The following is a 228,791-nucleotide window of genomic DNA, read 5'->3' as shown; positions in this document are numbered from 1 at the left end:
GGCGATGAAGACGAAGTGCTCTGCCTGCTTGAAAACGACGGCGCGGCCATCTCCAGCCAATCGTTGAAACGCATCGCTGAGCGGCTTGGCGATTGCTGCGATATTCGCAACCTGCTGCTCGACCGCAGCGACCTTCCGGCCGATGCCCGCCAGCTGCTCGCCCAGCATGTCAGCAATGCACTGGTCGGGCTGCCGCTGGCGCAGGCGGCGATCGGCCTGCAGCGCCTCCAGCGCATCAGCCGCGAGGCGACCGAGGCAGCCATCGTTTCGATCGCCGGGGATATCGCGCCGCGGGAGATACCGGATCTCGTCGAGCATCTGCGCCTCAACGGCCGGCTGACGCCCTCCTTGCTCATGCATGCGCTCTGCGTCGGCAGGCTGGACTTCTTCGCCGCTGCAATCGTCGATCTAACAGCGTGCAGCGAGCGCAGGGTGCGCTCGATCCTGGCAACCGGGCGCATGCATGCCGTGCGCGCGCTCTATGAATCCGCCGGCCTGCCGCGGGATATCAGCGTGATCTTCGTCGAGGCGACGCTTCTGTGGCGCGAGGCCGTTCGAAAGGCGCCGGGCAGCGTGCTCGGCACTGTCGGAGGCCGTCTTCTCGAAAAATTCCGCCATCACAGTGGCGCACACGGCGCGGCCGGCGAACTGCTCGACATGGTGGAGAAGTTGCACGTCGCCGAACAGCGGCAATCGGCCCGTGTCTATGCCGCGCTTGCAGCGGCTTAGTCGTTCAGCCTGGTTACAACCCAGGAATAGCTGGCGGATACGAAATGCACAGGTTTGGAAAGCGTCTCCTTGACGTCTCGGCCGGATGGCAGATGTGCGCGGACCTGGCCGGCGATGTTTTCAGCAAAGCCGGCGAGGCCTGTTGGTTCCTCGGGTGCCACGGGAGCGGTGTCGGCCGCGGCCGCAGGCAAGGGCGCCGGTTTCGGCGGTTCGGCGACGGCAAGCGCTTTCGGCGCCTCGCACACGGCGATCACCGAGGGATAGCTGACATTGGTATAGGCCTTGAGCCGGCGTTCGGCTTCGGCATCGCAAGCGGCGACGGTTTCCCAGCGCTTGTCGACGGTCGCGACATAGCTGCACTGGCTGACGGAATCGTCGCAACCGAGAATCGTCATCGCGATGAGCACCGCTTGCATATTCTGCTTCCTTGGCTATTGAACCCGATATCGCCTTAGACGGCGCAATTCCAACCGAAACAAGGCGAAGGCATTAACTCTTCGTCATCTCGGCAAAAATTTGCGCCTCCCGCAAACACTGGAAACCATCATGTCCGTCACTATCGCCCAGGAGCCGCCGCGCCAGGACGGCGTCATCCGCCTTCTCGATCTTTCCGACGCCTATGCAGCGTCGCTCTATCCGGCGGAGAGCAACCACCTGGTCGACCTCTCCTTGCTGGAGAAACCTTCGGTAAGCTTCTTCGTCGCCCGCAATGAGGGGCCGATCGTCGGATGCTGCGCGCTGGTCGAGGCCGGCGACGGCACGGCGGAGATCAAGCGCATGTTCGTTGACCCGCAGGCGAGGGGATTGAGGATCGCGAGCGGGCTGATGAATGCGCTGGAGGCGATCGCGAGGGAAAAGCGGCTGACGGCGATCCGGCTCGAGACCGGCATCTATCAGCCGGAGGCGATCGCCCTCTACCGCAAATACGGATATCGGGAGATCGAGGCTTTCGGCACCTATCTGCCGGATCCGCTCAGCCTGTTCATGGAAAAGCGGCTGGGATAGGCTTCACGAAGGCAGTTCAGCCTTCGGCGACGCGCGGGATCGGCTTGGACGGCGGCGGTGCCTGTTCGTCGATGACGATCTGCGGCACCCTCTCGCTGCTCTCGGCGTTGCGGGCCTCATGGATCCATTCGCGCCAGATGGCGACGATCAGCGCCATCAGCACCGGGCCGATGAAGAGGCCGAGAAAACCCATCGTCTTGACGCCGCCGACAAGGCCGAAAAAGGTCGGCAGGAAGGGCAGCTTGATCGGGCCGCCGACGAGCTTCGGCCGCAGCGTCTTGTCGACGATGAAAAGCTCGACCGTGCCCCAGACGAAGAGGCCGACGCCGGCGACATGCGAGCCGCTCGCCAGGAGATAAATGGAAACCAGCGTGAAGGAGAGCGGCGCCCCGCCCGGTATCAGGGCCATCACCCCCGTGAGCACGCCGAGCGTTACCGGCGACGGCACGCCGGCGATCCAATAAGCCACACCGAGCACGATGCCTTCGCCGATGGCAATCAGCGTCATGCCCATGACGGTGGAGCTGATCGTTGCCGGCACGACGCGGGAAATGCGCTCCCAGCGGTTCGGCAGGATGCGCTCGCCCAGCATGTCGATCTGCTTGGAGAAGGAGAAGCCGTCGCGATAGACGAAGAACAGCGCGATCAGCATGAAGAGCAGCGTGAGGAGAAGATGGAAAGCGCCGCCGCCGGCTGCCAGCACGGCGCGATAGATGTTGCCGATATGAGCGCCGCTGATCGCCTGGATGAGTTCGCCGAGCGCGCCGGGACTGCCGACATATTTGGTCCAGAGATCATCGAGATAGGGGCCGGCAAACGGCAAGGCGACGATCCAATTCGGTGTCGAGGCGCCGGCGCGGTTGGCGTGGATCGCCCAGGCGAGCCAGGTGCGCACTTCGCCGGTCGTATAAGTGACCGCGAGCCCGATCGGGATGACCAGGAAGGTAAGGATCATGAGGATGGCGATGGTCGCGGCGACCGTCGTATTGCCGCCGACGCGGGCAAGCAGCTTGCGATAGAGCGGCCAGCTGGCAAAGCCGATGACGAGAGCTGCCAGCACCGGCACGAGGAAACCGTAGAAGAAATACACCCCGGCGGCGGCGACCAGCACCAGCAGCCAGCGCGCCGCCGAGATGGAGGGAATCAGCGGCGTGCGTGTCGGCGCCGACGACCCCAGCCATCGCGGCTCATGATTGGTTTTCTGACGGTCGAACACACCCACGCGCGCCTCTTCTTATTCTTGTACTCTGGTTATGGGCCATGAACCCGGCGGTTTCAAGGTCCGCGCCGTGAAAGCTGATATAAAGCATCACTGTTCGGCCGTCAGACACGGCGTCTTACTGCCGCGGGCGGCTGAGAACCTTGAACGCGTAGAATTGCGTCTTCTGAGTGGTCGAGAAATTATTGTCGGAGCCGAGGATGAGGACGTCGGTACCGTCCTTGGCCTTGCCGAGCGACATCGCCTCGATATTGTCGGGAATGAGGCCGATTGCTCTGAGATCGAGGATCTGGCTCTTGCGGGCAGGGACGACTGGCAGGTCGTTCTTGGCGAGTGAGGGGATGGCGGATATGTCGGTCGCATCGGCGAGATCCATCATCATGATCTTGACGTTATTGCCGAAGCCTTCGGCGTAGCTGCGCTCGATGGCGAGCAGGCGGTGATCGTCAAGGGCGAGTATTTCCGACATGCCGTTGTCGTTGCCGCGGTCGGCCTTGATGGCGGACTGCGGAATCGGCGAGACGGGATAGACATACTCAGCCTTCGGCTCGCCGGTTGCGCCGTCATAGCGGATGATGCGCGACAGGCTGCCCGTCATCAGCGACGGCTTCGGGCCATCTTGATAGAGGGCGGCTTCGACGCCGACGAAAACGTCGCCCGAGGGCGCGACCGCGAGATCTTCGAAAGCGAGGTTGTCGCGGATGCCGGTCGACTTGTCGATGGTCGGAGCAAAGCCCTCCGGCAGTTTGAACTCGCGCACGAACGAACCGTCCGGCGCTGTGACGCGGATGAAGGGTGGCAGCAGCACCTTGGCATCGCCTTCGCTGCCCCAGTAGATGCCGTCCTTGCCGAGGCGGATCGATTCCGGGTCAACGGTCTTGGCGGCGAAGGGCTCACCGTTCTTGTCTTTCAGCGTCACATGCTTGACGACGGAAACGCCCTTGAGGCCCGACGCATCGACATCGATGTCGAGTTCATAGAAGCGGGCGGGCGCCTTGTCCGAACGGTCGTCGCTGATGGCGATAAAGTGGCCGGTAGCGGCATCGAAATCGAGGCCTGAGATGCCGCCGAACTCGACGCCGTTTTCCATTTGACCTGTGGGGATGACGAATTCACCGAGATAGGAGAGCGAAATGCCGGCGGCGCAATCGCCGAAGGGGCAGGCGCTTGTGAAAGTGGAGCCGATATCGGTGGCGCTGACGGGGACGGTGCTGGACAGGAGAACGAAAGCGGCAGTCGCGGCAAAACGCTTGGTCATGGCAAAATCCGGCAAGGGTTGAAAACGGCTCGAACCGGCGCAGGCGCTTCTCCCCGGGGGAGGTCGCGCGCCGTCCGCTTCATGCACCGGTTATTTGACGGAGTTGTTACGGTTCTTCGTCAGTTCCGTGAAATCGCAGATGCTAAAATGCGGCGCGCCGGGCGTATCTGTCAGATCATTCGGCGCGCCTGAGACGTGTTTAAATATCAAGGTTTTCGGCGAAGGCTGCACGCTCCTGGATGAAGCGGAAGCGGGCTTCGGGCTTGGTGCCCATCAGATCGTCGACCGCGCTGCGGGTGCCTTCGAAATCCACCTCGTCGATCAGCACCCGGAGCAGGGTGCGCTTGGCCGGATCCATGGTGGTTTCCTTGAGCTGGGCGGGCATCATCTCGCCGAGACCTTTGAAGCGGCTGATCTCCACCTTGGCCTTGCCCCTGAATTCCGTCTGCATCAGCTCGGCGCGATGATTGTCGTCGCGGGCATAGGCGGATTTCGCTCCTTGAGTAATCTTGTAGAGCGGCGGCACGGCGAGGAAGAGATGGCCGCCACGCACCAGTTCCGGCATCTCCTGATAGAAGAAGGTGATGAGCAGCGAAGCAATATGGGCGCCGTCGACATCGGCATCGGTCATGACGATGATGCGCTCATAGCGCAGATCTTCCTGCCGGTATTTCGAGCGCGTGCCGCAGCCGAGCGCCTGGATCAGATCGGCGAGCTGCTGGTTGGCGCCGAACTTCTCGCGGCCGGCGCTGGCGACGTTCAAGATCTTGCCGCGCAGCGGAAGGATCGCCTGGTTGGCGCGGTTGCGCGCCTGCTTGGCTGAGCCACCTGCTGAATCGCCCTCGACGATGAAGAGTTCGGCGCCTTCGGCGGTGTTCTGCGAGCAGTCGGCAAGCTTGCCCGGCAGGCGCAGCTTGCGCACCGCCGTCTTGCGGTTGACTTCCTTTTCCTTGCGGCGGCGCAGCCGCTCCTCGGCGCGCTCGATCACCCAGTCGAGTAGTTTGGCCGCTTCGTTCGGGTTGTCGGCAAGATAGTGGTCGAAGGGGTCGCGCAGCGCGTTCTCGACGATGCGCTGGGCCTCGACCGTCGCAAGCTTGTCCTTGGTCTGGCCGACGAATTCCGGCTCGCGGATGAAGACCGACAGCATGCCGACGGCCGAGATCATTACGTCGTCGGTGGTGATCTGGGCAGCGCGCTTGTTCTGGGTCAGCTCGGCATAGGCCTTCAGGCCCTTGGTCAGCGCGATGCGCAGGCCGGCCTCATGTGTGCCGCCTTCAGGCGTCGGGATGGTGTTGCAATAGGAATGCACCTGCGGGTCGCCGCCATACCAGGTGATCGCCCATTCCATCGAACCGTGGCCGCTGGCCTTCTCCGTCTTGCCGGCGAAGATCTCGCGGGTGACGGTGAATTCCTTGCCCATCGTCGCCTGGAGATAGTCCTTGAGGCCGCCGGGGAAATGGAAGGTGGCCTTGTCCGGCACCTCCGACCCTTCGGGCAGTACGCCCGGCTCGCAGCTCCAGCGGATCTCGACGCCGCCGAAGAGGTAGGCCTTCGAGCGCGCCATGCGAAAGACGCGGGCGGCCTCGAACTTCATGTGGTCCCCAAATATCTGGGGGTCGGGATGGAAGCGCACCCGGGTGCCACGGCGATTGTGGACGTCGCCAAGTTCTTCGAGCCCACCTTGCGGCAGGCCGCGGGAAAAGCGCTGGCGGTAAAGCTTCCGGTTTCGCGCCACCTCGACCTCGAGGAAGTCGGAGAGCGCGTTGACCACCGAAACGCCGACGCCGTGCAGGCCGCCCGATGTCTCGTAGGCCTTGCCGTCGAATTTACCGCCGGCATGCAGCTTGGTCATGATGACTTCGAGTGTCGACTTGCCCGGCACCTGCGGATGGTTCTCGACCGGAATGCCGCGGCCGTTGTCGGTGACGGTGAGATAGCCCTGCAGATCGAGATGCACCTCGATGAAATTGGCATGTCCGGCAACCGCTTCGTCCATCGCGTTGTCGATGACCTCGGCGAAGAGGTGATGCAGCGCCTTTTCGTCGGTGCCGCCGATATACATGCCCGGGCGCATGCGTACCGGCTCGAGGCCTTCCAGGACCCGGATCGACGAGGCGCCATAGTCATCCGCGTTCGAGGCGACAGGCGCAGGGCGCGCCGGCGCCGAGGGCACGGCCGTCAAGGGAGCGGCCGCCGGCGGACGTTCGCTCGGCGCGGCAGGCTTCTGCGCCTCCTCGCGTTTTTCGGAGAGGGGCAGTCCGGAAAAAAGGTCGTTGCTGTCGTCCATGGAGCCGTTCAGATCTTCGTCCTGTCTTGGGTCTGGCTTGGGGCTTGCATCAGCCGCCGACCCAAAATCACCGCATTTCATGTCACGTTTGCGAATCAGGCAGATTCTGCCAGAAAGCACCGCGATACGCGACACCGCCGGATTGGCGGGCTTTGACACATGATTTGCGTTGCCGGGCGCGGAATGGCAAGCGGCGGCAGGCTTCAGGAAACCATCCGCATGCGAATGTCCACAAGTGATTACACCGTTATATCAGCAATTGCGGCCTTTTTCCTATCCGCAGCCGTTCTTTCCGCCGGCGGACCAACATGGGCGGCCGACGCGCTGCCGCCTTTCAAGGACGATCTGTTCTCGAAGCAGACTGTGCTGCAGACCAGCGAGGGCGGCGCCTTAGAGGTCATCGACTATGACGAGATGCGCGATATCAACGGCCGCGACCAGATCCCGGAGAAGCGGGCGCAGCAGAAATATGTGTCGCTCGGCATCCGCAAGGCCCAGGCGGATGAAACCCTCTCACTCGAAGGCATCAGGCTCGATGTCACCAGGGTGGGACCGGTCGCGAATGCCGCCTTCACTGTGATTTTCATCCACGGCCGCGACGGCGACCGCCGGCTCGGGGCCAATGATTACAGCTTCGGCGGCAACTTCAACCGGCTGAAGAACCTCGTCGCCGGTAATGGCGGCGTCTATTATTCGCCGACAGTCAGGAGTTTCGACAGCAACGGCGTTGCCGCGATCGAAGGCCTCATCCGCCATGCCAGCGCGCAATCGCCCGGCCGGCCGGTGATCCTGTCCTGCGCCTCCATGGGCAGTCAGGTCTGCTGGGGCATCGCGCGTGACGAGGCCAGCGTCAAGCGGTTGAGGGGCATGTTGATCATGAGCGGCGTCACCGATCCGGATTTCACCAGAAGCGCCTTCTACAAGGCGAAGCTGCCGCTCTGGTTCGCGCATGGCAGCCGCGATCCGGTCTATGCCGCCGCCGACCAGCAGGCGCTGTTCGAGAGCCTGCTCAAGGCGAAATATCCGACGCGCTTCACGCTGTTTCAGACCGGTAATCACGGAACGCCGATCCGAATGGTCGACTGGCGCAGGGTCTTGAACTGGATTCTTGCGGCTTAACGGGCGTTTTCCGGCAGAAATATGCTCGGGATCGCAGAGATTCCCGTTACGTCAGGGGCATGATGCTTTTCTTTGGCGCAAGCTTTTGATATGCGGCCAGGGATATGAAGTTTGTGGAAGGCCGGCATGACACCTGACGTGCGCCCGCTGGTGGCGGGAAATTGGAAAATGAACGGCACGCGTGCCTCCCTGGATCAGATCAAGGCGATCGCCGAGGGTGTTCGCCCGCCGCTCGCCGACAAGGTCGAGGCGCTGATCTGCCCGCCGACGACGCTGCTCTACGTGGCAACCGCGCTCTGCACCGACAGTCCGCTGGCGATCGGAGCGCAGGACTGCCACCAGAAGCCGTCGGGCGCGCATACCGGCGACATTTCCGCCGAGATGATCGCCGATAGCTTCGGCACCTACGTGATTGTCGGCCATTCCGAGCGTCGCACCGACCATGCCGAGACGGATCATCTGGTCCGCGCTAAAGCGGAGGCGGCTTTCGCTGCCGAGCTCACTGCGATCATCTGCATTGGCGAGACGGCCGACGAACGCCGCGCCGGGCAGGAGCTCGACGTCATCAAGCGCCAGCTTTCCGCATCGGTTCCCGATGCCGCAACCGCCGAGAACACAGTCATCGCCTACGAGCCGATCTGGGCGATCGGTACCGGCGTGACGCCGACATCGGGCGATGTCGAGAAGGCGCATGCCTTCATGCGGGCGGAGCTCGTGTCCCGCTTCGGCGACGAGGGCCGCAAGATGCGGCTTCTCTACGGCGGCTCTGTCAAGCCCGCCAATGCCGGAGAACTGCTTGGCATCGCTAATGTCGACGGTGCGCTGATCGGTGGGGCGAGCTTGAAAGCCGCCGACTTCCTCGCCATCTACCGGGCCTATGAGGCGCTGCTCGCCTGACGCGTTGTTCATAGCTCGGTTTATTCCGGCAGAAGGGCTTGGAATAGGCGAGAGCCTCATGTAAAGAGCCGCCAGAATTCTTATTTATGTCCGTCTCCAGACGGGCAGGACTGGACCCATGCAGACAGTATTGATTGTCATCCATCTCATGATCGTGCTCGCCCTCGTCGGCGTCGTGCTCATCCAGCGCTCGGAAGGCGGCGGCCTCGGCATCGGCGGCGGTTCGGGCTTCATGTCGGCCCGCGGCACGGCCAATGCGCTGACCCGCACGACCGCGATTCTTGCGACCTTGTTCTTCCTCACCTCGCTTGGCCTCGGCATACTGACGCGCTACGAGGGCCGTCCGAGCGACATCCTCAACCGCATCCCCGCGACGAGCGGCCAGGGCAACGGCATTCTCGATTCGCTCGGCGGCGGTGCACAGGCTCCGGCGAACCAGCCGGCCGGCAACGGTGTCCCAAGCAGCGGTGCGGCTGTGCCCGCACCACAGGCTCCGGCCGTGCAAGCTCCCGCAGCAGAGGCTCCGGCAGCCACCGCGCCTTCAACGACTGCTCCGGCAGCGCCCGCAGCTCCGGCCGCGCCGGCGCCGGCTCAGCCTTCCGGCGTCCCGACGGGACAGTAAACCGGACTTCGAGATAAACCGCCGGCAGGCCCTCGGGTCTGCCGGTTTTCTTTTGTGCAGATTCCCGCGCCACTCTCCGAAAATTCCGGAAAAGAATTTTTGGGGCTGGCGGAATCGTTTTTGAAAAGGTATCCGGTGAAGCCCATGGCGCGATACGTATTCATCACTGGCGGCGTGGTTTCCTCCCTCGGAAAAGGAATTGCGGCCGCGGCTCTCGGAGCGTTGCTGCAGGCCCGTGGATATAGGGTCCGGCTTCGCAAGCTCGACCCTTATCTGAACGTGGACCCGGGCACGATGAGTCCGACCCAGCACGGCGAGGTCTTCGTCACCGACGACGGCGCGGAAACCGATCTCGATCTCGGCCACTACGAGCGCTTCACGGGGCGTTCGGCGACCAAGACCGACAACATCACCACCGGCCGCATCTACAAGAACATCATCGACAAGGAACGCCGCGGCGACTATCTCGGCGCGACGGTGCAGGTCATCCCGCACGTCACCAACGAGATCAAGGATTTCGTCACCGAGGGCAATCAGGACTACGATTTCGTCATCTGCGAGATCGGCGGCACGGTCGGCGATATCGAAGCAATGCCCTTCATGGAGGCGATCCGCCAGCTCGGCAACGACCTGCCGCGCGGCACCGCCGTCTATGTCCATCTGACGCTGATGCCTTACATTCCGGCGGCCGGCGAGCTGAAGACCAAGCCGACCCAGCATTCGGTCAAGGAACTGCAGGCGCTTGGCATTCACCCCGATATCCTGCTTGTGCGCGCCGACCGCGAAATTCCGGAAGCCGAGCGCCGCAAGCTCTCGCTGTTCTGCAACGTGCGTCCGTCGGCCGTCATCCAGGCGCTCGATGTCGCCAATATCTATGACGTGCCGATGGCTTACCACAAGGAAGGCCTCGACGACGAAGTGCTCGCCGCCTTCGGGATCGAGCCGGCGCCGAAGCCGCGCCTTGACCAGTGGGAAGAGGTCTGCAATCGCATCCGCACACCGGAAGGCGAAGTGACGATCGCGATCGTCGGCAAATATACCGGCCTCAAGGATGCCTATAAATCGCTGATCGAGGCGCTGCATCATGGCGGTATCGCCAATCGCGTCAAGGTCAAGCTCGAGTGGATCGAGTCGGAGGTCTTCGAAAAGGAAGATCCGGCGCCCTATCTCGAAAAGGTGCATGGCATCCTGGTGCCCGGTGGCTTCGGCGAGCGCGGCTCCGAGGGCAAGATCCATGCGGCGCGCTTCGCCCGCGAGCGCAAGGTGCCTTATTTCGGCATCTGCTTCGGCATGCAAATGGCCGTCATCGAGGCGGCGCGCAATCTCGCCGATGTGCCGGACGCGTCGTCGACCGAGTTCGGCCCGGCGAAGGAGCCGGTGGTCGGTCTTATGACTGAATGGGTCAAGGGCAACGAACTGCAGAAGCGGACGGCAGCCGGCGATCTCGGTGGCACCATGCGTCTCGGCGCATACAAGGCGGCGCTGAAGAAGGGCACGAAGATCTCGGATATCTACGGCTCGACGGATATTTCCGAGCGTCATCGCCACCGCTACGAGGTCAATATCGACTACAAAGATCGGCTCGAGAGCTGCGGCCTCGTTTTCTCCGGCATGTCGCCGGATGGCGTGCTGCCGGAGACGATCGAATACCCCGATCATCCGTGGTTCATCGGCGTGCAATATCACCCGGAACTGAAGAGCCGGCCGCTCGACCCGCATCCGCTGTTTGCAAGCTTCATCGAAGCGGCGACCGAACAGAGCCGTCTCGTCTGACGCATGCGGCGCCAGATCGCGCGGTTATGCGCGATCTGGCTAATCGGCCATTCCTTTTCAGGCAGCGGCTGGCAACGGCCCGATATAGACCGAACGAGGGCGGATCAGCCGGCCGTCGAGCGCCTGTTCGCGGGCATGCGCCAGCCATCCGACCGTGCGGCCGATCGCAAAGACGCCGGTGAAGGCCTGCCGCGGAAAGCCGAGCGCTTCGAGCAGCAGCGCGGTATAGAATTCGACATTGACGTCGAGCGGCCGGTTCGGCTTGCGCGCTTTCAGGATCGCCAATGCGGCGGCTTCCACCGCCTCGGCGAGTTCGCCGCGGGCGCTGTCGACCTGGCCTGACGCGATCAAAGGCTTCAGCGCGCCTTTAAGCGCATCGGCGCGCGGGTCGCGGACGCGGTAGATGCGGTGGCCGAAGCCCATCAGCCTTTCGCCGCGATCGAGTGCATCGGCAAGCCATGTGCCAGCATTATCAGGCGTTCCCACCGCATCCAGCATATCGAGGACCGGACCGGGCGCGCCGCCATGCAGCGGCCCCTTCAGCGCGCTCAACGCCGCCAGAACCGAAGAGGTGAGGCCGGCCTGCGTCGAGGCGATGACGCGCGATGCGAAGGTCGAGGCGTTGAGGCCATGGTCTGATATCGTCACGAGATAGGTGTCGAGCGCCGCCGTCTGCTCCTGGGTCGGCAATCGTCCGGTCAGCATGCGCAGGATATCGGCTGCCTGCGGCAGCGAGGCGTCGGGCGCGATCGGCTTTTGACCGCGCTGCAGCCGGAGAATCGCCGGCAGGAAGACTGCCGGTGCTGCCAGCAGGGCGAGGGCGGTGTCGAAATCCTCGCCGTCCGGCAGCCTGGCGATCAGCGCCCGCATCGCATCGACCGGCGGCAGGGTGAGCAAGGCGGCGTCGGCGGCCTCGGCGTGGACAAAGGTCCTTGTTCGGGCTTCCGCCAGCCAGTTGCGCAATTGCGCTTCATCGAAGCTCCGTTCCATCAATCCGTCGAGCAGCAGGGCGGCCACGCGCTCATAGGTTCCGCCAGCGACCAAGTGATCCAGCGACACGCCGCGAATGATCAGTCGCCCCGCTTCGCCATCAACATCCGAAAGCTGCGTTTCGGCGGCAATGACGTCTTCCAAGCCGTTCTGCATGATGTTTTCTCCTTTACCGCGAGGATGATCCGACCTAGTTTCATTGACGTCAATCTTGACGCAATTGATCAATGTGAGGCCGTGATGCCGTGGCTGAGCGCCGAGGAGGCGTTGCAGACGCTGAAGACCAAACCGCAGACGCTCTACGCCAATGTCAGCCGAGGGCGCATCCGCGCGAAGCCCGATCCCGCCGATCCGCGCCGCAGCCTCTATCACGCTGGAGACGTGCGGCGGCTTGCCGATCGCCATGCCGGCCGCCGCAAGGCGGAAACGGTCGCGGCCGAGACGATCCGCTGGGGCGATCCCGTTCTCTCCTCGACAATCTCCACCGTTTCGAGCGGACGCCTTTTCTATCGCGGCCAGGACGTGGCCAATCTTGCCGAGACGGCGACGCTGGAGCAGACGGCGGCATTGCTTTGGAATGGAGTGGAGACGCCTGCCTTCTCGACCGCGATCGCGCATGGCCTTCCATCGCTTCAGGCCGCGTTCCTGGCGCTTGCCGGGCGGGTGACATCGGACCTGCCGTCGCTTGGCCGCTCGCCAGCGGCACTCCGGCGCGAGGCGCATGGGATTCTTGCAACGATCGCGGATGCGCTGGCGCCCGGCGCTTCGGAGCGGCCGCTGCATCTCAGGCTCGCGGCAAGCTGGCAGCGGCCGGAGGCCGGCGATTGCCTGCGTCGCGCGCTGGTGCTGCTTGCCGATCATGAACTCAACGCCTCGGCCTTTGCGGCACGAGTCACCGCGTCATCGGGTGCGGCGCTATCGGCCGCCGTGCTTTCCGGTCTGGCGACGCTGACGGGACCGCTGCATGGCGCCGCCTGGCAGAGCGTCGATGCGTTGATCGAGGCGGCTTGCGCCCTCGGTCCGGCGCAGGCGATCCGCCGCACCCTTGCACAGGGCAATCGCTTATCCGCCTTCGGTCACCCGCTCTATCCGGACGGCGATATCCGGGCGCTGGCGCTGCTTTCGCAATTTTCACTGCCGCCTGAGTTCGCCGAGGTCAGGGACAGGGGCGAGGAGATCGTCGGAGAAAAGGTCAATATCGATTTCGCACTTGCCGCGATGGCGGCAGCCTTCGATCTGCCGAGAGAGGCGCCGATCGTCATTTTTTCGCTTGCACGCTGCACCGGCTGGCTTGCGCATGCGATGGAGCAGATTGAAAGCGGCGAATTGATCCGGCCACGGGCACGGTATACCGGACCGGTGCCCGATATGAAGAGCAGCACTTGAGGATGCGCGGCCTGCTTTTTTCGCCTATGGAAATATCCGAATTCGGCTATCATGCCTCGCATGGAAGAAGACGGTTGGCGGGTGCTTTCGCAGAAGCAGTTCCGCACGGTCACGGGGGCTTTCCATGAATATGACGTTTCTCAAGCTGTTTGCCGCCGCGCTCGTTGCCTGCCTCATTCCGCATGACGCGGCGCTCGCGCAACCTGCGGGCTGCGCGATCTCGCGCGATGCCGGCGCCCGCCAGACGCTCAGTTGCCCTGGTGGCGTCAAGGTGACGGCGGAGGCCGGCGCGTCTTTCCAACTCTCCGACCGCAACCGTGACGGCAGTCCCGATTCGGCCTCGGTGCGGCGCAAGGCCATTCTCGTCGATGTTGACGGCAGTCAGCATGCCGGTGGTTTCCAGGTGGTGACACCGCAGGCGATCGCTGCCGTGCGCGGCACACAATGGGCTGTCGACGTCGCCGGCGGCAAGACCTCGGTCTTCGTCGTCAGAGGCAGCGTGGCCGTCCGCCGGCCCGCCGGCGAGCCGGTGGTGCTGTCACCAGGCGAGGGCGTCGATGTTAGCAGCGGAACCGAATCGCTGGTCGTGCGCCGCTGGCCCGCACCGCGTGTCGCCGCCCTTCTCGCCCGGCTCGGCCAATAAATGCCATGAATCATCGCCTGCTGACCGTGATCGCGCTACTGCTCGCCGGTCTTTGGGGCGCGGCGCTCGGCTATCTCAATCTCAATGGCGGGATAGGCCTTCTCGATCGGATGGAGGCCTCGCTCGCCGACATTCGCAGCATCGTCGTCGGAGCGAAGGCGCCGCCTCCCGTCGTCTCGATCGTCGCGATCGACGACCGTACGGCGGCGGCCCACGGCTATCCCCTTGACCGGGCGACACTGGCGCGCCTCATCAATGCGATCAACGCTTTGAAGCCGAAGGCTCTGGCTCTCGACATCCTGCTCGTCGATCCGGGACCGGAGGAGGGCGATGCGGCGGTGACCGCTGCCCTTGGAGCGGGACCGAGCGTGATTGCTGCGGCGGCTACCTTTGCGCAGAGCCGGCAGCGGGTTACCGAGTTGGCGGACGATCCGCTTGCCGCCATCCCTGAGGCAGATCAGCTTCTCTTGCCGCTTCCCCGCTTTGCCGGCGCGGCCGCGGTCGGTGTCGTCAATGTCGCTACCGACCAGACCGGCACGCCGCGTTTCATTCCACTGATTTCGCGCGCCGCAGACCGGCTGGATCCGGCTTTTCCGCTGCGCGCCGCCTCGGTGGCGCTCGGTGTCGATCCCAGCATCGAACGCGATGCGATCATGCTCGGAGCATTGCGCATTCCGACGGATATCGGCCAGCGCCTGCCGGTGACCTTTTATGGCCGGCGCGGCAGCATCGCCACGTCAAGCGCCGCCGACGCGCTTGACGGCAAGTTGGCGGCGGACGCGATCACCGGCCGCATCGTCGTCATCGGCTCGACCGTCACCGGCGGCGGCGACGTCTTCCCGACGCCGTTCGATCCCGTCATGCCGGGCGTCGAGGTGATGTCGACCGCGATTACCCATCTCGTCACCGGCGACGGCATGGTGCGCGACCACAGGATCAGGCTGATCGATGCCGCCATCGCCGTCGGGCTGGCGATCATGCTGGTTTCGCTGACCGCCTGGCGGCGAAGTGCTGCGGGCTATGCCATCATCGTGCTGGCGCTGGTCGTCTGGGCAATGCTCAATCTGGCGGCGTTTGCGCATGGCTATTGGCTGAGTGCCGCCCTGCCGATCGCCGCAGCATTGCCGCCGGCGCTGATCTTCGGCGCAGCCGAGCTCTGGCTCGACCGTGGCCGCGCCCGCCATTTCGCCGAACAAAGCGCGCTGCTGCAGCGTATCGAGGCGCCCGGCCTTGGAGAATGGCTGGCGCGCCATCCGGATTTCCTTGCCGCCCCGGTGCGCCAGAACGCTGCCGTCGTCTTCATCGATCTCTCGGGCTTCACCGGCCTCAGCGAAACCCTCGGGCCGGTTAAGGTGAGCGAGGTGCTGAGCGGTTTCTTCGAAATCATCGATGAGGAGGCGCACGCCCACGGCGGCGCCATCACCAGCTTCATGGGCGACGGGGCGATGATCCTGTTTGGCCTGCCGGAGCCGACCAACGACGATGCCGCCCAGGCCATCGCCTGCGCGGTCAGACTCTGCGAGCGCACCCGCGCCTGGCTTCGAACGCAGGGGAGCTTTGCCGGGAAAAAAATCGGCTTCAAGGTTGGCGCCCATTGCGGGCCGATCGTAGCCTCGCGGCTCGGCACCGGGGACAGGCAGCAGATCACGGCGGCGGGCGATACGGTGAACGTCGGGAGCCGCCTGATGGAGGTCGCCGCCCGCCATGGCGTCGAGCTGGCGCTCAGCGCCGAAATCGTCGGCGCCGCAGGCCCGGACAGCGTGCTCCTCAAATCAGGCCGGATCGAAGGGCCACTGGAAACGGAACTGCGCGGCCGGGCCAGCCACATCGACGCCTGGCTGTGGCGCAGCCGCACGCTTTGACAATCGCTGCGGGAGCGGCTAGGAACGGCGCAAATATCCCGCCGGCTGGCTCCGGCCATGGCGCATTTCGCGCCTGACAGCTCCGAAAGATCGAACTCATGACAGAATTCAACGGCGTCGTTCCGGCGATCGCCAAGGCGTTGCAGAAGCGCGGTTACGCCGAACTTACCCCGGTGCAGCAGGCGATGCTCGATCCGGCGCTTGCCGCTTCGGACGCGCTGGTCTCGGCCCAGACCGGGTCCGGCAAGACTGTCGCCTTCGGCCTGGCGCTGGCGCCGACACTGCTCGAAGGCAGCGAGCGCTTCGGTGCTGCCGGCGCCCCGCTTGCCCTCGTCATCGCCCCGACGCGGGAGCTTGCCCTGCAGGTAAAGCGTGAACTCGAATGGCTCTATGAGATGACCGGCGCGGTGATCGCCAGCTGCGTCGGCGGCATGGACATCCGGAGCGAGCGCCGGTCGCTTGAGCGCGGCGCCCATATCGTCGTCGGCACGCCCGGACGGCTCTGCGACCATATCCGCCGCCACGCACTCGACATGTCGGAGCTGAAGGCCGCGGTGCTCGACGAGGCCGACGAGATGCTCGACCTCGGCTTCCGCGAGGACCTGGAATTCATCCTCGATTCGGCACCGGACGAGCGGCGGACGCTGATGTTTTCGGCGACCGTGCCGGCGGCAATCGCCAAGCTTGCCAAGAGCTATCAGCGCGACGCCGTGCGCATCAGCACCGCGGCCGAGGAAAAACAGCATGTCGATATCGAATATCGCGCGCTTGTCGTCGCCCCGAGCGACCGCGAGAACGCGATCATCAACGTGCTGCGTTATTACGAAGCGACCAATGCCATTGTCTTCTGCTCGACGCGCGCCGCCGTCAATCACCTGACCGCACGCTTCAACAACCGCAATTTCTCCGTGGTGGCGCTGTCCGGTGAGCTGACGCAGAACGAGCGCAGCCACGCGCTGCAGGCGATGCGAGACGGCCGCGCCCGCGTCTGCATCGCAACCGACGTCGCTGCCCGCGGCATCGATCTGCCGGGCCTTGATCTCGTCATCCACGCCGACCTGCCGACCAATCCGGAAACGCTGCTGCATCGCAGCGGCCGCACCGGCCGGGCCGGACGCAAGGGAATCAGCGCCATGATCGTGCCGCTGAGTGCACGGCGCAAGGCCGAGCGTTTGCTGGAGAATGCCGGCATTTCGGCAGCCTGGGCACGGCCGCCGTCGGCCGAGGAGGTGAACGAGCGCGACGACGAGCGGCTGCTCGCCGACCCGATCTTCCACGACGCGCCACAGGAGGAAGAACAGAAGTTGGTGCAGCAGCTTCTCGCGAGCCACGGCGCCGACAAGCTCGCAGCCGCTTTCCTGCGTCTCTACCGCACCAATCATTCAGCGCCGGAAGATCTGATCGAGGTTACCGTTCAGGACGATCGCGGCCGTAAGCGCCGCGACAATGCCGCCCCTTTCGAGCCGGCGCAAAAGGGACCGCGCGAAGATTTCGGCCCCAGCGTTTGGTTCTCCGTCTCGGTCGGGCGCAAACAGAACGCCGAGCCGCGCTGGCTGATCCCGATGCTCTGCCGCAACGGCAACGTGACGAAGCGCGAGATCGGCGCGATCAAGATGCAACCCGAGGAAACCTATGTGGAGATCGCGGCAGCGAGCGCCGAGAGCTTCCTGAATGCGATCGGACCGAACAAGGCGCTCGAACGCGGCATCCGCGTGACGAGGCTTGCCGGCACGCCGGATTTCAGCCGCGCACCGTCGCCGAAACCCTATGCCGGCAAGGCGTCCCGTGACGAACGGCCGGGCGAGGCATTCCGCGACGAGCGGCCGAAGAAAAAGTTCGGCAAGGGTTCGAGCGGCGGTTATGCCGCAGCCGAGAATGGCGGCGGGGAACGGCGCGACGCCAAGCCCTGGAGCAAGAAGACGACCAAGCCCGGCTACGATGGCGCGAAATCCGACAAGCCCAGATATGAAAAGCCGAAATTTGAAGGCGGCAAGCATGAGGGCAAAGGCGGCGCTGGGCCGAAAGGCAAATTCTCGAAGAAGAAGTCCGGCTGATTTTGATCGCCGCGTGACTTCTTGACCGACAGGATCAGACGACGATGAAACGCTCCGGAACGCCGCGTCCCGATCCGGCCGCCTTCATCACGGCCAATCTGCCGATCTCACCGGTCCCCTCAATCCCCGAGATCCTGCTCCACACCGCCGGGCCTGCGAGCGGGCTCTGGCGGCTTGCCGGCCGTCGAGAAGCCGACGCGCCGCCTTACTGGGCCTATCCCTGGGCCGGCGGCGTGGTGCTTGCCCGCCATCTGCTCGACCGGCCGGAAATCGTTGCCGGCCGACGCGTCCTCGATCTCGGCGCCGGCTCCGGACTGGTCGCCATCGCAGCAGCGAAGGCCGGAGCAGCAATGGTAACAGCGGTCGATGTTGATGCCAATGCGATTGCAGCGATCGGTCTCAACGCGGCGATCAACGGGGCCACTATTGCGGTCATCGCCGCCGATATCATCGAGGCGTCCCCGCCGGAGACGGATGTTCTCGTGGTCGGCGACCTGTTCTACGATCCCGTTCTTGCCGTGCGGGTAACGGCCTTTTTGCGGCGTTGCCAGGCAAGCGGCATCGAGGTGCTGATCGGCGATCCGGAGCGGGCCTATCTGCCGCTGGGCGATCTCAGCCGCGTCGCTACCCACGCGGTTGCCGATTTCGGCGCAAGTACCGAGGGCAAAGCGGTGCAGGCGGGCGTCTTTTCGCTCCGGCAATAGCCGGAAGCGAATTAACAGCTAACTTGTCTGCCGCCGTACCCTCTATCCGACCGACTGCTTGGCCCGTGTAGACGAGGTGCCTTTATTTCCTGTCATCAACGCAGATTCCGGCTGATTCACAGGAGTCAGGAGAAATGCCGAAAGTTGATGGAAGGGTCACGTCAAAACATCTGTTGTCGGCCGAGTCGTCCACATCGATCAACGCGAACCAATTCTTTGTATTTCTGGTGGGAAAATAGTCTCCTGTCGGATAGTAGAACTTCGAATAACATTGGAGCGGCAGTATTTCTTTGGGGAGCGCGCCAGCTTTTACCAAACTCTGCATATCATTTTGTTGAGCCGACATCGCCTTTTCGATAAAGTCAGCGACAATAGGCTGGAGTTCCGGGTAGTTCGCGATGCAATCGCTTACGGTCCGGTCCTCGTTACCTTTATGTGCAGAGAAGATGTGGCCGATGGTGCCGGCCACCGGCTTGTATGCCACAGGCTTGCTTCCATCCAGGATCGTATAGCCTTTCAACACGCCGAGCTTTTTAATCAGCGACCGATACCGCCTGAGATGCTCGTCCATATGGTCCGAGCAAAGAACAAGGGTTTTTGGCGTCATCTCGTCTTTGCGATCAGGCATGCTCCACTCAATCGCCCAAGGGGCACCGGGATCGGGAGACGGCTCCAGCGCGGGGCTTCCTTGTGCCGCCGCAAAGGCGGACGAACAGGCTGAGAGAAGGAGGACAGCCAATATCGTGCACCTGGGTAACATAAGCATCACCTACAAATGTGGCTCCCGCTGCCCTCATCAGCCTGGCAGGAGGGGAAAGGATTGGCCAGCCTCAGGTCAGGAGATCCGGCCGCAGCAGCATGACCGGGCAGGGCGCTCCGGCCGGCAGCTCCGGGGCATGCGGCGGGCGGATAATGAGGCAGTCGGCTTGCGCAAACACCTTCATCATCGAGGAATCCTGCTTGCCGAAGGGTTCGGCCAGCCAGTTTCTGGTCGTGGATTTCGCAAGCCTCGCCCTGATATAGTCCTGCCGGTGATCATTGGCGCGCAACGTGACGGCCGCCTCGACTACTGTCTCGCGTTGCACTGGGGGCAGGGAGGCGAGCTTGCGGATCAGGGGCTCGAGGAACAGCAGCGAACAGACGAGGCTCGAGACCGGATTGCCGGGCAGGCCGAGCACATGGGTTTGGCCGAAGCTGCCGACCATCAGCGGTTTGCCAGGGCGCATGGCGATGCGCCAGAAATCGAGCTGCATGCCGGCCTCGATCAAGGTGGCCTGCACCAGATCATGGTCGCCGACGGACGCGCCGCCGAGCGTCACGATGACGTCGGCCTTCGCATCCCGTGCCTTGTCGACCGCCGCGATGATTTTCGTCTTGTCGTCCGGCACGATGCCGAGATCAATGACATCGGCGCCGGCTCTGCGGGCAAGGGCTGCGATACCGAATGTATTGGAGGCGATGATCTGCGAAGGGCCGGGTTGGCTTCCGGGCGGCAGCAACTCGTCGCCGGTTGCGAGGATGGCAATCAGCGGGCGCTTGAGAACCTCGATATCGGGCCGGTTCATGCCGGCGGCGACCGTCAGCCGGGAGAAATCGAGCACGGTGCCGGCAGGCAGCACCGCTTCGCCTTCGGCGAAATCTTGGCCGCGGGGTCGCACATGCTGGCTCTGCCGCACCGGGAACCTGGTTCTGATGCCGCCATCGATCTTTTCCGCATCCTCCTGCAGCAGGACGCTGTCGGCGCCTGGCGGAACAGGCGCGCCGGTGAAGATACGCACGGCCTCTCCCTGGCCGACGCTTCCTTCGAAGCCGTGGCCGGCGGATGACGTGCCGATGACCTTCAACACGGCGCCCGGCTCCGGCGCGTCTTCCCTGCGCAATGCGTAGCCGTCCATGGCCGAGGCATTGAAGGGCGGCTGGGTCAGGCGCGCCGTGAGATCAACCGCCAGAACGCGGCCTTCAGCCTCGGCAAGCGGCAGCGTGTCGGACGCCGCGACGGGCTTTGCGCGGGAGAGCAGGCGGTCCAAGGCGTCGGCGACCGGCAGAAGGTTCATCTTGCCTCCGGATGACGGAAGTCGCCTGACTTGCCGCCGGACTTTTCGAGCAGCCTAATGGCGCTAATCTCCATCGCCTTATCGGCGGCCTTGGCCATGTCATAGATCGTCAGGCAGGCGACCGAGACGGCGGTCAGCGCCTCCATCTCGACACCGGTCTTGCCGGTCAGCTTGGCGGTGGCGGTGACGCGCAGGCCGGGCAGGGCGGCATCTTCCTCGATTTCGACCGTGACCTTGGTCAGCATCAGCGGATGGCAGAGCGGGATGAGATCGGCGGTGCGCTTTGCCGCCATGATGCCGGCCAAGCGCGCCGTGCCGATGACATCGCCCTTCTTGGCATTGCCCTGACGGATGAGCGCAAGGGTCTCCGGCGCCATCTTCACATGACCCTCGGCGGTGGCAATGCGCACCGTCTCGGCCTTGTCGGAGACATCGACCATATGCGCCTCGCCGGAGGCATCGATATGGGTGAGGCCGGGCTTTGCGCCGCTCATGTCATTCGGCCGCGATGGCGGCTTCGCCAAAGAGCAGCGTGCGGGTGGCGGCGGCCACGTCGTCCTTGCGCATCAGACTCTCGCCGACAAGGAAGGTATTGATGTCGACGGCCTGCAGGCGCTGGCAATCGGCATGGGTGAAGATGCCGCTTTCGCCGACGAGGAGCCGGCCCGCCGGAACCATAGAGGCAAGTGTCTCGCTGACCGTCAGGCTGACCTCGAAGGTCCGAAGGTTGCGGTTGTTGATGCCGATAAGCGGCGAGGAGAGTTTCAGCGCCCGCTCCATTTCCGGCGCGTCGTGAACCTCGACCAGCACATCCATGCCGAGCGAAAAAGCTTCGTCCTGCAGACGCTCCGCATCGTCATCGCTCAGCGACGCCATGATCAGCAGAACGCAATCGGCACCCCAGGCGCGCGCCTCGTGGACCTGATAGGTCTCGAACATGAAATCCTTGCGCAGGGCGGGCAGGGCGCAGACGGCCCGCGCCGCCGTCAGAAATTCCGGCGCGCCCTGAAAACTCGGCGTGTCGGTCAGCACGGAAAGGCATGCCGCGCCACCGGCTTCATAGGCTTTTGCCAGCGCCGGCGGATCGAAATCCGGACGGATCAGCCCCTTGGACGGGCTTGCCTTTTTGATCTCGGCGATCAGACCGAAATGGCCGGCCTCCAGCTTGGAAACGAGCGCCTTGTAAAAGCCGCGCGGGGCGGACTGTCCGGCCTGCATCGCCTTCAAATCGGCTAGCGATACCGTCGCCTTGGCGGCGGCGATTTCCTCGCGCTTATAGCGTTCGATCTTCTTCAGGATATCGGTCATCGGCCAATCCTAATCGATATCGTTGGAAACGGCGACGAGTTTGTCGAGGGCGAGGGCCGTGGCGCCACTATCCAGCGAGTGAGCGGCAAGCGCCATGCCGTCGCGGATCGTCTCCGCCTTGCCCGCGATGACGAGCGAAGCGGCGGCATTGGCAAGTGAAACGTCGCGATAGGCATTCCTGGCGCCGCCGAGCACTTCGCGAAGTGCTGCGGCATTGGCGACGCCGTCACCGCCCTTGATATCGGCAAGCATGCAGGGGCTGACGCCGAAATCGGCGGGCGACAGCTCGAAAGTACGGATCTTGCCGTCTTCGAGCGCCGCCACCTTGGTGATGCCGGTCGTGGTGATTTCGTCGAGGCCATCGCCATGGACGACCCAGACGCATTCGGAGCCGAGATCGCGCATGACTTCGGCAAGCGGCACCAGCCATTGCGGCGAGAAGACGCCGAGCAACTGGCGACGGACGCCGGCCGGATTGGAGAGCGGCCCGAGCAGGTTGAAGATGGTGCGCGTGCCGAGTTCGACCCGGGAGGGGCCGACATGGCGCATGGCGGAATGATGCAGCTGCGCGAACATGAAGCCAACCCCGGCTTCGGCGATGCAGCGCGTGATGACCTCGGGACCGACATCGATATTGACGCCGAGAGCCGCCAGATTGTCCGCAGCACCCGATTTCGAGCTCAGCGCCCGGTTGCCGTGTTTGGCGACGGGAACACCGGCGCCGGCGACGATCAGCGCTGCCAGCGTCGAAATATTATAGGTGCCGCTGGCGTCGCCGCCGGTGCCGACGATGTCGATCGCATCGGCCGGCGCCTCGACGGTCAGCATTTTCGACCGCATGGTGGTGACGGCGCCGACGATCTCGTCGACGGTTTCGCCGCGCACGCGCAGCGCCATCAGGAAGCCACCGATCTGCGAGGGCGTTGCCTGGCCCGACATCAGGATGTCGAAGGCATCGCGGGCCTCGTCACGCGTCAGCGGCTCGCGGCTTGCGGCCTTGGCCAGGAACGGCTTCAGATCGGTCATAAAACCTCCTAGCGGGTCGTTGCCTGTTCGGCGAGCGTCTGGTTGATCGAAGCCCCATACTGCGTCTGCAGCAGGTTGACCATCTGGTCGAGGATATCATCGCCGGCGGCATTGGCCATGGCGGTGAGCTGGGCGTCGCGGTTGTTCAGCACGTCGCCGGTCGACTGGCTGTTGACCTCGGTGACCTTCATCAGGATCTGCGTCGAGGGATCGGCACCGACCGCGCTCGCAACCGTATCGACCGGGCCGGAGAAGGCGGCCTTAACGGCGGCGCGTCCGAGAACCGGATCATCGGTGGAGCGGGTGATACCGCTCTTGCTTTCGACGGCAATGCCGAGCGGCGCTGCAATGTCCGCAAGGGCAGTGCCCTTTTGCGCCTCAGCCTTCAATTCCTCGGCCTTCTTGGCGAGTTCGGCCTTCTGCTGCTCTGCTGTCCAGTCCTCGACGGCTTTCTCGCGCACCTCCGCGATCGGGCGGTCCCGGTCCGGCGTGATTTCGCGGACGTTGAACCAGACATAGCCGTCATTGCCGATCGGAAGCGGCGAGGCATCGACGCCGACCTCGGTCTTGAAGGCTTCGCCGAGCAGCTGCTGCTTGGCGGGAAGATCCTTGACCTCTTTGCCGTCCTTGTCGGCGCCAGTCGCATCGACGGCGTCGACGGTCACCGCCTTGAGCTTCAGCTGACCGGCGATATCCTCGAGCGTGGAGCCGCCGGCGCGCATATCCTCGATACGGTCATGAACGTTGATCACTTCCTGAGAGGCGTTGGAAAGCGCCAGCTGCTTGCGGATGTCTTCCTTCACCTCGTCGAAATTCTTGACCGTTTCCGGCTTGATGTTGGTGATGCGCAGGATGACCGGGCCGAACGAGCCGTCGACGACAGGCGTCGTGCCGCCATCCTTCGACACCGCAAAGGCGGCATCGGCGACGGCCTGGTCGGGAACCTTGTCCTTGGTGAACTCGCCGAGCAGCACGTCGCTTGCCGTCTTGCCTTGGTCGGTGACCAGCTGGTCGAAGCTGGTGCCGCCCTTCAGCGCCGTTTCGGCGGCGGTGGCGAGATCCTTGCTGGTGAAGGTCAGCTGTTCGATCGTCCGGCTTTCCGGCGTGCGATAACTATCCTTGCCCTTTTCGAAAGCTTCGCGGATCTGGTCGTCGGTAACGGTCGCGGCATCGGCGATATCGGCCGGCTGCAGCTTGAGATAGATGAGCTTGCGGTATTCCGGTGCGCGGTAGCGCTGCTTGACGCCTTCGAACCAGCTCGCCAGCACGTCGTCGGCGGGGGCCTTGATCGGCTCGATATTGGCGTTGGTCAGCAAGAGGTAGTCGATGCTGCGGCTTTCATCGCCATAGAGCTTCAGTGCATCGATCAGCGTCTTCGGCGCGGTAAAGCCGTTGGAAACGGCATCGACGATCTGGCTGCGAACGGCGACCTTGCTGCGCTCCTTGATGTAATCGTCCTGGCGGATGCCGGCATTGCGCAGGCGCGAAACGAACAGCTCGCGATCGAACTGGCCATTGACAGCCTTGAAAGCCGGATCGTCGCCAATGAGCTGGGCGAGACGATCCTCGGACAGTCCGAGGTTCATATCTTCGGCGAGCTGGTCGAGTGAGGCGCCGGCAACAAGCTGCGACAGCACCTGCTGCTCGACTCCGAAGGCGCGGGCCTGCTCGGGCGTGAGGCGCATGCCGAACTGCTGGCCGACACTTGCCACCTGACGCTGATAGGCAAGGTGGAATTCGTTGACCCCCACCTTCTGATCACCGACGGTCACGACCGTGGTGCTGCTGCCGCCCGATATCAGCTCACGCGATATGCCCCAGATGCCGAAGGAGGCCACCAGGAGAAGCAGGAGCAGCTTGGCAACCCAGGTCTGAGCAGCTCTTCTCAGAAGATGGAACATGGAAACGCAAACCTCGCAGTATTTATTGACCCGCGCACGGGCAGACATTCGACGTTCCTTAAAACAAAGCCGACAGGAAATGAAGGGTTTGTCACGCGAAAAGCTGCGCATGGCCGCGAGGGCGACGCAAGGCGTTGATGGTGAACAAAAGATCGGCTCGCGGCGGAACCTTTCAGGCCGCCATTTCGTTGAAGCGGCATCCCATGAAACAGGAGCAGACCATGGCAGAAATGAAAACCGCTTCCGCCGAATCCACCGCTGCGCGCGTCAAAGCGGATATTGCAGCAGACGATCTGTCGGCGCAGGTTACAGCACTCCGTGAAGATCTCTCCAGATTGACGGACAGTGTGCGGGCGCTGGGGCAGGGGGCAAAGTCGGTGGTTACGGACGAAGCTTCGCTGATGACGGAACGGCTGCGCGACAAGGTTCGCGAAGAACCGTTCATGGCGCTCGCGGTAACGGCAGGCATAGCCTATCTTTTCGGCCTGCTGAGCCGCCGCTGAACATGGAATTCTGGACAGAAAAAGCCGGACGCAAGGCGCGCCCGGCTTCTAGTCATGTCAGCCAGTTATGCCTGGACAATCAGCGGCGGATGGCGCGGCCGATGAAGATCAGAATGCAGGCACCGATGAAGCCTGTGATCAGGTAACCAAGCCACCCCGCCAACGGCTGGATGTGCAACAGACCCAAAATCCAGTTGGCGACGATAGCGCCGACGATGCCGAGCAATATGTTCATGAGCACGCCCATATTGCTGCTCATGACCTTTTCTGCCAGCCATCCGGCGATGCCGCCGATGATGATGGCCGCAATCCAACCCACGCCTGCGTTTTCCATGGTGATCCCTCCTGGTGAAACGACTCGCAAGAATGCACGAAACCAAAGAAAGTTCCACTCCTGGAGGAACTTAAGCCCTCACGGATGCAGCAGGGTGACCGGCGTCTCGAGCAAGTAAGCGATGAGCTGGAACAGCAGGCCGGCAATGGCAAGAATTGCGAAGCCGAAAGGCATGATTAGGCTTTTGCTAAACATTCTCTCCTCTCCCATTTGAAGTAAAGCATAAGCCGAAGCGCGTGTTACGCAAGGTTATTACTAATAATTGGTTAAGCGCGATATTTAAGTAAAATGATAAATTTCAGAGGTGCAGTCGCGAAAATCCCGGAGATATGAGGATTAAATACACGCATGACTGGCATCCACCTCACTACCCGCCAACAATTCTACAATTCGGAGCGTTTTAATTGGAGTAATTCGTTTCTTGACGAACAGGGAGCGGCCGGATGCACCAATTCGGCGCAGGTGCTGAATTATGTTCGGCCGCCGGCGGATTGATTTTGGCTCGGACTGCATCATTTTTCCGCGGGTTCGTTCAATCAGGGAAAACCTCGATGCCAAAAGCTGCAATCGCCATCGCCTGCTGCCTCTGCCTGCTTACGCTCTCCGGCTGCGGCAATACCGCATACGGGCTGAAGAAGGATGGACAGGAGGCGAGCCACGCAATGGATAATGCGACCCATCGGGTGCTTTCGGCCGGCGCCAAGAAGTAATGGCGACTGCCGGCGACACGCGGCAAATCCTGCATGAAAAAAAGCCCGCCTGGGGTGAGGCGGGCTTAGCACAACAGAGAGAATGGACGGACGAAAACCGTCCCGACTGATACAGCATTTCCTTAAAGGCGCCGCCGTACGTCATTCGACGTAACCGCGACCGAAAGGTTCCGGCAGCGGCGTCAGAATCGGGTCAGAAGTTGCCCCAATTCTGAGCGCGGGCACGGGCGCGAATAATCCGGTATTCGCGACCGCCATAGAGCGAACCGATGGTCAGCAGAAGCGTCAGTACGTCCCAGATGATATGCATGTTATCCTCTTAGGTTGGACGGCTCTGCCGTCGATCGGTGAAGGTACAATAGCAATCTTTCGAACCTGCTTATATGACAAGAAATCGGGATGAGCCGGGAAAGGGGCAGGGCGCTTGCGGCGTCTGATAAGACGCGCGGCGCTGTAGGAGCAGCAACGTGAACAAATCAGCCGGCGCCAACCCATGACGATTTTCTCCGTCCGACACATTACCTCCTATCGTTACCGCCGAGATGTCGATTTCGGCGAGCATCGCCTGATGTTCCGACCGCGCGACAGTTTCGACCAGCGGCTGATCGAGGCGTCGCTGACGACCTATCCGGAGCAAAGCCATGTGCGCTGGATTCACGATGTTTTCGGCAATTGCGTGGCGCTGGTCGATTTTTCCCGGCCGTCGGCGGAGCTTCGTTTCGAAACCTGGATCACGCTCGATCACACACCTCAACTCGCTCCCGATATCCGCATCGACGAGGCGGCGCTGTCCTATCCCTTCTCTTACGACAAGGACGAAGTCGCCGATCTCGCGCCGGCGATGCAGCGCCACTATCCCGATCCAGGCGATGAGGTCGGCCGCTGGGCGCGGCGGTTCGTGCGTGTGGGCCACCCGACTGAGACCGGGCACCTGCTGATGACGATGTGTTATGCCATTCGCGAAAGCTTCGTTTATGCGCGGCGCCAGGAACACGGGACGCAGTTGCCGATCGAAACCTTGCAGCTTCGCTCCGGCACCTGCCGGGATTTCGCACTTCTGATGATGGAGGCGGCCCGCACGCTCGGTCTGGCCGCCCGGTTCGTCAGCGGTTATGTCTATGTCCCCGACCGGGACGGCTCCACCGTGCTCGGCGGCGGCTCAACACATGCCTGGTGCCAGGTCTATCTTCCCGGTGCGGGCTGGGCTGAGTTCGATCCGACCAACGGCATCGTCGGCAATCGCGATCTCATCCGCGTGGCCGTTGCCCGCGACCCGCGCCAGGCAATTCCCCTGAGCGGCAGCTATGACGGCGATGGCTCGGATTTCGACAGCATGACGGTGCAGGTCAACGTGACCACGCGGCAGCCATGGATCAAAGAGGGGTAGCGGTCGATTGCCAGCCGGGGATGCCGGATCGGCGCCGAACGACAGCCACGGTCGGCGGAACCGGGCAGCCCGACCGACGTTCCATACTCACCTCCACCCATGCTGGGAGAGGGCGAGGAAACCGCAATGAAGATACGCGCCGGATTTCATCTTGGCTATGAATGCATCCAGCCGACGCCGATGCTGCTGGTCCTCAACATTCACCCCTCGCGTCGCGCCGATCTTCTAAGCGAGCAGGTCCTGACATTCGATCGGCCGATCGAAGCCTGGGAATATACCGACAGTTTCAACAACGCCTGCAGCCGGATCGTCGCTCCGCCGGGGCTGACGACGATTTCAACCAGCTTCGAGATCTACGATACGGGACAAGCCGACGTCGTGCCCACCGAGGCCGTGCAGCACGCGATCAAGGACTTGCCTGACGAGGTGCTCGTCTTCCTGCTCGGCAGCCGTTACTGCGACACCGACAGGCTCTCGGATTTTGCCTGGGAAACCTTTTCATCGACGCCGCTCGGCTGGGCGCGTGTGCAGGCGATCTGCGATTTTGTGCATAACCACATCACCTTCGACTATCAGAAGGCCGACGTTCTCCGGACCGCTCATGGCGGATTTACCGACAAGAGCGGCGTCTGCCGCGATTTCGCTCATCTCGCTATGGCGCTTTGCCGATGCATGAATATTCCCGCCAGATATTGTACCGGCTACCTTGGCGACATCGGCGTCCCAGCCGATCCCAATCCGATGGATTTCAGCGCCTGGTTCGAGGTCTTTCTCGGCGGCCACTGGCACACGGTCGATGCCCGCCACAACACCCCGCGTATCGGCAGAATTCTGATGGCGACAGGCCGAGATGCCACAGACGTCGCGATGTCGACGGCTTTCGGCCCGGCGAAGCTTTCCCGCTTCGAAGTGATCACCGAGGAAGTGCCGTAAGTTGCAGCCAGGGGCCCACGGGCCGCAGCAGGTAGATCCTACGCCTTCTTCAGGAACTCCGTTTTCAGCACGAGGCCTTTGACCTGCTTGGTGCTGCACTCGATTTCGCCGGGATTGTCGGTCAGACGAATGCCTTTGACCAAGGTCCCACGCTTCAGCGTCTCCGAGGTGCCCTTGACCTTGAGGTCTTTGATCAACGTCACGGAATCGCCGTCGTGAAGCTGAGCTCCTGTCCTTTACAATAATGTCTTCGGCCATGATGTCCTCGCTTGATGATCCGAGAGGGGAAATCACGACAACAGGGGAGAGTCAATCACCAGCCCGTCCCGTCCGATTCTCGTTCTCCTGCCCCCGATCCGCGGCTGAACAGACCTCACGAACACAGCTGCGCAGCTAGCGATGCGCGGGATCGGGAAGTCGGATGTCGCCGTGGCAGGCCCCCGAGGCCATTCACTCAGGGATGCAGATCACCTTTGCCGTCGCCGCCATGGCGATCGCCGCGGCACTCGCCATTGCGGCCGTGACTTGCCGCCGCGGCCGCTGAAGCAGAGCGCCGTCGAGACTGAGACCAAGGTCCGATCCGCCCCGGACTTCATGCCGATACCAAACCCTCGGTCGCTGCAATAGGTTTTCGCGGTGGAACGAACTTGCGGAGTTTAGCGGTGACCAAAATCTTCGTTGTGGGGATGATCCTGACGCCGGTTATTTTCTGGGGTTCCATCGGTGCGCTGATATACTCGATGTTGTCGTGAACGGATGTTGCACTTTCGTTCGCGGCCCAGAAGCGGACTTGAGGAGCGCGTTGAACCTGGCTGGTGCCCATCCTCAAAGACATTCCCAGGCATACGCTGGTAGATCTGTGGCTTCTTGTGCAGAATCAGGCGGCTCGGACGCCCCGGGTACAGATCGTGAAAGACCAGCTGGTCAGTACCCTGACCGAGTTTTCTGTTCGGGAGCTGAGCCCTTGTTCATCGGCTCGGAACAAGCCCGTCAAGCAGCAAGCCCAGACCTTTCCTGAAAACGCCGTCCCAGTCATTGTCCAACAGCAGACGAGCACGCTCGATCGTCGGGTATTCTGCGCTGAGATGAGCAAGGCGCTGCTGCCCGGCGAACATGTCTTCGTCCGAAAGGTCGAAGTTCGCACGAGTGATGGTCGCGCCCATCACATAGTTCCAGAGGGACCATATCGCGCCGTTCAAATCCGCCTCCTCGACACCGGCTCTGGATAAGACGCTGCCCAGCAACTCCAGACGACCGAGGACGTTCGGGCCGAGCGCCCGGCGCGGCAGCAGCGATGCCGACCAGGGATGGCGCGGCCGCAGAAAACGGCGGCTCCGCCGTTTTCACCCGCCGCCCGCATTCGGCATAACACCGCTTATCGCGACGGCTGAACTGTCGGCTGGTTGGGCGAGAAATTGCAAGTGGCGGAAGAGGTGGGATTCGAACCCACGGTACGGTTTCCCGCACGCCGGTTTTCAAGACCGGTTCCTTAAACCACTCGGACACTCTTCCAAGTATTTGGGAAGCCTGAAGAAATTCCGTTTCGGTCTTTCCGGTGGATCGGTGGTTTCTGCCGATTTGCTGCCCATTCACTCACAGGCCGGCTTTTTAGCAGCTTTGATGGCAGCGTCAACTTGTTCTGCAGAGAAGCGGCTTTGACAGCCGCTTCAGTTTGTTGACAAAGTCTCCTCCGTCATGCTCGGCCTTGTGCCGAGCATCTGAGCACCGCAATTGCTTGACAGGAAAACGTTTATCTTCAGATGCTTAGTTGATGTGCGCAGATCCTCGGCACGAGGCCGAGGATGACGTCGCGGGTTTGCAATGGTTTGTCGGCAGCCTGGAGCGGCTATGACAGCCGCTTCTCTCTGCCGCCGTCAGACCAGGACGGTGAAGTTGTCGAACGCGAGCTGCGGAAAGCCGGTTGGCTCGACGTCGGGCTGAATATCGAAGCGGACAAAATCGACCGCTCCCAGGGCTGCCAACGAAATGTGCTGGCCGTCGGCAATGGTGTCACCATAGACCGTCAGCGACATCTCACTCACCTTGTTGCCACCGATATAACCCTCGAAGGTTACGAGGGCATCGACACCTTCATAGGCGGGGTCGAAATTGGTTGCGACATCGACGCCCTCTATCGTGAAGAGCTTGCCGTCAACGCGTTCGAAAAACGGATTGTAGGGATTGGTGACGACGTACTCGTTGCCGGCGGATTCGGCGACCGCCCAAAGGTTGCCATCGAGTTTGTCGCCAAATTTGAATCCTGCATAGCCCGAGGCGATGTCAGGCAGCCCGGGATATTCCGTGGGAGCATTCTCGAAATCGATGGAATACTGTCCTTGCGGAGGAGTGTGGACTCCGATGTTGAGACTGCCGACATCCGTGCCGCCTTTTCCATCCGAGATCTTGAATGAAAAATTCTCGCCGAAGATCCCGCCGGGCTCAAGCGCGCTCGGATCATTGACCGTGTAACTATAGCTGCCGTTGCTCCAAATCGTCAGCGTTCCGTGCTCACCCTCGATGGTAAGATATCCCGGCTCGCCCGCCTTATTAGGAATTCTCATCCCGTTGACGAACTGAACCTGAAGCAGATCGCCGTCGGAATCCGAGGCGTTGTCGAGAAGGTTTCCTTCGATGGCCTCCGCTGGTGCGTAGTCGTGGACCGACACGTCAGGCACTATTGGTTTGTGATTTGCCATGGCTCGTCTCCTAAAGATGAGCGTGGAAAGGACGCCGGGCTGCGACCCGAACGCTGCAAATAAACTTTCTACTCCACTTTGAGTCAAGCAACAAACTACACGCGCTAGGGGAGTGACGGCCGATGCCATTTGCCGTGAAGGACACGTAAACAAGAGAGCAAAAGCCGATCTACTACCTTGGGACAAAGGCTCCAGTTGCAGCCCGCGTCCGGAGAACAGCTGCTGCTGTCGTCGGTGTCTCGATCCGGTACTTCTCGGCCTCAGAAATCCAGCCAACGTTTACCATGTGCCCCGCATCGGCACGCCGATTTCGGCTCTCATTGCAACAGCGAGAGGGCAGGGCAACGGGCCTTGCGTTAGCGGTTTATAAACCATAATCATTAGAATTGTCGCTATCGCTGCGAAATCGTTCGTAAATTTGCCACGAACTCAGCAAGATTAAAGTCTCGTTAGGCGGGCGGGGATAAGGCGTTGTTGACCCAGGATGGGGCAGGGTTCCTTAACCATAACGATCTTTAAGCGGCGTGGGGCACATGAAACTGGAATACGGGGCGTCTTTCGCAACGGCAGGGCGGTGGCTGGCGATATCGGCGATGTGTGCGACGGTTGCAGCGTGCGGCACCACACAGGCCGTGCCCAAAAAGAGATCTCACGGCAAGGAATATTTCTCTGAATCCGAATATGGCGTGAAAGCCAGCCCGCGGGTCGCCACCGGCAACAACATCCCGAAGGGCGGCGGCCGCTACATGGTCGGCAATCCTTATGTGGTTAAGGGTAAATGGTATTATCCGAAGGAAGACTTCTCCTATAACAAGGTCGGCATCGCTTCCTGGTATGGTTCGGCCTTTCACGGGCGGCTGACGGCCAATGGCGAAGTCTACGACCAGATGCATCTTTCCGCCGCGCATCCGACCTTCCCGCTGCCGAGCTATGCGCGTGTCACCAACGTCGAGAACGGCTCGTCGATCATTGTGCGCGTCAACGATCGCGGTCCCTATCACGAAGGCCGCATCATCGACCTTTCCAACAAGACCGCCGACATGCTGGATCTGCAGCATAGCGGCACAGGCAAGGTGCGTGTGCAATATGTCGGCCGCGCCCGCATGGACGGCCATGACATGCCCTATCTGATGGCCTCTTACGTGCCGAAGGGCAGCCGCATCCCCGGCGTCAATCCGGAAGGGCAGATCGCTACCGGCGTGATGGTCGCTTCCAACAGCCGCAAGATCACCCGTGACCAGCTGCAGAGTGCCGAAGACTACGAGACGCAGCCGGCGAATGTGCCGGTACCGATGTCGGCGACCTCCTATGCGGGTTCGACGCCGAGCGCACGCTACAACGCGGCGCCCGCCCTTGCGCCGGCCGGCCATGTTCTGGTGGCTCCCTCGGCTTCTGCCTCCAGTGCCGCGCCGGCCTTCGATCAGATGGTCGTGCTGCCGGAGATCGGTCCCATGCCTTATGAGCGGCCCTATGGCGGTTCGCAGGGCTCCCTCGCGCTCGGCTACCAGAACGAGGCGGTGAAGACGGTAACGGTCGATCTCGCTTTCGACGCGGTGATGGTGCGCAATGACGGGCTGACGCAGGCTTCCATCCTTGCCTCGGCCAAGCGCCAGCAGGCAAAATCGGCAGCGCGTTGAGCATGGCGATTGCATCGAATTTCGCCGCGCTCTAACCTTCTCAAAACGCCGTTGACCGATGGGAATTGCGATGCTGAGGCCTGTGCTTCGTCTGCTTGCATGCCTGATGCCGCTCGCCGCCGGCGCACACGCCGCCGACGGGGGGGCAGCCGGTTTCGCCACCAAGGCGGCGCAGGCCTATATGATCGAGGCCTCCACCGGCACGGTGCTTCTTGCCAAGAATGAGGATCAGAGCTTTTCGCCGGCTTCGCTCGCCAAGCTGATGACGATGGATCTGGTCTTCGAGGCAGTGACCAAGAGCCAGATCACGCTCGATACCGAATATCCCGTTTCCGAATATGCCTGGCGCACCGGCGGCGCGCCGTCGAGGACGGCAACGATGTTCGCCGCCCTCAAATCGCGCGTGCGCGTCGAGGATCTGATCAAGGGCGTCGCGATCCAGGGCGCCAATGACAGCTGCATCATCCTCGCCGAGGGGATGGCCGGTAGCGAGCAGCAATTCGCGCAGTCGATGACCCGCCGCGCCCGCGAACTCGGCATGGAGAAAGCGGTGTTCGGCAATTCCACCGGCCTTCCGGACGGCAAGAGCAAAGTGACGGCACGCGAGATGGTGACGCTTGCCACCACTCTCCAGCAATCCTATCCCAATCTCTATCCCTATTTCGCGCAGCTGGATTTCGAATGGAACAAGATCTTCCAGCGCAACCGCAATCCGCTGCTCGGGCTCGATCTCGGCGCCGACGGGCTTGCGACCGGTTTTGCCGAGGGAGAAGGTTATTCGATCGTCGCGTCGGTCCAGCGCGACGGCCGGCGGCTGTTTCTGGCGCTTGCGGGCATCGCTTCAGACAAGGAGCGGACGGAGGAGGCCAAGCGCGTGCTCGAATGGGGGCTGACTGCCTTCGAGAGCCGTCAGATCTTCACCGAGCATGAAGTGATCGGCGCAGCCAGCGTCTATGGTGGCTCGGCGCGCACCGTCGATCTGGTCGCCAAGGCGCCGGTCAGTGTCTATATTCCGATCAGCAACCCCGACCGGCTTTCGGCGCGCATCGTCTATCACTGGCCGCTGACGGCGCCGGTGAAGCCGGATTATCAGGCCGGCACGCTCAGGATTTTCGCCGGCAGCCGGCTGCTCAGGGAAGTGCCGCTCTATACCGCGCAGGCGGTCGGGGAAGGCTCGCTCAGCAGCCGGGCGGTCGACGCAGTGCTGGAACTCGGCGAATCGCTGTTCTTCTCCTGGCTCTGGGACAAGTCCGCCCCCGGCTGAACGCCGGGATGAGGCTCTTGCGCACAGCGCTTCTTTTCCCGCGTGCTGTTGCCGCACAGTCATGCTCCAGACTTGAATGCCTGACCTTCTGATACAATTTGCGGGGAAGGTGATTATGTCGCCGCCGCGAAAGGTTTTCCTTCCCGATGTCTTCGGATAGATAGAAGAGGCGGGGCGCGCGGGCGTGCGGCGTCCGGAATGCGGGAAGTTGTCATTGTCATCCGGTACGGGACTATTCGTTACGTTTGAAGGCGGGGAAGGCGCTGGGAAATCCACGCAGATCCGTCGCCTCGCCGAGGCGTTGAAAGGCGAAGGGCATGACGTGCTGGTGACGCGGGAACCGGGCGGGTCGCCGGGCGCGGAAGCCGTGCGCCATGTGCTCCTGTCAGGCGCTGCCGAGGCCTTCGGCACGCGGATGGAGGCGATCCTCTTTGCGGCCGCGCGCAACGATCACGTCGAAGAGGTGATCCGGCCGGCCCTGACATCAGGCAAGATCGTGCTCTGCGACCGCTTCATGGATTCCTCGCGTGTCTACCAGGGCATCACCGGCAATCTCGAGCCCGATTTCATTGAGATGCTGCAGCGGGTCGCCATCAACGGCGTCATGCCGGATTGCACCTTGATACTGGATATTCCCGCAAAGGTCGGCCTGGAGCGGGCGCAGAAGCGCAGCGCTTCGGAAGGTCCCGATCGCTTCGAAAAGGAGCGGCTCGAAACGCACGAAAAACGGCGCGAAGCCTTTCTCGATATCGCCGCCCGCGAGCCGGAGCGCTGCCACGTGGTCGACGCCATGCGGACGGAAGAGGCGATCGCCGCCGAAATTCTGGCGATCGTCAAGCGGCTGATGTCGCCCGCAGACCGGGCTCGGATGCCGGAAGCCGCCCATTATGAGTGAAGTCCATTATGAGTGAAGATCGGCCGGGACTGCTGGACGGCGCCATCTGGCCCGCCGAAAATACCAGGCTGTTTGGCCATGAGGAGGCGGAATCCTTCCTTGCCCAGTCCTACCGATCCGGCAAGGGCCATCACGCCATTCTGATTGAAGGGCCGGAGGGCATCGGCAAGGCGACGCTCGCCTTCCGCTTCGCCAACCACGTGCTCTCGCATCCCGATCCCAACGCGGCGCCAGAGAAGATCGGTGATCCGGATCCCGCCTCGGCGGTCAGCCGGCAGATCGCCTCCGGCGCCTCGCACAATCTCCTGCATCTCGCCCGGCCGGTGGACGAAAAGACGGGCAAGGTGAAATCGGCGATCACCGTCGACGAGGTTCGCCGTGCCGGCAAGTTCTTCTCGCAGACCTCAGGCACCGGCAACTGGCGAATCGTCATTATCGACCCTGCCGACGACATGAACCGCAATGCCGCCAATGCCATTCTGAAGATCCTCGAGGAGCCGCCGAAGCGGGCGCTGTTCCTGGTGCTGTCGCATGCGCCGGGGCGGTTGCTGCCGACGATCCGCTCGCGCTGCCTGCCGCTGAAACTGGCGCCGCTTGCCGATGAGGCACTCGTTGCGGCCCTTGCCCATCTCGGCATAGCAGGCGAGGGCAGCGTGCTTTCGGCGGCCAAGGGCAGCGTCGGCGAAGCCTTGAAGCTCTTGAACTATGGCGGCAGCGAAATCATCGCCGGTTATGACGAGGTGCTTTCCGCCGAGGGGCCAACCGCCCGCAAGGCGATGCACCGGCTGGCCGAGGCGCTCTCGGGCAAGGAAAGCGATACGATTTTCGATTTCTTCGTCAGTCACGTCGGCGACGACATCATGAGCCGCGCTCGCGCGGCGGCAGGCGAGGGGCAGATCGCCACGGCCGAACGGCTGGCGCGGCTCTACTCGGAGATTATCGAGCGGCTTACCGTTTCCGACGCCTATAATCTCGACCGCAAGCAGACGATCATCAGTATTCTCGCCGACATCAAGCAGCCCAGACTCTAGCCAAAGTTTCAGCCAAGGTTGGGCGGATCAGCCGGCCAGCAGCTTCCATGCGACGAGCGCAAGGGTGATGGCCAGGACAATGCGAATGATGCGTTCATGCAGCTTCGGCGCCAGAAGGCTTCCCAGAATGATGCCGGGAATCGAGCCGACGAGCAAGGCAAAGAGCATCGCCCAATCGATCTCGCCGATCAGCCAATAGCCGGTGCCGCCGATCAGGGTCAGGGGTACGGCGTGGACGATGTCGGAGCCGACGATTTCGCGCACATCGAGCCTCGGATAGAGCACGAGCAGGATCGTCACCCCCAGCGCACCGGCGCCAACAGAGGTCAAGGTGACAAGCACGCCGAGACAGAATCCGAGAATGACGGTGAGGGCAAGGATGGTTGTCGGCCGCGGCGGGTTGCGTTCGCCGATGGCGCGGCGCGCCAATTGAAGGATTGGGCCGCGAAAGATCAGCATGATCGCGGTCATGACGAGAAGCCAACCGAGGGCTGATGTAATGGTGTTGGTCACGCCGATGCTCTTGCGATCGACGCCTGCCAACAGCCAGAGCATCAGCAAGGCGGCCGGGACGCTGCCTGCGGCGAGACCGCCGACGATCTTCCAGTTGATGCGCCCATGCACGCCGTGAACAGCGGTGCCCGCCGTCTTGGTGATCGCCGCATAGAGAAGATCGGTGCCGACGGCAGTTGCCGGATGGACGCCGAAGAGCAGCACCAGCAGGGGTGTCATCAGCGAACCGCCGCCAACGCCGGTAATGCCGACAAGGGCGCCTACAAGCAGTCCCGAAATTGAATAGAGAGGCTCGAATGTCAAGCAAGCGCCTCCAACGGCGCCCGGCCACGGGGATTGTGGTAGGTGAAAACTGGCACTTCGTTCGGTCCCGCCTCTCTTTCTGACGACCGGTAAATTGCGTGCGAGACGGAGTCAAGCTCACGACCCCATGTCCTGGAAATCATGGACAGCGGCGAAACTTGATGTTTCGCTTGACGGTGACATGCGCTAAGAGCGGCTGACCATTGATAGAATAAGCCGGACATTGGCCGCCATGACAGACAAGACACCCTTCTACATCACCACCGCGATTTCCTATCCGAACGGCAAGCCGCATATCGGCCACGCCTATGAGCTGATCGCGACGGATGCGATGGCGCGCTACCAGCGCCTGGACGGCAGGGATGTCTTCTTCCTGACGGGCACCGACGAACACGGCCAGAAGATGCAGCAGACGGCGCGCGCCGAAGGAATCTCCGCGCAGGCGCTTGCCGACCGCAACTCCGGCGAATTCCAGGCGATGGCGAAGCTGCTCAACGCCTCCAACGATGACTTCATCCGCACCACGCAGGAGCGTCATCACGAGACGTCGCGGAATATCTGGAAACTGATGGCCGACAATGGCGACATCTACAAGGACAGCTATGCCGGCTGGTATTCGGTGCGCGACGAGGCCTATTATCAGGAAAATGAGACGGAGCTGCGCGCCGACGGCGTCCGTTACGGCCCGCAGGGCACGCCCGTCGAGTGGGTGGAAGAGGCAAGCTATTTCTTCAAGCTCTCCGAATACCAGGACAGGCTGCTTGCCCATTACGAGGCCAATCCCGATTTCATCGGTCCGGCCGAACGCCGCAACGAGGTGATCTCCTTCGTCAAGTCGGGCCTCAAGGACCTGTCGGTGTCGCGCACGACCTTCGACTGGGGCATCAAGGTGCCGAACGACCCGTCGCATGTCATGTATGTCTGGGTGGACGCGCTGACCAACTACATCACGGCGACGGGCTATATCGAGGACAAGAATGGTCCGAGGGCGAAGTACTGGCCGGCGGATGTGCACATCATCGGCAAGGACATCATCCGCTTCCACGCGGTCTATTGGCCGGCCTTCCTGATGTCGGCGAAGCTGCCGCTGCCGAAGCGGGTCTTTGCCCACGGCTTCCTGCTCAACAAGGGCGAGAAGATGTCGAAGTCGCTCGGCAACGTCGTCGATCCCGTCAATCTGGTGAATCATTTCGGTCTCGATCAGGTGCGCTACTTCTTCCTGCGCGAAGTTTCCTTCGGCCAGGACGGCAGCTATAGCGAAGAGGCGATCGGCACACGCATCAACTCCGACCTCGCCAACGGCATCGGCAATCTCGCCAGCAGGTCGCTGTCGATGATCGTCAAGAATTGCGACGGCAAGATCCCGGAATGCGGGCCGCTGACCGACGAGGACAAGGCGATGCTGGCCCAGGCCGACGCGCTGCATGCATCGACGCGCGAGGACATGGGCAAGCAGCTCATCCATCGCGCTCTCGCCTCGATCATTTCAGTCGTTTCGGAGGCCGATCGCTATTTCGCCGGCCAGGCGCCCTGGGCGCTGAAGAAGACGGATCCGGCGCGGATGGGCACGGTGCTGTACGTCACGGCCGAGGTGGTGCGCCAGATCGCCATCCTGTTGCAGCCCTTCATGCCGGAATCATCCGGCAAGTTGCTCGATCTCGTGGCCGCGCCTGCCGACAAGCGCGATTTTGCCGCGCTTGGCGAGGCTGGCCGTCTTGTTACCGGGACGGCGCTCGAAGCGCCGGCGCCGGTCTTCCCGCGCTATGTGGCTCCGGAGGCCTGAGGCCGTGCTGATCGATACCCATTGCCATCTCGATTTTGCCGACTTCGAGGCGGAGCGCGACGAGATCGTCACGCGCGCCCACCAAGCCGGCGTCAAACAGATGGTGACGATCTCGACGCGCGTGCGTAAGCTCGACGGGCTGCTCGCCATCACGGAGAAATATCCGTCGGTGTTCTGCTCCGTCGGCACTCATCCGAACAATGCCGGCGACGAGCTGGACATTCAGACCGAAGAGCTGGTGCGCCTGGCGAACGCGCATGAGAAAGTGGTGGCGATCGGCGAAGCCGGCCTCGATTATTTCTACGACACGCAGACACCTGAGGACCAGCAGACCGGCTTTCGCCGCCATATTGCCGCGGCTCGAGAAACGCAGCTTCCGCTCGTCATCCACAGCCGCAGCGCCGATGCCGATATGGCTGACATCCTGACCGAGGAAACGGGGAAGGGGGCCTTCCCTTTCATCCTGCATTGCTTCTCGGCAGGACCGGATCTGGCGCGGACCGGTGTCGAACTCGGCGGCTACATCTCTTTCTCGGGCATTCTGACCTTCCCGAAATCGGAAGAGCTGCGTGAGATCGCCAAGACCATCCCGCATGAACGGCTGCTGGTGGAAACGGACGCGCCCTATCTGGCGCCGAAGCGCTGGCGCGGCAAGCGCAATGAGCCGTCCTATGTCGTCAACACGGCCGAAGTGCTCGCCGAGACGATCGGTCTTTCCTATGCGGACGTCGCACGGATCACGACGGAGAACGCGTTGCGCCTGTTCTCGAAAATGCCAAGGATTTAGCAGGTGCTCTATCGGCGGCGCTTCACCATTCTCGGCTGTTCGTCGTCACCGGGCGTGCCGCGTATCACCGGCGACTGGGGCGCCTGCAATCCCGACAACCCAAAGAACCGGCGCACGCGCGCCTCGTTCATGGTGCAGCAATTCGCTCCTGATGGCGGTGTGACGACTGTCGTCATCGACACCGGGCCTGATTTTCGCGAGCAGATGATCAGGGCAGGGGCCGACCATGTCGATGCGGTGCTCTACAGCCATCCGCATGCCGACCATATTCATGGCATCGACGATCTGCGCGGCTATTTTCACAATACGCGCCGGCGCGTGCCGATCTACGCCGACCAATTTACGATGGACAGACTGCGTGAAGCCTTCGGCTATTGCCTGGAGACGCCGCCGGGCAGCAATTATCCGCCGATCGTGCTGCCTGTCGTCATTGAAAATCTTGACGAACCCGTCGAGATCCGCGGCCCCGGCGGCAAGATCGGCTTTTTCCCCCATATCCAGCAGCATGGTGATATCAATTCGCTCGGCTTCCGCATCGGTGATGTAGCCTATTGCAGCGATATCAGCGATTTCCCGCCCCAGACCGTCGAGAAACTGCAAAATCTCGACGTGCTAATCATCGACGCCCTGCAGTACACCTATCACCCAAGCCATCTGTCGCTGGAACAGTCGCTCGACTGGATCGGCAGGCTGAAGCCGAAACGGGCGATTCTCACCCACATGCATACGCCGCTGGATTACGACGCAGTGATGGCGCAGACGCCGGACCACGTGGTGCCGGCGTTTGATCAGATGAGCTTCGAGACGGAGTTTCGCGCCTAGCCCGGCGCTGCAGCGTGCTTTTACATCCAAAAAGACGCGCGGCGCAGAAGGATCGGGGACTGAGCCCCGATCCTGGCACAGGTCACTGCATATAGGGAAGAACCTCGACGGCGCCGCGATAGATCATGTCGAGCGAGACGTAGAGGATGATCAGCAGACCGATATAAGCGATCCAGCGATGGCGGCCGAGCAGCCGGGCGATCAGGTTCGCGGCAATACCCATCAGCGCGATTGACAGCGCGAGGCCGATGACCAAGACGCTCGGATGTTCGCGCGCAGCACCGGCAACGGCGAGCACGTTGTCGAGCGACATCGAAACGTCGGCAATGACGATCTGGGTTGCCGCCTGGAAGAAGGTCTTTTTCGGCGCGCCTTCGCCGCTTTCCGCTACGCGATCCTCGTTGTGGCCGTCGCGAAGCTCGCGCCACATCTTCCAGCAGACCCAAAGCAGCAGCAGGCCGCCGGCCAGCAGCAGGCCGACGATCGCCAACAGATAGACGGCGACACTGGCGAACAGAATACGCAGAACCGTTGCGGCAAGAATGCCGACGATGATCGCCTTGCGCCGTTGCGTGGCCTCGAGGCCGGCAGCGGCAAGACCGATAACCACAGCGTTGTCGCCGGCGAGAACAAGGTCGATAGCAATGACCTGCAGCAAAGCCGTCAGACCGGCTGCCGTGAAGATGTCCATATGAAATGTCCCCAATGCGTCGAAAGCCGTGCTAGCGTCTCGATGGTTTGACGTCAACCGCCGAAGGCGGCAACAGACGGTGCGATTCACTGCCTGGTGTATCTGAAAAAGGACAGGCGGCAACGTTATGGAACTGCCACGGAATGCGGCCGATCCGTCCCACTGCCGTGGAACATTCATCTCGGCTGCCGGTTCTTCAAGTCAGAAACCAGCGTCGGGTCGACGGCTGGAAGGAGACATCGAGAGGAGCGTTCCGTGAGCAACATTCACCACGATACCAACCCGGGTTCTTCAGGCCCGGTGGGCGGCGGCAGCCTTACCGCATTCTTCGACAGCCGGTCCGAAGCCGAATCTGCGATCTCCCGTCTCGAGGACGCGGGCGTGCCGGTCGCGAGAATAAGATTGATGCCGGGATATGAGGCGGATGGGAAGAATGCCGGCGTCGTCAGCGACGACCGCAGCGGCTTCTTCGACGCGCTGGCCGACTTCTTCTTCCCGGACGAAGACCGCGCGATGTACGCGGAAGGGCTGCGGCGAGGCGGCTTCCTCGTTCAGGTCAATGATATCGACGACGCGCTCTATGAGACAGTTCACGATATTCTGGACGACGAGGGCAGCATCGACATCGATGAGCGGGCGGATCTCTGGTTATCGGAAAGCGGCCGTCAAGGCGGGTCGAATACCGGTTTTGCCGGCTTGGCGCATGGCGGCAAGGCCGCTGAAGATCTGGCTGTGTCCGAGAGCGCATTCGAAGCGCCGTCTTCCGACGATACGCGACCGGTCGCGATCCGCGATACTACCCACGGAAGCGCCAAGGTGCGCGCCTATACCTTCACCAGCGCTGGCTCGCCATCGGCCGATCCCGATCGGCAAACGCAGACACAGACGCAAGGCGGATCGAGCCAACGTCAGGGATTCCGACGTGATCACTGATGTGTCTGGCTCGAGAGCCGGCCACGTTCGCCCTTGCTGAATAATTGAGGAGACGTCCATGCAATCATCCATTAATCGCGACGGTTTCCTTCCGCCGGATCCCGACGAGCTGGTCGCGGAAGGTGAGCCGCCTTTTGCCGATGCCGCTACCGCGACCGCCCGCGAGAAGGCCGATCACGATCTCGACACCCTACAGCACGAAGTAAGGCTGTTGCGCGCCCGGATCGGCATCCTGCGCGAGGATGCGGAATCGGCCCTGAAAGCTCAGGCAAACTTAATCGACGCAAACGCCCATGTGCAACTCGGCAGCTATCCCTGGGCAAAGCTCGCCTTGGCCACGGGCGCGGCTTTCATCGCCGCCAGAATCATTCGCAGTCTGCCGTTCGGCATCTTGCTGGCGGGAGCTGCGGGGCACCTCTCCGAGACGAGACGGTGGTGAAGTGCTGACCATCTGAGACGCCAGGTCCTCCGGCAACTCGGGGGAGAGCCGGATGTGCGGCCCGCGGTCTGACCGCGGGCCGCACCAGCTGTTGCCCCAAATTCATTTCTGACATTGCCAACCGTCGCCGGCACCGTGCCGTAGAGAGTCTGCAGGCCGGGGAGGGCGCCCCTATGATCTGTCACCGAGACAAAGATCGGCAATGACCGCAGCTGGGGCAACGATCAGCCTGCCTCGGCCAGACAGGTTCGTCGATTGACGTAGATGGCACGACGCTTCACAAAGTGCCAAGCCTCTACAGCAGAAGCGGCACCGTCCGAGGACCACGATCACATGCGCAGCAACGACGACCGCCATCTGTTGCGGAAAATATTCACAATCCTGACGGTCGTGTTTTCGACGCTGCAGCCAATCGGCATCAATCCTGCTTCCTCGGCCGAGTCATCCGGGTCCTCGGCGCCGATCCGGGTCATTATCGAATTGCCGAACGACGATTCCGGTCGCGCTCTGGTCGATCGGATCGTTCCCGGCAATCAGGAGCCCAGGCCGCCAGCCGCCGTCTCACCAGAGCCAGCGTCGCCGTCGATCGCGACCTCACTGCAGGAGTTGCGTCAGCGCTTGCTCTCGCTCGTCAACGCAGTTCCGACCCTTCCGGGGCAGATCCAGGCGGCGATCCGGCTCTTCCAGACAGACAATCGTATCGACCCTGTCGGTCTGATCCTGGCGGTCACACTCTTCATAGCAGGCGGATTTCTCGCGCAGCGCATCGCCTGGTGGTCGGGACGAGGGCTTCTTCATTTTATACTGACCGCACCTGCCGACACGGTCCGGCAGCGGATCAAACTGCACGCCGGGCGGCTGTCGATGGGACTTCTCGCATTGATCGGCTACCTCATCGGAAGCCTCGGCGCCTTCATCCTGTTTCCGTGGCCCGCTGTGTTTCGCGATGTTGCGCTCATTCTGCTGTCAGCTGCGCTCATGGTGCGCCTCGGCGTGCTGGTGGGCCGCATCGTGATCGCGCCGGGCGCCCGCCTGCCGCATATGCGGCTTGTGACCCTTGTCACGTCGCTTGCGTGGTTCTGGTACTATTGGCTCCTTGCAACGGCCGCGCTGTTAGCGGCCGGCTGGGCCACGATCGAAGTGATGCGGACGATAAGAGCTCCGGCCATATTGATCGATCTTTTTACCGCGGCATGGCTCGCGGCCGTCTCGATCGCGCTGATCGCGATGATCTGGCTGCGGCAGTTCCGTTCCGACGGGCCGCCGGTGAACCGGCTGATCAGCGTCGGATTCAGCGCAGGCATCATTCTCTCGTGGCTGTTATGGGTGTCGGGAATGCGGGCTGCATTCTGGACGGTGATCGTCATTGCGCTTCTGCCGCTGACGGTATCGGTAGCGCGCGATATCACTCGGCGCATCATCATAAATTCGCAGGATCAGCGTGCTGTGGAGGATCCGGCCATCTTGGGATGGTCGGTCGTTATCATGCAGACATTGCGCAACGGCCTTATCGTGGTTGCCGCGCTGCTCATCGCCCGCTCGTGGGATGTCAATCTCGGCGATCTTGCCGCAGCCGAAACGGTGACCACACGTCTGATCCGGGCGGGAATCCGGATCGTGATCGTATTGCTGGTGACCGACGTCATCTGGAAGCTCGTCAGCACTCTGATCGACACGCAGATGGAAGTGGCGTCGCGAAGCGTGAATGCAGGCCATCAGGAGGGGCCAGAGGCGCGCCGCCGTCAGCGGTTGAATACGCTTCTTCCCATTCTTCGCAACGTGCTGTTCCTCGCGATCGGCGCCGTCGGCTTCCTCATGATCCTGGATGCCGTCGGCATTCAGATCGGACCGCTGCTTGCGGGCGCCGGTGTCGTCGGCATAGCTGTCGGATTCGGTGCGCAAACGCTCGTCAAGGACATTATCTCCGGGGTCTTTTATCTGTTCGACGATGCCTTCCGCATTGGAGAATATATCCAGGCGGCAAAATACAAAGGTACTGTCGAAGGATTTTCGCTGCGATCGATCCGCTTGCGACACCACCGCGGTCCTGTCACCATCGTTCCATTCGGCGAACTCGGCGCGGTGCAAAATCTGAGCCGCGACTGGGTCATCGACATCATCACGCTTACGCTGAACTATGACAGCGACCTCGAGGAGGTCCGCAAGACCATCAAGCGCATTGGCGTCGAGCTTCTGGACGATGCCGAGCTGGGGTCCAATATTATCGAGCCCTTGAAAATGCAGGGCATTGAGCAGATGGCGGATTATGGCGTGCAGATCAGGCTGAAATTCATGGCCAAACCGGGCGAACAGTTTGGCGTCCGCCGAAAGGCGCTTGCCATGCTGAAGAAGACCTTCGCCGAAAAGGGCATTCAGTTTGCAACACCGACGGTGCATGTCTCCGGCGGAACGGCCGATGCAGCGTCATCAGCCGCCGCGTCGAAACTCCAGAGACCAACAAAACCCATCTTGCCGATTGAGGAGTGACAAACCGCAAGGCTTCCATGCCCCTTGTTTGAATGCCCGCGGGCGATGTGCGAGTAGAACTTGTCGAGCAATCAACCTAAAGATTCAGCCAGATGATTGATTTCAGGTCACTCACCGAAGCAGATTTTCCGATGTTATGTGAGTGGCTAAATAGCCCTCATATGCGTGCTCACTACCAGAAGACGCCGATAACGATCGAGGAAGTTCAGAGGAAGTATTCTGAGCGCCTGAGCCCAAGCCATCCTACCCATTGCCATATAGCTTGTTATAATGGTGAGCCTTTCGGAAAATTGCAGTGCTATTTGCTTCGCGACTATCCCGAATTCGCGTCTGAGATAGGCGAGCATGACGGCGTAGCGGTCGACTTATTTATCGGAGATGTGCAGTTCATAGGGAGAGGCTTGGGGAAAGCTATGCTTCGCTCATATGTGCTGAACGTGGTTCCTTCGCTTTTTCCCCAAGACTGCAAATGTTTCATTTGTCACGCTAAAGAGAACAAAATAGCTAATCGGGGTTCGCTGTCCGCAGGGTTTCTGCCGTATCGAGACGTCATCGAGGGCGGAGTGGAAAGTCTGCTACTTTCATTCGACCGACCGAACTAGGCATGTCGGCCTTTTATCCGATAATCTCGTTCAGCGATAAATCCTGCTGACCATTGCGGAGAGACGGTTTGTGGTCAAAAGCAAAGCGTCGGAAATCCGCTCTCGTGTTCCATAATCTACCTTATGCGATTTTTTGCTGTAGCCGCAAAGTTAAAGTGTCCTGTTTCTGCAAAGTTAGAATGTCACTCTCTTCCCGTTTTTGATGACGGTGGAGATTGCGGATGGGATTGATAGCGATGAGCGAGCGCGATCTGCAGCGGATCGAGATTTTGTCGAAGGTGGTCGACGGCCGCATGACGTTGGTGTCGGCGGCACATGTGCTTGATCTGAGCGAGCGCCAGGTGCGTCGGCTGCTGGATCGGATCCGCACTGACGGCGCGGCATCGATAAGGCACAAGGCGATCGGTCGGCCATCGAACAACCGGATCAGCGACGGCGTTCGCGATTATGCGATGACGTTGGTTGGCGAACGCTATGCGGATTTCGGTCCGACGCTGGCGGCCGAGAAGCTGGCCGAACGCGATGGATTGCGTGTGTCGCGCGAGACGTTGCGCAGCTGGATGGTGGAGGCTGGCCTGTGGCTATCTGCCAAGCAGCGGCGGACGTTTCATCAGCCGCGGCTGCGGCGCGAGGCCTATGGCGAGCTGGTGCAGATCGACGGGTCGGAACACCGCTGGTTCGAGGATCGCGGGCCGCCGTGCTCGCTGCTGGTGTTTGTCGACGATGCGACTGGCAGATTGATGCAGTTGCGGTTTGTGCGCTCGGAAAGCGCCTTCAGCTATTTCGAGGCACTGGCGCTATACCTCAGGCGTCACGGCGCGCCTGTGGCCTTCTACTCCGACAAGCATTCGGTATTCCGGGTGGCGAAGAAGGACGCCAAGGGTGGCCAGGGGATGACCCAGTTCGGGCGGGCGCTTTGCGAGCTAAACATCGAGATTCTTTGCGCAAATTCGAGCCAGGCCAAAGGTCGCGTCGAGCGCATGAACCGGACGCTGCAGGATCGGCTGGTCAAGGAATTACGGCTGGCGGGGATCTGCGACATGGAGACTGGCAATGCGTTTTTGCCTGGCTTCATGGAGCACTACAATGCGCGGTTTGCGATCATCCCTGCCCGGTCCGAGGATTTGCACCGGCCGCTGAATCTGGCCCCGGGTCGGTTAACTGAGATCCTTTGCAAGCGCGAGCAGCGTTACGTCGGGGCGCAGTTGACGTTTTCGTTTGAACGCAAGCGGATCATGCTGGAGGAGACCGAGGTGACGCGCGGTCTGGTGGGCCGCTATGTCGAGACCTATGCCTATGCTGACGGCCGCCTGGATGTGCGCTGGAAGGGACATTCCCTGCCCTACACGGTGTTCGACAAGGACCAGCGGGTGACGCATGCGGCAATTACCGAGAACAAGCGGCTCGGTGATGTTCTGGCCTATATCAAGGAGCGTCAGGACCAGCAGGAAAAGCCGGTCGTGAAGAGCAACAGCGACAAAAATGGCTATAAGCCGAGAGGTCGCAAGCCCGGAAGGCGCACGGACTACATGAATGATCCGGCGGTGATTGCGCGGCGAGAGAAAGCGCTGTTGAGGCAGCAGGCTGCCGAGTGAACCGTCGATCGGATAGTCTCAAAGCTAAAGCCGAAGGGGTGTCTCACCCGCCCCGATCTGCTCTTGCAACCGGTATCAGCCGCTCAGATCGGGGCTGATCGGTGTGCCGCGTAGCAACCTCGCGGACATTTCTACTTTGCACAACGGCGGACATTCCAACTTCCCCGCCACATTGTAGGAGCTATTTAGTAGCGACAGTTGGGCCAGTCAGAGATGCGACAATCTCGCCTCCTCGCTTACCCGCCCGGCTCTACAAAGATGGACGCACCTGTGCGTGCCGACTGACGATATTCCCCACTGGATTGTCTTTCCTGCAACCAGATCGACGGTTTAGCGTTGCCTTAAAGAAACTGTGCAAGGATGCAAGCCTGTCATTCACACTGGCGACCTGATGAAGTTTCGAAGACATACAAAGGCAATTCGCAGCCTCGCGGGCTCCCTGATGAGCCATGCGAGCGCCTTCGCTCCGGCACTATTTGCGGCCATTATCGCAGCCATCGTCGTCTGGGTGGCAACGAACTGGCGGCTTGAGCGGTCGTTGGCCGACGAACGCTCGGTTGTTGCCGGCGAGCTTGCGACGATATCATCTCGACTTCAGACAAACCTCAACAGCAATGTGAAGCTGTTGCAAGGTTTGGCGGCGGGTATCGCGGTCGATCCGGCGATGGGCCAGAACAAATTTTCCAAACTTGCCGCGCAGATTCTGCAGCCTGATTCGCAATTGCGAAGCTTCGCTGCAGCGCCCGACATGGTGGTCCAGTGGGTTTATCCGGAAACAGGAAACGAAAAAGCCATCGGACTCGACTACCGAAAAAATGAGAAGCAACGGGCCGCTGCGATGCTGGCGCGCAACACCCACAATATCGTCCTCACGGGCCCGGTGGAACTTGTCCAAGGCGGAACGGCTTTCGTTGTCAGGTGTCCGGTTTACGTCGACGACGGAAACAGCCAGATCTTTTGGGGTCTGCTTTCTGGAATCGTCGATATTCCGAGGCTATACCGGGATAGCGGCCTTAGTTCGACCGACCTTGAGATCGCCATCAGCACGACGCCGGAGCCGAATTCGCCCAAACAGGTCTTTCTCGGCAGCCTGGAAACTTTTGGGAAGAAGCCGGTCGTCGCCTCCGTCGATATGACTTACGGCCGATGGTCCCTCGCCGCACTTCCGAGGAATGGCTGGGGCCAGAATAACGGCATCGGCACTTTTGAGCTCTATGCCAGTCTGTTGGCCTTGTGCGTCGTCGCACCGATCGTCTGGGTGGGCTTTCTGACCAAATCCCGCCAGAAGACCATCGAAAAGCTTCGCCTTCACAAGAGCAAGCTCGTCCGGGCCCGGCAGAGGCTGGAGCACCTGTCGCTGCATGATGCCCTCACCGGGCTACCCAATCGGCGGTTTGTCGACCAGATGATCTCGCAGCCGCCGAGGCCCGATCCGCAGGACCGTCTGATCCTCATCCATATCGACCTTGACCGGTTTAAAGAGATCAACGACACGAAGGGGCACGCCGGCGGTGACATGGTCCTGCAGACAACCGCTTCGCGGCTTGCCGATTTGACCGGACCGAACGATGTTGCAGCACGCATCGGCGGAGACGAGTTCGTTGTCGCCAGCTGGAGCACCGATCCCGAGCCTAAAGCAGCCGAATTGGCCAGACAGATTGTCGACGCGCTGCAGCAGACCATTTTTATCGATGGAGCTGGTTATGTAGTCGGCGCCAGCGTCGGTGTCGCCTGGGAGACTGAAAGCGCCCGCGACCGCGACCTCGGCCAGCTGCTTCTGAATGCCGATCTGGCGCTGTACGAGGCGAAGAAAGCCGGCCGCGGCCGCGCAGCCGTTTTTACCGAGGAGCTTCGCAGCGCGGCAATCCATGCAAAAGAACTGGCGGATGAATTCAACCAAGCGCTCGAACGCGATGAACTCGTTGCATTCTTCCAGCCGCAGTTCAATGCAAACACGCTTGATATCGCAGGTGTCGAAGCGCTTGCCCGCTGGGATCATCCGCGAAAAGGTCTGCTCGGCCCGAACGCATTTCTGGATGCTGCGGAAAAACTGGGGCGCAGCGGCGATATGGACAAGCTGATCCTGCAAAAGGCGCTGTTCGAGCTGACGCGCTGGGACGGCTTGGGAATGTATATTCCACGGGTCTCCGTCAATATTTCAGCGCGCCGGCTGGCGCAGGCAAATCTGCTCGCCGAGCTGTCCGCGCTTCCCGCAGCGAAGGGTCGCCTATGTTTCGAGCTGCTCGAGACAATCTCCTTCGACGAGCTTCAGCCTGCTCTCAACGAGGTCATTCCGGCAATCAAAGCGCTGGGCATAGAAATCGAGATCGACGATTTCGGCACGGAACATGCCAGTATCGTCAGCCTGCTTCGATTTGAACCGCGACGGCTCAAGATCGACCGAGAGATCATCAAGCCGATCATCGCCTCCCCCTCGCAACGCCGTCTGGTCTCCTCCATCATCGAAATCGGCCGGTCGCAGAACATCGACATCGTTGCCGAGGGCGTGGAGACAATGGAGCACGCGAAGATCCTGAAAGATCTCGGTTGCCATTTGCTCCAGGGTTACGCCCTGGCCCGACCCATGACCTCGGATCAGTTGATCGAATTTTGCCGGATGAAGGGCAAGGGAACAGCAAGGGCAGGCCGATAGCCTGCTCAAGCCGCCTCGGTGACGAGCTTCGTATTGAGGTAACTCTCCATTGCTTCAGAACCGCCTTCCGAACCGTAGCCGGAGTCTTTTATGCCTCCGAAAGGCAATTCCGGCAGCGCCAGCCCATGATGATTGATCGATAGCATGCCGCTCTCGATATCGCGGGCAAGGGCTGCGCTGGTCTTTGCCGAAGTTGTATAGGCATAGGCCGCCAGGCCGTACGGCAGGCGGTTGGCTTCCGCGATGGCAGAATTGTAGTCCGAAAATGCACTCACTATCGCCAAGGGGCCGAATGGTTCTTCGCTGAGCACGCGGGCATGTTGTGGAACGTCGGTGAGAACCGTCGGCTGGAAGAAGTTGCCGAGATTGCCGATCCGTTTGCCGCCGGTCGCAATCTTCGCACCGTGCATCACCGCGTCGGCTGTCAGCGCCTCCATGGCCCCTACCCGCCTCGCGTTGGCAAGCGGTCCCATGGTTACGCCGTCGCTTAATCCATCGCCGACCTTAATCGCCTCGGCCGCCTTTACCAGGCCATCGAGGAATTTATCGAAGACGGGTTCCTGGATGAGAAACCGGGTCGGCGCCACGCAGACTTGCCCGGCATTTCGAAACTTCGCAGCGGCTAACAGTCTGACCGCAAGATCGATATCGGCGTCATCGAAGACGATCGCCGGCGCATGGCCTCCGAGTTCCATGGTCACCCGCTTCATGTGGGCACCGGCCAGGGAGGCAAGCTGCTTGCCGACGACGGTCGATCCGGTGAAGGAAATTTTCCGGATAACGGGGTGCGGGATCAGGTGATTGGAAATATCGGCCGGCATCCCGAAAACGAGATTGAGGACGCCTGCCGGCAGGCCCGCCTCGGCAAAGGCGCGAACCAGTTCAGCACAGCTTGCCGGCGTTTCCTCCGGCCCCTTCAGTATGATCGAGCAGCCGGCCGCAAGCGCGGCCGAAACTTTGCGGACGGCCTGGTTCAGCGGAAAGTTCCAGGGACTGAAGGCGGCCACCGGGCCGACAGGCTCCTTGACCACCATCTGTCTGACATTGGCCGCTCGTGGCGGGATGAGCCGGCCGTAGGCACGGCGGGCTTCCTCGGCAAACCAGTCTATGATATCGGCAGCCGCGGCTGCCTCTGCCTTGGACTCGGCGAGCGGTTTGCCTTGTTCCAATGTCATTATTCGAGAGATCGCCGCAGAGCGCTGCCGCAGGATCTCCGCCGCCGCATGCATCAGCTTTGCCCGCTCGAACGCACTTATGCGCCGCCACTGCTCAAACCCGGCGGCGGCGGCCGAAAGCGCTTCGTCGAGATCACCAGCGCCGGCATTGGAAACACGGCCGATGACGTCGCCCGAAGCCGGATTGACGACGGTCAGATCGTCGTTTGAACCCCGCCTCCAGCGGCCATTGATATAAAGTTGAGTATTCGGATATGCCGACATTCAGCTCTCCACCGCCTCTAGTAACCGAGCGCGCAACCATCTTTTCGATGATCGGAGGCGCCCAGCAGCGTGTTGTTTTGATCGTCTATCCAGATCGCCTGGGCGCCGCCGATCGCCCACTTCGGTGCGACGACCTTGAAGCCGCGAGCTTCAAGATCACGCCCGATCGAGGTTCGAAGAAGCGCTTCGGTTTCGATTGATGTGGTGCCGGGCAGCGGAAAGAGCCGAGGCAGATCAATCGCACTTTGTATGTCCAGATTGAAATCGAACAGCTTGGAGAGGAAGTGGGCATGGCCCATCGCCTGATAGTGCCCACCCATCACGCCGAAGGACAAAACGCTTTTACCATTGCGGGTGACCAGACCCGGGATAATCGTGTGCATGGGCCTCTTGCGCGGCCCCATCGCGTTCGGATGCCCCTGCTTCATACTGAAGCTCTGGCCGCGATTGTGGAACAAGACGCCGGAATTCGGTGCCATCACTCCGCTTCCGTAGGAATGGAAGATCGAGTTGATGAAGCTGGCGACATTTCGATCCTTGTCGACAACGGAAATGTAGACGGTGTCGGCATGCTCGACGCCTTCGATAACGGCCCAGGCATCGGCGATGGTGCTCAGGTCGATCCTGGCGGCAAGGCTGTCGGCGAGTTCATCGGACAACAGGAAGTCGACCGGAACGTTTGAGGCGGCCATGTCGGCGACCCATCGATCACGAGCCGCATAAGCCAGCCGCGTGGCCTCGACTTCGATGTGCAGATTGTCCACACCAAGCGGGTCGCCTTTGCGTTCGAACCGCTCCAGGATCTTCAGGATCATCAGAGCGACAATGCCCTGCCCGTTCGGCGGACATTCATGCACCGTCCATCCGCGGTATCTCGCGCTGACCGGCTTCACATATTCGCCGGCAGCTGAGGCAAAATCCTCAACTGTATGGAGGCCGCCAAGGGAATTCAGCCGGGTCACCATGTCGGCTGCCACCGGACCGCGATAGAAGCCGTCACGGCCCGACGTTGCGATCGTTTCCAGCGTCTGCGCCAGTTCCGGCTGATATTGAACCGATCCGACCGGCGGAGCCTGATCATCGATCAGGAAAAGGCGACGGGTCGATGGATCGCGCAGCAGCAAGTCACGTTGATTCGAAATGTCGGCGGCAACCCGTGGCGTGATCGCATAGCCGTCGCGAGCCAGTGCAATTGCCGGCGCAAGAATTTCCGACAGCGGCATCCTGCCGTGATCGGCAACGAGGCGGGTCCAGGCGTCCACCGCCCCAGGAACGGTCACCGCATGCGGCGATGACCGCTCGATCGAAGAGATGCCGTTTTCTCGAAACCAGGCAAAATGTGCCGCCGCCGGCGTGCGTCCCGAGCCGTTATAGGCAACGACATCATCATTTCCATTCGACGCCAGCAGCGCAAAGCAATCGCCGCCTATGCCGGTGGATCCAGCCTCCACGACACATTGGACGGCGCAGGCGCCGACGGCGGCGTCGATGGCCTTGCCGCCGGCTTTCAGGATCTCGATCGCGGTCAAAGTCGCCATCGGGTGTGATGTCGCCGCCATGCCATTGCGGCCGACGGCCATCGATCGTCCCGGCAATTCGAAATTTCGCATATCGTCGCTTCCTTCGCTCAATAGAGGCCGGTTGTCCTCGCCCATGTATAGGTATCATCCAATGCGCGCGTGGAGCGATCGAACAATTCGTGGATCTCCGCCTCGGTGATGATAAGCGGCGGGCATAGCGAGTAGTTGTCGCCAAGGGCGCGCGTGATGACGCCATGGACCTGGGCCTGCTTGCCTGCGTGAATGGCAATGCCGTCCGTCGGCTTGAACGGCTCTTTCGTTTCCTTGTTGCGAACCAGTTCAAGGGTGCCGATGAGCCCACGACCGCGGGCGTTGCCGACGAGCGGATGGTCGCCAAGTTCGTTCAACCGCCGCTGGAACACTGGGGCGATGGTGCGGACGTGGCCAACGATGTCACGTTCCTCGTAGATTTTCAGGGTTTCCAGGGCGACGGCCGTCGCGACCGGATGGCCGCTATAGGTGAATCCATGACCGAATGTTCCGATTTTCTCGCTCTCGGCAACGACCGCGGAATGGATCTTTTCGTTGATCATCAGGGCGGAGATCGGCTGGTAGGCTGCCGAAAGCTGCTTTGCCATGACGATCATATCCGGCTGGAGCCCGAAGCTTTCGGAACCGAACATCGTGCCGAGCCTGCCAAAGCCGCAGATGACTTCGTCGGCGATCAGCAGCACGTCGTATTTCTTGAGGATCGCCTGGATCTTCTCGTAATAGGTCGGCGGCGGAACGATGCAGCCGCCGGATGCCATCAAGGGCTCGGCGAAGAATGCGCCGATGGTTTCCGGTCCCTCGGCGAGGATCATCTGCTCAAGCGAGTTGGCACAGCGCGTCGCGAATTCTTCCTCCGTTTCGCCCGGGCGGCCATAGCGATAAAACTCCGGGCAATCGGTATGCAGCACCCGATCAATCGGCAGATCGAAATCGCGGTGATTGTTCGGCAACCCGGTGAGGCTGGCCGAAGCAATGGTCACGCCGTGATAAGCCCGCATGCGCGAGATGATCTTCTTCTTTTCCGGCATGCCGATGGCATTGTGATAGTACCAGACAAGCTTCATGGCCGTGTCGTTGGCCTCGGAACCCGAATTGGCGAAGAACACTTTCGACATGGGAACCGGTGAAAGCTGAATGAGCCGTTCGGCAAGCTCGACCGCCGTCTCATGCGTTTTGCCGCCGAAGCTGTGATAGAACGGCAATTCCTTCATCTGGCGAGTCGCGGCGTCTACCAGACGTTGTTCGCTGAAGCCCAGCGACGCGCAGAACAACCCGCCAAGACCTTCGATATATTTGTTGCCTTCGCTGTCGACGATATGAATCCCCTCGCCCCTGGTGATCACCAGCGGGCCGTCCTTCAGATGCTGCGAAGCGTTGGTATAGGGATGAAGAACAAACGCAGCGTCGCGGGATTCGACGGAGTTGAGAAGGATGGTCACAGAGGTTCTCCAAATGTGGGTCTATTTCATTGGCGACGCGCGGTACAGCTGCGCTGGTCAGCCGGCGCGACCTACTCGGTGCGCCGGCTGCCAATTGCTGCCGTGGGAGCTTTGCCGCTTAATCAATCAAGGGATGTCTTGATCCATTTCTGAGCAAGTTTGTTGATCGTGCCGTCGGCTTCCGCCGCTTCGATGGCCGCGTCGAACATCGACTTCAACATCGTATCGTCCTTGCGAAGACCTGCCGCGATCCCCTGTCCAAAGACCCCGCCTTTGAAGGTCGGGCCGGCGATCTTGTAGTCCTTGAAGTCGTCCTTGCCGAGCGTTGCAGTCAACGACGTTTTTTGGGCAACGACGGCGTCGATGCGACCGGCCTGGAGGTCCAGATCATGCTGCTCGACGGTCTTGTATTCTCTTGGATCGACAACGCCCTTGAAATAGGTGTCGAGAAAGACTGCGTTCGCCGTCGACACCTGGGCGCCCACGGCCTTGCCTTTGAGGGCGTCCCGGAGCGGCTGCAATTCCTGCTCAACCTTCGCCTTGTCCGCAGCGAGGTCGACCGTCATCCCGGTCCCCGGCAGATCTGCAAGAGGACCGGTTTTCTCGACCATGAAAGCGGCCGCGGTCGGAGCATAGGGCTTGCTGAAGGAGATGACGGCAAGGCGCTTTTCGGTCACGATCATCGAGGCCATGATGGCGTCGAATTTCTTGGCCGTGAGCGATGGAATGAGCCCATCCCAGTCCTGCGCCACGATGGTGCATTTCACCTTCATGCGTGCGCAAAGGTCATTGGCGAGATCAATCTCGAACCCTGCCAGCTTGCCGTCAGGACCGGTAAAGTTCCAGGGCTCATAGGCGCCCTCGGTCGCGATGGTGATTTCGGTTGGTTTCGTCTGCGCAGCGGCAGCGCCGGCCGAGATGACGCCGAGCAAAGCGGACGTCAGCAAAAGTTTTGATACTCGCATGTTTTATTCCCCTTTTTGGTGCGCCCTGCCCTTTTCCCAAGCGAGGCGGTTGCAGACTCCGCGACGTCCGTTTGCTAGGACGCGCGAACCTTGATTGCCTCGGCCGCAAGGCAGAGGAGCTCGAACAATACCTGAGCGGCAATTTGCGCCGTATTCGACGTCGGGTCGTATTGCGGAGCGATCTCGACAACGTCGCCGCCGACTATGTTCAAGCCGATAAGACCGCGCAGAATGCCGAGGGCCTGGGCCGAGGTCAGGCCGCCGACTTCGGGGGTTCCCGTGCCTGGCGCAAATGCCGGATCGAGAGAATCGACGTCGAAGCTGACATAGGTCGGCCCCGCCCCGACGATCTCTCTCGCCTTGGCGATGACGGCGCTGATGCCGAGATCACCGACGTCTTCCGCATGAATGACGGTCATGCCTGATGCATAGGAGAATTCCCATAGATATTCGGAATTGCCGCGAATTCCGATCTGGATCGTCCGCCTGGGATCAAGCACACCGTCCAGAACCGCCTGGCGAAAGGGTCCGCCGTGGTGGAATTTGCATCCTTCGAACGAACCGCCCGTGTCGCAATGGGCGTCGATATGGATCATCCCCACAGGGCGATCCCTGCCGACGGCCCTGAGGATGGGAAGGCCGACCGAGTGGTCGCCGCCGACGGCCAGGGGCACGACTCCCGCCCCTATCAAGCCGCCGACAAATTCCTCGATATCGTCATGGGATGCCGCAAGATCGAAGCGGCTTTTGAACAGGACATCGCCGACATCGGCAACACGGGCATGGGCAGTCGGGACGGTCCGCAGGACATGATCGTAGGGGCCAACGCGGTCGACGTTGCGTACGGCTCTTGGCCCGAACCGCGCGCCCGACCGGTTCGTCACCCCGAGATCCATCGGAATGCCGAAAAGCGCGATATCTATATCGGCAAAACTGGGCGCGGCGTCCGGACGATACGGGGCTTTCAGCAATGTCGGGACGCCGCAGTAAGGCGCCTGGCGACGATCGCCCTCGCCGAAGACCAGGTCGGCCACCTTGCGAAACTCCGGATCGAACATCTCACCGCCTGAAGCGTTCGAAAAGCGCTCCCGCAGTTCGTCCAGACTGAGAATCTCCGGCATCGGACCTCCAGATGTTGCGACCAGATCGCGGGCGACTTTTGAACGCCGGCGAAAAGACGATTGCTTGTTGTAGCCAACATTGTATACATAATCGTATTCCGCTTGATCGAGCAAGAGGGAAAAAGTTATGGTGTCATCACCGAGGGGCGAATGGACCAGAGACGGAAGGGGAATCGATTGGCATCGACCAAGACAGAACAGCGAGGATCGTTGCGTGAGAGCACCTATCTGCAATTGAAGGATCTGATCCTCACCGGCCAGCTTCGCCCCTCCGAGCGCCTGTCGGAAGTGACGCTCGCCAAGCGCTTCGGCGTCAGCCGAACACCGCTGCGCGAAGCGCTGATGAAGCTGGAAGAAGAAGGGCTTATCGTCGGTCAGCGGAATTTCGGCTACACGGTGACCGACCTCGACGTCACCAAATTCTGCAATCTGCTGGTCGTTCGCGAAGCGCTCGATGTTTGCGCCGCGCAACTCGCCTGCGAGGTAGCGAGCGAGGAAGACTTCGATCGGCTCCGTGACGTCATTGCCCAGATGGTTGAACTGAAGGATACGACGAACAAGACGCCCTCTGACGCGGCCCGCAACCTCGACCTTGGACTATACATCCATCGCGTCATCGTGGAATCAACCCGAAACGAGGCCCTCGTCAGGGTGACGGATCAAGTTTATCAGCAGCTTCGCCTCGCCCTTTGGCTCGAAGTTCTCTGGGTGGATCTGGAGCACACCGATCTCGACGAACACCGGGCGATCGCAGACGCCATCTGCGCACGCGACCGGGAGGCGGCGGCCGCAGCAGCAAGAGCGCATGTGCAAAGCTCGCTCAAAAACATGTCGAAGCTCCAGCGCATCTGGGCGCATCGGCGCGCAGCCGACTGACGCGCAACCCGATCTTTTACCAAGGGGTCCCCGCATGGCACCTATCGACAGTTACCTGGCTCTCGTCGGCTTCGAGCAGACGGGTTGGGGTTGGCTACTACTGACTGCGGCCGCGATGACCATCGGTGTGTCCGTCTGCGGCTTCCTGACCGGAACGTTGATCGGGACGGTCATTACCTTCATGCAGCTGTCCCGCCACCTGACCATCCGGTGGCTTGCGGATTGCTACACGACCGTTCTGCGCGGCGTGCCCGACCTTCTGGTCATCTATCTTTTCTATTTCGGCGGCAGCGCATTCCTTGGATCCTTGGGCGGCCTGTTCGGCTATCAAGGCTTCATTGGAATGCCGGCATTTTTGACCGGAACCCTGGCGCTTGGCGTGGTTTCGGCGGCCTATCAGGCTGAGGTATTTCGCGGCGCCTACAGGTCGGTTGCACGCGGCGAAATCGAAGCCGCCAGCGCCGTCGGCATGCGGCCATGGCCCAAATTCAGGCGTATCGTTGCCCCCCTCGTCCTGCGCTACGCTATTCCAGGCCTCGGAAACACCTGGCAGCTCGTCCTGAAGGAATCGGCATTGATCTCCGTCACGGGTCTCGTCGAACTGCTGCGCCAATCGCAGATCGCAGCCGGATCGACGCGCCGGCCGTTCGAGTTCTACCTGACGGCGGTCGTTCTTTATCTCGTCATCACCTGGCTTTCATCAATCCTGTTCAGACGCATGGAAGCGCGAACGATCCAGGGCACAAGGAGAGCGTTGTGATGGATCTGGACTTTATGTGGGATACGTTTCTCACGCTTCTGACCGGTTTGCCGCTGACGCTTGAGCTTGCCGTCACGTCCGTCGTGGCAGGCAGCGCGCTGGCGCTGGCGATCTCGCTCCTGGCCGTGACCGGCGGTGAAATAGGCCGAACCATAACCCGTGCCTATGTCTTCGTCTTCAGAGGGTCGCCGCTTCTCGTCCAAATGTTCCTGATCTATTATGGCCTCGGCCAATTCAGACACGGCCTGCAGGACCTCGGCGTCTGGGGGTTCTTTCGCGAACCCTACTGGTGTGCGGTGCTCGCCCTCACTCTGAATACTGCCGCCTACTGCAGCGAAATTTTCCGGGGAGGACTGCTGGCCGTGTCCGCTCAGGAGATCGAGGCGGCTCGCGCTTGCGGCATGTCGGGCATTCTCTTGTTCAGACGGATCATCCTGCCGATCGCCATCAGGCATGCGCTGCCCGCTTACGGCAATGAGATCATCCTGATGATCAAAGCAACAGCGCTCGCGTCTGTCATCACGATCATGGAAGTCACCGGTCTGGCTGGAAAACTGATCGCCGACAGCTTCCGCGCTTTCGAGATCTTCATCGTCGCCGGCGCGATCTACCTCGCGATCATTTTCATCGTCACACGGATGCTCATGGCGGTGGATTTCTGGCTTTCGCCTCATATGCGTATGCGGCTGCAATCTTAAACGGGAGTGTGCATGTCTGACAGGGGAACAGTTTTGGTCGGCGACAACAAGAACAAAAGCGCTGCCGTTTCGGTCAAGGATCTCCGCAAATGTTTCGGCCCGCTGGAAGTGCTGAAGGGAATTTCGCTTGAAGCGCATGAGGGGGACGTGATTTCCATCCTCGGCTCATCCGGCTCCGGCAAATCGACGATGCTGAGATGCCTCAATATGCTCGAAATCCCCGACAGCGGGGAAATTCGCATCGGCGGCGAGATGTACGCTCTGAAGAAATCGGGGCACAGAACGGTGCCGGCTGACCGCAGGCAAGTCGATCGGATGCGCGAACACATCGGCATGGTGTTTCAGAATTTCAATCTTTGGTCGCACATGACCATTCTTGAAAATGTGATCGAAGCACCGGTGCACGTGCAGAAGCGCAACCGCGCGGAATGTATCGCGGAGGCCGAAGCTCTGCTCGAACGGGTCGGCATCGCCGAAAAACGAAATTTCTATCCCGCGCATTTGTCTGGCGGGCAGCAGCAACGGGCTGCGATTGCCCGCGCTCTCGCGCAGCGGCCGAGAGTCATGCTGTTTGACGAACCGACCTCGGCGCTGGATCCCGAACTCGTCGGCGAAGTGCTGAAAGTGATGCGCTCGCTCGCTGAGGAAGGTCGAACCATGCTTGTTGTCACCCATGAAATGGCCTTCGCGCGAGACGTGTCGAGCAAAGTGGTTTTTCTTCACCGGGGCGTCGTCGAAGAGACAGGGGAGCCCACCGAGCTTTTCACCCATCCGAAATCTGAACGGTTCCGCCAGTTTCTGGCAGGGACGAGGTGATGTCGTTTGACCTCCGACGCGGATCTAAGAAAGTCAGGCGTTCAACGGCGATCGTTGTTCTGCCACCTGTTTGACGCTTGCGGGCACGGGGCAACAGGTTCATGCTGCTCTTCTGTTGAGGCCCGTTGGTTGCGGCTGATATAGCCGTCGGATGCCGGGTTCGTGAGATGCCAGCGATGGACTGCGCCGGCTGCGGTTTCGATATTCAGAGCGGTTTTGCTTTCTGTCCGCGATGCGGCGCAAGGCAGCCTCTCTCTTGCGCCGCCTGCGGTTATGCGTGCCAGCCCGATTTTGCCTTCTGCCCCAAATGCGGCGCATCGATTTCAGGCAAAGCCTCGCCTGCGCCGAAGCCGATTATTGAGGTGGTGCCGACGAAATCCGACAGCGATGCCGACCGACGGCCGGTGACGGTGCTCTTTGCCGATCTCTGCGGTTTCACGTCGCTGAGCGAGCAGATCGACCCTGAAGTCATGCGGGCGCTGCAGAACGAATTGTTCGAAGAGATGACCCGGGCGGTGGAAGCCTATGGCGGCTTCGTCGACAAATTTGTCGGCGATGCGCTTCTGGCACTGTTCGGTGCGCCTGCCGCCCATGAGGACGATCCGGTGCGGGCGCTTGGCGCCGCACTTGATATGATCGACCGCGCCGCTACAGTCGGCAAACGCTGGCAATCGCGCGCCGGCGTGCCGCTGCGTCTGCATATAGGCATCAACAGCGGCCCTGTCGTCACCGGCGGTTTCGGCGCCGCCGGTGCGAAATCCTATTCCGTAACCGGCGACACGGTGAACACCGCGCAACGGCTGCAATCCATGGCTGGCGAAAACGATATTCTCGTCGGTCCGCTGACCTATCGCCTCACCCGCCACGCCTTTGCCTTCGACAGCCTCGGCGCGCAGGCATTGCGCGGCAAGAGTGGAAACGTGCTCGTGCATCGGCTGAGCGGGCTGCTGGAAGCGCCGCATACGGCACGCGGGCTCGAAAGTTTCGGCCTTCAGGCGCCAATGGTCGGACGGGACGCGGAATTGTCGCGCCTGCTGACCTGCCTCGATCTTGCCTGTGGCGGGGCCGCGCAGCTCGTCCGCCTGATCGGCGAAGCAGGCATCGGCAAATCGCGCCTGGCCAGCGAATTCGTCGGCGTCGCCGCCGATGCGGACCGTTTCCCCGGCCTTGCCATCCGCAAAGCCAGCTGCTCTCCCCTCGGCGAACAATCCTACGGCACGCTCGCCGCGGTCGTGCGGAGCGCTTACGGAATCGGCGAGCGCGACGATCCCGACAAGACACGGCAACTGCTGACAACAGGGTTCCGTGCCCTCGATCTCAGGCCTGATGACATCGAGGCGCTTTTGCCGCTCTTTCTGCATGTTCTCGGCCTCGGCGATCCTGATGGCGCGCTCCGGCACATCGAGCCGGAACAATTGCGGCGGCAGATCTTCTATGCGGTCCGCACCGTTTTCGAGCGCCGGCTGGCGCAAGGCCCTCTCCTTCTTGTCATCGAGGATCTCCACTGGGCGGATGCCGCCTCGCTGGAGGTGCTGCGCTTCATGATGGACCGACTGGAGCGCAGCCGGCTGATGCTGCTTGCGATCTATCGGCCGACGTCGCAGACGGACCCGCTGGACTCCAATCGCGTCAGCGTCACCGTCCAGCGTCTCGGTCCCCTCCTCGCTGCCGATGGGCAGAAGCTGCTTGCCGCCTTTTTTGGCGAGGGTCACGGCAAGTTGCCGGCGCCGATGCGCAAGCGCATCCTCGATCGCGCCGGCGGCAATCCGCTGTTCATCGAAGAAATCCTGCGCGGGCTGATCGACATGGGTACGCTGCACAATGACGGCCAGCGCTGGCATGTCGCGGCCGAAGACACGGATGTCGATATACCCGTCAATCTACAGGCCCTGTTGCTTGCCCGTGTCGACCGGCTGCCGCAGGAGATCAGGCGTCTGGCGCAGGAGGCGGCGGTCGTCGGCCCTAAGTTCGATACCGCCCTGCTCCGCACCGTCGCGACCGACCCGGCCGGCATCGATGCGGCGCTGGATTATCTCTGCGATGCCAATATCATCGAGGAATTGCGCGGGCCGGACGCCGAGATAGCGCCAGGCTACCGCTTCAGCCAGACGCTGATGCACGATGTCATCTACCACAATCTGCTGCTGCAACGGCGCATGGAGCTTCACCGACGGATCGGCAGGGCGCTGGAACGTCAATATGGCGTGGCGCCCGATCGGGCGGAGCATCTGGCGCAGCTCGGCCATCATTTCAGCCTGACCACCGAAAAGGCTAAGGGCGCCAGCTATCTTATGGCGGCGGGCGATATGGCGCGCAAGATTTACGCCAATGACGATGCCATGCGTCTCTACCGTCAGGCTCTTGCCGCCTTTGCCGACGAGCCGGAGGCGACGCCGGAGCAATCGGCACTGTTGGAGCGCCTTGGCGATCTCTGCGGTCCTGCCGGCCGGCGCGAGGCCGCCCTGAACCATTATCAGCGAGCACTTGCGAACCATCGCGCGAAAGATGATCGGATCGCCGTGGCGAGGATCTTGCGCAAGATCAGCCGCCTGCATCTCGATGCGGGGCGCCGCGATCAGGCGGAGGCCCATTGCGCCGAAGCCGAAGCGATGATCGCGCCGATCGATGCGCCGGTCGAACATGCCCATCTCCTGCAGGAACGCGGCCACCTCGCCTTCCGCACCGGCGACCAGGCTGCTGCTGCCGAATGGGCGACACAGGCGCTGCAATGCCTGCAAACGCTGCCGATCGATGGAACGACGGAGGCTGGACGGGAGGCAGCGCGGGCGATGGCAGAGGCACTGAACACCAAGGGTGCAGCGCTCGCGCGGCTCGGACGCCGCCGTGATGCCGTGCAGGAAGTGGAGCGCAGCCTTTCGGTCGCCGAAAAGGCCGATCTGCAAAGCGCCGCCTGCCGCGCCTATTCCAACCTCGGCGTTCTCTACACGATCGTCGATCCGGCCAACGCCATCAGGATCTGCCGGCGCGGGTTGGAGGTCGCCACCCGTATCGGCGATCTCGGCTTCCAGGCGCGTCTTCTCGCCAATCTCGCGGTCTCCTGCTGCACCTTCACCGATCGCTGCGGAGCCGAAGGCGTCCCGGCGGCGGAAAAGGCGGTGGAAATCGACCGGGCGCTCGATCAGCGCGACCATCTCTCCGTACCGCTGATCGTGCTCGGGCAGATACATCAATGTCATGGGCAGCCGAAGCTAGCTCGTAAGTATTACGAGGAAGCCCTTGAGGTTGCGAAGGAAATTGACGAGCCGCAACTGCTCTTTCCGTGTTATGATGGTTTGGCGACACTGAGCCTTGAACACGACGACATGGATGAAGCGGAACGGTATTTTGCGCTGGCGCAGGATGTGTGCATCCGCCACAAGCTCGACCCCGGCACATTCGTCGTCTTGCCGTTTCTCGACTGAAGGCTTCGTATCTCGCTCTGCATCAATTAGACCAAACGATTCAAAAACATAAAGGGAGGAACTAACAATGCAGGAGAACCACGCCGATAAACCATTACAGCCTGGGGATCGCGCGCCCAACGTCGTGCTGGATGCGATCACCCGCCATGGCAAGATCGCCATCGATGATTTTCGCGGCCAGAAGCCGGTGCTCGTCGGCTTGTTTCGCGGCCTGCACTGCCCCTTCTGCCGCCGGCAGATCGCCGCCATGGCCGAGCTCACCGATGCGTTGCAGGAGAAAGGCATCGACAGCCTGACGGTCGTCAATACGCCGATCGAGCGAGCGCGCCTCTATTTCCGCTACCACCCGCTTCCCAATTTGCTGGCGGCCTCCGACCCCGAACGGGTATCGCACAGAGCCTTCGGCCTGCCGAATATCGAGTTCACCGAATCCGAGAATGAATGGCCGCACAAGGTCAGCATGAGCACGATGTCCTCAATGCGGATCGACATGCCGGGCGAGCTGCCGGAGCCTATGGATGTGATGGCGGCGACCGAATATCTCGACAAGGCCGACGGTTACGAATTCACGGAGGATGACACGCGGATGATCGCCACCGGCCATGGCCAGCTTGTCGGCGAATTCCTGCTCGACCGCGATGGCGTCGTGCGCTGGTGTTTCACGGAAGTCGAGGAAGGTGGTCGCAACTTGTTCGGTGGTCCAGCGCCTCGGGATGTGATGTCTGCAGCGGCGAACATGGCTGTTTGACGCGACTTCCCTGGCCCTTGGGCGGGCCGGCCGCTTCAAGCCGGTAGGCCGGCCTTGCGGTAGCCGTCCACGAAATGGTCAAGCGTCCGAGCGTCGCGAAACGGTTCGGTCACAGCCCAGTGGCGGGTGGAAAAGCCGGGGTTGGCGACAAGGAAGAGCTCGGTTTCCGCCCGCGCCTCGTCGAGCCGTCCAAGCTGAGCCAGGCTTGCCGCCAGGAAACGACGGGAGCTCGTGCGATAGGTTTCGTCGCGACGCAGCGTCTCGACAGCGGCCTCATATTGTCCGGCTGCATATTGCGCCTGGCCGAGCGCCAGATAATACCAGCTTGCCGGAAAGGGATTCAGCCGGAACGCCTTGCGAGCATGTTCGAGGCCCTCGTCAATCCGCCCGGCCAGGACCGTGATGTGGGATAATGCGGCAAAGGTGTCGGCCTCGTTCGGGTCGAGTTCGATTGCCTTGGCGAATTGCGCATCCGCCTCGGCGAAATCGCGTGCATAGGCAAGCAGATAGGCCAGAACCCAACGGCAGCCGGCATCGTTGGGATCGATCACAACAGCCTTGCGCGCCAACTGCAAAGCAACGTCGCGGTTCGATTCCGTCGGCCCGCCGCTATGGACCCATCCCATCCAGTGGTTCATGGCAAGCCAGCGATAGGCCTCGGCATAGTGGGGGTCGAGGGTGACTGCTCCCCTATCCCTGGACTCGCCTATTGGCCAAATACATAACAGCTTATATAATTCTGGACCAGATGAGAGGGTGGCATGGTCGAGGATGTGGTCCGAACACTGGGTTTTCTGTGCCTGGGCAGCCGGCTGCGACGCATCGGGGAAAGATTGCAGGCAGATACGCAGCAGGTCATCGACGAGGCCGGAGTGGGCATTCAGGCCGGCCAATATCCGTTCCTGGCGGCAATCGACCGGGCCGGACCGCTGACGGTCGGCGAGCTTTCGCAGGCGGTAGGTATCAGCCAGCCCGGCGTGACGCGGACCATAGGCCAGCTTCTCGAATTGGGCTTCGTCAATATGCAGCCGGCGACGGACGATCAGCGACGCAAGATGGTTTCGCTGAGCGACGAGGGCCGGAAACTCGTCGACCATTCGAAGACGACGATCTGGCCGCGCGTGGCGGCTGCCGTTGCGGATCTCTGCGGCGACCTCGATGGACCGATCCTCGAGCAACTTGCGGCGATCGAGGATGGGCTTGCGGCGGCGCCGCTCATACGCCGCGGCGCAAATAGGACGTCGCGCCTACCCTCAGACGCCAATGAGGAGGAATGACAATGAACCATGTGCTCGACCGGCCGATCTGGAGCGCTCTGCAGACTGCGCATGCCGATTTCGCCGAAGGCGGACAGCACGCACGGCGATATCCGCCGTCCATCGTCCCTTTCGCGGCCTCCGCCGACGATACGCCGGAAAGCCTCGGGGCCCTGGAAAAACTGCCATCAGGCGAGGAAAGGATGTTTCTGGTCGAGGCCGGACCGATCGCCATTCCCCCAAGTCTTGTTGTGTTAATGGAGGCACCGGTCACCCAGATGGTGGCCGAGCGGCCTCACGAGAAAATTTCGGATGCCCGCATCCAGCCGCTGACAGAGGCTGACGCCGCCGATATGCTCGAATTGGCGACCTTGACCAAACCGGGTCCATTCACGTTGCGTGCGCAGAGCCTTGGCCGCTTTTGGGGGATCAGGCAAGAAAGTCGTCTCGTGGCGATGGCCGGTCAGCGCATGCGGCAGATCGGCTTTATCGAGCTCAGCGGGCTTTGCACCCATCCCGACTTCCAGGGGCGCGGCCTCGGCAGCCTGCTCTTCCGCTTCGTGGCCGGCGAAATAGCGTCCGGCGGCGACACCGCCTATCTGCATGCCTATGCGGGCAACACATCGGCCATTTCTCTCTATGTGGCCCACGGCTTCGTCGTTCGGTCGGAGATGAACATGTGCGTAGTCAAGCGTCCCACTTGAAAGGGTCAATTGAAAGAGCGTTTCCTACGGCTCAAGCAGGTGTTCACTGGTCATAGCGCACCCCCGCAGGCAGCACTGCAAATTGCCAGTATTTTTCCGGGCTGAAACAGCCCGCGGCGAATTAGACCGCCCACGAATGGGGGCGGCCGGCGGCTGGGTCAACCAAGATCAGTGCCGCGGCGCGTTGGCGGGAATGGACGACACCGTCGCCGAAACGGGATCGCTGGCCGGGAAGCTATCTTCGAGGCCTTCGTTCAGCTCCTCTTCCAGCATTTCACGGTCGTGGGTCGAACGTGCGCTCGGCTGGGCGACCAAACCCTTGCTGCCTTCGTCGAAGTTGCCGTTGCTCAAGGCGTCGTAACGATTGATGCTGCCGTCCGCGTCGCGGCCGGGAAAGGCGGTCAGCTGAACCATCATCACCTTGGCGTGGTCGAGCGCCGTCGAGCCGTCGAGCTCGCCATGGGAATTATCGATTTTGACGGTAACCGATTCTCCTCCCTCGCCCAGGAATTCGACGATGAAAAAGTCGCCCGACTGTGTCACGCGTGCGTCGATCAATTGCATGGAAACCTCCTGTGTTCATGCCGGATCAACGGCGAGCAACATCAGGAGTTCCAGCGAGCATAGCATTTCGATCGGGTGCATGTTGCGCCGGGGGCGCACCAGCTCACTCTTGGTCGCCATTTATGGTTAATTTATTAATAATTCGGCTTCTATAATTGGAACCACGCGGCCTTTCCGCGTGTTGCGTGGAGGAACCCCGATGATCCTGAAAATCTTTGCTCCTGAGATTGACGCCGATTGCCCTGCTACCGGCACCTATGCCGACGGGATCTTCGCCGAAAACCGTATCGACCTTTCCTCACGCCGTGACAGCCGCCGCCGCTCGCCACACGAGCGCGATTATGGGGCCGACAGGAAACCGGAAAACCTGCCGCTCGGCTTCGCCTGACCGCTCCCGCCTCCCATCAAAGCCTGCGGAAGACCAGCACGCCTGACGCAGCCAATACGGCGTGCAGCGCTTCTGCCGTGGCTCTGATCTTGTCTCCGCGATTGCCGATGTCCAGCCGCTATATTGGCCGGCGTCAGTATTGAAGACCTCCTGCCAAGAGCATCCCCCACCCGTTCGCTGTGCAGCCAGTAGCCGTCATCGGAGAGAGCATCGTTCAATGATCCCACGACGAGAAACTCTTCGCCGTCGTTCCAGCGATGAAAGGCAATGACCCGATTTTCGTCGTGAACCAGGGGACGGGATATTGCGCGAACGCGCTTTTCCAGGCTCCTCTTGCCGGCATCACATTGCCGGCCACATTCTCCGTTGACGCCACTCGCAGCAACGGAGAAGCCCTTGCCCTGGATCGCCTATATCGCCCATTTCATTGCAGCCGCCTTTCTGACCAACGGCATCCCGCATTTCGTCAACGGTGTCAGCGGCCGGCGCTTCCGCACTCCATTTGCAATGCCCAGTTCGCCGACGGCGAATGTCGTCTGGGGCTGGGCGAATTTCCTCATTGCCTTCCTGCTGTTTGCCAATGTCGGGCCACTCTATATCGGCACGCCGGGCGATACGATCTTCGTGGCGGCCGGCATGCTCCTCACCGGCATCCTGCTCGCCCGGATTTTCGGCGGCGATGCGAATTAGCGCAGATCTGTGGGGAAGCTAAGCTTGACAGTCGTTCCTTGCCCGGGAGAGGAATTGATGGATGCCTCTCCGCCGCTTTGACGGACAAAGCCGTAAACCATGGCCAGGCCAAGCCCTGCTCCACCATGTCCGCCTCGTGTGGTGAAATAGGGTTCGAAAGCTTTGTCTACGACCTCTGGGCTCATGCCTATGCCGCTGTCGGTCACCGAGATCAGCAATGTGTCTCCCTTTGCCGTTGCACCGATAATGATGACGCCTCCCGTCGGCATCGCTGCCGAAGCGTTGAGACAGAGATTCAGAACGGACTGCTCCAAAAGGGCCGCGTCGAGCGATACGACCGGCAGGCCGACATCCAGTTCCAGCTTGATGTGGCACTTTGCGCCGACAGCGATCTCCAGGATATCGGCCATTCCGCGAAGGAGGCTGGCGACATCCACCGCGCTTGGATAGAACGGCTGCTGGCTGCCGACCGACAGCATGCTGCCGGCCAGCGACCGTCCTCTCTCGGCAGCCTTGCGAATCCGCGCAATGTTGCGTTTCTGCCGATCGTTGAAGCCGGTTTCACGCTCGAGAAGGCCGAGGCTGCCGGTGATGATCCCGATCATGTTGCCCACTTCGTGGCTCACCTGATGCGTCATGCGCATAATGCCGTCCAGTCGCTGAACCTTTGCCGCTTCCGCCTCCTGTCGATCCATCAGCGTGACGTCGCGTGCCAGAAGAACGATGCCGCCCTCCGGCTGTCGTGACATGGAGATCTCGATCACCCGCTGGTCGCCGGTGCGATGGCGGACGACTGCACGTTCCAGCAGGGCGCCGCGCTCCGGATCGGAGGGCAGCAAAGCGGGATCGATCTCCGGCACCGGCTCGACAAATCGGCGCAGCGGCAATTTGCGCGCGGAACCCGAATGGCCGAACAGTTCGATGATCCGCCTGTTCATGGTGATCGGTCGCCCGATCCTGTCGAAGAGCGCAATCCCCTCGTTCATATTGCGAAAGGTTGAACGGATGGTGCGAGCGGCGGCTTCTGCCGTGCGTCTCAATCGAGACACGCGATCCACGCTGTCCTTGAAGGCGCGGAAGGCGTCCAGCAGACGCACAAGCTCGGTTTCATTTCCACGGTAGGCTGGCGGACCCACTTCGTTTTCGCCCTTGGCGAGCGCATTCATGCCGTTCGACAGCGCCACGATGCCCCGTGACACACGCATGACCGACCGGATGGAGAACATTGCCATGACGAGCACGAGCAGGAAAGCCAAGGCCACGGTTACCAGCAGCCGGCTCAAGGCATCGGAGGTCGAAAGCAGATCGTCGTTCAGTTGGCGTGCAACTGCATCACTTTGCGTCTCCGTCGCATGGGAGAGGTCGCGGGAGACGGCATGCAGCTTTGCGACTGCCGCCCGGATGGCGAACATGTTCAAGAGGTATCGTGTTTGAGCTTCGAACACACGCTCATACGGCTGGAGCTCGGCAGGCGAAATCCTCAAATCGGGCTCGGTTTTCCCCTGCGCGGCCGTCGTATCCGCCACGTATCGTCTGCGAAGTTCACCGAGCTGGAAAAGACTGTCGGACGTGGAAGCCGCTTGCACGATTCCATTCACTTGACGGCGAAGATCCTGATCGGCGATGCCTTTGCCGGTCGCCACCTCCCCTAGCGCCGCGGCAGCTTCAGCCTTGTGATTCTGAGCGGCGTCGGCGTCCCTGGCCAGCACAAGCGTCTGTGTCCTGATAAGATCGAGAAGCTCAACCATCCTTGTGCTCGCAAAGCCGCGCGTAGCCTGGCCTCCTGCCTGAGGCGCGGCCGTCTTCAGCAGGCTGTCGACCTGCAGCACGACAGCGCGGCTCTCGCTCGCCACCCGGTATGGCGAGGTCGAGTTCATCAGGAAGGGCGCGCTCGACACCAGATCGGAGACTTGCCGGGAAACGAGCGAGGCCTTGGCGAGGCTCGTGAAGGCCTGCAGGCCGTAGGCTGCCATTTCGTCACGGGCGCGCTGCAGCCCGTAGATCGCGATCGCCGACAGGCTGAACACCAGGAAGCAGATAAACGCAATCGCGAACGGCAAGCGAAAAGCAATCGATGACAGAAAGGAGCGGCTGATCACGCGGACGGCTCGCCGTCGCCGGTATGCAGGACATAGCCCTTTCCGCGTCGTGTCTTGATATGCCGCGGGAGGTCGGGATTGCGTTCGATTTTCCGCCGGAGCCGCAGAACCAGGACGTCGACGTTGCGGTCGATGTAGCGATCGCTTTCCGAGCCAAGCCGATCGAGGATCTGCGCCCGGCTCACCGGCTGGTTGGGGGTCTGCGCAAGGATTTCAAGCAGGGCGAATTCGGCCGTCGTCAGCGTTTTGCTGCGGTCGGCGAGGCAGACGGCTTGCCGGCCCATCAGGTCGATGGCCCAATCGCCAAGCAGCAGAGAGGGACATTCGTGCTCCCGCTCACTCTCCTTTTCCTGTTTGAGTGACGGCACGGTTCGCCGCAAGACAGCTTTGATGCGGGCCGTCAGTTCGATCGGTTCGAACGGCTTGACCACATAGTCATCCGCAGCAGTTTCCAAGCCGAGAACACGATCGGCGGCACTGCCGGCTGCCGTCACCATGACGATACCGATATTGGTCTCCGACCGCAGTTTTTGGGCGAAAGCCCGGCCGGATGTCCGCGGCAGGTTGTGGTCGACCAGCACCAGATGCATCTGCTCTCGCGCCAGGATATTGGTCGCCTCCTCGGCGGATCCCGCGCAGGTCGGAATCCACCCTTCGGCTTCGATGAGATCGGAGATAAGCTCCGCCATATCCGGATCGTCCTCGACGATCAGAATTCGAACCTTCTGATTCAGCACCGCTTGATCCTCCCGGCGCCATCATAGGCATGACGCCGCCAATGTTCAAAGACGCTCTGATGATGAGGTTTGTCACATTTGTAATGAATGTAACGGTGCTCCGCCCGGGGATGAAAAATCGGTAACCATTCTTCGATTGCGGTGACGCGAAGATCTGACATGCTGGCTGTGGAGATTGGAACGGGAGGTTCCAAGGGAGGCTTGCGTGAGGATATTCACCGCTTTTGCTGCGGGCATGGCTTTCTGGCTATGCGGCGCAAGCCAAGGCATGAGCGAGGCACGATTGAACGTCCTGTGCGGCGTTGACGAAGCCTGGTGCATGACCATGGAAAAAGCGTTCGAAGCCCGCGCGGGTATCGATATCTCCATGGTTCGCAAGAGCACCGGCGACATACTCGATCAGATCCGTGCCGAAAAATCACATCCGACTGTGGATGTCTGGTGGGGTGGAACCGGTGATGCCCATCTGCAGGCTGCCTCCGAGGATCTGCTCGACCGATATCAGCCCGACCATGAACACGACATGCTGCCTTGGGCGCAGAACTTTTTTGCTATGTCCGGTTCCCGTTCGGCCGCCATATATGCGGGGGCTTTGGGTTTTGCCTACAATTCCGATCTGCTCTCCGCCCTGAAGCTTCCGGCCCCGACCTGCTGGCAGGACCTGACGAAAGAGGTCTATCGCGGCCATATCCAGTCCGGCAATCCGAATTCCTCCGGAACGGCTTTCACAATGCTGGCCACCCTCGTGCAGCTCCTCGGCGAAGAGGAGGCGTTCCGGTACATGGCTGCCCTCAACCGCAATATCGTCGAGTATACCAGGTCCGGCTCGGCGCCGGTAAAGGCTGCCGCCCGGGGTGAAGTCCTGATCGGCATCTCGTTCATGCATGACGCGGTAACCCTGAAGGAGGCAGGCGCGCCGCTGGTCATCGTCGCTCCTTGCGAAGGAACGGGCTACGAAATCGGTGCGGTCAGCATCGTCAAGGGTAGCCGCAATGCCGGAGCCGCCCAGGCATTCGTCGATTTCGCCCTCAGTCCCGAAGGCCAGGCGACAGGCGCTGCGGCCGGCCAGAACCAGGTTCCGTCGAACGCCAAAGCGGCTTTGCCGCCGGCCGCGCCCGACATCACCATGATCAAGATGGTGGATTATGACTTTGCAACATTCGGCCTGTCCGACGAGCGAAGTCGGCTGCTGACCCGCTTCGACACCGAGATCTCCCCGACCCAATAGGCCGGAATCCAACTTCCATCCGAAACTTGACAACACGGTGCGATCGACGCGCCGCGACGGGCAGCGCTTGTGCCGTTGACCCAACACCCTCTCAGACGCAAGCAACAGGAGGATACCCATGCGACTGACAGTTCTTTCCACGCTTCTCTTTGCCGGAACGGCGCTGGCTGCCGGTTCGGTCCAGGCCGCTGGCGAGCTCAACCTCATCTGCTCGGCCGATGTCGTCATCTGCGAGCAGATGCAGGGCGACTTCGAAAAGGCTCACGACATCAAGGTCAATATGGTGCGCCTGTCGTCGGGCGAGACCTATGCCAAGATACGCGCCGAGGCTCGCAACCCGAAGACCGACATCTGGTGGGCCGGCACGGGGGATCCGCATGTCCAGGCTGCATCGGAAAACCTGACGCTGGAATATAAGTCGCCGATGCTCGATCAGTTGCAGGATTGGGCCAAAAAGCAGGCGGAGAGCACCGGCTTCAAGACGGTCGGCGTCTACGCCGGTGCGCTCGGCTGGGGTTACAACACCGAGATCTTCAAGACCAAGGGTTACAAGGAGCCCCGCTGCTGGGCCGATCTCCTGGCGCCGGAATTGAAGGGCGAAATCCAGATCGCCAATCCGAACTCCTCGGGCACTGCCTATACGGCTCTCGCTTCGCTGGTACAGATCATGGGCGAAGACCAGGCTATCGACTATCTGAAAAAACTGAACGCCAATGTCTCGCAATACACCAAGTCCGGATCGGCTCCGGTCAAGGCGGCGGCGCGGGGCGAAACCGCCCTCGGCATCGTCTTCATGCATGACGCCGTCGCGCAGACCGCCGAAGGCTTTCCGGTCAAATCGGTCGCGCCATGCGAGGGCACCGGCTATGAAATCGGCTCCATGTCGATCATCAAAGGCGCCCGCAATCTCGACAATGCCAAGGTCTGGTATGACTGGGCGCTGCGGCCCGAAGTGCAATCGCGCATGAAGGATGCCAAGTCGTTCCAGCTGCCGTCGAACAAATCGGCGGAGGTGCCGAAGGAGGCGCCGAAGTTCGAGGACATCAAGCTGATCGACTACGACTTCAAGACCTATGGCGATCCGGCAAAGCGCAAGGCCCTGCTGGAGCGCTGGGACCGGGAAGTCGGCGCCGTTGCCAACTGAAGATCGATGAGTGGCGCGGCATCCCGGACGGATCCGGGGTGCCGCTCCATTCTCCCATTTCATCAACGTGAAATAAGCGAGGTATGCCATGAGACGTGGCAATCGCCGATTGGACATCGTCCTTGGCCTGGGGGCAGCCGCCCTGATCCTGGTCCCGTGGTATCGCATCGAGGGCGGCTTCTTCGGATTCAAGTGGCTGTCTGCCTTCCCGTTCTCCGCCGATACCGCGCCAGGGCTGCTGCAAATCCTGCAGCATGGAAGAACTTGGCTTGCCGGCGTGGTCCTGCTGTTTTTGCTCGGCTGTTTGGCGCGCCTGGTGCGCGATCCGATGCGGCGCGGAACATTGCTCGCCTCACTCGGCGCCGTCGGCCTCGTCTTCCTGTCTCTGCAGGGATTGGCGATCGGCTTTTCCGGCTGGACCTGGGCAATCAGTGAAAACCTGTTCGGCATATTGTCCGAGGGTCAACCATCGATGGGTGCCGGCGCGGTCCTCTTGGCGCTCGTCTTCGTTCTCCTCTTTGCATTCGGACTGGCCGAACGCGGGGCGATGAAGGGAGATGCCTTCATCGTCGGCTCGATTTGCATTCTCGCGTTTCTCGTCATCGTCTTCGTTTTCTACCCGATCGGCAGCATGTTCATCGCTTCGGTGCAGGACTTCGATGGCTCCTTCAATCCGAATGGCCTTATACGCAACATTCAGGACCCCGGCATTTGGAGCCTCGGCTGCATAGCGGGCGAAGAACGTTGCGGCGTTGCCTGGCGCACACTCCTTCTCGCCGTCATGACAGCTTCCGGCTCGACCCTGCTCGGCCTCGGCTTTGCGCTGGTGGCGACGCGCACGCGCTTTCCGTTCAAACAGGGATTACGCCTGCTGACGGTCCTGCCGATCATCACACCGCCCTTCGTCATCGGCCTGGCGCTGACGCTGCTGTTCGGCCGCGCAGGGGTCATCACCGAGGCCTTGTCCAGCCTGTTGGGTATCGAGCCAGGCCGCTGGCTCTATGGGCTGACGGGCATCTGGATCGCCCAGGTGCTCTCCTTTACGCCGATCGCCTTCCTCGTTCTTATCGGCGTCGTCGAAGGCGTCAGCCCGTCGATGGAGGAGGCATCGCAGACCCTGCGTGCCGGTCGCTGGCGCACGTTCTTGCGCGTCTCCCTGCCGCTGATGAAGCCGGGTCTCGCCAACGCTTTCCTGATCGGGTTCATCGAGAGCATGGCCGATTTCGGCAATCCGCTCGTGCTCGGCGGCACGCATGGCGTGCTTTCGACGGAAATCTTCTTTGCGGTCGTCGGATCGCAGAACGATCCGTCGCGCGCGGCCGTTCTTGCCATCGTGCTGCTCTGCTTCACGCTCTCGGCATTCCTCGCTCAGCGTCTCTGGCTATCCGGCAAGAGCTTTGCCACGGTCACCGGCAAGGGCGACAGCGGCGCTCACATCGCGTTGCCGCGCGGCCTTTCCATTGCCGTGCATGCGGTAGTCATTCCGTGGATGGTCTTTACCGTCGTCGTCTATGGAATGATCCTGGTCGGCGGCTTCGTGAAAACCTGGGGCCTCGACAACTCGCTGACGCTCGACCATTACGCTCGCGCCTTCTCGATCGGCTTCGACAATGGCGGGGTCGCGTGGAGCGGCGTGGCGTGGAACTCCTTCTGGACGACGATGGAAATCGCGCTCGTCTCCGCGCCCCTGACCGCTGCGGTGGGCCTGCTCACGGCCTATATCATCGTACGGCAGAAATTCGTCGGGCGGAACGTCTTCGAATTCGCGCTGATGATGAGTTTCGCCATTCCCGGAACGGTCATCGGCGTCAGCTACATCATGGCTTTCAACCTGCCTCCGATCGAGATGACCGGCTCGGCGCTGATCCTCATCCTCTGCTTCGTCTTCCGCAACATGCCGGTCGGCGTACGCGGCGGGATCGCGGCGATGAGCCAGCTCGACAAGAGCCTGGACGAGGCGTCGCTGACTTTGCGTGCGGACAGTTTCCGCACGATCCGCAAGGTAATCCTGCCGCTGCTGCGGCCAGCCATCACCGCTGCCCTGGTCTACTCTTTCGTGCGCGCCATAACCTCGATCAGCGCCGTCATTTTCCTCGTCAGCGCGGAATACAACATGGCCACGTCCTATATCGTCGGCCTCGTCGAGAATGGCGAATACGGCGTGGCGATCGCCTATTCATCCATGCTGATCGTGGTCATGAGCATTGTCATCGCCGGCTTCCAGCTCGTCGTCGGCGAGCGCCGCCTACGCCGCGAAAATCGCGTCGCCGGCACCAGTTCAGCTCCCTCTGTTCCTCTCGGTCAGGAGAAAACCGCATGATCACCGTCAAACCCGGTTCCGTCACCTTCCAGAATGTCCACAAGTCTTTCGGTGCATTCACGGCCATTCCGGACCTTTCCCTCTCCATCGAGCCGGGCACGCTGGTGACCTTGCTCGGCCCATCCGGCTGCGGCAAAACCACCACGCTGCGCATGCTGGCCGGGCTCGAGCATCCGACATCCGGACGTATTCTGATCGGCGGCGCCGACGTTACCATGCTGCCTGCCAATGAGCGCGATGTCTCGATGGTGTTTCAGTCCTATGCCTTGTTTCCGCATATGACGTCGCTGGATAATGTCGCTTACGGTCTGCAGTCGTCGGGCCTCGGCAAGAAGGAAGCGCGGGAAAAGGCCGAGGAAGGATTGAAGCTCGTCGGCCTTGCCGGCATGGGCCATCGCCTGCCGGCCGAGCTTTCCGGCGGCCAGCAGCAACGCGTCGCGGTTGCCCGCGCGCTGGTGCTCGAGCCGCAGGTGCTGCTGCTCGACGAACCGCTCTCCAACCTCGACGCACGCCTGCGCCGCCGGGTGCGCACGGAGATCCGCGAACTGCAGCAGCGGCTCGGCTTCACCGCCGTTTACGTCACCCATGACCAGGATGAGGCTCTGGCGGTGTCCGACCGCATCATTGTCATGAAGGATGGCGAGATCGCCCAGTCCGGGACGCCGCGTGAGCTCTATGAAGCGCCGGCATCGTCCTTCATCGCCGATTTCATGGGCGAGGCCAATGTCATCCCTTGCGAGGTGATCGGCGTCGAAGGTACGGAGGCGCTTGTCCGCGTGGCCGGTGTGGACCATCGTTTGCCAGGCCGCAGCGCAAAGCCCGGCATGGCAAAACTCGCTGTCAGGCCCGGATCGATCACCATAGCGGCAGCCGGCCAGCGGGGGCTGTCGGGACGCGTACTCCATAGTTCCTATCTCGGCGGACATGTCGAATATGAGATCGAAACCGATGTCGGAACGCTCTTCATCATCGACCATGCCGTCGACAGAAACCTGCCGCCTGCGAGCGATGTCACCCTCGGGTTCGAGAACCGCGGCGTTGCGCTGATCAATGCCTGAAACATTTGGGCCTGAAACATTTGGAATGCGAATAAAGGATAGCAATATGACGATGCATGACACCGATCTGGAGCGACGCTTCACCCTGGCCAAATCCCTTGCGGCGGAAGCTGGTGCTTTGGCGCTCGACTATTTCAATAAGCGCGAGACTCTTGTGATCGAGACAAAGCGCGATCTTCAGGATGTCGTGTCGATCGCGGATCGCAACGTCGAAACCTTCCTGCGCGAGCGGGTTGCGGCAGCTATTCCCGAGGACGGTTTCCTCGGCGAGGAGTTTGGCCATCAAGCGGGAAGTTCCGGCTACATCTGGGTTGTCGATCCAATCGACGGCACCGCGCCTTTCGTCAATGGCATGCCTACCTGGTGCGTTTCGGTCGCTGTCCTGCACCAAGGCGTCCCGGTGGTCGGCGTGATCCAGGTGCCTTGTGCGAACGAGCTTTATGAAGCAGCCCGTGGCCTTGGGGCGAGCTTGAACGGTGAGACGCTTTTGCTCGATCCCTCCCGCACAATACAGAATGCCCTGACGGGTATCGGCTGCAATACGCACGTCGCTCCGGACGTTGTCGGCGCCATCATAACAGCCTTGCTTGCCAGCGGCGGCACGTTCATTCGGAACGGCTCGGGAGCGCTTATGCTTGCCTATGTGGCTGCAGGGCGTCTTGTCGGTTACTATGAACCTCACATGCGGGCTTGGGACTGCATGGCGGGCTACTGCCTTGTGAAAGAAGCTGGGGGCGAGTACCTGCCCTTCCCTACCGAAGGGGAAGATTTGTTTAAGGGGCATCCTGTCCTTGCCAGCAACGGTACCGCATATCCGGAGCTATTGGAGATTCACAATTCCCTCCGACGGCAATAAGACGGGAGAGACGCAGCGTGGCGGCGAGCGCCACGCCTGCCGAGGGCGAATGGTTGCCCATACAACTGGTTGTCATAATCTGGTCGCGAGCATGCTCAGGTGAGTAGGAATAAAGCAAACCCAACAGCCCCAATCGCCATGAAGACTCCGAGAAAGCGCAGCAAACCTCGACCAGACAAGTCCCAGCCATTGCTGCGGCAGCTCGCCGCCGTTCCTGCGAAGCTGTTTTCCGGTGCATTCCGCCAACAATACGGCGCGATTTGCTTCCGCTACACCGATGACAGGCCGGGAATCGAAATTCTGGTGATTACATCGCGCGAGAGTGCCCGTTGGGTCATTCCGAAAGGATGGCCTATGAAGGGGAAGAAGCCGTTTGAAGCGGCGGCAATCGAAGCCTGGGAGGAAGCAGGTGTGCGCGGAGCCGTGAGGAAGAAGCCAGTCGGCCGCTACACCTATCTGAAAGAACTCGACGATGGCGACATAGCCCCCTGCATCGTCGATTTGTTTCAAGTTGAAGTCATCGAGATCAACGATGACTTCAAGGAACAAGGACAGCGTATTCTCGAATGGGTCAGCCCCGATGAAGCGGCACGACGCGTTCGCGAGATCGAACTCAAGTCGCTGCTCGTCGAATTTGAAGTCCGCGGTCGCAAAAAGCGCGATCCTCGCTGACGGCAGTCAGCTTCCAACGCAAGGCAACTTGCATGATGATAGTTACTACTGTAGTGACTATCATCATGCAACGGACTAGCTTCAGTCAATTCAAATGCCCGGCGGCGCGCGCGCTCGACAGCGTCGGCGACTGGTGGAGCATTCTGATAGTGCGTGATGCCTTCCAGGGGCTGTCGCGCTTCGATGAATTCCAGAAAAGCCTCGGCGTGGCGCCGAACATCCTGACGCGGCGGCTCAAACATCTGACCGATCAGGGGCTGTTCGAACGACGGCTCTACCAGCAGCGCCCTGCCCGCTACGAATATCGGCTGACGGACAAGGGCCGCGATTTCTTTCCGGTGCTGATGGCGCTGTTTTCCTGGGGAAGCCGCCACATTCCGGAAGAGGATCTCGCCTTTCTTCTCAGCGACGCCGCCTCCGGCAGAGCGCGTCAGACCATGCTGGTCGACGCACGGACCGGCGAAGAAGTGACACCCGAAAACACCAGCCTGCTTGCAGGCCCTGCAGCCGATGACGAGGTACGTGCGCGGATCGCCCGCATGCGTGCCTGGTATCTCGGCATCGACGCATAGAGAGGAAAATATCATGGACCGCATTGTTGTCACCGGCATGGGACTTGTCTCGCCGCTCGGGACCGGCGTCGAACCCGCCTGGAAACGCCTTGTCGGCGGCGCCTCGGGTCTGAGGGTACTGCCCGAGGATGTCGTCGGCGAACTCTCGGCCAAGGTCGGCGGTGTCGTTCCCGGCATCACCGAGGATGTCGAGGCGGGCTTCGACCCCGACCGCTACATCACACCTAAGGACCAGAAGAAGATGGACCGCTTCATCCATTTCGCCATGGCGGCGACGGAGGAAGCGGTGAAGCAGGCCGGCTGGATGCCGACCGAGGAAGGCGCGCGCGAACGCACCGCGACGATCATCGCCTCCGGCGTCGGCGGCTTTCCCGCCATTGCCGAGGCAGTACGCATCGGCGAGGCGCGCGGCGTGCGGCGGCTCTCGCCCTTCACCGTGCCTTCCTTCCTCGTCAATCTCGCCGCCGGCCAGGTCAGCATCCGCTACGGCTTCAAGGGGCCACTCGGCGCGCCGGTGACGGCCTGCGCTGCCAGTGTCCAGGCGATCGGCGATGCGGCGCGGCTGATCCGTTCCGGCGAGGCTGATGTGGTGATCTGCGGCGGCGCTGAGGCCTGCATCGACAAGGTGAGCCTTGGCGGGTTTGCCGCTGCGCGCGCCCTTTCCACCGGTTTCAACGAGACGCCGGAACTGGCCTCACGCCCATTCGACACGGCCCGCGACGGCTTTGTCATGGGCGAAGGCGCCGGCATCCTGGTGATCGAGACGCTGGAGCATGCGCTTGCCCGCGGCGCGACGCCGCTTGCCGAACTCGTCGGCTACGGCACGGCAGCGGACGCCTACCACATGACCTCAGGCCCCGAAGATGGCGACGGCGCGCGCCGGGCGATCGAGGCAGCGCTCCGGCAGGCCAAGATCCCGGCATCCGAGGTCAAACACCTGAACGCGCACGCCACTTCGACACCGGTCGGCGACAAAGGCGAGATCGCTGCGATCGGCACCGTCTTCGGGCGGGATGGCGGCATTGCCGTCAGCGCGACGAAATCGGCGACCGGCCATCTGCTCGGGGCCGCCGGCGGGCTGGAGGCGATCTTCACCATTTTGGCGCTGCGCGACCAGATCGCGCCGCCGACCCGCAACCTGGAAAAGGTCGATCCTGATGCCGACGGCATCGATATCGTCGGCAAGACGGCGCGCTCCGTGGCAATGGACTATGCGATCACCAACGGTTTCGGCTTCGGCGGGGTGAATGCCAGCGCCCTCTTCCGACGCTGGTCATAAGTCCGCTTTCCTTGCGCTGGAAATGGCCTACACTTCCCCTCTGTCGGGGATCATTCCCCGATAGAGCTGGAGACAAACCCATGCGCGCCTTCTTCGCAGTTGTCTTTCTGTGTGCCGCGTCCCTCCTCTCCACCGTCTCGGCCCGCGCCGAAGATCCGATCGACGCGACGCGGACGATGATCGAGGAACAGATCAAAGCCTTCCTCAAGGACGATGCCGAGACCGCCTATTCCTTCGCCGCTCCCGGCATCAAGGCGATGTACCCCGACAAGAACCTGTTCTTCGCCATGGTGAAGAAGAGCTACGAACCGGTCTATCATCCCGGCAACTACGCCTTCGGCCGCAGCCGCTCGATCGACAACGGCGCGCTGATCTATCACGAGGTGCTGATTTCGGGCCGCGACGGCAAGGACTGGACGGCGATCTACCAGGTCACGCGCCAGCCCGACGGCAGCTACCGGATCAACGGCGTGCAGATCATGCCGGATGCGGACAGCAAGGGAATCTGATCAAACTGCGTTCGGCCGATCAAACGGGGTCGAGATCACCCCTCGACCATTCCTCCATCGTTTCCGCCATGAAATCGGCGAAGCGGCCCTCGGAGATCGCCTTGCGGATGCCCTGCATCAGTTCCTGGTAATAAGCGAGATTGTGCCAGGAGAGCAGCATGCCGCCGAGGGCTTCGTTGGCGCGGACGAGATGATGGAGATAAGCGCGCGAATAATCGCGCGAGGCCGGGCAGTTCGACTGTTCGTCGAGCGGGCGCATATCCTCGGCATGGCGGGCATTGCGGATATTCACTTTGCCGCGGCGGGTGAAGGCCAGGCCATGGCGGCCGGAGCGGGTCGGCATGACGCAGTCGAACATATCGATGCCACGCGCGACGGATTTGAGGATATCGTCGGGCGTGCCGACGCCCATGAGGTAACGCGGCTTTTCAACGGGCAAGACCGGAAGCGTCTCTTTCAGCATATTCAGCATCACGTCCTGCGGCTCGCCGACCGCTAGACCGCCGACGGCGTAGCCCTTGAGATCGAGCTTGGTCAACGCCTCGGCCGAACGGATGCGCAGCGCCGGGATATCGCCGCCCTGGACGATGCCGAACATGGCCTTGCCAGGTTGCTCGCCGAAGGCCACCTTGCAGCGCTCGGCCCAGCGGAGCGACATTTCCATGGCGCGCTCGATCTCCTTCGGCTCGGCCGGCAGTGCCACGCATTCGTCGAGCTGCATCTGAATGTCGGAACCGAGCAGGCCCTGGATTTCGATCGAGCGTTCCGGCGACATGTGATGCAGGCTTCCGTCGACATGCGACTTGAAGGTTACGCCCTGCTCGTCGAGCTTGCGCAGGCCGGCGAGCGACATGACCTGGAAGCCGCCGGAATCGGTCAGGATCGGATGTTCCCAGCGGATGAGCTTGTGCAGGCCGCCAAGCCGGGCGACGCGCTCGGCGGTCGGGCGCAGCATCAGATGATAGGTGTTGCCGAGGATGATGTCGGCGCCGGTTTCGCGCACCTGGTCGAGATACATGGCCTTGACGGTTCCGACCGTGCCGACCGGCATGAAAGCCGGCGTGCGGATCGTGCCGCGCGGCATGGAAATCTCACCGAGACGGGCGCCGGCATCGCTCTTCTCGAGCGTGAATTGGAAGTTCTCTGTCATCTAGTCTTTCCGGAAAAGAAGGCTCGCGTCGCCGTAGGAGTAGAAGCGGTAGCCCGTGGAAATGGCGTGTTCATAGGCCGCGTGCATGGTTTCGAAGCCGGCGAAGGCCGAGACGAGCATGAACAGCGTCGAGCGCGGCAGGTGGAAATTGGTCATCAGCATGTCGACCGCCTTGAAGCGGTAACCGGGCGTGATGAAGATGCCCGTGGCCCCGGCCCAGGGCTTGATCTCTCCACTCTCCTCGGCGGCACTCTCGATCAGCCGCAACGAGGTGGTGCCGACACAGACGATGCGCCCGCCTCTTTGCTTTACCGCGTTCAGCCGGGCAGCGGTTTCTGCGCTGACATAACCGCTTTCGAGATGCATCTTGTGGTCATCTGTATCATCGGTCTTGACGGGCAGAAAGGTGCCGGCGCCGACATGCAGCGTAACGAAATGACGTTCGATGCCGGCCCTGTCGAGTGCTTCGAACAGGCCAGGCGTGAAATGCAGGCCGGCGGTGGGGGCTGCAACGGCGCCCTCCTCGCGGGCATAGATCGTCTGGTAATCGACGCGGTCGCGAGCGTCATCGGGGCGCTTGGCGGCGATATAGGGCGGCAGGGGAATATGGCCGACGGCGGCGATCGCCTCGTCGAGCACGGGACCGGAAAGATCGAAGGCGAGCGTCACTTCGCCGGCTTCGCCCTTTTCCTCCACGGTCGCATCGAGCGAGCCGATCATGCAGCTTTCGCCGCTGTGGCCAAAGGCGATGCGGTCGCCTTCCTTGATGCGCTTGCCCGGTTTGGCGAAGGCCTTCCAGCGGCTGGGGCCGATGCGCATGTGCAGCGTTGCCGAGACCTGCTGCCCGCCGGCGCCATCGCGATGGCGGATGCCCTCGAGCTGGGCGGGAATGACTTTCGTATCGTTGAAGACAAGCGCGTCGCCGGCGCGCAGGAACGACGGCAGATCGGAAACGCGATGATCCGAGAGGGTGCTTGCCGCATTTGCATTCACGACGAGCAGCCGCGCGCTGTCACGCGGCTCGGCGGGCCGCAAGGCGATGCGCTCCTCGGGCAGATCGAAATCAAAAAGGTCTACGCGCATAAGTGCACTTTCAGGCAAAGCGAAACCCGCCCCGCGCTCTCGCGCAAGGGCGGGTTTCAGCAGAAATCACAATCAGACGTCGGCGGCAACCCGCATGGAGACGATCGAGTCCGGATCGGAGACAGGCTCGCCGCGCTTGATCTTGTCGACATTGTCCATGCCTTCGATCACCTGACCCCAGACGGAATACTGCTTGTTCAGCCACGGTGCGTCGGTGAAGCAGATGAAGAACTGCGAGTTGGCCGAGTTCGGGTTCTGCGAACGGGCCATCGAGCAAGTGCCGCGAACATGCGAGGTGGCGGAGAATTCCGCCTTCAGGTCCGGCTTGGCGGAGCCGCCCATGCCCGCGCGGCCGGGATTGAAGGTTTCAGAACCCTTCTTGCCATATTCGACATCACCCGTCTGGGCCATGAAATCCTGAATGACGCGATGGAAGACGACGCCGTCATAGGCCTTCTCGCGGGCGAGTTCCTTGATGCGGGCGACGTGCTCCGGGGCGACCTGCGGCAGAAGCTGAATGACAACCTTGCCCTTGGTGGTTTCCAGAATGATGGTGTTTTCGGGATCCTTGATCTCGGCCATTGTCTTCTCCTCTTGTTTCTCTCGTAATTTACTTCTTGCCCAGGGTGACCTTGATCATCCGGTCGGGATTTTTGACTTCCCCGTTCTGGCCTTCGCCGCGCTTGATCTTGTCGACATTCTCCATGCCGGAAACGACCTTGCCGACGACGGTGTACTGACCGTTCAGGAAGGAACCATCGGCGAACATGATGAAGAACTGCGAGTTGGCGGAATTCGGATCCTGCGAGCGGGCCATGCCGACGGTGCCGCGCACGAACGGTGTCTTGGAGAATTCAGCCGGGATGTCGGGCATGTCGGAGGAGCCGGTGCCGGCGAGGCTCGCATCGAAGCCCTTCTCCATGTTGCCGTATTTGACGTCGCCGGTCTGGGCCATGAAGCCGTCGATGACGCGGTGGAAGGCGACGTTGTCATATTCGCCCTTCTTGGCAAGCGCCTCGATCTGGGCGACATGTTTCGGCGCTACATCCGGCATCAGCTGGATCACCACCGGGCCGTTCTTCAGCTGAACGGTGAGATAATGATCGGCCGACTGGGCCAACGCATCCCCCGCGAAGGAGGCGAGATACAGCACGCCGGCAAATGCGAGATAGAAGAGTTTCATGTGAGCTCCGTTGCGGCGTTATCCGCCTAGGCTTTTGCGCTTGCTAGTTTGGGGCGCTTGGATGTGAGGGCTTGCAGGACGGCGGCCGGGACGAAAGCGCTGACATCGCCGCCCATGGCGGCGATCTGGCGGACCAATGTGGCGGTAATGGGCCGCGACGCCGTGCCGGCCGGCAAAAAGATGGTCTGGATGTCGGGCGCCATCGTTCGGTTCATGCCGGCCATCTGCATTTCGTAGTCGAGATCCGTGCCATCGCGAAGGCCGCGAATCAGAAGGGTGGCGCCATGGGCGCGGGCGGCATCAACGACCAGATTGTCGAAGGCGACGACGGTGATGTCGCTGGTCTTGCCGGGCAAGGCTTCGGCCAGCGACAGGCGGATCAGCTCGGCTCTCTCTTCGAACGAAAAGAGCGGCGCCTTGCCGGGATGGATGCCGATCGCGACGATGACTTTTTCGGCGACGTTCAGCGCCTGGACCAGAACATCCACATGTCCGTTGGTGATCGGGTCGAAGGACCCAGGATAAAAAGCTGTCGTCATCTGGCCCGGCCATTCGTTTGACGCCTTTTGTCACGGATGCGGACTTGTCGCAAGTGATTTACCCGGCCGTGGCGCACGGCTGAACAGCGGATGAACATGCCATTCAAGGCCGTTTCAGACGGGATCTGTTTAACTCGGATCATCAACCCAGCCGATGCCATTCCGGCAGCCGGCGCTCCCCGAAAGACCGAAATCCATGCTGATCGTGCTCGTTGCACTCGCCACTGTTCTCTCCCTCGCCGCCGAGATAGCCTATGGCCACTTCGTCGATCGCTACGAGGTGAGCTGGGTGCGGCCGGAGCTTGCCGAACACGCGGCGATCGTGCGCGCCCAAAGGCCGCTGCGCGGAAATGAAGACCGACTGCGCTAGGAAAAAGGACTTCGAATCTGAACGCCAGATGAACGAGACATTCAAGGAGGCTTCAGATCGCCATTGGTAAACACCCGCTCAACATCCGGCGGAACCATTTTTAAACGGATGCGTTCACTTAACCGACACAGAAATGCGTCAAAGCGCGGCAGGAAGGACCAAAAATGCCCGGCAAGATTACGATGATTAACGTGCTCTGGATGGTCATGGTCACGGGCATGCTCACCGCAACTGTCGCTCTTTACGATCAGAAGGTCGATACCTCCAAGGTTTATGGTCCCTATGCTTCGGCTCGCACGGCCGTACTGGGCCAGTACTGAGGAGCGAGTACGCAACTCCCCGGGAAAGGAATGCCTATGTTCACGATCTTGACAGTGCTCACCGCCCTCATCAGCGTCATGTTCATCGTGTCTGTGGCCTCGACGATATCAGCGCTGCGGCGCGAAGGCGAAGAGGTGAAGGCGCTGAACGAAAAGCATAGCGCGTTCTGACATTCCTCTCTTCCCCTCCCATGAGCGGCACCATTCGCCGCCTGGGCCTTTCAAAGCCGGATGCAAACAGCGTCCGGCTTTTTTCTTGGGCAGTGAGTGAGCCAACTGAATGCTTCAGCCTGCAAGCAAGGCCCTAACAGAAAAGGGCGGCTGGAAGCCGCCCCCAGACTGCTGACAAACCCCTGGCGAGAGCTGGGGGTTTGTGATTCACTGGGACATGTTGAAGAAACCCAGCCCTGAACAGACAGCTCTCGAGATGGTGACGCTCGATAGTCTGGTGCCAAAGGATCACCTGCTTCGCAAGATCGAGGCGGTGATTGACTTCTCCTTCATCCACGACCGCGTTGCGGGATTGTATTGCGCCGACAACGGCCGACCACCGCTCGATCCAACCTTGATGTTCAAGGCGTTGTTCATCGGCTACCTGTTCGGCATCCGCTCCGAGCGGCAGTTGGTGCGCGAGATCGAGGTCAATGTCGCCTATCGCTGGTTCTTGCGGATGAAACTGACGGATGGGGTGTTCGACGCCTCGACCTTGTCGCAGAACCGGCGCCGGCGCTTCAACGATACGGATGTGGCGCAGGACATCTTCGACCATATCGTCGAGCAGGCGATCGGCCATGGGCTGGTCGATGGCACGGTGCTCTATACGGATTCGACCCACCTGAAGGCGAATGCCAACAAGGGCAAATATGATCTTGCGATGATCGAAAAGTCGCGGTCCGACTATTGGGCCGATCTCGACCGGGCGATCGATGCGGAACGCCTGGTGCGCGGCCAGAAGCCGTTGAAGGAAAAGGCGCGCGCGCCTGAGGTCAGGGAAACCAAGGTGTCGCGCACCGATCCCGACAGCGGCTACATGGTGCGCGACGGCAAGCCGAAAGGCTTCTTCTATCTCGACCACCGCACGGTGGACGGCCGGCACGCCATCATCACCGACACCCATGTCACCCCAGCCAATGTGCATGACAGCATCGTCTATCTCGATCGGCTGGACCGTCAGCGCCAACGCTTCTCCTTCGATGTCAAAGCGGTCGGGCTCGATGCGGGCTATGCCACATCCGGCATTGCCAGAGGGCTCGAACAACGCGACATCCTCGGCGTCACCGGCTATCGCAATCCGACGCCGCCCAAGCCTGGCATGATGCGCAAGTCGAAGTTCGTCTACGATGGGCAAGAAGACGGCTACCGCTGCCCGCAAGGCCAACTGCTCGCCTACGCCACCACCGACCGCAACGGCTATCGCCACTATCGCTCCGACCCGGTGATCTGCTGCGACTGCCCCTTGCTTGCATCCTGCACCTCGAACGCCGCCTCGACCCGCACCATCACCCGACACGTCTGGGCCGAAGCCCGCGAGCGGACCGATGCCAACCGACTGAAGCCTTGGGGCAAAGCAATCTACAAGCGGCGAAAGGAGACGGTCGAACGCTCCTTCGCGGATGCCAAACAGCTTCACGGACATCGCTATGCCCGCTTCCGAAGTCAAATCCGCGTCGCATGCCAGTGCCTGCTGGCAGCCGCAGCGCAGAACATCAAGAAGATCGCAATGGCCCTCACAACGGCACCAAAACCAACGCCCGCATGAGGCGATGACGCCTCCGAAAGCCCGCCATCGCAAGTCGTTCAAGCCACCAATATCAATACAAAACAAAACCCCGCCAAAAAATGACGGGGTTTGTCAGCAGCCTGAGGGCGGCTGGAAGCCGCCCCGTTCATTCGATCATTCTTCGGCAGCACCGCCCGGATCGCCATCGGCGACAGGCGTCTCATCGGCGCCTTCGACGGTCCCTTCCGTCTCATCCTCCTCCGGCTCGCTGATGCGCTCGACCGAAACGACCTTCTCGTCCTTGGCCGTGGAGAAGATGGTGACGCCCTTGGTGGCGCGGCTGGCGATGCGGATGCCTCCGACCGGTACGCGGATCAACTGGCCGCCATCGGAGACGAGCATGATCTGGTCGCCGTCATCGACCGGGAAGGCTGCAACGAGTTCGCCGATCTCGCCGGTCTTCGACGTGTCGGTGGCGCGGATGCCCTTGCCGCCACGGCCGGAGATGCGGAAGTCGTAGGAAGACGAACGCTTGCCGAAGCCCTTTTCGGAGACGGTGAGCACGAACTGCTCGCGTGCCTTCAGCTCTTCGTAGCGTTCGTCGGAGAGCTGTCCCTCCTCAGTGACTTCCTCGCCGACAAGCGCGATATCCTCTTCATCGACGCCCGTCGCGCGACGCTCGGCGGCGGAACGCTTGAGATAGGCGGCCCGTTCCCACGGCTCCGCATCGACATGGCCGACGATCGTCATCGAGATGATGCGGTCGCCCTCGCCGAGATTGATGCCGCGCACGCCGATCGAGTTGCGGCCGGCAAAGACGCGGACGTCGTCGACGGAGAAGCGGATGCACTGGCCGAGCGCCGTGGTCAGGAGAACGTCGTCCCGCTCGGTGCATGTCTCGACGGAGAGGATTTCGTCGCCCTCCTCCTCCAGCTTCATGGCGATCTTGCCGTTGCGGTTGACCTGGACGAAGTCCGACAGCTTGTTGCGGCGAACCGTACCGCGCGTTGTCGAGAACATGACGTCGAGATTGTCCCAGCTCGCCTCGTCCTCGGGCAAGGGCAGGATGGTGGTGATGCGTTCGCCGGGTTCGAGCGGCAGCATGTTGATCAGCGCTTTGCCGCGCGAGGTCGGCGTGCCGATCGGCAGACGCCAGACCTTCTCCTTATAGACGATGCCGCGGGAGGAGAAGAACAGGACCGGCGTATGGGTATTGACCACGAATAGCCGGCTAACGAAATCCTCATCGCGGGTCGTCATGCCGGAGCGGCCCTTACCGCCGCGGCGCTGGGCGCGGTAGGTGGTCAGCGGCACGCGCTTGATGTAGCCGAGATGCGAGACGGTGACCACCATGTCTTCGCGGGCGATCAGATCCTCGTCGTCCATCTCCAGGCCGCCATCGACGATCTCGGTGCGGCGTGGCGTGCCGAACTCGTCGCGGACGGCGGAAAGCTCGTCCTTGACGATGGTCTGGATGCGGACACGCGAGGAAAGAATATCGAGATAATCCCGGATTTCCTCGCCTATCTTATTGAGCTCATCACCGATTTCGTCACGACCGAGTGCAGTCAGGCGGGCAAGGCGCAGCTCGAGAATAGCGCGCGCCTGCTCTTCCGAGAGGTTGTAGGTGAGATCGTCGTTGATGCGGTGGCGCGGATCGTCGATCAGACGGATCAGGCTTTCGACATCTTCGGCCGGCCAGCGGCGCGTCATCAGCTCTTCGCGGGCCGACTGCGGATCCGGCGCCTGACGAATGACGCGAATGACTTCGTCGATATTGGCGACGGCGATGGCGAGACCAACCAAGACGTGGGCGCGCTCGCGCGCCTTGCGAAGCAGAAATTTCGTTCTCCGGCTAACGACTTCTTCGCGGAAGGAGACGAAGGCGCGCAGCATGTCGAGTAGCGTCAACTGCTCCGGCTTGCCGCCGTTCAGCGCCACCATATTGCAGCCGAAGGAGGTCTGCAGCGGCGTGTAGCGGTAAAGCTGATTGAGGATGACCTCGGCATTGGCATCGCGCTTCAATTCGATGACGACGCGATAGCCCTGGCGGTCGGATTCATCGCGCAGATCGGAGATGCCTTCGATGCGCTTTTCACGCACCAACTCGGCCATCTTCTCGATCATCGTCGCCTTGTTCACCTGATAGGGAATTTCGGTGATGATGATCTGCTCGCGGTCGCCACGCATCGGCTCGATGGTGGCGACGCCGCGCATGATGACGGAGCCGCGGCCGGTCTCGTAGGCCGAGCGGATGCCGGCACGGCCGAGGATCTTGGCGCCTGTGGGGAAATCCGGGCCGGGAATGATCTGCATCAGTTCCGGCAGCTCGATCGCCGGATCGTTGATCAGCGCAATGCAGCCGTCGATAACTTCCGACAGGTTGTGCGGCGGAATGTTGGTCGCCATGCCGACGGCGATACCGCCGGCGCCGTTGACGAGCAGGTTAGGGAATTTGGCGGGAACCACGACCGGCTCGGACAGCGTGCCGTCATAGTTGTCGCGGAAGTCGACGGTTTCCTTGTCGAGATCGTCGAGCAGCGAATGGGCAGCCTTTTCCAGGCGGCATTCGGTGTATCGTTCGGCCGCCGGCGGATCGCCGTCGACCGAGCCGAAATTGCCCTGACCGTCGATCAGCGGCAGGCGCAGCGACCATGGCTGCGCCATGCGGGCGAGCGCGTCATAAATCGCGGCGTTGCCGTGCGGATGGTATTTACCCATCACGTCACCGGTGACACGGGCGCATTTGACGTATTTCTTGTTCCAGTCGATGCCGAGCTCGGACATGCCGTAGAGGATGCGCCGGTGCACGGGCTTCAGGCCGTCGCGCACGTCGGGCAGCGCGCGGCTGACGATGACGCTCATGGCGTAATCGAGATACGACCGCTGCATTTCCTCCATGATGGAGATGGGCTCGATGCCTGGCGGGAGCTTCCCGCCGCCGGGGGGTGTTTGCTCAGTCAAAACAGATCACGATCTCTTCTAGAATCACTTGAAGATTTATAGCGGAAAGCCTGTTCCCGCGCCAATTTCCGAGCGCGTTTTGAACAGGCTTTTGCGGCCGAAAAAGGGTAAAGCACGGGACTTGTGCGACCGAACCGGACAAATCCGCCGCGGGCCGCCGCGGCATATTTGCCAAATCCAAATCCCCGCTTCACAATCGCAGAAAATCACGCACCCATATGGGCTTTCGGAGAGACGATGGCAAGCGCCGACCAGTTGATCAACGCCTTCACGACGCTACTTGTCACCATCGATCCGCCGGGGCTGGCGCCGCTGTTCCTGGGGTTGACGACCGGCATGAGCAGGGCCCAGCGGACGCAGGTGGCGCTGCGCGGTTCGACCATCGCCTTCATCATACTGGCGGTCTTCGCCCTGTTCGGCGCCGGGGTGCTCGGCGTGCTCGGCATATCGATCGGCGCCTTCCGTATCGCCGGCGGACTGCTGCTCTTCTGGATCGCCTTCGAGATGGTGTTCGAGCGGCGCCAGGAGCGCAAGGAGAAGGCCTCGGAGGCTGCGGTCACCAAGGATCATATCGAGAATGTCGCCGTCTTTCCCCTCGCCTTGCCGCTGATCGCAGGCCCGGGCGCGATCTCGGCGACGATTCTGCTTGCCGGCACACTGCCGTCCTCGGTCGAAAAAGCGCAGCTGATCGCCGTCATCGCCGCCAACCTGCTGCTGACTTTCCTGATGCTACTGATCGCCGAAAGGCTCGACCGCTTCCTCGGCGTCACCGGCCGGGCGATCCTGACGCGGCTGCTCGGGGTCATCCTCGCCGCCCTTGCAGTGCAATTCGTCGTCGACGGTGCGAAGGCGGCGCTCAATCTGATCAGCGCGACGCCGCATTGATCGGAAAATCAACGAGAGCATTGACGCCGTTTTCGAACATCCTGCTCCGAAGTACTACCACGCAGGTCCACCGGTCAGAACGGAAAATCAGAACACGGCGTATAGGCTGAATGGGAGGATCAAATCGTCGCTTTCTACGAAAATATCTCGCTCCGAGTGCGGACTTGCTGGATAAATGTGTTCCGAACCCTTACCGATTTGGACACGTACCACACCCACAGGCCGGTGACGATAGTCGCAAATACGCTCGGGGCAACAATCTCGGCCGTCAGAAGTTGATTAACACCGACACCTAGGACGGTGGAAACGAAGGCAATATCGAGTACGAGGGCGACTGGGATAGCTATCCACTGATAGAAGAACAACTTCGGAAATATTCTGTCCTTTTTAAACATAAACCAGAGTACCACTACTTGAAGCGCCATAAGCGCAAAGTTCAAGGCGGCCTCGCCAATAAACACCAGTTGGCCTCCTCCGCCACCATCATATTCAGCATAATTTTCTACCGACTTCGCAACAGCTCCCAGTATTTTAAGTAGTCCTACGACCTCTGCTATTGCTAAAAGCAGAAGCCACCCACCGAAACCCGACGGGCCGTTGACTGGGTCTGTTGTTCTCCTGGCTGATCTAACAGCAAAGTAAATTGGCACTCCGAAAAATAGAAAAACAATCAACCAATGCCAAATAGAAAACGATCCCATCAGCAAATCCCCCGAAAGCCTGAAATCTCCACCTGCATAAGGCGGTTCCGTTCATCCCCGACACCAGTTCTGCCCGATCACCCGCTTTTATTCGCGGAGCATCTGGAACCAATCTCGCAAAAGACCACTTGGCGTCTCGCCGACCGAGCCCGAGCAAGAAAGTCGGACAATTTCAATCCGTTCTTCCAATGCTGATCCGCCGGGGTTCGCACAATTCTCTTTAGAACGGGATGTCGTCGTCGAGATCGCGCGAGAAGTTGCCGCCGCCGCCGCGGCTCGGCGATGATGAAGGAGCCGGGGCGCCGTAGTCATCGCCGTAATCATTGTTGCTGCTGCCGCCACGGCCACCGCCGAAGCCGGAGCTCGCGCCGCCGCCATCGCCGCGGCCGTCGAGCATCGTCAACGTCGAATTGAAGCCCTGCAGCACGACCTCCGTCGAGTAGCGGTCCTGGCCCTGCTGATCCTGCCACTTGCGGGTCTGCAGCTGGCCTTCGATATAGAGCTTGGCGCCCTTCTTCACATATTGCTCGACGACCTTGCAGAGGCCTTCGTTGAAGACGACGACAGTATGCCACTCGGTCTTTTCGCGGCGTTCGCCGGAATTGCGGTCGCGCCAGGTTTCCGAGGTCGCGATGCGGAGGTTGGCGATCGGCCGGCCATCCTGAGTGCGGCGGATTTCAGGGTCTGCACCCACGTTTCCAACCAGAATTACCTTGTTCACGCTACCAGCCATGCTTTTCACCCTGCCTGCCGCCCTGCCCGGCGGCGTTGATCGATCGGCGCACCTTAAACCATCGCGGACCGCCAATGCGCGTAAACGGTCGTTCATCCACATGTTTATCCATCAGAAAGCCGCATGCATTCATCAGGAATTTTGTTCTTTATTTGTTCTAGTTTATCCGTATGATCCTGTCAACAGAATCGAAAACCTTGAGCCATCCAGGATATTCAGCCTCGACTCGCCCGTCGGCATCACTAAATAAGGGCTGTTATCCAGAAAACCAAAGCAGAGACGATGAGCGAACTGAAGACGATCTCCATCCGCGGCGCGCGCGAGCACAATCTGAAGAGCATCGATCTCGATCTGCCGCGCAACAAGCTGATCGTCATGACCGGGCTTTCGGGATCCGGCAAATCCTCGCTCGCCTTCGACACCATCTATGCCGAGGGCCAGCGGCGCTATGTCGAAAGCCTGTCGGCCTATGCCCGGCAATTCCTGGAAATGATGCAGAAGCCCGATGTCGACCAGATCGACGGGCTGTCGCCTGCCATTTCGATCGAGCAGAAGACCACCTCGCGCAACCCGCGCTCGACGGTCGGCACGGTCACCGAGATCTACGATTACATGCGCCTGCTCTTTGCCCGCGTCGGCGTTCCCTATTCGCCGGCGACAGGCCTGCCGATCGAGAGCCAGACCGTCAGCCAGATGGTCGACCGCATCCTCGCTTTCGGCGAGGGTACTCGTCTCTATATTCTCGCGCCGCTCGTGCGCGGCCGCAAGGGCGAATACAAGAAGGAACTGGCGGAGCTGATGAAGAAGGGCTTCCAGCGCGTCAAGGTCGATGGCCAGTTCTACGAGATCGCCGAGGCGCCTGTTCTCGACAAGAAATACAAGCACGATATCGACGTGGTGGTCGACCGGATCGTCGTGCGCCCGGATGTCTCGGCACGCCTGGCCGACAGCCTTGAAACCTGCCTGAAGCTCGCCGACGGGCTGGCGATCGCCGAATTCGCCGACAAGCCGCTGCCGCCGGAAGAGACCTCGGCCGGCGGTTCGGCCAACAAGTCGCTGAACGAAACGCATGAGCGCGTGCTGTTTTCGGAGAAATTCGCCTGCCCGGTTTCGGGCTTCACCATCCCGGAAATCGAACCCAGGCTCTTCTCCTTCAACAATCCCTTCGGCGCCTGCCCGACCTGCGACGGTCTCGGCGCCCAGCAGAAGATCGACCCCGACCTGATCGTGCCCGAACCGGAGCGGACTTTGCGCGACGGAGCGATCGCGCCCTGGGCCAAGTCGACCTCGCCCTATTACAACCAGACGCTGGAAGCGCTCGGCAAACATTACGGCTTCAAGCTCGGCACCCGCTGGAACGACCTGTCCGACGAGGCCAAGGACGTCATTCTCAACGGCACCGACGACAAGATCGAGTTCCACTACGCCGACGGCGCCCGCTCCTATACGACGCACAAGAATTTCGAGGGCATCATCACCAATCTCGAACGCCGCTGGAAGGAGACCGATTCCGCCTGGGCGCGCGAGGATATCGAGCGCTTCATGTCGGCCGCCCCCTGCCCGGCCTGCAACGGCTTCCGCCTGAAGCCGGAAGCGCTGGCGGTGAAGATTGACAAGCTGCATATCGGCGAAGTCACCGGCATGTCGATCCGCATCGCGCGCGACTGGTTCGAGGCACTGCCGGCGACGTTCAACGCCAAGCAAAACGAAATCGCCGTCCGCATTCTCAAGGAAATCCGCGACCGCCTGCGCTTTTTGAACGATGTCGGCCTGGAATATCTGAGCCTTTCGCGCAATTCCGGCACGCTATCGGGTGGCGAGAGCCAGCGCATCCGGCTCGCCTCGCAGATCGGTTCGGGGCTGACGGGCGTGCTCTACGTGCTCGACGAGCCGTCGATCGGCCTGCATCAGCGCGATAACGCCCGGCTGCTCGACACGCTGAAGCACCTGCGTGACATCGGCAACACCGTCATCGTCGTCGAGCATGACGAGGATGCGATCCTGACGGCCGACGACGTGGTGGATATCGGTCCGGCCGCCGGCATCCATGGCGGTGAGGTTATCGCCCATGGCACGCCGCAGGACATCATGGACAATCCGAAGTCGCTGACCGGCAAATATCTCTCCGGCGAACTCGGCGTTCCCGTTCCCGAAGAGCGCCGCAAGCCGAAGAAGGGCCGCGAAATTAAGGTGATCGGCGCACGCGGCAACAATCTGAAGAACGTCACCGCGTCGATCCCGCTCGGCGTCTTCACGGCGGTGACCGGGGTTTCCGGCGGCGGCAAATCCACTTTTCTGATCGAGACGCTCTATAAATCGGCGGCTCGCCGCGTCATGGGCGCGCGCGAAATTCCGGCCGACCACGACCGCATCGACGGTTTCGAGCATATCGACAAGGTGATCGATATCGACCAGTCGCCGATCGGCCGCACGCCACGCTCGAATCCGGCGACCTATACCGGCGCCTTCACGCCGATCCGCGATTGGTTCGCCGGCCTGCCGGAAGCCAAGGCGCGCGGCTACCAGCCGGGCCGCTTCTCCTTCAACGTCAAGGGCGGACGCTGCGAAGCCTGCCAGGGCGACGGCGTCATCAAGATCGAGATGCACTTCCTGCCCGATGTCTACGTCACCTGCGACGTCTGCCACGGCAAGCGCTATAACCGCGAGACGCTCGACGTGACCTTCAAGCAGAAGTCGATCGCCGACGTGCTCGACATGACGGTGGAGGAAGGCGTCGATTTCTTTGCGGCAGTCCCCGCCGTGCGCGACAAGCTGCAATCGCTGAAGGATGTCGGCCTCGGTTACATCAAGGTCGGTCAGCAGGCCAATACGCTCTCGGGCGGCGAAGCGCAGCGCGTCAAGCTCGCCAAGGAACTGTCGAAACGTTCGACCGGACGTACGCTCTACATTCTCGACGAGCCGACGACCGGCCTACACTTCCACGACGTCGCCAAGCTCCTGGAAATGCTGCACGAGCTCGTCAACCAGGGCAATTCCGTCGTGGTGATTGAGCACAATCTCGAAGTCATCAAGACAGCGGACTGGGTGCTCGATTTCGGCCCCGAAGGCGGCGATGGCGGCGGCGAGATCGTCGCGACCGGCACACCGGAAGCGATCGTCAGGGAAAAGCGCTCCTATACCGGCCAGTTCCTGAAGGAGTTGCTGGAGCGGCGGCCGGCGAAGAAGGCGGTCGCGGCGGAATGACCATGAGGTTGGCGTCGCCCGACGATCTCCAAACGGAATATCGCGCTCTATAGTGTCTTCGGGTTCCGGAAAACGGGTCGCAGGCCGAACCCTTATCGGCCAGGATGGACGCTCATCGACATGACGAAAGAGATTCATGCGGCTTGACTGCCGCGAACTGGGAGGACGACATGACGAAATCCGGCACTATCCGCACCGGCGTCGGCGGCTGGACCTTCGAGCCCTGGCGGGGGCATTTCTTTCCCGCCGATCTGAAACAGAAGGACGAGCTGCATTATGCCAGCCGTCAGTTGAAGGTCATCGAGGTCAATGGCACCTATTACAGCACGCAAAAGCCTGCAGTCTTTGCGAAATGGGCAGCGGATGTTCCCGATGGCTTTATCTTTTCGCTGAAGGCAACGCGGTTCGTCACGAATCGGCGGGTGCTCGCGGAAGCCGGTGAATCGATGGAGCGCTTCCTCACATCCGGAATAAGCGAACTCGGCGATCATCTCGGGCCGCTGCTCTGGCAGTTCGCGCCGACAAAGAAATTCGATCCGCACGATTTCGAAGCCTTCCTGAAGCTGCTGCCGGCAAAGCAGGACGGACTGGCGCTCCGTCACGTGGTGGAGGTGCGGCACGATTCCTTCAAGGTGCCGGAATTCGTTACTCTGCTTGCTAGATATGGCGTGGCGCCGGTTTGTGCCGAACATTTCGAATATCCGATGATCGCCGATGTGACGGCAGATTTCGTCTATGCCCGACTGCAGAAGGGATCGGATGATATTCCGACCTGCTATCCCGACAAGGATCTGAAGGCCTGGGCAAAGCGGCTCGAGACCTGGGCCGAGGGCAAAGTTCCGGACGATCTGCCGCTGATCGACGGGGATCGTCAGGTGAAGGCTGAGCCGCGCGACGTCTTCGCCTTCATGATCCACGAGGGCAAGGTCAATGCGCCGCACGGGGCGATCGCGCTGCAGCAGTTGCTGGCGAAATAGGCGATTGAGACTTAGACCGGGCTAAAGCGGCAACACCTCGGCTGCAAGCTCTTCCGCCGTCAGCCCCTTGCCGGCGCGCTGGCCAGCCTCTCCGTGCAGCCAGACGGCGGCGGCCGCAGCTTCAAAAGTCGGCAGGCCCCGGGCGAGCAATCCGCCGATGATGCCGGCAAGCACATCGCCGGAACCTGCCGTGGCAAGCCAGACAGGCGCATTGGTATTGATGAGCGCGCGCCCGTCCGGCGAGGCGATTACGGTATCGGCGCCCTTGTAGACGATCGCGGAATTGGCCCGGCGGGCGGCCGCCACCGCCTTGTCTACCTTCCCCAGCGTTTCGTCGTCGCCAATATCCGGAAAGAGCCGCGAAAATTCACCCTCGTGCGGCGTCAGCACCAGACGCGGCTCGCCTTGGAAAAGGTCAAAAAGCTGTTGCGGATCGTCCTTGAACGAAGAGATGCCGTCGGCATCGAGCACGAGTCGGCGATCGGCAAGCGCGGTGACGAAGCCGCGGGCTCTCGCGCCGACACCGAAGCCGGGACCGAGGACGAAGGTCTGCAGCCGCTTGTCGGACAGCCACTCTGCCAGATCCGCCTCGCGGTCGACTGCATGCAGCATGACGGCTGTGAGATGCGCGGCATTGGCGGCCATCGCTGCGCCGGGGGCGGCGATCGTTACCAGGCCGGCGCCGGCCTTCAGGCCGGAGACGGCCGACATGCGGGCAGCCCCGGTCTTGTCGGCCTCGCCCGAAAAAACAACCAGATGGCCGCGCTTGTATTTGTGGGTTTCCAGCTGCTCGGCCGGCAGCACGCCCTTCCAGGCGTCAGGTGTGTTCTCGGCGATGGCGCCGCCCGCCTCAGCCCGGATGATCCGGGCGGGAATGCCGATGTCGAAGACTTCCAACTCGCCGCAAAGCTCCCTGCCCGGCATCAGGAGATGGCCGGGCTTGCGGGTCATGAAGGTGATGGTATTGCGAGCCTGGAAGGCAGCACCCAGCACCTTGCCGGTGCGGCCATCGACGCCTGAGGGCAGATCGATGGCGAGCACCGCGATACCGGCCTCGGCGACACGTTTGGTCAAGGCAGCCACATCGGCCGGCACCGCGCGCCCGAGGCCTGCTCCGAACAGACCGTCGATGACGACGTCGCCGTCTTCCGGCCGATAGCGGCCGAGTTCTTGCCCCTGCAATGCGCAGCCGGCCCGAGCGCGGGCGGCATCGCCTTTCAGCTTTGCGGGATCGCCGAGATGAAAAAGCGCCACGGTCGCTCCGGCCTCCAGCAGATGCCTTGCCGCGACATAGGCGTCGCCCCCGTTGTTGCCGGGGCCGCAGAGCACGACGAAACGCAGCGCCCCAGAATGAAGCCTGAGCGCGGCAGCAGCGGCGGCGGCCCCTGCCCTTTCCATCAGGCCGAAGGAATCGATTCCGGAGGCAGCTGCGGCAGCATCGATGGCGCTCATTTCGGCAGGCGTCACCAGAAGCTCGGAGAGATGTTTGCTCATCAGCCTATTCAATTCAAAAAACGCACAAAAAACAACCGTCTGGAGAGGAGCGAAAGAGATCTAAATTTGTGCATTTGCTTATATTTTAATCGACTCGCAACTTGGTTTTGCAATCGAAGGAAAACCTGGCTTTTCCGGTTTTCGGCCGATTTTTCTCCGATAGCCGACGTTTTTCCACCCCTCTCGCCACCAAATCGACATTAAATTCCCCGCAGACGCGCTGGTTTCGACAAAATCGACGTCTTTTTTCGATAAGACGGATTTCAAACTGGCACGATATCTGCATCATATCCGCGAGCGGGAACATCCCTGCCATAACAGGAGAAGCGGAGAGACATTTTCTCATGAAAAAGATCGAAGCGATCATTAAGCCCTTCAAGCTGGACGAAGTGAAGGAAGCCCTTCAGGAAGTCGGCCTGCAGGGTATCACAGTCACGGAAGCCAAGGGCTTCGGTCGTCAGAAGGGCCACACGGAACTCTACCGCGGTGCCGAATACGTCGTCGATTTCCTGCCGAAGGTGAAAGTCGAGGTGGTGCTGGCCGACGAAAACGCCGAGGCGGTCATCGACGCGATCCGCAAGGCGGCTCAGACCGGCCGCATCGGCGACGGAAAGATCTTCGTCTCCAATGTCGAAGAGGTTATCCGCATCCGCACCGGCGAGACCGGCATCGATGCCATCTGACCACTTTGCCTACCGCGCAAAGTCCGATACCGTCACCGCGCCCACCTATTGTCATTGCTAATTGGAGGAAGGTATTTAATGGCGACCGCAAGCGAAATTCTGAAGCAGATCCAGGAAAACGACGTGAAGTTCGTCGATCTGCGCTTCACCGATCCGAAGGGCAAGTTGCAGCATGTGACGATGGATGTTGCCGTCGTCGACGAAGACATGTTCGCCGACGGCGTGATGTTCGACGGCTCCTCGATCGGCGGCTGGAAGGCCATCAACGAGTCCGACATGGTGCTGATGCCCGATACCGAAACGGTGCATATGGATCCATTCTTCGCCCAGTCGACCATGGTCATCGTCTGCGACATTCTCGATCCGGTCTCCGGCGAGGCCTATAACCGCGATCCGCGCGGCACCGCCAAGAAGGCTGAAGCCTATCTCAAGGCCTCCGGCATTGGGGACACGATCTTCGTCGGCCCGGAAGCCGAATTCTTCGTCTTCGACGACGTCAAGTACAAGGCCGATCCCTACAATACCGGCTTCAAGCTCGATTCGACCGAACTCCCGTCGAACGACGACACCGATTATGAAACCGGCAACCTCGGCCATCGCCCCCGCGTCAAGGGCGGCTATTTCCCGGTTCCCCCGGTCGACAGCGCCCAGGACATGCGTTCGGAAATGCTGACGGTGCTCTCGGAAATGGGCGTCGTCGTCGAAAAGCATCACCATGAAGTCGCCGCCGCCCAGCACGAACTCGGCATCAAGTTCGACACGCTGGTGCGTAACGCCGACAAGATGCAGATCTACAAATACGTGGTGCACCAGGTGGCGAACGCCTACGGCAAGACGGCGACCTTCATGCCGAAGCCGATCTTCGGCGACAATGGCTCGGGCATGCACGTGCACCAGTCGATCTGGAAGGGCGGCAAGCCGACGTTTGCCGGCGACGAATATGCCGGCCTCTCCGAGACCTGCCTCTACTACATCGGCGGCATCATCAAGCACGCCAAGGCGATCAATGCCTTCACCAATCCGTCGACGAACTCCTACAAGCGTCTCGTGCCGGGTTATGAAGCGCCGGTGTTGCTCGCTTATTCGGCCCGCAACCGGTCAGCCTCCTGCCGAATTCCGTTCGGCTCCAACCCGAAGGCCAAGCGCGTCGAAGTCCGCTTCCCGGATCCGACCGCCAACCCCTATCTCGCCTTCGCGGCCATGCTGATGGCCGGCCTCGACGGCATCAAGAACAAGATCCATCCGGGCAAGGCCATGGACAAGGATCTCTACGATCTGCCGCCGAAGGAACTGAAGAAGATCCCGACCGTCTGCGGTTCGTTGCGCGAAGCGCTCGAAAGCCTCGACAAGGACCGCAAGTTCCTGACCGCCGGCGGCGTCTTCGACGACGACCAGATCGATGCCTTCATCGAGCTGAAAATGGCAGAGGTGATGCGTTTCGAAATGACGCCGCATCCTGTCGAATACGACATGTATTATTCGGCCTGATCGGCCGCCACGCGGAAAGTCCCGGTTCGCCGGGACTTTTACCTCCCCGGTCATGAACGGCAGAAGGAGGATATGACGTTCATGTGACGCGCTGGTGCAAAATTCTTGATTTGCACGCACCAATCACCAAATTTGGTGATGAAAGGAAGTCGTACCATGAAAGAAAGACTAGCAAAGTTCAGTATCGGCGAAGTGGTCCGGCACAAGGTTTTTCCGTTTCGCGGCGTCATCTTCGATGTCGATCCGGAATTCGCGAATACCGAGGAATGGTGGAACTCCATTCCCGCCGAAGTGCGCCCGAGCAAGGACCAGCCCTTCTACCATCTGCTCGCCGAAAACGACGAAAGCGAATATGTCGCCTATGTCTCCGAGCAGAACCTGGTGAATGACGAAAGCGGCACGCCGCTTCGCAACCCGCAGATCTACCAGATTTTCGATCAGGCTCCGTCCGGGCAGTTCAAACCCAAGATGAGCTTCGCCCACTAATAAGATCAGACACGCCGATCGATGAAACGAGGCCTCGCATCTCCCGGCGAGGCCTTTTTCTTGGCGAGAAACAAAAAACCCGACACGAAGCCGGGTTTTTTGTTCAAGCCTGTAGGCTAGATTACTGAGCTTTGGCAGCCTTCTGAGCGTCTTCCAGCTTCTTGCGAGCCTCTTCAGCCTTCTTCTGCATGCCTTCCTGCAGGCTGCGCTGGCTTTCGGCGAGCTTGGATTCGGAAACCGGTTCGCCATCATAAGCGCCGGTGAAGCCTTCGAGCGAAATCTTGATCGGGTTCGGCGCGCGGCGGAAGTTGATCGAAGTGAAGATCACGTCGCTGCCCTTCTTGAGGCTGGCGATCATCGCGTCGGTCAGCGGAATTTCAGCGGTGCACTTGTCCGGCAGGCAGACGGCATAATCGAGCTTCTGGCCCTTGCCGCCGTCGATCTGCATGCTGATGCCCGGAGGAATGAGGCGTGCCGTGGGAACGGAGACCTGCAGGAGCTTGCGGTTGATCTTGCCGGTGACCGAAATCAGGCCGACAGCCGTGACGAGCTGGCCGCCATTGGCGAGAATCAGGTTCTGGACGACGCAGATGTCGTTGTCTTCCTGCTTGCTGCAGGTCTTGTACCAGCCGAGCTTCGGCGCGCCAGCGGCCTGTGCCGGGGCATCGGCCGGAGCCTGCGCCGCCGCATCCTGTGCGAAGGAGGAGACCGGTGCCGAAGCGCCGAACACCACTGCCAGAACGGACAGTGCTGCCCGCATTTTCTTTTCAGACTTGAACATCATAACGAATTCCGTCTCCTGATATCCGTTCGGAGCAGCGACGTGCTGCCCCAACCATCGGGTCGTTCGGCACTCCACCTCATGGAAAAATGAGGCAAATGCATGACCCCGAAACTTCGGGTTCACCTGTTACATCGCAGCGTTCAAGATATCCAGCTTTTCTTTGGCAATTTAAGAGTCAATTTCATCGACAGGCCAAAGAAATCGCGCCTGCGTGTTGGAATCAGTCGACCCCATGCTAATCTCGCGATGAATCATGCACTTATTTTTCGCGGATCAAGGATTGCCGAATGCTCCGGATCATCGTCCCCCTCGTCCTCTCCTTGCTATGCGGCACCGTCGCCGCCGAGCCGCTGCACGGCATCGCGATGCATGGCGAGCCGGCCTTGCCGCCTGACTATAAGCACTTTCCCTACGTCAATCCCGACGTGAAGAAAGGCGGCAAGATCACCTATGGCGTCGTCGGCACCTTCGACAATCTCAACCCGTTCATCCTGAAGAGCATGCGCACGACAGCGCGCGGCATGTGGGATCCGGAATATGGGAACCTCGTCTACGAATCGCTGATGCAGCGCTCCCGGGACGAGCCTTTCACGCTTTACGGCCTGCTTGCCGAAACGGTCGAATGGGATGAGGACAGGAGCTTCATCCAGTTCAACCTCAATCCGAATGCGAAGTGGTCCGACGGTCAGCCGGTGACGCCGGAGGACGTGATGTTCACCTTCGAACTGATGCGCGACAAGGGACGCGTGCCCTACTCCAACCGCATCAACGTCGTCGCCAAGATGGAGAAGGTCGGCGAGCACAGCGTACGCTTCACCTTCAACGACAAGGCAGACCGCGAGACGCCTCTGATTTTCGGTCTTTTTCCGGTGCTGCCGAAACACGCGGTCGATCCGGAAACCTTCGACCGCACGTCCCTGACGCCGCCGGTCGGTTCCGGTCCCTACAAGGTGAAGACGGTGAAGCCCGGCGAGAGCATCACCTATGAGCGCGATCCGACCTACTGGGGCAAGGACATTCCGGCCAAGGTTGGCACTGACAATTACGACCAGATCACCGTCCAGTATTTCCTGCAGGACACGACGCTGTTCGAAGCCTTCAAGAAGGGCGATGTCGACCTCTATCCCGACGGCAATCCCGGCCATTGGGCCAATGCCTATAACTTCCCGGCCGCCACCTCCGGGGCCGTCATCAAGGACGTGTTCACACCGAAACTGCCAAGCGGCATGCTCGGCTTCGTGTTCAACACGCGCCGGCCGATCTTTGCCGATCCGAAGGTGCGCGAAGGCCTGTCGCTGGTGTTCGATTTCGAATGGGCGAACAAGAATCTCTATTCCGGCGCCTACAAGCGGACGCAGAGTTTCTGGCAGAACTCGGAACTCTCGAGCTTCGGTGTTCCCGCGAATGCGGCCGAGCTTGCGCTGCTCGGGCCGATCAAGGACAAAATCGCGCCTGAAATTCTCGAGGGCATCTATAAGCTGCCGGTCACCGACGGTTCCGGACGAGACCGCAATGTGCTGAAGCAGGCCGTCGCGCTTCTGAAACAGGGCGGCTATGCGATTCAGGGTGGCAAGATGCTTGACGCCTCCGGCCGCCAGCTCGCTTTCGAGATCATGACGCAGAATGCCGACCAGGAGAAGCTTGCCGTCGCCTATCAGCGTTCGCTGCAGACGATCGGCATTGCGGCTTCGATTCGCACTGTCGATGATTCGCAGTATCAGAGCCGGACGAACAGCTTCGATTACGACATGATCATGAAGTCCTATACCTCGTCGCTATCACCTGGAAACGAGCAGCTCGGCCGCTGGTCTTCGGCTGCACGCACCCGCGAGGGGACCGATAGTTTTGCCGGCGCCAACGATCCCGATCTCGATACGCTGATCGACCATCTGCTGAGGGCACGCTCTGCGGAAGATTTCACCGCGGCGGTGCGCTCCTACGACCGGCTGCTGCTATCCAGCCATTACGTCCTGCCGCTATATCATATGGACCAGCAGTGGGTTGCGCGCAGCAAGCGCATCGGCCATCCCGACGCGGTACCGCTTTACGGCTACCAGCTGCCGGTTTGGTGGGATACAAGCGCCCAATAGAAGCGGCCGAAAAACTTCGGCCCTATGTCTCCCCCGGAGACACACAGAAGGAACATCATCATGGAGCGCATCACCATCGACGTCGTCTCGGATGTCGTCTGCCCCTGGTGCTATCTCGGCAAGGCGCGGCTGGAGCTTGCCATTGCGGAAGTGCAGGACGAGCTCGGCGTCGACATCAACTGGCGGCCGTACCGGCTCAATCCCGACTATCCCAAGCAAGGTGTCGACCAGAAGAAGGCGCTGGCGGAGAAGCTCGGCGGCGAGGAGCGCGTGGCGCAGGCGCACAAGATGCTGACCGATCTCGGCCGCGAGGTCGGCATCGCCTTCGCTTTCGAAGCGATCAAGATCGGCCCGAACACGCTTGATGCCCATCGGCTGATCCATTGGGCGATGATCGAAGGCCGCGAGAAGCAGGACAAGGTCGTCACCGCCTTGTTCAAGGCGAATTTCGAGGAAGGCCGCAATGTCGGCGACCATGCGGTGCTGCTCGACATCGCGGAGAAGGCCGGCCTCGACCGTTCGGTCATCGCCTCGCTGCTTGCGTCCAATGCCGATAGCGATCTGATCGTCGCCGAAATCAAGGCCGCGCAGGAGATGGGCGTCAACGGCGTGCCGTTTTTCATCTTCGACCAGCAGTATGCCGTCAGCGGCGCTCAGACGCCTGACGTGCTGGCGAACGCGTTGCGCGACATCGCAAAGGCAAAGGCCGAGGCGCGATTGGGATTGAACTGAGTCAATCGATGCGAATCGAGATCGAACGGCCGCGACAAAGTTGGATCGAGGATTTCGCAGCGCTCAAGCGCGCCCTCATGGGCGCAGCACCCGCCGGAGCTTATCTGCATCATATCGGCTCGACGGCCATTCCCGGCCTTCCGGCCAAGGATATCATCGATCTCCAGCTTACGGTCAACGATCTGGCCGAGGTCGATGCCGACGCATTCGAACAGGCCGGTTTCGAGCGCCGGCCCATCACCATCGATCACTGCCCTCCGGGACTTGAACTGGCGGAAGGCGAACTGCGCAAGGCCTTCTATCGCAGCAAAGGACGCCCGGCCAATCTGCATATCCGGCAAAGAGGCCGTTTCAATCAGCGCTACTCCCTGCTCTGCCGAGACTTCCTGCGCGCCCATCCGACGGCGGCCAACGCCTATGCGCTGATCAAACAGCGGCTCGCCCAGCGTTTCCCCGAGGACGTCGATTTCTACTACGACATCAAGGACCCGGTATTCGACATCATCATGGACGGCGCCAATGAATGGGCAAAGCTGATTGGCTGGTCGGAGCCACCGGGCGACTGAAGCCGCGACTTTAACTCAGCCCAGAACCGGAACACAGCGCACTTCGGTCTTCACCGAATTGGCGATGAAACATTCGTCGTGGGCGCGATGATGCAGAGCTTCGAGTTCGCCCAGAGCGGGCTGCTTTTCACGGCTGAAGACGACGTGTGGCCTCAGCGTCACGACAGTCATGGCGAGACGGCCTTCGGCATTCTTCTCCATCACGCCCTCGGCGGTATCGGTGTAGCTGTCGACACAAAAGCCCTGTTTGGCGGCAAGGGAGAGGAACCAGAGCATGTGACAGCTCGAAAGCGAGGCAATGAAGGCTTCCTCCGGATCGACTGCGTCTTCGGCTGAATAAGGCAGCGGAACGACATGCGCGGATGAGGATGCCCTCACCTCGATACAGCCGTCGAAGGTCCAGCGATGGGCGCGGCTGTAGCGGTTGTCGGTGAAGGTCTCGCCATGTCGTTCCCAGGCAATTGTCGCGCCATATGTCGCCATATCAGTCTCGCTCCGTTATTTCGCCATCTCGGCCAGTTGCGTCATGATCACGGCAGCACCCTGCAGGCGTTTTTCCGGTGTCGGCAGGTCGCGAGTCAGGAACAGGCTGTGATCGGGGCGGATCTTCGCCATCGTACCCTGCTTGCCGATGTAGCCGACGAGGTTTGCCGGGTTGGGGAATTCCTTGTTGCGGAACTGCACGACCACGCCCTTCGGGCCGGCATCGAGCTTTTCGACATTGGCGGTACGGCAGAGCGACTTGATGTAGACGATCTTCAGGAGATGCTGCACTTCGATCGGCATCGGCCCGAAGCGGTCGATCATCTCGGCGCCGAAGCCGTCGATCTCCTTGAGTTCGGTGAGTTCGCCGAGACGGCGGTAAAGTGCCATGCGCAGATGCAGGTCGGGCACGTAGTCTTCCGGGATCATCACCGTCGTTCCGACCGAGATCTGCGGCGACCAGCCGGTGTCGTGGATCTCGTCGACACCCTTGACCTCGGCGACTGCCTCTTCCAGCATCTGCTGATAGAGTTCGAAGCCGACTTCCTTGATGTGACCCGACTGCTCCTCGCCGAGCAAGTTGCCGGCGCCGCGGATATCGAGATCGTGGCTCGCCAGCTGGAAGCCGGCACCGAGCGTGTCCAGCGACTGCAGCACCTTCAGCCGGCGGTCGGCCGTCGCCGTCAGCACCTTGTTGACAGGCAGGGTGAAGAGCGCGAAGGCGCGCACCTTCGAGCGGCCGACGCGGCCGCGCAGCTGATAGAGCTGGGCAAGGCCGAACATATCGGCGCGGTGGACGATCAGCGTGTTGGCTGTCGGCACATCGAGGCCGGATTCGACGATGGTGGTCGACAGCAGCACATCGTAGCGGCCTTCATAAAAGGCGTTCATGATGTCTTCCAGTTCGCCGGCCGGCATCTGGCCATGGGCGACGGCAACCTTCAGCTCCGGCACGTCGGACTGCAGGAAGGCATGCACATCGGCGAGGTCGGCAAGCCTCGGGCAGACATAGAAGCTCTGGCCGCCGCGATAGTGCTCGCGCATCAGCGTCTCGCGGATGACAAGGCTGTCGAACGGCGAGATGAAGGTGCGCACCGCCATGCGGTCGACCGGCGGCGTGGTGATCAGCGATAGTTCGCGCACCCCGGTCATGGCAAGCTGCAGCGTGCGCGGGATGGGTGTCGCCGACAGCGTCAGGACGTGCACGTCGCTCTTCAGCTCCTTCAGCCGCTCCTTGTGCTTGACGCCGAAATGCTGCTCCTCGTCGATGACCAGCAGGCCGAGATTGGCGAATTTGATGCCGGCGCCGAGCAGCGCATGGGTGCCGACGACGATATCGGTCTTGCCTTCGGCCACTTCCTTCTTGGTCAGCGCCAGATCCTTGGCGCCGACAAGGCGGGAGGCCTGCTGGACACGCACCGGCAGGCCACGGAACCGCTCGGAAAAAGTCTTGAAATGCTGGCGCGCAAGCAAGGTCGTCGGCACGACGACGGCAACCTGGACGCCGTTCATCGCGGCGACGAAGGCGGCGCGCAGCGCCACCTCCGTCTTGCCGAAGCCGACGTCGCCGCAGACGAGGCGGTCCATCGGCCGGCCGGCGCCGAGATCGGAGCGAACGGCTTCGATGGCATTGTCCTGGTCTTCGGTCTCGTCATAGGGGAAACGGGCGGAAAACTCGTCGTAAAGCCCGTCCGGGGTCGTCAGAACAGGCGCGTGGCGCGTCAGGCGCTCGGCGGCGATGCGGATCAGCGCGTCCGCCATATCGAGCAGCCGCTTCTTGAGCTTGGCCTTGCGCATCTGCCAGGCGCCGCCGCCGAGCTTGTCGAGCTGGGCGTCGGTGCCCTCGCCGCCATAGCGCGAGAGCAGGTCGATGTTTTCGACCGGCAGGAAGAGTTTGGCCTCATCGGCATATTGCAGCTCGAGGCAGGCATGCGGGGCGCCTGCCGCCTCGATGGTCTTCAGCCCGATGAAGCGGCCAATGCCGTGTTCGGCATGGACGACGATCGAGCCTTCATCGAGGCCTGCGACCTCGGCAATGAAATCGGCGGCGCGCTTGCGGCGTTTGGAGCGGCGCACCATGCGGTCGCCGAGAATATCCTGCTCGCCGATGACGACGAGATCGCCGGCCTCGAAGCCGGATTCGAGATTGAGCACGGCCGCGGCCGCCTCGCCTTTGCCCAGCGTGGCGAGATCTTTCAGCGCCTCGACCGGCTTGACCTTTTCCAGGCCATGTTCGTTCAGCACCTGCAGCAGCCGCTCCAGCGAACCTTCGGTCCAGGCGGTTACCAGCACCTTCGCCCCGCCGGCGCGCCGGTCGGCGATGTGCTTGACGACGACGTCGAAAATATTGACGCGTTCGGCGTCACCGCCGCCTTCGGCATTCGAGCGGGCCCAGCGCTGGCCCTGGCGGGCCTCGATATTGACGACCCGCCTCGCCTCGCCCTCGATCTCGTTGAAGGGGCTGACGCGGATCGCGCCGAGCGCGTCGAGGGTTTTGGCGAAAAGCTTGCTGTCGAGATAGAGCTGGCCCGGCGTCACCGGCTTGTAGGGCGTGCCCTGCGCCATGTGGCCCTTGGCCGGCTGGCCGGAATTCAGGCGGGCGTCGAAATAATCGAGGACGAGCTTGGAGCGCTCCTCCGCCGCCTCACGCACCGTGTGGTCGGTGACGACACGGAAACCGCTGAGATAATCGAAGACGGTATCGAGCTTCTCGTAGAAGAGCGGCAGCCAGTGCTCCATGCCGGGATAACGGCGGCCTTCGGAGACGGCGAGATAGAGCGCATCGTCGCGCGTCGTCGCGCCGAAGGCCGAGAGGTAATTCTTGCGGAAGCGGCTGATCGTATCGGGCGTCAGCGTCACCTCGCTCATCGGGTTGAGATCGAGGGAGCGCACCTGGCCGGTGGTGCGCTGGCTGGCCGGATCGAAACTGCGGATCGATTCCAGCGTATCGCCGAAGAAATCGAGGCGGACCGGCTCTTCCGAACCCGGCACGAAGACGTCCAGAATGCCGCCGCGCACGGCATATTCGCCGACCTCGCGAACGGTCGCAACGCGGTCGAAGCCATTGCGCTCCAGGCGCCCGGCCAAATCGTCCATGCGCAGCTGGTTTCCGGGACGGGCCGAAAAGCTCAGGCTTTCAATGACATCCTGCGGCGCCACCTTCTGCAGCATGGCATTGGCGGTGACGAGCACGATAGCCGCATGCGGCTTTTTGCGGTGGGCGATGAGACCGCCGAGTGCGGCAAGCCGGCGGGCCGATGTATCGGCGCTCGGCGAGACGCGGTCATAGGGTAAACAGTCCCAAGCCGGCAGGGTGAGAACCGGAATGTCGGGGGCGACAAAACCCAGCATCTGCTCGAGATCGGCCATGCGGTGGCCGTCGGACATGACATAGGCGACCGGCTCTCCCGTGCGGGCGAGTTCGGCGAGCAGCAGCGGTTCGAGACCGGCAGGCACATTGCCGATCGTCAGCGGCTCGGCAATGGCCGCAAGCTTCTTCGCATCGAAACCAGGGATCATTCCGGCGTCCTGAGGGGCTTGTCGAAATCGGACGTATAGGCGGCAAGGCGGGCAAACATCGGTGTCTGAAAACGCTCAGGCACCGGCCAGGTTCCCATGATCCAGCGGACCAGGTCATTATCCTCTTCGGCCATGATCGTCTCGAACTCGTCGAGCTCGGCGTCCGAAAGCGTCGCGATCTCGGCTTCGGCGAACTGGCCGAAGACCAGATCCATCTCGCGGATGCCGCGATGCCAGCAGCGGAAAAGGATCCGGCGGCGGCGCGGGTCGAGACCGGCACTCGTGAGCGTGACACCTGTCATGGCATTACCTTCCTGTTGATGCGCCTCTATAGACCCTGGAAAGCGGCTTGTCAGCCTTGCCAAGGCCGCATTGTTCATCGCATTTTGACCGCATGCGCCCCGCCATTCTCGATCCGCTGTTTTCCCCCATTTCGGGCCTTCCGGGCGTCGGCCCGAAGATCGCCGAACTGCTGGTCAAGCTGCTCGGTCGCGAGGCGCCGGAGGATTGCCGGGTCATCGATCTCCTCTTCCACGCGCCCTTTTCGCTGATCGACCGGCGCAACCAGCCTGGGATCGCCCGCGCGCCGCAGGGTGCGATCGTGACGATCACCGCGCGCGTCGACCGGCACCAGGTGCCGCCGCGCGGCAAGAGCAATGTCCCCTACCGCGTCTTCCTGCATGACGAGACCGGCGAATTGACGCTGGTCTTCTTCCGCGGCCAGGCGGCGTGGCTGGAAAAACAGCTGCCGATCGACGCGGAGGTGACGGTCAGCGGCAAAGTCGACTGGTTCAACGGCCGTGCCTCGATGGTGCATCCGGACTATATCGTCAGGGCTGATGAAGCGGAGAACCTGCCGCTCGTCGAGCCGATCTACCCGCTGACGGCGGGGCTTTCGCCGAAGACTTTACGCAAGATCATCGACGCCGCCCTGCCGCGTTTTCCCGAGCTGCCGGAATGGATCGACCCGGTGCTGGCGCAAAAACAGGGCCTGCCGTTGATCCGCGACAGTTTCCATATGCTGCACGAGCCGCGCGACCCCTCTGATATAGACCCGCAGGCCCCCGCCCGGCGGCGGCTTGTCTATGATGAGTTCCTCGCAGGCCAGCTTTCGCTCAGCCTGGTGCGCCAGAGGCTGCGCAAGGTGGCCGGCCAGCCGGTGCAGGCGACGGGCGCGGTCAGCGGCAAGATCCTGAAGACGCTGCCCTTCTCACCCACATCGAGCCAGAACGAGGCGATCGCCGAGATTCTGAAGGACATGGCCGGCACCGAGCGCATGCTGCGGCTGCTGCAGGGCGATGTCGGTTCCGGCAAGACCCTGGTGGCGCTGATGTCGATGGCAGCGGTGATCGAGAGCGGCGGCCAGGCGGTGCTGATGGCGCCGACCGAAATCCTGGCGCGCCAGCACCACGCGACAATCTCTAAATTCGCCGCCTCCGCCGGCCTCGGCATCGAGGTGCTGACCGGGCGCACCAAGGGACGCGAAAGGGAGGAAATCCTGGAGCGCATCGCCTCGGGCGCAGCGCAGATCGTCATCGGCACGCATGCGCTTTTCCAGGACACCGTCACTTACGACAAGCTGATGCTAGCCGTCGTCGACGAACAGCATCGTTTCGGCGTGCATCAGCGCCTCCGGCTGACCGCCAAGGGCATCTCGCCGCACATGCTTGTCATGACTGCGACGCCGATCCCGCGCACGCTGGTGCTCGCCGCCTTCGGCGATATGGATGTTTCTAAGCTCACCGAGAAGCCGGCCGGCCGCAAGCCGATCCAGACAATTACGGTGCCGATGGAGCGGACCGGCGAAATCGTCGGTCGGCTGCAAAGCGCACTTGCCGAGGGCAAGAAGGCTTACTGGATCTGCCCGCTGGTCGAAGAATCCGAAGAGCTCGACCTGATGTCGGCCGAGGAACGGCATGCGACACTTGTTGCCGCGCTCGGCCTCGATATCGGCCTCATCCACGGCCGCATGAGCGGGCCGGAGAAGGATGCGGCCATGATGGCGTTCAAGAACGGCGAGACCCGGCTGCTCGTCGCCACCACCGTCGTCGAGGTCGGCGTCGACGTGCCGGATGCGACGATCATGGTGATCGAGCATGCCGAACGCTTCGGCCTGGCGCAATTGCATCAGCTGCGCGGCCGGGTCGGACGCGGCGACGAGGCCTCGACCTGCATCCTGCTCTATAAGGGGCCGCTCGGCGAGACCGGCCATGCCCGGCTTTCGATCATGCGCGAGACCGAGGATGGCTTTCGCATCGCCGAGGAGGATCTGAAGCTGCGCGGCGAAGGCGAATTGCTCGGCACCCGTCAGTCCGGCACTCCGGGATTCCGCATCGCCAGCCTCGAGGCGCATGCCGACCTGCTGGAGATCGCCCGCAAGGATGCGGCCTATCTCATCGAGCGCGATCCGGAGCTCACCAGCGAAAGAGGACAGGCGATCCGCACCCTGCTCTATCTCTTCCGCCGCGACGAGGCGATCCGGTTCCTGAGGGCGGGATAAAGTATGCCGCGGCGCGCTTTAGTCTTCTTTCCATGCATGTCGTTATCCCAAAACCGCCAAATACTCTTGGGCGGCATGCATCAATCCGCTTTTGAAACCGCTACCGGCTTCGGCCGCGGCAGATGCTTCGGCTTCGGCTCGGATGGCGTGTGTCCGGGGGCGACAAGCCCGCCCGAAATCAGGAATTTGGCGGCGTCTTCCGGGCTCATATCGAGCATGACGATTTTTTCACGCGGCACGAAGACGAGGAAGCCGGCCGTCGGCACCGGCGTCGGCGGCAGGAAGACGGCGACCATATCCTGGCCCATGGCGTTGAACTTCGAGGCGATCTCGCCCTTGGCGTCGGTGGCGACGAAGACCAGCGCCCATAGGCCCGGGCTTGGATATTCGATAAGGCCCACCTTCTTGAAGGAGTTCGCCTGCTCCTTCAGCACGGTTTCGAAAATCTGCTTCACGCTTTTATAGATCGTGCGCACCAGCGGCATACGCTGCACGATCGATTCGCCGAAACGGACGATGCTCTGGCCGATAAGGTTTTTGCCGAGGAAGCCGACGACGGTGATGAGCACGACGGCGATCAGCAGGCCGAAACCGGGAATGGCGAAATTGAGATAGCTTTCCGGATTCCAGCGCGCCGGAATATAGGGCCTCACCCAGCTGTCCGACCAATGGATGAAGGTCCAGGTCAACCAGATGGTAATCGCGATCGGCGCGCAGATGATCAGGCCTGCGAGAAAATTATTCCTCAGCCGGGTCGCGACCGGCATTCTGGGGGCGTTGTCGGCCATCTCTTCCTGATGAACTCCATCTCAGTCCTGGACGGGCCGGAACGCCGGCCCTTCCCCCTTGTCCGCACACCAAAATTGCCAGAATTCGGGGCGTCGCACAATATGTTTCGGCGCGAAGATCCCGCCCCTAGAGGCTTATTCCACGGTCACGGATTTCGCCAGATTGCGCGGCTGATCGACATCGGTGCCCATGAAGACGGCGGTGTGATAGGCGAGCAGTTGGATCGGCAACGAGAAGATCATCGGCGCGATGATTTCATCGACGACAGGCAGGGTAATCGTCGCCATGGTCGGCAGTTTCGAGGCCGCTGCACCCGCTTCGTCGGTGATGAAGATGATGCGGCCGCCACGGGCTGCGACTTCCTGCATGTTGGAGACGGTCTTTTCGAAGAAGCGGTCATAGGGGGCGATGACGATGACAGGCATGTTCTCGTCGATCAGCGCGATCGGACCGTGCTTCAGTTCGCCGGCGGCATAGCCTTCGGCATGGATATAGGAGATTTCCTTGAGCTTCAGCGCGCCTTCCATGGCAAGCGGGAAGCTGGTGCCGCGGCCGAGATAGAGCACGTCCCTGCATTTCGACAGTTCCCGCGACAGGCTTTCCATCTGCGGCTGGATGAGGTTCAGCACCCGGCTCATGACGCGCGGCATTTCGGCGAGATGGCGCACCAGCGCCCTCTCCTCCTCAGCGCTGACCGTGCCGCGCGCCTTGCCGGCGCCGATCGCCAGCGATGCCAGCACGGCGAGCTGGCAGGTGAAGGCCTTGGTCGAGGCGACGCCGATTTCCGGGCCGGCCATGATCGGGAAGACGGCATCGGATTCGCGGGCGATGGTCGATTCGCGGACGTTGACGACGGCGCCGATCTTCAGCCCGTTGTCGCGGCAATAACGCAGCGAGGCCAGCGTATCGGCGGTCTCGCCGGATTGCGAGATGAAGAGCGCCGCCTGCGAGGGCGAGAGCGGCATTTCGCGGTAGCGGAATTCAGAGGCGACGTCGATCTCGACCGGCAGGCGGGCATAACGCTCGAACCAGTATTTGCCGACGAGACCGGCGAGATAGGCGGTGCCGCAAGCCGAGATCACCAGGCCAGTCGCCGCCTTGAAATCGATCGCGGCGGCATTGGCGCTGATCGTGTTCTCGGCGAAATCGACGTAATGGCTCAGCGCATGGGAGATCACCTCCGGCTGCTCGTAGATTTCCTTTTCCATGAAGTGGCGGTGATTGCCCTTGTCGACCACATAGGCGGTCGCCTGCGAGATCTGGCGGGCGCGTTTGACCGGCCTGCCGGCGAAATCCAGGACCGAGACGCTGTCGCGGGTGATGAGGGCGCAGTCGCCGTCGACGAGATAGGTGATCTCATTGGTGAAGGGCGAAAGTGCGATGGCGTCCGAACCGAGGAACATCTCGCCGCGGCCATAGCCGACGGCAAGCGGCGGGCCGGAGCGGGCGGCCATGATCGTGCCGGGATCGTCCTTGAGCATGACGGCCAACGCATAGGCGCCGGTCACCCGGTTCAACATCTTCAACATGGCGGCGCGCGGATCGAGGCCCTCGCGCAAATATTTTGCCATCAGCTGGGCGACGACCTCAGTGTCGGTCTGGGTTTCGAAGACCGAACCCTCCTCGGTCAGTTCGTCGCGAAGCTCGGAGAAATTTTCGATGATGCCATTATGGACGACGGCAACACCTTCGACGAAATGCGGATGGGCATTGGTTTCGTTGGGAACGCCGTGCGTCGCCCAGCGCGTATGGGCGATGCCGACCAGACCCGGCAGCGGTTCGGCATCGAGGCGCTTTTCCAGATTGAAGAGCTTGCCCTCGGCGCGGCGGCGATCCATCACGCCCTCATGGATGGTGGCGACACCGGCGGAATCATAACCGCGATATTCGAGACGCTTCAGCGCATCGACCAGACGCCCGGCGACAGGCTGAGTTCCGACGATCCCCACAATTCCGCACATGCAATATCCCCAACTCGAGCATTTACGCGAAAATGCTCTCCTGTTTTCTCCGCGCAATTTCCGGACGCAAAAACCGCTACGCACTTTTGCTGGAATTGCTTTTGGCTCCGATAACGAGGCCAGTCCTAACGATTTCCGCTTATTTCTCAATGGCCTCGGCGGTCACTTTCAATTTCCGCCGGTTACGCAAAACGTCCCTCAGGCTTTCGCCTTCTTCGCCGCTTTGATGGCGAGCGCGCGTTCGCGCAGCAGCTTCGCACGCTCGGGCTTGATCTCCTGGCGGGCGCGACCGAGCGCCAGCGCATCGGCCGGGACGTCGGCGGTGATAACGCTGCCGGAGCCAACATAGGCGCCGTCGCCGATCGTTACCGGTGCGACCAGCGAGGAGTTGGAGCCGATGAAGGCGTTTTCGCCGATCACCGTTTCGCTCTTGTTGACCCCGTCATAGTTGCAGGTGATCGTGCCGGCACCGATATTGCTGCCGGCGCCGACGACGGCATCGCCGATATAGGTGAGGTGGTTGACCTTGGCGCCCTCGCCGATCCGGCCGTTCTTGACTTCGCAGAAATTGCCGACCTTCGAGCCATTGGCAAGATCGGCCCCCGGCCGCAGCCGGGCGAAGGGACCGACGGTCGCGCCCTCACTGACATGGGCGCCTTCGATATGCGAGAAGGCGTGAATGACGGCGCCGCTGTCGATCACTGCGCCTGGACCGAAGACGACGTTCGGCTCGATCAGCGCATCCTGGCCGATGACCGTATCGTAGGAGAGGAACACCGTTTCCGGTGCGATCATGGTGACGCCCGCCAGCATCATCTCGCGGCGGCGGCGCTCCTGCCAGAAGCGCTCGATGACGGCGAGTTCGGCGCGGTTGTTGCAGCCGGTCATCTCGATTTCAGGCGCATCGACGGCGGTGACGCGGCCGCCGAGCGAGCGGGCGATCTCGACGAGATCGGTCAGATAGAATTCGCCCTTGGCATTGGAATTGCCGATGCGCGAGAGAAGGTCGAGCGCCTTGCGGCCGTTGATCGCCATCAGACCGCTGTTGCACCAGGTCACAGCCCGCTCGGCGTCGGTCGCATCTTTCTCTTCGCGGATGGCGATGAGTTCGCCGTCCTTGACAAGCAGGCGGCCGTAACCGGTCGGGCGGTCGGTGTGGAAACCGATGACGACGATGTCGCTGCCATCGGCAAGACCCCGGCGGGCGGCTTTCAACGGGCCGTCGGTCTGCAGCGGCACATCGCCATAGGTGACGAGAATATCGTCATAACCCCTGCCGATCGCTTCGCGCGCCGCCAGCACGGCATGGCCGGTGCCGAGGCGCTGCTGCTGCAGATAGGATTCGACGCCGACACCTTCGATGCTTGCAGCCTTTGCCACCTCCTCGGCGTCGCGACCGACGACAAGGGCAACGGAGGAAATGCCGGCGGAAGCAACTGCCTCGACGACATGGGCGATCATCGGCCGCCCGGCGACCGGGTGCAGCACCTTCGATTTGGAGGATTTCATCCGCGTGCTGTCACCGGCAGCAAGGATGACGGCAAGGCAAGTACGTTCCATGATCGGCTCCGCGAATCCGCGCCATGAGGCAGCTTTGTTGCCTCATACTGCATAATTCCTGAAATCGGAATCGATTTTCGGAAGCCGCGATGGAAGGATCGAAAGTGCGTTGGCGTGCTTTGCGCGTCTCCAAAGAAGGGCAAAGTCACAGCTCAGGCAAAGCCCTTACTTAGGTGAAATTTCCGGCGAAAGCGGCTCCATGACATCAGGAGAGCCGCTGGCCGCAAAGGATTCGCGCACATGATCGCGGCCGTCCAGGATGACGACTTCCATCGCCCGGCGCGCTGCGGCGCTGTCACCGGAAGCGATGGCATCGACGATGCGCATATGGGTGTCGGCAATGTTGGCAAACCCGTTTTCGGAGGGCGGCGTGCTGATACGGAACATGCCGACGAGAGCCGCCTCGATAAGGCTGCCGAGGGTGCGCATGAAGGGATTGTGCGAGGCTTCGGCGAGCGCCAGATGAAAGTGCAGGTCGGCGAGCGCCAGGCTGTCGGCCGTATGGTCTCTCGCCGCCATCTCCTCCGCCAGCCCGCGCAGCGTCTCGATTTCCTCGGCATTGGCCCGCTCGGCGACGAGGCCGGCGGCGAAGGGTTCGACGGCAAGGCGGATATCGTAAAGCTGCAACAGGAATTCTTCCGTCACACCATTGTCGAAGTGCCAGGCGATAATCTCACTGTCGAACATGTTCCAGAGGTTCTTCTCGGTCACACGCGTGCCGACGCGCGCCTTGGCGACGACCATGCCTTTGGCGGCGAGCGTCTTCATCGTCTCGCGCAAGACCGTGCGCGACACCTTGAAGCGTTGCGCCAGTTCCGTATCGCCCGGCAAGATCGAGCCGACGGGATAGGTGCCTGCGACGATCGCCTTGCCGAGCTCGTCGACCACCTGGGCATGGCTCGTCCGGGTCCGGCGCCCTGTCTTGCGTGTCTCGATCAATTTGTTGCGCAAGCGATCCGTCTCCTCCTCAGGCATACCTCTTGTTCAGACTGGAAAGGAACAGGATCGCCTTCTGCATCAGGATGAATGCAAACAGCAGAAGGCCGATCAGGATCTTCGTCCACCAGCTCGACAGCGTGCCGTCGAAGGTGATGTAGGTCTGAATGAGCCCCTGGATCAGGATACCGATCAAGGTTCCCGCCACGAATCCCGCTCCTCCGGTCAGCAGCGTCCCTCCGATGACGACTGCCGCGATGGCGTCGAGTTCGACGCCGACCGCCGCAAGAGAATATCCAGCAGAGGTGTACAGCGAAAAAACGATTCCGGATAGGCCGGCGAGAAAACCCGACAGCGCATAGATCTGGATCGTCGTGCGGCCGACCGGTACGCCCATCAGCCGCGCCGTCTGCGGACCGCCGCCGAGCGCATAGACATTGGTGCCGAAGCGGGTGCGGTGGGCAATGAAAATGCCGGCGGCGAAGACGAGAAGCATGATGGCGCCGATCAGCGTCAGCCGCCCGCCTCCGGGCAGCCGCCAATAGAGGCTCGTCAGCGTCGAATAATAGTCGTGGTTGATCGGAATGCTGTCGATCGAGAGCACAAAGGCGATACCGCGCGCCAGGAACATACCGGCAAGCGTCACGATGAAGGCCGGCATTTCGAGATAGTGGATGATCGCGCCCATGATGGCGCCGAAGGCGGTGGTGATGACGAGAACGAGCGCGAAAGCAAGAAGCGGATGGATCGAGGTATTCTGCAGGATCACCGCGAGGAAGACGCCGGTGAAGGCGATGATCGAACCGATCGACAGATCGATGCCACCGGAGATGATAACGAAGGTCATGCCGACCGCGGCAATGCCGAGAAAGGCGTTGTCGGTCAAGAGATTGCCGATGACGCGCGTCGACAGCATGTTGGGATATTGCAGCGTGCAGCCGGCATAGGCGAGCACGAAGATGACGATGGTCGCAAGCAGCGGCAGATATTTGGAGTTCATTTCGGCTACTCCCTTCCGCCCTGCCGGCGGCTGGCGAAGATGGCGAGCGATTGCACCGCCGGCGACTGAATGACGAGGATCACGATGATGATGACCGCCTTGATGATCAGGTTGAACTCGGGCGGAAATCCGGAGGACAGGATGCCGGTGTTGACCGCCTGGATGATCATCGCTCCGATCAGCGACCCGACAATACTGAACCGTCCGCCGAGCAGCGAATTGCCGCCGACAACGACGGCGAGGATGGCATCAAGCTCCAGCCAGAGACCGGCATTGTTGGCATCGGCGCCCTTGATGTCGGCCGCGACGATAATGCCCGCGATCGAGGCGCAGAGCCCGCTCAGCATGTAGACGGCCATCAGCAGCACCGGCGTCTGAATGCCGGAGAGCGTGCTGGCGCGTCGGTTGACGCCGACAGCCTCAAGCAGCATGCCGAGCGCCGTGCGGCGAACGAGCAGGATGACGAGCAGGCCGACGAGCAGCCAGATGACGACCGGCATCGGCAGGAGCGCCATGGAGCCGCTGCCGAAGAAGATCAAACCGTCATCGTTGAAGGTCAGGATGGCGCCCTCGGTGATGAGCTGGGCGATGCCGCGGCCGGCCACCATCAGCACCAGAGTGGCAATGATCGGCTGGATGTTGAGGATTGCCACCAGGAAGCCGTTCCAAACGCCGCAGGCAAGCCCGATCATTAACGTCAGGAGAACCGTATAAGCGACTGAATTTCCCGAAACAATCGAGGATGCGGCAACGGCACCGCAAATGGCGATGACCGCGCCGACGGAAAGATCGATGCCCTTGGTGGCAATCACCAGCGTCATGCCGATCGCCAATAAAGCCACCGGCGCGCCGCGATTGAGCACGTCGATCAGGCTGCCATAGAGGCGTCCGTTCTGAACCACCACGTTAAAAAACTGCGGCGACGTTATGAAATTCAACAGAAGAATGACCAGGAGAGCGATCAACTGCGGCGCCAGGCGATAAGCCAGCGCATTCCGGGAGGATTTCATGCTTCCTCCTTGTGCTCGGCGGCGGCGATGGCATCGACGATAGCGGCGGCGGTGATGCGCTCGCCCGTGAGTTCAGCGATATGCTGCCTGTCGCGAAGCACGATGACACGTGAACTATAGGCGACAAGCTCTTCAAGTTCCGAGGAAATTACGATCAAAGACATGCCTTCGGTGCAGAGCTGTTCGATGAGCCGGATGATCTCGGCATGGGCGCCGACATCGATGCCGCGAGTTGGCTCGTCGAGGATGAGAAACTTCGGATTGGTTGCCAGCCAGCGGGCGAGGATCGCCTTCTGCTGGTTGCCGCCGGAGAGCAGCCGGATCGGCTTTTCGCGGTCGGTGGTGCGGATGTCGAGCGCCTTGATATAGCGGTCGGCGAGCGCATTCTGCTCGGCGCGCGACAGTGGTCGGGTCCAGCCGCGGCGAGCCTGCAGCGCCAGCGCGATATTTTCCCGGATCGACAGGTCGCCGACGATGCCATCGGTCTTGCGGTCCTCAGGGCAGAAGCCGAAACCCTTTTCGATTGCAGCGCGCGGGCTGGAAAGGGTGACGGGCTGGCCATCGATCGTCGCACTGCCGCTGTCGGCATGTTCGACGCCGAACAGCAATTCGGCGGTTTCGGTGCGCCCGGAACCGAGCAGACCGGCCACGCCAACCACCTCACCGGCGCGCACATCGAGATCGAAGGGCTTGACCTTGCCGCGTTTGCCGTAGCCGGAAAAACGATACCGGACCTCGCCGGCTGCGATGCTGCGCTCCCCGACCGTCTCTTCGGCCTGGGCGAGCTCCCGGCCGAGCATCATGGCAATCAGGCCCTGGCGCGGCAGTTCGGCAGCATCGCGGGTGCCGACGAGCTTTCCGTTGCGCAGCACAGTGATTCGGTCGCTGATCGCATAAACCTGCTCGAGGAAATGGGTAATGAAGACGATGCCGAGCCCGCGCTTCTTCAGGCCCTCAATGATCCGGAAGAGCAGCGCCACTTCCTGGTTGTCGAGGCTGGCCGTCGGTTCGTCGAGGATCAGCACCTTGCCGGAGAGATCGACGGCACGGGCGATGGCGACGACCTGCTGGACGGCGACGGAGAAACGTCCGAGTTCGGCGGTGACGTCAATATCGATGCCGTAGCCGGCGAGCAGTTCGCGCGCCTTGCGGTTCATCGCGCGCACGTCGGTCATACCGAACCGCCTCGGCTGGCGTCCGAGAAACAGGTTTTCGGCGACACTCAGATTGGTGAGGAGGTTGACCTCCTGATAGACGGTGCCGATACCCAGCTTCTGGGCGGCGAGCGTGTTGGCCGGATTGATTTCCTGGCCGTCAAGCACCATGCTGCCGCCGTCGCGATGATAGGCGCCTGTGATGCACTTGATCAGCGTCGATTTTCCGGCACCGTTCTCGCCGAGAAGCGCATGAACCTCACCGCGGCGCAGCGTGAAATCCACCTTGTCCAAGGCGACGGCGCCGGGAAAAAACTTGGATATGGCCGAGGCTGCGAGAATATTCTCGTTATTGTGAACCATGAGGGCTGCTGTGTCCTGATATTGCGCCGTGCGCCCGCGCCGAGACCGGGCATGACGCCCGATCCGGCACCGGCAGTTCCGCACCGGCCCATGATGGGCCAGTGCGGTTCCAGGTTCAAATCAGTAGCCCTGACCCTTCTTCTCTTCGTAGACCTTCATCGGCTCGTCGGAAGGCGTGTAGAGCTTGGACTCAGTCTGAATCCACTTCGGCGGAGCCTTCTTGTCCTTCAGATAGGCATCGAGCGCGTCGAAGGCCGGACCAGCCATGTTCGGCGTCAGCTCGACGGTGGCATTGGACTCGCCTTCGGACATCGCCTTGAAGATATCGGGCACGGCGTCGATGGAGACGACGAGGATATCCTTACCGGGCTTCAGGCCGGCTTCCTTGATCGCCTGAATGGCGCCGACGGCCATGTCGTCGTTATGGGCATAAAGAGCGCAGATATCCTTGCCGCCGTTCTCGGCCTTCAGGAAGCTTTCCATGACTTCCTTGCCCTTGGTGCGGGTGAAGTCACCGGTCTGGCTACGAACGATCTTGAGGTTGTCATGGCCGGCAAGAGCTTCTTCGAAACCCTTCTTGCGGGCGATCGCCGGCGACGAGCCGGTTGTGCCCTGCAGTTCGACGACGTTGCACTTCTTATCGCCGACAGTCTTCACCAGGAAGTCGCCTGCGACCTTGCCTTCGTGAACGAGATCCGACGTGACGGCCGTCAGGTACAGATCGTCGGGGGCCTTGATGGTGCGGTCGAGAAGGATGACCGGGATCTTGGCTTCCTTGGCTTCCTTCAGAACGTCGTCCCAGCCGGTTTCGACAACCGGAGCGATCAGAATGGCATCAACGCCCTGAGCAATGAAGGAGCGCAAAGCCTTGATCTGATTTTCCTGCTTCTGCTGCGCGTCGGCAAACTTCAGATCGATGCCGCGCTTCTTGGCCTGTTCCTTGGTGACAGTGGTTTCAGCCGCACGCCAGCCCGATTCCGAGCCGATCTGCGAGAAGCCGACCGTCAAGCCACCGGCCGAAGCCGAACCGAACATGCAGGCAGCCAGAACCGTGGCACTCAAAAGTGCAGTCTTCAATTTCATGATATCCTCCCAATGCCGCTCCTTCGCGGCGCAGGGTCAAAAAATCATATAGTATTACTTTTGGCAATCACTTTTTTTAGCGTTACAGAAGAAAAAGGGCGCCCGCCGGGACGCCCTTGGAAGTTGCAAAGCCTGCGGAATTATTGCGCCGGCAGCTTGTCGTCGACACCTTCGACATAGAAGTTCATGCCGAGCAGCGTGGCGTCATCTGCCTTCTCGCCCGCCTTCAGCCAGGGCGTGCCGTCCTGCTTGTTGATCGGGCCAGTGAAGGGATGCAGCTCGCCCGATTTGATCTTGGCTTCGGTTTCCTCGGCCATCTTTTTCACGTCGTCAGGCATGTTGGTATAGGGCGCCATCTTCAGGATGCCATCTTTCAGGCCGTCCCAGCTCTGTTCCGACTTCCAGGTGCCGTCCAGCAGCGCGTGCACACGTTTGGAGTAGTAGGCGCCCCAGGTGTCGACGATCGCCGTCAGCTGCGCCTTCGGGCCGGCTGCGATCATGTCGGACGCCTGACCGAACGCATGGATGCCGCGTTCTTCGGCAACCTGCATCGGCGCAGTTGTATCGGTGTGCTGCGTCAGGACGTCGACGCCTTGGTCGACCATTGCCTTGGCGGCATCGGCTTCCTTGCCGGGGTCGAACCAGGTGTTGACCCAGATGACCTTCAGCTTGAAGCTCGGGTCGATCGACTTCGCACCCTGCTCGAAGGAGTTGATGCCCATCACCACTTCGGGAATCGGGAAGGAAGCGATGTAGGCGGCGCCGTGATTCTTCGAGGTCTTGGCGGCGATCTGGCCGAGGATATAGCGGCCCTCATAGAATCGCGAGTTGTAGGTCGCGAGATTCGGGCCAGTCTTGTAGCCGGTGCCATGCTCGAACTTGACCTTCGGGAACTTGGCGGCGACCTTCACAGTCGCATCCATGAAGCCGAAGGAGGTCGTGAAGATCAGCTTGCAGCCGGAGCGGGCAAGGCGCTCGATGGCGCGCTCGGCGTCCGGGCCTTCCGGGACGTTTTCGAGGTATGGCGTTTCGATCTTGTCGCCGAATTCCGCCTGGACCTGCTGGCGGCCGAGGTCGTGGGCCTGCGAATAACCGCCATCGGTGTGCGAACCGACATAGACGAAGCAGACCTTCGTCTTGTCCGCGGCTTGAGCGGCGGAGGAAATGCCGATCACGGCGGCAGCCGAAGCGGCGAGTGCGAATGCGAATTTTTTCATGGTGACCCCTGTTGGTTTGAAGTTATTGCGGAAATCCGTCCTTGATCTTGTTGCCTTATCGCTCCGGCACAAAGGCCTTTCCGAGCGACGCCGGCGTGTTGATCAACGTCGTGCGCCGATTATGGGAAATGATGATGAGAACCACAATAGTCGCGGCATAGGGCAGCATCGAAAGGAACTGCGAGGGAATGCCGAGGCCGAAGGCTTGCGCGTGCAGCTGCAGGATGGTGACCGCGCCGAAGAGATACCCGCCGGCAAAGACCCGCCATGGCCGCCAGGAGGCGAAAACGACAAGCGCCAAGGTGATCCAGCCGCGGCCGGCGGACATGTTCTCCGCCCATTGCGGCGTATAGACGAGCGACAGCTGCGCGCCGGCAAGACCGGCGCAGGCGCCGCCGAACATTACCGCCAGGTAGCGCGTGCGGATGACACCGATGCCGAGCGCATGGGCCGACGTATGACTGTCGCCGATCGCTCTCAGTTTCAGCCCGGCCCGGCTGCGAAACAGGAACCAGCTGACGCCGATCACAAGCGCAATCGACAGGTAGAAGATCAGATCCTGCCTGAACAGCACATGGCCGATGACGGGAATATCCGACAGGACGGGAACGACGATCTCTTCGAGGCGAATGCCGGGAACGCTGACATAGGGCTCACCGAGCATGCCGGATGCGCCGAGACCGAGAAGCGTAAGCGCCAGTCCCGTCGCCACCTGGTTGGCCACCAGCGTCAGCGTCAGGAAGGCGAACAGCAGCGAGAACAGCGCACCCGCCACTATGCCGCAGATGATCCCGACATAGGGCGAGCCCGATAGCTGCGCGCCGGCAAAAGCGGCAACCGCGCCCATGATCATCATGCCTTCGACGCCGAGATTGAGAACGCCGGAGCGTTCCGCCACGAGTTCGCCGAGCGCGGCGATGACGAGCGGCGTCGAGGCGGTGATAACCGTCAGCAGAATGGCTTCGAAGATGCTCATACCCCCACGCCCCTGACCCGCGACCAGACAATGCGGATTTTGTAGTAGATCAGCGTGTCGCAGGAGAGCACAAAGAAAAGCAGCAGCCCCTGGAAAACACGCGTGACCTTGTCGGAGACGCCGAGCGACAGCTGCGCCGCCTCGCCGCCGAGATAGGTCAGCGCCAGCACCAGGCCGGACGCGATGATGCCGAGCGGATTGAGCCGGCCAAGGAAGGCGACGATGATGGCGGTGAAGCCGTATCCCGGCGAGATGGCCGGCTGCAGGTGGCCGATCGAGCCGGAGACCTCTGATATCCCGGCAAGGCCAGCAAGCGCGCCCGAGAAGAGAAAGCTGAACCAGATCATCTTCTTCGACGAGAAGCCGGCAAAGCGCCCTGCCCGCTCCGACTGGCCGAGGACGACGATCTCGAAGCCTTTCAGCGTATAGCGCAGCATGAACCAGACGCCGATCGCTGCGATGATGGCAAAGATGAAGGCCCAGTGGGCCCGGCCGGATTCCTCCCAGATCGCCGGCAGCACGGCTTCGGGTGCGAAATCCCGCGAGACCGGGAAGTTGAATCCCTGCGGATCGCGCCAGGCGCCGCGCACCAGCCAATCGAGGAAGAGCTGGGCGATATAGACCAGCATCAGCGATGTCAGGATCTCATTGGTGTTGAAATGGGCCTTCAACAGCGCCGGAATGGCGGCAAAAAGCGCGCCGCCGAGCGCCCCAAGCAGCAGCATCAGCGGCAGAACGAGCGGCGAATGCCAGTCGTAAAAGACGATCGGCAGATAGGAGCCGGTAATGGCGCCGATGGTGAACTGCCCCTCGGCGCCGATATTCCAGTTGTTCGAGCGGTAGCTGACGGCAAGGCCGACGGCGATCAGGATCAGCGGTGCTGCCTTGATCGCCAGCTCGTGCAGCGACCAGACCTCGAGCAGCGGCTCGACGAAGAATGCATCGAGCGCCTCGACGGGGTCTTTGCCGAGCATGGCAAACATGATGGCGCCGAAAGCGAGCGTCAGGGCAAGGGCCAGGAGCGGCGAGACGAAGGCGAAGAGCTTCGAGACGTCGGGACGTTTTTCCAGTTCAATGCGCATCGGCAGTCTCCGCGGCCGAGCTGCCCTCATGCAGGCCGCCCATCAGCAGGCCGATCTTTTCGCGGGTGAGTTCGCCGGCCGGATAGGGCCGGGAAAGGCGCCCCTCGGAGATGACGGCGATATCGGTTGCCACTTCGAAGATTTCGTCAAGGTCCTGGCTGATCACGACGACGGCGGAGCCGGCCTTTGCCAGATCGACGAGCGCCTGGCGAATGCGGCTTGCGGCTCCCGCATCGACGCCCCAGGTCGGCTGGTTGACGACGAGGACGGCCGGCTGGCGGTCGAGCTCGCGGCCGACGATGAATTTCTGCAGATTACCGCCTGAGAGCGAGCCGGCGGCGGGATCGTCACCGCTCTTGCGGACATCCATCGCTTCGGAAATGCGCCGCGCCGCAGACTTTACCGCGCCCTGTCTGATGATGCCGAGCACGCCCAGAAAGGCTTTGCGATCCGACTGGCTGCGGGCCAGCACCAGATTGTCGGACAGCTTCATGGCGGAAACGGCCGCGTGCCCGTGCCGCTCCTCCGGCACGAAACCGGCGCCGAGCAGGCGACGGGCGGTAATGCCCTGAGTGCCTATGGGCTTCTTGCGAATGATGATCGCTTCGGCGAAGGCAACCGGATACTCGCCCGACAGCGCGTCGAACAGCTCGCTCTGGCCGTTGCCCGCCACACCGGCAATAGCCAGGATCTCACCCGAACACACCGTCATGGAGACGTCGCGCAACGGCATGGCAAAGGGCGTGCGCGCGGCAACCGACAGATTCGAAACGGCAAGCTGCACCTCGCCCCTGTCGCTGCGCTCGGGATGGGTGACGGTCGCCACTTCACTGCCGACCATCATGCGGGCGAGCGAAGCAGGGGTTTCCTGCCTGGGATCACAGGCGCCGGTCACCCGGCCATGGCGCAGCACGGTGGCGCGATCGCAGATGCGCTGCACCTCCTCCAGGCGATGGCTGATATAAAGAACCGAACGGCCCTCGGCGCGCAGCTTGAACAGCGTCTCGAACAGCTTGTCGGCTTCCTGCGGCGTCAGCACCGAGGTCGGCTCGTCGAGAATAATCAGCTTCGGGTTCTGCAGCAGCGCCCGGACGATCTCGATGCGCTGGCGCTCGCCGACGGAGAGATCGGCGACATGGGCATGCGGATCGAGCGGCAGGCCGTAGGCGTGCGACAGCGCCCTCGCCTCCGCGGCGATCCTGTCGATCGGGATGGCGTCGTCGAGCGACAGCGCGATGTTTTCGGCCACCGTCAGCGCCTCGAACAGCGAAAAATGCTGAAAGACCATGCCTATGCCAACCTTGCGGGCTTGGCCCGGCGAGGTGATGGCGACCTGTCTGTCTTCCCAGCGGATCTGACCGTGCGTCGGCTCCAGCACGCCGAACAGCATCTTGACCAATGTGGATTTGCCTGCGCCATTCTCGCCGAGAAGTGCATGAATTTCGCCCCGCGCGATGTCGAGATCGATGTCATTGCAGGCGGCAAAGCCACCGAAAAACTTCGTCAGCTTCTGGACGGATAACAACGCACCGGAATCCGGCACATTCAATGCAGACACGTTCCCCTCATTTCTTCTGCCGACCGGTCCGTTCGGATCTCATGGAATCAGCAGCGTCGTTCCTGTTGTTTTTCTTGCTTCCAGATCCGCGTGAGCCCGCCCAACCTCACGCAACGGATAGGTTTGGTTGACATTGATACGCACTTTGTTGCTTTGCACAACATCAAATAGCGCCTTTGCACTGTCGTCCAATTCCTGCCGCGTGGCGATATAGGCGAAGAGCGACGGCCGCGTCGCGAAGAGCGAACCCTTCTGAGCCAGCATGGCGAGGGTGAAATTCTCGATCGGCCCGGAAGACTGGCCGAAGGAGGCAAAAAGGCCGCGTGGCTTCAGGCAATCGAGCGACTGTGGAAAAGTGTCCCGGCCGATCGAATCATAGACGACATCGACACCCTTGCCGCTCGTTATTTCGCGGACGCGGCCGACAAAGTCTTCGCTCTTGTAGTTGATCACATGGTCGTAGCCATGGGCCAGCGCCAGCTCGATCTTGTCCTCGGAACCGGCCGTGCCGATGACGGTGGCGCCGAGCGCTTTTGCCCATTGGCCGGCGATCAGGCCGACGCCGCCGGCGGCAGCATGGAACAACAGCACCGTCTGCGGACCGACGTTGAAGGTGCGGTTCAAGAGATATTCGGCAGTCATGCCCTTCAGCATCATCGCCGCTGCCGTTTCGATCTCTATGCCGTCAGGCACATGCACCAGATGGCGCGCCTCGATATTGCGCTCGACGCTATAGGCGCCGTCGGCGTTGGCATAGGCGACACGGTCGCCGAGCTTGAAATCGGCAACATCAGGCCCGACCGCCGTCACTGTTCCGGCGCCCTCCTTGCCGGTGACAAAGGGAAAGTGCGGCACCTTATAGGAGCCGTTGCGAAAGTAGACATCGATGAAGTTGAGGCCGATCGCCGCCTGCCGGATCTGCACCTCGCCTGCCGCCGGTGGCGGAAGATCGATCTCGACATAGTCGAAAACATCAGGTCCGCCCGTCTGCGAGAATGAAACCGCATGCGTCTTCGTCATATTGCCTGTCCTAAGCTTCGCGTCCAAGGGAGGGGAAGAATTGCAGCACCGCGCCGATGACGTAAAGATAGAGCCCGGTCACGATAAAGAGAATGAGCGCCCATTCCGGCGTTTCGAAATGCATTAGCAGCGAATAGACACCGAGCGCCGACCATAGCAGGAAGACGCCGAGATTGAGCGGGCGCAGTCGTTTCACCCGGACCGGGTGGAGAAAATTGATCGGCAGGAAGGTCAGCACCACCGAAATCGTCACGACGACAAGCGCCGTCGTCGCACTCGCATCGATGACGAACAGGGTGAAGACGATCATGTTCCAGACGACAGGAAAGCCGGAGAAGAAATACTCGTCGGTCTTCATGCCCATATCGGCGTAATAGATGGCGCTGGAGACGACGATCATGCCTGCGGCGACGAAGGACCAGGGCTCGCCGATCATGCCGCTCTGATAGAGGGCGAAGGCCGGCAGCAGCACATAGGTGACGTAATCGATGATATTGTCGAGCGTATCGCCCGACCAGTTCGGAAGCACTTCCTTGACCCGTACTTTGCGGGCGATCGGCCCGTCGATGCCGTCAACGAGAAGCGCCAGTCCCAGCCACCAGAACATGTCGATGAAGCGATGCTCGGCGGCGGCAACGACGCCGAGAAAGGCGAGGAACGAGCCGGACGCCGTCAGGATATGAACGGAAAAGGCGCGCATCTCGGCGTAAGGAACACGCTTGTAGTTGAAAATCTTCATAGTCCCCCGACCGCCTGTCGCGCTCGCCCCGGCAAGCGTGTTTTTTTCGCCATCATCACCGGACCCTGTTCCTGAATCGGGTTGGGTTCGACGCCGTAGGTCTTTGTTGTCGCACCGCTTTTGCCGAAAATCAGCATTACGCTGCGGTCCGCCGCTCTAATATGCATCCTTTGTCCGGCTTCGCCAGCGGGAAATATGACATTCTCCGCTCGCCATTGAATCCTGACAATGACATGCATATTTCCCTTCTGAAGCGTCGCGTGGAATGGAATGCCTTTAATTCCGGCCGGATTTGTAATATCTCGCTCCCAATCCGACAGTTCATCCGACGAATACGGGATCCGCTACCGAAATGAACGCGCCTGCAAAGACCGAAGACTTCGCCTCGTCCATCCCCGCCGGCGTCTACGCCGAGACGGTTCTGAGCGTGACGCATTACACCGACCGGCTCTTCCGCTTCACGATGACCCGGCCGCAGGGCTTCCGTTTCCGTTCCGGCGAATTCGCGATGATCGGCTTGATGGTCGAGGGCAAGCCGGTTTTCCGCGCCTATTCGATCGCCAGCCCCGCCTGGGCCGAAGAGCTCGAATTCTTCTCGATCAAGGTGCCGGACGGTCCGCTCACCTCGCATCTGCAGGCAATCAAGCCGGGCGACCAGGTGCTGATGCGCAAGAAGCCGACGGGAACGCTGGTGCTCGATGCGCTGACGCCCGGCCGTCGTCTCTACATGTTTTCGACGGGAACGGGCGTCGCGCCCTTCGCCAGCCTGATCCGCGATCCCGAGACCTACGAGAAGTTTGAGGAAGTCATCCTCACCCATACGACCCGCGATGTCGCCGAACTGAAATACGGCTTCGACCTGGTGCATGAAATCCAGAATGACGAGCTGCTGAAGGAGGTTGTCGGCGACAAGCTGCGCCATTATGCGACCGTCACGCGCGAAGACTTCGAATATCGCGGCCGTATCACCGACCTGATCTCGTCAGGCAAGCTCTTTACCGATCTCGGCGTGCCGCCGCTCGATCCGGCGATCGACCGCGGCATGATCTGCGGCTCCTCGGCGATGCTGAAGGACACCAAGGAGCTGCTGGAAAAGGCCGGCCTCAATGAGGGCGCCAACAGCAAGCCCGCGGAATTCGTCATCGAACGCGCTTTCGTCGGCTGACGTCTTTTTGCGACAAGCAGATCTGAAGCGGCTCCGGAAACGGGGCCGTTTTTATTTGCGGGCGAGATAGTCGATCAGCGCCGCCATGGCCGCATGCGCCTCATCCGGTCTGCCCCGCTGGATGGCCCGAATGACGGCGACATGCAGCGCGATGACGCGGTCCAGGCGCTCGGGGCTTGCGGTGGCATACCAGAGGCGACGCGCATGCGTCTGCACCGGGCCGAGCGCGGCCGTGATGAAGCCATTCGGACAGGCATCCTCGAGGATCTCGTCAAAGGTCTTGTCGGCGGCGAAGAAGCCGGTGAGATCACCGGTGGCGGCGCATTCCTCCATGGCGTCGGCGCAAGCGCCGAGGCGGAGGCGCTGCTCGTCCGTCGCATGTTCGGCAACCAGGCTTGCCGCAATCGGCTCCAGCTCGCGGCGCACCTGCATGACATTGCCATGATCCTCCGGCGCGATCTCGGCAACCTGCAGTCCAACCCGCGGCTTCACCAGGATCAGCCCCTGCCAGGCGAGTTTCTGAATGCCTTCGCGCACCGGCGTTCGCCCGTGGCCCGCCATATCGATCAGCTGCTTTTCGGTGACAAGCGCGCCGGGCTTCAGCGCCAGCGTGACGATCAGGCGCTCCAGCGCAAGATAGGCGCGGTGGCTCTGTGACGTCTCCATGCCGAAAATCCCGCCGAACTGATATATCACATTTTGGCACGGTCGAAAACCGGTGACAAGTCGCCATTGAAATATCAAAAAAGAGACAAATAGATAACAGCGCCATGGCTTCGGGGACTCAGGCGTCTACGCTCCGAAGGAACTCATTGGCCGCCCCACCCTCCGTCCTCCTCGGCTCAAGGCCGAGGAGGACGGAGAGTGCGGTTGGCCTTCTCGCCAACTCGCTCGCCTACAGAGGCATTTTCCGATGACGCATTTATCATGCATCACTCGTGCCGCAGCGCCTCGATCGGATTGAGCTGCGCTGCCCGTCTCGCCGGAAAATAGCCGAAGATCATGCCGATTGCCGCGGAGAAAAGAAAGGCGACGGCGACCATCATCGGGCTGAAGACGAAGGGCACTTTCAGGAAAGTCACCGCCACCAGGCCGAGGCTCAAGCCCAGCACGATGCCGGTGATGCCGCCGAAGAGCGAGAGCGCCACCGCCTCGACCAGAAACTGGGTCAGCACCTGGCTTTCGAGCGCGCCGATCGCCAGGCGAATGCCGATTTCGCGGGTCCGCTCGGTGACGGAGACCAGCATGATGTTCATGATGCCGATGCCGCCGACAAGCAGGCTGATGGCGGCGACGGCGCCGAGCAGGCCGGTGAGCAGCGTCGTCGTGCCGGTCATCGCCTCGGCGATCTGGGTCATGTCGTTGACGTTGAAATCGTCCTGCCGGCCGGGAATAATCTTGCGGCGTTCGCGCAGCAGATTTTCGACATCGGCCTGCACCTTGGCCGTGGGCACACCGTCGCGCGCCGAGATGATGATCTGCGGCACGTTGCTGTTGCCGCTGATGCGCCGCTGGAACACTTTGACCGGCATGATGACCACGTCGTCCTGATCGGTGCCCATGCCGGACTGGCCGCGCTTGGCAAGCACCCCGATGACTGGGCAGGAAACCTTGCCGACGCGGATCTGCTGGCCGATCGGATCGCCGGCGCCGAAGAGCTGCGAGCGAACCGTCTCGCCGATAATGCAGCGGGACTGGCCGCGCTCTTCGGCGGGGGTGAAAGTGCGGCCGAGCGCCAGGCTCCAGTCCTGCGCGGTGAAATAGTCGTTGGTAGTGCCCGAGACGCTGGTCGAATGGTTCTGGCCGCCAAATATCACCGTTGCCGTCGACTGGTTGAGCGGCGCCACCGCCCTCAAGCCGCCGATCTGGTCGCGGATGGCGGCGACATCCTTGACGCTGAAGCGCTTGGCCTCGGAACTCGCCCGGCCGGGGCCGAACTGGCCGGGACGGACGAACAGCATGTTGGTGCCGAGCCGCGACAGTTCGGTCGAAACCTGTGCCGTCGTGCCGTTGCCGATCGTCACCAGCGCGATGACGGCGGCAACGCCGATGACGACGCCGAGCACGGTGAGGAACGAACGCAGCATGTTGCGGCTGATGGCGCGCAGCGCGAGCTTCAGCGTCTCAAAGAACATGATCCGCCCTCCTCCGATGCTCCAGCTCCGTCTCGAGCTTGCCGTCGACGAAGCGCAGCAGCCGCCCGGCATAGGCGGCGATATCGGGCTCGTGCGTGACCATGACGATGGTGATGCCCTGCTCACGGTTCAGCCGCGTCATCAGATCCATGATCTCGACGCTGGTCTTGGTGTCGAGGTTGCCCGTCGGCTCGTCGGCGAGCAGCAGCGCCGGTTCAGTGACGATGGCGCGGGCGATGGCGACGCGCTGCTGCTGACCGCCGGACAGTTCTTGCGTCTTGTGGTGCTCACGCCCGGTGAGGCCGACCAGCGCTAGGGCCTCACGCGCCCGTTCACGCCGCTCGCGCACCGCCATGCCGCGATAGATCAATGGCAGCTCGACATTCTCGACCGCCGAGGTGCGCGACAACAGGTTGAAACCCTGGAAGACGAAGCCCAGCATGTGGCGGCGCAACAGCGTCAGATGGCTGCGGTCGAAGCCGCTGGTCGGAACGCCCTGGAAGATGTAATCGCCCGATGTCGGCACGTCGAGGCAGCCGAGAATGTTCATCGCCGTCGATTTGCCGGAGCCTGACGGCCCCATGATCGCGACGAACTCATGGGCATCGATCGCAAGATCGACATGGTCGAGCGCGCGGATCGCCGCCTCGCCCTCGCCGTAGATTTTCGAGACCTTCCTGAATTCGATCAGCGGCGGGTTTGTCATCCGTCTCTCCGCCTAATTCGTCCGCACCGTGGCGTCGGTCACCAATGCGTCATCTGCCTTGAGGTCGCCGGAGACCACCTGGGTGAACTGGCCGTCGGACGAACCGACCTGGATAATGACGGGCGCGGCGCGGCCGTTGCGCAGCACCCAGACGCGGCGCTGCGCTCCGGTCAGCATCTCACCGGAATTGCCGCCGCGCCGGCGTGGCGGCCCGAAGATCCCGAGAATGCCGCGTCCGCGCCGTTCCGCCTGCGGCGGGGCATAACGCAAGGCGGCGTTCGGCACCATCAGCGTATCCTTGACGGCCTCGACGGTGATGTCGGCGGTCGCGGTCATGCCAGGGCGCAGCAGCAGGTCGGCATTGTCGACCGAGAGCACCGCCTTATAGGTCACCACGTTGTTGACCACTTCGGAGGCGAAGCGGATCTGCTCGATCTCGGCGGGGAAGGACCGGTCGGGATAGGCATCGACGGTAAATTTCGCCTTCTGGCCGACGGCGATCTTGCCGACGTCGGCCTCGTCGACATCCACCTGCAGCTCCATCTTCTTGAGATCGCCGGCGATGGTGAAGAGAATTGGCGCCGAAAGCGAGGCGGCGACGGTGGCGCCCGGATTGACGGACCGGGTGAGAATCACGCCGTCGATCGGCGAAACGATCTTTGCCTTGGCGAGATTGACCTCGGCAAGCTGCAGGTCGGCCTCCGAGGCGAGAACCTCGGCTTCGTTGATCTGTTTGGCGGCGACGGCGGAATCATATTTGTAGGTGGCGTCGTCGAGACTCTGCTGGGTGGAGACATTGCTCCTGACCAGGCTCTTCAGCCGCTCGAGCGAGGTGCTTGCCGATTCGAGATCGGCATTGGCCTTGGCGACATTCGCCTTGGCCGAATTGACCTTGGCGCGCGAGCTCTTCACATCCGCTTCGAGCTTGTTGGTGTCGAGCAGCGCCAGCACGTCGCCTGCCTTGATCGTGCTGTTATAATCGACGTTGACGTCGCGGACGGTGCCGGAAAGTTCGCTCGATATGTCCACCTGCTCGGTCGGCTGCACCGAACCCGTGGCGGTGACGAGTACCGTCAGGTCGCCGCGTTTTGCCGGCTGGGTGGCGTAGCTCACTTCGCTTTCCCCCCGGCCAGCATAGAAGTATGCGGCACCCGCGGCGGCAGCGAGGATGATCAGCAGAATGAGCAGACGCCCGCGCCAGCGGCCTCGCTTGTTCTGCCTTGCCGACGCGGCAAGAACCGCTGCGAGGTCGGGCGTCGCGCCGGCCTTTGCTCCGGTTTCGTCGCCGCTTACGATTTTGTTCATGTCATCCTCGATCAGTCAGTGGCCGCATCGGCCTGCAATGAAATAATCACACCGCAGATGAACCGGGAATTAGCGTTGCCGCCGAACTGGCACGGAATTGCGGACAGGTGAAATGAAATATTGGTAAGAAAACTCAAGTTTCCGCACGGCGGAGCCTATCGCGCAAAATTCTGCAGTGCTTTCGCGCTCCCGACAGGCAGCAATTGCCGACGGTCAATCGGCATCCTCGGCATGTTGCCCGGCACCCGGCAGCGGATGCAGCCACAGTTCGCGCCGCTTGATCCAGACTTCATGGCTCGGCTCAAGATCCGTCGGCGGGCTATCGAGCGAGCCGAGGCGGATTTCCACCGCCGCCTCCTGAAGGCAGAAAAGCCTGCTGCCGCAGATGGGAGAGAAGCTGCGACCGGCGAAAGTGGCAATCTCGCCGCTATGGGAGAAAGCCGAGCGAGGCCAGAGCGCAAAGAAGACGAATGCGGAGCCGCTCGATTTGCGGCAATCGGCGCAGTGGCAGAGGCCGACGCCAAGCGGCTCGCCCTTCATTCGGTAGGCGACCGCTCCGCAAAGGCAGCCTCCGGTTCTGATGCTCATGGACTGCCGTCAGGAGTCGAGCTTGGTGGGGAGCCGCGGCGGGCGCCGCTTGGCCGCCATCAACAGGTCGAGCTCGGTGGCGGAGGGGCCAAATTTGTCATAGAGGCGCTTGGCCTCCTTGTCGTCCAACCGGTATTTTCTGGCAAATTCGCTCATGCTGTAGGGGCGGCCACGCAACACTCTTCGCGCCGGGGTCGCCGTTTTCGGTGCGTCGGTCATGGTTTTCTCCTTTCCTCAGCTTCCCTGTAAGTTAGAGCGGCCCATCTATTTGAAAAGAGTCGAGCGGCCTCGGCGGGGCCGTCAACCGGGACGGATGCGGCTGATTTTCCTGGAACCTTTTTGCCGAGAGACGGTTTTCGAAGCGAGGCTGCGGGCCGCGCCAAGCGGACGCGGCGGCGCTGGAGAACATCGGGATTTTTCCGCTTTCTCCCGATGGCCAACGAAATGGCAGGCGAGCTCCCTACCCGCCCGGTCCGCTTCCTCATCCCCATTCTCCGGTGAGATCACGAAATGTTAAAATGCGGAACGCATGCGCCTGGGCGAGGTTGTCAAGACGAGGTCGACGTGGCCTCAGTTCAAAACCAAGGAGAAACCAAATGGCAAACCAAGGTGGAACCCATGAACAGCACGTCAAGGCTGGGCAGCAGAGTCACAAGAACGACTCCAATACCCGCAGCGCCTCTTCAGGCAGCCGCGACGCGCAGTCCAGCGGAACCCGCGGCGGCAGCCATGAGCAGCATGTAAAGGCTGGTCAACAAAGTCACAAGAACAGCCACTAAAGCTGTCGCGACATGAAACTCGGCCCGCGCCCTCCATTCCGGCGCGGGCTTTTTGTTTCAAGACAGACGCCGGCCGTCCTCACCGAAGAGGTGGAGAACCTGGGGGTCCAGATGCAGCGGCAGGCTGTCGCCCGATTTCATCTTCTGCTGGCCCGCAAAAACGGCGATCAGCTTCTTGCCGGCGGCTTCGGTGTGGACGACGGTTTCAGAACCCAGCTCCTCGACAAGGGTGATCCGCGTGTCCAGCCTGGCTGCGGCGGCTGCATCGGCGAGGCTGATGTGCTGTGGCCGGATGCCGATACTGATCCTTTCGCCCACGGGGCCCGCCTCCTTGGCAATGACGGAAAGACGGTGGCCGCCGACGGTTTCGACTTGCGCGAAACCGTCCTCGTGACCGACGATCGAGGCTTCCAGAAAATTCATGTGCGGCGCGCCGATGAAACCGGCGACGAAGCGGTTGGCCGGCTCGTTGTAGAGTTCCAGCGGCGTTCCCACCTGCTCGATCCTGCCGCCTCTGAGCACGACGATGCGGTTTGCGAGGGTCATCGCCTCGACCTGATCATGGGTGACGTAGATCATCGTCGCCTTCAGGCGGGCGTGGAGCGCGGCGAGTTCGGCGCGCATGCTCACCCGTAGCTCGGCATCGAGATTGGAGAGCGGCTCGTCGAGCAGGAAGGCATCCGGCCGGCGGACGATGGCGCGGCCGATCGCGACGCGCTGGCGCTGGCCGCCGGAGAGCTGGCCCGGACGGCGCTGCAGAAACGGCTCGATCTCCAGCATGCGGGCGGCGTCAGCGATGCGTGCTTCGATCTCGGCCTTCGCCACCTTGGTGTTCTCCAAGCCGAAGGCAAGGTTTTCGCGTACGCTCATATGCGGATAAAGCGCATAGGACTGGAAGACCATGGCAAGGCCGCGGTCGGCCGCACCGATCGCGGTGACGTCCTTGCCGTCGATGGCGATACTGCCGCCTGTGGGCTTGTCGAGACCGGCGATCAGGCGCAGCAACGTCGATTTTCCGCACCCGGACGGGCCGACGAAAGCGACGAACTCGCCGTCATTGACCTCAAGCGAGACATCGCGGATGACCTCGACGGCGCCGAAATTCTTGACGATGTTCCTGAGCTCGAGTCCGCTCATGCGCTCTCCTGTTTCATATTATTTCAGCCCCGAGCCGGCGATACCAGTCGTGATGAAGCGCTGCAGGAAGACGAAGATCAGCACGACGGGGATCATCGAGACGACGGTCATGGCGAGAATATAGTGCCATTGCACATTGAGCTCGCCGGCATAGACGTTGAGCCCGACTTGCAGCGTGTAGAGTTCCTTGCGCGACAGCACGATCAGCGGCCAGAGGAAGTCGTTCCAGCGCCAGACGACCGAGAAGATCGCCAGCACCGCCAGCGCCGGGGCCGACAGCGGCAGGATGATGCGCCAGTAGATCTGCCATTCGCTGGCCTTGTCCATGCGTGCCGCATCGATCAGCTCGTCGGGGATCGTCAGCATATATTGGCGCAGCAGGAAGACGCCCGTCGGCGTGGCGACGGTCGGCAGGATGACGCCCCAGAGGCTGTCGAAGAGGTTCAAGCTGCCGATGACCGAATAGAGCGGCACGACGATCACCGAGAGCGGCACCATCAGCGTCGCCAGGATCATCAGCATGACGGCGGTGCGGCCGGGAAACTGGTATTTCGACAGCGCGAAAGCGGCCATCGAATTGACCAGCAGGGTGATGGCCGTCGCCACCACCGTCACGAAGACGGAGTTGCGCAGGAACAGGAAGAAGTCGAAGCGTTGGAACGGCTCGGTGTAGTTGTTGGTCGCGAATTCGACCTCACGCACCGGCGTGCGGTCCTTGATGTTGACCTTGACGATTTCGCCCGGCTGTTTCGGATCGACCATCTGGCCCATGATGCCGATGCGGCGGACTTCGGCGAGAACATGGGTGCTGCCATCCGGCATCGTCACATTATAGAGCGGCAAAGGCTTGTCGTAACCCGGCACCACGGCCTGCTCGGTGACATAGGGCAGGACGGACGGCGGGAACTCGGCAAGGGCGGCCGGTGTCTTGAACGAGGAGAAGACGAGCCAGATGGCCGGGCCGAACATCAGGATGACGCCGGAGATCAGCCAGATCCAGGTGACGACATCGGTCCAGTGCCAGCCGCGGCCGCGGCGGCGAAGCAGGAAGGTGGCGACGGCGCTCATAGACGTTTCCCCTTCTTCTCGTTGCGGCTGCTTGCGGCGAGCTGGACCAGCGTCAGGATGACGAGCACGATGCCCATCAGGATCGAGGCGGCCGATGCAAGGCCGGGATTGCGCAGCGAACTGGCAAAGCCGGTCTCGTAAATAAACTGGGTGATGTACATGGTGCTGGTGCCGGGCCCGCCGCCGGTGAGCACGAAAACCTCGTCGAAGATCTGCACGGCGCGGATCAGTGCCAGGACCAGGACGACGATGAGGTTCGGCATCAGCAGCGGCAGGGTGATCCGCCGGAAGATGCGGGTGGGGCTCGCCTTGTCCATCGCCGCCGCTTCGTAGAGATCCCTCGGGATCGCCTGCAGGCCGGCGAGCAGGATCAGCGCGTAAAAACCCATATGCGCCCAGACCGAGACGAAGACAGCGAAGAAGAAGGCCCAGAAACGATCGCTGAGCCAGGAGAAGGGTTCGAAGCCGAACGGGCTCAGCGCATAGTTCAACAGGCCCTCGCGCTGAAGGATCCACTTCCAGATCAGGCCGACGACCACGGGCGACAGCAGCACCGGAAAGAAGAAGACAGCGCGCCAGAAGCCGCGATTGGAAAGTTCGCGATTGAGGATCAACGCCGTTGCGAGCGCCGCGACCAGCATTGCCGAGACCTGGAAGACGACGAAGACGGCGGTGTTGCGCACGGCGGCCCAGAAGGTGTCGGCAGCACAAGTGGAGGGGTCGAGATAAGAGCGGCAATCGAAGAGGATGCGGTACTGCTCAGCGCCGACATAGCTCCTGTTCGGCAGGAAGATGGCGCCGCCGCTCGTCGTCGAATAGATGAAGTTGATGACCAGCGGCAGGAGCACGAAGATGGAAAAGATCAGCATGTTGGGCGCCAGGAAGACGCCCGCCATGCCGCTCAGCCCCGTCAGCTTCTGCCAGGCGCGCATCGGGATGTCGATCATCCCCATGACGAGCCTGACAGGCGCAAGGAGCGCCTGCCGCAGACCGGCTTTCGCCGGTGGTTCGGAAGAAACCGTCTTCTCCGCCATTCGTTCGTCCGTCAGTTGCCGCCAACCTTGGCCTTGATGTCCTCGTCGATGCGGGCGTAGGCGTCGTCGAGCTTCATTTCGCCGGCGATGACCTGGCTGATGCGGGCAACGATGGCGCTGTAATAGGCATCCGACCACTTCCAGCCCGGCAGCTTCATCGCAGGAGCGGCTGTCTGGCCGGCCGATTCGACGAAGGCCTTCAGCGCCGCCTTCACATGCGGATTATCGGTCTTGAAGTCCACCTGGCCGGCGGCCACACCCTTATGCGCGGGAATGAACAGGCTGCGCTCGGCAAATTCCTTCTGCACGTCGGCGCTTGCCAGGTAGTCCATCACCTTGGCGACGTCCTTCGGGTTCTTGGTGTACTTGACGGCGACGAGACCCGCACCGCCCTGCATGCCGGTGCAGGCGACCGTGCCGCAGGGGCTTCCGGCCATGATCCAGTCGAAACTGTCGCCGATCTTCTGCGCGAAGCCCGAAACCTGCCAGCTGCCCGAATAATAATAGGCGAGACCGCCATTGATGAAATCTTCGGCCGCAGCGCGATAGGTGCTGCCGGCAGCACTGACCCAGACGTCCTTGTTGACGGTGCCGTCCTCGTTCCATTTGACAAAGCGGCTGAGGAATTCCTTGGAGCCCTGATCGATGGGCGCCGGCTTGCCATCAGCGGCGATATAGTTGGCGCCATAGGAAATATTCGGGCCGGAGACGCGGTGGCCGGAGCGGTCGATCGCCATGGCGAAGACTTTCTGGCTGTCAGCGACCTTCCTGGCCGCCGCCGCCCAGTCATCCCAGGTTGCTTTCGGACCGGGAATTTCGACGCCGGCCTGCTCGAACAGCGTCTTGTTGACGAAGCCGCCGGTCAGCGTCAGCTGGGTCATGAAGCCGGTGATGGCGTTCGAACCATCGGGGCGCATCCAATCGGCCTGGGCGCCGAAATTCTCGTCCCAGTATTTCGCATCGGCGAGGAGCGGGCGAAGGTCGAGCCAATGCTGCGCCTGCGCCTTCAGATTGGTGACGCGGGCGATATCCGGTCCCTTCCCGGCTTCCAGCTGCACCGGCAGCTGTTCCTTGACAACGTCATAGGAGACTTCGTCGAGGATGACGTTGACATCGGGATTGGCCTTGGAGAAACGCGCCAGCAGATCCTTGATCACCTCGCCTTCGCCGCCGTCGGAATACCACATGATGCGCACGTCGCCGGCATGGGCGGCAACGGAACTCAAGAGAACCGCAGCAAAAGCCGCGCCGATCGATTTCATTCTGGTCATAGTCTCCTCCTCTTGACCGCTGAATTCCTGCGCCCGGCCGGGTCCTCCACCGGCCGAACAGTCGTCTACGAGGCAGCGCGCCGCCGCTGCCTGCCCGGTATCTCCAGATGTATCGCTTCTCCCCGCACCGACCAGTCCGAGGGTCTCAGAATACGGCCTTCGGCGCGCACGGTGCCGTCCTCTTCGAAGACGACCTGACCGTAATCGGGATCGACGATGATCAGTGCACCCTCATTGTCGCGGCGGGCTGTAAGCGTGGCGAAGCGCGCCCGCATGCCGTCGAGGCCGTCTTCGCGCCCGAGATCGGAGAGACGGACAATCCAGCGCCCCGTGCGGCCGGCCAGGCGCAACTCGACATCCGTCGCCGGCCCGTGTTTCACCGGTTCGAGCAGGCCGTTGCCGACCAGCATCGCAAGCCCATTGCCGGAGCGGGCGAGCGCCAGCTTGCCGTCGACCAGCTTCTCGTCGAAGGCTTCGAGCGGGAACCAGGCATGGGTGAAATCCGGCTGGCCCTCGTGGATGTCGAAATCGAGAATGGCGAGGTCACGATATTGATGCACGCGCGGCAGCGTTCCGCAGCCGCCCCAGAAGCTCGGCCGGCCGTAGCCGAACTGGATGGTTTCGCCGGGATGGTTGATCCAGATCTGCGCTTCCGGCCGCTCGCCCAAACGCAGATGCAGAACCGTCTCCCGATAACCCCAGGCGCCTGGGCGATAATGGGCGATGGTGCCGAGTGCGGTGTCGCGCGTCTTGTAGTGATAGAGGGCGGCGAAGCGGTTCTCGCCCTGGGAAAAGGTCCATTCCTGCGCGTCGTCGGACTGGTGCGCAGCGATGGCCGCGAGCTCTTGCCGAAAACGCAGACCATGATCGCGGATGCAGACGGCCAGCTGCGGCAGCGCGTGGACGCGGCGGCCGTACCAGCCGCGACCCCAGAGCAGCCGGGCGATGGCCGACAGCTCGACCGAGCGGCCGGGACGCAGCGTGTGTTCGTAGGAGCGGCCCTGGCTGCCGGTCAGCATGCCGTGATGGGACGAGCGGGCGACAATTTCCATCAGGCGGACGATGCTGGCGCTCGCCCGGGCGCGGATCGCCTCATCCGGGGCGCAGGCGGCGAGCGCCGTCAGACCCTTGAGGTCGATCGGAAAATAGGGAACGGAATTCCACTCGGCCATTTCCCAGCGCTCGAAATGATCGAGCCAGGCGCGGACGCGCTCTTCGCCAACCTTCATCTGCTCGGCGCCGGTGCGGCCGGAACGGACGAAGACGGCATCGAGGAACAGCCTGCCGCCGAGATAGGCGGCGGTGTGGAAGAGCAGCGCGTGGTTTTCCGAAAAATACCACTGAACGTCGTTGCCCGGCTCGTCCATCCAGTAGCGGTAATTGAGAACGGCACGCTCGATCCGCTGCCGCAGGGCTTGCGACAGCAGATCGCTCCAGCGCGTATAGGCAAACAACAGTGGAACCAGCACGAAATCAGCGCAATCGTGACATTCCTCGATGACCGGCAGCATGGCCGAAATCATCGCCTCGGTCTCCTCGCCGCCCTGCCCCAAAGCCAGGCGCGCGAAGGCGCAGACCGTATCGGGCTCGGAATGGGCGGCGACCTCGGCAAGCGCCTCGGCGACGCGATCCTCGAGCGCGGCGGGCGCCAGTCCCTGGCGCTGGGGATGGCAGATCTCGACGCCGAGCGTGCGGCTGATAGAAAATTCGCCTGCTTTGAACGTGATCCGGAAATGGCGGAAATCGGCGGGCATATCGGCCGAGGGGCCGAGTTCCAGCTTCGTTGCTCCCGCTTTCAGCGCGAATTCATAATCGAAGCGCTCGACCGACATGAAGTCGCCTTCGATCTCGACATCACAGCTCAACGCCACCGGCAGCGGCGCGGGAAACAGGATCGTCACGTCTTCGCCGAGATAGGCGGTGCGGTCGAAGCGCATGCCTTCGAGGATTGCTTCCAGCCCGTCCGCGTCACCGGCCGCGATGGGGACAGGCACCGATGTTTCGACCTCCGGCCCATCGAGATAATCCAGCTGGAAATAGAAGCGGGCGTCGCGCTCGGCGAGATCGTCGAAATAGATGCGGATCTCGTTGAGGCCCGCCGTCAACTCCACTTCGAAGGTCTGCTGGGCTTCCAGATTGCGCACGTAAGGCGCCATGAAACCCTGCTCGCGGCCGTTGACGAAGAGGATGGCGCCGCCGCAGGTCGACAGGCGCAACGTGGCGGAACCAGCGGCGCGAGCGTCGAGAACGGTGCGCGCCCAGCAGCCGATGCGCGTCGGGCGAAACCAGAATCCGGAGAGATCGACGCGCGGCGATGAAAAGGGAAGCCACCAGCGGACGGCCTCGAATTCGGCAGCCGGCTGCGGCCGCCGTCCGGAGAAGGATGCCTTGAATTCGGTGCGGCAGGGATATTCATGCGGGATGAAATTCTTCGTCTTGGTGACGAAGAAAAACGGATCCATGTTGCCTTCCATCGGCCGGTCGGCAACGTCGTAGCGCGCCTGTGAGAGCGAGCCGAGCTGCCAGTAGACGATCGGACTCTGTTTCGCGGTCTTGCGGCGGAGATAGGACTGCTCGGCGGCCATGCTTCAGCCCGCTTGAGCTTTAACACGCCGGGCAAAATGCCGACGCATGGACTTGCCGTCAAACCGCATCTTCAAAGCCTCCCTGCTCTGCCGCCTGTCGCTGACACGTCAATTGTGCATAGCCATTCCGTTTGCGCAATCTGAAAGATTTTTGCATACTTCAAGAGGGAGCGAGGAGATGTGATGGCCGCGGAGCAGAAAAAAGGCAGGCGCACACGCCTCGACGACATCGCCGCCCGCTGCGGCGTTTCGATCAGCACAGTGTCGCGGGCGCTGGCCGGCGAAAAGGGCGTCAGGCCCGAGATCCGCAAGCTGGTGCTGGAAACGGCGAGCGCTGTCAGTTACGCGCTACCGGCGAGCGTCGCCGGCAAGAAGGTCATGCTCGTCGCCTCCGGCGCGGCGATGATCGACTACGTCCGCAACCAGTTCACGCTCCACGTGCTCGAAGGATTGAACGCGCGCGCGTCCGCCCTCGGCATCGAGATGGCGATGCGCCCGGTCGCCGACAAGGCCGATGAAGCCCGCGTCATCGACGAGATGCGCAATGATGCAAGTTTCGGCGGCATGCTGATCCTGACGGTCGACGAGGAGGACATGCTGGCGGCCGCCGCCGATCTCGGAAAGCCCGTCGTGCTCGTCAACAGCGACGATCCCTATATGCGGCTTTCGAGTGTGACGCCCTGCAACCGCTCGGCCGCCTTCATCGCCGCCGAGCGCTTGATCGAGGCCGGGCATCAACGCATCCTGTTCATGCTGCGGCCGGGACGGCGGACGATCGAGCGGCGCCTGGAGGGGTGGCGCGACGCGCTGCAGCATCATGGGCTGACGGCCGATGCCGACCTGGTGCTCGAGGTCGAAGACTGGTTGCCGGAACTCGGCGCCGAGGCGATCACCCGTCTCGTCGGCGACAAGGGTCTTTGCTTCACCGCCGTTCTGACGGCAGGCGACAGTCTCGCCAACGGCGCCGTGCGCGGATTGCAGGCGATGGGTTATGCAGTGCCGCAGGATGTCTCCGTCATGGGCATAGACGACCTGCCGCAATCGGCCTTTCTCAATCCGCCTCTGTCGACGGTGCACATCCCGATGCGCGAACTCGGCGCCACCGCGCTCGACCTGTTGCGCGACATGATGCTCGGCCTTGCCTTGCCGCGCCGCCGTGTCGAGCTTGCCTGCCATGTCGTCGAAAGAGGCAGCGTCGCAGCCGTCCGCCATCCGGTTGCCATGGATCACATCAAGCCAATCGCATGAGGTTATGCCGATCATGAAATTCCTGGCGATATCCGGAAGCGCCCGCAGAGCCTCGACCAATACGGCCATGCTATATGCCCTCCAGTCGGCTGCCGGGCCGGCGCATACGCTCTCGGTCTATGATCGTATTGGCGAGCTCCCGGTCTTCTCGCCCGATCTCGAACTTCCCGAGCCTCCTTCCGAAGTGGCGGCTCTTGCAAAGGCGATCGCGGATGCGGATGGACTGATCCTGGCGAGCCCCGAATATATCAGGTCAATCCCCGGCGGGCTGAAGAACGCCATCGACTGGCTCGTCTCCCGCAACGAAGTGATCGGCAAACCGATCGTGCTTGTGCACGCGTCGCATCGCGGCGACGACATGCTGCAGCAGCTTCGCAGCGTTCTTGCCACGCTGAGCGAGCGCTTCAACGAGCAGCTCTTTCTTCGCCTCCATCTGATGAAGCTTTCCCCGGAAGAAATTGCCGAGCATCTTTCCGCGCCCCGGCATCAGGAGGAGATGCGCGATTTCCTCGAGGCTTTCGCACGCTATTGCAGTGCAGCCTGAGGCTCGGCTGCGCAACGACCCCGTCAAGCCTCCATGAAGCTCGCCTCGAACAGCTCCTGCGCATAGGCATCATGCGTCGTGCCGGCCTGCAGATCCGCCTTTGTGAGTTCGTCGACGAAGCCGCCGTTCTTCATGATCAGCACCCGGTCGCACATATGGGCAATGACCGCGAGATCGTGACTGACGAGCAGATAGGTCAGCCCCTTCTCCTCACGCTGATCGGCAAGCAGGTTGAGGATTTCGGCCTGGACGGAGACATCGAGCGCCGAGGTGGGCTCGTCGAGCAGCAGGATCGGCGGCGACAGGATCAGCGCCCGGGCGATCGCCACGCGCTGCCGCTGGCCGCCGGAAAGTTCGTGCGGAAAACGGTTGGCGAAGCTTGCCGGCAGGCCAACCTGGATCAACGCCCTTTCCACCTTCGGCCAGATGTCTGAATGGCGCATGGCGCGCAGCGGCTCGGCGAGCGCGGTGCCGATGCGGTGGCGCGGATGCAGGGATCCGTAGGGATCCTGAAAAACCATCTGGGCTGAGGTCAGTTCCTCGCGGGAGCGCTTCTTGCCGATCGGCCTTCCGCGAAGCTCGATCTGGCCGGTCCAACCGGCCTCCATGCCGGCGAGGCAGCGCAGCACCGTCGATTTGCCGCAGCCGGATTCGCCGACGATGCCGAGGGTCTCACCCTGGCCCACCTGAAAACTGATGCTCCTGACGACATGATTGCTTGATTTGCCGGAGGAAAAGACGACGTCGAGGTCACGGACATTGATCATTGCGCCGTCTCCAGATCGAGTTTCGCCCGGTCGAGAACGGCAAGCCGGCGAACCGGGTGCTTCGGGTCGGGCAGCGCCGCGATCAGCCCGCGCGTATAGGGATGGCGAGCCTCTTCGAGACTGGTCAGCGTTTCGACGATGCGGCCGGCATACATGACGATGATGCGCTCGCAGAAGGCTGCCACCATGCGGATGTCGTGGCTGATCAGGAGCAGGCCCGAATTGTTCTCGCGCACCAGTTCGTCGAGCAGCAGCAGCACGTCCTTGCGGACGCTGACATCGAGCGCCGAGGTCGGCTCGTCGGCAATGACAAGCTTCGGCCGGGCCAGCAGCATCATGGCGATCATCACGCGCTGGCCCATGCCGCCCGATATTTGGTGAGGATAAAGCGCCATAACCCGGTCGGGATCGCTGATGCGCACGCGCTCCAGCATGGCGCGGGCTGCATCCAACGCCTGGCTCTTGCCAAGACCGAGGTGAAGGCGTGCGGCTTCGGCGATCTGTTTGCCGATCGAGAGCACCGGGTTCAGCGAATAGCGCGGATCCTGCATGATCAGCGCGATATCCTTGCCGCGAAGCGCGCCCATCTGGCGCTCGCTCTTCGACAGCAACGGATCGCCACCGAGATCCAGACGTTCGGCGATGACGACCGCGGCCGGCGGCAGCAGACGCATGATGGCGCGACCGGTCGTCGACTTGCCGGAACCGGATTCTCCGACGATGCCGACCCGTTCGCGCCCGACATCGAAACTGACATTAGAGACGGCGGGCACGGCCCCTCGCCCAAAGCGAACGCTCAAGTTCTTGACGGACAGAACGGGCTGCAAATCATGATCTTTCATTTCAAGATCTGGCATGGCGGGGATCCAGAATGTCGCGCAGAGCATCTCCGGCGATGTTGAAGGCAAGGCTGGTCAGCAGGATGGCGATACCGGGCATGACGGCGACCCACCAGTAATCGAGCATGAATTTGCGGCCGTTGGAAATCATCGCGCCCCATTCCGGTGCCGGCGGCTGGGCGCCGAGGCCGAGGAAGCCGAGCGAGGCCGCCGTCAGGATGATGCCCGCCATGTTGAGCGTCAGGCGCACGATGACCGACGGCACGCACATCGGCGCGATATAGAGAAGAAGAATGCGGATCGGCGAGGCGCCGTAAAGGCGGGCGGCGACGACATAGTCGGCATTTCTGACGACCAGCGCCTCGGCGCGCGCGAGCCTGGCGATCGGCGGCCATGCCGTCAGTGAGATGGCGATGATGGCCGTCGTCAGGCCGGCGCCGAGTGCTGCCGCAAAGGCGAGCGCCAGGATCAGCGACGGGAAGGACAGAACGATATCGGTGGCCCGCATCAAGAGCGCGTCGGTGCGCCCGCCGAAGAAACCCGCGACCACGCCGATCAACAGGCCGATCGGCCCGACGATCAGGGAGATCGACAGCACGGTCTGAATGGTGATGCGCGTGCCGAAGATCAGACGACTCAGAATGTCGCGACCGAATTCGTCGGTGCCGGCCCAATGTGCGAGGCTCGGCGGCTGCAGGGCGTCGCCAAGCGATTGGATGACCGGGTCATAAGGCGCAAGTAACGGCGCGAAGATCGCAATCAGGCAAAGCAGGCCGAGGATGACGAAGCCGGCAAGGCCGAGCGGCTCGGCAGCCAGCTTGCGGCCGGCACGGGCAAACGACGCCGCCATGCGGTTCGGCACGCTCGGAGGACGGATCTGAATCTCGCCGCGGATAACATTGCTCATCGGGCTGTGGTTCATCGCGCCACCTCCCGCATGCGCGGATCAAATATGGCGTAGGCGACGTCGGCGAGGAAGTTCAACAGCATGAAAATGAAACCCACAATGATGGTGCCGGCCACGATGGCGTTCATGTCGCCGATCATCAGCGCATTCGTCATGTATTGGCCGATGCCCGGCCAGGAAAAGACGATCTCAGTCACGACGGCGCCTTCGAGCAATCCGCCGTAGGAAATGGCCAGGATGGTGATCAGCTGCACGGCGATGTTCGGCAGGACGTGGCGCCAGATCGTGCCGAAGGGGCTTACACCCTTGGCGCGGGCCGCAATGACGTAATCCTGGCTCAACTGCTCGAGTGTGAAGCTGCGGGTCATGCGGGTGATGTAGGCCATCGCGGCATAGGCGAGAATGATGGCAGGAAGGATGATATGGCCGAGGGCATTCCAGAAGATTTCCGTCTCGCCCTGCAGGAGGCTGTCGACCAGCAGCAGCCCGGTCTGCGGGGTGACGAGGCCTTCGTAAAACACATCGATCCTGCCTGGCCCGCCGACCCAGTTCAGGCCGGCATAGAAGATGACGAGGCCGACGATGCCGAACCAGAAAACCGGGATCGAATGACCGACGAGGGCAACCACGCGGGCGACCTTGTCGATCAGGCTATCGCGAAACAGCGCTGCGACCAGGCCGAGCGGGACGCCGACGAAGGTCGAAATGATCACGGCCAGCGTGGCCAGTTCGAAGGTCGCCGGAAAGGCCTGAGCGAGATCGGAAGAGACGGGGTTGCCGGTGAGCACGGCCGTGCCGAAATCACCATGGGCGAGCCCGTTCAGATAAAGGAAGAACTGCTGATAGATTGGCAGATCGAGCCCCAGACGCGTCCGCATCGCGGCATAGGCGGCGGGATCGGCGAGTTCGCCGACGATCGCGCCGACGGGATCCGTGGGCAGGACGCGGCCGATCACGAAGGTGACGCAGAGGAGAATGAACAGGCTGACGAGCAGATGCGCCAGGCGTCGGCCGAATTCGGCTACAGAGAGTTCCTTCATGATCGGCTGCCTCGGGAGTATTACTGGGCTTCAGACTTGGTGACGTTCTCAAGACGCGTCAGCTGGGTCGGATGCCCTACATATCCCTGCACCTTGCTCGACAGGACGATCGGCTCGAAGCGTTCGAACATAGGCAGCACCGCAGGCTTCTGTTCGACGAACATCTTCTGCATCTCGACGTAGAGCTCGCCGCGCTTCTTGGCGTCCGGCTCCATCGATGCCTTGGCCGTCAGCGCCGTCAGCTCCGGGATGTCCCAGGCCGAGCGCCAGACGAAGTTGCCGGCATTGTTGGCTTCTTTCGAGTTGTCGGGGTTGGACGAGAACTGCTCCATCGAGCCGAGCACGTTCGGCATGTAGGCGCTGGTCTGCGGGATCAGCAGATCGAAGTCCCTGGCGCGATGGGCGGCGATGATTTCCGAGCCGTTGCCCTGCTGGATGTCGATCTTGATGCCGACCTGGGCGAGCGACGCCTGGATGGCCGTGGCAAGATCGATGCGCGGCGTCTGCGCGATCGTCTTCAGCGTCAGCGAGAAGCCGTCCTTGAACCCTGCTTCGGCCAACAGCTGCTTGGACTTTTCGACGTCGAGATGCCAGTCGGGATTCGGGATCGCAGATTCGAAATTCTCCGGAACCGGAACGTTTCTCGCCCGCCCGTAGGGACCCATGATCGTCTTCTCGATGCCCTTGTAGTCGATGCCATAGGCAATGGCCTCACGCACCTTCGGGTTGGACAGGTACTGGTTGCCGGCATTCATCGACAGCACGTAAAAGCCGCCTGTGGGAATGCGCTGGATGGTAAAGCCCTGCTTGTCCTTGAAGGTCGCGAGGTCGGCTGCGGTCATGGCGCTGGCGATATCAATGTCGCCGCGTTCGAGCATCAGCCGCTCGACCTGGCTTTCAGGCACATGGCGGACGATGACGCGCTTCATCTTCGGAGCGCCGGTGACATAATCCTTGTTGGCGTCGAGGATCACAAGCTCGTTCGGGGACCAGCGATTCAGGGTGAACGGACCGGAGCCGGCCGAATGCGTACGCATCCAGGCATTGCCGTAATCGTTGTCAGCGACATGCTTTTCGACTTCGACGCTGTCGACGACGCTGGTGGTCGAGGTCGTCAGCCGGTAGAGCAGCATCTCGGCGGTCACCTGGCCGGAAAAATCGATGCGCACCGTCTTGTCATCGACTGCGGTCACGAGCTTGTCGACATTGTTCTTGTCATAACCGACGCGCTTGAGGTTCGCCGCAGCAGCTTGGTCGAGCTTCAGAAGCCGCCCGATGGAATAGACGACGTCCTTCGCTGTTACCGGATTGCCGGAGGCGAAATTGGCCTGGCGCAGCGTGAAGGTGATGCCCTTGTCATCGACCTTCCAGCTTTCGGCCAGCTGCGGCACGATCTTGCCATCCGGCGTGCTGTTGACCAGACGGTCGTAGAGGTTCGACATGATCTCGACCGCCTTACCCTCGGTCGCTTGATGCGGATCGAGCGACAGGACCTGCGCCAGCGATGTCCCGATCACCAGCTGATCCCTAGGGGTGGCGGCGTGCGAGAGCGGCGCAGCGATCGTCAGAGCGCCGATGACGGCGCCGACGAACAGGCCTTTCGAAAAATGCTTCATTGTAACTCCTCCCTGGATTACTATAAGAGACATATTATGTCGTCCGTATGTCGTATTATGATTTATCGAAGTCCGATTTGATTTGCAAGACCCGTGCGGAAGACGTGAGGCAAAGGAACTGGGGAAACGAGAATGACGACACTTGGCCGTGGTCGGCAAAGACTGGCGCAGCAGGTCATCGATCAATTGCGCGCGCAAATCGAGACGGGGAAATTGCGCGTCGGCGACCAGCTGCCGACCGAGCCTCAGCTCGAATCAACCTTCGGCGTCAGCCGCACCGTGGTGCGCGAGGCGATTGCGGATCTGAGGGCTGCGGGTTTTGTCCGGCCGATCCAGGGCAAAGGCGTATTCGTCGCGGATCCGAAGGTTCATTCGGTCATGTCGCTGACGCCGGTGGAAATTAAAAGCATTCCGGAAACCCTTGAGTTACTGGAGTTTCGCATGGCGACCGAGGGTGAAGCGGCAGCGATTGCCGCCTATCGCCGCACGGCCGAGCAGGAAGCGGCAATCCGCGAGGCCAACCGCCGAATGGCGCAACTGATCGAAAGCGGACAGCAGACGGTCGAGGCCGATTATGCCTTTCACATGGCGATCGCCGCCGCCACCAACAACCGGTTCTATGTCGATGTTCTCCGTCATTTCGGCCCGCGCGCCATTCCCCGCGGGCAGTTTCCGACGCTGCCGGAGGCCAATGACCGCGAGTATCTGCAGAAGGTCTATGCCGAGCATGTGGAAATCCTATCGGCAATCGCCGATCAGGATCCCGATCGTGCCCGCCAGGCGATGCGCGCGCATCTGATGGCGAGCCAACGTCGCTATCGGATGCTCGCCGAACAGCAATAGGGCTCGACACTCTCAAAAATTCATATTATGTCATATGACATTGTTGAATTTGGAGAGGGTCTCTGATGTATCTTGGAACACAGGTGGCGGCGCGCGACGATGACGATTATCGGATCTTCGCGCAATTGGGGGTGAAGCATATCAGCGCCGATCCGCCGGGACAGCCGAGCAGCTGGACGCTTGCCGACATTGAACGCCATCGCGACAAGGTCGAGAGCTTCGGCCTGATCCTCGACATGATCCAGCTGCCCCTGCCCTCGCAGCCGATCGAGAAGGCTTCCTATCCCGACATCCTGCTTGCCGGGCCTGAGCGTGACCGGCAGATCGACGCGGTTTGCCAGATGATCGAGGATGTCGCGGCGGCCGGCATTCCGGCTGTGAAATACAATCTCAACCTGATCGGCATTCCGCGCACGCCTGATGAACCCGGACGCGGCGGCTCGCTGAACGCCAGCTTCCGCTGGGAGAAGACCGATCAGCAGGCAGCCCCCGGCCTTGCCGGCGTGCTCTCCGAGGACGAAAACTGGGAACGGATCGATTATTTCCTCGAACGCGTCGTGCCGGTCGCCGAAAGCAATCGCATCAGGCTCGCCTGCCATCCGCACGACCCCTATACGCCGCCCGGCTATCGCGGCGTCACGCGCGTGCTCGGCACGGTGGAAGGGCTGAAGAAATTCGTGCAGATGCGCGAGAACCCCTATCACGGCCTCAATTTCTGCCAGGGCTCGGTCGGTGAGATGCTCGAAAATCCACGCGAAGAGATCGACGACATCATTCGCTGGTTCGGAGAGCGCAACAAGATCTTCAACGTCCACTTCCGCAACATTCGCGGCGGCAAGCTCTCCTTCATGGAGACCTTCCCGGACGAGGGCGACATGGACATGGTCCGCTCGGCCAGGATCTACAAGGAAGTCGGCTACAAATACATGCTGATGCCCGACCATGTGCCGACCGTCAGCGGCCAGGATCCGTCCGCCACCGCATTTGCCTTCTGCTACGGCTACATCGCGGCACTTCTGCAAGTGCTCGAGAACGCCTGACACGATTTTCAACACGTAAGGAATAGGACTTGATGATGAATCCGATTGAATTGAAGAAGGCCGTCGGCAGTGGCCTGCTCTCGTTTCCGGTCACCCATTTCGACGACCAGCTGAAATTCGACGAGGCGAAATATCGCCGTCATGTCGAGTGGCTTGCCGGTTATGACGCCGCCGCGCTGTTTGCCGCTGGCGGCACCGGGGAGTTCTTCTCCCTCAATCCGTCCGAAATCCCTCAGGTCGTGCGCGCCGCCAAGGCCTCAGCCGGCAATACGCCGATCATCTCGGGAACCGGCTACGGCACGTCGCTTGCCATCGAGATCGCACAAGCGGCCGAAAAGGCGGGCGCGGACGGATTGCTGCTCCTGCCGCCCTATCTGATGTTTGCCGAACAGGCCGGATTGATCGCCCATGTCAAGGCGGTTTGCCAATCGGTCGGTATCGGCGTCATCGTCTATAATCGCGACAACGCAATCCTGACCGCCGACAGCATCGCGCGCCTTGCGGAGGAATGCCCGAATCTGATCGGCTTCAAGGACGGCGTCGGCGATGTCGACAAGGTCATCGAGATCACCACGCGGCTTGGCGACCGCCTCGTCTATGTCGGCGGCATGCCGACCCACGAGGTCTACGCGCAAGCCTATTTCGCCGCCGGCGTGACCACCTATTCCTCCGCCGTGTTCAACTTCGTCCCCGCCCTCGCCCAGCGCTTTTACGGCGCCTTGCGCACCGGTGACCAGGCGACCGTCGACGAAATCCTGAAGGGCTTCTTCTTCCCCTTCGTCGCGCTGCGCAACCGCAAGAAAGGCTATGCCGTCTCGATCATCAAGGCGGGGCTCCGGGTGCTCGGCCAGAATCCCGGCCCCGTGCGGCCGCCCCTGACGGATCTCACCCAGGAAGAGCTCGCGCTGCTCGATAAAATCGTGCAGGCCAACGGCATTTCGCAGATCGCGGCGGAATAGCGCAAGCGGCTGATCGAGGCAAGTCCGCGATCAGCCGCTCGCCGCCAGCGTCGCGAGCGCCTGCTGGCGGTCGAGCGATCCGATCTGTCTGCCGCCAGCGTCGAGAACCGGCAAAGCGCCGGCGCCAGAGACAAGCTCCGGCGCGATCTCGGAAATCGTCGAACCGGCGCTTACTCCGAAGCCGCCATTCTGCCCCTGTGCCGGGCTCATCAGCGAGGACACCCGCACCACGCGGGCCGGCGGCACCTTGGCGACGAAGCGGCGGACATAATCGGTCGCCGGCCGCGTCACCAGTTCTTCGGGCGTTCCGATCTGGACAATGCGCCCGCCTTCCATGATGGCGATCCGGTCGGCGAGCCGAATGGCCTCGTCCAGATCATGGGTGACGAAAACAACGGTGCGTGTCTGGGTCCGCTGCAGCCGCAGCACCTCCGCCTGCAGATCGGCACGGATAAGCGGATCGAGCGCCGAAAACGGCTCGTCCAGAAACCAGAATTCCGGATTGGTGGTGAGCGAGCGGGCGATGCCGACGCGCTGCTGCTGGCCGCCGGAAAGTTCGGCGGGAAAGCGGGCCTCTCGCCCCGCCAGTCCCACGGTGTCGATCAGCTCCCGCGCCCGCGCCTCGGCCTTGGCGCGCGGCATTCCCTGGACCTCCAGGGGGAAGGCGATGTTGCCGAGAACGGTGCGATTGGGCAGCAGCGCAAAATGCTGGAACACCATGCCCATTCGGCGGCGGCGGATATCGACCAGCGCCTTGTCGCTCAGCTTCAGAATATTCTCTCCATCATAGTGAACCTCACCTTCGGTGGGTTCGATCAGTCGGGTGAGGCAGCGAAGAAGCGTCGACTTTCCCGAGCCGGAAAGGCCCATGATGACGAAGACCTCGCCGCGCGCGATCCGGAAGGTCGCATCCTGCACCGCGCCCACGACCTTGGCGGCGGCCAAAGCTTCCGGCGTGCGGGCGGAGGCGGGACGCTGGCCAAAAGAGGCGGCATCCGCCCCGAAGACTTTCCAGACGCCGCTCGCTTCGAGCGCAACAGGCGCCGTCCGGCCCGGTGCATGGTGATAGGCATCAGACATGGATATCTCCTTCACGCCCGGCAGCACGCGCGGCTCCGGATTTCAACAGCGCATCGGCGATCAGCGCGATGCAGGCGACGCAGAGACCGGCGACGATGCCGGGCCCGGTTTGTCCGCGGGCGAGCGCCGTATAGACCTCCTGCCCCAGCTCCCGCGTGCCAACGAGAGCGGCGATGACAAGCATCGACAAGGCCATCATCACTGTCTGGTTGACGCCGAGAATAAGCGTCGGCAAGGCGGATGGGAGGCTGATGAAGCGAAAAGTCTGCCATGGCGTGCAGCCCGACATCAGCCCGGCCTCGATGCGTTCATGCGGCACATGCGCCATTCCCGCCATGCCATAACGCACGGCCGGCGCTATGGCGTAAGAGGCAATGGCGATCAGCGCCGAAAAGTCGCCGTTGCGGAACAGCATGACGGCCGGCAGCAGGTAGACCAGGGTCGGCAGGGTCTGCAGCGTATCGAGCGCCAACTGCACCGGCCCGTGCAGCCTCGGATGCCCCGCAACCCAGATTCCGAGCGGCAGACCGATGGCAAGGGCGATGGCGACGGAGAGAACCGTCAGGTAGACCGATGACATCGCCGCCTGCCAATAGCCGGTGACGACGATGAAAAGGATCAGCAGCACGACGAGTGCGGCGGTGCGCAGACCGCCCAGCGCGTAAGCCGCCACAGCCAGCAGGAGAACAACAACGCTCCATGGTGCCGATTGAAGCAGATCGCGGAACGGGTTCATCACGCCGAGCAGCATGGCGGTGCGCACGGCTTCCAGCGGCCCATAGAAGGTCTGGTTGATGAAACTCACGGCGGCGTTCCAGAAAGGTGCCGTCGTCAACGTCCAGCCGGCCGGCCAGGCGGCAAGCGCCGGCACCGCCAAGCTGACGACCGTCGGCACAGCAAGCAGCGACAGGGCGACAACGGTATCGCGGCGGCGCCAAAGCCTGTGGCGGCCCGTCGACTGGTTGCGGGCGGCGGCCTGCGTCAGCCGGTCGAGTACGACAGCCAGCGCAACGATCCCCATACCCGCCTCGAAGCCGGCGCCGAAATCGAGCCGGCGCAGCGCGCGCAGCACGTCGTAGCCGAGGCCGCCGGCGCCGATCATCGAGGCGATGATCACCATGTTCAGCGTCATCATCACCACCTGATTGAGGCCGATCGCAAGTTGCGGCATCGCCACCGGCAATTCGACCTTCCAAAGGGTCTGCCGGCGGCTGCATCCCGTCATCCGCGCCAGTTCGAGCGTTTCCGAAGGCACGGAGCGCAACGCCAGCACGGTGGCATGCACCATGGGCGGCAGCGCATAGACCACGGTGGCAAACAGGGCCGCACTCGGTCCGTAGCCGAACAGAAGCAGCGTCGGCAGCAGATAGGAAAAGATCGGCACGGTCTGCATGATATTCATGACCGCCCGCAAACCGGCCTCCGCGCCCGGCGAACGATAGGCCCAGATGCCCATCGCCAGTCCCAAGGCAAGGCCGGTGACCACGCACAACAGGACGGAGGCGAGCGTGATCATCGCCGAGACCCAGAGGCCGAAGACAACGAGATAGGCGCCCGCCGCCAGCGTCAGGATTGCCAGGGAACGTCCTGAGATCCGCAAGGCGACAAGTGCGGTCACCAAAATCACGCCGACCCAGCTCAAGGGCGGAGCAATATGCACCTTGTTGAAGCCCGCGCCTTTCACCCAGCCGTCGACCAGCAGCATCTTCAGCCACAGGATCGGCGTCTCGGCGATTGCGGCAAGGGCCCGGGTGGCGTCGGCGATCTTCACCTCTCCGATCGCCGCGTCACGCGCGAACCAGTTCAGTCCGCGGCCGACGTAATCCGACAGCGGCAGAACCGCCCAATCGGGCAAATGCACCAGTGGTCCGGGGAGAAAGAACGCCGCAGCCATGATCGCAAGAGGCACGGCGACATAGGCCCAATTGCTGCGCCAAAGCGTCATCTCCCTGCTGTGTGCGAGGCTATGGGTCATCTCGTCCTCCCAAATCGATTGCGGGAGCCGGGGTCGCCCGGCTCCCGCCGCTATCCTACTTTTCCGCGCAGGCAGCCCAGGAACGCCAGGTGGCTTCGTTCTTCTTTGCCCATTCCATCGCGACGTCCTCGACTGTGCGGCCGTTGACGTCGACCTCGTAGACCAGCTGGCCGAGTTCCTTCCCGTCTATGGTGAACTTGCGCGTGATGTCGTAGGCGCAGGGCCAGACCTTCTCGCCGCCGGCCCAGGCCATCTTCTTGATCCAGCCTTCCGGCTTGCTGCAGTCATAAGCCGCTTTCGGGTTTACGCCCCAGGCCGCATCGGAATAGCAGGCCGGCTCGTAGGCAGGGAATTTGATGAAGGAGCCCTTGAAGACCGTCGGAGCCCAGTGCGGCTCATAGACCCACAGAATGATCGGCGCCTTGCGCTCATAGGCCGATTTCAGCTCGGCGAACATCGCCGCATCCGTGCCGGCATGGACGACCTCGAAGGGCAGATCCAGCGCCTTTATGCGCTCTTCGTCGTAGCCACCCCAGCTCACCGGGGCGCCGAGATACCGTCCCTTCGGCGCAGTCTCCGGCGTCGAGAAGGCTTCGGCGCAGTTCTTCAGCGCCTGCCAGTCTGGCAGTCCCGGGCACTTCTCCTCCATATAGGCCGGATACCACCAGTCCTCCTTGGCATGCGGGCCGAGCTCGCCCATGTCGAGAATCTTGCCCGTCGCGAGCGACGCGGAAAAGACCTCGTTCTGCGTGGTCTGCCAGGTCTCCAGCGCGATCGTCAGGTCGCCCGCCTCGAAACCCGGATAGCGGGCGGTATCGTCGGCGACCACCTTTTCCACCTTGTACCCGTACGTCGACAGGATGATGTTGAGGATCTCGGTGTCGATCGCCATTGACGACCAGTCGGCGATCATCAGCTTGATCGTCTGGTCGGACTCCGGCTGGAAAGCCATCGAGGGAGAGGCGGTCATGACGCTGAGCGCCATGGTTGCAGAAGTGATAAGCCGTTTCATTGCATTCCCCTTTTCGTGTTGTATTGCAGTTCAACCCTTGGCGTACCAACCGTTGTCGACGTAGAGCGCCAACCCGTTGACGAAGCTCGCCTCGTCCGAAGCAAGCCAGAGTGCTGCCGCAGCCACCTCCTCCGGCTCGCAAAGCCGCCCCTGCACCGAATGCAGGTCGGCCTCGTTCCACTTCTGGCCGAGCCCGTCGAGTTCATCGATTTCGCGAAGCCCGTGGGCCGTCTTCACGAAGCCCGGGCAGACGGCGTTGGCTCGAATTCCCCGGTCGCGATATTCGATGGCAATGGAGCGGGCGAGCTGCAGGACGGCACCCTTGGTCATGCAGTAGAGGCTTTCGAGGCCGAAACCCTTCTCGCCGCCGATCGACGAGGTGATGACGATCGAGCCGCCGCCGTTTTCAAGCATGTGCGAAACCACCTCGCGGCAGACCACGAAGGATGAGCGAACGTTGATGTTCATCAGGCGCTCGTAATCGCTGTCGGTGCTTTCATGCAGCGACTTGACGATGATCGTGCCGGCATGACTGAAAAGCGTATCGACGACGCCCCATTTGGCGATGATTGCCGCAAGCGAGGCACGGACCGCTGCCGTATCCGACGCGTCGGTCTGCAGGAACATCGCCTGCCCGCCCGCCTTTTCGATTTCGGCAGCAACGCTGCGGCCGGCCTCCGCCTGGATGTCGAGGATCGCCACTCTGGCGCCGGCGGCCGCGAACATGCGCGCGGCGGCCCGCCCGATCCCGTTTGCGCCGCCGGTGATGATGGCCGTGCGCCCGCGCAGCCGTCCGGTCACCACCAGCTCCTTCGACATGTTCGCCGCGACGTTCATGATGCCTCCCAGAATGGATCAATGGTATGAGGTTAATACCATTAAATCGGAAGGCAGTTGTCAAGCGCATTTTGAATGCGGGAAACAGGATGAATTCAGGCCGGTTCGGCCCGAAATCCAAATCCTGTTCTGCATGAACGAGTTAAAGCATGACGTCGTCCGAAAACCGCGCGCAGTTTTTCGGCATGCTGTCGTGAAAAGATTAGGCGGCGTTTCGGGTCAACCGACGGACGGTATCCCACAGCTGGGCGTGCAGATCCGTCATTGCAGCCTCTGAGGAAGCGACGTCCTCGCTGCCGAGCGCTTGAAACAAGTGCTCGAAGGATTTCAAAGCAGTGGACGCGGCCGCTTCGGAGCCGGTCTTTTCGAAGGGCAGAAACAGCTCGGCCAGCCCATCTTCGATGGCGCGCGACAGCAAAGGGTTCTGCGCTGCGTCGCCGAGAGCGAGGAAGAACAGGGCTTCGGACTGTTTGCGCTGCGGCCCGTTCTCAGCCGATGTCATCATATCCATCGCCTGACGCATGCGCTTGAGATCGGCCGTACCGCGTCGAACCGCTGCCAGCCGGGCGGCCGCCAGCTGGTTGACGGTCAGGAACTCGACCACGCGCATCGTCGTTGCCGGCGCCCGGGTCATCCGGCGGCGCGCGAGCTGGCTCAGCCGCTCCTCATCGGTCACGAAGGCGCCGCCCTGGGCGCCGCGCCGAACCGTAATATATTGATTGGTCTCAAGAACCCGCAGCGCTTCTCGCAGCGTCACGCGGCTGATGCCGAAGCGGTCGGACAGCTGGCGCTCGGCCGGCAGCCGCTCGGCCGGCAGCAGCAGCCCGGAGTGAATCTGGCGCTGCAGCAGATCGACGGCGAGGCCGTGCGCCGCCTGCGGTTCGACTTGTCTCAATCCCCAAAGCACGCTTCACACCGCCGTGAATGTATTGTCGACGAAGATCTCGGCGCCGTTGACGAAACTGGACGCGTCGGAAGCAAGGAAGAGCGCGACCTCCGCCACCTCTTCGGGCTCGCAGATGCGCCCCTGCATGGCGTTGACATCGTTTTCCGAGGCAAAGACACCATAGCTGCGCAATTGTTCGATCTCATGCTCGCCGTGATGGGTCCGCACGAAACTGGGGCAGATCAGGTTGGCCCTGATCCCCTGATCGCGATATTCCACCGCCAGGGCGCGCGCCATCTGATGCATCGCCGATTTCGAGGCGCAATAGAGCGCCTCCAGATGGGTGGCCGCACGCACGCCTGTTGTCGAGGTGAAGATCAACACGCCCTTGCCGCGCTCCAGCATTTCCGGCAGCACCAGCCGGGTCATCAGGAACGCCGACTTGGCGTTGTTGTCCATCAACTCGTCCCATTCCTCCAGCGTGCACTCCAGGAACGGCTTAACGATGATGATCCCGGCATGATTGAAAAGAATATCGACACGACCGAAAGCGTCATGCGCCGCCCGATAGGCGGTTTCAGCCTCTTGCGGCCTGGAAATATCGGCATGAACGAAATGGACATCGAGATTGCGGGCCTGCAAGGCGGCCACGAGCGTCCCTGCCGCTTTCGCATCCCGGTCGGCGATCATGACGCGGGCACCCTCTTCGGCAAACAGCTTTGCGCTCGCCGCACCCGCGCCGTTGGCACCGCCGGTGATCAGGACTGATTTGTTCTGAAGCCCACTCATGGTATAGGCTATAGACCATTGCTCGCCATGCGTCCAGCGTCGGCCGCCTACAGCGCCACCCCGCTGCCGCGGTCGAAGACATGCACTTGGTCGCTGGCGATGCTCGCTTCGAACACCTCGCCGTAGCGGGCGGGATATTCGCCGTCAACGATGGCCGTGACCTGCTGGCCGGCGAGATCGAAGACGACATGGGTCTGGGCGCCGGTCGGCTCCACCAGCATGGTGCGGCCGGCAAGCGGCGTGCCGGCCGACAGGCCGGGAACGAGATGTTCGGGGCGCAGGCCGATGGTGACGGCCTGGCCGGGTCTGACCCGACGGTCGGGCGCAAGGCGGACAGCCGTGCCGTCTTCGAGGCGGGCGGCGGGCGCGCCGTTTTCACCATCGACGGTGCCGTCGAGCATGTTCATCGCCGGCGAGCCGATGAAGGCGGCGACGAAGAGGTTGGCTGGCTTTTTGTAAAGTTCGAGCGGCGTGCCCGACTGCTCCACCCTGCCGTGATTGAGCACGACGATGCGGTCGGCGAGTGTCATCGCCTCGATCTGGTCGTGGGTGACATAGATCGAGGTCGTCCGGACCTTCTGGTGCAGCGTCTTGATCTCCGAACGCATCTGCACGCGCAGTTTCGCATCGAGGTTGGAGAGCGGCTCATCGAACAGGAAGACGGCCGGATTGCGGACGATGGCGCGGCCCATGGCGACGCGCTGGCGCTGGCCGCCGGAAAGCTGGGCCGGCTTGCGGTCGAGCAGCTTGGCGAGATCGAGCATGCGGGCGGCCTCAGCGACGCGGGCCTCGATCTCCGCTTTGGCAACGCCGGCAAGCTTCAGGTTGAAACCCATGTTTTCGGCCACCGTCATGTGCGGATAGAGCGCATAGGACTGGAAGACCATCGCGATGTTGCGCTCGCGCGGCGTCATCGCGTTGACGACGTTGCCGCCGATGGCGATCTCGCCGTCGGTGATCTCCTCGAGGCCGGCAATCATCCGCAGCAGCGTCGATTTTCCGCAGCCGGACGGGCCGACGAGGGCGACGAATTCGCCATCCTCGATCTGAAGCGAAATGCCGTGGATGACGTCGACGACGCCATAGGCCTTGCGAATATTGTTCAGCTCAACGGATGCCATGATTGCACTCCAATGGTTCGGCTCAGGACTTCACGGCGCCAGCGGTCAATCCGGCGATGATGTGTCTCTGCGCGACGAAGAAGACGATGATGGTGGGAAGGATGGTCAGCGTGATGAAGGCCAGCACCAGCTGCCACTCCGTGCCGTATTCGCCGCGATAGACCATGATGCCCAGCGGCCAGGGATATTTGGATTCCGAGTTCAGCATGATCAGCGGCAGGATGTAGCTGTTCCAGCTGCTTACGAAGGAGATGATGCTGACGGTGGCGACGATCGGCCGGGAGAGCGGCAGCGAGATATGCCAGAAGAATCTCATATAACCGCACCCGTCGACGAAGGCCGCCTGAAACAATTCTTCCGGAAGATTGCGGAAATAGTTCCTGAACAAAAGGATGCTCATGCCGAGGCCGAAGGCCACCTGCGGCAGCACCACGCCCCAATAGGTATTGAGCAGGCCGAGATCGCGGATGCGGATGAAAAGCGGCAAGATCGCGGTTGCGGCCGGAAACATCAGGCCGAGCAGGAAATAATTGAGCAGGAAGGACGAGCCGAAAAAGCGGACATGGGCGAAGGCGAAAGCCGCCATGGACGAGACGATCAGCGTCAAGAGCACGGTGAGGGCTGCGATGACAAGCGAATTGCCGATTTGCAGCCAGTAGCGCTCGCCGAAAAGAATGTCGGTATAATTCGCCCATTGCCATTCCGTCGGCAGGCCGAAGGGGTTGGTGCGCAGGTCGCCCAGGGTCTTGAAGCCGCCGAGCGCCGTCGTCAGCAGCGGCACCAGCACGATCGCGGCGATCAGGCTCAGCGACACGTAGAGATAGATCCGGGTAGATGTCCTCATGCGGACGGAAGAGCTCATATCAGTCATGGCGCATGAAAATCCTTTTGTAACCGAAGGCGAGCGTCACGCAGATGATGAACAGCACCACGCCGACGGCGCTGCCGAGGCCGACCTGCATGCGCATGACGCCGTAGGTGTAGAGGAAGGTGACCATCGTCTGCGTCGAGTTGGACGGTCCGCCGCCGGTCAGCGGCATGATCATGTCGAAGAGCTGCAGCGAGCCGACGACGGCGAAGAAGATCGAAAGGCGCAGGGTGGAGCCGAGCAGCGGCAGGGTGACGTAACGGAATTTTTGCCAGCCGGTGGCGCCGTCGATCTCGGCCGCCTCCAGCACGCTCTTGTCCACCGATTGAAGGCCGGCGATGAACAGCATCATGTGGAAGCCGAAATACTTCCAGACGATAACCCCGAGGATGGCATAGATCGCCACGTCCTTGTCGGCGAGCACGTAAGGATTGGCGAAACCGAAGAAGCTGGAAATGGCGGCAAACAGGCCGTAGTCGCCGTCATAGACGAAGCGCCAGATGAGGCCTGCGGCAACATCCGCCAGCACATAAGGCAGAAAGAAGATCAGGCGGTAAGCGACGACACCGGGAATGCGGTGCGCCAGCATCGTGGCCAGCCAGATGGCGAGCGGCACCTGGATGCAGATCGAAATGATGATGATCAGGCCGTTATTGACCAGCGCCTGGGTAAACGCCGCGTTGCGGAACAGGACCTGGAAATTACGGAGCGCGATGAACTCCGTCGGCGTGCCGTACCCGTTCCACTTATAGAGGCTGTACCAGGCCGCCTCGCCCATCGGCATGATGACGAAGAGCGTGAAGAGCAGCAGCGCCGGTGGCAGAAACAGCAACAGCACGGTCAGGCGGTCGTGGGCGACCGAGCTCTTCCGGTTTGCGGCTCGCGTTGCCGGCCTTGCTGCGCTCGGTGTCGATAGGACTGAGATATTGGCCATGGTTCCTGCTTTCGCCTTTCGTCGGCAGCGATGCCGGCGCTCCCGATTGGCAGGAGCGCCGGAAGGTTCTGCGGGCGCTGGTTATTGTTCCAGTTCGAAAGCGTCCTGGATCATCTGGGCGCCGTCCTTGGAGTTCATCTGTCCGGAGACGATTTCCACCGAGACGTCGTTGACGACACGGCCGACGGCCGCACCGAGATCCTGGTCGAAGAAGTTCTGATGCCAGGTCGAACCGGCAAGCTGTTTGGCCGATTCAGCCAGCAGCGGATTGACCACGCCGTCATCGGCGCCGACGGCGACGGGCAGGAGCATGCCTGATTTGGCCATCGCCCGCTCATTGTCCGCATTCGTCAGGAAAGCGAGGAAATCGACCGCTTCCTTGGAGGCCTTCTTGGTAAGCGCCCAGCCGTTCAGGCCGCCGAGCGTATCCGTCGGCTTGCCGGCGCCGCCTTCAACCGTCGGGAAGACGAAACGGCCGATATTGTCGGGCGAAAGTCCCTTGCCGTCACCGGCATTCTTGCGCTGGTTGGCCTCGGTCGCTTCAAAGCCGAGGATCATCGCCGCCTTGCCGTCACCGAAGACGCCGAGCGTCTGCGGCCAGGTTGCGCCGAGATAGCCGGGCTGGAAAGGTTCGAGCTTGCCGAGCTCGGCGAGATCGTCGCCGGCCTTGATGATCGCTGGATCGAGGAAACCTTCACCCTCGCCGTTCTTGGCCGCATCGAAGACCTTCTGGCCGCCCTCGCGCATGACGAGATAGCTCCAGTAGAAGTGGATCGGCCATTTCTCGCCGCCGCCGCCGGCAATCGGCACGATGCCGGCCGCTTTGATCTTCTTCACCGCTGCAAGAAAATCGGTCCAGGTCTTGATGTCCTCGGCCTTGACGCCTGCCTTGGCAAAGAGCGCCTTGTTGTAGAAGAAGCTGACCAGACCGACCTTGTAGGGGACCGCCCAGGTTTTGCCGTCGAAGGTCAGGCCGTCGACCGAGGCCGGGGTATAAGCCTTGCGCAGCTTGCCGCCATCGGCATCGAGGGCTGCCGTCACATCCTGCAGCGCGCCGGTCTCGGACTGCTGCTTCAGGACGCCACCGCCCCAGCTGAAAAAGAAATCCGGAACGTCGTCGGACTGCAGCAATGTCGGAAGCTTGGCCTTGAAGGCCTCGTTTTCGAGGAACTGCATCTGGATATCGACATCGGGATGCTGAGCTTCGTATTTCTTGACGATGTCTTCCCAGGCCGCGACATTTTTCGGATCGGTTTCGAGATGCAGCCACTTGACCACCGTCGTCGCCGAGGCAGTTCCTGCTCCGGCCAGCAACATGCCGGCTGCCGCGGCCATGGATACGATGCGCCTGCCGCCGAAAGCGGCGTTCTTCAGCATAAAATTCATGATTTTCCTCCCAGGGGACCTATCCTCACAATTTTTCCCCTATGCGGAATAATTCAGCGGAGCTTGCGCCGGATGTCAACCCAACTTCGGCTATTTTTAGCAAATGCGCTTGACAGTCCCACGGAATTGCCTGCTATTTATTTCGTAACCCGTTAAAAATATTGGCTTCCGCCCAACGAACAATGCCGGCTAGTTTTTCATGAAGACCGCAGATCCAGAATTGATGCGCGCGATCAATCGTTTGAACGTGCTCGACACTATCCGGCGCCACGGTCCGATCTCGCGCATCGAGATCAGCGAACGCACCGAGCTTTCCACCACGACCGTTTCCGCCATTACCGCGTCGCTGCTCGACGACGGACTGATCCTGCCGCGCCACGAAGGCGATATCCGTAATGAGGCGGTGCGCGGGCGGCCGCGTGTGGCGCTGGAACTCAATCCCGACGCCGCCCGCGTCGTCGGCGGCAAGATCGCCGCCAGCCGCATGGTGTTCGTCGTCACCAATTTTCGCGGCGACGTGCTGTCGAAGCTCGCTTTACCGATCCGCATCGACCGGCAGCCGATCGGCGTCATCGCCGATCTCGTCGAGGACGGGGTCAGGCGTTGCGTCGTCGATGCCGGGCTGTCGCTGGAGGATGTCGACAGCATCTGCCTTGGCTTTCCCGGCGTCGTCGAACATCGCACCGGCTACATCAGAAGCAGCCCGATCTTTCGCGACACCAATGTCGACTTCGCCGCCGAGATGTCGACGCGGCTGTCGACGCCGACCATCGTCGAAAGCGATGCGCATGCCATTACGCTCGGCCATCACTGGTTCGGAAGAGCCAGGGATCTCGAGGATATGGTGTTGATTTCGCTGGAACAGACGCTGGGGCTCGGCGTGTTGCACGGCAATCGCCTGTTCCGCGGAGCCGGCGGCCTCAGCCACAATCTCGGCGACCTCGTGCTCGGCATGGGACCGAATGGCGTGGTGCGGCTTTTCAACCAGGCCGGCGAAAGCGCGATCCTCGGCGAGCATCAGACCGACGGGCGTTTTGCCGAAGCCATCCGCCTCGGGCGCGGCATGACCCATGCCCAGGCGCTGATCAAGGCTGATGACGACCGGCTGATCGGCGCCGCCATCCGCGCCGGCGAAGCAGTCGGCTTGACCATCGCCAATATCGTCACGCTGTTTGCGCCGCCGCGGGTCATCCTGGTCGGCTCCAGCCTGGCGCTCGGCGAACCCTTTTTGAACAGCCTGCGCGATGCCTATGCGCTCGCCATTCCGCCGTCGCTGAAAGGCGTCAGCGAACTCGTCTTCGACGATTCGAGCGATGATTTCTGGGCACAGGGTGCTGCCGCAGTCGCACTCTACGAACTCTACGAATCGCCCTGGAGCACCACAGGGCCGGCGCTCTGAGGAGCGCACACTCAAGATCAATGGAGGAATTCATGGACAAGGTCGGTATCGGCATCATCGGATGCGGCAATATTTCGGGCGCCTATCTCACGGCGATGGCATCCTTCCCCATTCTCGACATTCGCGGCGTCGCCGATCTCAACCGGGAACTGGCAGAGGCAAAAGCTGCCGAATTCAACGTGCCTGTCAAATCCGTCGAGGAGCTTTTCACCGATCCCAAGGTCGAGATCATCGCCAATCTGACCATCCCGAAGGCCCATGTGGCCGTGGCGATGCAGGCGCTGGAGGCCGGCAAACATACCTATTCGGAAAAGCCGCTCGGGATTAATTTCGCGGAAGGGAAAAAATTGGCCGAGGCGGCACGCGGGCGCAATCTGCGCATCGGCGCGGCCCCCGACACATTTCTCGGCGGCGGTCACCAGACGGCGCGCGCCCTGATCGACCAGGGCGTCATCGGCCAGCCGGTCGGCGGTTCGGCGACCTTCATGTGCCCTGGGCACGAGCGCTGGCATCCGAACCCGGCCTTTTATTACGAGGTCGGCGGCGGGCCGATGCTCGATATGGGCCCTTACTACATCACCGATCTCGTCAATCTGCTTGGGCCGGTTTCCCAGGTCGCCGGCTTTGCGACGACGCCGCGGGCCGAACGGCTCATTACCAGCGAGCCGCGCAATGGCGAGCGCATCCCCGTGCATGTGCCGACCCATGTCGCCGGCATGATGGCTTTTGCCAACGGCGCGGTCGTCCAGATCGCCATGAGCTTCGACGTCGCCGGCCACAAGCATGTGCCGCTGGAGGTCTATGGAACCGAGGGCACGCTTATTGTCCCCGACCCCAACAAATTCGCCGGCCCCGTCGAATATCTGAAGAAGGGCGGCGCCTTCGAGGACCAGCCGGTCACCGCGCCCTATGCCGAGGGCAATTTCCGCTCGCTCGGCGTTGCCGACATGGCGCATGCGATCCGCGCGAACCGGCCGCACCGCGCCAACGGCGATCTGGCGCTGCATGTGCTCGAAGTCATGGAAGCCTTCCAGACCGCGTCCGAGACCGCTCGGACGGTGACAATCACCACGGCGGTGGAACGCCCTGCCCCCTTGTCCCAATCCATCGTCGACGGACGGCTGGCGAAATAAGTTTCAGGAGGAAAGAGAATGCGTGAAGCACTGATCGTCTGGGGTGGCTGGAGCGGGCACGAGCCGCAGGAATGCGCCGAAATCATCAAGACCATGCTCGAGGAAGACGGCTTCAAGGTCTATCTCGAACACGGTACCGAGGCGCTCGCCGACCCCTCCGTCCACGATCTCAGCCTCGTCGTGCCGATCATGACGATGTCGAAGATCGAAAAGGAGGAGGTCAAGAACCTCGCCGCCGCGATCGAAAGCGGCGTCGGCATATCAGGCTATCATGGCGGCGCGGGCGATGCCTTCCGCGACTCCGTCGACTATCAGTTCATCATCGGCGGCCAGTGGGTGGCCCATCCCGGCAACATCATCGACTATACCGTCAACATTACCCGCCCCGACGATCCGCTGATGGAAGGGATTGCCGACTTTCCCTATACGTCAGAGCAATATTACATGCATGTCGACCCCTCGAACGAGGTTCTGGCAACGACGAGGTTCACCGGCGAGCACGCCTACTGGATCGACGGCGTCGTCATGCCTGTCGTCTGGAAGCGCAAATACGGCAAGGGCCGCGTCTTCTATTCCTCGCTCGGCCACCAGGCCAAGGAGTTCGACGTGCCCGAGATGAAGACGATCTTCCGCCGCGGGGCGAATTGGGCGGCGCGGTGAGATAGGGATTTTCGCAGGGAACCAATAGACCCATCCCCCCGCAAGGGGGAGGGGCTAAGATGCCGCACCGCTTCACATAAACTCTATCGTTTCAATCCGTCGAACGGTAACAGCCAGCAAGACCTCTGCTTTGGTCGCCGCCGGACGCCACAGCTTAGTCCCTCCCCCTTGTGGGGAGGGTTGGGGAGGGGTTTTTGGCTCAGCGAATGATCAACGCCGTCCCAAATAGCCCCAGCGCAAACACCGTATGCGCAAGCAGATTGAAGCAGCGGACCTTCATCGGCTTCGGATGTCTGGAAGCCGCCCAGCCGAGACCGAGGCCGGGCTGCAGCAGGAACCACCCTGCCCCGACGGTGATGATGCCGAAAATCCAGGCGGGGAGAAATGTCGGTGTAGCGAGCCAACCCTGCCCCATGATGATCGCGAAGATCACGCCATAGAGAATGCCGACGGCGTAGTGGCTGATCCAGCCGAGAGCGAGTTCATTCGCATAAGGCGCTGCATCGGCGATGTTCTCATGAAAGACCTTGCCGCGACCAAGATGCCAGAACCAGCGGCCGACCGGCGCCCAGTTCGGCGGCGTCTGGCCGAAGACCTTCGTGAGTACGATCGCCCAGAGGTCCATGAGGATGGTTGCGCCGGCGCCGATCACCAGACCGCGCCACAGAATATCGAACATCGGGAATCACCGGAAAGCGTTGCAATTGCAGAGGCGGTAGAAAACCATTGCGGACGCACTTGCGCAATGGTTTCGGCAAGACATGCCCGGAGACATCACGGCAAAGAGCCGCGCTCGACGGGGCCGTTGCTCCATCATCCGCAAAAAGGCATCGGTGCGACCGCAAATTGATGCTTTTCGCAGGTAGCGTTATTCCCTACTCACTGTCTCCAACGGCAATGAGAGGCGAACGGCAATGACAGTGCCATTTTACTGGAACGAGTTGGTCAGCGACGACTTCGCCGGACTGTCTCCCGACACCACGATCGCCATCCTGCCGATCGCCTCGACGGAACAGCATGGGCCGCATCTGCCGATTGCGACTGATGTGGCCATCGCCGAAGGCATGCTCGCCGAATTACGCAAGCAGAGACCCGTCGATCTCGATTGTCTGGTGCTGCCGATACAGGAAATCGGTAAGGCCAATGAACATATCTACGGTCCGGGAACCTTGTCGCTCGGCGCCGAACTGCTCATTGCGGTCTGGACCGCGATTGGCGCAAAGGTTGCGGAAGCCGGCATCCGAAAGATGGTGATCATCAATTCGCATGGCGGCAATGTCGATATCATGAGCATCGTGGCGCGAGAGCTGCGCGTGCGCTACGCGATGGCCGTCATCTCCACGCAATGGGGCCGCTTCGGTCACCCCGGGGGCATGATCAGCGAGCATGAGCTGAAATACGGCATCCATGGCGGCGAGGTGGAAACGTCGCTGATGCTGCATTTCCGGCCTGACCTGGTACGGATGGAGAAGGCGCAGAATTTCAAATCCAAGGCGGTATGGATGCGGGAGCAATCGAATTACATTCAGCCGCTGCCGCCGCATTCGCTCGCCTGGATCGCCCACGATCTCAATCCCAACGGGGTCGTCGGCGACGCGTCGCGCGGGACGGCCGAAAAGGGCGAAGCGATCTGCCGCCATCAGGTCAAGGGGTTCATCGAACTGCTCTGCGACCTGAAGCGCTATCCGCTTTCCAGTCTTTATTCCAAGTAGGGCCTGCCGAACCGCGGCTCAGATCGCGGAAGTATCCGCCGCGATGTGCCCCTTGGCCTGCAGTTCCTGCACCAGGCCGGCCAGCTCGGCCAGGAGATATTCGACGAACAGGCTGGTGGCGGAGTCGAGCGGCGCGCGGGCGCGGGCAAAAAGCTTCATCGGCTGGTGGCGCGCATGCGGCTCCGCGATCGGCCGGAAGACCAGTTCGCCCTGCCGGCATTCGGTGATGACGTCGAGCGGGTTCAGGATCGTTAGCCCCGCCCCCGATTTGACCAGTTTTTTCAGCATCTCCGAGGCATTGGTTTCGAGTACCGGTTCGACATGCACGTCGAGGCGCGCCAAAGCCAGATTGATCACGTCGCGCAGGCTGGTCCCTTGCTGCGCCAGCACCAGGCGCTCCTGGACGATATCGGCCAGGTTGATCGGGCCGGAACCGATCAGATGGTGACCGGGCGGCAGAACCACGCCGATCGGAATGTCGAAATTGCCGAGCGTGCGGATGCCGGGCGTTGCCGGAATATTGAAACCGAGGCCGATATCCACCTCGCCTGAAAGCACCGGGTTGACCGTCATCGTGCCGGCGTCGTTCCGCAATTGCATGAAGACGCGCGGATGTTCCGACTGGAAGCGGGCGATGATTTCCGGCAGCGGCCCTGCCGCAAGGCCGACGGTCGTCACCAGCCGAACCTTGCCCGCCTGCTGCATCTTCAGGCTGCGGATACGCCCCTCCAGCCGCTCGTAGTTCTTCAGCACCTCGCGGATATGTTCGATGCAGAGCTCGCCGGCGGCGGTCAGCCGCAGCCCGCGCGGCAAGCGCTCGAAGAGTGGCGCGCCCATTTCCTCCTCCAAGGCCAAAATCTGCCGGTTGATCGCCGAAGACGCCACGTTCAGTCGTGCCGCCGCCTTGCGGATCGAGCCCGAACGCGCGATCTCGTTGATATAGAGAAGCTTTCTGGAATGCAGCATCAGAACCTCGTTGCACAAATAACAGGCACGCAGCGCAAAATAGGCACAGGCTTTCGGTGAGATGCCGAAAAGGCATCATTGCGCACGAAATTTGATGCTTTTCAAAGAGCAAAGCAACGGCTCCTATGAAGAAAATCGGACGTCGCTGCGACGGCTGCGAAATCAGAAGGGGAACGTTGATCATGCCCATGACAAAAAAGAACAGGGTCTTTTCCGCATTGGCCGGGCTTGGCGGCATGATTGCCTCCATCGCCTCCGCTCAGGCGGCCGACAAGGTCACCTATGGCACCAACTGGCTGGCGCAGGCCGAGCATGGCGGCTTCTACCAGGCGGTCGCCGACGGCACTTATGCCAAGCACGGACTCGACGTCACCATCGTCCAGGGCGGTCCGAATGCGGCCAACAGCGCGCTGCTGATCTCCGGCAAGATCGATTTCTACATGGGCGGGCCGCAGGGCGAGATTTCGGCCGTCGAGCAGGGCATTCCGCTCGTCGACGTCGCGGCGATCTTCCAGAAGGATCCGCAGGTGCTGATCGCACATCCCGATGCCGGAATCGAGAAATTCGAAGATCTCGCCAAGCTCAAGACGCTGTTTCTCGGCAAGGACGGCTATCTCACCTATTTCGAATGGATGAAGGCGAATTTCAAAGGCTTCAGGGACGAACAGTACAAGCCCTATAATTTCAGCCCGGCGCCGTTCCTTGCCGACAAGGATTCCGCGCAGCAAGGTTATCTCACCTCGGAACCCTACGAGATTCAGAAGCAGGCCGGCTTCGAGCCGAAAGTCTTCCTGCTCGCCGACAACGGCTACTCCCCCTATTCGACGATGATCACCACCACGCAGGCGATGATCGACAGCAAGCCCGATGTCGTCCAACGCTTCGTCGATGCCTCGATCGAAGGCTGGTACCACTATCTCTACGGTGACAACACCAAGGCCAACGAGCTGATCAAGAAGGACAATCCTGAAATGACGGATGGTCAGATCGCCTATTCCATCGCCAAGATGAAGGAGTACGGCATCATCGAATCCGGCGACAGCCTCGACAAAGGCATCGGCTGCCTGACCGAGGCGCATTACAAGGCCTTCTTCAATGAAATGGTAGCGATCAAGGTGTTCAAGCCGGAAACGGATTACACCAAAGCCTTCACGACGAAATTCGTCTGCAAAGGCACCGGAATGGCGATGAAGAAGTAAGCCGAAGACTCCGTCGGAGATCCACCTCATACGGCGGATTCCATTCCCTGATGAACGAGACAGCCAATGCCCCCAGCAGAAGCTCAGGCCCTATCCCCGAAAGAGTTGCGCAAGCGGCCGCTGGTCGTCATGCAAGCTGTTTCGAAAGCCTTCTCTAGCGGAACCGTTGCCCTTTCGGAGATGTCGCTCACAGTGGAGAGCGGCGAGTTCATCAGCCTGCTCGGCCCATCCGGGTGCGGCAAGTCGACGGCGCTGCGGATTATCGCCGGGCTCGGCGATGTCACGTCGGGCGCGATCGACTGGCCGAGTTCTCGGATCAACTCCAAGGGTCTTCCGGAGGGGGATATCGGTTTCGTCTTTCAGGAGCCGACGCTGATGCCCTGGAAGACCGTGTTCGACAATGTTCATCTGCCGCTGAAGCTTCGACATATCTCCAAGAGGGCGGCACATGATCAGATCGTGGAAGCGCTGACCACGGTCGGCCTCCAGGATTTCGCCAAGGCCTATCCGCGCGAACTGTCCGGCGGCATGAAGATGCGTGTTTCGATTGCCCGGGCTCTGGTGACGAAGCCGAAGCTGCTACTGATGGACGAGCCCTTCGCGGCTCTCGACGAGATCACCCGACAGAAGTTGAATGATGACGTGCTCAGGCTCTGGAAGACGACCGGCATCACCGTCATCTTCGTCACCCATTCGGTCTTCGAATCCGCCTATCTCTCCAACCGCATCGTCGTGATGAAGGCAAGGCCGGGGCGTGTACATGCCGATCTGCCGCTGATGACCAGTCTGGGACGCGACGCCCATTATCGCACTTCGGAAGAATACCGCAAAGCCTGCGAGACGGTCTCGCACGCGCTCATCGGAGCGATCAACGCGGCGGAGGATCGTCGATGAGTGACGAAAAATCCGCGGCGCCGCTGTTTGTCAAAGCGACTGCAAGCGTCCGTCGTCGCGAACTGGCGCTGCGCGTCCTGACGCCCTTGCTGGTCATCGCGTGCCTGGTCCTGATCTGGTATGCCTATGTCAGACTGTCAGGCGTGCCGCCCTATATCCTGCCCGGTCCGGCGGCCGTCGCCAGCACTTTCGTCACGGATTGGGGTACGCTTGCCCCTGCCCTCTGGGTCACCACCAAAATCACGCTGATATCGTTGATGCTGGCGCTGGTCGGTGGCGTCGGCTTCGCGATTTTCCTGGTGCAGTCGCGCTGGATCGAACTCGCCTTCTATCCGCTCGCCGTCATCCTTCAGGTCACGCCGATCGTCGCGATTTCGCCGCTGATCCTGATCTATGCGCCGTCAACGCAGGTGGCGCTTCTGATCTGCGCCTTCCTCGTCGCCTTTTTCCCTATTCTTTCGAATATGGTTCAGGGGCTGAAAAGCGTCGATCACAATCTCATCAATCTGTTTGAGCTCTACGGCGCCTCGCGCTGGCAGACGCTGCTCTTTCTCAAGCTCCCGGCTGCCCAGCCCTATTTCATGACCGGCCTCAGGATCGGCGGCGGCCTTGCACTGATTGCTGCCGTCGTCGCGGAATTTGCCGCAGGCTCGGCGGGTGCGGGCTCAGGCCTCGCCTTCCGGCTTCTCGAAGCGCAATACCGGCTCAACATTCCACGACTCTTTGCGGCCCTGCTGATGCTCTCGCTGCTCGGTGTGGCGATCTTCGCCGTCACCTCATTCATTTCGTGGCTTGCCCTGCACCGCTGGCACGAGAGTAGCCTGAAACGGGAAAACTGATGACCTATTCCTTCATTTCACCGCCCAATTCCGGCCGCTTCGTGCTGAGCAATGCGACCCTGCCTAGCGCCGCCGTCACCGGTTATGAGGCGCCTATTGTCGAGGGGCTCGTCAGGGCCGATATCGTCATCGCCGACGGCATCATTGCCGATGTACTGCCGCCCGGGGAAGCGCCCGTGGAACTGGCGAAGTCCGACCTGAAGGAGAGCATGGTCTGGCCTTGCTTCGCCGACATGCATACGCATCTCGACAAGGGTCATATCTGGCCACGCAACGCCAATCCGGACGGCACCTTTCCGGGAGCGCTGGAGGCCGTGCGCGCAGACCGCGAAGCGAACTGGTCGGCTGGCGACGTGAAGAAGCGCATGGAGTTTTCCCTGCGCTGCGCCTACGCGCACGGCACAAGCCTCATTCGAACCCATCTCGATTCGCTGGCGCCACAGCATCGCATTTCCTTCGAGGTCTTCGCCGAGATGCGCGAGGCCTGGAAGGACAGGATTGCGTTGCAGGCGGTGGCGCTCTTTCCGATGGAAAATATGGCGGATGCCGCCTATTTCGCCGAGCTCGTCGCGGTGGTTCGCGACAAGGGTGGCCTGATGGGCGGCGTCACCCGGATGAGCCCGGATCTCGACAGCCAGCTCGATACGCTGTTCAGAGCCGCGGCCGATAATGGCTTTGATGTCGATCTGCATGTCGACGAGACAGATGATCGGGGTGCTGAAACACTGAAGGCGATCGCGCAAGCCGTATTGCGCAACCGTTTCGACGGCAAGGTGACGGCCGGCCATTGCTGCTCGCTCGCCCGTCACGACCAAGAGACGGCAAAGCGCACGGTCGCACTCGTCGCCGAGGCGGGTATCGCCGTCGTTTCGCTACCCATGTGCAACATGTATCTGCAGGACCGCTACCCCGGCCGCACACCGCGTTGGCGCGGCGTTACCCTGTTCAAGGAATTGGCCGCGGCCGGCGTGGCAACGGCAGTCGCCTCCGACAATACCCGCGACCCCTTCTACGCCTATGGCGATCTCGACCCCGTGGAGGTGTTCCGCGAGGCGGTCCGCATCCTGCATCTCGACCATCCGCTGGATACGGCGGCGCGCGTCGTCACCACCTCACCTGCCGAGATTCTCGGCCGGCCCGATAAGGGGCGCATCGCCGCCGGCGCCTCGGCCGATCTGGTGCTCTTCAGCGCCCGGCGCTGGAGCGAATTTCTTTCCCGTCCGCAGTCCGACCGCGTCGTGCTTCGCCGCGGCAAGGTGATCGACCGCCGCCTGCCGGACTACCGTGAACTCGACAGCGTCGTTGGAGCCTGACATGCCGGATTATCAGTCGATCAAGAAAGAACTCGAAGGCATCGCCATCGAAGACAATCCGGCGCTGGTGCGCCAGAAGAGCCGTGATTTCTATTGGTATTCACCGATACTGAAGGCGCAGCTCGACAACGTGACGGCCGATCTCGTCGTCACGCCAAAAAACCAAGAAGAGGTCATCCGGACGCTGAAGGTTGCCTTCGCGCATGGCGTGCCGGTCACGCCCCGCGGCGGCGGCACCGGCAATTACGGCCAGGCGATGCCGCTTTCCGGCGGCATCGTGCTGAATCTGGCGGCCATGGACAAGATCAAGGAAATCCATCCCGGCCGCGTGATCTGCGAGCCTGGCATCATCATCGCCCAGCTCGACAAGCAGACCAAGGCCCATTCCGGCCAGGAGCTGCGGTTCCACCCGTCCACGGCGCAGATGGCAACCGTCGGCGGCTTCATTGCCGGCGGCTCCGGCGGTGTCGGCTCGATCACCTGGGGCGGCCTGCGCGACCTCGGCAATATCCTGCGCCTGCGCGTCGTCACCATGGAGGCTGAGCCACGCGTGCTCGATCTCACCGGCTGGGACCTGCAGAAGGTCAGCCATGCCTATGGCACCAACGGCATCATTACCGAGATCGAAATGCCGCTGGCGCCCGCCTATGATTGGGTGGACGTTCTCGTCGGCTATGACGACTTCATGGCTGCCGTGCGCTTCTCCGATGCGCTCGCCAAATGCAACGGCATCCTCGTCAAGGAGATCGCACCGATCGCCGCCCCCATACCGCACGACTATTTCACCCGGCATAAATCCTATATCAGCAAGGGCCAGTCCGTGGTGGTGCTGATGATCGCGCCGCATTCCATGGATGCGTTCCTCGCCTTTGCCGCCGCTCACAAGGGCGAGGTCATCTTCCGCTCCGACAGGGTCGAAAGCATGAAAGGCATTCCGCATGCCTATGAGCTTGCCTGGAACCACACGACGCTGCGTGCTCTCAAGGTCGACCCCGACTTCACCTATCTGCAAGTGCAGTATCCGGGGCCGGATCATGTGGCCAAGGTCGCCAAAATGGTGGAGATCTTCGGTGATGAAGTGCCGGGGCATCTCGAATTCATCAAGTTCGACGGGCAGATCCAGTGCTCCGGCCTGCCGCTGGTACGCTACACCACAGAGGCGCGGCTCGAGGAGATCATCAAGATCCACCAGGATCACGGCTGCCCGATCTTCAATCCGCACCGCTACACGCTGGAGGAAGGCGGCATGAAGCGCACCGACAAGGTGCAGCTCGCCTTCAAGCACGAGACCGATCCCCGCGGGCTGCTGAACCCCGGCAAGATGATTGCCTGGGAGAATCCTAGTTTCGATTTCAATGCCGGTAAGAACTATCTGTTTCCGGGACTTGCGAGCGTCATGGAGGCCTGATGAACGTTCTCGTCCTTCATTCGCACCCGGTCGAGGAAAGCTACGGCAAGGCGCTTTACAAACAGACGCTGGAAAGCCTTGAGAAAGCCGGCCATGCGGTGGATGCCTGCGATCTCTATGCCGAGAAATTCGACCCCGTGCTCTCCCGCAGCGACCGGCTCAGCTATCACGACTATCCCGCCAATTCTGATCTGGTGAAATCCTATGTCGAGCGGCTGAAGCGGGCCGAGGGCCTAGTGCTGGTGACGCCGATCTGGAATTTCGGGTTCCCGGCGATCCTGAAGGGCTATTTCGACCGCGTCTGGCTTCCCGGTGTTTCCTTCGATCTCGTCGATGGAAAGGTCGAATCGCGGCTGCGCCATATCAGAAAGCTCGCCGCCGTTCTGACATACGGCGCCACGCCGTTTCGCGCCTTCGCCGCCGGCAATCCGCCGAAGAAGATTGTCAAACGTGTGCTGAGAGCGCAGATCAACCCGCTAAGATCGGTGACCTTTCTTGCGCATTATGACATGAACAATTGCACACCGCAGACACGGGCGAGGTTTCTGGAAAAGGTGAAGACGGCGATGGAGCGGTTCTAGATGAAGAGGATCTTCAATCCCTCCTCCGTTCGCCGCCCCTTCGGAAATTACAATCACGGTTTGCTGGTCCCACCGGGCGCCTCGTTGCTCGTAACCTCCGGGCAACTTGGCATTAGCCTCGAGGAGGAGGTGACGGAGGATGTCGGCGCGCAGGCAGAACTTTGCTTCGAGGCGATCAAGGCGATTCTTGGCGAGGCGGAGATGAGTTTTGCCGACGTTATCCGCATCTCGGGTTTTGTGACGAAGCGCGAGCACTTCGCCGACTATATGGAGGTCCGGGATCGATACACGCTCGAGCCGAAGCCGACCTCGACGCTAATCGTCGTCGCCGGTTTTACCCGCCCGGAATTCCTTGTGGAAGTCGAAGTTACGGCCGCAAAAGTATTTTGAGACAAGGCGCTTTCTCGACCCCCCACCTGTCAGTCGCCATCCTCCTGCGGCTTACGGGCGCTGACGCTTATCTTGCCGCTGATCTCATCTGCTAATTTGCGCATCAGCGCGTACCAATTCATTGAGATCGTGTTCCTCCAAGCTTTCGAAGAGCGTCCGACGCTTTCGCGTGCGGCATCGATGCGGTCGGCCATCGAAAAAAGGCGAACGAACATCCAACCGGAACGCCTGACACTCTGGCGGCGGAAACCGCAAAATGAGGCGCCATATCGATTGCGCCAAGGTCTTGCGCTCCTCTGCAATTTAGCCAAAAATACTGATCGAATACTTGTGCTCCGACAGCAATCCTCCTTTACGCATTCATTCGATAAATCAACGTTGAGTGCGGATTTCACAGCGTGACGGCGGCAATCTGCCTACCCGGACTGAACAATGCGAATTTGTTTCATTGGCGGCATGGATGCGACATGTCTTTCGTGGAATCGCAAGGTGACAGAAAGTATCGGACCAGCGAGCGAGTGGGTGGGCTTGTTGATTGCTCATCGCTACAGGTCGAGCTCAGACATTTCGATCCCGGCTGGCAGGTCGACCTTACACTCGAATGCACGGAAATAGCTGTCCTGCTCTCGGGGCAGTCGAAGATCAGGTGGACGGGTGACGGCCACAGGCGGGAGGCGATTGCCCGCCCCGGTGTCGCTTGGGTTTGTCCGGCGGGTGTCCATGAGAGTGCCGTGGAAATCATGGGTACCATGCCCGAGTCCCTCCACATCTTTCTCCCGCCGTCGCTCGTCGGTGAGAGCGCACTTTCAAACTTCGACATCGATCCGGCCAAGGTGCAGCTCGCCTATGCGGGAGGCGTCCCCGATCCCATGGTGCTGCAGTTCGGTCAACTCTTTCGAGGTTTGTTGAACAGAAGCCTTGAACCGACTGATCGCCTCTATCTGGACGGCATTCAGACGGCGCTGGCGGCGCACCTGCTCAGCACCTATTCGTCTGTTCGCTGGCAACCTGCCGCACGGGCGCCGACTGTCGACCCCAAAAGGCTGCAACGCGTCTTCGATTTCATTGAAGCCCGCATCGCAGCCGAAATCTCGCTGGATGACCTTGCTGCGGAGGCTTGCCTCAGCCCCTTTCATTTTGCCCGCATGTTTCGCAGGGCTACCGGCCTGACGCCGCATCGTTACGTCACCGAGCGACGGATCGAAGCGGCCAAGGAAAAGCTCCGGCTCGCACGGTCCTCGCTCGTGGAGATCGCGCTCGATACCGGCTTCGGCTCGCAGGCGAATTTCACCCGGGTCTTCCGCAAGACGACCGGCTTGACGCCCGGCCAATATCGCGCGCTCGTCACCGGTTAGCGGGTTCCGCCTGCCGGAGATAATTCGCCATTCGTGCATGCCGGCACGCCGGAGCGCAAGATTTGCGCATAGCGCAGCAAGAGCTGAAAATACCGCAATACCGGTTCCGCCTATACACCTGTCTCGTCGAGTTAGCCCCGAGCTGAAAAGAGGAGACAGGAGATGATTACCATTGCCGAAGCTCGCAGGATCATCGCCGCAGGTGAGGCGCGGGCTAACGAGATCGGTGTGCCGGTCAATATCGCGGTCCTGGACGCCGGAGCGCATCTCAAGGCGTTCAGCCGAATGGATGGCGCAGTGCTCGGCTCGATCGACCTCGCTATGGGCAAAGCCCGCACGGCCGTATTGTTTCAAACCACAAGCGAGGCCGTCTGGGAATATTGCAAGCCCGGGGCTCCCGCCCATGCCCTCGAACTATCCAACGGCGGCCTCGCTCCGTTTGCCGGCGGCATCTCGCTTTTTGCCCGCGACGGCACGGTGATCGGCGCCGTTGGCGTCTCCGGCGGAGCGGTTCCACAGGATCTCGAAATAGCGCAGGCAGCGGCTGCAGCCGCCGCGCGACGCTGCGCCGACACTTGATTTCGACCAACCCGAACCATCGAAAGGAATGTCTCATGACCAAGACCATTTTGATCACCGGCGCAGGCTCCGGCTTCGGCAAGGGTGCCGCCATCGGCATGGCCAAGAACGGCCACAGCATCATCGCAACCACGCAGGTTTCCTCGCAGGTAACGCCGCTGCGTGAGGAGGTCGCCGCCCTCGGCCTGAAGAACATCCGTGTCGAGCGACTCGACCTCACCGATTCCTACGACATCAAGCAGGCGCAGGGATGGGATATCGACGTTCTTTGGAACAATGCCGGTATGGGCGAAGCCGGCCCGGTTTGGGAAATCCCGATCGAACTTGTTCGCAAGAACTACGAAGTCAACGTCTTTCTGCCGCTGGTGCTGACTCAGGGCGTCGTCCAGAGATGGGTGCGCGAAGGCAAGAAGGGCAAGGTGGTCTTCACCTCCTCGATGGGCGGCCTCTTCACCCCGGCCAACTGGGGCACCTATGTCTCCACCAAGCACGCGTTGGAATCGATCGCCGAGGCGCTGCAGCAGGAGCTCGCCCGTTATGGCATCAAGGTCCAGACGATCAATCCGGGCGCCTATTACACCGGCTACAATGAGACGATGGCGGACAATCCGTTCCGCTGGCTGGATGACAGCAAGAACTTCACCAAGCGCGCAGATCTGCGAAAGGGCTTCGACGATTTCTTCGCGACGCCCGAAGGCAAGATGGATCCGAAGGAAATGATCGACCGGATGATCGAAGTCGTTCCGGCCGACACCGGCAGGTTCCGCAATGTCGTTCCGAAGGTTATCGAGGACATGCTGAAGGAGCATCAGCTGAGAGCTTGGGAAAACCAGATCTAAGCAGATTTCTGGCGGCGAGCCCGCAAGCGGCACCCGGCCAGCGGGTGTCGCCCCACTCACTCGACCCTCTGGAGATAACCATGTCCCACACCGCAACGGCAGCCATCTGTCGGCCGCAATCCCTGACGATGCGCGTCTTCAATGCAATCCTCGGCATCGCCACCACCATCCTTGCTCTGGGCGGGCTCGAAGCCCGCGCCGCAGCGCAGTCTCTCACCGAAACCGAACGCCGCAACAAGGCAGCCGTCGAGGCTGGCTTCGAAGCCTGGGCGGCCGGAACAGGCAGTCCTTATGATCTCCTCGCCGACGACGCCCGCTGGACAATCGAGGGCTATTCGCTGGCCTCGAAGACCTACCCCAGCCGCGAGGCATTCCTGCGTGAGGTGATCCGCCCGTTTAATGCTCGAATGAAGGCACCGCTGAAGCCGGCGATCCGCAACGTATATGCCGACGGCGACACCGTGATCGTCTTTTTCGACGCCCGCGGCATCGCCCGCGACGGAGAGCCCTACGCAAACACCTATGCGTGGTTTCTCGACATGCGCGACGGCCGTATCGTCCGTGCCTCGGCCCTCTTCGATTCGATCGCGTTCAACGCCTTTTGGACCCGTGTGACGCCGGTCGACTAGATGTGGAGCCCGGCGACTGGCGTGCTCGTGTGTTCGGATGGCTATGTCGTCTTCGGTAAGGCCTCAGCGCTGGAGGCCTATCTGGTCGATCGTCGGCCTCGGCCTGCTGTCGAATAACCGTCTTGATGGCCATGATCGTGCTGATGGCAACAGAGGTCGCCGCAGGCATGTTTCAAAGGGAGTCGCGTTCGTATCGCGGCGTCCAGCCGCGGGCCATTCCGCGGCTCATTACGCTTTCCGCCAGCGCCAGTTGCCGGCGCAGATGTCTGCAGTCGTCGAGCAGCGAGCGGATCGCCGCCTTGGCGTCGTCGTCATGCCAGGCAAGCACGGCTTCCACTTCCCATGCAGGATCAGAGCAAGCCGGATCTGGCCGCGGCTCATCGGGCTTGGATGTCTTTGCCGGCTGCATCAGTTCAACGCCAGCGGCAATTGGACCGGGCGCGGCAGAGGCGGCAGCGGTCGGCTGAGTTCCACCTTTTTCTGCCAGGCGGCGCGGCGCTGCTGATCCCGCTCGCGGGCCGCCCGAGAGGCTTCGACAAGGGCTAGGGCGTTGGCGATCACCTGTTCCGTATGTGTCATGACCATCTCCAATGTTCCTGTTTTGTTCTAATTTAGACCTTCACCCAAAGAAGTCAAGCGCGACGACGAGCTTGTCGTGGAAACAGGAGGAGAAACGGGGAGCTAGGATGCGGTCGCTGGTCAGTCGGCAGCTTCTATGACAGCGATGCCCGCCTCCTGCGCAGCCCTGATGAAGACGGCGCGCACATGATCCGGCGGGAGATCGCCGGTAATCGCATCCAGGCAGGCTTTGACCGCTTCGAAATATTCTTCGCCGTCATCCACCGGCCAGTCACGAAGCAGCGTGCGCGCGGCATCCCACACTGAGTTAATAACGGCATAATGGCCGAGCCCCATGGAGGCCAGGCCGACCGGTCGAAAATTTGCCGTCTGTCTCACTTTGCTACAGCTTTTCCTAATTTCAGCGAGCTAACCGATAATATGCAATTAGCATGCCGTTGGCAGCGGCCTTCGATCCTTTGCACCATCACCGTGACAGACATGTCTCTCACGCGGGATCCGGCAGGCGACGCTTGAAACGGGAAACGTCTGAAGCTTCTCGAGGGGGTTCCGGAAATCTGGCTATCAGCATTAAACGATCGATTATGGTAAATATCAGACAGAACCCACCACGCCTACTCATTAAAACCGCCAGTATCCATGCATATTCTATCGGATCTGCAGCAACGGGTTGTCTTTCCGGAAGCAACGCCTTGCGACAATCAGCCTTTGATTGTCCCGAAGGTGGACGGGAATGCTTCCAGATCGTACAATGCCACCTCCTGCACGCGGCGGATCTGGGAGGACGCGCGATGCCTATCTTCATGGACCGGCACTACCTCGAAGGAACGTCAGCCGCCGAGGTTGCGCAGGCGCATCGCATGGATATCGACATTCAGGATCGATACGGCGTCAAGTTTCTGACGTATTGGTTCGACGAGCGGCGCGGGACGGCCTTCTGCCTGGTGGATGCGCCCGATGTCGAAACCGTCCACTGCGTCCATCGCGAGGCGCACGGTTTCGTCGCCAATGAGGTCGTCGAGGTGGCACTGTCGGCCGTCGAGGCTTTTCTCGGTCGCATCAATGACCCCGATCCGGCGCCAGGCCAATCCACGCCGCAGATGGATGCCGGCCACCGGGCGATCCTCTTTACCGATATTGTCGGCTCGACCGAGATGACGGCGCGCCTCGGCGACCGCATGGGGACGGAGCTGGTCAGGGCTCATGACGCGATCGTACGCCGGTGCCTCGGCAAAAATTCCGGCCGCGAGGTGAAGCACACCGGCGACGGCATCATGGCGGCCTTCGCGGCGACGACCGCGGCCGTCGAATGCGCCATGGCTATCCAGCAGGAATTCCAGCATTACAACGGAAGCAAGGCCGAGCCGATCCATGTTCGCATTGGGCTCGATTGCGGCGAGCCGGTCGAGGACAGCAACGACCTCTTCGGCTCCACCGTGCAGCTCGCAGCCCGCCTCTGCGCGGCCGCAGCCAGTGACCAGATCCTCGTGTCGGAGAATGTATTCCGGGAATATGGCGCCGGCGACCTCTTCGCCCACGCGACGCGCCGGCGCATCAAGGGATTTTCGAAACCCATGCTGGTCTTCCGCTGCGATTGGGCAGGTGCCGGCCTTAGCTAAAGCGCGTCGCGATCGGTGCGACGCGCATAGATCCGGTGAAATCCGCTGAGACTGTTGCCGTTTCCCGCGGCTTGCCGCGGTAGGCTATGACTGGAGATTCGCGACCGGACGCGCCGCTTATGACATGGCGGCACGCCGGCTCAGATCGTCACGAACAGACTTGGCTCTTCAAGCATTGCCGACGTTTCGATCGCCCATCCCCTCGAATTTGGGGCCGCTGTCGAGCATGCCCGACATCTTCAGAAAACGGCGGAAATTCTCGCGTGCGGCGCTGAGAGGAAATGCCCCCTTGGCGGTATCCCTGCACGCCTTCAGCAGTGTGTCATATGCCAGACCTCGCTTGTCCTGCGGCCACTCATCCAGAAGTTCGAAGATTTCGTCGAGACATGTGATCTCGGCGACGAAATGCTGACGATGAAGAAAAACCGGCTCGAACCGAGCTTCCGACATAGTAACCTCCCATTTATATTACTTTTTTATGGATTTATATTACTGAAAATCGGCGATTTGTTCAAGACAAAATCGGGAATCACTCGCTTTACGACACGGCGGATTTACTTCCATAACCGCAGAATAGTCCGGCCAGATTATCCGCGAATTTTCCCATGGAGCGAAGAGCGGTCCCTTGATCATCGAAGCCATTTCCCATCAGATGAGCGTGATTGATCTCACTGGTTCTCGCATCTGTTTGTGCCGGCATGATAGATTGCCGAGACCAACCTCAGGAGAAGCGCAGATGACCCGATTCCTCCCCTTGTTCGCGACCAGCGCGGTAATCGGCTTGTCCACGCTCACGGCTTCCTGCACCTCGCCAGCAAGGCAGGACCGGGAGGATTATCAATATCAGCTGGATACTTCGAGGAACCCGGCCTGTGCGGGCGGATTCAGACCCGGCAATGCTCGCTCGTGCAGCTATTGAAAGATCCGTTCCGTCAATGGGCGGTTTGGCGCATCAGGAGCCGGGAAACAACCATTGCCGAGCGCTCGATCGCCAAGAGAAACATTGGAAACACCGTGAGTTCCATGCCGAACAGAGACTTCCTCGAGTTCCACTCATTGCCGCTGGACACCGTCACTGCAATTATCGACAGAGCCGGCCAGCTTGCGAAGCATTGGGCGGACCGCACCATGCCACAGTCGCTGCTGGGCAAGCGAGTTGGTGTTATCGTCGACGACACAGGATGGCGCAACACCGCGGCCTTCGATCTCGGCGTCAAGGCCATGGGCGGCGGCTGCGTGCAACCGCCGATCAGCTTCAACACCCGCGAGGCCACAGCGGACCTTGCGGGCTATCTCGATAACTGGTTCGATCTTCTCGTCGTCAGGACGAAGGAACTTGCTACCTTGCAAGAGCTCGCGGCGGTCATGGATGCGCCCGTCATCAATGCCCGGACAAAGCTAAATCATCCGTGTGAAACGCTCGGCGATCTCGCCTATATCAAGAGCGTCAGGGGATCACTGGAAGGCCTCAAGGTGGTCGGGATCGCGCCGGATGCCAACATTCTTCGTTCCTGGGTGGAGGCATCGAAATCCATGCCCATCCGAGTCGTCCAAGTCTATCCGGAGCCCTGGCACGTGGCCGATGCCAATCTCCTGAACCCGAATTTCGAAATCAGCCGGGATATCAGGCATGCCCTTGACGCGGATGTCATCATCACGGACTCGTGGCCGAAAGACGCGAGGGAAAATGAGCTGGTCGAGTACCAGGTAACGGCAACACTCCTCGACAAAGGGCGGCGCGACCTGATCTTTTTGCCCTGCCCGCCAGTCGCAAGGGGACAGGAAGTAACGGCCGATGCGATGTTGCACCCTGCGTGCCAAAGCCGTCCCGCAAAAGCATTCCTGCTGCATGCCCAGAACGCACTCATGGAGTGGGCGACCTCTTGACGATCGGGCGTTGCGCCTCGACATGATCCGGCCCGCGACCCTCGGCGCGCACGAGCTTTCCCAATCCGTAAATTGTGTCGTTTCCGCATCACTTTCCGTAGGGTTGCAAATTCCCTCTTGGCAATGCGCAATTGCTTCGCTACAAAACGCTACCGCTCAGATCGAACCAAAGGGAGGCGTTGAATGACACCAGCAATCATCGAAGTCTTCCCGTGTGGTATGTCCCGACGCTAGGTCATATCCATTCGCGCCCCGCCTTAAGCGCGCGCGACATGCGGTTTTCTCTTTCTTCAGCCCGATTGATCTGACGGCATTATTTCGTCTTCCGCGCGGGCTGCGCCTTTCAACTCTCGATTTTGAGGACCGGTTTCAGATACGAGCCGGACTGGTTAAAATGACTCGCAAGAAGCTCGATTTCCGCGCCGATGCCTATCGTCACGTGCTCGGCTTTGTTTTTCATCATTGGACCCACCGGCCTGCATTGGTCGGCATCATCATCGTGCTGGTAATTTCGAGCACGCTGGCCGAAGTCATGGTGCCGGTGTTTTCCGGCCGGATCGTCGACGCCATTGCCGGCGGCAATGCGGCTGACGGCGCGCTCAGCGCCTTTGTCGTCGTCGTCGTTCTCGGCTTTATCAGCGTGGCACTGCGCTGGTTCATCTTCAACGGCATCATCCGGCTGACGCTGCGCATCATGGCGGATGTGGTCAATAACGGTTTCCACAAGGTGCAGCGGTTCTCGACCGACTGGCACGCCAACAGCTTCGCCGGTTCGACGGTGCGCAAGATCACCCGCGGCATGTGGGCGCTCGACTCGCTCAATGATCTGCTGCTTGTCGCGCTGCTGCCGTCCATCGTCATGCTGGTCGGCGCCAGTATCGTGCTCGGCAGCTACTGGCCGGTCATGGGCCTGATCGTGGCTCTCGGATCGCTGGTCTATATCGGCGTCACCGTGGCGCTTTCCATGGGCTTCGTATCGCCGGCGGCAAGGCTTGCCAATGCCTGGGACACCAGGCTCGGCGGCGCGCTGGCGGATGCGATCAGCTGCAATTCGGTGGTCAAGGCTTTCGGCGCCGAAAGCCGCGAAGAAGCCCGCTTGCGCCATGTGCTGGGCAAATGGGACAGCCGCACGCGCAGAACATGGAAGCGCGGCACCTTGAGCGGCACGATCCAGGGCTTCATGATGGTATCCATGCAGGCCGGCATTCTGGGAACGGGCCTGATCATGTGGCGGCAGGGGCTGGCGAGCCCGGGCGACATCACCTTCGTGCTCGCCATGTTCTTCGTTCTGCAAGGCTATCTGCGCAATGTCGGCCAGGACATCCGCAATCTGCAGCGTGCCGTCAACGACATGGAGGAGCTGGTGCTGCTCGACAGGATGCCGCTCGGCATCGAGGACAAGCCGCACGCCAAGCCGATTGCGATCGGCGCGGGCGAGATCGTCTTCGATAGCGTCACCTTCCAGTATGGAGCTCATCCCGACCCGCTTTACGAGGACTTTTCGGTCACCATCAGGCCGGGCGAGCGTGTGGGGCTGGTTGGACATTCTGGCTCGGGCAAGACCACTTTCGTCAAGCTCATCCAGCGCCTCTATGATGTGAACTCGGGCGCCATCCGCATCGACGGGCAGGACATCGCCGAGGTCAGGCAATCGAGCCTGCGCGGCCAACTCGCCATCGTGCAGCAGGAGCCGATCCTGTTCCACCGGACGCTCGCGGAAAATATCGCCTATTCCAGGCCTAACGCCTCGCGGCGCGAGATCGAGCAGGCGGCGAAACAGGCCAATGCGCACAGCTTCATCATGGACCTTCCGAAGGGCTATGAGACGATGGTCGGCGAACGCGGCGTCAAGTTGTCTGGCGGCGAGCGGCAGCGTGTCGCCATCGCCCGCGCCTTCCTGGCCGATGCCCCGATCCTGATCCTCGACGAGGCGACGTCGAGCCTCGACAGCGAAAGCGAGGTGCAGATCCAGCAGGCGATGGAACGGCTGATGGACGGCCGCACCACTCTTGTGATCGCCCATCGGCTGTCCACGGTGCGGGCGCTCGACCGGCTGCTGGTGTTCGACAAGGGCAAGATCGTCGAAGAAGGCGACCACCAGGCACTGATCCGGCTCAATGGTGGCATCTATCGCCGGCTGTTCGAGCGCCAGGCGCTGGAATTGACCAAGGGGCTGGTGGCGTAAAGGAGCGCCAGGGCTGATGCTCTGGCGCGGTTCGTTGACAAAGTCTCCTCCGTCATGCTCGGCCTTGTGCCGGGCATCTAACCACGGCGATTGTTTGACAGGAAGACATTTATTTTCAGACACTTAATTTGGCCGACGCAGATCCTCGGCACAAGGCCGAGGATGACGTTGCGGGTTTTGCAGTGGTCTTTCAGCAGCCAGCTGGTACCCTGGCGTCTCTTCTTCTGCATATGCGGTCAGCGGATGACGCTCACGACAGGGCGAAGATCCTGACCTCCCTGCCGATGCCCTGAAGCTCCGCCATTCGTGAGGCCGATGTGACGCCGCTGTCGCGCAGGATCTCAGAGACATTGGTATCTTCGACGATCGCCTCGGTCGTCATGATCACATTCGGGTCGGCAAGGCCCTGGACGCGGGAGGCGATATTGACCGTCTGGCCGAAATAGTCCTGCCTGTCGTTCAAGTTGACGGCAAGGCACGGTCCCTCATGGATGCCGATCTTCAGCAGGAGGTCTTCGCTGCCGTGTTCGGTATTCAGCCGGCGCATTGCCTCGCGCATCCTGAGCGCCGCCGCCACCGCCCGGTCCGGGCTCGGAAAGGTCGCCATCACGGCATCGCCGATCGTCTTGACGACCGCGCCGGCCTCGGTGGCGACGATCTCGTGAAGAACGCGGAAATGCGCCCGCACCAGATCGAAAGCGGCAAGATCGCCGACGCGCTCATAGAGCGCGGTCGAGCCCCTGAGATCGGTGAAGAGGAACGTCAGGCTGGTGATCTTCAGGCGCTGGTCGACGTCGAGCGTATCGGTCCGGTAGATGTCGCGGAAGCTCTGGTTCGTCAGCAGGCGCTTGGCCGTCAGAAATGGCCGCCTGCGGCCGAGGAGATCGTGCAGCTCATCGCCGGCGATGCAGACATTCGGCACCACCCGGCGATCGGTGTGGTTCTCGAGCGTGAGCCGCAGCAAGCCGGGACGCAACGTCACGGTTTCGTTCAGCGCATGCCCGCGGCTGATGACCATCGAGAGGTTCTGGCGCTCGTCGATGGGTTCTCCCCGCACATCGATGAACTGCGCCGAATGGGTCACCGCATCGAAGATGATGACGAATTGCGCCGGCAACTGCAGCGACACGAAGGCCTTCTCACCCGGCGCCAGCTCGATCAGTTCCAACAGGATGCGGTCGAACCTGGCTTCCAGATCCTCCGGCAGGTCGACGCCGGAGCTGAAGAAAATCTGGCGGTAATATTCGAGCGGCGGCAGCCGGTCGGGCTCGTGGGCGGCAATCCTGCGCACGCGCGGACTGACCGTGAAGGTGACCTCGACCATCTCGTCGAGGGTCGGTTCGTATCCGGCCGCACAGAGGGCGCAATGATAGGTATCCTGGTTGACCCCTTTGAGGGTTGCGCCGCTATCGAGGACGCCGCCGCATCCTGGGCAAAGCACGTTCCAGGTCATCTCGAAGGCGCCGATGCGGGCTGCATGCAGAAAGGCGGCGATGGTTTTCTCTTCATCGAGATGGTGCTTGGCGGCGAAGGCGAGCGCATTGACGCGATTGAGATCACGATCGGCGCCGTGCTTGACGACATTTTCGATGCACTCGACCGTCTGCGGGTCAGCCGCCTGTCGCAGGCTGGCAAAAAGCACGTCCACTTCGCTCATCGGACAAGTCTCTGTACTGACAACACGGCCGATAAGGCCAGTCCCGTGATCATAACACGGGACGTTGCCAATAGAAATCAAAGGGACCGGGATGCCGCTCGCTCGCGATCTGCTGGCCGGCCATCTCTGCCGGCAAGACCAGCCGCCGGCAGCTGGGAACCGCCGATCACGTCCTATTTCTGCAGGTTCGAGATCTGTGTCGTGTCATACCGCTCCCGCAGTTCCGCGATCGCGGCCGCATCCGGCGGGCTGCTTTGCGCGACAAGCTTTGCGAGCTCCTCGAAATAGTGTTCGTGTCCGGGCGGCGAGACCGTCATGATCATCCTTGCCGTCTTGCCGCTGGCATTGCCGATGTTGTGGGGCACGCCCGGCGGGATGAAGACATAGGTGCCGGGCGTCGCCGTGATCTTTCGGCCGCCGACTTCCCATTCGCATTCGCCTTCAAGCACAAAGAAGGTTTCTTCCTGGACGCGGTGAACATGGCGTCCGGTGAAAAAGCCCGGCGGCAATGTCCAGTCGAACATCGAGGTATGCCGGGTGTCTTCCCCAGCCACGAGGAACCGCAAGGGCTTGCCGGCCAGGCTCAGTTCCTTGCCCTCACCCGGCATTCGAACAACGGCTTTCGCGCTCATTTCACTCTCCTCCATTTTTCGCAACATTCGGCCTTTTCAGCCGTTTCAACGATGCCGCCTTCCCGCCTCGGAGTCGCAAAAGGCTTGCGAAATTGTTGCAAAATTTCTGCGAATGATATTTCCTCCGGCTATGGCTGCGATCCACAAGTTCGGTTCGTTTTGCCTCGACGCAGGCGCCGAGATCCTGTTTTGCCGAGCAGAGCCGCTGGGGCTGGGGCGACGCGCCGTGGCGCTATTGGGGGTGCTTCTGGAACGGGCGGGAACGCCGGTCGGCAAGGGGGCGCTGATTGAAGCCGCATGGCCGGGCCTCGCCATCGAGGACAGCAATCTTACGGTTCAAATGGCCGCCATACGCCGGGCTCTTTCGGCGGACGGAGGATCGGACTGGATCGAAACCTTGCCGCGGCGGGGCTACCGCTATATCGGGCCGGCGGTCACCAGCGAAAGTCTGCCCGCCGGCGCGGCGCATCCGACAGCACCGGTGTCTGCTCGTCCATCCAGACCGTCCGTCGCCGTGCTCCGCTTCTCGAATTCGAATGGCGACGGGGAAGATGAATATTTCGCGGACGGCGTCGTCGAAGACATCGCGGCGGGGCTTTCCCGGGTGAACTGGCTGTTCGTGGTCGCCCCAAAATCGAGCTTCACCTACGATGCTCAAACGCTCGGCCTGAAACAGATCGGCCAGGAGCTCGGTGCACGCTATCTCTTGCAAGGCAGCGTGCGCAGGTCCGGCGGTCGTGTGCGGTTGTCGGCGCAGATGATCGAGGCCGAAACCGGAAGCCTGCTGTGGACGGAACGTTTCGACCGCCCGCTCGCCGACATTTTTGATCTGCAGGACGAAATCGCCCTCAACGTCGTCAGCGCCATCGAGCCGCGCCTGCGCCGGGCGGAACTGGAGCGCGTCAAGCGCAAGCGGCCCGATAATCTCGACGCCTACGACCTCGTGTTACAGGCCCAGCCCGACGTCTATTGCGGCATGCCGACCGAGGCAGCAACGGCATTGGCGCTGGTTGAGCGCGCGCTTGCACTCGAACCCGGCTATGCGCTGGCCCATGCCTTCGCAGCCATGTGCCATCATTGCCTCTTCCTGCGCGCCGGCTTGCTTGAAGACCATCGTCTGGCATCGGTCCGGCATGCGCGGGCAGCCATTCTCTACGGCCAGGACGATGCGCTTGCCCTGACATTTGCAGCCTTTTCTATCGGCATGGACGAACATGACCGTGATGCCGCCTTCGCCGCGGCCGAGGCGGCGCTCGCCGTCAGCCCGTCTTCGGCGATCACCTATATCGTCGGCGGCGTGATGTTCGGTTGGGCTGGAAAGGCCGAGCGCGCTATCGAATGGGGCGAGCGGGCTCTGCGTCTCAGCCCGTTCGACCCCTGGGCGTGGTCGGCTTTCCATGCGCTGGTGCTTGGTCACTTTCACCTGGGACATGATGACGAGGCCGTCAAAGCGGCTTACAGGGCGGTTCAACACAATCCGCGCCATAGCATTTCGCACATGCTCCTGGCGGCCTCGCTCGCAAAACTCGGACGTCTCACCGACGCCAGAAGTGCTGCGGCTCGCGTTCTGGAGCTGCAGCCTGCGTTTCGCTACAACATGCAATTTTCCGGCGTCGACTGCGACCCGGCTCTGGCGGCCTCTCTCGGCGCCGCGCTCGATATTGCGGGGCTGCCCGGATAGCGGACGCTCCGCTGCAGAAATCCAGGGAACAATGCAGAAAACGCGAGCTTCACCGCCCCCACTTCCGCTACATTAACACGTTTCGGCCTCTCGGGCCTGGTCGCAAAGGAGAAACGATGGATCGTCTCGTCGGCGCGGATGAAGGGGCGAGCTCGGCAGATCGGGCTGACGAGGCCGGGCGTGCGGAGGGTCTTGCGCGGGACGTTACCGCGGTCAAAATCGGCGACTGCCTCCTCGGTTACAAGGCCGTGCAGCGCCGCATGCGAGGCGGCCGCTGGAATCACTTCCGCGGCCGGATGCGCGAGATCGAGAAATTGATCCGGCATCGTCATGGCGCGATCGTGCCCGAGGCGGATGACGCCTTGATCTATGTCGAGGTGATCGCCGGCCTCGCCTTTGTCGAGTTCGGAGAAGGATTTGTCGACGTGGTTCTCGGCTGGGCGGCGCGATGGCTGCCCTGGGCTCGGAAAGCCGCGATCGAAGAAATCATCTATGAGCGGACGAAACTGCGCTTTTCTCCCCTCACCGCCGATGCGCTCGGTCACGCCCTGCATCTGAGCTATGCGGAACGCAGCGCGCTCGACATTCGCACCATTGGCGCCTTCGACGTGCCGAAGGCGAAAAGAGCAAAACTGCAGAAGGCAAAGCGGCGCCAGCGCGACCGAAGCCGAAAGGAAGAGCAGCGGCGGGCCGCCGGCGCCGTTACCAGGGCCGACTATCTCGACATTTCCCTCAGCGCAGCCCGCCCCTGGGAGGCCTTCGGCATCAGCCGCCGCACCTGGGAGCGCCGCGGCAAACCGATGCCGGAGCCAATGCCAGACGGCGCGCCGATTTCGCTGGCCGCTTAGAGCTGCGGCTTTTCCTCTATTAGCGAGGCGGCCCGAACCAGGTGCTCATCGCTGCGTCGAGGCCATTCCGGGATCCCTCGCCCACCCATGTCACATATCCGTCTGGCCGGATCAGCACCGCGATCGGGGCCGCAACCGCCCCCAGCGCCGGCAGTTCCCATGGCCCGTCATAGCGCGCATCGACCAGAGGCACCCGGCCTGACCATAGGCCGGTGTCGAGGCTGCCGCACGACCCGAGGTTCAACAACACCGGTCTCGCATCTTTCAGCAGCGTAAAGACACGCAAGGGGCCGTCCGGCGTGACCAGGTCGAGATCAGGCATGCGGCGGCCGAGCAGCGGGTGCCCCTCGCCGAAATCATAACGGATGCCGAGCCCGGACATCTCGGCGGCGATCGTCTTGCGCGCCTCCTCCAGGCCAAGCAGCTCCAACACGATGTTGCGCAGGGCTTCGGTGCGATCATCGGTCCGTTGCAACGCGACCTGCGCCATCGTCGTGCGCAGCACGCGGGCGGCGACCGGATGACGCTCGGCGTGATAGGTGTCGAGCAGGGCCGCAGGCGATATGCCCTTCACCACCTGGGCGAGCTTCCAGCCGAGATTGACGGCATCCTGCACACCGGTATTGAGGCCCTGCCCGCCCACCGGGGAATGCACATGCGCGGCGTCACCCGCCAGCAGCACCCTGCCCTTGCGGTAGACCTCCGCCTGCCGCGACACGTCGGTGAACCGCGAAATCCACTTCAGGCCGTGGATTCCGTAATCGGTTCCGCAGGCGGCGATGAGCGCTTGCTTGAGATCGTCAAGCGTCGGCTCGCCTGCGCCGCCGGCCGTCTGTTCCGTGACCATGACGTTGATCGGACCTTCGCTGGCGAAGACCACCTTGCCGTCGCGGATCTCATATTCCTCGCGGCCGAAGGCATGCAGGCCGAGCGCCGTGCGGTGGACACCGAGCGGCGGCTCCTCCTCCATCTCGGCCTCGGCGAGAATATTGCTGGTGGTCGCATCCCATCCCGGAAAGGCGATGCCGGTGATCTTGCGAACCAGGCTGCGGCCGCCATCGCAGCCGACGAGATAGCCCGCGCGCAGCGACGACCCATTGGAGAGTTCGAGGGTGACGCCGGTCTCATCCTGCCCGAATCCGATCAATTCGCGGCCGCGATAGATCGTCACCGGCAGCTCGCCGACCCAGCCGGCGAGGATGCGCTCGATATACTTCTGCCGCAGCGCCAGCCCATAGTTGTGCCGCGTCGGGAAATCGCTGATGTCAAACCGCGTGACCGCAAATCCGGTGACCTGGGCGATCTGCCCCTCCGCCAGGAACCGATCGACGATGCCGCGCTGGTCGAAAACTTCGAGCGTGCGCGAGCTCAAACCACCAGCACGTGAACCGACGATCTCCTGATTCTCGCGCCGCTCGACGATGGCGACATCGACGCCCGCCAGGGCCAATTCGGCCGCCAGCATCAGGCCCGTCGGCCCTCCTCCCGATATCACGACCGCATGGTCTCTCATCCGCGAGCTCCTTTGTTCACCCTATCAGAGCGCAAAATCCGGCAGAGCGGGCCGTCCCGGCCCCGCTGCCTCTCCCCTATTTCGCAATGCCTGCGCGGGTCCGATTTCCCCTGTCGCAGGTTGTTCCCCCCATAAATATAAGCTCTCTACTGGTGGGAAGGACTTGCGACAGAATTTCTGCCTTGCTTTCCAAAGCCCTAGTTGGTTGCCGCTTGCGGGCTGCCTCGCGGTGGAGCGCGGGTGTTTCAGCACGACCGGACCGGGTGGGCGCCGGATCTGGCAGGACGCTTTCCCTTTCATCATTTGTTCTCAAAGGGCGACCGATTCAATAGCGTTGTGACGCCTCTCACTGCGGAGCTGTCGCCTTTTGCGGAATGGACTCAGCCGCTGGTTGCTCGGACGGATCGGCGGGATGGCCGTAGAGCGTGTAAACGGCGCCCGCCAGAATGCCGAGGACGAGAAGAGCGATCACGTAGGACAACATTCCGCGAATGGCCGTTTTCGGTGTCCTGTCCATCAGGGAACCTCCAAGGTAACTCAGGGGTCAAAGTCGATGCGGGCGCTTTTGGTTCCGTGAAGGAAAGTCTCGGACCGCCTGTCGGCGTCTGCACGAAGCCCATTTGGATGCCGTGTCCGGGTGTGACGCTCGCGCGTTGGGGCGGAACTGCATCGAACCGAGATTCTGCGAGGTTTGAACCAGTCGCTTATTGAGCATCTACGTCGCCATGCCACCGGCAGGCAAGCGCACATTTGCTTCTGGCTGGTCGGCTTCTCGGAGCGACGAAAGATCACCGTCAAATCGCTGCCTACCCCGCCATAGTGCCGCCATAGAATTCGGCCCAATCATGATTGTATAACAAGCGGATGCCAAGAATGAGATTGCTGGTTCTCCTTGCTGCGGCCCTGTTTCTGACAGTGGTGCATGCCCAAGCCCAAGTTTACGCGCCGTATGATGGATACGATGAATACGACGGCTTTGGATATGATGACCCTTACAGCCCCTATCCCCCTCCTCCTGACTACGAGCCAGAGCCTGCCTACCCGGAACCCTTTCCAGAACGTCGGGAGCCATCGACGCGCGTTGGAAGAGGAACCATCGTCATTGCCACGCGTGACCACACGCTTATCTACACGACATCAGAGGGTGAGCAGTTTGCCTACCCCATCGCCGTCGGCCGGGAAGGCAAACAATGGTATGGGACGACGCGTGTCGTGTCGAAACGACTGCATCCCGAATGGCGGCCAACAGCCAGCATGCGCCAGAAGAACCCCAGGCTCCCGGCAGTCGTGAAGCCCGGGCCCGCAAACCCGCTTGGAACCCGCGCGATCTACCTTGCCGACGGACTTCTCCGCATCCACGGCACCAACGATCCCTCCTCCATCGGGACCAATGCATCAAGCGGATGCTTCCGCATGTACCGCGAGGATGTCGAGGAGCTTTACGACATGGTCCAGCCGGGGACGCGCGTGATCGTCCAGCGGTGACCGGATCGGGTGCGTCGCAGCCCTGGAGGTTCCTCGCGGCCGAGGGCAATGTTTCAGAGCGAGCCGTTCGGACTGTGGCGTGCTATAGTTGAGTTGCTGCGGAAGGGCAAAGCCGATCGCGTCGTACAGCGCCTAGCAGCCGAATTCAGGCCGCCTAAGCGCGCGCGGGCGCCGCCAGGCGCAGACGCGTCACTGGAAAATAGGCGAGCAATTTCATCTGCTTCGGGAAGAGGGTGCGAAATATAAGGAGGCGCTCCGCCTCTTGTCAGGGAAGTTCGGCTACTCTGAGACACATGTTCGCAAGGCGGTGCCTGCTTATGAGGCACAAACGTTGCGGCTGAAGCGGCTGATTGAGAGGCTTCCGTCAAGCCCCATCACCGGTTATCCCCGCTAACCTTCGCTGTGGAAAACCGAAAAAACAGTTTCGGCCATTAGTGTGAATCCTGTGGAATTATGGCGTATCTAGCGTTTAAAGCCCGCCATTGCAATTGACCTCGCCAGCAAAGTACTTGATTTAAAAAGGCACCTTGATCTCTCAAGGTGCCTTCGTGTGTTTGCTTTGCGGTTTTGAGGCCCGCCATCAAGCAAGCCGTGAGCCGCAACGCAGACCTAGCAATCTCGTGATAGCTCCCGAAGGCTTTTCAATCAAGTGGCCGATCAGGACTTAGCAAATGGCTAAGGCACAGACTGGAAATAAAGCATCGTCGATTGCCGGCAAGGTTCTTGGCGGGAAGACCCCGACTAAGGCCGAGGTGAGAACACTGGCCGGATCGGTTCTCCGCCAAGATGAGACAAAAGGTCCGCGAAAGTAGACGATACCACATGTTTGAGGAGCGGCTTCGGTCGCTCCTCTCCTGAGATTGTTTACACGACAGAACGCCAATCGGCTATCGGCGCCACCCGTAACACAAGATCTTTCTTAAAATGCACACATAACCGAGTTCCTCGAATGTGGTCGCGATCTGTCTCCTGTCTCATGGTGGATAAATGAACCAAGTTATTCCGTCGATCACCAAGACCGCGTTTAATTGCCCCCACTGCGGAACATATGCCCACCAGCACTGGTTCAGTCTCTACGCCGAGATGATGAGAAATGGCAAACTACCAGCCTTAATGGATGGCTCCGTTCTTGATGAAGCGAAATCCATTCCCGATCAGAAGCAGCGTGAAAAAACGGTCGCTCTATGTGAGAAGATGATCACGCAGAAACCCGTTCTATCTGGAAGCAGCTTTACTGCTGATTGGACCCTTCACAATGTCTGGGTTACAAAATGCTTTAATTGCCAAGAGATCGCCATTTGGCGATCGGCCACAATGGTTTATCCAGAGCCCACCGCAGTTTGTTCAGTAAACCCAGATACTCCGGCGCACATTCTGGCCGACTATGAAGAAGCGGCGGCAATTGTTTCAAAATCTGCTAAGGGTGCAGCGGCGCTTCTAAGACTGGCAATTCAAAAGCTTTGCCAGCACTTGGGTTTGCCAGGCAAGAACATCAATGCCGACATAGCTTCATTGGTGAAGAAGGGCCTTGATCCCCGCATTCAGAAAGCGATTGACGCGCTTCGAGTGTTCGGAAACGAAGCCGTTCACCCAGGCACGATTGATTTAAGGGACGACCCCAAAACGGCGGAAAGTCTATTCAAATTGTTCAACTTGATTGTTGAGAAAATGATCTCTGAGCCAAAGCATGTCGACGAGGTCTATGCGCTCATACCGCCAGATAAGCTAAAGGCGATCGAAGATAGAGACGCTGCAGATAAGGAATAGAATAGTCATATGCGCTTTACCCATATTCGCCAATCGACACCCACGGGCTGCGGTATCGCGTGTTTGGCCATGGTTGCGAATGTAAAATTGAGCGACGCTACGATAGCTCTATTTGGAGACTCACAACCTAACGACGCACGAACCCAATGGTCTGACATGAAGCGCGGCATGAAGGCACTCGGGATCGAATGCCGCGGACGGCCCAAACGAGTATCCAAATGGGACGGCATTGAAGGTGTTGCATTGGTTGCGGTCAGTCGCGTAGGCGACAAGTGGCACTGGGTTTTGTACGATGCTTTTGACGGCCTGGTTTACGACCCCATGAAAGACTCTCCTACGCAGCGCAAAAGGTCGCGAAGAAAGCTGGTCTCCTTCCTGCCTCTCCGAGTAGCCCAATAGCGGCAAGCCCGCCGGCTGATGAGTCCGACGGGCTGGTTGCTATGGTGACAAAGAAAACCAGCCGGCGCGCTGCTGGTGTTGTCGCAGGTGGTGATCGCGCCGGCCATTGGTATTAGGAAGCGGTCAGCCGCATCATGCGGCGACAACGGCTGACCGCTTATCGGTCAGGGCGGGCCGATTAGAAATCCTTGCATCCGCTTATGAACTCGCAGAGCTCTCGGCGGCGATAGCTCGTATATACGAGCCAATCCATGGTGCCGCGCTCCTCGTTGCAGCGCTTGCATGCCAGAGCGATGTTGTCCCGATTGTTGCGGCCGCCATGGTCCGATCCGCCCGACGAGATGCGCCGCGCGCTTTTGGTCCTCGCCGAGAATTTCGTGCATAGTCACCGCGAGGAGATCGAGACCCTTGCCACAGTCCTAGATGAACGCCGCAGCCTACCCCGCGCGGAGATCGAGGAAATTTTCGGGAGCGCGGGGCAATGACCGACAAGGACGCGGACGAGCAACTCGCCATTATCGCGGCGCGCACCGAGGAGATCCGAACCGGGCTCGACTCCAACTTCACCGAAGAGCAGCTCCAACGACCATTAAGCAGGCGCATGGTTCACGCGCTCATCGCTGCCACGACCGCCGCTACAGCCGCGAAGCTGAAGACGCTCGCTGCCCGGGTCGAAGCAATTGAGGAAAATGGAATTAGATATCTGGGGAATTATCAACGCGCGACCCGCTACTTTAAAGGCGATACCGTAACGCATTCCGGAAGCCTTTGGGTTGCCCTGAAGACTGTCGCAGAGGGCACGGGACCCGGCAGCGATCCAGCCTGCTGGCAACTGGCTTCGAAAGGCGAACGACCGGTTAAACACACCACGGCAGGATCGACCTAGACATGACGGTCATCGATTTACCTCCTCGAATAGCCGACGCAATCGAAAGGGCCTGGGAGCTTGCTGCCGAGCACCTGCAAAGGCCCCTTACGGATGAGGAAACCGCGCTTATCGTTGCAGCCGTGTTTAGGCATTTCGACGAACCCGATGCACCGACCACGAGGCTCCAGTGAAGCCGAACCGCGTTCACCGCGCCGGCTGGTCATCCGAAAGGGTATATTCCCGGTGGTACTGTGCTTCCATAATTCGAAAAGGGGAATTGCCCGCCATACCCATTTATGCCTTGATAGAATGCTTCAGCATGGAGGGAATGTTCCATGGCTAAGCCGCCGAAACCACCAAAAACGCCAAGCTTTTCAATAGCCGCTCAAGATGCTGATAAGTTCGAGGGCGACACAGGCGCGACCGGATTTACGTTCACCGTTACCCGAACTTCTGGCAGTGGGATCGCACGGATCGACTACGCTGTCACGGGGGTGCAAGCGGATGACTTCACGGGCGGCCTCTTTCCGAGCGGCACCATCAGCTTCCGGATTGGTGAGACTTCGAAGACCATCGCCATCTCGGTCGCCGGCGACATAGTTGTTGAACCGGATGAGACCTTCACGGTCACCCTCTCGAATGCTGTAGGAGGTACCATCGCCACCCGTACGGCTAATGGCACAATCCAGAACGATGATTTCCCAAGCATCCAGCACGTCAGCGTCAATCCGGCCGGCGAGGGCGGGGATGCCTCATCTATCCTATCCTCGATCTCGGCCGACGGTCGCTACGTCGCGTTCCAATCCTTTTCCAGCAACCTCTCGTCGCGGGCGACACGAATGGGTTTCCGGACGTCTTCGTGCGCGATCTCCAGCTCGGCACGACGACCCGCATCAACGTGGACTCGGAGGGCGGCGAGGCGTTTGGTGGTTACAGCGGTCAACCATCGGTCTCGGCCGACGGTCGCTACGTCGCGTTTGACTCCGGTGCGTTCAACCTCGTCGCCGGCGACACGAATGGGAGCTTTGACATTTTCGTGCACGATCTGCAGTTCGGCACGACCACGCGCGTCAGCGTCGACTCGGGCGGCGTTCAGGGGAACGGCCATAGCACTGAGCCCTCGATTTCGAACGATGGCCGCTACATCGCGTTCCAATCTGCCGCCAGCAACCTGGTCGCGGGCGACACCAACTTCCGCAGCGACATTTTCGTACGCGATCTGCAGCTCGGCACGACCACGCGCGTCAGCGTCGACTCGGCCGGCGTTCAGGGGGACGGCCATAGCAATCACGCCTCGATTTCGAACGATGGCCGCTACGTCGCGTTCGACTCCACTGCAGACAACCTCGTCGCGGGCGACACGAATGGGTTTCAGGACGTCTTCGTGCGCGATCTCCAGCTCGGCATGACGACGCGCGTGAGCGTGGGCTCGGAGGGCGGTCAGGCGAACTTCGGAGGGGTTGAACCTTCGATCTCGGGCGACGGGCGCTACGTCGCGTTCCGCTCAGATTCCAGCAACCTGGTCGCGGGCGACACAAATGGAACGTCCGACATTTTCGTGCGCGATCTGCAGCTCGGTACGACCACCCGGGTCAGCGTCTACTCGGCCGGCGGCGAGGCGAATGGCTTTTGCTTCGAGCCGTCAATCTCGGCCGACGGGCGCTACGTCGCGTTCACCTCCGAAGCCACAAACTTAGTTGCGGGCGACACGAATGGAACCCCGGACGTTTTCGTGCGCGATCTCCAGCTCAATACGACCACTCGCGTTAGCGTCGACTCGGCCGGCGGCGAAGCTAACTACAGTAGCTATGAACCCTCGATCTCAGCCGACGGGCGCTACGTCACGTTCGCCTCCGATGCCACGAACCTATTTGCGGGCGACACGAATGGAGCTACCGATACGTTCGTGGCGGACGGGCAGTTGCAGGGGTGGTGGCTGGCCTGATCAGACCGAGACCTTGACCTGCCTAGGGTGGCCATTGAGGAAAAGGTGCCCAGACCGCGAGCGTCCGAGATTGGGAGTTTGCATTACCTACTCGCCCAGGCCGGGGGGGGGGGGCGATTTAAACTCCGAGGTCGCGCAAAGCGGGAGCCCGCGTGCACCCTCATCCGCAAATTTTTTTTCGCATCAGAAAAAACGAGTTTTTCCCGTCCATATGGAAACGGCTAAAAAGACCCCCGGACGACCGGCGCATAATCCTAGCCCAGCTGACCGCCGTGTCGTTGAGCTGTTGGCTTCAAGGGGAGTGCGGCAGTCGGAAATCTGCTACGTCCTCGCCATCAGCGAGAAAACGCTGCGGGCTCATTTTAGGGCGGAGCTAAATCGTGGAGCGGCTCGCCTTGAGGCCGCGCTCGCTCTGCGGCTTATCGACCTCGCCGGCGGCAACGGCGCTGTCGCTCTCCGGGCGACGATCTTCCTTCTTCGAAGCCGTTTTGGGTGGAGTGAATTCTTGCCCAAAAGCTAGCTGCCCTGGAGGTGCCTGAATTCCTCTGGCAGCTCCGTCGGAAACTGGATTCCATAATCATCACTCGCTACGCGCAGCGTGTTCGCCCAATTGCCGCCCCTCAAACTTAGTCTGTCGCTACGCTCCGGTTCCGGCCAAGACGCCCAAATGGTGTCATGGATTAATTCGCACCATATCTCGATACCCAACCGATCATTGGACCAGATGTGCTGGCAGTTTCCGTCATGCGAAGCATTGCCATACGATGGCGTGGGAAACGGTCCAAAGCGCGCCTGAGATGGTGGGTCTAACCAATCGTACACTTGCCTCGCACTCAGGGGCCGTCGAGCGTCCGCAGCCGCAAGCAGTTCCTTGGAGGCTTTCGGCGGATGGATAAGAGTGACAAACATGCCCTCATTAGAGAGCGCATTTAACAGAGGGGTGAAATCAGCGTCTCCCGCAAGTAAACTAGCGGCCGTCATATTGCGACGGATCGTGTGGATCATCATGTCCACAGCGATCATCACATCGACCTTTTTTTGCTCTAAACCGCGCCCCTTTCGATAACGGGTGTCACCTTCATTGACGCGGAACCGATCAAAGGTGGCGAGTTTCGCGTGGAGATGTTCAACGTCCTGGCGTTCAGCTTCAAAATCCTCGTCAGACTGGCTCGGCTTTCGGGCCGGGAGCGCGTCGTAATAGAAGATTTTCTCGTACCCAGCTGAGAGGCTCTACCAGTTTATTTTGAGGGGCGCTCCATCGCAGTAGCGGTGAGCAACGTCCTTGACGCGGGCGCGCAGACACCCCCCATCCAGAAAAAGGTATCGTGTCATAATAAGTTGCCTCTAGCGACTCGTTCCCGGATGCTCGGACGGATGTCGATAAGGCGCGATTCCGCAAGGAACGGTCAATGCTGCCCGGGTAGTTGTCCACGGAGCTTTGCCGGTCGAGGAGCACACGGCCCCTGGTGGGCTTCATTTTGATTTTCGCGTTTCTGAGTTCGTCTAACCGGCCGGGCGCGCCCGCTTCTGTTTCCATCGCCAAGCGGCGGCTGGCCGCCGTCTAAAACTTGACGGCGAGACCGATGAGCATGTTGGGTCATAGCTATGGCCGCTCCATACAATCCCCGCACCGCGGGTCGTCTGGCGAGAGCTGGGCGGCCCGCTCATCACCCGAGTATGAGACACGCCGGTCGACGGCGACACCGTCAAATGCGACGGGCAGACTATGCGCCTGTTGGGGGAAGGTGTTCCGTTCGTCTCGGGCATCGACACGCCGGAGATCGGATCGCACGCGAAGTGCTTGAAGGAACGGAAGCTGGCGCTGATTGCCAAGGGCAGACTAAAAGAACTTTTGGCTGAAAAGGGCTTGAGGGTCGTCTTCAGCGGCGTGGCAGACAAGACGCCATCGCACAGGCCGCTCATCAACATCTATCGAGCCAATGGTGAGGAGATAGGCAAGAAGCTGCTGCAGGAAGGCTTTGCCAGGACATGGAGCCCGAGGCGGCCCCACGATTGGTGCAACGGATAGCGTCCAACGACGGTTATCTTCGACGGCGATAAGGCAGTTTGTATTGAGCGTGAATTTTGTCGCGATCGTAGTCATGCAACAAGGCCAATGTTACCCATCGCGACCCGCGTCGGACGAAGCTTTACGTTAATAATTGCAAGCGTCCGGTTGCTGCCAAGCGGCTCGCCAAGAAGACGATCGGTTGTTACCGTCAGCTTGCTTACAAGCGCATCGTCCTGCATCAAGCAGTACACCATGTCAGTGGCAAGAAGTCCGCGACCTCGGAGCTCTTTCGCTTCTGCTTTCGTCGGAATTCTCAGCCCATCGAAGAGCGTTTTCATCCTATTGTCGATATCGCCCTGATTTGTAACGAGCTGACCGGGCGGCTGTGCGCGCAAGAGAAGGACATCCAGTTCGGCTTGGGTGAACAGTCCCTTCGAGACGATGGATATGAATGGTTGCCCATCCACTTCGTCACGAGCGGTCAGATCTCCTTTTACCGGCTCGGCTTCCAGCCATTTCGTGGAATGAACCAATGGTTCATGCTGCCACAGATTCTGCATCTGAGGGTGTATCGCCAACCTAATGTTGTGAATATCCTCGATATCGGAGCGGCGGCGCGGTCGAAGGTCGCCATCAAAAATCAATCGAAACTCCATCAGGGGAACCCATCTCTTGCGGGATCATTGAACAGATCGGAGCGGCGCACATAAGTTTCCATCGTCGCGCCGGTGGTGAGCCTGCTTGTAACGTCGACTCTATCAACCAAAACTGCCATTCGGGCTAAGCCAACGCAAAGGGGACGGGCCGGCTAAGTCGCCATGTTGACGCAGTGCTACACAAGATTATTTCCGGAATAGCGTGCAGATGTACCTCCCTCGCGGCAAGGGCGCGCCGCCGCCCGGAAGGCTGTCATATTGTTGCTCCAGGTGCTTTTCGGATTGACGCCGTGCCTGCCGCGTCCGGGCTGACGATCAGCAGCGTCAGCGATGGCCGCAAGACGCTGAACGTTTTTGGCTGGCTCCGAGACAATCATTCCGCGTAAGAATATCTGACGTCTCTAGGATTTGACGAAACATTGAAGATTGAGGACTGGTAATGGCCTGGGGTGCAAGTGAATGGAGTGCGTTAGCTGGAGGGGCATCGGCCGTGGCCACCGCCATTGCAGGATTCATGGCGCTGTTGGCGGCAAAGTGGACGGTGACTGCAACGCGAGCGGCGGCCGCGCAAAATGAGGCCGTGCTTAAAGACCAGATCGCGATACAGCGGGAAGAACTCGCGGCAATTGCAGGTGATCAGCGACCGTGGATAAAGGTGTCAGTGGCAATCGAGGGGACCACTGAAGAGGCCGAAGACGGAAAACGGTTGATTCTTATAAAGCCTACCATGGAGAACTTCGGGAATAGGCCAGCAACAAGGGCGGTATGTCACATTACTGAGGAGAAGCCAACTTCCGCGGCTGTGCAGCGAATCATGGATGCACAGAAAATTTTCGACAGCCCTCCCCTTAGTTCGATTGGCTATACAATCTTCCCAGGCGAGGCTCATACCGAGCCAGGGAGCAACGCAGTGAGGTACATGCCCATTGCGGGAGGTCAAGGCACTGTTAGTTTTGGGGGCGTGGCAGCGTACAAGAGCGCACACTCAGATCGTTGGCTCTTTACACCCTTCAGTTACGTGCTTACGTTTACGGAGGAGCAGGTTGGCAGGGTTTCCACTTACGAGATGGTGCAGAATTTCGACAATGTTTCAGCGCCACTGTGAGGGCCGATCCCGCTGCCCCATCATCAATGGATGGATGATGATGGGTGTCGCGGCGCTCCTGCCACGCGAACCGGCGCAGCCTAAACTTCCCATCGATCCATGCAGAACCCACATGGCCCTACTTGGCAATGGGCGATATACCCCTTTTGGACAGATGTTCGCCGTGCGCCAACGCGATTACGATACTTCGCGCGACATGGCGGAGATGGGGGCATGCGTCCGGGTTATCGCAATCCGCAGAAGCAATCGGTGCTGTTCAAGTTTCCGGGCTTGGTGATCGGCGCGCTCGCGTTTGGGGCGGCCGGCGGCTGGACTGCGAGCGACCTGCTAGCCTCATGGAGCGCTTCTGGCGGCTCCGGGCAATCGTGCAGGATCAAGGGCAATGTCTCCATCGACACGGGCGAGCGCATCTTCCACGTGCCGGGGCAGCGACACTACGCAGAGACGAGGATCAGCCCCCAGTATGGCGAACGTTGGTTCTGCTCGGAATTTGAAGCCTGGGCGGCCGGCTGGCGGAAATCGAAGTCGTGATGCTTTGCGCGGTCCGTAGGCAGTGGCCGCAACCTTTTTGAGGCATGCCGCCGGGCCGGGATCGAGCCTAAAACCGAGCGCCTGAACGGCGTCGATGTCGCCGCGCTGATCCTTGCCTTTAAACAAACCGAGGTGCTGCAAGCACTATCAGCAGACCAACGATGGCCCAAACCCCCATGTTGATCCGGTTGAGAACGATGCGAATGCCCACGAGGTTAGTGTTCGTCGCCCAAGCAGCATTTCCGCTGCTCATATCTTCCATTACAAACCGCAAGTGGTTGTCACTATCATCGTTTAGCTTGTCGATCTTGTCGTCGTGCCGCTTCCCCGGATTGGAGCCGCCGATCATCGCTACAACCAAGGCTGCAAGAAATATCCACCATTGGCGATCCATATTGTTTCCCCTGAGCCGCGAAAAGGATTGCGGGTAAGAATTCTGCCATGCGGAAGTTAACGCTCTGCGCACGCACCGGCCGGCGGGTTTTCGAAGCGCTATGTCGCTGAGAGGACCGACCGTTCAGCCGCTGAAAAATCCAAAAGCGTTAGTCCCGCGTCATCTATCTCTTTCACCTTGGCGGCGGTGAAGATTTCGCCGGCCTCGACGCGCTCCGCGATTAGCGCCTGAATATCCGGTTCGGCCTTGGCAATCTGCTCAAGAGCGCCGGGTCGAATGTTTGCAAAATTTGCAAACATTTCATTATCCAGGCCGTTGAATATCTCAATCGCCTGATAGGCAGAACGTTGCGGGATGAATAGCAACCGGGTCGAAAGCCAACCGGAAAATCCGCCTTCGTTCCGTTTATACTTGAACAGCTCCTGGGCGGCGGCAAGGAGAAGGCAGCACGCGCGCGGTGTTAGGTGCGGAGCATATTCCCCCGGGCTATTCGATGAAGCGCGCTGTAGGCCCCGGTGGGAGGCACGGCGGGGCATTAACGGCGGGTGGAGAGGTTCCAGAATTCACAGAGCAGATCGAGGAATTCGCGGAGATCGCGGGCGGCTCTGAGCTTCGCCCTCTTGCTGCTAACTGGGCCGACCATTTCACCGAGGGAATAGCCCTCACCACAAATCCGAGAGACCAGCCAAGAGCCCCTCTCGCCCAGCAGAGGTCGAATCCGACGAAGCTCCTCGGCCGCATGCATCTGCCGGTGACCGATCGGGTCCGCATGACCGCCGCCATCTACCGGCTCGCGACCATAGTCGATAGCCCGTGTGCTCCGGCACATCGCTTCCCATAGGGCGCGGAACCTAGTCGCGGCGGCGAGCTGAGCGGCATCAATCCGGCCCCGCGATGCCAGCATCGTAATGGCACTTTCCCGGATGTTGACGATCGCCGGAATGGTTCGGGGGTTGCCCGCCTCACCGTCATGCGCCGGGGTGTAGTACGGATTCGCGACCGTAACGGCCCGTAAGGAGCGATGCGGATCGGAGGACGGCGTTCTTTTCGTAAGGCTCCGGTGAAGGCCGCAGGTCAGGCCGCTTGAGCGTTGACGGTCGGCGGCGTCCAATTCCACGGAAGCAACTGCTCCAGCCTGGTAATCGACGTATCAGCGATGCGGGCAAGAACGTCGGCCAGCCACACCTGCGGATCGATGTCGTTGAGTTTTGCCGTCATAATCAATGTGGCCATGAAGGCCGCACGATCTGCACCGCGGTCTGATCCGGCGAAGAGCCAGGATTTTCTGCCGAGCGCAAAGCCTCTGAGCGCTCGCTCTGCCGCATTATTCGTCAGGCAAATCCGGCCGTCCTGCAGAAATGATGTGAAGCCATCCCAGCGCTTGAGCATGTAGTCGATCGCCTCCGCCACCGGAGAACTGCGTGAGAGCTTTGCCCGCTCGGTTTGAAGCCAGACCTGCAGATCATCGACGAGTGGCAGACAGTCTCTCCGGCGACGCTCCAGGCGTTGATCGGCCGTAAGCCCGTTGATCTCGCGCTCAATATCGAACAGGCCGTCGATCCGTTTGACGGCTTCGAGCGCCATAGGCGAGATCGGCGCGGCGTTCTTTCCACGCTTGGCATTTGCGGCAATGTCGGCGAGCACGAAGAACTTACGCCGCGAGTGTGCCCAACAAAACGCCTGCCTTAGAGGATTTGGATCGCGATCAACCTTGAACAGCGGATTGTAGCCGCCATAGGCGTCCGCCTGCAGAATGCCGTTGAAGGTCTTCAGGTGGCGCTCCGGATGCTCCTGCCGTCGGTCCCGCGAGGCATAGTAAAGGGCCGCCGGCGGAGAGAGCCCTCCGAACGGCCGATCGTCCCGGACATAGGTCCAGATGCGGCCCGTATCGGTCTTTCCCTTGGCCAGGATCGGCACGGTCGTGTCGTCGCCGTGCAGACGTTCGGCAGCAAGGACATGCGCCTCGATCAGGGAGTGAATGGGCTTCAACGCCGCGGCACATGCTCCAACCTGATCGGCCAGCGTCGACAAGCTGAGGTCGACGCCCTCGCGGGCGTAGCGCTCGCTCTGGCGATTGAGCGGCTGGTGCTGGGCGAACTTCTCAAACAGGATCATCGCCAGCAGGTTCGGCCCGGCAAAACCGCGGGGTGTCACATGGAAGGGTGCGGGTGACTGCGTGATCTTCTCACACTCGCGGCAGGTGAACTTCTCCCGCACCGTCTGGATGACCTTCCACTGACGCGGGATGACTTCCAAGGTCTCGGTAATGTCTTCACCAAGCTTCGACAGTTTAACCGATCCACAACAGGCGCAATTCGTGGGAGCGGCGATTACGACGCGCTCACGCGGCAGGTGTTCGGGAAAGGGCTTGCGTGACGGACGCTTGCGCTCGAAGGCTTTGACGGCTGAAGCTTTGGCTGCGATCTCCGCCGCCAGTTCATCTTCACCGGCGTCCGCTTCCAACTCCTCGAGCTGCAGTTCCATCTGCTCCAGGAGCCGCGCCTTGCGCTCGGACCGGCTGCCGTAGAGTGCACGGCGAACCTTGTCGATCTCCAGCTTCAGCCGCGCGATCAGCGCCTCGGAATGCGATACGAGTGCCTTTGCGCTGGCGGCTTCTGCCTTGGCGGTCGCTGCTTCTGCTTCGGCTGCGACACGTCGAGCGCGTTCCTGGGCCAGCAGTGCAAGCGCACTGGCAAGGTCGTCCGGAAGCTCTTCGGTCGCATTGCTCATGACAGGATGGAATCATATTCGACCCTGTCATTCCAGTGTTTTTGCTTATCCGGCCGACGTCGGCCGCCAGGTCTTTTGCGGCATCCGCCAGTCGATACCTTCCAGCAGATAACCGAGCTGCGCAGGCGTGATCACCACCGTGCCATCGGCCGCTGATGGCCAGATGAAGCGGCCGCGCTCCAGCTTCTTCGTGAACAGGCAAGCGCCCTGGCCGTCATGCCAGATCACCTTGATCAGACCGCCACCGCGGCCGCGGAATACGAACAGGTGTCCACACATCGGGTCGCGCTTCAGCGCCTCCTGCACCATCAACGACAAACCGGGGAAGCCTTTTCGCATATCGGTGTGGCCTGTCGCCAGCCAGACCTTCACGCCACTCGGAACCGGAATCATCGCAGCCCCAGCACGCAATCGAGAATCCGGCCAAGGGCATCCGTATCGATGTCGCTATCCACGCGCACGCGCCGACCCCGTCCAAGCTCGATTGTCACATCGCTACGCTTCCGACGAGGGTGGGATGTGGTGGGCGATTCCGGTTGAACGGGAGAGACTGTCGAAGCGGCCTCGGATACGATCACCGGCACCAAAGTCGCCGTATCAGACCTTGGCTCGTCGATCCGGCAAAGCTCTTTGCGCCAACGGAACAACTGGCTGACATGGATGCCGGCCGCGCGGGCAATCTCGGAGATGACCGCGTCTGGCTCAAAGCACGCAGCGACAAGGCGCTCTTTATCTTCGCGTGACCAGCGCCGACGGCGCTCTACAGACGTGATCACCTCAATTGGATGCTTCGTCATATGACTACTCCTAGTGTTACCACTAGGACTGGCAGTCAGAAGCCCTCTATCGCAAGACGGCCTTCACCGTGGGCTTACTTCTTTTCGACGGAGCAGGCATGGGGGAAGAATGACAAACTCCGGGGAAAACGGGAAGCCAATTTTCCCCCAGATTTTCCCCCAACCCGATTCACCCGAGCAATAGTTCCGTATTCGAAACCATGTCCGCTTGTTTTTCTTGGAAATTTTTGGTGAGAGCGTCGGGGTTCGAACCCGAGACCTACTGATTAAAAGGCGGACGGTCTAATTTGCCAAACACCATACAGAGTAAGGGAAAGCGACCCACTCATTTAGCTAGTTCGGGGTTTATTTCGGGATTCCGCGTGACGTTCGAGCGCTGACGCAACTTCATCGTCCATAACATGTGCGTATTTTGTGGTCGTTGCGATGTTGGCGTGATTGAGAACACGTTGAACAAGTTTCAAGTTTTTTTCCACCCGAAGAAGCTTCGTTGCCGTGTCATGCCGATTATCATGAAGGCGAAAATTCTGCACACCTGAGGCCGCTAAGGCGCGGCGAAAGTGAATCATCGTACCATGATAAGTGATGGGATATCTCTTCCCTTTCACTTTTCCATCCCGTGTCCGCTCGGCCACGAACGTAAAGACGTACTCTGGATGATTACCGCGACAGTCCACTAAGATACGTCGTATGGTGGGTGTGATTGGCGTCCAGACATCACGCCCGCCCTTGCCCTTGGTGTTGATCGAGCCCGCCTCCCAATTGACGTCCGACCATCTTAGGAGTGTCTCGTTGAAACGCCTTCCGCTGATCTGGAGGAACTCGAACCAAGGGAGGTAATCCTTTCGGATGAAGGCCACTAGGGCGATTTGCTCGTTCGAATTCAACTCTCGAACTCTTTCTTGCGGCTCCTTTAACCAATGCTCGTTCCAAATCGGCTCGTTTGGAAGACTGCACCGCCACACGATCCGAGCGCGTCGGAATATAGACTTCAGCGGCTGGACTAACTGCCGGTTGATCGTACCATTGGCGACTGGTTTAACAACGGCCTTTTTGAGTTCCACTTTGCCCCATCTCGGTCGCTCGCGCAATTTTGAGATCGCCGACACGACCGTCTCATCGTCAATCTCATCCAATCGTGTATCTTTACCGAATAGACCTATCAAACGCTCAAGCGTCGCAAAATAGGGTTTTGGGTCGGATCGGTACTGACCCTTCTCTGTCCAATATCTTCCCACCGCAGTGTCCATGGTAAGCGGGGCACTCCCGCTTTTACGGACCTGCTCGACGTCGCGCTTGGCGTTGTCCTTTATCGTTCGCTCTATCGACTTTGCCTCCCGCCTATCCCTGGCCTTGGTAGTTCCGTGAAAGCGATTGCCGTCGATCTGGAAGTCGTACCGATAAAATGGGCTGGCTTTTGTCTTGTAGACAGACATCTCGAAACCTCAAAAGTTTGGCGTTGAGAGATGAAGGCCGTTAACTGGGACGTTGTGAAGCGACGATGCATTCGCCCTTCCGTTCCAACGTTCACGCAGCCAAGTTGGCCTTCGATGACGTGACGTAGAAGCGTCTTCTTTGATATCGCGAGATACGCCGCCGCCTCTGTCATCGTTAAGAGACGCTCATTTTCGAATCCAAGCACCGGCGTTACTCCTCGAAGGCACAACCCCTCGCCTAAATAACGCCTGCATTCCCGCCTCGCTATTTACAACTAGAGATTATCAACACTCAAAGTCACCGCTGAATGATGCACAATCATATTTACGCTGTAAATACCAGCGAGCGCGTGCTATAACTCTTCCAATGGCGAGCAATAAGGAATTAGAATTTTAATTGACCCAGAAATATTATACACATTTTGATTGCATTTCCTTAGAATGATTTTCATACATTCTTGCTTAAATACCATCATCATTTAGTTAATACAGGTTCGCCTCGTTATTTTAAGAACAGGCATCCACGAGGTTATTAATGTATTATTTCTTTGCTTATGGGCGCGTGATATTTTTTTTCAAAATGCCGTTATCCGGGGCCTCTTTTTGAGTTGGGGATGCCTATTACGAAAAACTGACGGTCGTGATATATCAGCTTCAACGTCGGAGACACAACCACGCCTAGAACCCCCTAATCACTCAGATGAGAAGGTCCACCCACCGTGCATGTCCAGCCAGTTTGTGTCCGAGGCGGTTATGTCGCCGAAAACAACTGCTCCTGGCAATCTTTACATAAGCTGGTGCTGTTCGGTTTCCACCGTGGCTTTCAGGGTTGAACCATATTCCCTCGAATTGCTGACCGGCCGCCAAAATCAACCGAGTGCTTCGCCTCAGGGATATCGTAGCTGCTTATATTGCAACCTTCGCCGTTGAGCCTTCTGGCATGATCGCTGTCAACATGGGAACCGGTCATATTGCGCAGTTGGTTGGGTTCACGCAAAAAAATCACTCATGCGCATTCGCCGCAGGCTGACTAAACGGGTTCGGAATCGTCCATTGAACTCCAGCACCCCAGTTTTCGCTCTCCGGCGTGAGTTCGATATCCAAGCGGGCAAACGCCTGCTCCAGCTTCTTTAAGGTCTCCAGATTCAATCCGCCGATTTGTCCCGTTTCTAACCGGGTGACAAAGTTGCGGTTCACGCCAGAAATTTCCTGGAGGTCACGCATCGACTGATTAGCCATCGCCCGAGCCGCCCGGAATTGTGCTCCCCGGAACCGGTCCTTGTGCCCCGGCTTGCGCCACCGCACCCCTGCTCCCCGTGCTGCGGTCGTTGGCAGAAATTCTATTCCGTTTTTTTCGAACGCCTTTTGCAGGTCCTCGGCATCTGAAGAGAACAGCTTGTATCTCGCGGCTTCCCATCGACTGATTTCCCGACGATCCAATCCAATCCACGCGGCGACAACCTCTTGATCTATGCCAAGAAGTGCTCGTGCCGCCCGGAATTGGCTCGCCAAAATCTCCATTTGGCGAAAGAGCGGCTCTCATGGGTGAAATGTCAACATATTGAGCATCCGTCTCTCAAATTTGGTTTTTATCTTATTTTCTTTGCGTTTGTCTCGCGAATCAGTTTATTTCCTTGCTCGCCAGCAACCGGCACCCGAATCAAAAGGTCCCTCTCGATGAACGATAAATGGCTTGGAACTCCGCCCTCCGTGATCCTTCCGCGATTGAGATCGCTCCTTGCTGATCTCGAACAACTCTCCCTTCCCGGCGATCATCCGGCCCTGGATGACGCAGTGATTATTCGAAACTGTGTTCTCGCGAGCCGTGCGGTTCCGTGCCTGATGGGCCTGATGAGCGGGCATCCGACCATCAAAGATGGCCCCGGCGTCACGAGCGAGCTGTTTTATCTCGACCGGAAGCGACGGCTCGGAAGGACACTGAGCCGTTGGTACAGGTTCGACGAAGGCCTCATCTGACCCGGAAGCGGAGAAAACCATGGATACCGCCTTCAAGGACAACCTGGACCAATACATCAGCAAACTACAGCGGATCGCGATCCAGCTGAACGGAGTGCGAAGGGGTGATCCGTTGAGAATAGGACGCGAAGGTGCAGCAATCGCAATGCGATCGGCCCGCCTATTTTTGTCTTATTGTGCGCTCGTGCACCTGGTGCGCCGAAATATTGAGCTGATCTCGGAGCCATTCTGCGTAGCGCTGATTGTCGTACCGGCTGAATGGCAACTGACTGACGTCAATGAGGCGGCGAAAATCCTCTTCAAAGACGAGAAAATGCGCTTTTGTATGCATCCGGCGACCAAGAGCAGGCGCGGCTGGGAGATCGACCCCGCTGAACAGCTGATATTTGGTAAGCTGATCATCTTTGTGACGGAGGGATCGGCGGTTCACGAAGATTTCGAGCTTGCTGCAACGATGCGCGACCGACTCCGAACGTGCGATGTCCGTCACCTCCGAGCGCTAGCCAGACTTAGAGGCTGCGGCGACATTTCCGACGACGAGGCTGCGTTGATTGCCGAGCAACCATCCGAGAGAATGGAGGCCATTTTCCGGATCGGTCAACCGGCTCGCAGGGCAGCACATAGACTGGCCGAGTTTGGTCCACAACGGCCGGTCGCCGAGGAAGTTAAGCACCTGGATATCTCCAAGGGCTTCGGTGAGGCTGGTGATTGGGCGCAGGAGCTGAAGAGGGACCTGCGAGATTGGCGGGATGGGAAGCTTCCCTGGTCCGAAGTCGACAAGGGGTGCCTCCTCTATGGGCCGCCTGGAACTGGAAAAACGAGGTTTGCGGCGGCCCTCGCGGCGGAATGCGACATGCACCTGGAAGCAACGAGCATTTCAAGGTGGCAGAGCAGCAAAGACGGTCATCTGGGCGACTTGCTCAAGGCGATGTACCGATCCTTCGCAAACGCCAAGGAGAAAGCACCATGCCTATTATTTTTGGACGAGTTCGACTCGATTGGTGACCGTGCGAAGTTTGTTTCCAGTTACGCGGACTACAGCATCCAGGTCGTGAACGGACTTCTGGAATGCATCGACGGCATCGAAGGACGAGAGGGAGTCGTTGTCGTTGGCGCTTGCAACAATCCCGAACGGATTGATCCAGCCCTTGTGAGGAGTGGGCGGCTGGAGAAACACATCCACTTCCCATTGCCAGATGCACAGGGTCGCGCCCAAATCCTCGCATTCCACCTTCCATCGCTCGCTGATGAGCCTCTGCTCAAGGAAATTGCCGCCAAATTGCCTGGCAAAAGCGGGGCTGATCTGGAACGCCTGGCGCGGGATGCCCGGCGCGTTGCTCGGCGGGAGCGCCGGTCCGTAACGATTGACGACCTTTATGGGAATATCGAGCCGCTTCCCGTTTTGAACGAATGCTATCAGTTGAAGATCGCGATCCACGAGGCCGGTCATGCACTCGTTGGGCACGGCTTGAATGTTGGCACCGTCAGGCGGGTGGAAATTTTCGACAACGTCGAAAACTTCGCTACTCAAGTTGACGCTCACGGGGTCATTGTGATGCGACACCCGACGTTGCCCATTCAAACCAGAGGGGAAATGCTGAACCGGATTGCATTCCACTTGGCTGGCGCGGCTGCTGAAGAGGTCTTCTACGGCGACCGGTCGACCACAGCATCAGGTGGTAGCCAGAGTGACTTTGCGAAGGCAACGGAAATCGCTGTCGAAATGATCACAAAATGGGGGTTCGGGAAGTCACCGTATTATCTCCCAGGTTCCGTAAACACGAGCAATCCAGGAGAGCTTTGGCGTGATCATCGATTGAGGGCTGAAGTTAACGAAATCCTTCAGACGGAATATGCTCGGGCTAAAGACATCCTCAGCGACCTAAAGCAGACGCTGATAGCGTTCGCGACGGAACTTGCCAGGCACAAAAGCCTGCAAGGAGATGAACTAGAAAAGCTTTGGCCCCAGCCATTTGTGCCGAGTGATACGGAGGCACCGAAAAGCTGACCGTATTTAGTCAGCATTTCCTTGGAGACCGAATTCTTCCTGGTGCCCGGCGGCGGAGCTGGTCGCGTCAATGCGACGTCCGTAATGGCTCGCTTTGGCCAGCTGGACTAAGCCTCCCATCCGGTTCGCGCACCCGTGAAACCTGAGCAAGGCAAAGAGCCCCGAAAATCCTCAGAAATCGACAGCGACGGATAGCCCGGCGCGTCATCCCCATCCCTTTGCCTTCACGAAAGGATCGGCTGCATGCGAGCATGGATCATCAGTGACCTCCACTACTCTCCGACTGACGCCGTCATGGGTATTCCCTTGCCGGTCCCAGATGCGGACATCTGCATCTGCGCGGGAGACATCTCGGAAAATATTACTATGAGCATCGCTTACCTGCGGCGAGATATCGAGCCGCATATGCCCGTGATCCTCGTCCTTGGAAATCACGACTATTATAACGGGAGCATCGATTTCGCGCTGGAAAAAGCACGGTGCGAAATTGAGGGCACCCGTATCCATCTCCTCGAAAATCAAAGCATCGAAATGGCCGGTTGCCGTTTTATTGGCGCAACGTTGTGGACGGACTTTGCGGTTTCCGTCGGTGACGACGAGCATGTTCCGCCGGAGGAGCGGCGGGCGAAAGCCTTCGGACTGGTGCCGTACCTAGTGGCAGACTTCGAATGCATTTTTCGATCCGACCCGCGACGCCCCGGTGAAAACGGGCTGATCACAGTTCAAGAAATCCTTAAGCGCCACATCGCGAGCCGATCATTCATTGACCGCGAACTGGAACAGCCGTTCGACGGACGCACATTCGTCGTGACGCATCACGCGCCGCTCATTCAGAGCTTCGATCCCCGGTTCCATGGCGACATAACCAATGCCGCGTTCGGAAGTGATCTGTCCGATCTGATCGCGCGGCGACGGCCGTCGGTTTGGATACATGGCCATACCCACAAATTCCGCGACTATACGGCTGACAAGACCCGCGTAATTTGCAATCCAAGGGGCTACGGCGGCGAACGCGGCACGTCGGGATTTCGGCAGGATTTCGTCATCGATCTTTGAGAGGCTGTCGACATGACAGATTTGTGGTTCGAGGTGTGCGAAGGCGCGAGCATGGATCAGGAGAAGGCAACGCTCCTTGAATTCCGTCATCTGCTCGACGATCCCAAGAGCGCAAGGCTGCTGGGAAACGATGAACAAATCCTATTATTGGCGAAAGCGTTGCGGCAGGTGGACCAGCTTGTTCGCGGGCGCACAGACGTAAGCTTCCGCTTCATACGGATGGTGGACGGTGAAGCGTACGGCCAATTTGCTTCGTCCCGGAACGTCGAGATCGAATACGCAATGGTTGGGCCGCCCCCCCTTCGGGCCGTCATCGATCAGATTATGGCCACAGCTTCAATTCGACCCTCCTAGTCGGTGCACTGGCGGGCGGAATGATAGGCGAGCTCCCGGAATAGAGCAGCCCGCGACTGGAGAACCGGCTTATGTTCTTAAAATTATACTCGTCGCGAGAGCCTCAATTTAGCTCGTCGCGCTCGGGGCGACAGACTGCCCTCCGACTCCACGGCCATGGTGCGGCTGATCACGCGGCTCCGAATAGCCGGTTTTGAAGCTCATCTTTCATCGGAACACCACCCTCATTGATCATCTTCATCAAACAAGATCGAAGAAGATTGAATGAAGCGACCAGATCGTCAGGGACATGCCTTGGCTTCCCATGAGCGGCGGCAGACCTCTTGTCGTAAAGGGCAGCAATCCGCTTCTGAGCCTCAGCACGCTCCTGCCCTGGATCGTGAAGATATGCTGCTATGAGGGCCGAAACCCGAAATTTAAGTTCGGACGTCGAAGGAGAGAAGAGCGCTTCTAACGCTCCCCATAGGGAAATGAGTGCCAAGGCGTCGTTCGGAATGAACTGCCCAGCGTCGAGGGCCGTTGAAGCGATGTGAAATTCCTGGTGCGCTGATCGCAGCTTCATCACCGTCTCAAACTTCGAGGCGACCCATTCTATCCCTATTCCGTCAGTCTTTTCATCGTCGCTATTTCGTAGAGAGAAATGCCGAGGCCTTGTTTCCAAAGCGAGGACAGGCACGGTTCCATCCGGAGCATCTTTGAGCTTTTCGAATGGTATCCGTGAAGCTGCCGTCATCACAATCGAGGGATCGCATCGAAGACGCAGAAGCGAGACGATGATCGATCCGGTGACAAGGCAGGCACCTTCATCCGCACCTGCCGACAAGGGTATCCTTATCTGAGCGGTTATATCAGCCCCCGATCCCCCCAAGACTGGTTTCCAGGGCCCGGGATGAGGGCCGCCGTCCAATGGCTTTGCAAAGGCGAGAACCATTGGGGACATGAGGTGAGCAAACGTGCTCTCGATAGAGATGCCCCGGCTGATCTCGATCCGCCGATCAAGCTCGATGTTCGACAGACCAATGTATAGGCAGTCTGATCCAAAGGTGCTCTGTAGAGACATTCTTTATTCTCACGTTGACGATGCGGAATTTGGACCAGTTCCGCCCGAATAGGAAGGCTTGATCTGCCAACCGTCGCGGCGTTGAACATCGGAGATTGACCCTTGGCCAGGTCCACGCAGGCGCCCCCATCGCTCGCGTTTTCAAAAAGCATGGAAAAGGCATTTAAAAGGCATTCGTCTACCAGCGCTTTGCAATTTAGCAGATAACTGTTGACAGATCGACCGGAGTTCCATATGTCTTCGTTACGTTCCAGCCAATCATCAATAAATGGGCATGCTGACATGACAAATGTTAATGGTTCGCCGATAAAATCTGCAACAAGACGCGGGCTTTTCGAGTTCGGCGTTGAAACACTTGAAAAACAAGGCTGGACGGTTTCGAGGATTTTGCGAGGCGGCAAAGCCAGCTTGCGGCAAATCTCCAAAGGAGCGGAAAAGCGTCGAGTGTCAATAAGAACGTCCCAAGACGCTTGGATTGCTTTCCCACGCAAACGCAGTGGCGACGGCTGGGTCACGCTCGATGATGTCGACTTTGTGGTCGCTGTTTCCGTTGATGACAAGATCAATCCCACCCTCGCTCGCGTCCATATGATCCCTGCCGACGACGCCAGAGCGCGATACGACCGAGCCTACGAAGCCCGCAAGGCAGCGGGGCACACGTTGCCGGTTGGCCGTGGTCTTTGGCTTTCGCTCTACAACGAGGAAGCTCCCGATCCGGTCAGCTATGTGGGCGCAGGCATGGGATTGGCCTACCCCCCCATCGCAACCCTCGACCTGGCAAAGGAGGGGTTTCCGCAGGACGGCGAGGAGGTTGACGACGAGGTGTCGGACGATGAACCCGGGACATCGCCAGCAGCGCCAGCGCCTGAAATCCCACTGACGATACCGGAAGCCAAACGACGGCTCGCGGAAAGTTTGGGAGTTCCCATATCCGCTATAAAAATCACCATCGAGCACTAAACTGGAACGTAGGGCTTGATTGTGTGCCGCTGGCCGAAGGGCCAGCGGTTTCGTGCGTTGAACGAGGCAAGCGATTATTCATCGCCGAGCCTGTAAACATCCGCGTTGTCTTGGCGCTCTCGCAGCCCTTCATACCACGGCTGCCTCAGCTTCCGTCAGGCGTCCACTGCCTAAACTCGATCTCGGCAATCAATCGGCTGCACCCAACCTGCGGCGAATTCCGTCGCCAAGGTAGCTTAATCAATTTCGACCGCACCGCCCAACCTCGAATGGAATGGGCTCCCCGTCCACGGCAGCGCGGGCCTCGAACTGGGTCTGATCAAGAAATACTCACTTCCATGGAATATGAGGAGCGCCAGATAGCTCACAGACGTGCAATAAACGTGGTGGTTCGTCTGCCGACAATCGCCGCTTATCGCGAACCATTATTGCCCTCGGCTTCCGTTCTTAGATGCAATCTATCCGGAGCGAGATAACCTTTCCCAGTACATTCACCTCAAGTAAAGAGGCGGCTTGCATGGTAGATCGAAAACCGCTTTAACGTGTGGCGGGACGTATAGAGGGGTTGAAAAGTGACCGATTTCGAACAGCAGCCATTTGGCGATGCCGAGTTTCTGGATAATCCGCAAGCGCGTTGTGCTTGCCTGCTTCTGCTAGACGTTTCAGGCTCCATGGCCGGTGCGAAAATCCAGCAGCTGAACGAAGGCCTTCGCACCTTGCAGGAAGAGGTTCAGTCGGACAGCCTTGCTGCCAAACGCGTCGAACTAGCAATGGTCACATTCGGACCTGTCAAGGTCGAGATGGACTTTACCGGAGCCAATGACTTTTTTGCTCCGCAGCTCGTAACACAGGGCGCGACCCCGATGGGCGAAGCAATTGTTACCGGCCTTGAGATGCTGCGTGCTCGCAAGGACAAATACCGAGCAAACGGCGTAAATTTCTACCGCCCTTGGGTTTTCCTCATCACTGATGGTGCGCCTACAGATGACGTTACCCTGGCGACTCAAATCGTCCGCCAGGGCGAGGATGCCAAGGCGTTCATGTTTTATGCTGTGGGTGTCGAAGGCGCGGACATGTCGCGCCTGCAACAAATCACCGTCAGACAGGCGTTGTCGCTGAAGGGCTTGCAGTTCAAGGAATTCTTCCAGTGGCTTTCCAATTCGCTGTCAGCTGTTTCGCGCTCGAATCCTGGCGAACAGGTACCGTTGGTAAATCCGACGGCACCTGATGGTTGGGCGTTCGCTGGCTAAAATGTCCAACTGGGTTTTCGCCGCAGCATCGGTTCGCGGTACATCTCACGTTCGGTCCGGAACACGGCTACAGGATGCCAAACGTTGTTTCGTCAAAACCACGCGTGCGGGTGAGCCCGTCTTCTGCGGCATCGTGTCGGACGGGGCTGGTTCGGCAAAGTTCGGCGGCGAAGGCGCGTCACTGGTTTGCCGAACCCTCGCGACCGGTGCCCGCCACTACTTTGAAACGGCCAACAACCTTCCGGATGACGAGACCATTTGGTCATGGATCGATGATGCCCGTGACCGCATTTCGACGGCCGCCGGAAAGCGCGATCTCACACCGCGCGATTTCGCAGCCACGCTTGTCTTTGTTCTCGCAACTCCGGAAGAGGTTGCCGTGTGCCACATCGGCGACGGCGCAATAGTTGGGCGGGAAGCGCATACCGGAGAGTGGGTGACGCTAAGTTCCCCAGAGAATGGCGAATATGCGTCCACGACCTACTTCATCACCGACGAACAACCTCGGGCTCGTTTCAAACGTCATGATGGCGACTTCGATGCGGTAACTCTATTCTCGGACGGAATTGAGGGCCTTGTGATCGACAGCAAGACCGGCAGCCCGCATCCGGGATTTTTCCAACCGGTCATACGGCCTCTTGAGGCTAGCGAAGACGATGGACGTCAAATGCTGCTCTCAATGCAGCTCGCACAGTTTCTCGACAGCAGTCGCATCAACGAACGCACGGACGATGATAAAACATTGGTGGTGGCATGTCGTCGGTGACTGACAAGCTTTTTGCTGATGGTCGAGAGCTTAAGCTTTCCAACCGGGTTGGTAAGGGCGGTGAAGGCGAGGTGTTCTCGCTGGTCGATATCCCCGGCCACGCGGTAAAGCGATACTTCCCACAGATCGCAGGTGACCGCGAATCTAAGATTCGGGCAATGGTTGGATCGCGTGTGTCTGCATCCGCGACCACCGTTGCGTTTCCCGAACAGATCGTAACCGATAGCCGTGGCAAGTTCGTCGGCTTCATGATGCGCCTGGTCGACAAGCACAAAGAAATTCACGAACTTCAGACACCAAGCTCCCGGCAGAAGCATTTCCCGAAGGCAGATTACCGCTTCCTTGTTCGCGTGGCACTGAACGTCGCCCGAGTTTTTGCTCAGGTCCATTCAACCGGCTGCGTTGTGGGCGACATCAATCAGCGCGGCATCCTAGTCTCAGAAACGGCGACCGTCGCACTCATTGATGCTGACAGTTTCCAGTTTGTTCATAATGGGGATCGGCACCTGTGTGTCGTGGGTGTGCCGGAATACACGCCTCCTGAATTGCAGGGAAAGAGCCTCAAAGATATTGTCCGGAGCAAGGATCATGATGCCTTCGGGCTTGCCGTCTGCATCTTCCAAATCCTTTGTATGGACAGGCATCCGTTCTCGGGACGCTTCAGAGCTGGCGATATGCCGTTGGAAAAAGCGATCAGCGAATTTCGCTTCGCCTATTCAGGCCGTAACACAGGAATGGAACCTCCCCCGGGCAGCGTCAAACTGTCGGATTTTCCACCCTCCGTGCGACTGAATTTCGAGGAGGCGTTTGCGCCCGATCATGTTGGCAAACGCCCAAGCCCGGAGATGTGGGTCAAATCGCTTGAAGAGCTTGAGCAATCCCTTAGACCCTGCTCAAAAAACCGGCTCCATCATTATTCCCGACTGGCGCAGGACTGCCCTTGGTGCCGCATGGAGGCCACGTACGGTCGGCCGCTGTTTGTCAATCCGGATATCGCCTCTGTTATCGTCGGAGACTCGAAGGCCGATGCTGGCAGAGGTTGGGTCATCGACGTCGCGGCGCTTCTCGCCACCATCAATAGCTGCGTTATCCCGACGTCAGTCAATATCAGCCTTCCCGCGATAGATCATACCCTCAGCCCCAGTGCCGAGGTGCAACAGCAACAGAATAGCCAGGGCCTTTTGCCATTTATTCGGATTGCGGGGCTCGGGATTGCCGCCTTTGGGGTGTTCACCCTTACCCTCAAGCACCCGTCTCTTTTGCTCTCGTTCGGATTGATTGGGTTTGGTCTCTTCCTCGCATTCAAGAAAGCGGAAGAGAAAGGCAGCTCTCTGATCGCGCGGCATATGCAGACGTGGTCGAAGATCAAGGCGGTGGTTCAGGCAATCCAGGCCAAAGCTCCCCTTGATAAAGCTCAACGGACAAAATCAGAGGTGCTCGGCGCAATCGAACATTATAAGTCGCTGTCAAAAGCCTATGAGCAGGTAAGGACAGAATACGACGGCCGACGGCGGCAAGAGCAGCTCGAAAGTTACTTGTCGGGTTTCCCATTGAGGCGAGCGAGAATCCCTAAGCTTCGGACATCCGATTTCGCTGCCATGGCCTCCTATAATTTTCATACCGCGTTTGACGTGAAGACACGCGACGTCCAGCAAGTGCAGGGAATTGGACCAGTAAAGGACGCCAATCTCAAGGCTTGGGTGCGCGGCCTGGAAGCCAAATTTCAGTTCAGCCCAACTTACACTGTTGAGGATCAGAATAAGATCAGGGCAAAGCAAGCCGAGATCGTTACGAAACAGAAGGGGCAAGATGATAAGATCAAGAGCCTCATTGCCCAATTGCAGGCAGAGATAAAGGCGTTCGAAGCTTGGCGGACGCAAAACCATCCCGAGCTGATAACTTTATTTCGAGAGCTGTCCCAGTTAGAGTGCGATATCAAAGCGGTCGGGGGAGCGATCCCTCCAAAAGCAAATATCCCGCCGCACAGCATGCAGACACATACGACCTCAAGCTATCAGAGCACCCCGGCCTGGGGTGCGGGTGCGACTAGCGCGGCCTCCCGGCCAATCAGCGGTGGTTCATCGGCATGCCCGAACTGCGGAGCGGCGATGAGACTGAGGACCGCAAGACGCGGATATCGCCGGGGAAACAAATTCTGGGGATGCACTCGCTATCCCGCATGTAGAGGCACAAGGCCTTACTGAATCTGAATCGAGGGTTTAGCTCTGGGGCGACAATGAGCGATAACTACGTTGAGAACTTCCAATCACTTTCCGACTTCATCACTGATTTTACCCAAATGCTGCCTCGTCTCGCAGCGACGCGCGAGGGGATCGATCTCTACGGTGCAACCACCTTCTCTCCGTTTTCGATCTTCAATCCGGACGAAAACACATTAAGCCGCGTCATCGCCGAGCTTTTCGATCCGTCTGGTTCCCACGGCCAGGGACTGTTGTTCCTAAACGCCCTCCTTGCGGCAATCCGTATCCCCCGCCTCAATCGCCTCGATACGGTGAAGGTCCGACGAGAGGTAATGACACGCGCCAAACGGCGCATCGATATCGTGATCGAAACTCCTCGCTACGTTATAGGCATCGAAAACAAGCCCTGGGCAGCACAGCAGAAGAATCAACTGGGCGATTACCTCGGCGAGTTAAAGGCTGACCTTCGCGGCCGCCAACCTGTGCTCATCTTCCTCTCCGAGCAGGCGGCACAGACGGCTGGAGACGAAACGATCCGCGTCCCTTACCACCAGGCCCAAGAAAACGAAGCGACCCTTCACAGCGTGCTGGCCGGAGTGGTTAGTGAAATCAAGGCGAACGCGCCAAAAATCTTTGTCGAAGACTTCCTGCGATACATTGAAATCAATTTTGGAGGCGAATACGTGGATACTCCGGCAGACAAGCCTTTCACTGACGCGGTGAGCGCTGAGTTCGACAACCCTCAGCGACGCAAGGCGATTGCGTCCGTTCTTCTGTCCCACGAAATGCTTCACATCCGAATTCTGGATGAAATTGGCGAGTACCTGCTCGCCGAAGTGCGGGCGAAAGTCGGCGAAGATTTCGAAGCTTCTTGCCCATTTCCAGACATTGACCCAAAAGTCTCCGACTGCCTGTGGCAAAAATGGACTCCTTATGGCCTTCGAACACCGTCTTGGCCTGCGAATTGCCATGTGGCTATAGAAGCCGAGACTGATTGGGTGAATGGGATCATCTTTGGCGTAAGGTGTCCGGATGGCAGCAAGCTCCCCGAAAAGTACAAGCACTACGCGTCTCCGGGCCGAACAACTTTGGGCAATATGGTCAGCTCTATCCCCGGAGGAAGGCAGACGAATTATTGGCCGTGGTATAAAAATCTTGCAGAGCGATATTGGGGACAGGAATTCTGCGCACGGCTAGTCATCGAGTCTCCGACTGGTGCCGTGAAGGATCATCCGGAAATCCAGGACCTCGCCCGCCAGTTCGTCGAGATGGCGACGGAGGTGGATCGCTTATTGAAAGCGTCGCAAGCTTGAGCGCCGCAGCATCATTTAGCTTTGTATCCGCCCAGGACCGTTACGAGGTAATCGGTGTCGATCACATAGATATCGTTTGGCCCGGCTCGAACAACGATCCCATCTAAGACGACTTCGAGGTCGCCAGGCTCGCCTATGATCGAGAAAACTGCGCCGCCGCTATAGCCGTCCATCATGGCATTTGGATGATGATGCCGATAGCGCCTATAATAAGACGCGTTCGTTTTGAACACAGGATCAAACGCGCAGTCCATGATCGAACGTTTGATGTTTATTTCGCCTGCTGCTTCAGGACAAAAGTTCTCATGGTACTCGTCAATGACGCCGTCCAATGATGGATAGCCGACTAAGAAAATTGCCTTGACCGTCGGCAAAAGCCACCAACCGGATAGAAATAGGTGTTGTCGACGTCCTTCGTCTTCCAGTCATCGGCGGTCTGGAAGATCAGGAGATCATGATACTCCTCCTCGTGGTTGCCGGTCTCGAACACGCAGCTTTGGAGAAGAATATTTGTTAGTCGATCTGCACCACTAGTGATACGAACAGTTTCCAAAATCTCTTTATCCGGCGTCTCCCCTGCCGGAACCCCAAGTTGGTGTCTTGTCATGACAACGTAATTTGCGCCAGCAAACCTGACTAGCGTTGCCGATCCGCATCTCCACATGGGCAAGGTTCTGTCTTGGCTTTCTCGAAGAACCATCCTGCAGCAACGAGTGATGTAGTCCTCAACGTGTGCAGACTTCAGGTAAAGCCGTCCGACCTTGAGGGAGTTCATTTTTGGGAGGTGGGTGATGTGCATAGCAGCTCGGTGATGTTCTTAATATTGCGCTCGATGTACCACACAACCCACAAATCAAAATTGATCACATTTCACTTCAATGTGTTCAGACATGTCGTCTCACCATCGATAGCTTCTTGATTCCTGCGTCATTGCTGCTGCAAGATAACCGGCGGCACATACATCGGTGTTATGAGACCATCGCTTTGGATTCGTCTTTGAACATTGGACGGCCGCGACCCAGCAGGCGTTGGCTTTTTACCTCCGTCCTTTTTTCCGGATGGCAATGTTGCCGTTACTGACTGCGATTCCGTTAGCGTCATTGCCTGCAGCACAGCAAGCGCGAAATCGCTATATGCCTTCCCTCCCCGCGAAAACAGCCAATATTTTCCGTATTGCCCTAACGACACACACGGCATTCCTGACGCTTGGCACGCTACTGGTGGGGTTGAACTGCCGCTGTGGTAGAGCCACCCATGCGGAGGCGGTTTTATCGTCAAAGCCGCTAAATCTTCAGGCCGCATTGGATCACCATTAACGGCGTTCGCATAAAGATCACGCATGACCTGAACAGCTTTAGCACTATTAACCGGCGTTACCGATAGCATTGATGAGCTGGAAAAATCTCCGACGCTCAGCGCAACCTCGCTTGTGACACCAGCAGGCGCAAATGTTCGTTTTGGGGAAGCCCCTATGGAGCTATCATATTTCAGACTTGCACCCGAGATGTTTGCAAAAGCAGGAACGGTATACGGATCATCAATAGCTTTAGAAAGCTGCATCTTTATTTGATCATAAGAAGCTGACTCGACGCTGCTCTGATATCTTTTCGCCCCTTGCAAACTAAGGACATCAGCACACCCAGAAATTACGACGGGAAAAAGAAGTACAAAAAACCTTATTTGCATAACCACCCCGCACCAACTCACAAGAAGAGTATTAGTATTGCAATCGTGAGTCGAGCGTTTTTCTGTCGCCGTTCTTTCCTTTCACACCGCGCCGTTGAGGCCGATTAGATTTACCTGGAGAAGCCGCACTATCTGAAGAGAAACGAATATTCTCCTTGGAACCAATGGCAGAGGAAAATAACTGTTCGCCCCAGATCGATTTCAATGACTACCCGGGTTGCGCGAGCACCAATTCCACTCCCAGATCAACTCGCGCAACTTCACGGGCGACTAATAGATCAGTGACCGTTTCCTCTTGCTGCGCGTCAATTGCAGCCGTGGATGTAGCTGCCCGGATACGAACGCGGATTCGGTCGGCCAACCCTGCTGATTGGCGTCTCCACTCGACGGAAGCTAACTTAACCACTTCTTCGCGAATAGTGCGAGCAGTGGCAGGCGCGTCATTGAATTGCTTTTGCTTGAACAAGGCGTCTATCTTAGCGCTGATCTCCTCGAAGGACCATTTTGGCTTCTCTTGAGGGTCGGAACAGAAAAAGGCGTTGGCCACGTCGCTGCGGTACGCGATTGTATGCTGTTTGTTGTTTGGAAGTGGCCCTATCTGGCGTGGTGAGAAGAACACCGAATCCTCGAAAACCCGCCCGAGCCCATAAGACTTATTGAACGCATGTATGTCCGCCAGGACAGGGGCAGCATAAAAAACGCAGCCAGGAAATTTCTTCTCCAGCTCAATCAGATGCGAATGTTGCCTGGAAAGATCGGCTCGCATCAACGCGATCCGGAAAAAAGGCGTCGTTAAACCTGGGCAGCCTCCATTCGAGACCTCAAACGCGGTTGCTTTTTTCATCCTTTCTGGGAGTTTGAACTGAAAGAAGAGGGGTGCCGCTGGAAGATTGATATTAACATCGTAGCCGATCTTTGCCTCTTGAACCAGATTTGGGAAGACGGGTGCACCCGTTGGTGCGGAGCTTAGAGATCGGATGAGGTTTTCAGTGAATGCGTACCCGTAAGAGAACTCTGTATAGCCGACCTTCATACTGTGATATCTCAACCTCGCCAGTTTTCAGCCCGCTTTTTGAAATCGATATCCTTCCACTGCTCCTTCCAGAGTGTGAGATATCTTACGTCACTGGATGCTGGTTCCGGATCGCACTTCTCAACGTAAACGACGCACGGCATAATGACGGCGTCCCCAATCAGCAGGGCTTCTCCTTGCTCAAGTGCAGGCATGCCCTCGGTCAAGTTGCCAAGGGTGTCTGGCAACAGACGTCGGACGTAGCTTTGGTCATCCGGATTGGTGAGGCGCATTGCCAGGAAGTTACTGCACTGAGAAAAAATGGTCTCGGAGATTTCCGACGGCCGCTGGCTCGATATCAAAAGGCTAATACCGTATTTGCGACCTTCCTTCGCGATCCGTTCGATTGCAGCCAACGATGCCTTGTAACGAGCAAGGCCGCTCTTCGGCGCGTATTTGTGGGCTTCTTCATAAACCATCAGAAACGGTTGCTCAGTTGAATTCTCCGCCCGCCGAGCGTAGTAGCAGAAGTCAAACATCAGTCGGGAGATCAGTGAGACGGTGATGCTCAGCAATTCGAATGGGATGCCGCTGAGATCGATGATGGTCACATTAGTTTCGAGCTTGTCCGCGTAGCCGGTGAACTGCCTAAGAACATCCTCTAAGCTGGCGTTTTTCGCCTTGTCACCGAAAAGGAATCCCAAGCGAGCGTTGGTGACTTTCGATCTTACGCGTCTCTCGAATTTATCGATGCTTCCGTCCGCGTATGGCCCCTTTTTAACGCCCGTTGCCTTGATCGCAAACTCGTAGGTCTCAGTGCAGTAATGAATGAGTTGGTCGTCCGTGTCGACAAACTCTTTCTGAGTGCCATCCTTGAGCTTTATGATCAAGGAATTGTCGCTATCGATTTTTTCGCGCGTCAGTGTTCGCAGCGCGTTTGCCAGATGATCGATATTGTATCGAAGCGGGCTGTCGAAATTAACCTTTGCCACCGTTGGATTGGCAACCCGCTTTGCCACCGTGATGATCGAGCGCAGCAAGGCCTCTTGGTTATAGTTGTTGTTGTCCCCAGATTCCAGGAACATGTCTTCCATTTCGTCTTCGTTCAGAAGCCAATAGGGCAAGATGAGGTCGTCGACGGTGATGACGTTTGCCTTCGGAAAGGCAGCCGCGTACTCGGAATGAAGGTCGAAAATAAGGATATGGGAGTTGTTGAGACCCTGATATTCGCCATTTTTCGCCGAGATTGCTTTCTGCAAAACCGTGGATACGCTCGACGATTTACCCGATCCCGATGCCCCAACCACCGCGATGTGTTTGTTGAAGAATCGATCCCCGTGAACCGGAACATCAATATCCCGTTGCCTTGTAAGCGATGAAAATCGGAACCGGTCTTTCTTTTCAAACGCCTCCGCGTAGATCGCCGCGATCTCTTCTTTCGTTGCGGGCACGACTTTTTTCGGCGGGATGGCAAGCTCGTCGCCGCCACGATTAAACTTTCCGTTCTTCAGGGTGCCGAGCGGATAGGCATCAATCATGTAGACGCGTTTGGAATCTGGGACACCCTCGGTCTTCGTTTCCTTCATCTCGATTGAAAAGCTTTCGATGATGCAGATCAAGGAGACGTTGTCGTTATCGGAAACCTTCAGGAAAGAGCCGACGCGCAGCGATTCACCGGCCGCTTGGAAATTGACCAAGTCGTCGACCGCAACGCGAACCTTATTTGGATAGACGGAAACGACTTCCGCATTGACGACTTCGTCGGACATTTTTCCTCCTCAAATGATTTTCTTGATAATTGACAGGTCTTCAATGGGAATCGAGAACAAGCGGCTTTTCGCGCCAGGCAAGGCCAAGTCCAATGGACGTTCGACGAAGAAGTCGTAGAGATGACAGAGCTTCTTTCCCACTCCCCCGAGAGCCTCGGCCAATTGCTCAACGTCATCAGCGAAGCGCAACGATATTTGGCGTTCTCGTGTCTGAGCCGTGTTGATATGATCATTCCTGAATGGTGATCCACGATAGGGAAAGCCGTCTACAAACTCGGTTCCACTGTCGAATAGGTCATTTTTGACCTCTGAAATCAGTTTGTCCGGAGCGTTTCTCAAAAGGATAAAGGGTGTGTGCCGGTCAGAATTCGGGATGTTTCTGATCTTTGCCGAACTCCACTTTCGAGCGATCTCCCGAAGTTGGTCGCATATTGTTGCACCATCCGCCCGACCAGCATCGATGATAAACGCCCTCACAACACCCAGGCTATTATCGGGAGCGAAATAGAGGCGGCGCATGAACTTGCTGTATTCGCTAACTTCCTTTTCACGCAGCAACCACCGATGATGGACCGCTTGTGTACCTTTGAGATGCTCTTGTAGGGCTCGGCGCGTCGTCGTGCGATCCCGATGATCTTTCTTCGTCGCGAGCGTAGCGATGAAGTCAAAGGCCTTAGGATAATGAAATCCTTCCGCTTCCAGCGCAGAGATGTTTTGGTTTTTCCGAACCGCATCGATGACTGCGCCACGATGAGCGGAAAATTCCGTGGAGAGTTTGATTTCGAATGCTTTGCAGAAGGCGTCAATAACCCCGTCTGACGCCGCCATGTCGTCGAGCAGAGATTTCTTCTCGTAAGATTTCGCGCCCGCCGCGTCCTTCACCTCCTTTCGATACTCCATCAACGATTTGAAGCGTTCCACTGAAAGCTCGGTGATATCGATCCTAACGTCTGCGAAGTGGCCGTAGAGCAGATATTTGCGTCCAGCGCGATCTGCTTCGTCCAGCTTATGAAAATGAACAAAGAGCTTGTGCAGGGGCTCGCGCAGCACTGAATCAGTGAGCGTCTGCTCCGCATAATATTTTACCTGGCTATAGACGACACCTTCGTCAGTGTATCGGTCGAAGTCCTCGATACCTTCGATAACAATCTCATCGTCCAGATCAGCGCTGATGATATCCAACAAAGCTGCATCAAGCTGATAAAAATAGCCCCTAATTGAAGCCGTTGCTTCACGTTTCTTATCGACCTCTGTCACCCAATGCCCCGAATCAATCCCTGATTGGCATCATAAACTTTAGATCGCAGCTGAGGCGAGAATCTTCCGAGGAAATCCACTTTCTGGTGATACGAGCGCTCTCGGAGATTAGCTTGCGCGTCACGACGCATGGAAGTTCGGTTCGGAAGCGGAGGACGCAAGTCTGGAAGGTAGGATTACAGCTAATTTCAAAGAACTGATCTCGGCTGCCAAAAGCGAAATGGCCAAAAAACACCTTTCGACGTAGTGGTATCGGCGTTGCAAATTCCCTCAGAACGCGTAGTGTATCACCATCAGCGATTGAATAACCGCATTCACATTTCCTAAACTTGAGGGGGTTTATCGAAATGAACCGCTTTCGCTCGCTTTTACTTGCGTCCGGTACGCTGCTTGCCTCGCATTCTTTGGCGGCCGACGTGAAAATCGTTTCTTGGAACGTCGCCGCCTCGCCCTACGAGCAAGTCCTTGCCCGGGCGTCCGACTACAAGAAGATGGCCGACATCTTATCGCCCGACGTAATCGTGCTGATCGAACTGACCGGTCGATCCGATATCAAGGCCATCGCCGATGCAATTGGCTGGCAGACCTATTACGCGACCGTGTCCGACGGACAGGTCCAGAGTGATGAGATTCACGCCAGCCTGGAGGTCGGCGTCCTGTCCAAGATACCGATTATGTCCGTAATCGAGTTCGATCCAAAGCCGGAAGGACACACCATCCCCGTGTTCACCAACGCCAAACCAGACGGCGACAGCTCGATACCGGTGAAGGAAATGCCACTAAAGGGCATCGACATGATGGGCCTAGCCGCGACCGACCGGGGAACCCTGCGCGTCGATCTCGCAAACGGCCTGACCGTTTTTCCGGTTCATCTGAAATCGAACTCTAACGACGCCTGCTTTGCTGCAGACGATGCAATCAAGGCTTTGAAGAAGCTCGGCCTGCCTCCGGTCCCTGCCCTACAATCGGTACTGGACAACGGGTCGGATTTGAAGGCAAAGGCGGACAAGGACAATGCCTTCAAACGCGAACGGGTGATCGCAGCGACCAAAACCGTCGCAGACGATGCCGTAGCTGGCGGCCGGACGGTTCTGATTGCGGGCGACTGGAATACGTCCTTCGAGCTCGGCAAATTCGGTCAGTCCTTCGACGACTGCTCTTTGGCTGCCTGTTCCTGCGCGAAGGCTCCCTTCCCTGCGAGCGCTTGCACAGGCGACGGTTTCGACGACACGTTCGCTATTATGACGGTGCCGCTCGTGGGCAGCCAGAAATGGTCGATGCTGACGAAAGACCTTGGCCGGACTTTCAAGGACGCGGAATTCGCGGACAAAGCGATTGACCACATGACCGTCCCGGTCGCCCAGGCTTCCTCGTTCGCCGCGCCGAAGGTGGCACCTGACACATTTGGCTCCGATCACTTCCCGATATTCACCGTCTGGACCGGCGGTCCCTAAACGTTCGTTCGACCGGAGACCAATGCACAATATTAGGACAAAAGAATTTTCTGCAAAGGGACGAACGTGGCCGAAGTTGCCTCGGATTTGATCGCCAATATCGAAGGTTATCAGCAGCTGCTCACGACACTATCGTTGGGCATCTCTGCCGGAGCGTTCGCACTTATCGTCCAAATTCTGTTCCACAATACTAGCAACTCCAACAGAGTAAACCTCTGCTGGAAGTGGGGTCTTGTGGCGGGCGTTGGAATTCATCTTTTTTCGGTTTTGGCTGGTATAGCAACGAAAAGTGCGTTGGTTTCCTCGGTTCCCGCTTTGCATAAAATAGAATGGGGCGGGTCCTCTGCTGCAACATATCTGCAAGCGGCCGGATTGGAGCACATTTCATATTTCGCCATTGGACAGATAGTCCTCTTCGCTGTTGGCACGGCCGTGCTCTTCGCGGTTTTGATAAGGAACGTGAGATTGCTATGACAAAGATCACCGGTTGGAATCGTCGATTCGTCTTAACTGCCCTAGCGGCTTCATCGCTGGGCAAAGTTTGGACGACAACTGCATCTGCACAAGCAGCCTCTCCCCAGCCAATCAACGTCGGGGCTCTCGCAGAGCGTTTAAGCCCATCGACGGCCATTGACCAGATTAGTGTCGACGTGGGTTTTATCCATTCATGGCGATTAGAAATCGGTCCTCGCGGGTATGAGAAGGACCCCAAATGGGGAGAAGAGGCAACATCTTTCAGCCGTACTGTGTTCATGCAGCTCGGAGGAAACCCGGCCGCTCTGGTATCTGCTGCTAGTTCCGAGGTCGAGGAGTTCGATAAACTCGCTCTGTCGTCCTTCCAAGAAAATCAGCCGAGTTTTCGAGACTTCTTAGTGAAGATCGGCGTCGAGCCAGATGGACAAGCCGGTGGTCGCATCCAGCAATCGCTCCGTGATTTTCAGGCACTCGGTGTGTCAGCGAAGGCGGATGTCAAGACAGCGAGAGAGCGCTCGTTTTTTTGGCCTTGGTGCTGAGGGAGCTGTCTTCTTGTCGCTAGATCATTCGCTGCAATACGCGATACGACGAGACCTCGCCGGGGTCGACGAACAGCGCGGACCTCATCGGGCCAGCGCTTGTGATCTCACGTCCACTTTCTGGTGGTGTGAGAACCTGCAATGCAGCTTTCATGGAGAATCTCCCTTTGCTCATCCATGGAAAGCCAATCCAAGATTAGCACTCCAACGTGGAGCGGAACACCGGTTACTGTGGAACGGTTCCCGTTGACAATCTGACTGGCCCGTTTACCTTTAGATCGGACGGAGGCAAGTCGATTTGCTTGCTTGGGGCTGGTCAAAGCCCGCCAGCGTTGCGCAATAGAAGCGCTCGTACCGTTCAGAGACTGCGGAGTGCACGCCAATCGGCGTCGTCTTGTGCGAGGATTACCTCCCAACTGAGGGGCGGCTCTTAAGTCGCTGCACGTCCGCTTCAGCAATGAAGCAAAGGACGTGGACTCGTGTGTTCGAGCAGGCGAATACGAAATCTCAGACGAAAGGCCGCCGAGCAGCAGGCTTGGCAATGCTATTACTGTAAGGTTCCCATGTGGGAGACCGAGCCGAATACCTTCAGGGAACGCTTTCGCGTATCCGACCGGGCCGTCTGGTTCTTTCGGTGCACCGCAGAGCATTTGGTGGCTCAGTGTGACGGAGGGGGCGACACCGAAGAGAACATCGTCGCGGCCTGCCAATTTTGCAACGGAAGCCGCCATCGGAAGAAGCGGCCGAAAGATGCTGCTTCTTATGCCAGCTTTGTTCGATCCAGGATCGAAAAAGGTCGATGGCATCCTGTCCCGTTAACGCATCAGCAGTCTGACGCGTTTCGCGATGACACGTCGTCGCCCTTTTTGGAACCGGGATCATACGTGCTCTCCCCGCAAACTGTCCCAAATTAACCCATCTATTAGCATTCTCTTGCATGCGTGGTTCGCAATGTTAACGTCGCCGACATCGTGGGGGCGCGTATGACAATTGAAGAGCTGATCGATTTGCAGGAAGCGGGCGCAAGGGCTCGTGTGCTGGGGTTAAAGGCTTACGAGAACCCTTACCTCGCGGACAATAGGATGCCAACCGGCGATACCGGCGCTCTCGGGGATTGGCTTGCGCGTCACGACGCGTGGAAGTTTGGTTGGGAAGCGGAGGACGCTAGCCGCGAAGGTAGAATTGGAACTCACTTCAAGGAGTTGATCTCGTTATCCAAACGACGGCCACCTGATACTTGACGCCATTGTCCGTGGTCCACTAGCCGCCCCCTGGCCGCGATATAGGCGGGGCGAGATTCTAGGGCGGCCGGGCCTCAATGTATGCCACACGACAGTGAGCAATTTATCGTCTGTCTTTATACATTTTGAGTAAGTTGCGGCTATTGTACATCTCTCGCGCGGAGGGTGTAGTGCTTAAGGTCGTCAGCGTTTCGTTCGTGTTCGGTACAGCCGCCTTTCTCATCGTTGAAACGATGCGGTGGCATTGGGGCGATGATTCAATGGTCACTGATCCCCATATTGATGTGTGGTTTTTTCTTGGCCAGTTAATCGGCGGGATTCTGGTTCAAACCATATTTGGTTTAGTGGTGGGGATGGCTTTTTTTGTCATGTCTCGAACGCCTGAGAAGGTCAGGCGGGGCATCATCACATCGACGATAACCACGGCCATCGTCACATCGCTAATGGTAGTCGGGGTGTAT

220 protein-coding genes, 1 tRNA gene and 5 pseudogenes (2 of these 226 only partly in view) are annotated in these 228,791 nt (G+C 60.6%); 115 read left to right on the top strand and 111 right to left on the bottom strand.

The annotated features are described in order from the left end of the window. Positions 1-729, top strand: partial view of a DUF2336 domain-containing protein gene (locus tag AMK00_RS11235; RefSeq protein WP_064802715.1) — the 3' portion only. The gene continues 417 nt to the left of window position 1, outside the view; 729 of the gene's 1,146 nt are visible here — the last part of the coding sequence; its start codon lies beyond the left edge, outside the window; its stop codon occupies positions 727-729. On the opposite strand, the gene AMK00_RS11230 is transcribed toward AMK00_RS11235, so the two are convergent. Next, positions 726-1,145: a hypothetical protein gene (locus AMK00_RS11230; protein ID WP_064802713.1), complete on the bottom strand. Its 420-nt coding sequence runs from the start codon at positions 1,143-1,145 to the stop codon at positions 726-728. The two genes, AMK00_RS11235 and AMK00_RS11230, sit on opposite strands and share 4 nt — an antisense overlap. Before the next feature lie 130 nt (positions 1,146-1,275). On the opposite strand from AMK00_RS11230, the gene AMK00_RS11225 reads away from it, so the two are divergent. After that, complete coding sequence (locus AMK00_RS11225) at positions 1,276-1,734, top strand: GNAT family N-acetyltransferase (RefSeq protein ID WP_064802711.1); 459 nt, start codon at positions 1,276-1,278, stop codon at positions 1,732-1,734. A gap of 16 nt (positions 1,735-1,750) precedes the next feature. Here AMK00_RS11225 and AMK00_RS11220 read toward each other — a convergent pair whose 3' ends face one another. The 3 genes from AMK00_RS11220 to parE all read right to left on the bottom strand — a co-directional run bounded on the left by AMK00_RS11220 (position 1,751) and on the right by parE (position 6,498). Next, complete coding sequence (locus AMK00_RS11220; protein ID WP_064802709.1) at positions 1,751-2,956, bottom strand: AI-2E family transporter; 1,206 nt, start codon at positions 2,954-2,956, stop codon at positions 1,751-1,753. Positions 2,957-3,071: 115 nt separating this feature from the next. After that, the gene (locus AMK00_RS11215) at positions 3,072-4,211 is read right to left on the bottom strand and encodes an esterase-like activity of phytase family protein (protein WP_064806153.1); all 1,140 of its coding nucleotides are present in this window, start codon (positions 4,209-4,211) and stop codon (positions 3,072-3,074) included. A 199-nt stretch (positions 4,212-4,410) separates the two neighbouring features. After that, complete coding sequence (gene parE, locus AMK00_RS11210) at positions 4,411-6,498, bottom strand: DNA topoisomerase IV subunit B (protein WP_064806151.1); 2,088 nt, start codon at positions 6,496-6,498, stop codon at positions 4,411-4,413. Between the two features lie 219 nt (positions 6,499-6,717). Between parE and AMK00_RS11205 the strand changes: the two genes are divergently transcribed. The 4 genes from AMK00_RS11205 (at position 6,718) to AMK00_RS11190 (ending at position 10,909) form a co-directional block, all read left to right on the top strand. After that, positions 6,718-7,617, top strand: coding sequence for an alpha/beta hydrolase (locus tag AMK00_RS11205; RefSeq protein ID WP_064806150.1), 900 nt, complete (start codon positions 6,718-6,720; stop codon positions 7,615-7,617). A 126-nt stretch (positions 7,618-7,743) separates the two neighbouring features. Continuing rightward, on the top strand, positions 7,744-8,514 hold the full coding sequence (tpiA, locus tag AMK00_RS11200) for a triose-phosphate isomerase (RefSeq protein WP_020921334.1): 771 nt from the start codon (positions 7,744-7,746) through the stop codon (positions 8,512-8,514). Between the two features lie 118 nt (positions 8,515-8,632). Continuing rightward, a complete protein-coding gene (gene secG / locus AMK00_RS11195; protein ID WP_064802707.1) occupies positions 8,633-9,136 on the top strand; it encodes a preprotein translocase subunit SecG in 504 nt (167 codons plus the stop codon). A 144-nt stretch (positions 9,137-9,280) separates the two neighbouring features. Then, a complete protein-coding gene (locus tag AMK00_RS11190) occupies positions 9,281-10,909 on the top strand; it encodes a CTP synthase (protein WP_064806148.1) in 1,629 nt (542 codons plus the stop codon). 57 nt (positions 10,910-10,966) lie between these two features. Here the strand turns inward: AMK00_RS11190 and AMK00_RS11185 are convergent, their stop codons facing one another. Beyond that, entirely contained in the window at positions 10,967-12,055 is a 1,089-nt protein-coding gene (locus AMK00_RS11185; protein ID WP_064802705.1) for a citrate synthase/methylcitrate synthase, read from the bottom strand. Between the two features lie 84 nt (positions 12,056-12,139). On the opposite strand from AMK00_RS11185, the gene AMK00_RS11180 reads away from it, so the two are divergent. The 5 genes from AMK00_RS11180 to AMK00_RS11160 all read left to right on the top strand — a co-directional run bounded on the left by AMK00_RS11180 (position 12,140) and on the right by AMK00_RS11160 (position 18,548). After that, a complete protein-coding gene (locus AMK00_RS11180; protein ID WP_064810426.1) occupies positions 12,140-13,285 on the top strand; it encodes a citrate synthase in 1,146 nt (381 codons plus the stop codon). 124 nt (positions 13,286-13,409) lie between these two features. After that, positions 13,410-13,928, top strand: a complete 519-nt coding sequence (locus tag AMK00_RS11175; RefSeq protein ID WP_064802702.1) for a FecR domain-containing protein — start codon at positions 13,410-13,412, stop codon at positions 13,926-13,928. 5 nt (positions 13,929-13,933) lie between these two features. After that, positions 13,934-15,790, top strand: coding sequence for a CHASE2 domain-containing protein (locus AMK00_RS11170; RefSeq protein WP_064810425.1), 1,857 nt, complete (start codon positions 13,934-13,936; stop codon positions 15,788-15,790). 98 nt (positions 15,791-15,888) lie between these two features. Beyond that, positions 15,889-17,844 carry a DEAD/DEAH box helicase gene (locus AMK00_RS11165; RefSeq protein WP_064802698.1) on the top strand — a complete coding sequence of 652 codons (1,956 nt, stop codon included), beginning with the start codon at positions 15,889-15,891 and terminating at the stop codon, positions 17,842-17,844. Positions 17,845-17,888: 44 nt separating this feature from the next. Further along, complete coding sequence (locus AMK00_RS11160) at positions 17,889-18,548, top strand: class I SAM-dependent methyltransferase (RefSeq protein ID WP_064802697.1); 660 nt, start codon at positions 17,889-17,891, stop codon at positions 18,546-18,548. A gap of 82 nt (positions 18,549-18,630) precedes the next feature. Here the strand turns inward: AMK00_RS11160 and AMK00_RS11155 are convergent, their stop codons facing one another. From AMK00_RS11155 to AMK00_RS11130, 6 genes are all read right to left on the bottom strand, one after another. Continuing rightward, positions 18,631-19,308: a hypothetical protein gene (locus AMK00_RS11155; RefSeq protein ID WP_064806146.1), complete on the bottom strand. Its 678-nt coding sequence runs from the start codon at positions 19,306-19,308 to the stop codon at positions 18,631-18,633. 70 nt (positions 19,309-19,378) lie between these two features. Next, positions 19,379-20,602, bottom strand: coding sequence for a molybdopterin molybdotransferase MoeA (locus tag AMK00_RS11150; RefSeq protein ID WP_064810424.1), 1,224 nt, complete (start codon positions 20,600-20,602; stop codon positions 19,379-19,381). After that, entirely contained in the window at positions 20,599-21,096 is a 498-nt protein-coding gene (moaC, locus tag AMK00_RS11145; protein ID WP_064810423.1) for a cyclic pyranopterin monophosphate synthase MoaC, read from the bottom strand. Before moaC ends, AMK00_RS11150 begins: the two co-directional genes overlap by 4 nt. A gap of 1 nt (position 21,097) precedes the next feature. Beyond that, entirely contained in the window at positions 21,098-21,910 is an 813-nt protein-coding gene (gene trpC, locus AMK00_RS11140; RefSeq protein ID WP_064802694.1) for an indole-3-glycerol phosphate synthase TrpC, read from the bottom strand. A gap of 9 nt (positions 21,911-21,919) precedes the next feature. Then, positions 21,920-22,936: an anthranilate phosphoribosyltransferase gene (gene trpD, locus AMK00_RS11135; RefSeq protein WP_064802693.1), complete on the bottom strand. Its 1,017-nt coding sequence runs from the start codon at positions 22,934-22,936 to the stop codon at positions 21,920-21,922. A gap of 8 nt (positions 22,937-22,944) precedes the next feature. Then, positions 22,945-24,837 (bottom strand): peptidylprolyl isomerase, encoded by a 1,893-nt coding sequence (locus AMK00_RS11130; protein ID WP_064811698.1) that lies wholly within the window; start codon positions 24,835-24,837, stop codon positions 22,945-22,947. A 221-nt stretch (positions 24,838-25,058) separates the two neighbouring features. Between AMK00_RS11130 and AMK00_RS11125 the strand changes: the two genes are divergently transcribed. Then, on the top strand, positions 25,059-25,340 hold the full coding sequence (locus tag AMK00_RS11125) for a hypothetical protein (protein WP_064806144.1): 282 nt from the start codon (positions 25,059-25,061) through the stop codon (positions 25,338-25,340). 79 nt (positions 25,341-25,419) lie between these two features. On the opposite strand, the gene AMK00_RS11120 is transcribed toward AMK00_RS11125, so the two are convergent. Continuing rightward, positions 25,420-25,674 carry a GlsB/YeaQ/YmgE family stress response membrane protein gene (locus tag AMK00_RS11120; RefSeq protein WP_064802691.1) on the bottom strand — a complete coding sequence of 85 codons (255 nt, stop codon included), beginning with the start codon at positions 25,672-25,674 and terminating at the stop codon, positions 25,420-25,422. A gap of 551 nt (positions 25,675-26,225) precedes the next feature. On the opposite strand from AMK00_RS11120, the gene AMK00_RS11115 reads away from it, so the two are divergent. From AMK00_RS11115 to AMK00_RS11105, 3 genes are all read left to right on the top strand, one after another. Then, positions 26,226-26,384, top strand: coding sequence for a hypothetical protein (locus AMK00_RS11115; RefSeq protein ID WP_064802689.1), 159 nt, complete (start codon positions 26,226-26,228; stop codon positions 26,382-26,384). 493 nt (positions 26,385-26,877) lie between these two features. Beyond that, positions 26,878-27,771 (top strand): transglutaminase family protein, encoded by an 894-nt coding sequence (locus AMK00_RS11110; protein ID WP_064802687.1) that lies wholly within the window; start codon positions 26,878-26,880, stop codon positions 27,769-27,771. A 126-nt stretch (positions 27,772-27,897) separates the two neighbouring features. Continuing rightward, on the top strand, positions 27,898-28,704 hold the full coding sequence (locus AMK00_RS11105; protein WP_064810422.1) for a transglutaminase-like domain-containing protein: 807 nt from the start codon (positions 27,898-27,900) through the stop codon (positions 28,702-28,704). A gap of 38 nt (positions 28,705-28,742) precedes the next feature. Here the strand turns inward: AMK00_RS11105 and AMK00_RS11100 are convergent. After that, positions 28,743-28,962: pseudogene (locus AMK00_RS11100) on the bottom strand (alkylphosphonate utilization protein). 163 nt (positions 28,963-29,125) lie between these two features. Between AMK00_RS11100 and AMK00_RS33505 the strand changes: the two are divergent. Next, entirely contained in the window at positions 29,126-29,248 is a 123-nt protein-coding gene (locus tag AMK00_RS33505) for a hypothetical protein (protein ID WP_261340622.1), read from the top strand. 424 nt (positions 29,249-29,672) lie between these two features. Here AMK00_RS33505 and AMK00_RS11090 read toward each other — a convergent pair. The 3 genes and pseudogenes from AMK00_RS11090 to AMK00_RS11080 form a co-directional block, all read right to left on the bottom strand. Next, a pseudogene (locus AMK00_RS11090) lies at positions 29,673-30,017 on the bottom strand (TetR/AcrR family transcriptional regulator C-terminal domain-containing protein); the annotation flags it as partial. Between the two features lie 109 nt (positions 30,018-30,126). Then, positions 30,127-30,216: transfer RNA gene (locus AMK00_RS11085), tRNA-Ser, on the bottom strand. Between the two features lie 362 nt (positions 30,217-30,578). Continuing rightward, positions 30,579-31,487, bottom strand: a complete 909-nt coding sequence (locus AMK00_RS11080) for an Ig-like domain-containing protein (RefSeq protein WP_237350391.1) — start codon at positions 31,485-31,487, stop codon at positions 30,579-30,581. Between the two features lie 446 nt (positions 31,488-31,933). Here AMK00_RS11080 and AMK00_RS11075 point away from each other — a divergent pair, with 446 nt between their 5' ends. From AMK00_RS11075 to AMK00_RS11060, 4 genes are all read left to right on the top strand, one after another. Next, entirely contained in the window at positions 31,934-33,037 is a 1,104-nt protein-coding gene (locus AMK00_RS11075) for a septal ring lytic transglycosylase RlpA family protein (protein ID WP_064810421.1), read from the top strand. A gap of 70 nt (positions 33,038-33,107) precedes the next feature. Beyond that, entirely contained in the window at positions 33,108-34,301 is a 1,194-nt protein-coding gene (locus tag AMK00_RS11070) for a D-alanyl-D-alanine carboxypeptidase family protein (protein WP_064811697.1), read from the top strand. A gap of 214 nt (positions 34,302-34,515) precedes the next feature. After that, the gene (gene tmk / locus AMK00_RS11065) at positions 34,516-35,196 is read left to right on the top strand and encodes a dTMP kinase (RefSeq protein WP_064802675.1); all 681 of its coding nucleotides are present in this window, start codon (positions 34,516-34,518) and stop codon (positions 35,194-35,196) included. A gap of 8 nt (positions 35,197-35,204) precedes the next feature. Continuing rightward, on the top strand, positions 35,205-36,227 hold the full coding sequence (locus AMK00_RS11060; protein WP_064810420.1) for a DNA polymerase III subunit delta': 1,023 nt from the start codon (positions 35,205-35,207) through the stop codon (positions 36,225-36,227). Positions 36,228-36,254: 27 nt separating this feature from the next. Here the strand turns inward: AMK00_RS11060 and AMK00_RS11055 are convergent, their stop codons facing one another. Next, complete coding sequence (locus AMK00_RS11055; protein WP_064810419.1) at positions 36,255-37,043, bottom strand: sulfite exporter TauE/SafE family protein; 789 nt, start codon at positions 37,041-37,043, stop codon at positions 36,255-36,257. Positions 37,044-37,275: 232 nt separating this feature from the next. On the opposite strand from AMK00_RS11055, the gene metG reads away from it, so the two are divergent. The 3 genes from metG to AMK00_RS11040 are packed head-to-tail and all read left to right on the top strand — an operon-like array spanning position 37,276 to position 40,435. Then, complete coding sequence (gene metG / locus AMK00_RS11050) at positions 37,276-38,826, top strand: methionine--tRNA ligase (protein WP_064802669.1); 1,551 nt, start codon at positions 37,276-37,278, stop codon at positions 38,824-38,826. Positions 38,827-38,830: 4 nt separating this feature from the next. Further along, positions 38,831-39,613 (top strand): TatD family hydrolase, encoded by a 783-nt coding sequence (locus AMK00_RS11045; protein WP_064806140.1) that lies wholly within the window; start codon positions 38,831-38,833, stop codon positions 39,611-39,613. Between the two features lie 3 nt (positions 39,614-39,616). Continuing rightward, entirely contained in the window at positions 39,617-40,435 is an 819-nt protein-coding gene (locus AMK00_RS11040) for an MBL fold metallo-hydrolase (RefSeq protein ID WP_064802667.1), read from the top strand. 82 nt (positions 40,436-40,517) lie between these two features. On the opposite strand, the gene AMK00_RS11035 is transcribed toward AMK00_RS11040, so the two are convergent. After that, positions 40,518-41,126 (bottom strand): TerC family protein, encoded by a 609-nt coding sequence (locus AMK00_RS11035; RefSeq protein ID WP_064802665.1) that lies wholly within the window; start codon positions 41,124-41,126, stop codon positions 40,518-40,520. A gap of 255 nt (positions 41,127-41,381) precedes the next feature. On the opposite strand from AMK00_RS11035, the gene AMK00_RS11030 reads away from it, so the two are divergent. From AMK00_RS11030 to AMK00_RS11005, 6 genes are all read left to right on the top strand, one after another. Beyond that, entirely contained in the window at positions 41,382-42,059 is a 678-nt protein-coding gene (locus AMK00_RS11030) for a hypothetical protein (protein WP_064810418.1), read from the top strand. A 58-nt stretch (positions 42,060-42,117) separates the two neighbouring features. Next, positions 42,118-42,498, top strand: coding sequence for a hypothetical protein (locus AMK00_RS11025; RefSeq protein ID WP_064810417.1), 381 nt, complete (start codon positions 42,118-42,120; stop codon positions 42,496-42,498). Positions 42,499-42,831: 333 nt separating this feature from the next. Beyond that, positions 42,832-44,985 carry a mechanosensitive ion channel family protein gene (locus tag AMK00_RS11020; RefSeq protein WP_064810416.1) on the top strand — a complete coding sequence of 718 codons (2,154 nt, stop codon included), beginning with the start codon at positions 42,832-42,834 and terminating at the stop codon, positions 44,983-44,985. A gap of 92 nt (positions 44,986-45,077) precedes the next feature. Beyond that, entirely contained in the window at positions 45,078-45,587 is a 510-nt protein-coding gene (locus AMK00_RS11015; protein ID WP_064810415.1) for a GNAT family N-acetyltransferase, read from the top strand. A gap of 221 nt (positions 45,588-45,808) precedes the next feature. Beyond that, a complete protein-coding gene (locus tag AMK00_RS11010) occupies positions 45,809-47,182 on the top strand; it encodes an ISNCY-like element ISRel26 family transposase (protein ID WP_064810414.1) in 1,374 nt (457 codons plus the stop codon). 391 nt (positions 47,183-47,573) lie between these two features. Beyond that, on the top strand, positions 47,574-49,835 hold the full coding sequence (locus AMK00_RS11005; protein WP_064810413.1) for a bifunctional diguanylate cyclase/phosphodiesterase: 2,262 nt from the start codon (positions 47,574-47,576) through the stop codon (positions 49,833-49,835). A 5-nt stretch (positions 49,836-49,840) separates the two neighbouring features. On the opposite strand, the gene AMK00_RS11000 is transcribed toward AMK00_RS11005, so the two are convergent. The 5 genes from AMK00_RS11000 to speB form a co-directional block, all read right to left on the bottom strand. Beyond that, positions 49,841-51,274, bottom strand: coding sequence for an NAD-dependent succinate-semialdehyde dehydrogenase (locus tag AMK00_RS11000; RefSeq protein ID WP_064810412.1), 1,434 nt, complete (start codon positions 51,272-51,274; stop codon positions 49,841-49,843). 17 nt (positions 51,275-51,291) lie between these two features. Next, on the bottom strand, positions 51,292-52,884 hold the full coding sequence (gene ggt, locus AMK00_RS10995; protein WP_064811696.1) for a gamma-glutamyltransferase: 1,593 nt from the start codon (positions 52,882-52,884) through the stop codon (positions 51,292-51,294). 17 nt (positions 52,885-52,901) lie between these two features. After that, complete coding sequence (locus tag AMK00_RS10990; protein WP_064810411.1) at positions 52,902-54,284, bottom strand: aspartate aminotransferase family protein; 1,383 nt, start codon at positions 54,282-54,284, stop codon at positions 52,902-52,904. Positions 54,285-54,406: 122 nt separating this feature from the next. After that, positions 54,407-55,249 (bottom strand): lysine/arginine/ornithine ABC transporter substrate-binding protein, encoded by an 843-nt coding sequence (locus AMK00_RS10985; RefSeq protein WP_064810410.1) that lies wholly within the window; start codon positions 55,247-55,249, stop codon positions 54,407-54,409. A 74-nt stretch (positions 55,250-55,323) separates the two neighbouring features. After that, the gene (speB, locus tag AMK00_RS10980) at positions 55,324-56,370 is read right to left on the bottom strand and encodes an agmatinase (protein ID WP_064810409.1); all 1,047 of its coding nucleotides are present in this window, start codon (positions 56,368-56,370) and stop codon (positions 55,324-55,326) included. Between the two features lie 150 nt (positions 56,371-56,520). Here speB and AMK00_RS10975 point away from each other — a divergent pair, with 150 nt between their 5' ends. From AMK00_RS10975 to AMK00_RS10950, 6 genes are all read left to right on the top strand, one after another. Next, a complete protein-coding gene (locus AMK00_RS10975; RefSeq protein WP_064810408.1) occupies positions 56,521-57,246 on the top strand; it encodes a GntR family transcriptional regulator in 726 nt (241 codons plus the stop codon). A 34-nt stretch (positions 57,247-57,280) separates the two neighbouring features. Further along, positions 57,281-58,006, top strand: coding sequence for an ABC transporter permease (locus tag AMK00_RS10970; RefSeq protein WP_064810407.1), 726 nt, complete (start codon positions 57,281-57,283; stop codon positions 58,004-58,006). After that, entirely contained in the window at positions 58,006-58,704 is a 699-nt protein-coding gene (locus AMK00_RS10965) for an ABC transporter permease (RefSeq protein ID WP_064810406.1), read from the top strand. Before AMK00_RS10970 ends, AMK00_RS10965 begins: the two co-directional genes overlap by 1 nt. Before the next feature lie 12 nt (positions 58,705-58,716). After that, positions 58,717-59,520: an ABC transporter ATP-binding protein gene (locus AMK00_RS10960; RefSeq protein ID WP_064810405.1), complete on the top strand. Its 804-nt coding sequence runs from the start codon at positions 58,717-58,719 to the stop codon at positions 59,518-59,520. A 176-nt stretch (positions 59,521-59,696) separates the two neighbouring features. Next, positions 59,697-62,942, top strand: coding sequence for an adenylate/guanylate cyclase domain-containing protein (locus tag AMK00_RS10955; protein WP_064810404.1), 3,246 nt, complete (start codon positions 59,697-59,699; stop codon positions 62,940-62,942). A 67-nt stretch (positions 62,943-63,009) separates the two neighbouring features. Beyond that, positions 63,010-63,690 (top strand): peroxiredoxin-like family protein, encoded by a 681-nt coding sequence (locus tag AMK00_RS10950; protein ID WP_064802623.1) that lies wholly within the window; start codon positions 63,010-63,012, stop codon positions 63,688-63,690. 35 nt (positions 63,691-63,725) lie between these two features. Here the strand turns inward: AMK00_RS10950 and AMK00_RS10945 are convergent. Then, a pseudogene (locus AMK00_RS10945) lies at positions 63,726-64,376 on the bottom strand (adenylate cyclase); the annotation flags it as partial. A gap of 75 nt (positions 64,377-64,451) precedes the next feature. Here AMK00_RS10945 and AMK00_RS10940 point away from each other — a divergent pair. Then, on the top strand, positions 64,452-64,967 hold the full coding sequence (locus AMK00_RS10940; protein WP_064811695.1) for a MarR family winged helix-turn-helix transcriptional regulator: 516 nt from the start codon (positions 64,452-64,454) through the stop codon (positions 64,965-64,967). 2 nt (positions 64,968-64,969) lie between these two features. Further along, positions 64,970-65,650, top strand: coding sequence for a GNAT family N-acetyltransferase (locus AMK00_RS10935; protein WP_064810403.1), 681 nt, complete (start codon positions 64,970-64,972; stop codon positions 65,648-65,650). 168 nt (positions 65,651-65,818) lie between these two features. On the opposite strand, the gene AMK00_RS10930 is transcribed toward AMK00_RS10935, so the two are convergent. Further along, a complete protein-coding gene (locus AMK00_RS10930; RefSeq protein WP_064810402.1) occupies positions 65,819-66,214 on the bottom strand; it encodes a hypothetical protein in 396 nt (131 codons plus the stop codon). A 199-nt stretch (positions 66,215-66,413) separates the two neighbouring features. Between AMK00_RS10930 and AMK00_RS10925 the strand changes: the two genes are divergently transcribed. Continuing rightward, positions 66,414-66,602: a hypothetical protein gene (locus AMK00_RS10925; RefSeq protein ID WP_064802617.1), complete on the top strand. Its 189-nt coding sequence runs from the start codon at positions 66,414-66,416 to the stop codon at positions 66,600-66,602. 396 nt (positions 66,603-66,998) lie between these two features. Continuing rightward, positions 66,999-67,292 carry a hypothetical protein gene (locus AMK00_RS10920; protein WP_064810401.1) on the top strand — a complete coding sequence of 98 codons (294 nt, stop codon included), beginning with the start codon at positions 66,999-67,001 and terminating at the stop codon, positions 67,290-67,292. Here AMK00_RS10920 and AMK00_RS10915 read toward each other — a convergent pair. Together AMK00_RS10915 and AMK00_RS10910 are read right to left on the bottom strand one after the other, a co-directional pair. Further along, entirely contained in the window at positions 67,289-69,391 is a 2,103-nt protein-coding gene (locus AMK00_RS10915; protein ID WP_064810400.1) for an ATP-binding protein, read from the bottom strand. The two genes, AMK00_RS10920 and AMK00_RS10915, sit on opposite strands and share 4 nt — an antisense overlap. Beyond that, a complete protein-coding gene (locus tag AMK00_RS10910) occupies positions 69,388-70,128 on the bottom strand; it encodes a response regulator transcription factor (protein ID WP_064810399.1) in 741 nt (246 codons plus the stop codon). The genes AMK00_RS10915 and AMK00_RS10910 overlap by 4 nt, the downstream gene beginning before the upstream one ends. A 235-nt stretch (positions 70,129-70,363) precedes the next feature. On the opposite strand from AMK00_RS10910, the gene AMK00_RS10905 reads away from it, so the two are divergent. The 9 genes from AMK00_RS10905 to AMK00_RS10865 all read left to right on the top strand — a co-directional run bounded on the left by AMK00_RS10905 (position 70,364) and on the right by AMK00_RS10865 (position 79,766). Continuing rightward, a complete protein-coding gene (locus AMK00_RS10905) occupies positions 70,364-71,356 on the top strand; it encodes an ABC transporter substrate-binding protein (RefSeq protein ID WP_064810398.1) in 993 nt (330 codons plus the stop codon). Between the two features lie 118 nt (positions 71,357-71,474). After that, positions 71,475-72,500, top strand: a complete 1,026-nt coding sequence (locus tag AMK00_RS10900; RefSeq protein WP_004671938.1) for an ABC transporter substrate-binding protein — start codon at positions 71,475-71,477, stop codon at positions 72,498-72,500. Between the two features lie 88 nt (positions 72,501-72,588). Continuing rightward, the gene (locus AMK00_RS10895; protein WP_064810397.1) at positions 72,589-74,820 is read left to right on the top strand and encodes an ABC transporter permease; all 2,232 of its coding nucleotides are present in this window, start codon (positions 72,589-72,591) and stop codon (positions 74,818-74,820) included. After that, complete coding sequence (locus AMK00_RS10890; protein ID WP_064810396.1) at positions 74,817-75,878, top strand: ABC transporter ATP-binding protein; 1,062 nt, start codon at positions 74,817-74,819, stop codon at positions 75,876-75,878. Before AMK00_RS10895 ends, AMK00_RS10890 begins: the two co-directional genes overlap by 4 nt. A gap of 46 nt (positions 75,879-75,924) precedes the next feature. After that, on the top strand, positions 75,925-76,734 hold the full coding sequence (locus AMK00_RS10885; protein ID WP_029531199.1) for an inositol monophosphatase family protein: 810 nt from the start codon (positions 75,925-75,927) through the stop codon (positions 76,732-76,734). A 138-nt stretch (positions 76,735-76,872) separates the two neighbouring features. Next, positions 76,873-77,406 (top strand): NUDIX hydrolase, encoded by a 534-nt coding sequence (locus tag AMK00_RS10880; protein WP_016733049.1) that lies wholly within the window; start codon positions 76,873-76,875, stop codon positions 77,404-77,406. Positions 77,407-77,471: 65 nt separating this feature from the next. Continuing rightward, on the top strand, positions 77,472-77,978 hold the full coding sequence (locus tag AMK00_RS10875; protein WP_029531198.1) for a winged helix-turn-helix transcriptional regulator: 507 nt from the start codon (positions 77,472-77,474) through the stop codon (positions 77,976-77,978). Positions 77,979-77,991: 13 nt separating this feature from the next. Continuing rightward, positions 77,992-79,257, top strand: a complete 1,266-nt coding sequence (gene fabF / locus AMK00_RS10870) for a beta-ketoacyl-ACP synthase II (RefSeq protein ID WP_064810395.1) — start codon at positions 77,992-77,994, stop codon at positions 79,255-79,257. An 80-nt stretch (positions 79,258-79,337) separates the two neighbouring features. Then, positions 79,338-79,766, top strand: coding sequence for a DUF4864 domain-containing protein (locus AMK00_RS10865; protein ID WP_064802597.1), 429 nt, complete (start codon positions 79,338-79,340; stop codon positions 79,764-79,766). Positions 79,767-79,785: 19 nt separating this feature from the next. Here AMK00_RS10865 and tgt read toward each other — a convergent pair whose 3' ends face one another. The 5 genes from tgt to coaD form a co-directional block, all read right to left on the bottom strand. Continuing rightward, positions 79,786-80,916 (bottom strand): tRNA guanosine(34) transglycosylase Tgt, encoded by a 1,131-nt coding sequence (gene tgt / locus AMK00_RS10860; protein ID WP_064810394.1) that lies wholly within the window; start codon positions 80,914-80,916, stop codon positions 79,786-79,788. Continuing rightward, on the bottom strand, positions 80,917-81,999 hold the full coding sequence (queA, locus tag AMK00_RS10855) for a tRNA preQ1(34) S-adenosylmethionine ribosyltransferase-isomerase QueA (RefSeq protein WP_064810393.1): 1,083 nt from the start codon (positions 81,997-81,999) through the stop codon (positions 80,917-80,919). Positions 82,000-82,071: 72 nt separating this feature from the next. After that, complete coding sequence (locus AMK00_RS10850) at positions 82,072-82,581, bottom strand: peptidylprolyl isomerase (protein WP_064802591.1); 510 nt, start codon at positions 82,579-82,581, stop codon at positions 82,072-82,074. Between the two features lie 28 nt (positions 82,582-82,609). Further along, positions 82,610-83,182, bottom strand: a complete 573-nt coding sequence (locus AMK00_RS10845) for a peptidylprolyl isomerase (protein ID WP_064810392.1) — start codon at positions 83,180-83,182, stop codon at positions 82,610-82,612. Between the two features lie 26 nt (positions 83,183-83,208). Further along, a complete protein-coding gene (gene coaD, locus AMK00_RS10840; RefSeq protein ID WP_064810391.1) occupies positions 83,209-83,721 on the bottom strand; it encodes a pantetheine-phosphate adenylyltransferase in 513 nt (170 codons plus the stop codon). A 90-nt stretch (positions 83,722-83,811) separates the two neighbouring features. Here coaD and AMK00_RS10835 point away from each other — a divergent pair. The 4 genes and pseudogenes from AMK00_RS10835 (at position 83,812) to AMK00_RS10830 (ending at position 86,170) form a co-directional block, all read left to right on the top strand. Continuing rightward, positions 83,812-84,091: pseudogene (locus AMK00_RS10835) on the top strand (hypothetical protein). Between the two features lie 164 nt (positions 84,092-84,255). Further along, positions 84,256-84,411, top strand: coding sequence for a hypothetical protein (locus AMK00_RS32540; RefSeq protein ID WP_003539654.1), 156 nt, complete (start codon positions 84,256-84,258; stop codon positions 84,409-84,411). A 36-nt stretch (positions 84,412-84,447) separates the two neighbouring features. Continuing rightward, positions 84,448-84,582 carry a hypothetical protein gene (locus AMK00_RS33445; RefSeq protein ID WP_010056528.1) on the top strand — a complete coding sequence of 45 codons (135 nt, stop codon included), beginning with the start codon at positions 84,448-84,450 and terminating at the stop codon, positions 84,580-84,582. 217 nt (positions 84,583-84,799) lie between these two features. After that, positions 84,800-86,170 carry an IS1182 family transposase gene (locus AMK00_RS10830; protein WP_064809302.1) on the top strand — a complete coding sequence of 457 codons (1,371 nt, stop codon included), beginning with the start codon at positions 84,800-84,802 and terminating at the stop codon, positions 86,168-86,170. A gap of 135 nt (positions 86,171-86,305) precedes the next feature. Here AMK00_RS10830 and gyrA read toward each other — a convergent pair whose 3' ends face one another. Continuing rightward, positions 86,306-89,095 carry a DNA gyrase subunit A gene (gyrA, locus tag AMK00_RS10825; protein ID WP_064802585.1) on the bottom strand — a complete coding sequence of 930 codons (2,790 nt, stop codon included), beginning with the start codon at positions 89,093-89,095 and terminating at the stop codon, positions 86,306-86,308. Positions 89,096-89,332: 237 nt separating this feature from the next. Between gyrA and AMK00_RS10820 the strand changes: the two genes are divergently transcribed. Then, entirely contained in the window at positions 89,333-89,980 is a 648-nt protein-coding gene (locus AMK00_RS10820; protein ID WP_064810390.1) for a MarC family protein, read from the top strand. A gap of 134 nt (positions 89,981-90,114) precedes the next feature. Here AMK00_RS10820 and AMK00_RS10815 read toward each other — a convergent pair whose 3' ends face one another. Then, on the bottom strand, positions 90,115-90,681 hold the full coding sequence (locus AMK00_RS10815) for a DUF2569 family protein (RefSeq protein ID WP_064810389.1): 567 nt from the start codon (positions 90,679-90,681) through the stop codon (positions 90,115-90,117). Between the two features lie 220 nt (positions 90,682-90,901). Next, complete coding sequence (locus AMK00_RS10810; protein ID WP_064802580.1) at positions 90,902-91,414, bottom strand: single-stranded DNA-binding protein; 513 nt, start codon at positions 91,412-91,414, stop codon at positions 90,902-90,904. A 282-nt stretch (positions 91,415-91,696) separates the two neighbouring features. Here AMK00_RS10810 and uvrA point away from each other — a divergent pair, with 282 nt between their 5' ends. From uvrA to AMK00_RS10800, 3 genes and pseudogenes are all read left to right on the top strand, one after another. Next, on the top strand, positions 91,697-94,618 hold the full coding sequence (gene uvrA, locus AMK00_RS10805; protein ID WP_064802578.1) for an excinuclease ABC subunit UvrA: 2,922 nt from the start codon (positions 91,697-91,699) through the stop codon (positions 94,616-94,618). Between the two features lie 30 nt (positions 94,619-94,648). Next, positions 94,649-94,765, top strand: a pseudogene (locus tag AMK00_RS32985) (GNAT family N-acetyltransferase); the annotation flags it as partial. Positions 94,766-94,788: 23 nt separating this feature from the next. After that, a complete protein-coding gene (locus tag AMK00_RS10800) occupies positions 94,789-95,595 on the top strand; it encodes a DUF72 domain-containing protein (protein ID WP_064810388.1) in 807 nt (268 codons plus the stop codon). Between the two features lie 21 nt (positions 95,596-95,616). Here AMK00_RS10800 and AMK00_RS10795 read toward each other — a convergent pair whose 3' ends face one another. Then, positions 95,617-97,089: a bifunctional ADP-dependent NAD(P)H-hydrate dehydratase/NAD(P)H-hydrate epimerase gene (locus AMK00_RS10795; protein WP_064810387.1), complete on the bottom strand. Its 1,473-nt coding sequence runs from the start codon at positions 97,087-97,089 to the stop codon at positions 95,617-95,619. A gap of 344 nt (positions 97,090-97,433) precedes the next feature. On the opposite strand from AMK00_RS10795, the gene AMK00_RS10790 reads away from it, so the two are divergent. The 3 genes from AMK00_RS10790 to hspQ all read left to right on the top strand — a co-directional run bounded on the left by AMK00_RS10790 (position 97,434) and on the right by hspQ (position 99,746). Next, on the top strand, positions 97,434-97,772 hold the full coding sequence (locus AMK00_RS10790) for a P-II family nitrogen regulator (protein ID WP_003539626.1): 339 nt from the start codon (positions 97,434-97,436) through the stop codon (positions 97,770-97,772). A 78-nt stretch (positions 97,773-97,850) separates the two neighbouring features. Next, complete coding sequence (gene glnA / locus AMK00_RS10785; protein WP_011425369.1) at positions 97,851-99,260, top strand: type I glutamate--ammonia ligase; 1,410 nt, start codon at positions 97,851-97,853, stop codon at positions 99,258-99,260. Positions 99,261-99,416: 156 nt separating this feature from the next. Further along, complete coding sequence (gene hspQ, locus AMK00_RS10780; protein WP_064802571.1) at positions 99,417-99,746, top strand: heat shock protein HspQ; 330 nt, start codon at positions 99,417-99,419, stop codon at positions 99,744-99,746. Positions 99,747-99,867: 121 nt separating this feature from the next. Here hspQ and AMK00_RS10775 read toward each other — a convergent pair whose 3' ends face one another. Further along, positions 99,868-100,530 (bottom strand): invasion associated locus B family protein, encoded by a 663-nt coding sequence (locus tag AMK00_RS10775; protein ID WP_064802569.1) that lies wholly within the window; start codon positions 100,528-100,530, stop codon positions 99,868-99,870. Between the two features lie 287 nt (positions 100,531-100,817). On the opposite strand from AMK00_RS10775, the gene AMK00_RS10770 reads away from it, so the two are divergent. From AMK00_RS10770 to AMK00_RS10760, 3 genes are read left to right on the top strand one after another with little or no spacing between them, the layout of a single operon-like run. After that, positions 100,818-102,620 (top strand): extracellular solute-binding protein, encoded by a 1,803-nt coding sequence (locus tag AMK00_RS10770; RefSeq protein WP_064810386.1) that lies wholly within the window; start codon positions 100,818-100,820, stop codon positions 102,618-102,620. A 60-nt stretch (positions 102,621-102,680) separates the two neighbouring features. Further along, complete coding sequence (locus AMK00_RS10765; protein ID WP_064810385.1) at positions 102,681-103,352, top strand: DsbA family oxidoreductase; 672 nt, start codon at positions 102,681-102,683, stop codon at positions 103,350-103,352. Between the two features lie 8 nt (positions 103,353-103,360). After that, positions 103,361-103,918, top strand: a complete 558-nt coding sequence (locus AMK00_RS10760; protein ID WP_064810384.1) for a GrpB family protein — start codon at positions 103,361-103,363, stop codon at positions 103,916-103,918. A gap of 15 nt (positions 103,919-103,933) precedes the next feature. Here the strand turns inward: AMK00_RS10760 and AMK00_RS10755 are convergent, their stop codons facing one another. The 3 genes from AMK00_RS10755 to AMK00_RS10745 are packed head-to-tail and all read right to left on the bottom strand — an operon-like array spanning position 103,934 to position 108,222. Then, positions 103,934-104,401 carry an OsmC family protein gene (locus AMK00_RS10755; RefSeq protein WP_064810383.1) on the bottom strand — a complete coding sequence of 156 codons (468 nt, stop codon included), beginning with the start codon at positions 104,399-104,401 and terminating at the stop codon, positions 103,934-103,936. A 15-nt stretch (positions 104,402-104,416) separates the two neighbouring features. Next, positions 104,417-107,920: a transcription-repair coupling factor gene (gene mfd, locus AMK00_RS10750; RefSeq protein WP_064810382.1), complete on the bottom strand. Its 3,504-nt coding sequence runs from the start codon at positions 107,918-107,920 to the stop codon at positions 104,417-104,419. After that, on the bottom strand, positions 107,917-108,222 hold the full coding sequence (locus AMK00_RS10745) for an FAD assembly factor SdhE (RefSeq protein ID WP_064810381.1): 306 nt from the start codon (positions 108,220-108,222) through the stop codon (positions 107,917-107,919). Before AMK00_RS10745 ends, mfd begins: the two co-directional genes overlap by 4 nt. Positions 108,223-108,314: 92 nt before the next feature. On the opposite strand from AMK00_RS10745, the gene recG reads away from it, so the two are divergent. Then, positions 108,315-110,420, top strand: coding sequence for an ATP-dependent DNA helicase RecG (gene recG, locus AMK00_RS10740; RefSeq protein ID WP_064810380.1), 2,106 nt, complete (start codon positions 108,315-108,317; stop codon positions 110,418-110,420). An 80-nt stretch (positions 110,421-110,500) separates the two neighbouring features. On the opposite strand, the gene AMK00_RS10735 is transcribed toward recG, so the two are convergent. From AMK00_RS10735 to AMK00_RS10665, 15 genes are all read right to left on the bottom strand, one after another. Continuing rightward, a complete protein-coding gene (locus tag AMK00_RS10735; protein ID WP_037118645.1) occupies positions 110,501-111,208 on the bottom strand; it encodes a DUF502 domain-containing protein in 708 nt (235 codons plus the stop codon). A gap of 135 nt (positions 111,209-111,343) precedes the next feature. Then, the gene (glmS, locus tag AMK00_RS10730; protein WP_064810379.1) at positions 111,344-113,170 is read right to left on the bottom strand and encodes a glutamine--fructose-6-phosphate transaminase (isomerizing); all 1,827 of its coding nucleotides are present in this window, start codon (positions 113,168-113,170) and stop codon (positions 111,344-111,346) included. Between the two features lie 198 nt (positions 113,171-113,368). Continuing rightward, on the bottom strand, positions 113,369-114,730 hold the full coding sequence (gene glmU / locus AMK00_RS10725; RefSeq protein ID WP_064810378.1) for a bifunctional UDP-N-acetylglucosamine diphosphorylase/glucosamine-1-phosphate N-acetyltransferase GlmU: 1,362 nt from the start codon (positions 114,728-114,730) through the stop codon (positions 113,369-113,371). A 165-nt stretch (positions 114,731-114,895) separates the two neighbouring features. Then, positions 114,896-115,681: a FadR/GntR family transcriptional regulator gene (locus tag AMK00_RS10720; RefSeq protein WP_064811694.1), complete on the bottom strand. Its 786-nt coding sequence runs from the start codon at positions 115,679-115,681 to the stop codon at positions 114,896-114,898. 16 nt (positions 115,682-115,697) lie between these two features. Continuing rightward, positions 115,698-116,666, bottom strand: a complete 969-nt coding sequence (yjfF, locus tag AMK00_RS10715; RefSeq protein WP_064802549.1) for a galactofuranose ABC transporter, permease protein YjfF — start codon at positions 116,664-116,666, stop codon at positions 115,698-115,700. Positions 116,667-116,671: 5 nt separating this feature from the next. Next, positions 116,672-117,676: an ABC transporter permease gene (locus AMK00_RS10710; RefSeq protein ID WP_064802547.1), complete on the bottom strand. Its 1,005-nt coding sequence runs from the start codon at positions 117,674-117,676 to the stop codon at positions 116,672-116,674. Further along, positions 117,673-119,193 carry a galactofuranose ABC transporter, ATP-binding protein YtfR gene (gene ytfR, locus AMK00_RS10705; RefSeq protein WP_064810377.1) on the bottom strand — a complete coding sequence of 507 codons (1,521 nt, stop codon included), beginning with the start codon at positions 119,191-119,193 and terminating at the stop codon, positions 117,673-117,675. Before ytfR ends, AMK00_RS10710 begins: the two co-directional genes overlap by 4 nt. A 120-nt stretch (positions 119,194-119,313) precedes the next feature. Beyond that, on the bottom strand, positions 119,314-120,276 hold the full coding sequence (gene ytfQ, locus AMK00_RS10700; protein ID WP_064810376.1) for a galactofuranose ABC transporter, galactofuranose-binding protein YtfQ: 963 nt from the start codon (positions 120,274-120,276) through the stop codon (positions 119,314-119,316). 140 nt (positions 120,277-120,416) lie between these two features. Beyond that, the gene (locus AMK00_RS10695; protein WP_064810375.1) at positions 120,417-121,493 is read right to left on the bottom strand and encodes a BMP family ABC transporter substrate-binding protein; all 1,077 of its coding nucleotides are present in this window, start codon (positions 121,491-121,493) and stop codon (positions 120,417-120,419) included. Positions 121,494-121,548: 55 nt separating this feature from the next. After that, positions 121,549-122,469, bottom strand: coding sequence for an ABC transporter permease (locus AMK00_RS10690; RefSeq protein WP_064810374.1), 921 nt, complete (start codon positions 122,467-122,469; stop codon positions 121,549-121,551). Continuing rightward, positions 122,466-123,551, bottom strand: a complete 1,086-nt coding sequence (locus tag AMK00_RS10685; protein ID WP_064810373.1) for an ABC transporter permease — start codon at positions 123,549-123,551, stop codon at positions 122,466-122,468. The genes AMK00_RS10690 and AMK00_RS10685 overlap by 4 nt, the downstream gene beginning before the upstream one ends. Further along, entirely contained in the window at positions 123,541-125,109 is a 1,569-nt protein-coding gene (locus AMK00_RS10680; RefSeq protein ID WP_064810372.1) for an ABC transporter ATP-binding protein, read from the bottom strand. Before AMK00_RS10680 ends, AMK00_RS10685 begins: the two co-directional genes overlap by 11 nt. Positions 125,110-125,148: 39 nt before the next feature. Continuing rightward, positions 125,149-126,129 (bottom strand): quinone oxidoreductase family protein, encoded by a 981-nt coding sequence (locus AMK00_RS10675; RefSeq protein WP_064810371.1) that lies wholly within the window; start codon positions 126,127-126,129, stop codon positions 125,149-125,151. Between the two features lie 10 nt (positions 126,130-126,139). Next, positions 126,140-126,868 (bottom strand): phosphatidylcholine synthase, encoded by a 729-nt coding sequence (pcsA, locus tag AMK00_RS10670; RefSeq protein ID WP_064802532.1) that lies wholly within the window; start codon positions 126,866-126,868, stop codon positions 126,140-126,142. Further along, a complete protein-coding gene (locus AMK00_RS10665; protein WP_064810370.1) occupies positions 126,865-127,107 on the bottom strand; it encodes a hypothetical protein in 243 nt (80 codons plus the stop codon). The genes pcsA and AMK00_RS10665 overlap by 4 nt, the downstream gene beginning before the upstream one ends. 113 nt (positions 127,108-127,220) lie before the next feature. Between AMK00_RS10665 and AMK00_RS10660 the strand changes: the two genes are divergently transcribed. Continuing rightward, positions 127,221-128,033 (top strand): ferredoxin--NADP reductase, encoded by an 813-nt coding sequence (locus AMK00_RS10660; protein WP_064806129.1) that lies wholly within the window; start codon positions 127,221-127,223, stop codon positions 128,031-128,033. A gap of 51 nt (positions 128,034-128,084) precedes the next feature. Here AMK00_RS10660 and AMK00_RS10655 read toward each other — a convergent pair whose 3' ends face one another. From AMK00_RS10655 to AMK00_RS10630, 6 genes are all read right to left on the bottom strand, one after another. Beyond that, the gene (locus tag AMK00_RS10655) at positions 128,085-128,699 is read right to left on the bottom strand and encodes a GntR family transcriptional regulator (protein ID WP_064811693.1); all 615 of its coding nucleotides are present in this window, start codon (positions 128,697-128,699) and stop codon (positions 128,085-128,087) included. 266 nt (positions 128,700-128,965) lie between these two features. After that, on the bottom strand, positions 128,966-130,168 hold the full coding sequence (locus tag AMK00_RS10650) for an ABC transporter permease (protein ID WP_064810369.1): 1,203 nt from the start codon (positions 130,166-130,168) through the stop codon (positions 128,966-128,968). After that, positions 130,158-130,874, bottom strand: coding sequence for an ABC transporter ATP-binding protein (locus AMK00_RS10645; protein WP_064810368.1), 717 nt, complete (start codon positions 130,872-130,874; stop codon positions 130,158-130,160). The genes AMK00_RS10650 and AMK00_RS10645 overlap by 11 nt, the downstream gene beginning before the upstream one ends. Positions 130,875-130,886: 12 nt before the next feature. After that, positions 130,887-132,179, bottom strand: a complete 1,293-nt coding sequence (locus tag AMK00_RS10640) for an efflux RND transporter periplasmic adaptor subunit (protein ID WP_064810367.1) — start codon at positions 132,177-132,179, stop codon at positions 130,887-130,889. Between the two features lie 213 nt (positions 132,180-132,392). Next, a complete protein-coding gene (locus AMK00_RS10635; protein WP_064810366.1) occupies positions 132,393-132,767 on the bottom strand; it encodes a GFA family protein in 375 nt (124 codons plus the stop codon). 9 nt (positions 132,768-132,776) lie between these two features. Then, entirely contained in the window at positions 132,777-132,986 is a 210-nt protein-coding gene (locus AMK00_RS10630; RefSeq protein WP_064708964.1) for a hypothetical protein, read from the bottom strand. Positions 132,987-133,363: 377 nt separating this feature from the next. Here AMK00_RS10630 and AMK00_RS10625 point away from each other — a divergent pair, with 377 nt between their 5' ends. Next, positions 133,364-133,546 carry a hypothetical protein gene (locus tag AMK00_RS10625; RefSeq protein ID WP_064810365.1) on the top strand — a complete coding sequence of 61 codons (183 nt, stop codon included), beginning with the start codon at positions 133,364-133,366 and terminating at the stop codon, positions 133,544-133,546. A gap of 57 nt (positions 133,547-133,603) precedes the next feature. Here the strand turns inward: AMK00_RS10625 and AMK00_RS10620 are convergent, their stop codons facing one another. From AMK00_RS10620 to AMK00_RS10600, 5 genes are all read right to left on the bottom strand, one after another. Next, a complete protein-coding gene (locus AMK00_RS10620; RefSeq protein ID WP_064810364.1) occupies positions 133,604-134,683 on the bottom strand; it encodes an ABC transporter ATP-binding protein in 1,080 nt (359 codons plus the stop codon). Between the two features lie 18 nt (positions 134,684-134,701). Continuing rightward, complete coding sequence (locus AMK00_RS10615; protein WP_064810363.1) at positions 134,702-135,751, bottom strand: carbohydrate ABC transporter permease; 1,050 nt, start codon at positions 135,749-135,751, stop codon at positions 134,702-134,704. Next, the gene (locus tag AMK00_RS10610) at positions 135,748-136,785 is read right to left on the bottom strand and encodes a carbohydrate ABC transporter permease (protein ID WP_064810362.1); all 1,038 of its coding nucleotides are present in this window, start codon (positions 136,783-136,785) and stop codon (positions 135,748-135,750) included. The genes AMK00_RS10615 and AMK00_RS10610 overlap by 4 nt, the downstream gene beginning before the upstream one ends. 11 nt (positions 136,786-136,796) lie before the next feature. Next, complete coding sequence (locus AMK00_RS10605) at positions 136,797-138,056, bottom strand: ABC transporter substrate-binding protein (RefSeq protein ID WP_064802514.1); 1,260 nt, start codon at positions 138,054-138,056, stop codon at positions 136,797-136,799. Between the two features lie 65 nt (positions 138,057-138,121). After that, positions 138,122-140,641 carry a hypothetical protein gene (locus tag AMK00_RS10600; protein ID WP_064810361.1) on the bottom strand — a complete coding sequence of 840 codons (2,520 nt, stop codon included), beginning with the start codon at positions 140,639-140,641 and terminating at the stop codon, positions 138,122-138,124. 183 nt (positions 140,642-140,824) lie between these two features. Between AMK00_RS10600 and AMK00_RS10595 the strand changes: the two genes are divergently transcribed. Then, complete coding sequence (locus tag AMK00_RS10595) at positions 140,825-141,889, top strand: LacI family DNA-binding transcriptional regulator (protein ID WP_064810360.1); 1,065 nt, start codon at positions 140,825-140,827, stop codon at positions 141,887-141,889. A gap of 13 nt (positions 141,890-141,902) precedes the next feature. After that, positions 141,903-142,433, top strand: a complete 531-nt coding sequence (locus AMK00_RS10590) for an NADPH-dependent FMN reductase (RefSeq protein ID WP_064811692.1) — start codon at positions 141,903-141,905, stop codon at positions 142,431-142,433. A 23-nt stretch (positions 142,434-142,456) separates the two neighbouring features. On the opposite strand, the gene AMK00_RS10585 is transcribed toward AMK00_RS10590, so the two are convergent. From AMK00_RS10585 to AMK00_RS10565, 5 genes are read right to left on the bottom strand one after another with little or no spacing between them, the layout of a single operon-like run. Next, positions 142,457-143,200 (bottom strand): ABC transporter ATP-binding protein, encoded by a 744-nt coding sequence (locus AMK00_RS10585; protein WP_064810359.1) that lies wholly within the window; start codon positions 143,198-143,200, stop codon positions 142,457-142,459. Further along, a complete protein-coding gene (locus AMK00_RS10580) occupies positions 143,197-144,042 on the bottom strand; it encodes an ABC transporter ATP-binding protein (protein ID WP_064811691.1) in 846 nt (281 codons plus the stop codon). The genes AMK00_RS10585 and AMK00_RS10580 overlap by 4 nt, the downstream gene beginning before the upstream one ends. 1 nt (position 144,043) lies before the next feature. Then, positions 144,044-144,946 (bottom strand): ABC transporter permease, encoded by a 903-nt coding sequence (locus AMK00_RS10575; RefSeq protein WP_064811690.1) that lies wholly within the window; start codon positions 144,944-144,946, stop codon positions 144,044-144,046. Between the two features lie 11 nt (positions 144,947-144,957). Beyond that, positions 144,958-145,986, bottom strand: a complete 1,029-nt coding sequence (locus AMK00_RS10570) for an ABC transporter permease (protein ID WP_064810358.1) — start codon at positions 145,984-145,986, stop codon at positions 144,958-144,960. A 20-nt stretch (positions 145,987-146,006) separates the two neighbouring features. Further along, positions 146,007-147,602 (bottom strand): ABC transporter substrate-binding protein, encoded by a 1,596-nt coding sequence (locus AMK00_RS10565; RefSeq protein WP_064810357.1) that lies wholly within the window; start codon positions 147,600-147,602, stop codon positions 146,007-146,009. A 132-nt stretch (positions 147,603-147,734) separates the two neighbouring features. Between AMK00_RS10565 and AMK00_RS10560 the strand changes: the two genes are divergently transcribed. From AMK00_RS10560 to kdgD, 3 genes are all read left to right on the top strand, one after another. Then, positions 147,735-148,445: a FadR/GntR family transcriptional regulator gene (locus tag AMK00_RS10560; RefSeq protein ID WP_064802503.1), complete on the top strand. Its 711-nt coding sequence runs from the start codon at positions 147,735-147,737 to the stop codon at positions 148,443-148,445. Positions 148,446-148,510: 65 nt separating this feature from the next. Continuing rightward, on the top strand, positions 148,511-149,485 hold the full coding sequence (locus AMK00_RS10555) for a mannonate dehydratase (protein WP_064810356.1): 975 nt from the start codon (positions 148,511-148,513) through the stop codon (positions 149,483-149,485). A gap of 32 nt (positions 149,486-149,517) precedes the next feature. After that, positions 149,518-150,444: a 5-dehydro-4-deoxyglucarate dehydratase gene (gene kdgD, locus AMK00_RS10550; protein WP_064802499.1), complete on the top strand. Its 927-nt coding sequence runs from the start codon at positions 149,518-149,520 to the stop codon at positions 150,442-150,444. Positions 150,445-150,474: 30 nt separating this feature from the next. Here the strand turns inward: kdgD and AMK00_RS10545 are convergent, their stop codons facing one another. The 10 genes from AMK00_RS10545 to AMK00_RS10500 form a co-directional block, all read right to left on the bottom strand. Next, positions 150,475-151,524: a quaternary amine ABC transporter ATP-binding protein gene (locus tag AMK00_RS10545; protein WP_064802497.1), complete on the bottom strand. Its 1,050-nt coding sequence runs from the start codon at positions 151,522-151,524 to the stop codon at positions 150,475-150,477. After that, entirely contained in the window at positions 151,517-153,499 is a 1,983-nt protein-coding gene (locus AMK00_RS10540; protein WP_064810355.1) for an ABC transporter permease, read from the bottom strand. Before AMK00_RS10540 ends, AMK00_RS10545 begins: the two co-directional genes overlap by 8 nt. 55 nt (positions 153,500-153,554) lie before the next feature. Further along, the gene (locus AMK00_RS10535; protein WP_064810354.1) at positions 153,555-154,511 is read right to left on the bottom strand and encodes an ABC transporter substrate-binding protein; all 957 of its coding nucleotides are present in this window, start codon (positions 154,509-154,511) and stop codon (positions 153,555-153,557) included. A 30-nt stretch (positions 154,512-154,541) separates the two neighbouring features. Next, a complete protein-coding gene (locus AMK00_RS10530; protein ID WP_208610863.1) occupies positions 154,542-155,312 on the bottom strand; it encodes an SDR family NAD(P)-dependent oxidoreductase in 771 nt (256 codons plus the stop codon). Positions 155,313-155,550: 238 nt separating this feature from the next. Continuing rightward, positions 155,551-156,243, bottom strand: coding sequence for a FadR/GntR family transcriptional regulator (locus AMK00_RS10525; protein ID WP_237350464.1), 693 nt, complete (start codon positions 156,241-156,243; stop codon positions 155,551-155,553). A 15-nt stretch (positions 156,244-156,258) separates the two neighbouring features. Further along, positions 156,259-157,023 (bottom strand): SDR family NAD(P)-dependent oxidoreductase, encoded by a 765-nt coding sequence (locus tag AMK00_RS10520; RefSeq protein WP_064810351.1) that lies wholly within the window; start codon positions 157,021-157,023, stop codon positions 156,259-156,261. A gap of 47 nt (positions 157,024-157,070) precedes the next feature. After that, the gene (locus tag AMK00_RS10515; protein ID WP_064810350.1) at positions 157,071-158,144 is read right to left on the bottom strand and encodes an ABC transporter ATP-binding protein; all 1,074 of its coding nucleotides are present in this window, start codon (positions 158,142-158,144) and stop codon (positions 157,071-157,073) included. Positions 158,145-158,166: 22 nt separating this feature from the next. Next, positions 158,167-159,015, bottom strand: coding sequence for a carbohydrate ABC transporter permease (locus AMK00_RS10510; RefSeq protein ID WP_064810349.1), 849 nt, complete (start codon positions 159,013-159,015; stop codon positions 158,167-158,169). Next, a complete protein-coding gene (locus AMK00_RS10505) occupies positions 159,008-159,946 on the bottom strand; it encodes a carbohydrate ABC transporter permease (protein WP_064810348.1) in 939 nt (312 codons plus the stop codon). The genes AMK00_RS10510 and AMK00_RS10505 overlap by 8 nt, the downstream gene beginning before the upstream one ends. 81 nt (positions 159,947-160,027) lie before the next feature. Next, positions 160,028-161,332 carry an ABC transporter substrate-binding protein gene (locus AMK00_RS10500; protein WP_064802483.1) on the bottom strand — a complete coding sequence of 435 codons (1,305 nt, stop codon included), beginning with the start codon at positions 161,330-161,332 and terminating at the stop codon, positions 160,028-160,030. A gap of 199 nt (positions 161,333-161,531) precedes the next feature. On the opposite strand from AMK00_RS10500, the gene AMK00_RS10495 reads away from it, so the two are divergent. The 3 genes from AMK00_RS10495 to AMK00_RS10485 are packed head-to-tail and all read left to right on the top strand — an operon-like array spanning position 161,532 to position 164,524. Next, positions 161,532-162,731 carry an ROK family transcriptional regulator gene (locus AMK00_RS10495; protein WP_064810347.1) on the top strand — a complete coding sequence of 400 codons (1,200 nt, stop codon included), beginning with the start codon at positions 161,532-161,534 and terminating at the stop codon, positions 162,729-162,731. 32 nt (positions 162,732-162,763) lie between these two features. Further along, a complete protein-coding gene (locus AMK00_RS10490; protein WP_064811689.1) occupies positions 162,764-163,864 on the top strand; it encodes a Gfo/Idh/MocA family protein in 1,101 nt (366 codons plus the stop codon). 18 nt (positions 163,865-163,882) lie between these two features. Continuing rightward, the gene (locus tag AMK00_RS10485; protein WP_064810346.1) at positions 163,883-164,524 is read left to right on the top strand and encodes a ThuA domain-containing protein; all 642 of its coding nucleotides are present in this window, start codon (positions 163,883-163,885) and stop codon (positions 164,522-164,524) included. Between the two features lie 199 nt (positions 164,525-164,723). Here AMK00_RS10485 and AMK00_RS10480 read toward each other — a convergent pair whose 3' ends face one another. Beyond that, complete coding sequence (locus tag AMK00_RS10480) at positions 164,724-165,203, bottom strand: DUF2938 domain-containing protein (RefSeq protein WP_064810345.1); 480 nt, start codon at positions 165,201-165,203, stop codon at positions 164,724-164,726. Positions 165,204-165,438: 235 nt separating this feature from the next. On the opposite strand from AMK00_RS10480, the gene AMK00_RS10475 reads away from it, so the two are divergent. Continuing rightward, complete coding sequence (locus AMK00_RS10475; RefSeq protein ID WP_064810344.1) at positions 165,439-166,236, top strand: creatininase family protein; 798 nt, start codon at positions 165,439-165,441, stop codon at positions 166,234-166,236. Positions 166,237-166,254: 18 nt separating this feature from the next. On the opposite strand, the gene AMK00_RS10470 is transcribed toward AMK00_RS10475, so the two are convergent. Next, positions 166,255-167,202, bottom strand: coding sequence for a LysR family transcriptional regulator (locus tag AMK00_RS10470; protein ID WP_064802475.1), 948 nt, complete (start codon positions 167,200-167,202; stop codon positions 166,255-166,257). Between the two features lie 182 nt (positions 167,203-167,384). Here AMK00_RS10470 and AMK00_RS10465 point away from each other — a divergent pair, with 182 nt between their 5' ends. The 7 genes from AMK00_RS10465 (at position 167,385) to AMK00_RS10435 (ending at position 173,826) form a co-directional block, all read left to right on the top strand. Further along, positions 167,385-168,401, top strand: coding sequence for an ABC transporter substrate-binding protein (locus tag AMK00_RS10465; protein WP_064806117.1), 1,017 nt, complete (start codon positions 167,385-167,387; stop codon positions 168,399-168,401). Between the two features lie 66 nt (positions 168,402-168,467). Beyond that, positions 168,468-169,295: an ABC transporter ATP-binding protein gene (locus AMK00_RS10460; RefSeq protein ID WP_064802473.1), complete on the top strand. Its 828-nt coding sequence runs from the start codon at positions 168,468-168,470 to the stop codon at positions 169,293-169,295. Further along, the gene (locus AMK00_RS10455) at positions 169,292-170,134 is read left to right on the top strand and encodes an ABC transporter permease (protein WP_064810343.1); all 843 of its coding nucleotides are present in this window, start codon (positions 169,292-169,294) and stop codon (positions 170,132-170,134) included. The genes AMK00_RS10460 and AMK00_RS10455 overlap by 4 nt, the downstream gene beginning before the upstream one ends. After that, positions 170,134-171,447 carry a cytosine deaminase gene (locus tag AMK00_RS10450; RefSeq protein ID WP_064802469.1) on the top strand — a complete coding sequence of 438 codons (1,314 nt, stop codon included), beginning with the start codon at positions 170,134-170,136 and terminating at the stop codon, positions 171,445-171,447. The genes AMK00_RS10455 and AMK00_RS10450 overlap by 1 nt, the downstream gene beginning before the upstream one ends. A 1-nt stretch (position 171,448) precedes the next feature. Then, positions 171,449-172,855, top strand: a complete 1,407-nt coding sequence (locus AMK00_RS10445) for an FAD-binding oxidoreductase (protein WP_064810342.1) — start codon at positions 171,449-171,451, stop codon at positions 172,853-172,855. Further along, a complete protein-coding gene (locus AMK00_RS10440) occupies positions 172,855-173,436 on the top strand; it encodes an NAD(P)H-dependent oxidoreductase (RefSeq protein ID WP_064802464.1) in 582 nt (193 codons plus the stop codon). Before AMK00_RS10445 ends, AMK00_RS10440 begins: the two co-directional genes overlap by 1 nt. Continuing rightward, a complete protein-coding gene (locus tag AMK00_RS10435; RefSeq protein WP_064802462.1) occupies positions 173,437-173,826 on the top strand; it encodes a RidA family protein in 390 nt (129 codons plus the stop codon). Between the two features lie 29 nt (positions 173,827-173,855). Here AMK00_RS10435 and AMK00_RS32535 read toward each other — a convergent pair whose 3' ends face one another. Continuing rightward, entirely contained in the window at positions 173,856-174,020 is a 165-nt protein-coding gene (locus tag AMK00_RS32535; RefSeq protein ID WP_167377193.1) for a hypothetical protein, read from the bottom strand. A 273-nt stretch (positions 174,021-174,293) separates the two neighbouring features. Between AMK00_RS32535 and AMK00_RS10425 the strand changes: the two genes are divergently transcribed. From AMK00_RS10425 to AMK00_RS10410, 4 genes are all read left to right on the top strand, one after another. Next, positions 174,294-175,181, top strand: coding sequence for an AraC family transcriptional regulator (locus AMK00_RS10425; RefSeq protein WP_064810341.1), 888 nt, complete (start codon positions 174,294-174,296; stop codon positions 175,179-175,181). 162 nt (positions 175,182-175,343) lie between these two features. Further along, on the top strand, positions 175,344-175,760 hold the full coding sequence (locus AMK00_RS10420) for a GlcG/HbpS family heme-binding protein (RefSeq protein ID WP_064810340.1): 417 nt from the start codon (positions 175,344-175,346) through the stop codon (positions 175,758-175,760). 35 nt (positions 175,761-175,795) lie between these two features. Further along, complete coding sequence (locus tag AMK00_RS10415; protein ID WP_064802455.1) at positions 175,796-176,599, top strand: SDR family oxidoreductase; 804 nt, start codon at positions 175,796-175,798, stop codon at positions 176,597-176,599. A gap of 80 nt (positions 176,600-176,679) precedes the next feature. Continuing rightward, complete coding sequence (locus AMK00_RS10410) at positions 176,680-177,228, top strand: nuclear transport factor 2 family protein (RefSeq protein WP_064810339.1); 549 nt, start codon at positions 176,680-176,682, stop codon at positions 177,226-177,228. 172 nt (positions 177,229-177,400) lie between these two features. On the opposite strand, the gene AMK00_RS10405 is transcribed toward AMK00_RS10410, so the two are convergent. From AMK00_RS10405 to AMK00_RS10400, 3 genes are all read right to left on the bottom strand, one after another. Next, complete coding sequence (locus AMK00_RS10405) at positions 177,401-177,637, bottom strand: hypothetical protein (RefSeq protein WP_064810338.1); 237 nt, start codon at positions 177,635-177,637, stop codon at positions 177,401-177,403. Next, positions 177,637-177,807, bottom strand: coding sequence for a hypothetical protein (locus tag AMK00_RS31920; RefSeq protein WP_164517744.1), 171 nt, complete (start codon positions 177,805-177,807; stop codon positions 177,637-177,639). The genes AMK00_RS10405 and AMK00_RS31920 overlap by 1 nt, the downstream gene beginning before the upstream one ends. Positions 177,808-177,927: 120 nt before the next feature. Then, the gene (locus AMK00_RS10400) at positions 177,928-178,185 is read right to left on the bottom strand and encodes a DUF982 domain-containing protein (protein WP_011425300.1); all 258 of its coding nucleotides are present in this window, start codon (positions 178,183-178,185) and stop codon (positions 177,928-177,930) included. Positions 178,186-178,598: 413 nt separating this feature from the next. Between AMK00_RS10400 and AMK00_RS10395 the strand changes: the two genes are divergently transcribed. Next, entirely contained in the window at positions 178,599-179,426 is an 828-nt protein-coding gene (locus AMK00_RS10395) for a nickel-binding protein (RefSeq protein ID WP_064810337.1), read from the top strand. Between the two features lie 168 nt (positions 179,427-179,594). On the opposite strand, the gene AMK00_RS10390 is transcribed toward AMK00_RS10395, so the two are convergent. Next, positions 179,595-179,876 (bottom strand): DUF982 domain-containing protein, encoded by a 282-nt coding sequence (locus tag AMK00_RS10390; protein ID WP_064802447.1) that lies wholly within the window; start codon positions 179,874-179,876, stop codon positions 179,595-179,597. Between the two features lie 573 nt (positions 179,877-180,449). Between AMK00_RS10390 and AMK00_RS10385 the strand changes: the two genes are divergently transcribed. Both AMK00_RS10385 and AMK00_RS10380 read left to right on the top strand, forming a co-directional pair. Further along, positions 180,450-181,313 carry an ornithine carbamoyltransferase gene (locus AMK00_RS10385; RefSeq protein ID WP_064810336.1) on the top strand — a complete coding sequence of 288 codons (864 nt, stop codon included), beginning with the start codon at positions 180,450-180,452 and terminating at the stop codon, positions 181,311-181,313. Between the two features lie 394 nt (positions 181,314-181,707). Continuing rightward, on the top strand, positions 181,708-183,498 hold the full coding sequence (locus AMK00_RS10380) for an ABC transporter ATP-binding protein (RefSeq protein WP_064802445.1): 1,791 nt from the start codon (positions 181,708-181,710) through the stop codon (positions 183,496-183,498). 250 nt (positions 183,499-183,748) lie between these two features. On the opposite strand, the gene AMK00_RS10375 is transcribed toward AMK00_RS10380, so the two are convergent. Beyond that, positions 183,749-185,155, bottom strand: a complete 1,407-nt coding sequence (locus tag AMK00_RS10375) for an adenylate/guanylate cyclase domain-containing protein (protein WP_064810335.1) — start codon at positions 185,153-185,155, stop codon at positions 183,749-183,751. A 173-nt stretch (positions 185,156-185,328) separates the two neighbouring features. After that, positions 185,329-185,787 carry a cupin domain-containing protein gene (locus tag AMK00_RS10370; protein ID WP_064810334.1) on the bottom strand — a complete coding sequence of 153 codons (459 nt, stop codon included), beginning with the start codon at positions 185,785-185,787 and terminating at the stop codon, positions 185,329-185,331. A gap of 226 nt (positions 185,788-186,013) precedes the next feature. Between AMK00_RS10370 and AMK00_RS10365 the strand changes: the two genes are divergently transcribed. After that, the gene (locus AMK00_RS10365; RefSeq protein WP_335720566.1) at positions 186,014-187,468 is read left to right on the top strand and encodes a winged helix-turn-helix domain-containing protein; all 1,455 of its coding nucleotides are present in this window, start codon (positions 186,014-186,016) and stop codon (positions 187,466-187,468) included. Between the two features lie 116 nt (positions 187,469-187,584). Then, a complete protein-coding gene (locus tag AMK00_RS10360) occupies positions 187,585-188,316 on the top strand; it encodes a hypothetical protein (RefSeq protein ID WP_064810332.1) in 732 nt (243 codons plus the stop codon). A gap of 19 nt (positions 188,317-188,335) precedes the next feature. On the opposite strand, the gene AMK00_RS10355 is transcribed toward AMK00_RS10360, so the two are convergent. Together AMK00_RS10355 and AMK00_RS32530 are read right to left on the bottom strand one after the other, a co-directional pair. After that, positions 188,336-189,829: an FAD-dependent monooxygenase gene (locus AMK00_RS10355; protein WP_064810331.1), complete on the bottom strand. Its 1,494-nt coding sequence runs from the start codon at positions 189,827-189,829 to the stop codon at positions 188,336-188,338. Positions 189,830-190,175: 346 nt separating this feature from the next. Further along, complete coding sequence (locus tag AMK00_RS32530) at positions 190,176-190,346, bottom strand: hypothetical protein (RefSeq protein WP_167377192.1); 171 nt, start codon at positions 190,344-190,346, stop codon at positions 190,176-190,178. Positions 190,347-190,702: 356 nt separating this feature from the next. Between AMK00_RS32530 and AMK00_RS10350 the strand changes: the two genes are divergently transcribed. From AMK00_RS10350 to AMK00_RS33695, 3 genes are all read left to right on the top strand, one after another. Continuing rightward, positions 190,703-191,314: a L,D-transpeptidase gene (locus AMK00_RS10350; RefSeq protein ID WP_064810330.1), complete on the top strand. Its 612-nt coding sequence runs from the start codon at positions 190,703-190,705 to the stop codon at positions 191,312-191,314. A gap of 987 nt (positions 191,315-192,301) precedes the next feature. Further along, entirely contained in the window at positions 192,302-193,081 is a 780-nt protein-coding gene (locus AMK00_RS32820; RefSeq protein WP_064810329.1) for a DUF4145 domain-containing protein, read from the top strand. 9 nt (positions 193,082-193,090) lie between these two features. After that, positions 193,091-193,480 (top strand): cysteine peptidase family C39 domain-containing protein, encoded by a 390-nt coding sequence (locus AMK00_RS33695; protein WP_064810328.1) that lies wholly within the window; start codon positions 193,091-193,093, stop codon positions 193,478-193,480. A 178-nt stretch (positions 193,481-193,658) separates the two neighbouring features. Here AMK00_RS33695 and AMK00_RS31915 read toward each other — a convergent pair whose 3' ends face one another. Further along, the gene (locus tag AMK00_RS31915) at positions 193,659-193,775 is read right to left on the bottom strand and encodes a hypothetical protein (RefSeq protein WP_237350472.1); all 117 of its coding nucleotides are present in this window, start codon (positions 193,773-193,775) and stop codon (positions 193,659-193,661) included. On the opposite strand from AMK00_RS31915, the gene AMK00_RS32980 reads away from it, so the two are divergent. Genes AMK00_RS32980 through AMK00_RS32525 form a run of 3 tightly spaced genes read left to right on the top strand, consistent with a single transcriptional unit; the run spans position 193,732 to position 194,539 of the window. After that, a complete protein-coding gene (locus AMK00_RS32980) occupies positions 193,732-193,965 on the top strand; it encodes a hypothetical protein (RefSeq protein WP_064810327.1) in 234 nt (77 codons plus the stop codon). The two genes, AMK00_RS31915 and AMK00_RS32980, sit on opposite strands and share 44 nt — an antisense overlap. Beyond that, on the top strand, positions 193,962-194,366 hold the full coding sequence (locus AMK00_RS10330) for a hypothetical protein (RefSeq protein WP_064810326.1): 405 nt from the start codon (positions 193,962-193,964) through the stop codon (positions 194,364-194,366). The genes AMK00_RS32980 and AMK00_RS10330 overlap by 4 nt, the downstream gene beginning before the upstream one ends. A gap of 2 nt (positions 194,367-194,368) precedes the next feature. Beyond that, positions 194,369-194,539, top strand: a complete 171-nt coding sequence (locus tag AMK00_RS32525) for a hypothetical protein (RefSeq protein ID WP_167377191.1) — start codon at positions 194,369-194,371, stop codon at positions 194,537-194,539. A gap of 183 nt (positions 194,540-194,722) precedes the next feature. Here the strand turns inward: AMK00_RS32525 and AMK00_RS32520 are convergent, their stop codons facing one another. Beyond that, positions 194,723-195,064: a hypothetical protein gene (locus tag AMK00_RS32520; RefSeq protein ID WP_167377170.1), complete on the bottom strand. Its 342-nt coding sequence runs from the start codon at positions 195,062-195,064 to the stop codon at positions 194,723-194,725. A gap of 143 nt (positions 195,065-195,207) precedes the next feature. Here AMK00_RS32520 and AMK00_RS10325 point away from each other — a divergent pair, with 143 nt between their 5' ends. Then, the gene (locus AMK00_RS10325; protein ID WP_082240293.1) at positions 195,208-196,293 is read left to right on the top strand and encodes a TolB family protein; all 1,086 of its coding nucleotides are present in this window, start codon (positions 195,208-195,210) and stop codon (positions 196,291-196,293) included. Between the two features lie 516 nt (positions 196,294-196,809). Here AMK00_RS10325 and AMK00_RS33690 read toward each other — a convergent pair. Then, on the bottom strand, positions 196,810-197,298 hold the full coding sequence (locus AMK00_RS33690) for an NYN domain-containing protein (protein ID WP_406869904.1): 489 nt from the start codon (positions 197,296-197,298) through the stop codon (positions 196,810-196,812). A 721-nt stretch (positions 197,299-198,019) separates the two neighbouring features. Here AMK00_RS33690 and AMK00_RS10310 point away from each other — a divergent pair. Then, positions 198,020-198,322: a thermonuclease family protein gene (locus tag AMK00_RS10310; RefSeq protein ID WP_064810323.1), complete on the top strand. Its 303-nt coding sequence runs from the start codon at positions 198,020-198,022 to the stop codon at positions 198,320-198,322. A 71-nt stretch (positions 198,323-198,393) separates the two neighbouring features. On the opposite strand, the gene AMK00_RS10305 is transcribed toward AMK00_RS10310, so the two are convergent. After that, entirely contained in the window at positions 198,394-198,948 is a 555-nt protein-coding gene (locus tag AMK00_RS10305) for a hypothetical protein (RefSeq protein ID WP_123876198.1), read from the bottom strand. A gap of 502 nt (positions 198,949-199,450) precedes the next feature. On the opposite strand from AMK00_RS10305, the gene AMK00_RS10300 reads away from it, so the two are divergent. Both AMK00_RS10300 and AMK00_RS10295 read left to right on the top strand, forming a co-directional pair. After that, complete coding sequence (locus tag AMK00_RS10300) at positions 199,451-200,065, top strand: hypothetical protein (RefSeq protein ID WP_123876197.1); 615 nt, start codon at positions 199,451-199,453, stop codon at positions 200,063-200,065. Positions 200,066-200,278: 213 nt separating this feature from the next. Continuing rightward, positions 200,279-200,596 carry a sunset domain-containing protein gene (locus AMK00_RS10295; protein ID WP_064810320.1) on the top strand — a complete coding sequence of 106 codons (318 nt, stop codon included), beginning with the start codon at positions 200,279-200,281 and terminating at the stop codon, positions 200,594-200,596. Between the two features lie 118 nt (positions 200,597-200,714). On the opposite strand, the gene AMK00_RS10290 is transcribed toward AMK00_RS10295, so the two are convergent. The 9 genes from AMK00_RS10290 to AMK00_RS10260 form a co-directional block, all read right to left on the bottom strand. Continuing rightward, positions 200,715-200,990: a hypothetical protein gene (locus AMK00_RS10290; protein WP_064810319.1), complete on the bottom strand. Its 276-nt coding sequence runs from the start codon at positions 200,988-200,990 to the stop codon at positions 200,715-200,717. Positions 200,991-201,088: 98 nt separating this feature from the next. Then, on the bottom strand, positions 201,089-201,289 hold the full coding sequence (locus AMK00_RS31910; RefSeq protein WP_145923835.1) for a hypothetical protein: 201 nt from the start codon (positions 201,287-201,289) through the stop codon (positions 201,089-201,091). 236 nt (positions 201,290-201,525) lie between these two features. Beyond that, positions 201,526-202,101 (bottom strand): hypothetical protein, encoded by a 576-nt coding sequence (locus AMK00_RS10280; protein WP_237352972.1) that lies wholly within the window; start codon positions 202,099-202,101, stop codon positions 201,526-201,528. Then, complete coding sequence (gene tnpC / locus AMK00_RS10275; RefSeq protein WP_004675068.1) at positions 202,065-203,720, bottom strand: IS66 family transposase; 1,656 nt, start codon at positions 203,718-203,720, stop codon at positions 202,065-202,067. The genes AMK00_RS10280 and tnpC overlap by 37 nt, the downstream gene beginning before the upstream one ends. Positions 203,721-203,765: 45 nt before the next feature. Continuing rightward, positions 203,766-204,092, bottom strand: a complete 327-nt coding sequence (gene tnpB, locus AMK00_RS10270; protein WP_010030703.1) for an IS66 family insertion sequence element accessory protein TnpB — start codon at positions 204,090-204,092, stop codon at positions 203,766-203,768. Positions 204,093-204,109: 17 nt separating this feature from the next. Then, entirely contained in the window at positions 204,110-204,517 is a 408-nt protein-coding gene (gene tnpA, locus AMK00_RS30700) for an IS66-like element accessory protein TnpA (protein WP_080956205.1), read from the bottom strand. 329 nt (positions 204,518-204,846) lie between these two features. Beyond that, on the bottom strand, positions 204,847-205,953 hold the full coding sequence (locus tag AMK00_RS10265) for a tyrosine-type recombinase/integrase (protein ID WP_064810317.1): 1,107 nt from the start codon (positions 205,951-205,953) through the stop codon (positions 204,847-204,849). Beyond that, a complete protein-coding gene (locus tag AMK00_RS33685; RefSeq protein ID WP_408987995.1) occupies positions 205,839-206,126 on the bottom strand; it encodes a helix-turn-helix domain-containing protein in 288 nt (95 codons plus the stop codon). The genes AMK00_RS10265 and AMK00_RS33685 overlap by 115 nt, the downstream gene beginning before the upstream one ends. A gap of 829 nt (positions 206,127-206,955) precedes the next feature. Beyond that, positions 206,956-207,474 (bottom strand): helix-turn-helix domain-containing protein, encoded by a 519-nt coding sequence (locus AMK00_RS10260; RefSeq protein WP_064810316.1) that lies wholly within the window; start codon positions 207,472-207,474, stop codon positions 206,956-206,958. A 156-nt stretch (positions 207,475-207,630) separates the two neighbouring features. Here AMK00_RS10260 and AMK00_RS10255 point away from each other — a divergent pair, with 156 nt between their 5' ends. The 4 genes from AMK00_RS10255 to AMK00_RS10240 all read left to right on the top strand — a co-directional run bounded on the left by AMK00_RS10255 (position 207,631) and on the right by AMK00_RS10240 (position 211,348). After that, a complete protein-coding gene (locus AMK00_RS10255) occupies positions 207,631-207,930 on the top strand; it encodes a hypothetical protein (RefSeq protein WP_064810315.1) in 300 nt (99 codons plus the stop codon). A 19-nt stretch (positions 207,931-207,949) separates the two neighbouring features. After that, positions 207,950-209,938 carry an AAA family ATPase gene (locus AMK00_RS10250; protein ID WP_064810314.1) on the top strand — a complete coding sequence of 663 codons (1,989 nt, stop codon included), beginning with the start codon at positions 207,950-207,952 and terminating at the stop codon, positions 209,936-209,938. Between the two features lie 243 nt (positions 209,939-210,181). Further along, a complete protein-coding gene (locus AMK00_RS10245) occupies positions 210,182-210,994 on the top strand; it encodes a metallophosphoesterase family protein (RefSeq protein WP_064810313.1) in 813 nt (270 codons plus the stop codon). A 12-nt stretch (positions 210,995-211,006) separates the two neighbouring features. Next, positions 211,007-211,348, top strand: coding sequence for a hypothetical protein (locus tag AMK00_RS10240; RefSeq protein WP_064810312.1), 342 nt, complete (start codon positions 211,007-211,009; stop codon positions 211,346-211,348). A 169-nt stretch (positions 211,349-211,517) separates the two neighbouring features. On the opposite strand, the gene AMK00_RS10235 is transcribed toward AMK00_RS10240, so the two are convergent. Further along, positions 211,518-212,408: a HEPN domain-containing protein gene (locus AMK00_RS10235; protein ID WP_064810311.1), complete on the bottom strand. Its 891-nt coding sequence runs from the start codon at positions 212,406-212,408 to the stop codon at positions 211,518-211,520. A 234-nt stretch (positions 212,409-212,642) separates the two neighbouring features. On the opposite strand from AMK00_RS10235, the gene AMK00_RS10230 reads away from it, so the two are divergent. The 5 genes from AMK00_RS10230 to AMK00_RS10210 all read left to right on the top strand — a co-directional run bounded on the left by AMK00_RS10230 (position 212,643) and on the right by AMK00_RS10210 (position 218,898). Then, complete coding sequence (locus AMK00_RS10230) at positions 212,643-213,368, top strand: hypothetical protein (protein ID WP_210185424.1); 726 nt, start codon at positions 212,643-212,645, stop codon at positions 213,366-213,368. Positions 213,369-213,940: 572 nt separating this feature from the next. After that, positions 213,941-214,618: a vWA domain-containing protein gene (locus AMK00_RS10225; RefSeq protein WP_064810309.1), complete on the top strand. Its 678-nt coding sequence runs from the start codon at positions 213,941-213,943 to the stop codon at positions 214,616-214,618. 1 nt (position 214,619) lies between these two features. Beyond that, positions 214,620-215,384: a PP2C family serine/threonine-protein phosphatase gene (locus AMK00_RS10220; RefSeq protein ID WP_064811687.1), complete on the top strand. Its 765-nt coding sequence runs from the start codon at positions 214,620-214,622 to the stop codon at positions 215,382-215,384. Continuing rightward, positions 215,372-217,588, top strand: a complete 2,217-nt coding sequence (locus tag AMK00_RS10215; protein WP_064810308.1) for a topoisomerase DNA-binding C4 zinc finger domain-containing protein — start codon at positions 215,372-215,374, stop codon at positions 217,586-217,588. Before AMK00_RS10220 ends, AMK00_RS10215 begins: the two co-directional genes overlap by 13 nt. Before the next feature lie 32 nt (positions 217,589-217,620). Continuing rightward, on the top strand, positions 217,621-218,898 hold the full coding sequence (locus tag AMK00_RS10210) for a PDDEXK-like family protein (protein WP_064810307.1): 1,278 nt from the start codon (positions 217,621-217,623) through the stop codon (positions 218,896-218,898). 11 nt (positions 218,899-218,909) lie between these two features. Here AMK00_RS10210 and AMK00_RS10205 read toward each other — a convergent pair whose 3' ends face one another. From AMK00_RS10205 to AMK00_RS10190, 5 genes are all read right to left on the bottom strand, one after another. Continuing rightward, on the bottom strand, positions 218,910-219,272 hold the full coding sequence (locus tag AMK00_RS10205) for a hypothetical protein (RefSeq protein WP_145924203.1): 363 nt from the start codon (positions 219,270-219,272) through the stop codon (positions 218,910-218,912). Between the two features lie 553 nt (positions 219,273-219,825). Then, the gene (locus AMK00_RS30685; protein ID WP_082930876.1) at positions 219,826-220,458 is read right to left on the bottom strand and encodes a hypothetical protein; all 633 of its coding nucleotides are present in this window, start codon (positions 220,456-220,458) and stop codon (positions 219,826-219,828) included. Between the two features lie 334 nt (positions 220,459-220,792). Further along, complete coding sequence (locus AMK00_RS10200) at positions 220,793-221,617, bottom strand: hypothetical protein (RefSeq protein WP_064810305.1); 825 nt, start codon at positions 221,615-221,617, stop codon at positions 220,793-220,795. Between the two features lie 11 nt (positions 221,618-221,628). After that, on the bottom strand, positions 221,629-223,365 hold the full coding sequence (gene herA / locus AMK00_RS10195) for an anti-phage-associated helicase HerA (RefSeq protein WP_064810304.1): 1,737 nt from the start codon (positions 223,363-223,365) through the stop codon (positions 221,629-221,631). Between the two features lie 9 nt (positions 223,366-223,374). Next, positions 223,375-224,622, bottom strand: coding sequence for a DUF4297 family anti-phage-associated protein (locus AMK00_RS10190; RefSeq protein ID WP_064810303.1), 1,248 nt, complete (start codon positions 224,620-224,622; stop codon positions 223,375-223,377). Positions 224,623-224,969: 347 nt separating this feature from the next. On the opposite strand from AMK00_RS10190, the gene AMK00_RS10185 reads away from it, so the two are divergent. From AMK00_RS10185 to AMK00_RS10165, 6 genes are all read left to right on the top strand, one after another. Next, entirely contained in the window at positions 224,970-226,076 is a 1,107-nt protein-coding gene (locus tag AMK00_RS10185; protein ID WP_064810302.1) for a hypothetical protein, read from the top strand. 66 nt (positions 226,077-226,142) lie between these two features. Then, positions 226,143-226,550, top strand: a complete 408-nt coding sequence (locus AMK00_RS10180) for a hypothetical protein (RefSeq protein WP_064810301.1) — start codon at positions 226,143-226,145, stop codon at positions 226,548-226,550. Continuing rightward, positions 226,547-227,089 carry a hypothetical protein gene (locus tag AMK00_RS31890; protein WP_145924202.1) on the top strand — a complete coding sequence of 181 codons (543 nt, stop codon included), beginning with the start codon at positions 226,547-226,549 and terminating at the stop codon, positions 227,087-227,089. Before AMK00_RS10180 ends, AMK00_RS31890 begins: the two co-directional genes overlap by 4 nt. 563 nt (positions 227,090-227,652) lie before the next feature. Next, entirely contained in the window at positions 227,653-228,003 is a 351-nt protein-coding gene (locus tag AMK00_RS33680; protein ID WP_145924201.1) for an HNH endonuclease, read from the top strand. 69 nt (positions 228,004-228,072) lie between these two features. Beyond that, positions 228,073-228,330, top strand: coding sequence for a CrpP-related protein (locus AMK00_RS32965; RefSeq protein WP_064810299.1), 258 nt, complete (start codon positions 228,073-228,075; stop codon positions 228,328-228,330). Positions 228,331-228,500: 170 nt separating this feature from the next. Further along, positions 228,501-228,791, top strand: the 5' portion of a protein-coding gene (locus AMK00_RS10165) for a hypothetical protein (protein ID WP_064810298.1). The gene runs 57 nt beyond the window's last position; only the first 291 of its 348 coding nucleotides appear in the window; it begins with the start codon at positions 228,501-228,503; the stop codon falls past the right edge of the window.

The sequence above is a fragment of the Rhizobium sp. N621 genome (genome assembly GCF_001664325.1).
Lineage (GTDB): Bacteria > Pseudomonadota > Alphaproteobacteria > Rhizobiales > Rhizobiaceae > Rhizobium > Rhizobium esperanzae.
This window is presented reverse-complemented; position numbering and strand designations above follow the sequence as displayed.

Bases quoted from the DNA above. Each gene is read 5' to 3' on its own strand.
- herA (WP_064810304.1), bottom strand. From the start codon at position 223,365: ATGTCCGACGAAGTCGTCAATGCGGAAGTCGTTTCCGTCTATCCAAAT.
- moaC (WP_064810423.1), bottom strand. From the start codon at position 21,096: ATGAGCGGCGCAAAGCCCGGCCTCACCCATATCGATGCCTCCGGCGAG.
- kdgD (WP_064802499.1), top strand. From the start codon at position 149,518: ATGATGAATCCGATTGAATTGAAGAAGGCCGTCGGCAGTGGCCTGCTC.
- AMK00_RS10490 (WP_064811689.1), top strand. From the start codon at position 162,764: ATGGACAAGGTCGGTATCGGCATCATCGGATGCGGCAATATTTCGGGC.
- AMK00_RS10960 (WP_064810405.1), top strand. From the start codon at position 58,717: ATGTCTGACAGGGGAACAGTTTTGGTCGGCGACAACAAGAACAAAAGC.
- AMK00_RS10485 (WP_064810346.1), top strand. From the start codon at position 163,883: ATGCGTGAAGCACTGATCGTCTGGGGTGGCTGGAGCGGGCACGAGCCG.
- AMK00_RS10540 (WP_064810355.1), bottom strand. From the start codon at position 153,499: ATGACCCATAGCCTCGCACACAGCAGGGAGATGACGCTTTGGCGCAGC.
- AMK00_RS31910 (WP_145923835.1), bottom strand. From the start codon at position 201,289: ATGTTTGCAAATTTTGCAAACATTCGACCCGGCGCTCTTGAGCAGATT.
- AMK00_RS11170 (WP_064810425.1), top strand. From the start codon at position 13,934: ATGAATCATCGCCTGCTGACCGTGATCGCGCTACTGCTCGCCGGTCTT.
- AMK00_RS10795 (WP_064810387.1), bottom strand. From the start codon at position 97,089: ATGAGCAAACATCTCTCCGAGCTTCTGGTGACGCCTGCCGAAATGAGC.
- AMK00_RS10970 (WP_064810407.1), top strand. From the start codon at position 57,281: ATGGCACCTATCGACAGTTACCTGGCTCTCGTCGGCTTCGAGCAGACG.
- AMK00_RS10985 (WP_064810410.1), bottom strand. From the start codon at position 55,249: ATGCGAGTATCAAAACTTTTGCTGACGTCCGCTTTGCTCGGCGTCATC.
- parE (WP_064806151.1), bottom strand. From the start codon at position 6,498: ATGGACGACAGCAACGACCTTTTTTCCGGACTGCCCCTCTCCGAAAAA.
- tnpA (WP_080956205.1), bottom strand. From the start codon at position 204,517: ATGACGAAGCATCCAATTGAGGTGATCACGTCTGTAGAGCGCCGTCGG.
- AMK00_RS10850 (WP_064802591.1), bottom strand. From the start codon at position 82,581: ATGGCCGAGATCAAGGATCCCGAAAACACCATCATTCTGGAAACCACC.
- AMK00_RS11125 (WP_064806144.1), top strand. From the start codon at position 25,059: ATGGCAGAAATGAAAACCGCTTCCGCCGAATCCACCGCTGCGCGCGTC.
- AMK00_RS10475 (WP_064810344.1), top strand. From the start codon at position 165,439: ATGACAGTGCCATTTTACTGGAACGAGTTGGTCAGCGACGACTTCGCC.
- AMK00_RS10385 (WP_064810336.1), top strand. From the start codon at position 180,450: ATGCCGAACAGAGACTTCCTCGAGTTCCACTCATTGCCGCTGGACACC.
- AMK00_RS33690 (WP_406869904.1), bottom strand. From the start codon at position 197,298: ATGATCCACACGATCCGTCGCAATATGACGGCCGCTAGTTTACTTGCG.
- AMK00_RS11070 (WP_064811697.1), top strand. From the start codon at position 33,108: ATGCTGAGGCCTGTGCTTCGTCTGCTTGCATGCCTGATGCCGCTCGCC.
- AMK00_RS10570 (WP_064810358.1), bottom strand. From the start codon at position 145,986: ATGAAGGAACTCTCTGTAGCCGAATTCGGCCGACGCCTGGCGCATCTG.
- hspQ (WP_064802571.1), top strand. From the start codon at position 99,417: ATGAAAGAAAGACTAGCAAAGTTCAGTATCGGCGAAGTGGTCCGGCAC.
- speB (WP_064810409.1), bottom strand. From the start codon at position 56,370: ATGCCGGAGATTCTCAGTCTGGACGAACTGCGGGAGCGCTTTTCGAAC.
- AMK00_RS10185 (WP_064810302.1), top strand. From the start codon at position 224,970: ATGAACCGCTTTCGCTCGCTTTTACTTGCGTCCGGTACGCTGCTTGCC.
- AMK00_RS11130 (WP_064811698.1), bottom strand. From the start codon at position 24,837: ATGTTCCATCTTCTGAGAAGAGCTGCTCAGACCTGGGTTGCCAAGCTG.
- AMK00_RS10595 (WP_064810360.1), top strand. From the start codon at position 140,825: ATGGCCGCGGAGCAGAAAAAAGGCAGGCGCACACGCCTCGACGACATC.
- mfd (WP_064810382.1), bottom strand. From the start codon at position 107,920: ATGATCCCTGGTTTCGATGCGAAGAAGCTTGCGGCCATTGCCGAGCCG.
- AMK00_RS10690 (WP_064810374.1), bottom strand. From the start codon at position 122,469: ATGAGCATCTTCGAAGCCATTCTGCTGACGGTTATCACCGCCTCGACG.
- AMK00_RS10940 (WP_064811695.1), top strand. From the start codon at position 64,452: ATGGTCGAGGATGTGGTCCGAACACTGGGTTTTCTGTGCCTGGGCAGC.
- AMK00_RS10520 (WP_064810351.1), bottom strand. From the start codon at position 157,023: ATGAGTGGGCTTCAGAACAAATCAGTCCTGATCACCGGCGGTGCCAAC.
- AMK00_RS10660 (WP_064806129.1), top strand. From the start codon at position 127,221: ATGAACGCGCCTGCAAAGACCGAAGACTTCGCCTCGTCCATCCCCGCC.
- AMK00_RS10405 (WP_064810338.1), bottom strand. From the start codon at position 177,637: ATGCAGCCGGCAAAGACATCCAAGCCCGATGAGCCGCGGCCAGATCCG.
- AMK00_RS11005 (WP_064810413.1), top strand. From the start codon at position 47,574: ATGAAGTTTCGAAGACATACAAAGGCAATTCGCAGCCTCGCGGGCTCC.
- AMK00_RS10895 (WP_064810397.1), top strand. From the start codon at position 72,589: ATGAGACGTGGCAATCGCCGATTGGACATCGTCCTTGGCCTGGGGGCA.
- AMK00_RS10830 (WP_064809302.1), top strand. From the start codon at position 84,800: ATGTTGAAGAAACCCAGCCCTGAACAGACAGCTCTCGAGATGGTGACG.
- AMK00_RS10710 (WP_064802547.1), bottom strand. From the start codon at position 117,676: ATGAAATCCTCCCGGAATGCGCTGGCTTATCGCCTGGCGCCGCAGTTG.
- AMK00_RS11015 (WP_064810415.1), top strand. From the start codon at position 45,078: ATGATTGATTTCAGGTCACTCACCGAAGCAGATTTTCCGATGTTATGT.
- AMK00_RS10350 (WP_064810330.1), top strand. From the start codon at position 190,703: ATGAGATTGCTGGTTCTCCTTGCTGCGGCCCTGTTTCTGACAGTGGTG.
- AMK00_RS33505 (WP_261340622.1), top strand. From the start codon at position 29,126: ATGTCGCCGTGGCAGGCCCCCGAGGCCATTCACTCAGGGATGCAGATC.
- AMK00_RS10465 (WP_064806117.1), top strand. From the start codon at position 167,385: ATGCCCATGACAAAAAAGAACAGGGTCTTTTCCGCATTGGCCGGGCTT.
- AMK00_RS10630 (WP_064708964.1), bottom strand. From the start codon at position 132,986: ATGACCGACGCACCGAAAACGGCGACCCCGGCGCGAAGAGTGTTGCGT.
- AMK00_RS10370 (WP_064810334.1), bottom strand. From the start codon at position 185,787: ATGAGCGCGAAAGCCGTTGTTCGAATGCCGGGTGAGGGCAAGGAACTG.
- glnA (WP_011425369.1), top strand. From the start codon at position 97,851: ATGGCGACCGCAAGCGAAATTCTGAAGCAGATCCAGGAAAACGACGTG.
- AMK00_RS10625 (WP_064810365.1), top strand. From the start codon at position 133,364: ATGGCAAACCAAGGTGGAACCCATGAACAGCACGTCAAGGCTGGGCAG.
- AMK00_RS10930 (WP_064810402.1), bottom strand. From the start codon at position 66,214: ATGCAATTGATCGACGCACGCGTGACACAGTCGGGCGACTTTTTCATC.
- AMK00_RS11075 (WP_064810421.1), top strand. From the start codon at position 31,934: ATGAAACTGGAATACGGGGCGTCTTTCGCAACGGCAGGGCGGTGGCTG.
- AMK00_RS10800 (WP_064810388.1), top strand. From the start codon at position 94,789: ATGACGAAATCCGGCACTATCCGCACCGGCGTCGGCGGCTGGACCTTC.
- AMK00_RS10410 (WP_064810339.1), top strand. From the start codon at position 176,680: ATGTCCCACACCGCAACGGCAGCCATCTGTCGGCCGCAATCCCTGACG.
- AMK00_RS10665 (WP_064810370.1), bottom strand. From the start codon at position 127,107: ATGCATGTCATTGTCAGGATTCAATGGCGAGCGGAGAATGTCATATTT.
- AMK00_RS33685 (WP_408987995.1), bottom strand. From the start codon at position 206,126: ATGACAGAGGCGGCGGCGTATCTCGCGATATCAAAGAAGACGCTTCTA.
- AMK00_RS11160 (WP_064802697.1), top strand. From the start codon at position 17,889: ATGAAACGCTCCGGAACGCCGCGTCCCGATCCGGCCGCCTTCATCACG.
- AMK00_RS11185 (WP_064802705.1), bottom strand. From the start codon at position 12,055: ATGCAGAACGGCTTGGAAGACGTCATTGCCGCCGAAACGCAGCTTTCG.
- AMK00_RS10590 (WP_064811692.1), top strand. From the start codon at position 141,903: ATGAAATTCCTGGCGATATCCGGAAGCGCCCGCAGAGCCTCGACCAAT.
- AMK00_RS10355 (WP_064810331.1), bottom strand. From the start codon at position 189,829: ATGAGAGACCATGCGGTCGTGATATCGGGAGGAGGGCCGACGGGCCTG.
- pcsA (WP_064802532.1), bottom strand. From the start codon at position 126,868: ATGAAGATTTTCAACTACAAGCGTGTTCCTTACGCCGAGATGCGCGCC.
- AMK00_RS10735 (WP_037118645.1), bottom strand. From the start codon at position 111,208: ATGGCCGACAACGCCCCCAGAATGCCGGTCGCGACCCGGCTGAGGAAT.
- AMK00_RS10255 (WP_064810315.1), top strand. From the start codon at position 207,631: ATGAACGATAAATGGCTTGGAACTCCGCCCTCCGTGATCCTTCCGCGA.
- AMK00_RS10935 (WP_064810403.1), top strand. From the start codon at position 64,970: ATGAACCATGTGCTCGACCGGCCGATCTGGAGCGCTCTGCAGACTGCG.
- trpD (WP_064802693.1), bottom strand. From the start codon at position 22,936: ATGACCGATCTGAAGCCGTTCCTGGCCAAGGCCGCAAGCCGCGAGCCG.
- AMK00_RS32820 (WP_064810329.1), top strand. From the start codon at position 192,302: ATGAACCAAGTTATTCCGTCGATCACCAAGACCGCGTTTAATTGCCCC.
- AMK00_RS10480 (WP_064810345.1), bottom strand. From the start codon at position 165,203: ATGTTCGATATTCTGTGGCGCGGTCTGGTGATCGGCGCCGGCGCAACC.
- ytfQ (WP_064810376.1), bottom strand. From the start codon at position 120,276: ATGAAATTGAAGACTGCACTTTTGAGTGCCACGGTTCTGGCTGCCTGC.
- AMK00_RS11035 (WP_064802665.1), bottom strand. From the start codon at position 41,126: ATGGACATCTTCACGGCAGCCGGTCTGACGGCTTTGCTGCAGGTCATT.
- AMK00_RS10770 (WP_064810386.1), top strand. From the start codon at position 100,818: ATGCTCCGGATCATCGTCCCCCTCGTCCTCTCCTTGCTATGCGGCACC.
- ggt (WP_064811696.1), bottom strand. From the start codon at position 52,884: ATGCGAAATTTCGAATTGCCGGGACGATCGATGGCCGTCGGCCGCAAT.
- AMK00_RS10375 (WP_064810335.1), bottom strand. From the start codon at position 185,155: ATGAGCGAAGTGGACGTGCTTTTTGCCAGCCTGCGACAGGCGGCTGAC.
- AMK00_RS10925 (WP_064802617.1), top strand. From the start codon at position 66,414: ATGATCCTGAAAATCTTTGCTCCTGAGATTGACGCCGATTGCCCTGCT.
- uvrA (WP_064802578.1), top strand. From the start codon at position 91,697: ATGAGCGAACTGAAGACGATCTCCATCCGCGGCGCGCGCGAGCACAAT.
- AMK00_RS10250 (WP_064810314.1), top strand. From the start codon at position 207,950: ATGGATACCGCCTTCAAGGACAACCTGGACCAATACATCAGCAAACTA.
- AMK00_RS10650 (WP_064810369.1), bottom strand. From the start codon at position 130,168: ATGTTCTTTGAGACGCTGAAGCTCGCGCTGCGCGCCATCAGCCGCAAC.
- AMK00_RS11020 (WP_064810416.1), top strand. From the start codon at position 42,832: ATGCGCAGCAACGACGACCGCCATCTGTTGCGGAAAATATTCACAATC.
- AMK00_RS10460 (WP_064802473.1), top strand. From the start codon at position 168,468: ATGCCCCCAGCAGAAGCTCAGGCCCTATCCCCGAAAGAGTTGCGCAAG.
- AMK00_RS32530 (WP_167377192.1), bottom strand. From the start codon at position 190,346: ATGGACAGGACACCGAAAACGGCCATTCGCGGAATGTTGTCCTACGTG.
- AMK00_RS10245 (WP_064810313.1), top strand. From the start codon at position 210,182: ATGCGAGCATGGATCATCAGTGACCTCCACTACTCTCCGACTGACGCC.
- AMK00_RS11155 (WP_064806146.1), bottom strand. From the start codon at position 19,308: ATGTTACCCAGGTGCACGATATTGGCTGTCCTCCTTCTCTCAGCCTGT.
- AMK00_RS10450 (WP_064802469.1), top strand. From the start codon at position 170,134: ATGACCTATTCCTTCATTTCACCGCCCAATTCCGGCCGCTTCGTGCTG.
- AMK00_RS10890 (WP_064810396.1), top strand. From the start codon at position 74,817: ATGATCACCGTCAAACCCGGTTCCGTCACCTTCCAGAATGTCCACAAG.
- AMK00_RS10765 (WP_064810385.1), top strand. From the start codon at position 102,681: ATGGAGCGCATCACCATCGACGTCGTCTCGGATGTCGTCTGCCCCTGG.
- AMK00_RS11000 (WP_064810412.1), bottom strand. From the start codon at position 51,274: ATGTCGGCATATCCGAATACTCAACTTTATATCAATGGCCGCTGGAGG.
- AMK00_RS10605 (WP_064802514.1), bottom strand. From the start codon at position 138,056: ATGACCAGAATGAAATCGATCGGCGCGGCTTTTGCTGCGGTTCTCTTG.
- AMK00_RS10200 (WP_064810305.1), bottom strand. From the start codon at position 221,617: ATGAAGGTCGGCTATACAGAGTTCTCTTACGGGTACGCATTCACTGAA.
- queA (WP_064810393.1), bottom strand. From the start codon at position 81,999: ATGCGCGTAGACCTTTTTGATTTCGATCTGCCCGAGGAGCGCATCGCC.
- AMK00_RS10885 (WP_029531199.1), top strand. From the start codon at position 75,925: ATGACGATGCATGACACCGATCTGGAGCGACGCTTCACCCTGGCCAAA.
- AMK00_RS32535 (WP_167377193.1), bottom strand. From the start codon at position 174,020: ATGGCCGACCGCATCGATGCCGCACGCGAAAGCGTCGGACGCTCTTCG.
- AMK00_RS10685 (WP_064810373.1), bottom strand. From the start codon at position 123,551: ATGCGCATTGAACTGGAAAAACGTCCCGACGTCTCGAAGCTCTTCGCC.
- tpiA (WP_020921334.1), top strand. From the start codon at position 7,744: ATGACACCTGACGTGCGCCCGCTGGTGGCGGGAAATTGGAAAATGAAC.
- AMK00_RS10965 (WP_064810406.1), top strand. From the start codon at position 58,006: ATGGATCTGGACTTTATGTGGGATACGTTTCTCACGCTTCTGACCGGT.
- AMK00_RS10210 (WP_064810307.1), top strand. From the start codon at position 217,621: ATGAGCGATAACTACGTTGAGAACTTCCAATCACTTTCCGACTTCATC.
- trpC (WP_064802694.1), bottom strand. From the start codon at position 21,910: ATGACCGATATCCTGAAGAAGATCGAACGCTATAAGCGCGAGGAAATC.
- AMK00_RS10470 (WP_064802475.1), bottom strand. From the start codon at position 167,202: ATGCTGCATTCCAGAAAGCTTCTCTATATCAACGAGATCGCGCGTTCG.
- AMK00_RS10810 (WP_064802580.1), bottom strand. From the start codon at position 91,414: ATGGCTGGTAGCGTGAACAAGGTAATTCTGGTTGGAAACGTGGGTGCA.
- AMK00_RS11060 (WP_064810420.1), top strand. From the start codon at position 35,205: ATGAGTGAAGATCGGCCGGGACTGCTGGACGGCGCCATCTGGCCCGCC.
- AMK00_RS10640 (WP_064810367.1), bottom strand. From the start codon at position 132,179: ATGAACAAAATCGTAAGCGGCGACGAAACCGGAGCAAAGGCCGGCGCG.
- AMK00_RS32980 (WP_064810327.1), top strand. From the start codon at position 193,732: ATGGTGCCGCGCTCCTCGTTGCAGCGCTTGCATGCCAGAGCGATGTTG.
- AMK00_RS10645 (WP_064810368.1), bottom strand. From the start codon at position 130,874: ATGACAAACCCGCCGCTGATCGAATTCAGGAAGGTCTCGAAAATCTAC.
- AMK00_RS10790 (WP_003539626.1), top strand. From the start codon at position 97,434: ATGAAAAAGATCGAAGCGATCATTAAGCCCTTCAAGCTGGACGAAGTG.
- AMK00_RS11175 (WP_064802702.1), top strand. From the start codon at position 13,410: ATGAATATGACGTTTCTCAAGCTGTTTGCCGCCGCGCTCGTTGCCTGC.
- AMK00_RS10955 (WP_064810404.1), top strand. From the start codon at position 59,697: ATGGACTGCGCCGGCTGCGGTTTCGATATTCAGAGCGGTTTTGCTTTC.
- AMK00_RS10415 (WP_064802455.1), top strand. From the start codon at position 175,796: ATGACCAAGACCATTTTGATCACCGGCGCAGGCTCCGGCTTCGGCAAG.
- AMK00_RS10695 (WP_064810375.1), bottom strand. From the start codon at position 121,493: ATGAAAAAATTCGCATTCGCACTCGCCGCTTCGGCTGCCGCCGTGATC.
- AMK00_RS10760 (WP_064810384.1), top strand. From the start codon at position 103,361: ATGCGAATCGAGATCGAACGGCCGCGACAAAGTTGGATCGAGGATTTC.
- AMK00_RS10615 (WP_064810363.1), bottom strand. From the start codon at position 135,751: ATGAGCGCCGTCGCCACCTTCCTGCTTCGCCGCCGCGGCCGCGGCTGG.
- AMK00_RS11115 (WP_064802689.1), top strand. From the start codon at position 26,226: ATGCCAAAAGCTGCAATCGCCATCGCCTGCTGCCTCTGCCTGCTTACG.
- AMK00_RS10755 (WP_064810383.1), bottom strand. From the start codon at position 104,401: ATGGCGACATATGGCGCGACAATTGCCTGGGAACGACATGGCGAGACC.
- AMK00_RS11165 (WP_064802698.1), top strand. From the start codon at position 15,889: ATGACAGAATTCAACGGCGTCGTTCCGGCGATCGCCAAGGCGTTGCAG.
- AMK00_RS10880 (WP_016733049.1), top strand. From the start codon at position 76,873: ATGAAGACTCCGAGAAAGCGCAGCAAACCTCGACCAGACAAGTCCCAG.
- AMK00_RS10600 (WP_064810361.1), bottom strand. From the start codon at position 140,641: ATGGCCGCCGAGCAGTCCTATCTCCGCCGCAAGACCGCGAAACAGAGT.
- AMK00_RS10515 (WP_064810350.1), bottom strand. From the start codon at position 158,144: ATGGCATCCGTTGAGCTGAACAATATTCGCAAGGCCTATGGCGTCGTC.
- AMK00_RS11025 (WP_064810417.1), top strand. From the start codon at position 42,118: ATGCAATCATCCATTAATCGCGACGGTTTCCTTCCGCCGGATCCCGAC.
- AMK00_RS10310 (WP_064810323.1), top strand. From the start codon at position 198,020: ATGCGCCTGTTGGGGGAAGGTGTTCCGTTCGTCTCGGGCATCGACACG.
- AMK00_RS10545 (WP_064802497.1), bottom strand. From the start codon at position 151,524: ATGTCTGATGCCTATCACCATGCACCGGGCCGGACGGCGCCTGTTGCG.
- AMK00_RS10500 (WP_064802483.1), bottom strand. From the start codon at position 161,332: ATGAATTTTATGCTGAAGAACGCCGCTTTCGGCGGCAGGCGCATCGTA.
- AMK00_RS33680 (WP_145924201.1), top strand. From the start codon at position 227,653: ATGTGGGAGACCGAGCCGAATACCTTCAGGGAACGCTTTCGCGTATCC.
- AMK00_RS11190 (WP_064806148.1), top strand. From the start codon at position 9,281: ATGGCGCGATACGTATTCATCACTGGCGGCGTGGTTTCCTCCCTCGGA.
- AMK00_RS10815 (WP_064810389.1), bottom strand. From the start codon at position 90,681: ATGGGATCGTTTTCTATTTGGCATTGGTTGATTGTTTTTCTATTTTTC.
- AMK00_RS10215 (WP_064810308.1), top strand. From the start codon at position 215,372: ATGTCGTCGGTGACTGACAAGCTTTTTGCTGATGGTCGAGAGCTTAAG.
- AMK00_RS10820 (WP_064810390.1), top strand. From the start codon at position 89,333: ATGGCAAGCGCCGACCAGTTGATCAACGCCTTCACGACGCTACTTGTC.
- metG (WP_064802669.1), top strand. From the start codon at position 37,276: ATGACAGACAAGACACCCTTCTACATCACCACCGCGATTTCCTATCCG.
- tgt (WP_064810394.1), bottom strand. From the start codon at position 80,916: ATGACAGAGAACTTCCAATTCACGCTCGAGAAGAGCGATGCCGGCGCC.
- AMK00_RS10455 (WP_064810343.1), top strand. From the start codon at position 169,292: ATGAGTGACGAAAAATCCGCGGCGCCGCTGTTTGTCAAAGCGACTGCA.
- AMK00_RS10610 (WP_064810362.1), bottom strand. From the start codon at position 136,785: ATGGCGGAGAAGACGGTTTCTTCCGAACCACCGGCGAAAGCCGGTCTG.
- AMK00_RS11180 (WP_064810426.1), top strand. From the start codon at position 12,140: ATGCCGTGGCTGAGCGCCGAGGAGGCGTTGCAGACGCTGAAGACCAAA.
- AMK00_RS30685 (WP_082930876.1), bottom strand. From the start codon at position 220,458: ATGCAGCTTTCTAAAGCTATTGATGATCCGTATACCGTTCCTGCTTTT.
- AMK00_RS10435 (WP_064802462.1), top strand. From the start codon at position 173,437: ATGAAGAGGATCTTCAATCCCTCCTCCGTTCGCCGCCCCTTCGGAAAT.
- ytfR (WP_064810377.1), bottom strand. From the start codon at position 119,193: ATGGTTCACAATAACGAGAATATTCTCGCAGCCTCGGCCATATCCAAG.
- AMK00_RS10745 (WP_064810381.1), bottom strand. From the start codon at position 108,222: ATGACAGGTGTCACGCTCACGAGTGCCGGTCTCGACCCGCGCCGCCGC.
- AMK00_RS10260 (WP_064810316.1), bottom strand. From the start codon at position 207,474: ATGGAGATTTTGGCGAGCCAATTCCGGGCGGCACGAGCACTTCTTGGC.
- AMK00_RS10380 (WP_064802445.1), top strand. From the start codon at position 181,708: ATGACTCGCAAGAAGCTCGATTTCCGCGCCGATGCCTATCGTCACGTG.
- AMK00_RS10975 (WP_064810408.1), top strand. From the start codon at position 56,521: ATGGACCAGAGACGGAAGGGGAATCGATTGGCATCGACCAAGACAGAA.
- AMK00_RS10560 (WP_064802503.1), top strand. From the start codon at position 147,735: ATGACGACACTTGGCCGTGGTCGGCAAAGACTGGCGCAGCAGGTCATC.
- AMK00_RS11120 (WP_064802691.1), bottom strand. From the start codon at position 25,674: ATGGAAAACGCAGGCGTGGGTTGGATTGCGGCCATCATCATCGGCGGC.
- fabF (WP_064810395.1), top strand. From the start codon at position 77,992: ATGGACCGCATTGTTGTCACCGGCATGGGACTTGTCTCGCCGCTCGGG.
- AMK00_RS32540 (WP_003539654.1), top strand. From the start codon at position 84,256: ATGCCCGGCAAGATTACGATGATTAACGTGCTCTGGATGGTCATGGTC.
- AMK00_RS10265 (WP_064810317.1), bottom strand. From the start codon at position 205,953: ATGTCTGTCTACAAGACAAAAGCCAGCCCATTTTATCGGTACGACTTC.
- AMK00_RS10675 (WP_064810371.1), bottom strand. From the start codon at position 126,129: ATGACGAAGACGCATGCGGTTTCATTCTCGCAGACGGGCGGACCTGAT.
- AMK00_RS10900 (WP_004671938.1), top strand. From the start codon at position 71,475: ATGCGACTGACAGTTCTTTCCACGCTTCTCTTTGCCGGAACGGCGCTG.
- coaD (WP_064810391.1), bottom strand. From the start codon at position 83,721: ATGACGACAGCTTTTTATCCTGGGTCCTTCGACCCGATCACCAACGGA.
- AMK00_RS10585 (WP_064810359.1), bottom strand. From the start codon at position 143,200: ATGATCAATGTCCGTGACCTCGACGTCGTCTTTTCCTCCGGCAAATCA.
- secG (WP_064802707.1), top strand. From the start codon at position 8,633: ATGCAGACAGTATTGATTGTCATCCATCTCATGATCGTGCTCGCCCTC.
- AMK00_RS11150 (WP_064810424.1), bottom strand. From the start codon at position 20,602: ATGAACCTTCTGCCGGTCGCCGACGCCTTGGACCGCCTGCTCTCCCGC.
- AMK00_RS32965 (WP_064810299.1), top strand. From the start codon at position 228,073: ATGACAATTGAAGAGCTGATCGATTTGCAGGAAGCGGGCGCAAGGGCT.
- AMK00_RS10905 (WP_064810398.1), top strand. From the start codon at position 70,364: ATGGCTTTCTGGCTATGCGGCGCAAGCCAAGGCATGAGCGAGGCACGA.
- glmS (WP_064810379.1), bottom strand. From the start codon at position 113,170: ATGTGCGGAATTGTGGGGATCGTCGGAACTCAGCCTGTCGCCGGGCGT.
- AMK00_RS10390 (WP_064802447.1), bottom strand. From the start codon at position 179,876: ATGTCGGAAGCTCGGTTCGAGCCGGTTTTTCTTCATCGTCAGCATTTC.
- AMK00_RS10395 (WP_064810337.1), top strand. From the start codon at position 178,599: ATGCCTATCTTCATGGACCGGCACTACCTCGAAGGAACGTCAGCCGCC.
- AMK00_RS10565 (WP_064810357.1), bottom strand. From the start codon at position 147,602: ATGAAGCATTTTTCGAAAGGCCTGTTCGTCGGCGCCGTCATCGGCGCT.
- AMK00_RS10635 (WP_064810366.1), bottom strand. From the start codon at position 132,767: ATGAGCATCAGAACCGGAGGCTGCCTTTGCGGAGCGGTCGCCTACCGA.
- AMK00_RS10865 (WP_064802597.1), top strand. From the start codon at position 79,338: ATGCGCGCCTTCTTCGCAGTTGTCTTTCTGTGTGCCGCGTCCCTCCTC.
- AMK00_RS10775 (WP_064802569.1), bottom strand. From the start codon at position 100,530: ATGATGTTCAAGTCTGAAAAGAAAATGCGGGCAGCACTGTCCGTTCTG.
- AMK00_RS31920 (WP_164517744.1), bottom strand. From the start codon at position 177,807: ATGACACATACGGAACAGGTGATCGCCAACGCCCTAGCCCTTGTCGAA.
- AMK00_RS10235 (WP_064810311.1), bottom strand. From the start codon at position 212,408: ATGTCTCTACAGAGCACCTTTGGATCAGACTGCCTATACATTGGTCTG.
- AMK00_RS10420 (WP_064810340.1), top strand. From the start codon at position 175,344: ATGATTACCATTGCCGAAGCTCGCAGGATCATCGCCGCAGGTGAGGCG.
- AMK00_RS10875 (WP_029531198.1), top strand. From the start codon at position 77,472: ATGCAACGGACTAGCTTCAGTCAATTCAAATGCCCGGCGGCGCGCGCG.
- AMK00_RS31890 (WP_145924202.1), top strand. From the start codon at position 226,547: ATGACAAAGATCACCGGTTGGAATCGTCGATTCGTCTTAACTGCCCTA.
- AMK00_RS10845 (WP_064810392.1), bottom strand. From the start codon at position 83,182: ATGAAACTCTTCTATCTCGCATTTGCCGGCGTGCTGTATCTCGCCTCC.
- AMK00_RS10360 (WP_064810332.1), top strand. From the start codon at position 187,585: ATGGATCGTCTCGTCGGCGCGGATGAAGGGGCGAGCTCGGCAGATCGG.
- tnpC (WP_004675068.1), bottom strand. From the start codon at position 203,720: ATGAGCAATGCGACCGAAGAGCTTCCGGACGACCTTGCCAGTGCGCTT.
- AMK00_RS11205 (WP_064806150.1), top strand. From the start codon at position 6,718: ATGCGAATGTCCACAAGTGATTACACCGTTATATCAGCAATTGCGGCC.
- AMK00_RS10620 (WP_064810364.1), bottom strand. From the start codon at position 134,683: ATGAGCGGACTCGAGCTCAGGAACATCGTCAAGAATTTCGGCGCCGTC.
- AMK00_RS10330 (WP_064810326.1), top strand. From the start codon at position 193,962: ATGACCGACAAGGACGCGGACGAGCAACTCGCCATTATCGCGGCGCGC.
- AMK00_RS10440 (WP_064802464.1), top strand. From the start codon at position 172,855: ATGAACGTTCTCGTCCTTCATTCGCACCCGGTCGAGGAAAGCTACGGC.
- AMK00_RS10495 (WP_064810347.1), top strand. From the start codon at position 161,532: ATGAAGACCGCAGATCCAGAATTGATGCGCGCGATCAATCGTTTGAAC.
- AMK00_RS33445 (WP_010056528.1), top strand. From the start codon at position 84,448: ATGTTCACGATCTTGACAGTGCTCACCGCCCTCATCAGCGTCATGTTC.
- AMK00_RS10505 (WP_064810348.1), bottom strand. From the start codon at position 159,946: ATGGCCAATATCTCAGTCCTATCGACACCGAGCGCAGCAAGGCCGGCA.
- AMK00_RS11105 (WP_064810422.1), top strand. From the start codon at position 27,898: ATGAAGATACGCGCCGGATTTCATCTTGGCTATGAATGCATCCAGCCG.
- AMK00_RS10510 (WP_064810349.1), bottom strand. From the start codon at position 159,015: ATGACTGATATGAGCTCTTCCGTCCGCATGAGGACATCTACCCGGATC.
- AMK00_RS11215 (WP_064806153.1), bottom strand. From the start codon at position 4,211: ATGACCAAGCGTTTTGCCGCGACTGCCGCTTTCGTTCTCCTGTCCAGC.
- AMK00_RS32525 (WP_167377191.1), top strand. From the start codon at position 194,369: ATGACGGTCATCGATTTACCTCCTCGAATAGCCGACGCAATCGAAAGG.
- AMK00_RS10230 (WP_210185424.1), top strand. From the start codon at position 212,643: ATGTCTTCGTTACGTTCCAGCCAATCATCAATAAATGGGCATGCTGAC.
- recG (WP_064810380.1), top strand. From the start codon at position 108,315: ATGCGCCCCGCCATTCTCGATCCGCTGTTTTCCCCCATTTCGGGCCTT.
- AMK00_RS33695 (WP_064810328.1), top strand. From the start codon at position 193,091: ATGCGCTTTACCCATATTCGCCAATCGACACCCACGGGCTGCGGTATC.
- AMK00_RS10295 (WP_064810320.1), top strand. From the start codon at position 200,279: ATGCGTCCGGGTTATCGCAATCCGCAGAAGCAATCGGTGCTGTTCAAG.
- AMK00_RS10655 (WP_064811693.1), bottom strand. From the start codon at position 128,699: ATGGAGACGTCACAGAGCCACCGCGCCTATCTTGCGCTGGAGCGCCTG.
- glmU (WP_064810378.1), bottom strand. From the start codon at position 114,730: ATGGAACGTACTTGCCTTGCCGTCATCCTTGCTGCCGGTGACAGCACG.
- AMK00_RS11010 (WP_064810414.1), top strand. From the start codon at position 45,809: ATGGGATTGATAGCGATGAGCGAGCGCGATCTGCAGCGGATCGAGATT.
- AMK00_RS10575 (WP_064811690.1), bottom strand. From the start codon at position 144,946: ATGAGCAATGTTATCCGCGGCGAGATTCAGATCCGTCCTCCGAGCGTG.
- AMK00_RS10240 (WP_064810312.1), top strand. From the start codon at position 211,007: ATGACAGATTTGTGGTTCGAGGTGTGCGAAGGCGCGAGCATGGATCAG.
- yjfF (WP_064802549.1), bottom strand. From the start codon at position 116,666: ATGAACTCCAAATATCTGCCGCTGCTTGCGACCATCGTCATCTTCGTG.
- AMK00_RS10535 (WP_064810354.1), bottom strand. From the start codon at position 154,511: ATGAAACGGCTTATCACTTCTGCAACCATGGCGCTCAGCGTCATGACC.
- AMK00_RS10220 (WP_064811687.1), top strand. From the start codon at position 214,620: ATGTCCAACTGGGTTTTCGCCGCAGCATCGGTTCGCGGTACATCTCAC.
- AMK00_RS11230 (WP_064802713.1), bottom strand. From the start codon at position 1,145: ATGCAAGCGGTGCTCATCGCGATGACGATTCTCGGTTGCGACGATTCC.
- AMK00_RS10555 (WP_064810356.1), top strand. From the start codon at position 148,511: ATGTATCTTGGAACACAGGTGGCGGCGCGCGACGATGACGATTATCGG.
- AMK00_RS10950 (WP_064802623.1), top strand. From the start codon at position 63,010: ATGCAGGAGAACCACGCCGATAAACCATTACAGCCTGGGGATCGCGCG.
- AMK00_RS11110 (WP_064802687.1), top strand. From the start codon at position 26,878: ATGACGATTTTCTCCGTCCGACACATTACCTCCTATCGTTACCGCCGA.
- AMK00_RS10425 (WP_064810341.1), top strand. From the start codon at position 174,294: ATGTCTTTCGTGGAATCGCAAGGTGACAGAAAGTATCGGACCAGCGAG.
- AMK00_RS10580 (WP_064811691.1), bottom strand. From the start codon at position 144,042: ATGAAAGATCATGATTTGCAGCCCGTTCTGTCCGTCAAGAACTTGAGC.
- AMK00_RS10445 (WP_064810342.1), top strand. From the start codon at position 171,449: ATGCCGGATTATCAGTCGATCAAGAAAGAACTCGAAGGCATCGCCATC.
- AMK00_RS10290 (WP_064810319.1), bottom strand. From the start codon at position 200,990: ATGGATCGCCAATGGTGGATATTTCTTGCAGCCTTGGTTGTAGCGATG.
- AMK00_RS11225 (WP_064802711.1), top strand. From the start codon at position 1,276: ATGTCCGTCACTATCGCCCAGGAGCCGCCGCGCCAGGACGGCGTCATC.